The organism is Acidicapsa borealis, from assembly GCF_059115245.1.
Genome location: NZ_JCACNY010000001.1, coordinates 1,840,054 through 2,070,739, shown reverse-complemented (window position 1 = coordinate 2,070,739; position 230,686 = coordinate 1,840,054). Strand labels below are relative to the sequence as shown.

The 230,686-nt window shown below is 58.8% G+C and carries 200 protein-coding genes (2 of these 200 running past the window's edge); 79 read left to right on the top strand and 121 right to left on the bottom strand.

Annotated elements, in window-relative coordinates; all coding sequences use genetic code 11:
- From AC5S27_RS08535 to AC5S27_RS08475, 13 genes are all read left to right on the top strand, one after another.
- Positions 1–954 carry the 3' portion of a thymidine phosphorylase gene (locus tag AC5S27_RS08535; RefSeq protein ID WP_493934139.1) on the top strand. It extends 438 nt beyond the left edge of the window, so 954 of the gene's 1,392 nt are visible here — the last part of the coding sequence; its start codon lies off the left edge, out of view; its stop codon occupies positions 952–954.
- Positions 955–1,123: 169 nt separating this feature from the next.
- Positions 1,124–2,257: an esterase/lipase family protein gene (locus tag AC5S27_RS08530; protein WP_493934138.1), complete on the top strand. Its 1,134-nt coding sequence runs from the start codon at positions 1,124–1,126 to the stop codon at positions 2,255–2,257.
- 129 nt (positions 2,258–2,386) lie between these two features.
- Complete coding sequence (locus AC5S27_RS08525; RefSeq protein ID WP_493934137.1) at positions 2,387–3,664, top strand: NupC/NupG family nucleoside CNT transporter; 1,278 nt, start codon at positions 2,387–2,389, stop codon at positions 3,662–3,664.
- A 43-nt stretch (positions 3,665–3,707) separates the two neighbouring features.
- Positions 3,708–4,049 (top strand): type II toxin-antitoxin system HigB family toxin, encoded by a 342-nt coding sequence (locus AC5S27_RS08520; protein WP_493934136.1) that lies wholly within the window; start codon positions 3,708–3,710, stop codon positions 4,047–4,049.
- Entirely contained in the window at positions 4,034–4,432 is a 399-nt protein-coding gene (locus AC5S27_RS08515; protein WP_493934135.1) for a helix-turn-helix domain-containing protein, read from the top strand. The genes AC5S27_RS08520 and AC5S27_RS08515 overlap by 16 nt, the downstream gene beginning before the upstream one ends.
- Before the next feature lie 18 nt (positions 4,433–4,450).
- Positions 4,451–5,164, top strand: a complete 714-nt coding sequence (locus AC5S27_RS08510; protein WP_493934134.1) for an ankyrin repeat domain-containing protein — start codon at positions 4,451–4,453, stop codon at positions 5,162–5,164.
- Positions 5,165–5,226: 62 nt separating this feature from the next.
- Complete coding sequence (locus tag AC5S27_RS08505) at positions 5,227–5,592, top strand: ComEA family DNA-binding protein (protein ID WP_493934133.1); 366 nt, start codon at positions 5,227–5,229, stop codon at positions 5,590–5,592.
- A 54-nt stretch (positions 5,593–5,646) separates the two neighbouring features.
- The gene (locus tag AC5S27_RS08500; protein WP_493934132.1) at positions 5,647–6,540 is read left to right on the top strand and encodes a purine-nucleoside phosphorylase; all 894 of its coding nucleotides are present in this window, start codon (positions 5,647–5,649) and stop codon (positions 6,538–6,540) included.
- Positions 6,537–7,241: a uridine kinase gene (udk, locus tag AC5S27_RS08495; protein WP_493934131.1), complete on the top strand. Its 705-nt coding sequence runs from the start codon at positions 6,537–6,539 to the stop codon at positions 7,239–7,241. The genes AC5S27_RS08500 and udk overlap by 4 nt, the downstream gene beginning before the upstream one ends.
- A gap of 97 nt (positions 7,242–7,338) precedes the next feature.
- Entirely contained in the window at positions 7,339–7,839 is a 501-nt protein-coding gene (locus AC5S27_RS08490; protein ID WP_493934130.1) for a DUF2062 domain-containing protein, read from the top strand.
- 293 nt (positions 7,840–8,132) lie between these two features.
- A complete protein-coding gene (locus AC5S27_RS08485) occupies positions 8,133–11,705 on the top strand; it encodes a PAS domain S-box protein (RefSeq protein WP_493934129.1) in 3,573 nt (1,190 codons plus the stop codon).
- A 35-nt stretch (positions 11,706–11,740) separates the two neighbouring features.
- Positions 11,741–12,115 (top strand): response regulator, encoded by a 375-nt coding sequence (locus AC5S27_RS08480; RefSeq protein ID WP_493934128.1) that lies wholly within the window; start codon positions 11,741–11,743, stop codon positions 12,113–12,115.
- 66 nt (positions 12,116–12,181) lie between these two features.
- The gene (locus AC5S27_RS08475; RefSeq protein WP_493934127.1) at positions 12,182–12,493 is read left to right on the top strand and encodes an Hpt domain-containing protein; all 312 of its coding nucleotides are present in this window, start codon (positions 12,182–12,184) and stop codon (positions 12,491–12,493) included.
- A gap of 12 nt (positions 12,494–12,505) precedes the next feature.
- Here the strand turns inward: AC5S27_RS08475 and AC5S27_RS08470 are convergent, their stop codons facing one another.
- The gene (locus AC5S27_RS08470) at positions 12,506–13,978 is read right to left on the bottom strand and encodes a serine hydrolase (protein ID WP_493934126.1); all 1,473 of its coding nucleotides are present in this window, start codon (positions 13,976–13,978) and stop codon (positions 12,506–12,508) included.
- A 157-nt stretch (positions 13,979–14,135) separates the two neighbouring features.
- On the opposite strand from AC5S27_RS08470, the gene xseA reads away from it, so the two are divergent.
- Complete coding sequence (gene xseA / locus AC5S27_RS08465; protein WP_493934125.1) at positions 14,136–15,662, top strand: exodeoxyribonuclease VII large subunit; 1,527 nt, start codon at positions 14,136–14,138, stop codon at positions 15,660–15,662.
- Complete coding sequence (gene glmM / locus AC5S27_RS08460; RefSeq protein ID WP_493934124.1) at positions 15,659–17,023, top strand: phosphoglucosamine mutase; 1,365 nt, start codon at positions 15,659–15,661, stop codon at positions 17,021–17,023. The genes xseA and glmM overlap by 4 nt, the downstream gene beginning before the upstream one ends.
- Before the next feature lie 28 nt (positions 17,024–17,051).
- Here glmM and AC5S27_RS08455 read toward each other — a convergent pair whose 3' ends face one another.
- From AC5S27_RS08455 to AC5S27_RS08430, 6 genes are all read right to left on the bottom strand, one after another.
- Positions 17,052–17,588, bottom strand: a complete 537-nt coding sequence (locus tag AC5S27_RS08455) for a hypothetical protein (protein ID WP_493934123.1) — start codon at positions 17,586–17,588, stop codon at positions 17,052–17,054.
- Positions 17,589–17,594: 6 nt separating this feature from the next.
- Entirely contained in the window at positions 17,595–20,405 is a 2,811-nt protein-coding gene (gene polA / locus AC5S27_RS08450; protein WP_493934122.1) for a DNA polymerase I, read from the bottom strand.
- A 35-nt stretch (positions 20,406–20,440) separates the two neighbouring features.
- A complete protein-coding gene (gene queA, locus AC5S27_RS08445; protein ID WP_493934121.1) occupies positions 20,441–21,535 on the bottom strand; it encodes a tRNA preQ1(34) S-adenosylmethionine ribosyltransferase-isomerase QueA in 1,095 nt (364 codons plus the stop codon).
- Entirely contained in the window at positions 21,532–22,227 is a 696-nt protein-coding gene (locus AC5S27_RS08440) for a lysophospholipid acyltransferase family protein (RefSeq protein WP_493934120.1), read from the bottom strand. The genes queA and AC5S27_RS08440 overlap by 4 nt, the downstream gene beginning before the upstream one ends.
- Positions 22,228–22,340: 113 nt before the next feature.
- The gene (locus tag AC5S27_RS08435; protein ID WP_493934119.1) at positions 22,341–23,588 is read right to left on the bottom strand and encodes an ABC transporter permease; all 1,248 of its coding nucleotides are present in this window, start codon (positions 23,586–23,588) and stop codon (positions 22,341–22,343) included.
- On the bottom strand, positions 23,581–24,483 hold the full coding sequence (locus tag AC5S27_RS08430) for an ABC transporter ATP-binding protein (protein ID WP_493934118.1): 903 nt from the start codon (positions 24,481–24,483) through the stop codon (positions 23,581–23,583). The genes AC5S27_RS08435 and AC5S27_RS08430 overlap by 8 nt, the downstream gene beginning before the upstream one ends.
- A gap of 247 nt (positions 24,484–24,730) precedes the next feature.
- Here AC5S27_RS08430 and AC5S27_RS08425 point away from each other — a divergent pair, with 247 nt between their 5' ends.
- The gene (locus AC5S27_RS08425; protein ID WP_493934117.1) at positions 24,731–25,834 is read left to right on the top strand and encodes an AI-2E family transporter; all 1,104 of its coding nucleotides are present in this window, start codon (positions 24,731–24,733) and stop codon (positions 25,832–25,834) included.
- 3 nt (positions 25,835–25,837) lie between these two features.
- Here AC5S27_RS08425 and AC5S27_RS08420 read toward each other — a convergent pair whose 3' ends face one another.
- The 5 genes from AC5S27_RS08420 to metG form a co-directional block, all read right to left on the bottom strand.
- Positions 25,838–26,827, bottom strand: a complete 990-nt coding sequence (locus tag AC5S27_RS08420; RefSeq protein WP_493934116.1) for a polyprenyl synthetase family protein — start codon at positions 26,825–26,827, stop codon at positions 25,838–25,840.
- Positions 26,828–26,968: 141 nt separating this feature from the next.
- A complete protein-coding gene (locus AC5S27_RS08415; RefSeq protein WP_493934115.1) occupies positions 26,969–27,469 on the bottom strand; it encodes a YajQ family cyclic di-GMP-binding protein in 501 nt (166 codons plus the stop codon).
- A 98-nt stretch (positions 27,470–27,567) separates the two neighbouring features.
- Positions 27,568–28,416, bottom strand: coding sequence for a TatD family hydrolase (locus AC5S27_RS08410; protein WP_493934114.1), 849 nt, complete (start codon positions 28,414–28,416; stop codon positions 27,568–27,570).
- A 73-nt stretch (positions 28,417–28,489) separates the two neighbouring features.
- On the bottom strand, positions 28,490–28,741 hold the full coding sequence (locus AC5S27_RS08405) for a type II toxin-antitoxin system VapB family antitoxin (protein WP_493934113.1): 252 nt from the start codon (positions 28,739–28,741) through the stop codon (positions 28,490–28,492).
- A 69-nt stretch (positions 28,742–28,810) separates the two neighbouring features.
- Positions 28,811–30,955 carry a methionine--tRNA ligase gene (gene metG / locus AC5S27_RS08400; RefSeq protein ID WP_493934112.1) on the bottom strand — a complete coding sequence of 715 codons (2,145 nt, stop codon included), beginning with the start codon at positions 30,953–30,955 and terminating at the stop codon, positions 28,811–28,813.
- Between the two features lie 307 nt (positions 30,956–31,262).
- Between metG and AC5S27_RS08395 the strand changes: the two genes are divergently transcribed.
- A complete protein-coding gene (locus AC5S27_RS08395) occupies positions 31,263–33,287 on the top strand; it encodes an arginine--tRNA ligase (protein ID WP_493934111.1) in 2,025 nt (674 codons plus the stop codon).
- A 253-nt stretch (positions 33,288–33,540) separates the two neighbouring features.
- Here the strand turns inward: AC5S27_RS08395 and AC5S27_RS08390 are convergent, their stop codons facing one another.
- Complete coding sequence (locus AC5S27_RS08390; RefSeq protein ID WP_493934110.1) at positions 33,541–33,762, bottom strand: VanZ family protein; 222 nt, start codon at positions 33,760–33,762, stop codon at positions 33,541–33,543.
- A gap of 236 nt (positions 33,763–33,998) precedes the next feature.
- Here AC5S27_RS08390 and AC5S27_RS08385 point away from each other — a divergent pair, with 236 nt between their 5' ends.
- Positions 33,999–34,421, top strand: a complete 423-nt coding sequence (locus tag AC5S27_RS08385; RefSeq protein ID WP_493934109.1) for a hypothetical protein — start codon at positions 33,999–34,001, stop codon at positions 34,419–34,421.
- Between the two features lie 68 nt (positions 34,422–34,489).
- Positions 34,490–34,921, top strand: a complete 432-nt coding sequence (locus AC5S27_RS08380) for a cobalamin B12-binding domain-containing protein (protein ID WP_493934108.1) — start codon at positions 34,490–34,492, stop codon at positions 34,919–34,921.
- 199 nt (positions 34,922–35,120) lie between these two features.
- Here the strand turns inward: AC5S27_RS08380 and AC5S27_RS08375 are convergent, their stop codons facing one another.
- From AC5S27_RS08375 to AC5S27_RS08350, 6 genes are all read right to left on the bottom strand, one after another.
- The gene (locus AC5S27_RS08375) at positions 35,121–35,582 is read right to left on the bottom strand and encodes an acyl-CoA thioesterase (protein WP_493934107.1); all 462 of its coding nucleotides are present in this window, start codon (positions 35,580–35,582) and stop codon (positions 35,121–35,123) included.
- 33 nt (positions 35,583–35,615) lie between these two features.
- On the bottom strand, positions 35,616–37,022 hold the full coding sequence (gene rseP / locus AC5S27_RS08370) for an RIP metalloprotease RseP (RefSeq protein ID WP_493934106.1): 1,407 nt from the start codon (positions 37,020–37,022) through the stop codon (positions 35,616–35,618).
- A gap of 103 nt (positions 37,023–37,125) precedes the next feature.
- Entirely contained in the window at positions 37,126–38,298 is a 1,173-nt protein-coding gene (locus AC5S27_RS08365; protein WP_493934105.1) for a 1-deoxy-D-xylulose-5-phosphate reductoisomerase, read from the bottom strand.
- A 50-nt stretch (positions 38,299–38,348) separates the two neighbouring features.
- Positions 38,349–39,167, bottom strand: coding sequence for a phosphatidate cytidylyltransferase (locus tag AC5S27_RS08360; protein ID WP_493934104.1), 819 nt, complete (start codon positions 39,165–39,167; stop codon positions 38,349–38,351).
- Positions 39,168–39,219: 52 nt separating this feature from the next.
- Positions 39,220–40,059 (bottom strand): undecaprenyl pyrophosphate synthase, encoded by an 840-nt coding sequence (gene uppS / locus AC5S27_RS08355; RefSeq protein WP_493934103.1) that lies wholly within the window; start codon positions 40,057–40,059, stop codon positions 39,220–39,222.
- Between the two features lie 167 nt (positions 40,060–40,226).
- On the bottom strand, positions 40,227–40,805 hold the full coding sequence (locus tag AC5S27_RS08350; protein ID WP_493934102.1) for a helix-turn-helix domain-containing protein: 579 nt from the start codon (positions 40,803–40,805) through the stop codon (positions 40,227–40,229).
- Between the two features lie 234 nt (positions 40,806–41,039).
- On the opposite strand from AC5S27_RS08350, the gene AC5S27_RS08345 reads away from it, so the two are divergent.
- The 3 genes from AC5S27_RS08345 to AC5S27_RS08335 all read left to right on the top strand — a co-directional run bounded on the left by AC5S27_RS08345 (position 41,040) and on the right by AC5S27_RS08335 (position 43,180).
- Positions 41,040–41,654, top strand: coding sequence for an HAD family hydrolase (locus AC5S27_RS08345; protein WP_493934101.1), 615 nt, complete (start codon positions 41,040–41,042; stop codon positions 41,652–41,654).
- Between the two features lie 91 nt (positions 41,655–41,745).
- On the top strand, positions 41,746–42,249 hold the full coding sequence (locus AC5S27_RS08340; protein WP_493934100.1) for a hypothetical protein: 504 nt from the start codon (positions 41,746–41,748) through the stop codon (positions 42,247–42,249).
- A gap of 133 nt (positions 42,250–42,382) precedes the next feature.
- Positions 42,383–43,180: an enoyl-CoA hydratase/isomerase family protein gene (locus tag AC5S27_RS08335; RefSeq protein WP_493934099.1), complete on the top strand. Its 798-nt coding sequence runs from the start codon at positions 42,383–42,385 to the stop codon at positions 43,178–43,180.
- Here AC5S27_RS08335 and AC5S27_RS08330 read toward each other — a convergent pair.
- Positions 43,177–44,331 carry a glycoside hydrolase family 130 protein gene (locus AC5S27_RS08330; protein ID WP_493934098.1) on the bottom strand — a complete coding sequence of 385 codons (1,155 nt, stop codon included), beginning with the start codon at positions 44,329–44,331 and terminating at the stop codon, positions 43,177–43,179. The genes AC5S27_RS08335 and AC5S27_RS08330 overlap by 4 nt on opposite strands.
- An 8-nt stretch (positions 44,332–44,339) precedes the next feature.
- Positions 44,340–45,347, bottom strand: a complete 1,008-nt coding sequence (locus AC5S27_RS08325; RefSeq protein WP_493934097.1) for a phosphoesterase — start codon at positions 45,345–45,347, stop codon at positions 44,340–44,342.
- A 201-nt stretch (positions 45,348–45,548) separates the two neighbouring features.
- On the opposite strand from AC5S27_RS08325, the gene AC5S27_RS08320 reads away from it, so the two are divergent.
- From AC5S27_RS08320 to AC5S27_RS08300, 5 genes are read left to right on the top strand one after another with little or no spacing between them, the layout of a single operon-like run.
- A complete protein-coding gene (locus tag AC5S27_RS08320; protein WP_493934096.1) occupies positions 45,549–46,712 on the top strand; it encodes a CPBP family intramembrane glutamic endopeptidase in 1,164 nt (387 codons plus the stop codon).
- A gap of 45 nt (positions 46,713–46,757) precedes the next feature.
- On the top strand, positions 46,758–49,193 hold the full coding sequence (locus tag AC5S27_RS08315) for a penicillin acylase family protein (RefSeq protein WP_493934095.1): 2,436 nt from the start codon (positions 46,758–46,760) through the stop codon (positions 49,191–49,193).
- A complete protein-coding gene (locus AC5S27_RS08310) occupies positions 49,194–51,020 on the top strand; it encodes a putative glycosyltransferase family protein (protein WP_493934094.1) in 1,827 nt (608 codons plus the stop codon).
- A gap of 2 nt (positions 51,021–51,022) precedes the next feature.
- Positions 51,023–51,937, top strand: a complete 915-nt coding sequence (locus tag AC5S27_RS08305) for a polyprenyl synthetase family protein (protein ID WP_493937289.1) — start codon at positions 51,023–51,025, stop codon at positions 51,935–51,937.
- A gap of 2 nt (positions 51,938–51,939) precedes the next feature.
- Positions 51,940–52,296 (top strand): metal-sulfur cluster assembly factor, encoded by a 357-nt coding sequence (locus tag AC5S27_RS08300; protein WP_493934093.1) that lies wholly within the window; start codon positions 51,940–51,942, stop codon positions 52,294–52,296.
- Here AC5S27_RS08300 and AC5S27_RS08295 read toward each other — a convergent pair.
- The 3 genes from AC5S27_RS08295 to AC5S27_RS08285 all read right to left on the bottom strand — a co-directional run bounded on the left by AC5S27_RS08295 (position 52,293) and on the right by AC5S27_RS08285 (position 54,342).
- Entirely contained in the window at positions 52,293–53,447 is a 1,155-nt protein-coding gene (locus AC5S27_RS08295) for an acyltransferase family protein (RefSeq protein WP_493934092.1), read from the bottom strand. The two genes, AC5S27_RS08300 and AC5S27_RS08295, sit on opposite strands and share 4 nt — an antisense overlap.
- A 182-nt stretch (positions 53,448–53,629) precedes the next feature.
- On the bottom strand, positions 53,630–53,977 hold the full coding sequence (locus tag AC5S27_RS08290; protein WP_493934091.1) for a hypothetical protein: 348 nt from the start codon (positions 53,975–53,977) through the stop codon (positions 53,630–53,632).
- Between the two features lie 53 nt (positions 53,978–54,030).
- Positions 54,031–54,342 carry a hypothetical protein gene (locus tag AC5S27_RS08285; protein WP_493934090.1) on the bottom strand — a complete coding sequence of 104 codons (312 nt, stop codon included), beginning with the start codon at positions 54,340–54,342 and terminating at the stop codon, positions 54,031–54,033.
- A 226-nt stretch (positions 54,343–54,568) separates the two neighbouring features.
- On the opposite strand from AC5S27_RS08285, the gene AC5S27_RS08280 reads away from it, so the two are divergent.
- On the top strand, positions 54,569–55,321 hold the full coding sequence (locus AC5S27_RS08280) for a DUF4339 domain-containing protein (protein ID WP_493934089.1): 753 nt from the start codon (positions 54,569–54,571) through the stop codon (positions 55,319–55,321).
- An 83-nt stretch (positions 55,322–55,404) separates the two neighbouring features.
- Here the strand turns inward: AC5S27_RS08280 and atpC are convergent, their stop codons facing one another.
- The 9 genes from atpC to hfq all read right to left on the bottom strand — a co-directional run bounded on the left by atpC (position 55,405) and on the right by hfq (position 64,374).
- The gene (gene atpC / locus AC5S27_RS08275) at positions 55,405–55,830 is read right to left on the bottom strand and encodes an ATP synthase F1 subunit epsilon (protein WP_493934088.1); all 426 of its coding nucleotides are present in this window, start codon (positions 55,828–55,830) and stop codon (positions 55,405–55,407) included.
- An 88-nt stretch (positions 55,831–55,918) separates the two neighbouring features.
- Entirely contained in the window at positions 55,919–57,361 is a 1,443-nt protein-coding gene (atpD, locus tag AC5S27_RS08270; RefSeq protein WP_493934087.1) for a F0F1 ATP synthase subunit beta, read from the bottom strand.
- A gap of 91 nt (positions 57,362–57,452) precedes the next feature.
- Positions 57,453–58,550 (bottom strand): F0F1 ATP synthase subunit gamma, encoded by a 1,098-nt coding sequence (locus AC5S27_RS08265; RefSeq protein WP_493934086.1) that lies wholly within the window; start codon positions 58,548–58,550, stop codon positions 57,453–57,455.
- Positions 58,551–58,631: 81 nt separating this feature from the next.
- Positions 58,632–60,161 carry a F0F1 ATP synthase subunit alpha gene (atpA, locus tag AC5S27_RS08260; RefSeq protein ID WP_493934085.1) on the bottom strand — a complete coding sequence of 510 codons (1,530 nt, stop codon included), beginning with the start codon at positions 60,159–60,161 and terminating at the stop codon, positions 58,632–58,634.
- 96 nt (positions 60,162–60,257) lie between these two features.
- The gene (gene atpH, locus AC5S27_RS08255) at positions 60,258–60,794 is read right to left on the bottom strand and encodes an ATP synthase F1 subunit delta (protein WP_493934084.1); all 537 of its coding nucleotides are present in this window, start codon (positions 60,792–60,794) and stop codon (positions 60,258–60,260) included.
- Positions 60,794–61,531: a F0F1 ATP synthase subunit B gene (locus AC5S27_RS08250; protein ID WP_493934083.1), complete on the bottom strand. Its 738-nt coding sequence runs from the start codon at positions 61,529–61,531 to the stop codon at positions 60,794–60,796. The genes atpH and AC5S27_RS08250 overlap by 1 nt, the downstream gene beginning before the upstream one ends.
- Positions 61,532–61,545: 14 nt before the next feature.
- Positions 61,546–62,004 carry a F0F1 ATP synthase subunit B gene (locus AC5S27_RS08245; RefSeq protein WP_493934082.1) on the bottom strand — a complete coding sequence of 153 codons (459 nt, stop codon included), beginning with the start codon at positions 62,002–62,004 and terminating at the stop codon, positions 61,546–61,548.
- A 548-nt stretch (positions 62,005–62,552) separates the two neighbouring features.
- On the bottom strand, positions 62,553–64,001 hold the full coding sequence (gene hflX, locus AC5S27_RS08240; protein WP_493937288.1) for a GTPase HflX: 1,449 nt from the start codon (positions 63,999–64,001) through the stop codon (positions 62,553–62,555).
- Between the two features lie 28 nt (positions 64,002–64,029).
- Positions 64,030–64,374 (bottom strand): RNA chaperone Hfq, encoded by a 345-nt coding sequence (gene hfq, locus AC5S27_RS08235; RefSeq protein ID WP_493934081.1) that lies wholly within the window; start codon positions 64,372–64,374, stop codon positions 64,030–64,032.
- A gap of 390 nt (positions 64,375–64,764) precedes the next feature.
- Between hfq and AC5S27_RS08230 the strand changes: the two genes are divergently transcribed.
- Positions 64,765–65,916: a DegT/DnrJ/EryC1/StrS family aminotransferase gene (locus AC5S27_RS08230; RefSeq protein WP_493934080.1), complete on the top strand. Its 1,152-nt coding sequence runs from the start codon at positions 64,765–64,767 to the stop codon at positions 65,914–65,916.
- A gap of 5 nt (positions 65,917–65,921) precedes the next feature.
- On the opposite strand, the gene AC5S27_RS08225 is transcribed toward AC5S27_RS08230, so the two are convergent.
- The 4 genes from AC5S27_RS08225 to AC5S27_RS08210 form a co-directional block, all read right to left on the bottom strand.
- Entirely contained in the window at positions 65,922–66,332 is a 411-nt protein-coding gene (locus AC5S27_RS08225; protein WP_493934079.1) for a type II toxin-antitoxin system VapC family toxin, read from the bottom strand.
- Positions 66,329–66,613 carry an antitoxin gene (locus AC5S27_RS08220; RefSeq protein WP_493934078.1) on the bottom strand — a complete coding sequence of 95 codons (285 nt, stop codon included), beginning with the start codon at positions 66,611–66,613 and terminating at the stop codon, positions 66,329–66,331. Before AC5S27_RS08220 ends, AC5S27_RS08225 begins: the two co-directional genes overlap by 4 nt.
- Positions 66,614–66,674: 61 nt before the next feature.
- Positions 66,675–68,024: an SH3 domain-containing protein gene (locus tag AC5S27_RS08215; protein WP_493934077.1), complete on the bottom strand. Its 1,350-nt coding sequence runs from the start codon at positions 68,022–68,024 to the stop codon at positions 66,675–66,677.
- A 198-nt stretch (positions 68,025–68,222) separates the two neighbouring features.
- Entirely contained in the window at positions 68,223–69,383 is a 1,161-nt protein-coding gene (locus tag AC5S27_RS08210) for a lactonase family protein (RefSeq protein WP_493934076.1), read from the bottom strand.
- 143 nt (positions 69,384–69,526) lie between these two features.
- On the opposite strand from AC5S27_RS08210, the gene AC5S27_RS08205 reads away from it, so the two are divergent.
- Positions 69,527–70,561 (top strand): M28 family peptidase, encoded by a 1,035-nt coding sequence (locus tag AC5S27_RS08205; RefSeq protein WP_493934075.1) that lies wholly within the window; start codon positions 69,527–69,529, stop codon positions 70,559–70,561.
- Between the two features lie 8 nt (positions 70,562–70,569).
- Here AC5S27_RS08205 and AC5S27_RS08200 read toward each other — a convergent pair whose 3' ends face one another.
- The 9 genes from AC5S27_RS08200 to AC5S27_RS08160 all read right to left on the bottom strand — a co-directional run bounded on the left by AC5S27_RS08200 (position 70,570) and on the right by AC5S27_RS08160 (position 78,264).
- Complete coding sequence (locus AC5S27_RS08200) at positions 70,570–71,955, bottom strand: FAD-containing oxidoreductase (RefSeq protein ID WP_493934074.1); 1,386 nt, start codon at positions 71,953–71,955, stop codon at positions 70,570–70,572.
- A 120-nt stretch (positions 71,956–72,075) separates the two neighbouring features.
- Positions 72,076–72,609 (bottom strand): alkylhydroperoxidase, AhpD family, encoded by a 534-nt coding sequence (ahpD, locus tag AC5S27_RS08195; protein WP_493934073.1) that lies wholly within the window; start codon positions 72,607–72,609, stop codon positions 72,076–72,078.
- Positions 72,610–72,748: 139 nt separating this feature from the next.
- Complete coding sequence (locus AC5S27_RS08190; protein ID WP_493934072.1) at positions 72,749–73,285, bottom strand: peroxiredoxin; 537 nt, start codon at positions 73,283–73,285, stop codon at positions 72,749–72,751.
- Positions 73,286–73,411: 126 nt separating this feature from the next.
- Positions 73,412–73,882, bottom strand: coding sequence for a Fur family transcriptional regulator (locus AC5S27_RS08185; RefSeq protein ID WP_493934071.1), 471 nt, complete (start codon positions 73,880–73,882; stop codon positions 73,412–73,414).
- 77 nt (positions 73,883–73,959) lie between these two features.
- On the bottom strand, positions 73,960–75,342 hold the full coding sequence (locus AC5S27_RS08180) for a DUF3863 domain-containing protein (RefSeq protein WP_493934070.1): 1,383 nt from the start codon (positions 75,340–75,342) through the stop codon (positions 73,960–73,962).
- A 14-nt stretch (positions 75,343–75,356) separates the two neighbouring features.
- Entirely contained in the window at positions 75,357–75,671 is a 315-nt protein-coding gene (locus AC5S27_RS08175; protein WP_493934069.1) for a helix-turn-helix domain-containing transcriptional regulator, read from the bottom strand.
- Positions 75,668–76,024, bottom strand: a complete 357-nt coding sequence (locus tag AC5S27_RS08170; protein ID WP_493934068.1) for a type II toxin-antitoxin system RelE/ParE family toxin — start codon at positions 76,022–76,024, stop codon at positions 75,668–75,670. The genes AC5S27_RS08175 and AC5S27_RS08170 overlap by 4 nt, the downstream gene beginning before the upstream one ends.
- Positions 76,025–76,037: 13 nt before the next feature.
- Positions 76,038–76,943, bottom strand: coding sequence for an ornithine cyclodeaminase family protein (locus AC5S27_RS08165; protein ID WP_493934067.1), 906 nt, complete (start codon positions 76,941–76,943; stop codon positions 76,038–76,040).
- Positions 76,930–78,264, bottom strand: a complete 1,335-nt coding sequence (locus tag AC5S27_RS08160) for an MFS transporter (protein ID WP_493934066.1) — start codon at positions 78,262–78,264, stop codon at positions 76,930–76,932. The genes AC5S27_RS08165 and AC5S27_RS08160 overlap by 14 nt, the downstream gene beginning before the upstream one ends.
- A gap of 243 nt (positions 78,265–78,507) precedes the next feature.
- Here AC5S27_RS08160 and AC5S27_RS08155 point away from each other — a divergent pair, with 243 nt between their 5' ends.
- Positions 78,508–78,666 (top strand): hypothetical protein, encoded by a 159-nt coding sequence (locus tag AC5S27_RS08155; protein WP_493934065.1) that lies wholly within the window; start codon positions 78,508–78,510, stop codon positions 78,664–78,666.
- Between the two features lie 31 nt (positions 78,667–78,697).
- On the opposite strand, the gene AC5S27_RS08150 is transcribed toward AC5S27_RS08155, so the two are convergent.
- The 3 genes from AC5S27_RS08150 to nadA form a co-directional block, all read right to left on the bottom strand.
- Positions 78,698–79,135: a DUF2203 domain-containing protein gene (locus tag AC5S27_RS08150; protein ID WP_493934064.1), complete on the bottom strand. Its 438-nt coding sequence runs from the start codon at positions 79,133–79,135 to the stop codon at positions 78,698–78,700.
- A 46-nt stretch (positions 79,136–79,181) separates the two neighbouring features.
- Positions 79,182–79,385: a hypothetical protein gene (locus AC5S27_RS08145; RefSeq protein ID WP_493934063.1), complete on the bottom strand. Its 204-nt coding sequence runs from the start codon at positions 79,383–79,385 to the stop codon at positions 79,182–79,184.
- Positions 79,386–79,857: 472 nt separating this feature from the next.
- Positions 79,858–81,168: a quinolinate synthase NadA gene (nadA, locus tag AC5S27_RS08140; RefSeq protein WP_493934062.1), complete on the bottom strand. Its 1,311-nt coding sequence runs from the start codon at positions 81,166–81,168 to the stop codon at positions 79,858–79,860.
- 263 nt (positions 81,169–81,431) lie between these two features.
- On the opposite strand from nadA, the gene AC5S27_RS08135 reads away from it, so the two are divergent.
- Genes AC5S27_RS08135 through AC5S27_RS08125 form a run of 3 tightly spaced genes read left to right on the top strand, consistent with a single transcriptional unit; the run spans position 81,432 to position 83,885 of the window.
- Positions 81,432–82,139: a twin-arginine translocase TatA/TatE family subunit gene (locus tag AC5S27_RS08135; RefSeq protein WP_493934061.1), complete on the top strand. Its 708-nt coding sequence runs from the start codon at positions 81,432–81,434 to the stop codon at positions 82,137–82,139.
- The gene (gene tatC / locus AC5S27_RS08130) at positions 82,132–82,932 is read left to right on the top strand and encodes a twin-arginine translocase subunit TatC (protein WP_493934060.1); all 801 of its coding nucleotides are present in this window, start codon (positions 82,132–82,134) and stop codon (positions 82,930–82,932) included. Before AC5S27_RS08135 ends, tatC begins: the two co-directional genes overlap by 8 nt.
- Positions 82,929–83,885 (top strand): M28 family peptidase, encoded by a 957-nt coding sequence (locus AC5S27_RS08125; protein WP_493934059.1) that lies wholly within the window; start codon positions 82,929–82,931, stop codon positions 83,883–83,885. Before tatC ends, AC5S27_RS08125 begins: the two co-directional genes overlap by 4 nt.
- Positions 83,886–83,914: 29 nt before the next feature.
- Here the strand turns inward: AC5S27_RS08125 and AC5S27_RS08120 are convergent, their stop codons facing one another.
- Positions 83,915–84,853 (bottom strand): diguanylate cyclase domain-containing protein, encoded by a 939-nt coding sequence (locus AC5S27_RS08120; protein ID WP_493934058.1) that lies wholly within the window; start codon positions 84,851–84,853, stop codon positions 83,915–83,917.
- 190 nt (positions 84,854–85,043) lie between these two features.
- Between AC5S27_RS08120 and AC5S27_RS08115 the strand changes: the two genes are divergently transcribed.
- Together AC5S27_RS08115 and AC5S27_RS08110 are read left to right on the top strand one after the other, a co-directional pair.
- The gene (locus tag AC5S27_RS08115; RefSeq protein ID WP_493934057.1) at positions 85,044–85,919 is read left to right on the top strand and encodes a TerC family protein; all 876 of its coding nucleotides are present in this window, start codon (positions 85,044–85,046) and stop codon (positions 85,917–85,919) included.
- A 19-nt stretch (positions 85,920–85,938) separates the two neighbouring features.
- Positions 85,939–86,682, top strand: coding sequence for an SDR family oxidoreductase (locus tag AC5S27_RS08110; protein ID WP_493934056.1), 744 nt, complete (start codon positions 85,939–85,941; stop codon positions 86,680–86,682).
- Between the two features lie 4 nt (positions 86,683–86,686).
- On the opposite strand, the gene nadB is transcribed toward AC5S27_RS08110, so the two are convergent.
- Positions 86,687–88,324: an L-aspartate oxidase gene (gene nadB, locus AC5S27_RS08105; RefSeq protein WP_493934055.1), complete on the bottom strand. Its 1,638-nt coding sequence runs from the start codon at positions 88,322–88,324 to the stop codon at positions 86,687–86,689.
- A 79-nt stretch (positions 88,325–88,403) separates the two neighbouring features.
- The gene (locus AC5S27_RS08100; protein WP_493934054.1) at positions 88,404–90,311 is read right to left on the bottom strand and encodes a PAS domain-containing sensor histidine kinase; all 1,908 of its coding nucleotides are present in this window, start codon (positions 90,309–90,311) and stop codon (positions 88,404–88,406) included.
- A 604-nt stretch (positions 90,312–90,915) separates the two neighbouring features.
- On the opposite strand from AC5S27_RS08100, the gene AC5S27_RS08095 reads away from it, so the two are divergent.
- The 6 genes from AC5S27_RS08095 to AC5S27_RS08070 all read left to right on the top strand — a co-directional run bounded on the left by AC5S27_RS08095 (position 90,916) and on the right by AC5S27_RS08070 (position 96,839).
- Entirely contained in the window at positions 90,916–91,482 is a 567-nt protein-coding gene (locus AC5S27_RS08095) for a hypothetical protein (protein ID WP_493934053.1), read from the top strand.
- A gap of 151 nt (positions 91,483–91,633) precedes the next feature.
- The gene (aroB, locus tag AC5S27_RS08090; RefSeq protein WP_493934052.1) at positions 91,634–92,776 is read left to right on the top strand and encodes a 3-dehydroquinate synthase; all 1,143 of its coding nucleotides are present in this window, start codon (positions 91,634–91,636) and stop codon (positions 92,774–92,776) included.
- Between the two features lie 2 nt (positions 92,777–92,778).
- The gene (locus tag AC5S27_RS08085) at positions 92,779–93,564 is read left to right on the top strand and encodes a ubiquinone/menaquinone biosynthesis methyltransferase (RefSeq protein WP_493934051.1); all 786 of its coding nucleotides are present in this window, start codon (positions 92,779–92,781) and stop codon (positions 93,562–93,564) included.
- 451 nt (positions 93,565–94,015) lie between these two features.
- Complete coding sequence (locus AC5S27_RS08080) at positions 94,016–95,485, top strand: cation diffusion facilitator family transporter (RefSeq protein WP_493934050.1); 1,470 nt, start codon at positions 94,016–94,018, stop codon at positions 95,483–95,485.
- Positions 95,486–95,515: 30 nt separating this feature from the next.
- Positions 95,516–95,956, top strand: a complete 441-nt coding sequence (locus AC5S27_RS08075) for an OsmC family protein (RefSeq protein WP_493934049.1) — start codon at positions 95,516–95,518, stop codon at positions 95,954–95,956.
- A gap of 19 nt (positions 95,957–95,975) precedes the next feature.
- A complete protein-coding gene (locus tag AC5S27_RS08070; protein ID WP_493934048.1) occupies positions 95,976–96,839 on the top strand; it encodes a PASTA domain-containing protein in 864 nt (287 codons plus the stop codon).
- Positions 96,840–96,846: 7 nt separating this feature from the next.
- On the opposite strand, the gene AC5S27_RS08065 is transcribed toward AC5S27_RS08070, so the two are convergent.
- The 7 genes from AC5S27_RS08065 to AC5S27_RS08035 all read right to left on the bottom strand — a co-directional run bounded on the left by AC5S27_RS08065 (position 96,847) and on the right by AC5S27_RS08035 (position 103,454).
- A complete protein-coding gene (locus AC5S27_RS08065; RefSeq protein ID WP_493934047.1) occupies positions 96,847–98,211 on the bottom strand; it encodes a transcription antitermination factor NusB in 1,365 nt (454 codons plus the stop codon).
- 2 nt (positions 98,212–98,213) lie between these two features.
- The gene (gene fmt / locus AC5S27_RS08060; protein ID WP_493934046.1) at positions 98,214–99,173 is read right to left on the bottom strand and encodes a methionyl-tRNA formyltransferase; all 960 of its coding nucleotides are present in this window, start codon (positions 99,171–99,173) and stop codon (positions 98,214–98,216) included.
- A gap of 45 nt (positions 99,174–99,218) precedes the next feature.
- A complete protein-coding gene (locus AC5S27_RS08055; RefSeq protein ID WP_493934045.1) occupies positions 99,219–100,196 on the bottom strand; it encodes a zinc-dependent alcohol dehydrogenase family protein in 978 nt (325 codons plus the stop codon).
- A 99-nt stretch (positions 100,197–100,295) separates the two neighbouring features.
- Entirely contained in the window at positions 100,296–100,805 is a 510-nt protein-coding gene (gene def / locus AC5S27_RS08050) for a peptide deformylase (RefSeq protein ID WP_493934044.1), read from the bottom strand.
- A gap of 72 nt (positions 100,806–100,877) precedes the next feature.
- Positions 100,878–102,053: a chorismate synthase gene (aroC, locus tag AC5S27_RS08045; RefSeq protein WP_493934043.1), complete on the bottom strand. Its 1,176-nt coding sequence runs from the start codon at positions 102,051–102,053 to the stop codon at positions 100,878–100,880.
- A 254-nt stretch (positions 102,054–102,307) separates the two neighbouring features.
- On the bottom strand, positions 102,308–103,015 hold the full coding sequence (locus tag AC5S27_RS08040; protein WP_493934042.1) for a hypothetical protein: 708 nt from the start codon (positions 103,013–103,015) through the stop codon (positions 102,308–102,310).
- Positions 103,016–103,073: 58 nt separating this feature from the next.
- A complete protein-coding gene (locus AC5S27_RS08035; protein ID WP_493934041.1) occupies positions 103,074–103,454 on the bottom strand; it encodes an EVE domain-containing protein in 381 nt (126 codons plus the stop codon).
- 100 nt (positions 103,455–103,554) lie between these two features.
- Between AC5S27_RS08035 and AC5S27_RS08030 the strand changes: the two genes are divergently transcribed.
- The gene (locus AC5S27_RS08030; protein WP_493934040.1) at positions 103,555–103,779 is read left to right on the top strand and encodes a hypothetical protein; all 225 of its coding nucleotides are present in this window, start codon (positions 103,555–103,557) and stop codon (positions 103,777–103,779) included.
- Positions 103,758–104,198: a putative toxin-antitoxin system toxin component, PIN family gene (locus tag AC5S27_RS08025; RefSeq protein ID WP_493934039.1), complete on the top strand. Its 441-nt coding sequence runs from the start codon at positions 103,758–103,760 to the stop codon at positions 104,196–104,198. Before AC5S27_RS08030 ends, AC5S27_RS08025 begins: the two co-directional genes overlap by 22 nt.
- Positions 104,199–104,280: 82 nt before the next feature.
- On the opposite strand, the gene AC5S27_RS08020 is transcribed toward AC5S27_RS08025, so the two are convergent.
- From AC5S27_RS08020 to AC5S27_RS08010, 3 genes are all read right to left on the bottom strand, one after another.
- Complete coding sequence (locus AC5S27_RS08020; RefSeq protein ID WP_493934038.1) at positions 104,281–105,738, bottom strand: GGDEF domain-containing protein; 1,458 nt, start codon at positions 105,736–105,738, stop codon at positions 104,281–104,283.
- 217 nt (positions 105,739–105,955) lie between these two features.
- Positions 105,956–107,092 (bottom strand): 3'-5' exoribonuclease YhaM family protein, encoded by a 1,137-nt coding sequence (locus AC5S27_RS08015; RefSeq protein WP_493934037.1) that lies wholly within the window; start codon positions 107,090–107,092, stop codon positions 105,956–105,958.
- A 142-nt stretch (positions 107,093–107,234) separates the two neighbouring features.
- Complete coding sequence (locus AC5S27_RS08010; RefSeq protein WP_493934036.1) at positions 107,235–109,109, bottom strand: peptidylprolyl isomerase; 1,875 nt, start codon at positions 109,107–109,109, stop codon at positions 107,235–107,237.
- Positions 109,110–109,403: 294 nt separating this feature from the next.
- Here AC5S27_RS08010 and AC5S27_RS08005 point away from each other — a divergent pair, with 294 nt between their 5' ends.
- From AC5S27_RS08005 to AC5S27_RS07990, 4 genes are all read left to right on the top strand, one after another.
- Positions 109,404–111,023: a S41 family peptidase gene (locus AC5S27_RS08005; protein WP_493934035.1), complete on the top strand. Its 1,620-nt coding sequence runs from the start codon at positions 109,404–109,406 to the stop codon at positions 111,021–111,023.
- A gap of 67 nt (positions 111,024–111,090) precedes the next feature.
- The gene (locus AC5S27_RS08000; protein ID WP_493934034.1) at positions 111,091–111,348 is read left to right on the top strand and encodes a hypothetical protein; all 258 of its coding nucleotides are present in this window, start codon (positions 111,091–111,093) and stop codon (positions 111,346–111,348) included.
- Positions 111,348–111,794 (top strand): type II toxin-antitoxin system VapC family toxin, encoded by a 447-nt coding sequence (locus AC5S27_RS07995; protein ID WP_493934033.1) that lies wholly within the window; start codon positions 111,348–111,350, stop codon positions 111,792–111,794. The genes AC5S27_RS08000 and AC5S27_RS07995 overlap by 1 nt, the downstream gene beginning before the upstream one ends.
- A 96-nt stretch (positions 111,795–111,890) precedes the next feature.
- The gene (locus AC5S27_RS07990) at positions 111,891–112,919 is read left to right on the top strand and encodes a purine nucleoside permease (protein WP_493934032.1); all 1,029 of its coding nucleotides are present in this window, start codon (positions 111,891–111,893) and stop codon (positions 112,917–112,919) included.
- A gap of 225 nt (positions 112,920–113,144) precedes the next feature.
- Here the strand turns inward: AC5S27_RS07990 and dnaJ are convergent, their stop codons facing one another.
- The 3 genes from dnaJ to hrcA form a co-directional block, all read right to left on the bottom strand.
- Entirely contained in the window at positions 113,145–114,257 is a 1,113-nt protein-coding gene (gene dnaJ, locus AC5S27_RS07985; RefSeq protein ID WP_493934031.1) for a molecular chaperone DnaJ, read from the bottom strand.
- 188 nt (positions 114,258–114,445) lie between these two features.
- Positions 114,446–115,030, bottom strand: coding sequence for a nucleotide exchange factor GrpE (locus AC5S27_RS07980; RefSeq protein ID WP_493934030.1), 585 nt, complete (start codon positions 115,028–115,030; stop codon positions 114,446–114,448).
- Between the two features lie 94 nt (positions 115,031–115,124).
- A complete protein-coding gene (gene hrcA, locus AC5S27_RS07975; RefSeq protein ID WP_493934029.1) occupies positions 115,125–116,249 on the bottom strand; it encodes a heat-inducible transcriptional repressor HrcA in 1,125 nt (374 codons plus the stop codon).
- 167 nt (positions 116,250–116,416) lie between these two features.
- On the opposite strand from hrcA, the gene AC5S27_RS07970 reads away from it, so the two are divergent.
- The gene (locus tag AC5S27_RS07970; protein ID WP_493934028.1) at positions 116,417–117,370 is read left to right on the top strand and encodes a DUF1684 domain-containing protein; all 954 of its coding nucleotides are present in this window, start codon (positions 116,417–116,419) and stop codon (positions 117,368–117,370) included.
- A 37-nt stretch (positions 117,371–117,407) separates the two neighbouring features.
- Positions 117,408–117,668 (top strand): hypothetical protein, encoded by a 261-nt coding sequence (locus AC5S27_RS07965; RefSeq protein WP_493934027.1) that lies wholly within the window; start codon positions 117,408–117,410, stop codon positions 117,666–117,668.
- Positions 117,669–117,721: 53 nt separating this feature from the next.
- On the opposite strand, the gene AC5S27_RS07960 is transcribed toward AC5S27_RS07965, so the two are convergent.
- From AC5S27_RS07960 to AC5S27_RS07950, 3 genes are all read right to left on the bottom strand, one after another.
- Positions 117,722–119,341 carry an outer membrane protein assembly factor BamB family protein gene (locus tag AC5S27_RS07960; RefSeq protein ID WP_493934026.1) on the bottom strand — a complete coding sequence of 540 codons (1,620 nt, stop codon included), beginning with the start codon at positions 119,339–119,341 and terminating at the stop codon, positions 117,722–117,724.
- A gap of 160 nt (positions 119,342–119,501) precedes the next feature.
- Positions 119,502–120,341: an Mrp/NBP35 family ATP-binding protein gene (locus AC5S27_RS07955; RefSeq protein WP_493934025.1), complete on the bottom strand. Its 840-nt coding sequence runs from the start codon at positions 120,339–120,341 to the stop codon at positions 119,502–119,504.
- Between the two features lie 118 nt (positions 120,342–120,459).
- Positions 120,460–121,023, bottom strand: a complete 564-nt coding sequence (locus tag AC5S27_RS07950; RefSeq protein WP_493937287.1) for an acyl-CoA thioesterase — start codon at positions 121,021–121,023, stop codon at positions 120,460–120,462.
- 142 nt (positions 121,024–121,165) lie between these two features.
- On the opposite strand from AC5S27_RS07950, the gene AC5S27_RS07945 reads away from it, so the two are divergent.
- Positions 121,166–121,477, top strand: coding sequence for a tetratricopeptide repeat protein (locus AC5S27_RS07945; RefSeq protein WP_493934024.1), 312 nt, complete (start codon positions 121,166–121,168; stop codon positions 121,475–121,477).
- Between the two features lie 61 nt (positions 121,478–121,538).
- Here the strand turns inward: AC5S27_RS07945 and AC5S27_RS07940 are convergent, their stop codons facing one another.
- Positions 121,539–122,159: a hypothetical protein gene (locus AC5S27_RS07940; RefSeq protein ID WP_493934023.1), complete on the bottom strand. Its 621-nt coding sequence runs from the start codon at positions 122,157–122,159 to the stop codon at positions 121,539–121,541.
- Positions 122,156–125,383: a VWA domain-containing protein gene (locus tag AC5S27_RS07935; protein ID WP_493934022.1), complete on the bottom strand. Its 3,228-nt coding sequence runs from the start codon at positions 125,381–125,383 to the stop codon at positions 122,156–122,158. The genes AC5S27_RS07940 and AC5S27_RS07935 overlap by 4 nt, the downstream gene beginning before the upstream one ends.
- A 201-nt stretch (positions 125,384–125,584) precedes the next feature.
- On the opposite strand from AC5S27_RS07935, the gene AC5S27_RS07930 reads away from it, so the two are divergent.
- Positions 125,585–127,126 (top strand): sigma 54-interacting transcriptional regulator, encoded by a 1,542-nt coding sequence (locus tag AC5S27_RS07930; protein ID WP_493934021.1) that lies wholly within the window; start codon positions 125,585–125,587, stop codon positions 127,124–127,126.
- Between the two features lie 68 nt (positions 127,127–127,194).
- Complete coding sequence (locus AC5S27_RS07925; protein ID WP_493934020.1) at positions 127,195–128,454, top strand: vWA domain-containing protein; 1,260 nt, start codon at positions 127,195–127,197, stop codon at positions 128,452–128,454.
- 313 nt (positions 128,455–128,767) lie between these two features.
- Here the strand turns inward: AC5S27_RS07925 and AC5S27_RS07920 are convergent, their stop codons facing one another.
- The 7 genes from AC5S27_RS07920 to AC5S27_RS07890 all read right to left on the bottom strand — a co-directional run bounded on the left by AC5S27_RS07920 (position 128,768) and on the right by AC5S27_RS07890 (position 137,209).
- Positions 128,768–129,811 (bottom strand): LLM class flavin-dependent oxidoreductase, encoded by a 1,044-nt coding sequence (locus AC5S27_RS07920; RefSeq protein ID WP_493934019.1) that lies wholly within the window; start codon positions 129,809–129,811, stop codon positions 128,768–128,770.
- 103 nt (positions 129,812–129,914) lie between these two features.
- Positions 129,915–130,799: a formyltetrahydrofolate deformylase gene (gene purU / locus AC5S27_RS07915; protein ID WP_493934018.1), complete on the bottom strand. Its 885-nt coding sequence runs from the start codon at positions 130,797–130,799 to the stop codon at positions 129,915–129,917.
- 45 nt (positions 130,800–130,844) lie between these two features.
- Positions 130,845–133,529: an ABC transporter permease gene (locus AC5S27_RS07910; protein WP_493934017.1), complete on the bottom strand. Its 2,685-nt coding sequence runs from the start codon at positions 133,527–133,529 to the stop codon at positions 130,845–130,847.
- Positions 133,526–133,882, bottom strand: coding sequence for a PadR family transcriptional regulator (locus AC5S27_RS07905; protein WP_493934016.1), 357 nt, complete (start codon positions 133,880–133,882; stop codon positions 133,526–133,528). Before AC5S27_RS07905 ends, AC5S27_RS07910 begins: the two co-directional genes overlap by 4 nt.
- Positions 133,883–133,976: 94 nt before the next feature.
- The gene (locus tag AC5S27_RS07900) at positions 133,977–134,489 is read right to left on the bottom strand and encodes a hypothetical protein (protein ID WP_493934015.1); all 513 of its coding nucleotides are present in this window, start codon (positions 134,487–134,489) and stop codon (positions 133,977–133,979) included.
- A 131-nt stretch (positions 134,490–134,620) separates the two neighbouring features.
- Entirely contained in the window at positions 134,621–136,147 is a 1,527-nt protein-coding gene (locus AC5S27_RS07895) for a sigma-54-dependent transcriptional regulator (protein ID WP_493934014.1), read from the bottom strand.
- Between the two features lie 105 nt (positions 136,148–136,252).
- On the bottom strand, positions 136,253–137,209 hold the full coding sequence (locus tag AC5S27_RS07890) for a sensor histidine kinase (RefSeq protein WP_493934013.1): 957 nt from the start codon (positions 137,207–137,209) through the stop codon (positions 136,253–136,255).
- A gap of 416 nt (positions 137,210–137,625) precedes the next feature.
- Between AC5S27_RS07890 and rph the strand changes: the two genes are divergently transcribed.
- Entirely contained in the window at positions 137,626–138,396 is a 771-nt protein-coding gene (gene rph / locus AC5S27_RS07885) for a ribonuclease PH (RefSeq protein WP_493934012.1), read from the top strand.
- A 330-nt stretch (positions 138,397–138,726) separates the two neighbouring features.
- Here the strand turns inward: rph and AC5S27_RS07880 are convergent, their stop codons facing one another.
- From AC5S27_RS07880 to AC5S27_RS07835, 10 genes are all read right to left on the bottom strand, one after another.
- Positions 138,727–140,142 (bottom strand): GntT/GntP/DsdX family permease, encoded by a 1,416-nt coding sequence (locus AC5S27_RS07880; protein ID WP_493934011.1) that lies wholly within the window; start codon positions 140,140–140,142, stop codon positions 138,727–138,729.
- A 68-nt stretch (positions 140,143–140,210) separates the two neighbouring features.
- Positions 140,211–142,568: a Tex family protein gene (locus AC5S27_RS07875; RefSeq protein ID WP_493934010.1), complete on the bottom strand. Its 2,358-nt coding sequence runs from the start codon at positions 142,566–142,568 to the stop codon at positions 140,211–140,213.
- 82 nt (positions 142,569–142,650) lie between these two features.
- Positions 142,651–144,288: a UbiD family decarboxylase gene (locus tag AC5S27_RS07870; protein ID WP_493934009.1), complete on the bottom strand. Its 1,638-nt coding sequence runs from the start codon at positions 144,286–144,288 to the stop codon at positions 142,651–142,653.
- A 125-nt stretch (positions 144,289–144,413) separates the two neighbouring features.
- Positions 144,414–145,370: a VTT domain-containing protein gene (locus tag AC5S27_RS07865; RefSeq protein ID WP_493934008.1), complete on the bottom strand. Its 957-nt coding sequence runs from the start codon at positions 145,368–145,370 to the stop codon at positions 144,414–144,416.
- A 328-nt stretch (positions 145,371–145,698) separates the two neighbouring features.
- Positions 145,699–146,445, bottom strand: a complete 747-nt coding sequence (locus AC5S27_RS07860; RefSeq protein ID WP_493934007.1) for a phenylalanine 4-monooxygenase — start codon at positions 146,443–146,445, stop codon at positions 145,699–145,701.
- Between the two features lie 110 nt (positions 146,446–146,555).
- Positions 146,556–147,032 (bottom strand): hypothetical protein, encoded by a 477-nt coding sequence (locus AC5S27_RS07855; protein ID WP_493934006.1) that lies wholly within the window; start codon positions 147,030–147,032, stop codon positions 146,556–146,558.
- Between the two features lie 255 nt (positions 147,033–147,287).
- The gene (locus tag AC5S27_RS07850) at positions 147,288–148,574 is read right to left on the bottom strand and encodes a penicillin-binding transpeptidase domain-containing protein (RefSeq protein WP_493934005.1); all 1,287 of its coding nucleotides are present in this window, start codon (positions 148,572–148,574) and stop codon (positions 147,288–147,290) included.
- 308 nt (positions 148,575–148,882) lie between these two features.
- The gene (gene ftsZ, locus AC5S27_RS07845) at positions 148,883–150,469 is read right to left on the bottom strand and encodes a cell division protein FtsZ (RefSeq protein ID WP_493934004.1); all 1,587 of its coding nucleotides are present in this window, start codon (positions 150,467–150,469) and stop codon (positions 148,883–148,885) included.
- Between the two features lie 36 nt (positions 150,470–150,505).
- Positions 150,506–151,714 (bottom strand): cell division protein FtsA, encoded by a 1,209-nt coding sequence (ftsA, locus tag AC5S27_RS07840; protein WP_493934003.1) that lies wholly within the window; start codon positions 151,712–151,714, stop codon positions 150,506–150,508.
- A 34-nt stretch (positions 151,715–151,748) separates the two neighbouring features.
- Entirely contained in the window at positions 151,749–153,056 is a 1,308-nt protein-coding gene (locus AC5S27_RS07835) for a cell division protein FtsQ/DivIB (protein WP_493934002.1), read from the bottom strand.
- Between the two features lie 175 nt (positions 153,057–153,231).
- On the opposite strand from AC5S27_RS07835, the gene AC5S27_RS07830 reads away from it, so the two are divergent.
- From AC5S27_RS07830 to AC5S27_RS07820, 3 genes are all read left to right on the top strand, one after another.
- The gene (locus tag AC5S27_RS07830; protein ID WP_493934001.1) at positions 153,232–154,626 is read left to right on the top strand and encodes a M20/M25/M40 family metallo-hydrolase; all 1,395 of its coding nucleotides are present in this window, start codon (positions 153,232–153,234) and stop codon (positions 154,624–154,626) included.
- 286 nt (positions 154,627–154,912) lie between these two features.
- Positions 154,913–155,860 carry an SDR family oxidoreductase gene (locus AC5S27_RS07825; protein WP_493934000.1) on the top strand — a complete coding sequence of 316 codons (948 nt, stop codon included), beginning with the start codon at positions 154,913–154,915 and terminating at the stop codon, positions 155,858–155,860.
- Between the two features lie 78 nt (positions 155,861–155,938).
- Positions 155,939–156,925, top strand: coding sequence for a cyanophycinase (locus AC5S27_RS07820; protein WP_493933999.1), 987 nt, complete (start codon positions 155,939–155,941; stop codon positions 156,923–156,925).
- Between the two features lie 183 nt (positions 156,926–157,108).
- Here AC5S27_RS07820 and murC read toward each other — a convergent pair whose 3' ends face one another.
- On the bottom strand, positions 157,109–158,521 hold the full coding sequence (gene murC, locus AC5S27_RS07815; RefSeq protein WP_493933998.1) for a UDP-N-acetylmuramate--L-alanine ligase: 1,413 nt from the start codon (positions 158,519–158,521) through the stop codon (positions 157,109–157,111).
- A 268-nt stretch (positions 158,522–158,789) separates the two neighbouring features.
- On the opposite strand from murC, the gene AC5S27_RS07810 reads away from it, so the two are divergent.
- Complete coding sequence (locus AC5S27_RS07810) at positions 158,790–159,374, top strand: hypothetical protein (protein ID WP_493933997.1); 585 nt, start codon at positions 158,790–158,792, stop codon at positions 159,372–159,374.
- Between the two features lie 457 nt (positions 159,375–159,831).
- Positions 159,832–160,488 (top strand): hypothetical protein, encoded by a 657-nt coding sequence (locus tag AC5S27_RS07805; protein WP_493933996.1) that lies wholly within the window; start codon positions 159,832–159,834, stop codon positions 160,486–160,488.
- Here AC5S27_RS07805 and murG read toward each other — a convergent pair.
- From murG to mraY, 4 genes are all read right to left on the bottom strand, one after another.
- Entirely contained in the window at positions 160,375–161,469 is a 1,095-nt protein-coding gene (murG, locus tag AC5S27_RS07800; RefSeq protein ID WP_493933995.1) for an undecaprenyldiphospho-muramoylpentapeptide beta-N-acetylglucosaminyltransferase, read from the bottom strand. The two genes, AC5S27_RS07805 and murG, sit on opposite strands and share 114 nt — an antisense overlap.
- On the bottom strand, positions 161,470–162,564 hold the full coding sequence (gene ftsW / locus AC5S27_RS07795) for a putative lipid II flippase FtsW (protein ID WP_493933994.1): 1,095 nt from the start codon (positions 162,562–162,564) through the stop codon (positions 161,470–161,472). It lies immediately after the preceding gene.
- 3 nt (positions 162,565–162,567) lie between these two features.
- Positions 162,568–163,941 (bottom strand): UDP-N-acetylmuramoyl-L-alanine--D-glutamate ligase, encoded by a 1,374-nt coding sequence (gene murD, locus AC5S27_RS07790; protein ID WP_493933993.1) that lies wholly within the window; start codon positions 163,939–163,941, stop codon positions 162,568–162,570.
- A gap of 84 nt (positions 163,942–164,025) precedes the next feature.
- Positions 164,026–165,162, bottom strand: coding sequence for a phospho-N-acetylmuramoyl-pentapeptide-transferase (gene mraY / locus AC5S27_RS07785; RefSeq protein WP_493933992.1), 1,137 nt, complete (start codon positions 165,160–165,162; stop codon positions 164,026–164,028).
- 531 nt (positions 165,163–165,693) lie between these two features.
- Between mraY and AC5S27_RS07780 the strand changes: the two genes are divergently transcribed.
- Positions 165,694–165,927, top strand: coding sequence for a DUF433 domain-containing protein (locus AC5S27_RS07780; RefSeq protein WP_493933991.1), 234 nt, complete (start codon positions 165,694–165,696; stop codon positions 165,925–165,927).
- On the opposite strand, the gene AC5S27_RS07775 is transcribed toward AC5S27_RS07780, so the two are convergent.
- The 9 genes from AC5S27_RS07775 to AC5S27_RS07735 form a co-directional block, all read right to left on the bottom strand.
- Positions 165,924–167,339 carry a UDP-N-acetylmuramoyl-tripeptide--D-alanyl-D-alanine ligase gene (locus AC5S27_RS07775; RefSeq protein WP_493933990.1) on the bottom strand — a complete coding sequence of 472 codons (1,416 nt, stop codon included), beginning with the start codon at positions 167,337–167,339 and terminating at the stop codon, positions 165,924–165,926. The two genes, AC5S27_RS07780 and AC5S27_RS07775, sit on opposite strands and share 4 nt — an antisense overlap.
- The gene (locus tag AC5S27_RS07770; protein WP_493933989.1) at positions 167,336–168,850 is read right to left on the bottom strand and encodes a UDP-N-acetylmuramoyl-L-alanyl-D-glutamate--2,6-diaminopimelate ligase; all 1,515 of its coding nucleotides are present in this window, start codon (positions 168,848–168,850) and stop codon (positions 167,336–167,338) included. Before AC5S27_RS07770 ends, AC5S27_RS07775 begins: the two co-directional genes overlap by 4 nt.
- 43 nt (positions 168,851–168,893) lie before the next feature.
- Positions 168,894–169,193: a HigA family addiction module antitoxin gene (locus tag AC5S27_RS07765; RefSeq protein WP_493933988.1), complete on the bottom strand. Its 300-nt coding sequence runs from the start codon at positions 169,191–169,193 to the stop codon at positions 168,894–168,896.
- A gap of 9 nt (positions 169,194–169,202) precedes the next feature.
- Complete coding sequence (locus tag AC5S27_RS07760; RefSeq protein ID WP_493933987.1) at positions 169,203–169,484, bottom strand: type II toxin-antitoxin system RelE/ParE family toxin; 282 nt, start codon at positions 169,482–169,484, stop codon at positions 169,203–169,205.
- Positions 169,485–169,540: 56 nt separating this feature from the next.
- Complete coding sequence (locus AC5S27_RS07755; protein ID WP_493933986.1) at positions 169,541–171,814, bottom strand: penicillin-binding protein; 2,274 nt, start codon at positions 171,812–171,814, stop codon at positions 169,541–169,543.
- A 134-nt stretch (positions 171,815–171,948) separates the two neighbouring features.
- On the bottom strand, positions 171,949–172,470 hold the full coding sequence (locus AC5S27_RS07750) for a cell division protein FtsL (protein WP_493933985.1): 522 nt from the start codon (positions 172,468–172,470) through the stop codon (positions 171,949–171,951).
- Positions 172,471–172,479: 9 nt separating this feature from the next.
- Complete coding sequence (gene rsmH / locus AC5S27_RS07745; protein ID WP_493933984.1) at positions 172,480–173,532, bottom strand: 16S rRNA (cytosine(1402)-N(4))-methyltransferase RsmH; 1,053 nt, start codon at positions 173,530–173,532, stop codon at positions 172,480–172,482.
- An 18-nt stretch (positions 173,533–173,550) separates the two neighbouring features.
- Positions 173,551–174,057, bottom strand: coding sequence for a division/cell wall cluster transcriptional repressor MraZ (locus AC5S27_RS07740; protein ID WP_493933983.1), 507 nt, complete (start codon positions 174,055–174,057; stop codon positions 173,551–173,553).
- Between the two features lie 279 nt (positions 174,058–174,336).
- A complete protein-coding gene (locus AC5S27_RS07735; RefSeq protein ID WP_493933982.1) occupies positions 174,337–174,819 on the bottom strand; it encodes a DUF2127 domain-containing protein in 483 nt (160 codons plus the stop codon).
- Between the two features lie 306 nt (positions 174,820–175,125).
- Between AC5S27_RS07735 and AC5S27_RS07730 the strand changes: the two genes are divergently transcribed.
- Together AC5S27_RS07730 and AC5S27_RS07725 are read left to right on the top strand one after the other, a co-directional pair.
- Positions 175,126–175,686 (top strand): fasciclin domain-containing protein, encoded by a 561-nt coding sequence (locus tag AC5S27_RS07730; protein WP_493933981.1) that lies wholly within the window; start codon positions 175,126–175,128, stop codon positions 175,684–175,686.
- A 160-nt stretch (positions 175,687–175,846) separates the two neighbouring features.
- A complete protein-coding gene (locus tag AC5S27_RS07725; RefSeq protein WP_493933980.1) occupies positions 175,847–176,401 on the top strand; it encodes an SRPBCC family protein in 555 nt (184 codons plus the stop codon).
- A gap of 86 nt (positions 176,402–176,487) precedes the next feature.
- Here AC5S27_RS07725 and AC5S27_RS07720 read toward each other — a convergent pair whose 3' ends face one another.
- A complete protein-coding gene (locus AC5S27_RS07720) occupies positions 176,488–177,105 on the bottom strand; it encodes an outer membrane protein (protein WP_493933979.1) in 618 nt (205 codons plus the stop codon).
- A gap of 385 nt (positions 177,106–177,490) precedes the next feature.
- Between AC5S27_RS07720 and AC5S27_RS07715 the strand changes: the two genes are divergently transcribed.
- The 4 genes from AC5S27_RS07715 (at position 177,491) to AC5S27_RS07700 (ending at position 183,376) form a co-directional block, all read left to right on the top strand.
- On the top strand, positions 177,491–178,219 hold the full coding sequence (locus AC5S27_RS07715) for an MIP/aquaporin family protein (protein WP_493933978.1): 729 nt from the start codon (positions 177,491–177,493) through the stop codon (positions 178,217–178,219).
- 252 nt (positions 178,220–178,471) lie between these two features.
- Positions 178,472–180,853: a protein kinase domain-containing protein gene (locus AC5S27_RS07710; protein ID WP_493933977.1), complete on the top strand. Its 2,382-nt coding sequence runs from the start codon at positions 178,472–178,474 to the stop codon at positions 180,851–180,853.
- A 95-nt stretch (positions 180,854–180,948) separates the two neighbouring features.
- The gene (locus AC5S27_RS07705; protein ID WP_493933976.1) at positions 180,949–182,748 is read left to right on the top strand and encodes a serine/threonine-protein kinase; all 1,800 of its coding nucleotides are present in this window, start codon (positions 180,949–180,951) and stop codon (positions 182,746–182,748) included.
- Between the two features lie 73 nt (positions 182,749–182,821).
- Complete coding sequence (locus AC5S27_RS07700) at positions 182,822–183,376, top strand: sigma-70 family RNA polymerase sigma factor (RefSeq protein ID WP_493933975.1); 555 nt, start codon at positions 182,822–182,824, stop codon at positions 183,374–183,376.
- 72 nt (positions 183,377–183,448) lie between these two features.
- On the opposite strand, the gene AC5S27_RS07695 is transcribed toward AC5S27_RS07700, so the two are convergent.
- Complete coding sequence (locus tag AC5S27_RS07695) at positions 183,449–185,239, bottom strand: serine/threonine protein kinase (RefSeq protein ID WP_493933974.1); 1,791 nt, start codon at positions 185,237–185,239, stop codon at positions 183,449–183,451.
- Positions 185,240–185,417: 178 nt separating this feature from the next.
- On the opposite strand from AC5S27_RS07695, the gene AC5S27_RS07690 reads away from it, so the two are divergent.
- Positions 185,418–186,836, top strand: coding sequence for a hypothetical protein (locus AC5S27_RS07690; protein ID WP_493933973.1), 1,419 nt, complete (start codon positions 185,418–185,420; stop codon positions 186,834–186,836).
- Between the two features lie 13 nt (positions 186,837–186,849).
- Here the strand turns inward: AC5S27_RS07690 and AC5S27_RS07685 are convergent, their stop codons facing one another.
- Positions 186,850–188,307: a PP2C family protein-serine/threonine phosphatase gene (locus AC5S27_RS07685; RefSeq protein ID WP_493933972.1), complete on the bottom strand. Its 1,458-nt coding sequence runs from the start codon at positions 188,305–188,307 to the stop codon at positions 186,850–186,852.
- Between the two features lie 249 nt (positions 188,308–188,556).
- Positions 188,557–191,544: an FHA domain-containing protein gene (locus AC5S27_RS07680; RefSeq protein WP_493933971.1), complete on the bottom strand. Its 2,988-nt coding sequence runs from the start codon at positions 191,542–191,544 to the stop codon at positions 188,557–188,559.
- A gap of 351 nt (positions 191,545–191,895) precedes the next feature.
- Here AC5S27_RS07680 and AC5S27_RS07675 point away from each other — a divergent pair, with 351 nt between their 5' ends.
- The 6 genes from AC5S27_RS07675 (at position 191,896) to AC5S27_RS07650 (ending at position 200,376) form a co-directional block, all read left to right on the top strand.
- The gene (locus tag AC5S27_RS07675) at positions 191,896–192,192 is read left to right on the top strand and encodes a hypothetical protein (RefSeq protein ID WP_493933970.1); all 297 of its coding nucleotides are present in this window, start codon (positions 191,896–191,898) and stop codon (positions 192,190–192,192) included.
- A gap of 127 nt (positions 192,193–192,319) precedes the next feature.
- Entirely contained in the window at positions 192,320–194,008 is a 1,689-nt protein-coding gene (locus tag AC5S27_RS07670; RefSeq protein WP_493933969.1) for a VWA domain-containing protein, read from the top strand.
- A gap of 145 nt (positions 194,009–194,153) precedes the next feature.
- Entirely contained in the window at positions 194,154–194,882 is a 729-nt protein-coding gene (locus AC5S27_RS07665; protein WP_493933968.1) for an FHA domain-containing protein, read from the top strand.
- A 430-nt stretch (positions 194,883–195,312) separates the two neighbouring features.
- Complete coding sequence (locus AC5S27_RS07660; RefSeq protein WP_493933967.1) at positions 195,313–196,941, top strand: hypothetical protein; 1,629 nt, start codon at positions 195,313–195,315, stop codon at positions 196,939–196,941.
- A gap of 74 nt (positions 196,942–197,015) precedes the next feature.
- A complete protein-coding gene (locus AC5S27_RS07655) occupies positions 197,016–198,092 on the top strand; it encodes a calpain family cysteine peptidase (protein ID WP_493933966.1) in 1,077 nt (358 codons plus the stop codon).
- 124 nt (positions 198,093–198,216) lie between these two features.
- The gene (locus AC5S27_RS07650) at positions 198,217–200,376 is read left to right on the top strand and encodes an MGH1-like glycoside hydrolase domain-containing protein (protein WP_493933965.1); all 2,160 of its coding nucleotides are present in this window, start codon (positions 198,217–198,219) and stop codon (positions 200,374–200,376) included.
- Positions 200,377–200,671: 295 nt separating this feature from the next.
- Here AC5S27_RS07650 and AC5S27_RS07645 read toward each other — a convergent pair whose 3' ends face one another.
- Genes AC5S27_RS07645 through AC5S27_RS07635 form a run of 3 tightly spaced genes read right to left on the bottom strand, consistent with a single transcriptional unit; the run spans position 200,672 to position 202,914 of the window.
- Positions 200,672–202,180: a sensor histidine kinase gene (locus AC5S27_RS07645; RefSeq protein WP_493933964.1), complete on the bottom strand. Its 1,509-nt coding sequence runs from the start codon at positions 202,178–202,180 to the stop codon at positions 200,672–200,674.
- A complete protein-coding gene (locus AC5S27_RS07640) occupies positions 202,177–202,356 on the bottom strand; it encodes a helix-turn-helix domain-containing protein (protein WP_493937286.1) in 180 nt (59 codons plus the stop codon). Before AC5S27_RS07640 ends, AC5S27_RS07645 begins: the two co-directional genes overlap by 4 nt.
- A 9-nt stretch (positions 202,357–202,365) precedes the next feature.
- Positions 202,366–202,914 carry a response regulator transcription factor gene (locus AC5S27_RS07635; RefSeq protein ID WP_493933963.1) on the bottom strand — a complete coding sequence of 183 codons (549 nt, stop codon included), beginning with the start codon at positions 202,912–202,914 and terminating at the stop codon, positions 202,366–202,368.
- A gap of 317 nt (positions 202,915–203,231) precedes the next feature.
- Here AC5S27_RS07635 and AC5S27_RS07630 point away from each other — a divergent pair, with 317 nt between their 5' ends.
- The 3 genes from AC5S27_RS07630 (at position 203,232) to AC5S27_RS07620 (ending at position 208,307) form a co-directional block, all read left to right on the top strand.
- Positions 203,232–206,072: a TonB-dependent receptor gene (locus AC5S27_RS07630; RefSeq protein WP_493933962.1), complete on the top strand. Its 2,841-nt coding sequence runs from the start codon at positions 203,232–203,234 to the stop codon at positions 206,070–206,072.
- A gap of 190 nt (positions 206,073–206,262) precedes the next feature.
- On the top strand, positions 206,263–206,982 hold the full coding sequence (locus tag AC5S27_RS07625) for a YncE family protein (protein WP_493933961.1): 720 nt from the start codon (positions 206,263–206,265) through the stop codon (positions 206,980–206,982).
- Positions 206,979–208,307, top strand: coding sequence for a histidine-type phosphatase (locus AC5S27_RS07620; protein WP_493933960.1), 1,329 nt, complete (start codon positions 206,979–206,981; stop codon positions 208,305–208,307). The genes AC5S27_RS07625 and AC5S27_RS07620 overlap by 4 nt, the downstream gene beginning before the upstream one ends.
- Positions 208,308–208,729: 422 nt before the next feature.
- Here AC5S27_RS07620 and AC5S27_RS07615 read toward each other — a convergent pair whose 3' ends face one another.
- The 4 genes from AC5S27_RS07615 to AC5S27_RS07600 all read right to left on the bottom strand — a co-directional run bounded on the left by AC5S27_RS07615 (position 208,730) and on the right by AC5S27_RS07600 (position 213,856).
- Positions 208,730–210,478 (bottom strand): GMC oxidoreductase, encoded by a 1,749-nt coding sequence (locus AC5S27_RS07615; protein WP_493933959.1) that lies wholly within the window; start codon positions 210,476–210,478, stop codon positions 208,730–208,732.
- Between the two features lie 83 nt (positions 210,479–210,561).
- On the bottom strand, positions 210,562–211,224 hold the full coding sequence (locus tag AC5S27_RS07610; RefSeq protein WP_493937285.1) for an MIP/aquaporin family protein: 663 nt from the start codon (positions 211,222–211,224) through the stop codon (positions 210,562–210,564).
- Between the two features lie 234 nt (positions 211,225–211,458).
- The gene (locus tag AC5S27_RS07605; RefSeq protein ID WP_493933958.1) at positions 211,459–213,144 is read right to left on the bottom strand and encodes a glycoside hydrolase family 15 protein; all 1,686 of its coding nucleotides are present in this window, start codon (positions 213,142–213,144) and stop codon (positions 211,459–211,461) included.
- Complete coding sequence (locus AC5S27_RS07600) at positions 213,134–213,856, bottom strand: hypothetical protein (RefSeq protein WP_493933957.1); 723 nt, start codon at positions 213,854–213,856, stop codon at positions 213,134–213,136. The genes AC5S27_RS07605 and AC5S27_RS07600 overlap by 11 nt, the downstream gene beginning before the upstream one ends.
- Positions 213,857–214,001: 145 nt before the next feature.
- On the opposite strand from AC5S27_RS07600, the gene AC5S27_RS07595 reads away from it, so the two are divergent.
- Positions 214,002–214,769 (top strand): SDR family oxidoreductase, encoded by a 768-nt coding sequence (locus AC5S27_RS07595; protein ID WP_493933956.1) that lies wholly within the window; start codon positions 214,002–214,004, stop codon positions 214,767–214,769.
- Positions 214,770–214,775: 6 nt separating this feature from the next.
- Here AC5S27_RS07595 and AC5S27_RS07590 read toward each other — a convergent pair whose 3' ends face one another.
- The 9 genes from AC5S27_RS07590 to AC5S27_RS07550 all read right to left on the bottom strand — a co-directional run bounded on the left by AC5S27_RS07590 (position 214,776) and on the right by AC5S27_RS07550 (position 226,119).
- Positions 214,776–215,615 carry a cytochrome c oxidase assembly protein gene (locus AC5S27_RS07590; RefSeq protein ID WP_493933955.1) on the bottom strand — a complete coding sequence of 280 codons (840 nt, stop codon included), beginning with the start codon at positions 215,613–215,615 and terminating at the stop codon, positions 214,776–214,778.
- A gap of 2 nt (positions 215,616–215,617) precedes the next feature.
- On the bottom strand, positions 215,618–217,135 hold the full coding sequence (locus AC5S27_RS07585; RefSeq protein WP_493933954.1) for a cytochrome b N-terminal domain-containing protein: 1,518 nt from the start codon (positions 217,133–217,135) through the stop codon (positions 215,618–215,620).
- A complete protein-coding gene (locus tag AC5S27_RS07580) occupies positions 217,123–217,785 on the bottom strand; it encodes a QcrA and Rieske domain-containing protein (protein WP_493933953.1) in 663 nt (220 codons plus the stop codon). The genes AC5S27_RS07585 and AC5S27_RS07580 overlap by 13 nt, the downstream gene beginning before the upstream one ends.
- A gap of 19 nt (positions 217,786–217,804) precedes the next feature.
- Positions 217,805–218,524, bottom strand: coding sequence for a c-type cytochrome (locus AC5S27_RS07575; protein ID WP_493933952.1), 720 nt, complete (start codon positions 218,522–218,524; stop codon positions 217,805–217,807).
- A gap of 8 nt (positions 218,525–218,532) precedes the next feature.
- A complete protein-coding gene (locus tag AC5S27_RS07570) occupies positions 218,533–219,348 on the bottom strand; it encodes a hypothetical protein (RefSeq protein ID WP_493933951.1) in 816 nt (271 codons plus the stop codon).
- A 112-nt stretch (positions 219,349–219,460) separates the two neighbouring features.
- The gene (locus tag AC5S27_RS07565) at positions 219,461–220,054 is read right to left on the bottom strand and encodes a cytochrome c oxidase subunit 3 (protein ID WP_493933950.1); all 594 of its coding nucleotides are present in this window, start codon (positions 220,052–220,054) and stop codon (positions 219,461–219,463) included.
- A 10-nt stretch (positions 220,055–220,064) separates the two neighbouring features.
- Entirely contained in the window at positions 220,065–221,753 is a 1,689-nt protein-coding gene (ctaD, locus tag AC5S27_RS07560) for a cytochrome c oxidase subunit I (RefSeq protein WP_493933949.1), read from the bottom strand.
- Positions 221,754–221,766: 13 nt separating this feature from the next.
- Entirely contained in the window at positions 221,767–222,822 is a 1,056-nt protein-coding gene (coxB, locus tag AC5S27_RS07555; protein ID WP_493933948.1) for a cytochrome c oxidase subunit II, read from the bottom strand.
- A gap of 1,623 nt (positions 222,823–224,445) precedes the next feature.
- Positions 224,446–226,119, bottom strand: coding sequence for a DUF1488 family protein (locus AC5S27_RS07550; protein ID WP_493933947.1), 1,674 nt, complete (start codon positions 226,117–226,119; stop codon positions 224,446–224,448).
- 559 nt (positions 226,120–226,678) lie between these two features.
- Here AC5S27_RS07550 and AC5S27_RS07545 point away from each other — a divergent pair.
- Positions 226,679–230,128 carry an outer membrane beta-barrel protein gene (locus AC5S27_RS07545; RefSeq protein ID WP_493933946.1) on the top strand — a complete coding sequence of 1,150 codons (3,450 nt, stop codon included), beginning with the start codon at positions 226,679–226,681 and terminating at the stop codon, positions 230,126–230,128.
- Positions 230,129–230,157: 29 nt separating this feature from the next.
- Positions 230,158–230,686: the 5' end (the start) of a pyridoxal phosphate-dependent aminotransferase gene (locus tag AC5S27_RS07540; protein WP_493933945.1), read on the top strand. Its footprint extends 590 nt past the window's final position; the window shows 529 of its 1,119 coding nt (coding positions 1–529); its start codon is at positions 230,158–230,160; the stop codon falls past the right edge of the window.

Sequence of the window (230,686 nt, the reverse complement as noted above, 5' to 3'; positions counted from 1 at the left end):
CGGACCGCCCTCTCGCTCGATGAATTCGAAGCCGTGATCAAGCACTGCGGCGCATCCATCGTGAGCCAGACCCCGGCGCTCGTACCCGCAGATCGAGTCCTTTACGCCCTCCGTGACCGCACCGGCACCGTTGAAAGCCGCGGTCTTATCTGCGCCTCCATCCTCAGCAAGAAGCTCGCCGCGGGCCTCAACGCGCTCGTTCTCGATGTAAAGACCGGCTCGGGAGCCTTCCTCCGCGACCGCACCGAAGGCGAAACACTCGCAGCGCTCATGGTCGCGACAGCCGAGTCAGCCGGAACCCGCACCGTTGCTCTCATGACCGACATGGGCCAACCCCTCGGAGCCATGGCCGGCAACTGGATCGAGTTAGTCGAGTCCGTCGATCTGCTCGGCGGCAAACGGCCCGCTGAAAGCGAAGACCTCCGCGAGCTCTCCCTCGTGCTCGCTGGATGGATGGTCTATCTCGGCGGCCAGGCCGAAACGCCAGAAGCCGGCTACGCGCGAGCCGAGACAGCCATCAGCGACGGCTCCGCTTTGAAAATCTTCATGCAGATGATCGAAGCCCAGGGCGGCGATATTTCAACCTTCGACGATCCATGGGTCTTTCACAAACCCGGCGCAACCCAGGTAATAGAAGCATGGGAAACAGGCTATATCTCCGACATGGATACAACGATGCTTGGCTGGGCCGTGCAACGCCTCGGAGCCGGTCGCGAAAAAGCCGGAGAACCCGTCGACCCTCACGCCGGAATCCACTTCCACGCCCGCCGCGGCGCTCACATCGAAAAAGGCCAGCCGCTCGCGACGCTCTACGCAACTCACTCTGCACTGCTGGCCGAGCCAACCTCACTTCTGAAGAAGGCCATCACCTTTTCCACACAATCACCGGACGCCGTGCCGTTGGTAAGCCGGGTGTTTACACGTGAAGACGCGGAGGCATTCCTGAAGAGGTGAAATTGCTCGTCTTACGTCCTTGCGCCCCCGGTCGAAGATCAGAAACTTTCTTCGGTCATGCCCTTTCGCCTTAAGGGCTCTTGAGCATCCTCGCATGGACGAGCAAGCTCCAACAAAATCTCCGTTTCCCGGTCCAGGAATTATCATTGGAATCTGGGGGAGAATTGGATTGAGTCGTACTTTCGCTGTTTTTGGGGCGTTCCTTGCAAGCTGCCTTGCCTTTTCCATAAGCGCTTTCCCGGCCCAGGGCCAAAGCCTGAAACCGCGAGTGATTGTTTTCGTGCATGGCATTCACGGAGACCACAATACGTGGAGGGCATCGAATGGTGCCTACTGGCCGCAGTTGATCCAGACCGATCCCCATTTTCAGCAATCAGACGTCGTCGTGGCCGAGTATCCCACCCCCTCCCGGCACGGCCAATACTCGACAGAGCAGTTGTCGCAGATCCTGTGGCAAGGGCTGAAAAAACAAAAAGTCTGGGACCACAGGGAAGTTGTCTTCGTCGCGCATAGTCTGGGCGGAATCGTGACCGAGGAGATGCTCATCAACCATCCGGCCGACGCTGCCCGGGTGCGTTTTGTCGTTTCTTACGCAACCCCTCATCAGGGCTCGTTCGTTGCTAATCTGGCAAAGATCTATGACAGCGATCCACTGCTGACAGACCTGCGCGACAGTAACGACAACAGCTTTCTGATGGACCTCGAAGAGAAGTGGAGAAGCACCGCAGCGGTCAGCCGCATCCACCGCTACTGTGCTTATGAAGCGCTCGACACCGCCGCCGGCGAAGGCGTAGGACGATACCTCCGCGCTCACACGCGCGTGGTGACCTACTACAGTGCAACGTATGGCTGCGATGTCGATACACCGCCGAAGAAGATCAACGCCGATCACATCGAAATCGTTCACCCGGCAGATCGATCAGCGGATTCCTACACCTTTTTCGCCAAGGTCTATCACAGTAACCCGGTCATCAACATCGTTGAAAGCGTCCGGGATAACAAGTTTTCCCGCTTCAACGTGGATTGCAACCGGAACTACGAGACAGAAGACCTGCAGGTACCCATCGCCCTGAACTCGACACTGCATGAGCAGCTTGTCTCCGCCGAAGCCCAACTCGTGGACGTGGACAAAATTCGGGAAATCTCCGGTCCTGTCGTCATGAAAATCGATCCCAACGGAATCGCACATGTTGCCTTCGAGTTTAAGGGAAAAGGAAGAAGTCTTTTGCTCGGCTGCCCGGACGGTCACGCCTCCGTCCTGGTGCACTTTCACATTCGCAGTGAAGTACCTGTGCCGGAGTAGCGTTGCAATGCCTGGCGCGCTTGAGAGCAAGCAGCGCTTCGATTGCCAGGACCACTCAATGCTATAAGGTATAAGCAATCCGTCCGGCAATCTGGCAACTCGCATTTCGGCAACTCAAGGAGCGGGCTTTTGGAGAGATTCGTAGGCATTCTGGGAATTCTGGCCGTTCTGCTCGCGGCATGGCTCGGCTCCACCAACCGGCGCGCGATCCGCTTACGCACAGTCGTCTGGGGCCTCGGTCTGCAGCTCCTCTTCGCCTTCATCGTCCTCCGCTCGGACTACGGCCAGAACGCCATGGCCTGGGCCGGTGGCGTGATCCAGAAGATGCTCGCCGCCACCTACGCCGGAACCGCCGTCCTCTTCGGCCAGCTGGGCCTGCCTAACGCCGGAGTCTTCGGAGATCTGCTCGCGCAGAACGGACATCCCAACATGGGCTCCATGTTTGCCTTCCAGGTGCTGCCCACCATCATCTTCATCTCCGCATTCTTCGCGGTCCTCTATCACATCGGCCTCATGCAGATCATCATCCGCGGCCTCGCCTGGATCATGCTCAAAACCATGCAAATCTCAGGCGCCGAAAGCATGAACGTCGCAGCCTCCATCTTCATGGGCCAGACCGAAGCCCCGCTCACTATCCGCCCATTCCTTTCGAAAGCCACCCGCAGCGAACTCATGACCATCATGACCAGCGGCATGGCCCACGTCTCAGGCGGCATCATGGCCATGTACATCTCGCAGGGCGTGGAAGCCAAGCACCTGCTCGCAGCCGTCATCATGACCTCGCCAGGCACCATCCTGATGGCCAAGATGCTCGTTCCCGAGACCGAAGTCCCCGCCACCGAAGGCAAGGTGATCATCCCTGAAAACGAAGAGCATAAGGATGAAAACCTCATCGGCGCCATCGCCCGCGGTACCCTCGACGGCGGCAAACTGGCCTTCAACGTAGGCATCATGCTGGTCAGCTTCCTGGCCCTCGTTGCCCTGCTCGACAGCCTGCTGAACTGGTTCCACCTCGGCCACCTCTGGTTCCCCTCCAGCCTCGGCGAAATCCTCGGCTATGTCTTCGCACCAGTCGCGTGGCTGATCGGTGTGCCATGGCATGACGCAGGCATCGTCGGCAACCTGCTCGGCACCCGCATGGCGCTCAACGAAGTCATCGCCTACATCGCCCTCGGCACCCACAAGGTTGGTTCGGCGGTCCCAATCGATCCGCGCTCCTTCACCATCGCCACGTTCGCCCTATGCGGCTTCGCCAACCTCGGCTCCGTCGGCATGCAGATCGGCGGCATCGGCGCACTGGTCCCAGAGCGCCGCAACGACCTCGCCAAACTCGGCATCCGCGCCATGCTCGCCGGCACCATGGCCAATCTAATATCCGCCTCCATCGCCGGCATGTTTCTGGGATAGCGTCTCTCTTGACTCTTCGCAATTTGCGAAGTAACCTGATCATGTGCACATCGTCACAATCAAACGTCTACAGCAGGCGTCTGAAGATTTCCGAGAGGCTGCGGATGAACTGCGGGCTTGGATCAAGGTTGTGAAATTGGCACGATGGAAGAACTTCGTCGAGTTACGCGAAAATTTTCCAGACGCAGATGAAGTCGATGGTTTTGTCGTTTTCAACATCAGGCATAATCGGTACCGGCTCATCGTCGCGGTTCACTATGCCAAAGTGCTTGAGAGACGCTTGACACTTGGGCATATTTCCATCGGGTCATTTCTTTCGCACAAAGACTACGACCGCTGGAACGCAATGACCGCGAGGAAGAAGGCAGAATGGCTACAGTTCTAGCAAATCCCGTTAAGATGATCGAACGTGGAGCTCCTCATCTAATTCGTACCGAAGAACAACTCGATGCTTACACCAAAGCCCTGTTCCGACTGACCTCGATCGAAAACCCCACCGGCGAAGAAGTGGAAGCAATTGACCTGTTGACACTGTTGATCGAACGTTATGAAGAAGAACACTATAGTCTTCCAGAGGCTTCTCCGATAGAAGTGCTTCGATTCTTGCTAGACCAACACGGTCTGAAGCAACGGGACCTGGCTAAGGATCTAGGTGGTGAGAGTGTGGTTTCAGAAGTACTCTCCGGCAAACGAAAACTGAACGCGACTCACATCGAATTACTGAGCAAGCGATTCCATGTCTCGCCAGCCGTGTTCTTTCCAGCCTGAATAACCAGCGAGTCTCCGATGAGTAATGAGCAAATAGACGCGCTGCTTCTCCAACTCGCCGCAGGCCGAACAGAGCTAGCCTTCGACCTGCTCGATCTCGGCTTCCCGGAAACCGGCAAAGACAAAGACGGCGTTCCACTCATCCAGCACTGCGCCTACTACGGCGATGTAAGCGCCATCCGCCTCCTGCTCTCGCACGGTGAATCCCTCACCACCCTGGGCGACAATCTCGGGCTGAACACCGCCGCCTACCACGGCCACTGGCGTCTTTGTCTCTTCCTTCTCGAAAACGGTGCGGATGCAAACTTCGCAGATGCAGAAACCGGCGAAACCTGCCTGCACAACGCGCTCTCGAAATCAGAACGGGTGGTCTTCGATCTCGTGCTCAAAGTCCTGCTGACCCATGGCGCCAATCCCAACGTTGCGACGAAGCCCGGTGTAGAGACGGGAGCCTTCATGCGCGACTGCCGCACCAAGGGCGAGACGCCGCTCCATCGCGCTGCAGCATTTGGCGAAGCTCACACAATCCGCATGCTGAAAGAAGCAGGAGCAATCGTCGACGCCAGAGACATGAATGGAGAAACGCCGCTCTCCTGGGCAAGCTGGTATGGCCGTCCCAACCCGGTCCTGTGCGAACTGCTCTACGGAAACTTCCGCATCCACCCGCAAAACCAGAGCATGCAAGCCAACCTGCTAGGCAAGCCGCTCGCGCCTCCCACCGATTCAAAGTGAGGAATCCGAATTCGCATCCTCCAACCGATGCCGAAAGGCAGAAATTACGCATCCAAGCCAGTATGAGAAAAGCTCTGGCAGCCCTGGCCCTTGTTGGCTCCGTCCTCGCCGCATCCACCCTTACAGGCTGTTCCTGCAACAACACCGACGCCCTGCGCGAACACACCGCGGACGCCACCGCCGCCGTCAAACGTGACTCCGGAGCGATCGCCAGCGGCATCGTCGAAGGACTAAAGCGCAAAGGCCCCCTCGACATCAATGCAGCCAGCAGAAGAGACCTCGAAGCCCTGCCGGGCATTACCCCCGAGCTGGCCAGGCGCGTCATCGACGGGCGCCCCTATGCCAAATCCGACGATCTCTACCATAAACACATCCTCACCCACGCCCAATACAATCGCATCCGCTCCCAGGTGGTAACGCACCACTGAGCCCTCCGGCTGCCTGTACACTAGGCGAAACACGCTGAGGCTGCCGCGACTCCGATGACCTATTTCGATCAAGTAAATGAAGCTGCCGACTATCTGCGAACCAAGCTCGGTGATCTGATACCCCACATCGGCATCGTCCTCGGCTCGGGCCTTGGCGCTGTGGCCGAGGCCGTCACCGATCCGGTCTTCGCTCCCTACGGAACAATTCCTCACTTTCCCCAATCCACTGTCGAAGGCCACTCCGGCCGCATCGTTGCCGGCCGCATCGGTGGCGTCCCGGTCATCGTGATGCAGGGCCGGGTACATTACTACGAGGGCTACACACCGCAGCAGGTCACCTTCCCCATGCGTGTTCTCGGACAACTTGGTCTGCGGACCGTAATCCTGACCAACGCCGCGGGAGGCATCAACGCCAACTACAAGATCGGCGATCTTGTACTTCTCTCGGACCACATCAACCACCTCGGATTCAACCCGCTGATTGGCCCGAATGAATCCCGCTTCGGCGACGGAAAAAAGACCGGTCTGCGATTCTTCGACATGACCGAAGGCTACTCGGTAGAGCTACGCTCGCTGGCCCAGCAGGCAGCACGCGACGAATCCGATGGTGACGGCTTCATCATGCACGAAGGTGTATACCTGGCCACCACCGGCCCCAGCTTCGAAACCCCCGCGGAGATCCGTGCCTTTCGTACCCTCGGAGCAGACCTTGTAGGAATGTCCACAGTGCCAGAGACCATCGTGGCGCGGCACATGGGCATACGGGTATTGGGCATCTCCTGCGTGACCAACCTCGCCGCCGGCATCAGCGCCACCCAGCTCAGCCACGAAGAAGTATTCGAAGCCGGAAGCAGAGTCCAGCACCGCATGGCCAGCCTATTCACTCGGCTCTTGCCAAAGCTCGCATCTGGTCTGCAAGCCAACGGGCACGAGGTCGGCAACGGATGAGTGGGGCTGATTCCACAGCGAAGATTACGGCCGGCCACCTTCCATTTCCTCCAGTAATGCTGGCGGTTGCCGGAGCCTCCGGCTCAGGTAAGAGCACTCTGGCCGCGGAGCTGGCGCGGACACTGGGCGGGCAGCATTTCTCACTCGACAACTACTACCGCGACCTCGGTCATCTGCAGTTCGAAGAGCGCACCCGCAAAAACTTCGACGATCCGGCGATGATCGACATTTCTCTCCTCGCGCGGCATCTGACTGCGCTGGCTGAGGGCCAGGAGATCGCACGACCGCTGTACGACTTCACGGCCTATACCACCGTGCGTGGAGAATCGGAGAACTTTCAGCCTGGCCGCCTGGTTGTGGTCGAAGGGCTTTTCACCCTGTACTTTCCCGAACTCCGGCCGCTTTATCAACTGAGCATCTTTGTCGATACGCCCGATGCCATCTGCTTTGAGCGCCGGCTCAAACGCGATGTGGAAGAGCGCGGGCGAGTTCCCGAATCCGTTCGCCAACAGTATGACGCGACGGTTCGCCCCTGCGGCATTGCGTTTGTGCGGCCACTGATCGACTTTGCCGACCTGGTGGTGGACGGCGGCGACCCGCTCGATTACAAAGTCGAGCAGGTGATCAACGCGTTGAAGAAACGAGGCCTGCTGAGCCGGATCGGCGATGTACGCAACGCCAACTTGCCCCTCTCGGACTAAGACCCAGCTAACGCTTTTGGTCCCATTCAGTAAAGATTAAGGAAAATTCATCAGGCTCTACAGCAACTTATTGCAGCAGCCGATACTCTGACTAGGTATGCAGCAGTTGCTCCAATCTCCGCGCGTTCTACAGGCACAGGACAAGGTTTTGGTCTGGCTCAAATGCGGCGTGTCTCCCCGGCAACTCGCATTCACCCTCGCGCTCGGCTTCGCCATCGGCTGCATTCCCCTGCTCGGCGTAACGACAGCGATCTGCGCGCTCGCAGCGATGGCGCTCCGGCTGAACATGCCGGCAATTCAGGCGGCGAACTGGCTCGCGATGCCGCTTCAGGTCATCCTCTTATTCCCCTTCTTGAAGCTCGGGCAACTGATGTTCCCCGGCACCGCACTCGCATTCAACCGCGCGGAACTCATGGCGCGAATTGAAGCTTCCCCATGGCACTCCGCAGTCGATATGGCCGGACTCTTCGGCCATGCTCTGCTGGCGTGGCTGCTGACTGCCGCACCCGCACTGCTCGTGATGACCCTGCTCCTTACCCCACTCATGAATCTGGTATCCCGGCGCCTGAAGTCCAAATCCTCACTGGTCTGCGAGTAAGGCGCGCTGCTCGAACCACGCCTTTCAATCAGATTTGAGCCTTCACCTCGATCTCTTTTCAACAAAACGGTAAGGTGCGACTTCAGCGTAACTCGCCACGTTTTTGGTGGCTTTAGGCCATTTTGGGAAATATAACCCGCCATAACTTCCCTATTGATAAACAATGATCCCTTCGTACCCGGTATGATCAATAAATTGCTTGCGAAAGTTACCAACGTGTACTACGGTAACACTAAAGTTGTAGACATTCTGTTCGTGACGTTCGATGCTTTCAGCATGGGAAGTAAACAACGATGTCTGCCACCAAGGGTGATAGAGGTAAGTTGAAAACCGCGCAGACGAAGGCGATTTTAATTCTCACAGGATGCTTGGCCGGATACATTCTGGCTGGCGGTATCGTGCGCGTCATGTGGGGATCGCAGTGGGACCTGATCATCGTCGCGGGCGTACTCGCTGTCTCGTTGCCGCTCCTGCTGCTGATCCTGTTTCGCCCCCCTCCGGCTGTCCCTTCCAGGCAGAAAAGCAGCCGGGCAGAGCTCGCGGACGCACTCCTCTACTCCACCAGTCCAATGGTTCTTGCTACCGGGATGGATGGGCGGTTCACCTATATCAACCCATCCGCGGAGCGTGTGCTGGGGTTGCGCGCGACAGAGCTGGTCGGCAAGGCGCAGATGACTGAGATCTTCGCGCCTGGTGAGTTGGAACGAATCGGCCACTGGCTGCGCAAGCTCCATCCAGGTACAGCCAACGGCCCGGCTGCAGCGGCCGATCCGATGCGCGACTGCGTAAACTATGTCCTGCAATTCCCTCCCAGCCAACTGCGCGGTATCGATTTGCAACTGCGGCGGCAGGACGGGACCGTCTTTCCGGCCACGCTCTACCTTTCCGCGGTGCGCGACGCCGACGGGAAAGCTTCTGGAATATTGGCGATTGCTCTCGATCAGACCCTGACCCACCGCCAGGAGCGCGCCCTGCGCGAGTCGCGAGAGCGGTATCGCGACCTCTTTGAAAACGCGAACGAAATGATTGCCACGCTGAGCCCGTCGGGCCAGTTCGTCTATGTGAACCCGGTCTGGAAGTCATGTTTTGGCCTGGCGGACAGTGACTTCAACAATCTCGACTCGCTGGAAATGGTCTTCAGCGAGGATTGCCGGCTCGAGGTAGGCAGGCTTTTTCGACAGGCACTCGACGGCGAAGCAGTCGACCGGGCCCCCGTCCGCACGCATACGCGGGACGGCCGTGTGCTCGATCTGGAATTGAGCCTCAGCCGCCGCCAGACAACGGATCACCCCTTGGCCATCCGGTGTCTTCTGCGAGACATTACGCCGCAGAAGCAGCGCGAGCGCCGCCTTGCCCTTCAACTCGTGGTCAGCCAGATCGTCGGCCAAAGCACGTCGCCGGAAGTCGCCGCGATGCGCATCCTCGAGTCCGTTTGCCTCTCCCAGGGCTGGGACGCGGCCATGCTGTGGACAGTGAACGAGGAAGAGGGCAATGAAGCGGAAGGCCGCCTGAATTTCTATTCCGCATGGGGCGCGCCGGGTAAGCGCAGCGAAGCAATGATCCAGGAGAGCATGGGGCAAATGCTCAGCCGTGGTCCGGATCTGCCTGGCCGCGTCTGGGTGCAGGGACGCGCGGTCTGGCTGGACGATCTCGCTTCAGCGCAGGCTGCCGGCCCTTCGTCTCCACGGTTGCAGGCAGCATTGCGGCACGGGCTCGTCACCGGCTGGGCAGTTCCCGTCCGTGTCGGCAACCGGCTTATCGCGATCCTTGAGTTTTATTGCCATCAGAAGCACCGCGAAGATCGCGAGACGATGGCCACACTCGAGACCGTCTCATCCTCGCTTGGCCAAATGCTGGCACGCTCGCGCGAACAGGATCGCGTCGAGGAGCTGCACCGGACCCAGGAAATTCTGCTCGACACCATTGAGGACGGCATCTGCGGCGCCGACCGTAACGGTCTGGCGAGCTTGGTCAACCCCGCGGCAGGACGCCTCCTCGGCGCGGCACCCGAGACGCTGACGGGCATGTCCGTGCACGACCTCCTGCATGGCGCAATGCCCGGCGGCAGCAACTGCGGAGAGGATTGTGTGCTTCTGCGCTCCCTCACCCGCAACCTGTCCGCCTCGGCGGAGATCACCATCTATCGCCGCGACAGCACCGCCTTCCCTGCTGAATTTTCCCTCACGCCAATCCTCGAGCAAGGGCGCTTCACTGGCTCGGTGCTCAGCTTCCGAGACATCAGCCAACGCTTCGCGCTCGACCGGATGAAGGATGAGTTTGTTTCGACCGTCAGCCACGAACTGCGCACACCGCTGACCTCGATTCGCGGCGCACTCGGCCTGCTCTCCGCCGGCCTGCTCGGCCAGATGAGCGACAAGGCCGCTAACCTGCTGCGCATTGCGCTTTCCAATTCCGACCGCCTCGTCCGGCTGATCAACGACATCCTCGATCTGGAGCGAATTCAAAGCGGTCGCGAGCCTCTCTCCTTCCGTTCGATCTCCCTCGGCGAGATTGTCCGCCAGGCCATCGATGGCATGCAGCCAGTAGCCGACGCGGCCGGCGTCCAGCTCATCAACGACCCCAATGAAGTTCAAATGCAGGCCGATCCCGACCGGCTCCTGCAGGTCATCACCACCCTCCTCTCCAACGCCGTGAAGTTTTCCCCCGAAGGCTCGACAGTCGCAGTGACCATTCGCGAGGGCTCGAACGGCGTAACACTCTCGGTGATCGACCAGGGCCGCGGCATTCCAGCCGACAAACTGGACACCATCTTCGACAGGTTCCAACAAGTAGATGCCTCCGACTCGCGGCAAAAGGGCGGAAGCGGCCTCGGCCTCGCGATCTGCCGGACCATCGTGCAGCAGCACGGCGGCCATATCTGGGCAGAACGAAATCCTGTCACCGGCTCAACCTTCCGCGTAACATTGCCGCTCCACCCGCAACTTGCCGTGGCCCCGCCCACAGCTCAGATAAACGAGCCGGATCGCGGTAGGGTCCTCGTAGCGGATTCCAACCTGATCAACCGCACGCTGGTGGCAAACCAGCTAAGGCGCCAGGGGTATCAGGTCTTCGAAGCCAGTTCAGTAGCCGAAACCTTGGCAGCGCTCACCGAGCATGCCGGTCCGGATGGTGTCGGCCCCGGCGTGGCAGGAATTGAAGCCATCCTTGTCGACATCTCTCTCGACGGCTTGAATGGCTGGGAGATTCTTCCCAAACTGCGCCTGGAGCCAGCCGCCGCCGGGGTACCCATTGTGTTGCTGAGCGTCGATCATCCCAATCCAACCCTGCCAATTCCGACCGGCGCCGACGGCTGGGTCTCGCAGGCCACCAGCGACGATACGCTGCTCGCTGAGCTTGCGCGCGTCCTTTCCGCGCCCGGCGAAGACGCGCGTATCCTCATCGTGGAGGACGATGTTGACCTCGCCAGGGTAATCGGCGCCGTCTTTGCCAAGGACGGCATCGACGTGAAGCTGGCCCACACCCGTCAGTCCGCGCTCGACGCCTGCTTCACCTTCCGCCCGCAGTTGATTGTGCTCGATCTTTCCCTGCCCGACGGCGACGGCTTTAACGTAGTCGACTGGCTGCGCCAGCATGACGATCTGGCCCATCTGCCCTTGGTGGTCTACTCCGCAAGGGAACTTGCCCCGGCGGAGCGTTCGCAGCTGCAGCTCGGCCCAACGCACTTTCTGACCAAGGCCAAGGTACAGCCGCAGCAATTAGAGTCACTGGTACTGACGATGCTCAGGCGCTCCCGCCAGATGGAAGAGTCGGTGTGCCTCGTACCGCAGGCCTTGCCCGTACCCCAACCCAGTTCACAATCCAATCCACAATCCCGTCCGCATGGTTCGATCTCCGGAGCGGACTAGTCAAGTTATCAAGAATTAAGCAGTAGAGGTGCAGCATGTCGCGCAAAATTTTGATTATTGATGATGAAGACGATATCCGCCAGGTAGCCGCTCTCAGCTTGGAAACCGTAGCCGGATGGGACGTAATCGTGGCCAGCTCCGGCGCCCAGGGCCTGCTCCGAGCCGCCGAGCATCAGCCGGATGCGATCCTGCTCGACGTGATGATGCCGGGCATGGATGGCCCGACCACCTTCCGCGAACTACGCAAGAATCCTGCAACAGCTCATATCCCCGTGCTGCTGCTAACCGCCAAAGTGCAGGGCCCGGACCAGCGCCGCTTCGCCGACCTCGGCGTGCAGGCAGTCCTGCTGAAACCCTTCGACCCGCTCACCCTTTCGACTCAGATGGAGAAGGTCCTCGGCTGGGAGTAGCCGGATTCCGTTATGCCCGCAACGCCTCCAGTTTCGACGCCATCGACGCCTTCCATGGTGCCGTCGATGTCCGACGCGCTGAACAAGCTCTGGACTCGATTCCTGCCCGAGATCGAAAACCGGCTGACACTGCTGGAAGCGGCCGCGAAGGCCTCAGCTGCAGGCCAGCTTTCCGAGGAGCAGCGTACGGCAAGCCACGCGGCCGCGCACAAGATGGCCGGAACCTTAGGTACCTTCGGTCTGCACCGCGGCACTGATCTGGCGCGGCAAATCGAGCATGCACTGGAGGATGCCGCTTCAGTCCAATCAGCGTACCAATCTGCGAACCTTGCAGCCTGGACCGAGGAACTGCGCGCGGTAATCCAGAGCCGGGCCTGAACCGGCATCCCCCTACTTCTTCATCGCCTTCGAGTCATGCCCGTTCTGATGCAGCACCACGTAGGAAACTGCGCCTTTGTCATCCTTGAAGAACTCGAACTCAACATTGGCTACGGTCAGAAAGAACTCCGTCGGCGACTCCGGGTAGAGCTGTACCTTGTCCTGTCCAGGCGGCGCAAGCATCAGATGATCCTTCTCGAGCGTGACTTCGATAGCGAAGTTCGCCGCCACCTCGTAGCTACCGACATACTGCGCCAGCGTGGCCGGATCAACCGGTACGGTAGTGCGGATGGTCGCTTTGAAATCCGGCCACCCGTAGACCTTCGCGATGCTGGCCATGATCTCTTCCGCCAGGCGCGAGCCCCCCTCCGCATTGGTCATGATGACCGCACCCTCGCCGCCATGCTCATAGGCCGCAAAGAGGCTCTCAAATCCTTCATTCACACCCCCGTGTGAAAAGTATGGATTGTCTTCCGACCCTCCAATTTCAAGACCCAATCCCCACTTCCCCAACCCCGGCTTCATCATCTCCTTGGTCATCTCGACGGAAAGCACATGGTTGCCCTTACCGGCGAGGCTATGCTGATTTTCGAGAATGTAGCGTGCGAGATCCGTCGGCGTAGTCCACAGCCCAGCCGCGGCCATCTCCGGATACGTGTGCGCCCCACCCTCGATCGGCTTCCCGTCTGCGTGATACGGAGTCGCAGCATGGGCTCGCATCTCAGCGGGGAGCGGCTGCTGGTATGTGCTGTGCGTCATGCCAATCGGGGCAAGCACGCTGTCATGCAACAGCTTGGGAAACGGCTCTTTGGCCACGTCCAGCACCAGTTGCTGCATCACCGTAAAACCGCCGCCAGAGTAATTCCATTTCGAGCCTGGAACCGATTCCAGCCGGATCGCCGGCGTGTTGGCAGGCTTCTCCCCATTTAGCACCTGCACCAGAGTCGGAACCGGCTCATTGGCCGCATAGCCAGGAAATCCATGCACGGTGAACCCCGCAGTATGGGTAAGCAGTTGCCGCAGCGTGACTGTCGCTCCGGGAGCGGCATCGCTGGCTGGAATCCTCCACGAAGTCAGCGTCTGGTTCACGTCGGTATCGAGCGAGAGCTTCTTCTCCTGCACCAGGTGCAACGCAGCCATGGCAGCAACCGGCTTGCTGATCGATCCAGCCTGGAAAAGGGTCTCCGGCGTAACCGGTTTCCCGCTCACATCCGCAAGGCCAAAACCCTGCGCCCACTCAATCTCACCGTCATGCACCACAGCGATACTAACGCCGTTCACATGCAGTTCAGCCATGCGCGCCTTGAGCGTGGGGCACGGGGCGGTGTCATTCTTGATGATCACCGATCCGGTAATGCAGGCTGTAACCTGATCGATATGCTGCCGCGCAATCTTCGACGGTTTGGCAGCCGCAAAGACGTCGGAGCCAAAGATAAGTGAAAAGCTAGCTGACAGCAGTACGCCAAAGGCAAGAGTTCTGGGCATGTTCGAAACTCCTCAAAAACCGGCTCTGAGCAACAATTCGGAGACTCGAATCAGGTCGCTCCAGCAATAGTTGGAATCTTAGCTTATGGCTCTGTGCTCTTCAGACAAACCTCAACAGGCACAAACAATTACACTGCAAGCTGGGAAGGCGGCAGCGTTGGCGGCAAAGACATCATCGAAACCACAACTCGGATTCCTCTTCGAAGCGACCCCGGAGGAAGCCCCGGCGCCTGTCCGGCGCACCCGTGAACGGCGCACCTGGCTCGTCCACCAACTCGTATCAGAGGCCCGTGATCTGGTCGAGGCCGAGTTCGGCGACATCTGGGTCGAAGGCGAAATCTCAAACCTGCGCCCCGCCTCTTCCGGCCACGTCTACTTCACCCTCAAGGACGCAGAAGCCCAGCTCCCGGTAGTGATGTTCCGCCGACAGGCCATGCTCCTCCGCTTCCGACCCGAGGATGGCCTCCACGTCCGCGTACGCGGCAAAGCCAGCATCTACGAGCAGCGCGGGCAGCTGCAGCTTGTCGCCGAAACAATGGAGCCGGTCGGAATCGGCAGCCTGCAGGTCGCCTTCGAACAGCTCCGCGACAAACTCAAGGCCGAAGGACTCTTCGAACAGGATCGCAAGCGCCCGCTGCCAGCGTACCCACGTTGCGTAGCCATCGTGACGTCACCGACCGGCGCCGTCATCCGCGACTTCCTCAACATCGTGAACCGCCGCCACTCCGGGCTGAACGTCATCGTGATTCCAGCTGCTGTTCAGGGCGAAAACGCACCCGCCGAAATCGTCGCCACCATCGCCCGGGCCAATGAGCCCGGCCTGGCCGACGTAATCGTGCTCGCTCGCGGTGGCGGTTCGCTCGAAGACCTCGCTGCCTTCAACGCAGAGAGCGTAGCACGAGCCATCGTCGCGTCAGCCCTGCCCGTCGTTTCGGCCATCGGGCATGAAACCGACTTTACCATCGCGGACTTCGTCGCCGACCTCCGCGCCCCAACCCCCTCGGCCGCAGCAGAACTGATCACCGCAGCCCAGCACCGCGTCGAAGAAGAAGTAGCCGCACTCGAAAACAGGTTGATCCGCGCCGCACGCTACCAGCTCCTGCAGGCCCGGCAGCGACTCGGACGCGTACCCGCAGCCTATGCAGAGCAGCGCGTACGGACCAGCTTGCATCGTCTTGAACAGCGCCTCGACGACCTCAGCTTCCGCATGGAAGCAGCCATGAACGAGCAACTGCGCGACCATGCCCGCACGGTCGCCGCACTCGCCGCGGCTGTCCTGCACCACGATCCCCGGCAACAGGTAAGCACGGCGCGCCAGCGGCTCGCAGCCTGCCAATCGCGCCTCCATCATGCACTCGACCGTAGTCTGGCCGCCGAACGCTTTCAGGGCGCCTCACTCGAAAAGCGCCTCTATCGCGCAGCGCAGGTGACGATGACAGCGCGACGAGCAGAATGGGCCAATCTGCGCGGCGAGTTGCAGGCGCTCTCGCCGCTCGCAGTCCTGCAGCGAGGCTATGCGCTGGTGCAGGATGAGTCAGGCGCGCTGGTGCGATCCGCAGCGAACCTGAATGCCGGACAGACCGTGCGCACTCGGCTAGCCGACGGCAGCTTTGCAAGCCAGATCACGGCCATTGAATCGAACAAGGTAGCACGCAGCAAAAAGGACAAATCAACTCCCTCATGAGACAGCTCTTTGGTACAGATGGCATTCGCGGCGTAGCAGGAGTCGCGCCCCTCGACACGACTACAGTCTACGCAGTCGGCCTCGCCCTCGCGCATCAACTCCGTCCTGGCGCATTGCAATCAGGCCTCGTTGGCCCCCGCGTCATCGTCGGCCGTGACACCCGCGAGTCAAGCCCATGGATCACCAACATGCTGGCCGCAGGCCTTCGCGCCGGCGGTGCTGAAGTCGAGAGCGCTGGCATCGTACCCACCCCGGCCATCGCTTACCTTGCGCACACGCACAGCTTTCACGCCGGCGTAGTCATCTCCGCCAGCCACAATCCATGGGAAGACAACGGCATCAAGCTCTTCGGCCCCGATGGCAAGAAACTCCCCGACAACACCGAACTGGCCATCGAAGAAATCATCTTCAAGCATGCCATCTCCGCCACGGCGCCAGACGCTGCCGATCTCCCGAACATTACAGATCAGGCCCACTACGCCGATGAGTACGTAGCCTTCCTCCTCAAGCTGGTTCCAGGCCTGAATCTCGACGGCCGCATGATCGTTCTCGATTGCGCCAACGGCGCCGCTGCAGCAGTCGCACCAAAGCTGTTCGAAGGACTAGGCGGCGACGTAACACTGCTAAACATCGCTCCAGACGGCCGCAACATAAACGTCGATTGCGGCGCGCTCCATCCCAAAACAGTAGCCGCTGCCGTAGTTGAGCGCAGTGCAGAACTGGGCCTCACCTTCGACGGCGACGCCGACCGCTGTCTCGCATCCGGCGCATCGAAGAACGTCATCAACGGCGACGCCATCATGCTTTTGGCCGCCCGCGACCTCAAGTCTCGCGGACTGCTCACGGGCGACATCGTCGTAGCTACAACGATGTCCAACATGGGCCTCGAAGCCGCACTCAAGCGCTCCGGCATCACCATGCTGCGTGCCGCAGTCGGCGACCGCTACGTCCTTGAATTGATGCAGCAGAAGCGTGCAGCCCTCGGCGGCGAACAGTCAGGCCACATCCTCTTCCCGCATCTCGCCACCACCGGCGATGGCCTGCTGACCGCGTTAGTCATCCTCGATCTCCTCACCCGCACCGGCAAGACCATCGAAGAGCTAACCGCCGACCTCAAAGTCTTCCCGCAGGTAATCATCAACATCAAAGTCCGCGAAAAGAAGCCGCTCGAAGATATCCCCTCTGTTGCCGCCAGCATCCGCGAAGCAGAAGCGGCACTCGCGGACTCTGGCCGCGTAGTCATCCGCTACAGCGGCACAGAAGCTCTAGCAAGAGTCATGATCGAAGCCGAAAGCGAAGACCTCATGCGCATTCACGCAGAAGCAATCGCCAACGCAATTCGCTCAGAGCTGGGCATTTAGTCCGATGGCCGTTTGTTTTGGAGCGAACTTATCGTTGATAGTGATTGCTTAAGGGAACAAATGCGCGATACCAGACTTTGCTGATCGCAACACCAAGTGAATAAGTAATTGCCGCTATACCCGGCATCGTGTAAACAAGTTCACCAAGGCACTCTGTGCTGCTACATTGCTTCGTATTACCAAATAGATTCTGCGTGGCATATACGAAATCACTCGATGCCGAGGACCATTCCGGACTCCAACCGCTTTTCATATCGAAGAAGCCATAGATCAGCCAAACGACGCCGATCGCCCAGACAATGATCCCACTCTTCTCGCTCCGAAACTTGCCGTCAAAGACGAAGCCGAGGAAAACAGCGATCAAAGGAACAACAGGGTAGTACGGACTTTGCATTTGAAGAGTTGACAGTTTTTCGAAGATCCAGACCTGAGCGACCGTGCTCACAACGCCACAAATAAATACGACAAACAAATATTGAAGGACCGCGGCTCCTAGAAACTTCAAGAGCCGCGACCATCGAGGTTTCTCTTTGCCTCTTTGCTTCAGACGAATCCCTTCTACCAAGAATGTCTACTTCACATCCCGCCAGTTCTCACCAAACGCCAGATCAGCTTCAATCGGCACACTTAGCTGAATCACATTCTCCATCTCTTCCTTGACAAGCTTAGTGATCACCTCAGTCTCATCTTCCGGCACTTCAAACAGCAGTTCATCATGCACCTGCAGCACCATCCGCGTGCGCAGTTTCTGCTCCGCCAGCTTGCGATCAATCGCAATCATCGCCAGCTTGATCAGGTCAGCAGCCGTCCCCTGCAACGGAGTATTCACAGCAGTCCGCTCAGCAAATCCGCGCTGATTTGCATTGCGGCTTTCAATATCAGGAATAGGCCGCATACGGCCAAACAACGTGCGCACAGCGCCGTCGCGCTTGGTCGATTCGATCGTCTTCTCAATGAACGCCTTCACACCCTTATACCGCTCAAAGTATCGCTCGATGTAAAGCTTCGCCTCGCCCTGCGGTATGCCCAGTTGCGCAGCAAGGCCGAAGGCGCTGATGCCATACACAATCCCGAAGTTCACAGCCTTGGCCCGAGCGCGTACATGCTTGTCCATGTTCTCCGCAGGCACACCAAACACCTCGCTCGCAGTCAGCGTATGAATGTCGCGGCCCGTCTTGTAAGCATCCACCAGCAGGGGATCCTCGCTAAAGTGAGCCATCAATCGCAGCTCAATCTGCGAGTAATCCGCAGACAGTAGCCTGAACCCCGGAGCAGCCACAAAAGCAGCGCGAATCTCACGGCCCAGTTCTGTACGAATCGGAATATTCTGCAAATTCGGATTCACCGATGACAGCCGGCCTGTCGCCGTAGCAGCAGCATTGAAAGTGGTATGCACACGCGATTCAGAATCGACCAGCAAAGGCAGCGCATCCACATAGTTCGATTTCAGCTTCGAAAGGTGCCGGAACTCAATCACCAGGGCCGCAATCGAATGCTGCTCCGCAAGACCTTCAAGCACATCCTGCGCGGTAGAAATCTTCTTACCCTTCCCATATACAACCGGGACAGGCAAGCCCATGTGCGTAAACAAGACCTCTCCTAATTGCTTAGGAGAATTGATATTGAACCGGCGTCCACCAGCCTGCTCGTACACCAGCTCGCTCACGCGCTGAATCTCAGAACCGAACCGCTGCGACAGTTCATCCAGCGCCCCCAGATTCACGCGCACACCAGCCTTCTCCATGCGATATAAGACCGGAACCAGCGGCAGATCGATCGTCTCGTACACAGACTCGACCTTGTGCTCTTCCACCTGCGCTTGCAGCGTTGGCACCAGCGTTTGAATAGCGTGGGCCGCGCCCGCCAGCGTCACCGGTACCGACTGACCACTCCGCGCCACAACGTCAACAAGCGTCTGCGTTGAGTGCGTCGGGTTCACAGCATAGGACAGCAACATGGTGTCCGTAATTGGCCCCTTCATCGCAACGCCAAACGCTTCCAGCTTATGCAGCGTGGCTTTCCAGTCATGAACGATCTTGGGCGTTGCATCGTCTTCAAGTAGCGTCCGCAGTTCCGTCCCAAGTGATAAACGCATCGCTAACTCAGGCTGTGCCGGAAGCTTCACCGAAACCCCGACATACTCAGGTGCAATCGCCACTGCCTCGTTCGTCTCCTCAGGAGACGCAGCATTCATCATGTCCAGCAGCGATGGCATAGGAGGCAGCAACTCCTCCTCAGCAATCTCTTCGCTCGATTCTGAAGTTGCCCCAGCAGCCGAAGTCTTCGCAACCTTGGCATCCTTCTCCAATGCAAACGCAAACCCATACGAACGTGCAGCGCGAAAGAACGCCGCGACCTCTTCTTCTGTAGGGTCTTCTAGTAACTCAGCACTAGGCTTCTGCGCGCTGGGAGCAAGTTCACGCAAGAGAGTCGTAAACTCAAGCTCAGTAAAAAGCCCACGCGCCGCTTCAAGGTCAGGCTCCGTCGTCTGCATGCTCGCAAGATCCAATTCAAGCGGCACATTGCAATCGATCGTAACCAGCTCCTTCGAAAGCAACACAGTCTCACGGTTCTGCTGCAGTGACTCACGATACGTCTTGCGCTTCACCTCATCGGCACGATCAAGCACAGCCTCGACGCTGCCAAACTGCTGAATCAATTCCACCGATCCCTTGTCGCCAATCCCCGGCGCGCCCGGAATGTTATCGATCGTATCCCCACGAAGCGCCATTACATCCACCACCTGCTGCGGCGGCACACCAAGCACCTCAAGCACCTTAGCCGGATCGAGAATCAGATTGTCTTTCTGCGGATTCAGCACCCGAACATGCTCATTCACAAGCTGCAGCATATCCTTGTCACCAGACACTACAAAGACCTCGTGACCCTTCTCGCTGGCCTGCCGCGCGAGAGTACCAATCACATCATCCGCCTCAAAACCGATTGCCTCAAGAATCGGTATGTGCATCACCTCAAGCGAACGACGGATATAGGGTAACTGCCTCGCCAAATCCTCCGGCATCGCTGCACGTTGCGCCTTATATCCCTCATACGTTGTTTCGACGAATGCCTTCTCTTTACTGCTCCAGCGGCGCAACGGCCCGATCTCCTGAGCCTTCGCATCCCGAAACACCGCGCCGCTCACATCAAAGACTGCAGCAAAGTAATGCGGAGCAAAGTCCTTGCGCAACTTCGTGATCATATTTACGAACACATACGTCGCTGCTGTCGGCAGCCCGCTGCGCGTTGACATGGGCCGGCTCCGCTGCATGGCGTGGTAGGCACGAAAAATGAAGTTCATCGTGTCCAGCAAAAAGACGGGCTGCCTGGCGGCAACTGCCGATTCAGCGGAGGTAGGCGGTACTTTGTTCGAGACTGTCATCGTCTGCGAGTTTAGCAGCGTGGTTGGCCCCTCGGCTACGCAAGGAACATGCAATCGCCGTAGCTGAAGAACCGGTACTTTTCCCGGACAGCATGTTCATAAGCCGCCAAAACTCGCTCCCTGCCGGCGAAAGCGCTCACCAGCATCAGCAGGCTCGACTGCGGCAGGTGGAAATTGGTCAGCAAGGAGTTGACCAATCGGAACTCGTGCCCGGGAGAGAGAAAAATACTCGTTTCGCCACTGTGGGGCTCCAGTTCGCCGTCCTGCGCGCGGGCCGCGCAGTGCTCCAGCGTGCGGACCGCAGTGGTGCCTACCGCGACGATACGTCGCCTCTCCCGGCGTGCCCGGTTCAGTGCCTCTGCCGTAGCAGAGGGCAGCGTGTAGCGCTCACTGTGAAGATGGATGTCCGCAACCCGATCGACACGGAGCGGCGCGAACGTGCCAAGCCCGACGTGTAACGTCACCTTGGCGACTTCAACGCCTCTGTTCCGAATTGCCTCCAGAATGGCAGGCGTGAAGTGCAGCCCTGCCGTCGGCGCCGCCACGGACCCTCGCTCCTCTGAAAAGACAGTCTGATATCGTTCACGGTCATCCATCGCATCGTCCCGCTTGATATAGGGCGGCAGCGGCATATGCCCAATCTGATCGAGCGCGCCGTAGAAGTCCGCAACCGTAGCAAAGCGAATCGTGCGCTCGCCAAATTCTCCGCTGGTTAGCACTTCGGCAGTCAGCAACACTTCGCCCGTCCGCGCGGGAAATTCGAGCGTGTCGCCAGGGCGGACCTTACGGCCGGGGCGCACAAGAGCCTGCCAGTTTCCTGCCGCATCGGGACTCGTCAGCAGCACTTCAATCTGGCCCGTAGCCTCCTGCTTGCCACGAGTATTCGCGCGCCGCGCATAGAGCCGCGCAGGAATCACACGGCTGTCATTGAGGATGAGCAGGTCACCGGGATTGAGCAGGCTGGGAAACTCCGCAAACATCCGGTCCTGCAATGCGCCACCGTCGCGGTCCACAACGAGCATACGGCTGCTTCCACGCTGCGCAGGCGGCTGCTGGGCGATCAATTCCTCCGGCAAATAAAAATCGAAATCCGAAACGCGAAGGCTCGCGCTCTCAGGCGGCACAGTCATAGGCCACCTCCGGCGAAGTGCGCGTTAGCGCGTGCCCGCGCCGTCTCCAGTGACCGGTCCAGTTGCTCGCGCTTGCCCTCAAGCTCTCCCTGCGAAGCCGCTTCCGGCACTTCCGTCCAGCGCCCCCAACTCACCACAATCCGCGTAAATGGCTTAGGCACCAGGAAGCGATCCCACGAACCCATCACCCACGCCCGTTCCGGTAGCAGGTGGAAGCAGCCAATCGGCGCCTGCGTTAGCTGCGCCAGCTTAATGGGCCCCATCTTGGACTTGTAAATCGGCCCACGCGGCCCGTCAGCAGTAAAAATCGCCGGAGCATTCGCGTCAAGCACACGTCGCAACGCCAGCAGTCCTTCGCGTCCGCCACGAGAACTCGAACCACGAACAGCGCGAAAACCAAACAGCTCCAGCGTCCGCGTAATCAACTCACCATCGAAGCTCTGACTGATCAGGATCGTCGCATGCGTACTTCGAAAGTAGAAGGCACACGGCAGCACACACTGGTGCCAGAAGCAATAAATCTCCCTGCTCGGCGTAAAGCCATGAAAGGCCGGAGTAACGCCCTCTTCAGCAATCACCTCAAACCGCCAAGTACGCCCCAGCGTCATAATCAGCAACCACACCAGGCGCGGAACCACCGCAAGCGTGAGCCGCTGGCTGAGTGAAAATCGCGCATTCGAAAGTTGGCTCACTCTTTCGATTGTAACGAGAGAATCAGTGGTTCGTGACGAGTGGTCAGCAGCCTGAAGCACTTGTAAGGGTTCCTTCGACCAAGCATCCCGCACCAACCACTAACCACTGACCTTTAGCTATACCGCAGCCAGCGAAAAATCTCCGGCAGCGTAGCCCGTTTGCCATACATCAGGATGCCGATACGGTACAGCTTCGCCGAGAACCAAAGCACACCCAGAATGGTCACAATCATGATGCTGACCGACGCAATAATCTGAATCAGCGGCACCGGCTGCGCCCCCATGCGCAGCATCATGATGATCGGCGCACACGGCGGGAAGCAGGAAGCAACGATTGACCAGACTGAGTTCGAGTCGTTGATGATGAGCACAATCAGCGCGAAACTCAACCAGATCGGCAGAGCCGCAAGCGGCGTGTACATCTGGAGTTCCTGCTCCGTCTCGCAAGTCGCTGCAAGGCCCGCGAAAAGCGAGCTGTAGAGCAGATAACCAAGCACAAAGTAGAGGGGGAACAGCACTCCCTCCTGCCAGGAGAAACGGATAGCCATATCGCCCGACATGAGTGGCGCAGCAAATGCCGTCGTTGCGAATCCCGCAGCCGCAGCCAGCCAGATGGCGATCTGCGTAAGACCGACCGCGCCCACGCCAATTAATTTGCCCGCCAGCAGATCGCTCGGCTTAGCCGTCGAAAGCATCACCTCAAAGATGCGTGAGGTCTTCTCCTGAATGATCGAGCGAGCTACGTTCATGCCATAGATCATCGTGGTCATCGAGAGCAGAATGGCCATCACATAGCCCTTCCAGAACGAAGCCTGGGCATTGCTCTTGACGACTTTCCCTTCCTTGTTGACCTGGAGGGTATCGACATCGACGCGGGCCAGCAGAGTATCAGCGTCAGCGGTCTTCACACCACGTAATGAGAGGCGATCCCGGACGAGGGCATGATTGAGCGCCGATTCAAGACGGCTCGTTGTAATGAAGTCGCCGGAGGACTGCGCCTCATAGGTAGCTTTCGGTGCCTGTCCTTCCGGAGTTTCAACCCAGAGGAACCCATCGATAGTCTTGGCGGCCACTTGGCCGGTTAGTTTATCGCGGTCTGCCACCGTGGCCGGAGCGACCACGTCCACCGTCGTACTGGTCTTCTTGTCCTCTACCAGCTGATCGCGAATCTCATTCGCCAAAGCCGCAGTCGGCGCGGCGATCACAACGTGCTTACCGTTGCCGGTATTACGTCCAGAGAGAAAGCCAACCCCAAAGACAACAGCAAACAGCAGCGGCACAGCGATCGTCGAAAGCCGAAAGGCGCGCCCGCGAATCTGCTCTAAATACTCACGCTTGGCTACAAGCAACAGGTTACGCATCGGCCTTGCCTCCTACTGACTGGATAAAGATCTCTTCAAGCGACGGCTCGACCATCTCAAAGCGGTAAATCTTCGCCATCGAGGCAGCCTCGGCCAGCAGCTTCTGTGCGTCGCCGCCGTCCTTCAGCTTGATCTCCGCATGGCCTGAGTAGTTCTTTGCCTCGGCAATCTCCGGGCTGTTGAGAAACTCCCCATTGCCCTCAAACTCAATAATCACGCGATCCCGCTCGTAACGGCTCTTGATCTCGCGCACCTTGCCCGACAGCACCAGGTTGCCCTGGTGAATCAGCGCAATCGAGTCGCACAACTTCTCCACCTGGTCCATGCGGTGCGTCGAAAAGAGAATCGCCTTGCCCTGCGCCTTCAGCTCCAGCAGCGTATCCTGCAGCAGCGTCGCGTTCACCGGATCAAGCCCGCTGAAAGGCTCGTCCATGATGATCAGCCCCGGATCATGCATCAGCGCCGCAATGAACTGGATCTTCTGCTGCATGCCCTTCGAAAGCTCTTCCGTCTTCTTCAGCAGCGAGCCGCCGATTTCCATCTTCTTGGCCCAGGCGATGCCCCGCTTCTTCGCCTCATCCGGCGAAAGCCCATGCAACCCACCCATGAAAATGAGCTGGTCCAGCACCTTCATCTTCTTGTAGAGGCCGCGCTCTTCGGGCAAATACCCCACACGCGCCAGAGCTTTGCGGTCAAATGGTTCATCGAAGAGCTTGATCGATCCCGAATCCGGGTACGTGATGCCGATCATCATGCGGATGGAACTGGTCTTGCCCGACCCATTCGGCCCCAGCAGCCCGAACATCTGACCCGGTTCAATCGTGAGACTAAGCTTGTTGACCGCGACTTTATCTCGATACGCTTTCGTAACACCCGCTAGTTCTACGACCGGCATGGTTCCTCCCGAGCAATCGCTCGTCCAATACAGCTTGCAAGATACGCCCGTGCGAGCAGTGTAGCAAAGCGGATCATTGATCCCGTACAAGCAACCAGCAAGCGCCTTTCGACGTCACACTTCATACGATTTCTCAGGGTAATTTGGTTCCCTTGTGATCGCGTCGGGCTCCGGTCCCGCGATAAACTCAGACAATCCTGCAAGACAGGTCAGCACGAAAGGCGAGCGACGGAACAAAATGGCCGATATGAACGACACGAAAGACGACGGGTTCCGCGGACGCGTAATTTTCACACTACTGACTGTAACCGCGATCGGCATGTCGCTCGGCCTGCTGTGGATTGGCCGCGCCATTTTCCTGCTGCTGTTCGCCTCCGTCATCCTGGCAATCCTCCTGACGACGGTCACCGACTGGATGCAGAAGCACATGAAGATGAAGCAGGGCGCGGCACTCGCCCTCTTTCTGCTGGTCCTGGTTTCAGTCGTCTGGCTGCTGATCTGGATGCAGGGCGATAACTTTGCGAGGCAGTTCGCCACGCTGGAGGTAGAGCTGCCAAGCGCCGCGAAAAAGCTCCTGGCGCAGGTTCAAAGTCATCAGTGGGGCCAATGGCTGATGCGCATGACCCCAGGTTCAGATCAAATCTCGAACGGCGTCAGCCTCGCCCTGTCCAGCATCGGCGGCATCGTTGTCAGCTCCGCAACCGTACTCGCCGGGCTGGTCATCGTACTCAGTCTCGCAATTTATATGTCCTCGGAACCAGGCATGTACTACAACGGCCTGCGCCGCCTGGTCCCGGAAAAGCACCGCGAAAAACTCGACTCCTGCGCGGCCAGCATCGTACAAATCCTGCGCTGGTGGGTGCTCGCCAAGCTGCTATCCATGACCATGGTAGGCATTCTGATCACTGTCGGCCTTTCCATCGTCGGTGTCCCTCTGGCCGGAACACTCGGCGTCATCGCCGCCCTGATGACCTTCATCCCCAACGTCGGACCGATCATCTCCGTGATCCCCGCAGCCCTCTTGGCACTCGCCAACAGCGGCACGCAGGGCCTTCTGGCAATGCTGGTCTACGGCATCGTTTTCACGCTCGAAGGTTACGTCGTCACACCGATGCTGGAAAGGAATATCGTCAAACTACCCCCAGCGCTCACCCTGACTATGCAGCTGCTGCTCGCAGCCATCGCCGGACCTGTCGGAGTAGCGCTGGCAGCGCCGTTTGCCGCAGCAATCCTCGGAGCATTGGAAGTTCTGGTGCCAAAAGTGCCGGAAGTCACCCTGCCCGATCCACCCAAGCCACAGCCAAGACCGCGACTACGCAAAAGGGTCGCCAGGGTATCCACAGTAGCTTAGGTTCTATTTTTCGCGGGCGACAACAAAGTCCGGTACCCAGAGCAGGGCGCGCTTAAACTCGGACTCTTCAATCATGGCAAGCGCCTCGCGGCCCATCTCGGCATAGCGGTCGGCGGCAGCCATCGCGTACTCGACCGACCCGTTGCGGTGCAGAATCTCCTGCACCTCCTCGCGCGTGGAGCGTAGAAAGCCGCCATCCTCCAGCACGTTATGAATGATCTCGCGATCCGCCGCCGTCCCATGCTCCAGCGAATGAATCACCGGCAGCGTTGTCTTACCCTCACGCAGGTCACTGGCCACCGGCTTGCCCAGAACTTCCTCGGTCGCCGTCAAATCCAGCACATCATCCACGATCTGGAAAGCGAGCCCCACCGATCGACCGTAGCTGGCCAGCGCCTCTTCCTGCAAAGGAGTAGCATCCGCAAGCGTCGCGCCAAGCTGCATCGAAACCGAGAACAGGCACGCTGTCTTCCGGAAGATCAGATCGTAATACTCAGACTCCGAAACCGGCCGTCCCAGTGTCTGAATTTGCAGCAGTTCACCCTCGACCATCTGCTGCGTCAGGGTAATCAGCAAATCCAGAACCTTGAAATTACGCTCTTCAAGAGCAATGTGGAAGGCCTGCATGTACAGCCAGTCGCCCGCCAGAACACACTTCTCATTGCCCCAGGTTGTATTTGCCGAAGGCCGTCCGCGCCGCGTGTCCGCACCATCAATGATGTCGTCATGCACCAGCGTTGCCGTGTGCACCAGCTCCACCACCGCACCCAGCCGGATCATCCCCGACCCCGTATAGCCCAGGCACCGCGCCGCCAGCAGCAGCAGAGACGGGCGAATCCGCTTACCGCCGCCTACCCGGAGGTACTCCGCAATCTCGGTGATCGTGTCTACGCTGGAGACAGCGTCGCGGCCCAACTCCCGTTCAATGGCCGTGAGGTCATCGCGGAGCAGATCGAAAACTTCCCGTGCCGTCGCTATTGCCAGTGTGCTCAAAAGTTGGGTGCTTTCCTGTTCCTGGAACTCGCCTGCTGTTATCAGTATCTGCTTTTATCAGATGCCTGTGGGGAGATTTTTGATCCTGTTCAATTTTCGATTGTGGCCCAATTCAATCCAGCTCAACCCTGCTCAGCCAGTTCAATTCGTTCTGTAGTTGGTGAACTGAAGATCGATCCCCAGATCCTTACCCTTCAAAAGCGCAATCACAGACTGAAGCGAATCGCGGTCCTTGCCGCTCACCCGCACAGAGTCGCCCTGAATCGACGCCTGCACCTTCAGCTTCGAGTCCTTCACGATGCGGACAATATCCTTGGCTTTCTCGATCGGCACACCCTGTTGCAGCGTGATCTTCTGCCGCACGCTCTTGCCCATCGCCTCTTCCAGCTTGCCGTAGCTCAGGTTTTTCAACGAGATGCCGCGCTTCACCAGCTTCTGCCCGAGGATTTCCTTTACCGCTTCCAGCTTGTACTCGTCGGCCGAAGCAAGCAAAATCGCATCATTACCCTCAAGATTCACATCCGACTTCGAATCCTTCAGGTCGAACCGCGCCTTGATCTCCTTAGTGGCCTGATCGATGGCATTCTTTACTTCCTGGATGTCTACCTTGCTGACGATATCAAACGAATTTTCCTGAGCCATGGCTTCCCTACCCTGTCTTTACCCAAATTGGCGTAACCCAAATTGGCTCGGAAGCACCCAAAGGCGCCGAGCCGCTTGCAACTTCTATCTATCAAGTTTCACACGTTCAGGGGCAGTTTGGCGTCGAGCGAGAAGAGGCGCGAAAAGTTTTTCGACGTCAGGGAAGCCAATCCCTCAACGGGCAACCCTCGCAGCGCCGCAAGCGTAGCCGCCGTATGCGCCACCCATCCCGGCTCATTGCGCTGCCCACGATTCGGCACCGGCGCCAGAAACGGAGCATCCGTCTCCACCAGCAGCGAATCAAGCGGCAGTTGCGTAGCCACATCCCGCAGCGCCTGCGCCTTGGGATACGTCAGATGTCCGGCAAAGCTGATCAGAAAACCAAGTTCAATCGCCCGCTCCGCATGTTCCAGCTCACCCGAAAAGCAATGCAGAATGCCGCCGATCCCCGTCGGTCCCCAATGCTCTGCAATCAGCCCCAGACAGTCATCCCAGCAGGCGTTATCGCCATCCTTAGGCCTGCAATGAATCAGAATCGGCCGTCGCCTCGCCGCCGCAATCTCCATCTGCCGAACGAAAATCGCCTTCTGCGTCTCATGCGGAGAACCATCATGGTAGTAGTCCAGCCCAATCTCCCCGCAGGCAATCACCTCAGGCTCAGCCAGCAATCCATCCAGCTTGGCCAGAGCGGCATCGTCGGCCTCATGCGTGTTGTGCGGATAAATCCCGGCACTGGCAAACAGCCGCGGCAATCCCTCGCCCGCAGACCCGTCCGCCCGATTGAATTGACGGCAGATCTCCAGCCCGCACTGCATCTCAGCCGGTCCCTCGCCAATCCCAATCGCCAGAATCGCCCCGACCCCGGCAGCATAGGCGCGCCCAAGAATCTGCGGCAACTCGCCAGCATAGCGCTCACTATCCAAATGAGCATGAGAATCAATCAGCAAATTGAATTCCTTTTCGACGAAAGTCCTGCCGCAAGCGCGCAACGAGATCGGTTCAACGCCATCAAGATCAAACTCAAAGCTCTCCACCACCCGACCCGACTGGCAAGATAACCGGCGGATTTATGTGTTCTCCCGTCGGATCGTGGATAGTTCCCGAATCGGTCGAATCGATCCCCAGCACCAGCGCTTCTATCGCCTCACCCTCCAACTTCAGCCGGATCAGCAGCCGCAAAGCCGCCTCAACGACAGCCTTCTTGGTTGGCAACCCGCTGACATCCAGTGCCCGATCCAACAGCTTTTCATCGATCTCTACAGTCGTATGCATGCTCATCCTCACTGTCGACATTTTCCAGGTCGATCTGAATCGCGCACTCCGCCGCAGCCAGGCAGGTTGTTAGCGAAGCCGGGCACCTAACGGTACATCTTCCAGGAAACCCGCCAGCACCGGCGCGCCTTCATCGCCCACCGAAGCCGCCAGCAGCATCCCATTCGATTCCAGCCCGCGCATCTTGCGCGGCGCCAGATTCGCCACAATCACGATCTTGCGCCCCACCAGCTGCTCCGGCGTATAGTACTGCGCGATCCCCGAAAGGATCTGCCGCTTCTCATAGCCCAGATCCACCTCAAGCCGCAGCAGCTTATCCGCCTTCGGAATCCGCTCCGCCACCAGGATCTGCGCCACCCGCAACTCCACCTTGGCAAAATCCTCGATCCCGATAGTCACCACACCCTCATGCGCCGTCGCTCCAGCAGCGGGTGTAGAAGTCGGCACAGCAGGCTCCGCAGCAGGGGCCAGCGTCTCCGCCGGAACCGATTCGACCTTGGCAGCCGAAGGCGACGCAGTCACTTCACTCACAACAGGTGAACTGCTCGGTTCCGCAGTTGCTTCCGAACCACCCACAGCAGCCACAGCGCTCAATTGATTCTCGTTCTCAAGATTTTGCATACGCTCCACAGCATCCTTTTCCGCCCGGGGAAAGAGCGGCGCCGGCTCGTTGAACCGCGTGCCCGCCTGCAACCCACCCCATGCAATCGTCTTCAACTCACCCAGCTTTGCAGCCGTTTCAATCTCTCCCAGCCCAAGCTGCCGCCAAACCTTCGCAGTCGACTCCGGGAGAATCGGATAAGCCAGCGCCGTAATCACTCGTATTGCCTCAGCCGCCGAGGCCAGCACCCGCTTCTGCATCGCCGCGAACGCATCGTCCGAAACATCCGGCTTCTTCTTCCACGGCGCAGAAGCCGTCAGGTACCCATCCACAGCAGCCACCAGCGACCAAAGCGTCTCCAACGCCCGCGCAAAATCCATCCCCTCAAACTGCGCCGAAAATTCCGGAATCACCCGCTCTGCCGCATCCCGAACAGCAATCTCTGCATCGCCCACAGCGCCAGTCTCCGGCAGCACCCCGCCGAAGTACTTATGCACCATGTTCACCACGCGGCTGACAAGATTCCCGTACCCGTTGGCAAGATCAGCGTTATACCGCTGCACCAGCGCCTCAAACGTAAAGTTCCCATCGTGCCCAAAGCTGATCTCCCGCAGCAGGAAGTACCGCAGCGCATCCGCCCCCAGCACCTCCAGCACCGTGTCGGCCCGCACAATGTTGCCAATCGACTTCGACATCTTCATCTTGTCGAACAGCAGCCAGCCATTGGCAATCACCGACTTCGGCACCGGCAGCCCCGCAGCCATCAGGAACGCAGGCCAGTAAACACAGTGAAACCGGATGATCTCCTTGCCCACCAGATGCACATCAGCAGGCCAAAACTGCGCCAGCCGCGCCACATCTTCCGGCGCATCCGACCCATACCCGAGAGCCGTCATGTAGTTCGCCAGCGCGTCCATCCACACGTAAACAACGTGCTTCTCATCCCCCGGCACCGGAATGCCCCAGGAAAAACTCGTCCGGCTCACCGAAAGATCCTTCAGCCCGCCCCGCACAAACGCAATCACCTCATTGCGCCGCGACTCCGGCTGAATAAACCCAGGATTCGCCTCATAAAACTCCAGCAGCTTCCGCTCAAACGCCGACAGCTTGAAGAAGTAGTTCTCCTCGCTCACCGTCTCCGTAATCCGCCCACAATCAGGACAAGGCGCTCCCGGAGCCACCTCAACAAAAGCCTCATCCGAAACGCAATACTGCCCCGTATACGAGCCCTTGTAGATGTACCCGCGATCCTTCAGCTCCGTGAACAGCTTCTGCACACCGCGAACATGCCTCGGCTCCGTCGTCCGGATAAAGTCGTCATAGGTAAGCCCCATCCGGTCCCAAAGCCCACGAAACTCCCCCGAAATCGCCGCAGCAAACTCCGCCGGAGTCTTCCCCGCCTTCGCCGCCGAGCGCTCGATCTTCTGCCCATGCTCGTCAGTCCCGGTGAGAAACCACGTCGGAATCCCCTGGCTACGCTTCCGCCTCGCCACAGCATCGCAAACAATCGTCGAATAAGCATGGCCCAGGTGCGGCCGCGCATTCACATAGTAGATCGGCGTGGTTATATAAAACGAATTGTCTTTTGCGGGCGAATCAGCAGAACTGGACATGAATGAATAGACCTGAAGTATGGAAGAGACAATCTGGGTGCCCCACACTCGCCAGGTCGTTGTTTGTCCGGCCAGCGTGGGAGCAGTCAACAGTCCTAATTCTAGCCGATGCATCACAACCACACCGCCCACGCGCTAAGCGCCAACGGCGCGACACCATACCAGCCCAGCCCATCGGGCTGGGTCACCTTGGACGATGAAACACCAAGGGCTGAAAGCCCGGCCTATACGCCGCACCGGCTCTCGTTCACGCCCACTCCCCTGTTAAACTAACCAAGTAAATCAGGGATTTTCAGAGGTTCAGCCCGTGTATCTTGAAGCGCAAAAACGCCTGCTATCGCGGGTCCGTGAAGTCATCCAAACCAAATACGAAGTCGAACTCGGCCCCATCGCCATCGAGCAGCCCCCAGACATCAAGATGGGCGAATTCGCCCTCCCGGTCGCCTTCGAGCTCGCCCGCAAACTCCGCAAAGCCCCGAAGATCATCGCCACCGAATTAGCCGCTGCCCTGACAGAAAACACCGAAGCTTCCGAATTCACATTTGAAGCCGCCGGCGCCGGCTACCTGAACGTAAAGCTCAACCGCGCCGCCGCCGCATCCTCGCTGGCCCACGGCGTAGCCGAACCCGCCCCCAACTCCGACCTCCACGTCCTCGTCGAGCACACCAGCATCAACCCCAACAAGGCCGCCCACGTCGGCCACCTCCGCAACGCCATCCTCGGCGACACCTTCGTCCGCATCCTCCGCGCCAACGGCCAGAAAGTCGACGTCCAAAACTACATCGACAACACCGGCGTCCAGGTAGCCGACGTAGTCGTAGGCTTCCTCCACCTCGAAGGCAAATCCCTCGCCGACCTCCGCGCCCTCATCACCGAATTCGAGACCAACGGCGAGAAATTTGATTACTTATGCTGGGACGTCTACGCCCGCGTCTCCCAGTGGTACGACGCCAGCACGGAAGAAGAAAACAAGCAGCGCAAATCCATCCGCTACGCCACCCTCCACGAAATCGAAAAGGGAGAGGGGGCCGGCGGCAACGAAACCGCAGCCGTGGCCGAACTCATCTCCACCGCCGTCCTGCGCCGCCATCTCGAAACCATGCTGCGCCTCGACATCACCTACGACTTCCTCCCCCGCGAAAGCGAAATCCTCCACCTCCACTTCTGGGAACTAGCCTTCGAGCAGCTCAAGCAAACCGGCGTCCTCTACTTCGAAACCGAAGGCAAAAACAAAGGCTGCTGGGTCATGACACGTCCGGGCGCAGCCTCACAAACGCCAGACGGAACCGCGCAAGACGAAGACGGCCCGAAGGGCGCCGACGAGGACGCCAAAGTCATCGTCCGCTCAAATGGCACGGTGACCTACGTAGGCAAGGACATCGCCTACCACCTCTGGAAGTTCGGCCTGCTGGGCCGCGACTTCGGCTACAAACCCTTCTTCAAGTATCCAGACCACGAATGCTGGATCTCCACCACCGAAGGAGTCAAAGATCACCCCCACTTCGGCGGTGCGCAGGCCATCTACAACGTCATCGACTCCCGCCAGTCCGACCCCCAGGCCAACGTCATCCAGGCCCTGCGCGGCATGGGCCACACCGCCGAGGCCGATCGTTACACCCACTTCAGCTACGAAATGGTAGCCCTCACCCCGCGCTGCGCCGAAGAGCTCGGCTACACAGTCGCCGAAGAAGACAAAGCCCGCCCCTACATCGAAGTCAGCGGCCGCAAAGGCTTTGGCGTCAAAGCCGACGACCTCATCGACAAGCTCATCCAGGCCACCCGCAAAGAGACAGACACCCGCCAGCCCGAACGCCCCGAAGCAGAACGCCAGCAGATCGCCGAGCAAATTGCGATAGGTGCCTTGCGGTACTTCATGCTCAAGTTCACCCGCGGCACCGTCATCGCCTTCGACTTCAAAGACGCCCTCAGCTTCGAAGGCGAAACCGGTCCCTACGTCCAATACGCCATCGTCCGCATCCGCAACATCTTCCGCAAGGCAGCCACCACCCCGGAAACAGTCCTCGCCGACTTCGCCAAACTCACCGGCACCACCCTGCTCCAGTCAGCAGACGAAATCTGGGCCATCTGGCTCCGCGCCGCCAAACGCAGCTTCATGCTGGAACAATGTATAGCCACCTCAGAACCAGCCTACGTAGCCCGCCACATCTTCCAGCTAGCCCAGGAGTTCAACAACTTCTACCACCGCCACCACATCCTCACAGAAGAAGACGCAAGCAAGAAGACCCTGCTACTAGCCACAGCAGCCATAGCCCTGCGCGAACTAGTAACAGTCCTAAGCTGGCTAGGCATAGAATCCCCCGAAGTTATGTAAGCCCTAACTCAGGCGCTCTCCACAAGAGCGGGTGCCCCACCTTCAACACAGCCCTATCGTGTTTAAGGTGGGTCCTAATTCGTGCAAAGCACGAACCTTCTTCAACCCAAACCAATCCGGGTGCCCCACCCTCGCCACGCATTTGTTCTTGTGGCTAGGGTGGGAGCCACAAATCCCCTTCGAGTCGTTGCTTGTCCCATCGGAGGGAGCAGGTGCATTCATGCCCCTGAAAACTTAGCCTTAAATTCCGGCTTTAGCCGGGGGCCTTTTCCATCCGATTCTCGTTCCCCACAAGAATCTCCCCCAGCCCCCAGGCAATCACCCAGCAAAAAGCCCCACCCACCATCGTAGCCAAAACATCCATCCAATCAAACACCCGCCCCGGCATCCATATCTGCGCCAACTCATAAAGAATCTGCCCAGCTGCCACCGCAACAATCGCCCTGACAATATCCCGGTTACGCCAAATCGTCATACAAAGTGAATCCCAAACTCAATGCAAGACACGCCCCGTAAGCAACACGAAGCTTCTTAGTCGATTCACGTGCACATTCGAAATATGGGTTGAATGCACTGGCTCATGACCTACACTGATTCAAGTCAAAACAATCCATTTCATCGCGCTGGAGAATTGTCATGCTCAGGTCGTTGCCTGCCGCATCAAGAAACTGGATTAAGAATTTCTCACGGCAACGTAGAGCGTCTCTAGCCTTGACTGGCGCTTTGCTCTCCACCGCCGCGCTAGGCCTAAGCGGCTGCTTCGCTTCGATCAACATCAAGGCCGCCCAGGACCAGGCACTCAAACTCGAAACAGCCTTCCACGCCCAGATGGCCAGTGGAGACCTCGTCGGCATCTACAACGGCGCCGACGACCGCTATCACAAGGCCGTAACCCGCGAAAAGTCGGACGCTCTCTTTTCAGTCGTGGCCAGGAAGCTGGGCTCGCCGCTCGACTGCACGCAGGGAACGACGAATATGGTTGCAGCGACATGGGGCACCACCATTAACTCAACCTGCACCACGCGATTTTCCAAAGACGCCGTCGGCGAGGAGACCTTTGTCTGGATAAAGTCCGGAGAAACCTATCGCCTGTTGCGCTACAACATCAACTCCGACGCGCTCATCATGCGCTAGCAGCCGATTCCTTCTCTGACACAGAGGCTCGCACCAGCCCTGCGGCGGATGAGCTACCATTTCGTTCAGTGACGATTGCAACTCCAACTCGACCCATCCGCGTCCTCGTAGCCAAAGCCGGCCTCGACGGCCACGACCGCGGCGCCAAGATCATCGCCCGCGCCCTCCGCGACGCCGGCATGGAAGTCCTCTACACCGGCCTGCGCAAAACCCCGGAAAGCATCGTCCAGGCAGCCATCGAAGAAGACGTGGACTGCATCGGCCTCAGCATCCTCTCCGGCGCCCACAACGCGCTGGTCCCACGCCTCATCGCTCTGCTCAAGGAACAGAAAGCCGAAGACATCCTGCTCATCGCCGGAGGCACCATCCCCCAGGTCGACATCCCAGGTCTCGAAGCCATGGGCGTAGCTGCCGTCTTCGGCCCCGGCACCCCGCTCGATCGCATCGTCAATTTCCTGCGAGAACGAGTCCAGCCAAGAACCGCCGACCTCCGAAGCTGACCCACAAGAAGGCCTCCAGGCGACAAAGCGGTCCGCCCGCTGGCCATATCCAAATTTTGCTGAATAGAAGCACTTCGATTGCGCAGCGCCCAACCTACATTGCGCGTTGCGTCGAAGCACATTGCGCATTGCCGTACGAGGATTGCGCAACGGACGACGATTATTGCGCATCGTCCAACGCCACGGACAGCAAGCCTGGCTACTCCTGCCCGGAAACCTCACCCTGCTCATCGCGATCCGTATTGCGAATCGAAGAGCGGATCGGCCCGGCATACCGCTCCGGCATCATGCATTTCTGCATGCTCGCATCGCACACAATATGCACCGTTTCCCCCTCGGCCAGCAGAAGCTGCGGCTCCCGTGCACTCGCCGCCCGGATCACCCGGTAAGCAAACTTCAGCAGCGACCCGCGTAACAGCACCGGCCACGCCTCAATCAGGATCACATCGTCATACCGCGCCGGAGCCCGATAACGGCATGTAGCCTCGACCACAGGCAGAATACAACCGTCCTCGACTTCCATCTGCTTATAGTCAAAACCCAGCGTGCGCATGAACTCCACGCGACCTAACTCAAACCAAACAAGGTAGTTAGCGTAATACACCACGCCCATCTGATCGGTTTCAGCATAACGTACTCGTAACTCGGTCACGATGGACATGGACACAACTTTCCTGGGCAGCGTAGAGGCAAACTAGGGTTTGACGTGGTTAAAGACCGAGAGCTTGGAAATATCGTTAAAGATGACGAAGCCGAAAAATACCAGGATCAGCACAAATGCCACCTGATAGATCCGCTCCTTGGCCACCATCGGCACATCGCGGCGAAGGATGCTCTCAATGATCAGAAAGAGAATCATTCCTCCATCCAGAATCGGGAACGGCAGCAGATTGAGAACACCAAGATTAAGGCTAATCACCGTCATCAGCTGGATCATGATGCCGATATTGCCAGAATCCCAGGCCATACCAGTCTGCTGCGCAATACCGATCGGCCCCGACAGAGAGCCAACCGACATCTTGCGCGTGAACAGGCGCTTGACCACGTCCAGGATATCGAGACTGTTCTCACGATTGAACTTAGCCGATGCTTCGACAGCCGGACCGAACGGCAAATGCTCCACGCGGGTCGGCGGCGGTACTCCCTGAAAGCCTAGCCGCCACGCCTTGCCCTGCTTGGCGTCGTCGGAGAGTACTGGCTGAACCACCACCGTCGATATCTTGCCCTGATGATTCAGTTCGATTTTTATCGGGGCACCCTTACCCGCCTGCAGATACGAAACGACAGACTCGGTGCTGTGGAACGTGTGGCCATCGATCGACTGGAAGACGTCATCCTTCTGGATCCCGGCATTTGCAGCAGGCGTGCCCGCAGTCACTGCACCAACCTTTACGGGGCTCGGCTGACGAACCGGAACGATGCCGATCACGTCCGGATTAAAGTCCTTACCCTTGGTGGGGTCGCTAACCTGGAGCGTAAGCGAAACCTGCTGTCCCCCACGATCCACGACAACTGGCACGGCCTGATTCAGATTCTTCACTTCAGCCACATACAGCTGCTGAACCGTCGCGTCCTGCTTGCCATCGAAGCTGACAATTCGGTCGCCAGGCTGGAAACCGGCTTGAGCCGCAGGGGAACCGGGCACAACCCAGTCGATCGTCACCGGCTGGTCTACGAAGATATAAACCTCGTTGTGCAGCATGTAGTAGCCGGTCATCAGGAAAAGCGCCAGCACGAAGTTCGCCACAGGCCCTGCCGCGCCGATGATCATGCGCTGCCAGCGAGGATGAGACGTCAACGCACCGGGATCCTGGGCCAGCTGCGCCACGGTCTCGCCGTCCGGGCCGGTCAGCGAGGAAAGATTCTCGCCCGGCAGCGTTTCACCAGTCATCTTCACGTAACCGCCGAGCGGAATGGCGGAGACGCAGTAATCTGTTTCGCCAATCTTCACGCCAAAAAGGCGCGGCGGAAAACCGATGGAGAACTGTTCAACGCGGACGCCGCAAAGCTTGGCGGCTAGGAAGTGGCCGAATTCATGGACGACGACCATGATGCCGAGCACGACCAGGACGGAGATGGCTGCTACCAGAAAATCATGCATAAACGCGCGTGCAATACCTCAAGCCCTTCGACGGGCCTCGATTTCAAACAGGGGCAGCCAAAGTCAAATCTGATCTCAAAGTGATTTTGAGTCTGATTTCGAGCTACACGCGATTAGCAGCCGCGGAGACTACTTCGCGAGCCCGTGAACGCGCCTGGGAATCGGCCTCGAGCACCCCGGCAATGGTCTCCGGATGGTGGACGGGAGTTCGTTCCAGCACCTCTTCTATTGTACGCGGGATGCCGAGGAACGGGATTTTTCGGGCGAGAAATGCTTCCACAGCGACTTCGTCGGCAGCATTCAGAGCGACGCAGTGAGCTCCGCCGCGTTCGGCAGCTTCATAGGCCAGGCGCAGACAAGGGAAGCGGGCAAAGTCCGGCGGTTCAAAGTCAAGCCGCGAAAGCGCAGCCAGATCGAAAGTCAGCGTCGAAGCCGGGCGTTCCGGGTACGCCAGCGCGTACAGAATCGGCAGACGCATGTCGGTCACTGAAATCTGGGCAAGGATCGACCCATCGACGTACTCCACCAGCGAGTGCACCGTCGATTGCGGATGTACCGTCACCTTCACCTGCGACGGCGGCAAGTTGAATAGACGGCAGGCTTCAATGATTTCCAGCCCCTTATTAAGCATGGTGGCCGAGTCGATGGTGATGCGTTGGCCCATCACCCACGTCGGATGCTTCAAGGCCTGCTCGGGCGTAATGCTGGCAAAGGCTTCGAGAGGCGTCTGGCGGAATGGACCGCCGGAAGCAGTGAGCCAGACCTGCTTGACCTCGGCAGCGGTGCCGACACGCATGCATTGGTGAACGGCATTGTGCTCGGAATCGATCGGAATCAGCGGAACTCCGCGTTCCCGGGCATCGCGGGTCAGGATTTCTCCGGCTGCGACCATACATTCCTTGTTGGCCAGTCCAATCGGCTTGCCTGCAAGGATCGCCGCGTGTGTCGCCTCGAGGCCGGCCACGCCGACAATGGCGGAGACGACAAAATCCACATCCGCATGCGTAGCGCAGGCAACCGAGCCGGCTGTACCCCAGACAACTTCTGTTCCGGTGATCCCGGTAGCGCGGAGCCGGCTGGCGAGTTCCGCAGCCAGATCCTCCGTGGCGAGCGAGATCAGCCTGGGCCGCCATGTCTTCACTTGCTCAAATGCGACATCGATATTCCTGCCAGCCGCGAGCGTGGCTACAGCGTAGCGCTCCGGGTAGGATTCGACGATGGAAAGGGTGCTGGTGCCGATGGAGCCGGTGGAACCGAGAATCGCGAGTCGTTTCAATGCTTTACCGTACCTGCAACAGTCCTTGAAATGTGGGCTGAAAATGCTGCCTAGAAATGCTGAATCACCTGCGCGTACCACAGTACCGGAGCCGCCAGCAGCAGTGCATCGATGCGGTCCAATACGCCACCGTGACCAGGAAGGAGCGTACCGGAGTCTTTCACGCCTGCCGAACGCTTCAGCGCCGATTCCGCCAGATCGCCCACCTGCGCTGCGATGTTGACAACGACGGCCAGAAGCAGCCAGCGCCAGACAGGGCCCGGATACGCCAGCACCAGAATATCGCGCTTGGCGAGTTGCGTCGCCAGAGCGATAAGCAGGCCGGTCACCAGCAGGCTGCCCGCGATGGAGCCGGCAGCACCCTCCCAGGTCTTGCCCGGGCTGATCTTTGGGGCCAGTTTGTGGCGGCCCAGGTTGCGACCCACGTATAGAGCGACAATGTCTCCGGCCCAGACCGCGCACAGCAGAAAGGCGACGAGCGACTTGCCCGCCTCGGAACTACGCAGGGCCGGCAGTGCAACCAGGGTCAATCCTGTGTAAATGACGCAGAAAATGGCCGCCGCCGAATCCCGAAGTGCTCGCTCAATTGGTCCGAAAGCGCAGTACACAAGCAAAGCAAGAGACAATGCACCAACCGCTTCCACGAGTTTGTCCGGCCAGAGAAACCAGACCAGAAACAACAATCCGATGGCGACAAGAACGGGAATGCGAGCGGGCTTGGCATCCGTCGCCGCGGCAATGCCCAGGTATTCCCAGGCCGCAAGCAGAGCCACGGCGCCGGTGGCGACAACAACCAGCCAATCCGGACCCAAGAAGACGAGTGCAATAACCAAAGGAATCAGGACGAGCGCTGTAAGTATTCTTTTCATTCCAAGGGTGAGAATACACTGCCGGGCGCGGAATCGACGCTACCGAACGGTTCTACCCAGCGACGATGCGCTCCGGCACAGCGTCTTCGCTGGACTGCCCTTCTCGCTCGGCTTCGCCCAAACCGCCATAACGGCGTTCGCGGCGCTGATAGGCGGCGATTGCCTCCAGCAGGTGAATCCCACGAAAGTCGGGCCAGAAGCGTTCCGTGACGAAAATCTCCGCATAGGCTATCTGCCACAGCAGATAGTTCGAAATCCGCATCTCCCCCGACGTCCGTATCAACAGGTCCGGATCGGGCATATGTGCCGTGTACAGATGCCGGTGAACATCTTCTTCCGTAATGCGATCGGCGCTGATTCCCTTCTGCTTTAACTCTGCTGCCAGCCCCTTGAAGGCATCCACCATTTCCGAGCGGCCACCGTAGTTGAGAGCCAGCGTCAGCGTGGTGCCGGTGTTACGGCAGGTGGCTTCTGAAGCCCACTGCATCTTGTCCTGTACCTCAGACGGCAGGTCATGCGTGCGGCCGATGTAGCGGATGCGGACATTGTTGTCCATCATGCGCTGCAGATTGCTCTCAAGATAGCTCTTGAGCAACATCATCAGGAAGCTGACCTCGGCGCGCGGACGGCGGAGGTTGTTCTCGAGCGAAAATGCGTAAAGCGTCAGCCACGGCAAGCCGATGCGGGACGCGGTCTCGGTCACGAGCTGCACGCTTTTCGCTCCCTGCTGGTGGCCCAGAAAGCGCTTGAGCGAACGCAGTCCAGCCCAGCGGCCGTTGCCATCCATAATGATGGCGACGTGCTCGGGCAGCCGCTCCGGCGTCAGCGTCGCGTAGACCGCCCGCTCTTCGGGCGTAAGTTCATGAATCCGCGACGTCGCACTTAGATACACAGGACTCGCCTCTTGCGTTGGTTGCCGGAAGCCCGATCGTCCATGATCTCCGGCAATTTGACGCTAGCACATGCGCCTTGCGGTCGCAATCCGTGGGCAGAACAAGCGATGGAAAAGGGACCGCGAAGAGCGTCGCTCAGCTAGTTTAACGAGCTTAACGAGCTCCCTTAGGCTGACCGACGCTTTCCAAGAGCCAGTTCCCGTGCCGACTCACGGGCGCGGTCGCGGGCATGGTTCAGGAGAAGAGACCGCTGCAACGCCTCAAGCTTCGGCAGATACTGGGCAAGTTCAGCGAGGAACGGATCGGCCAGAATCTCGGCCATCTCTTCATCGCGCTGGCTGTGGCCGTCGCGCACGAGTTGGCAGATATCCACTTCGAGCGCCTGGGCCAGACGCTCGAGGGAACCCAGCGTTGGGATGGCCTTGCCATTCTCAATCTTCGAGATGTAGGTGCGCGGAACCTGCATGCGGCTGGCAAGCTGACGCTGGCTCAGGTGCCGAGCCTTGCGGATCTCCTTCACTTGGTTGGCCACACGCAGACCGGCATCCTGGGCGCTCGCTGGAGCTTCGCTGATGGCTGCTAATTCGACAGGGGCTGGGAGTTCCTCAATGTCCAGCGGCTTGTGGCATCGCCGGCACATCGAGTTGCTGGTCCGGAACTGCACCAGTGCGCAATGTTCGCAGCGCAATACTTCGCGCGCAGGCATCGTAGTAGGCATCGTCACCAGGGTGGGGATGGTTGCCATAGATTGTGTGCGGAGAGCCAGAGCAGGGCTTCCGTGTGGTGATGACCAATCCACCACGTCAAGAGTTACTTTCATAGGGAGGAACCATAATTGTCAAGTGAAAAACAGGAGTCATTCGGAAAATACAGGGAAGATTCCCTAGAAAACCCGAACAAACGCGAACCATAAGAATAAACTTTGCCTGTTTCAAGACTGCGTGTCAAATGGCACATGGCTGATAATGAGTGCACGAATATGAGTGCAAACGAGAATTCCCCCCAAAAATATGACCGCGCCGCAGCCTGGGAGCTGTTAACGGAGTGGACCAAGGGCGAAAGCCTGCGCAAACACGCACTCGGCGTCGAGACCTGCGTCGTAGCGTATGGTGAGGCTGAGGCCGACCGGCTTGGACTATCCGGCTCCGAGCGCGAAGCGCTCCTGACGCTCTACGCAACAAGTGCCCTGCTGCATGACTTCGACTACGAGCGGCATCCGTCGCTCGACGAGCACCCATTCGTCGGCACCCGCGAACTGGAGCGGCTTGGCTGGCCGGTTGAGGTCCGGACTGCAATCCTGGGGCACGCCACCTATTCCGGCGTGCCGCGAGCGACCCACCTGGACAAGGCGCTCTTCGCCTGTGACGAGCTGTCGGGTTTTCTGACCGCCTGCGCACTGGTGAAACCCACAAAGGCGATCGCGGATGTGGAGCTGGCCAGTGTAAAGAAGAAGCTCAAGGACAAGGCCTTTGCCCGCGGCGTCAACCGCCAGGACGTGATCCAAGGCGCGGAAGAACTCGGCGTGGAGTTGGATGCCCACATTGCCTTTTGCCTGGCAGCGATGCAGCGGCGGTCGGCTGAATTGGGACTTTGAGAGCCACTCTCATGCATGAAATTGCAACCGCGTGACCCCGTATTACCTAAGTGGTATTGCAGGTATCCTAAAAGTAACGTAACCTGCGTCCATGACTCAGCCAGCCGGTACGATGCCCGAAGCGAAATTCCGGAGTACCAAGAAGCAGGCGACACCCGCCAGCGCAATCCGCGTCTCAGAATTTGCTCACGAAGCCGCCGCTCTCAAGCCTAAGCCGCAGAAGGTTGAAGCCAAGGCGAAGGCCCCGAAAGGCGAGAAGACAGGTCTGACCCTCGCGTCCTTCTGGCCGATTGCAGTGGGTCTGTTTCTCTCGGGATTCGCGGCAGAGTGGCACGGCATGGCGGAGCAGATTGGCGTGTGGGGGATGCGGTTTACGTTTCCCTTCTCGCTCATCGCGACACAAAAGGACCTTCTCGGCATCAGCAACCACACCGCCGACGTGCTCCCGACAATCGCCGTTTACGCGCAGCTGCCCATCGATGGCCTGCTGCTTACGCTGACGAAGATGCGCACCAAATCGCTGTTTTCCGCGATCCTGCAGGTGACGTTGATTCACGCGGTCTGCGCGTTTGTGCTTTGGCTCATTACCATGTAGTTTGGCCCATGCAGTATGGGCTCGCTGGACTGTGACGGACGTCCTATCCCAGTCCATTGTGATGGGTGTATAAATGGTTTCCTGAGCCGGTCATGGACTCCGATCTTGACCAAAGGCGCTAAGGGGGCCGCACGTGAGCCGATTCCAACATATTCTCGTCACATCTTCGAAGGGTGTGCAGACCATCACGCTCAACCGTCCGGAGAAGCGCAATGCGCTGAGTCCGGAACTCATTGACGAGTTGGAGCACGTGCTTCGCGACGCGGCCAGCTGCGACTGCGGAGTCGTGATCCTGACCGGTGCCGGATCGGCCTTCTGCGCCGGACTGGACATGGAGCATCTTGAGACAATGACGGCGCGAACGGTGGAAGAACATCGCCGCGATTCGGAAAACATGGCGCGCGTTCTGCGCACCCTCTACGAATTTCCCAAGCCCATCATTGCTGCCGTAAACGGCCCTGCCATCGCCGGCGGTATGGGGCTGGCCACGCTTTGCGACTTTACCTACGCAGTGCCCGAAGCGCGCTTCGGCTTCACCGAGGTTCGCGTGGGATTCGTCCCGGCCATCGTCGCATCCTTCCTGTTGCGGCAGGTAGGCGAAAAGCGCACCCGTGAACTGCTGCTTTCAGGCCGCATACTGCGCCCCGACGAAGCCTGCCGGATGGGTCTGATTACCCGCATTGTGCAACCCGAAGAACTGCTGGCCGAGGCCCACGCACTGGCCCAAAGCCTCCTGATGAACAGTCCGGAGGCAATGCTCGCCGTGAAATCGCTGCTCATCAGCCATTCGCGCGACCAGATCGACGAGGAGATCGAAGACGCTATCGCAGCCAACGCGCACCAGCGGTCTTCGGAAGACTTCCGCGAAGGTGTAAGAGCGTTCCTCGCACATCGACGCCCGGAGTGGCCGAGCGTTCACACAAAGGTCTAGAAAGACACGTTGCGCACAACTGCGGCCCACGAAGTAGCGACACCAACAAAGCTGTCAGCCGTGCCGTAGTAGAGAAACCACTTGCCTTTGAACACCACAAGCCCTTCGGCGAAGGTAGTCCCGGCGGCATACTGGCCGCTGCGTTCAAACGCCTTTTCCGGATGCAGGACTGGCCGGTCAAGCCGCTTGAGCAGATGCGTCGGATGATCCACGTCGAAGAGAGCCTCACCCGCGGAATACGCACCCGGGCCTAATCCCGGAGCGTGGCTCTTCCCTGCATCAGCGTTCTTGCCGTTCGCGTTCTTGCCGTTCGCGTTCTTGCCGTTATAGATAAGCAGGATCCCGTTCTTCGTCACAATCGCCGGCGGTCCGACTTCAGGAAATCCACTATCGAACAAGCCAGGGCGGTTCTCCAGCACGACCACAGGCTTGCCCGGCCGCTCTTCAACCGGTGTCCAGTGAATCAGGTCCGGAGAGCTGGCCACGCGTACCTGGATCTCTCCCCAGTACATCCAGAACTTGCCATGGATCCTGGCCGCAATGATCCGCCCGTCCTTCTGCTCGGTCACGATGCTGCCCGACTTGTACATCCGATTCGCATACGGGCCGGTCGAGCCAAGCGCCGGCCCGTGTTTCGTCCAATGGACCAGGTCGGGAGAGGTCGCGATGCCGATGGTGTAAGTCTGGCGGTTCCACTGCGTGTAGGTGAGAACGTAGGTTCCGTCGGGAGCCTCGATCAGGCGCGGGTCTTCGACGCCACCGGGCCATTCCCGGGATTTCTGGTCGTCGTCAGCCGGAAAGAAGACTGGCTCGGGGCGGCGCGTAAAGTGAATCCCGTCTTCCGACTCGGCAAGCCCGAGCCGGCTGGTATGCATGCCGATCTGCATCGACCCCGAATCGTCCTCGGCGCGATACAGCACCACAACCTTGCCGTTCCGCACGACCGCCGCCGGATTGAACGTATGCAGCGCCTCCCAGTGCACCGGCTTGCCGCTGATCGGGTCGTTGAATATGCTCTCCGGCTTCGGTTGAATGACGGGTGCATCGACAGGCCGCGAAAACGGCCCGATCGCCCAGCCCGATAGCTCCTGCCCCGGAGCCAGGGTGGGCAGTAACAGAACAGATCCGAGAAGGCCGAGAAGCAGTCGCATGGACAGGCCTATTTTCCGGGAAACGGGTTCTTCGCACGTAACTCGGCCACGATCACCTTGGCTGCTTCGCGAGCTTCGTCGCTGCGGTCCGGAGAGAAGCTGATCGCCCCAACGCGAGCATGTCCACCGCCGCCGTAGCGCTCGCAGATCTGCGCCAGGTTGACCATATCTTCGCCCTTCGCCTTGGTCCACGGATTCGACCCCACAGCGACCTTGGTGCGGAAGCTCGACTTCGACAGCCCGATCGAGTACGTCGCCGAAGGATGCAGGTAGTAGGGGATGAACTTGTTAAACCCTTCCATCTGGTGGTCCGAAATATCGAAGAAAATCGTGCCGTCGCGATACTCGCTCCGTTCGCGGATAAGGGCCACAGCTTTTTCATGCTGTTCGAGCAGTGGCGGCAGCAGGCTGGCAACGAAGGGCTGTTCCAGCACCTCGGCGAGCGGCATCTCGGTCAGCAGCGGGATCAGCTTCGGGATAAATTCCGGATCCTGAGTGGCCTCAATGATCAGCGTGAGCTTCATCGCCGGCGCGGCCATTTCGACCGCCGACTCGGGGCTTTCGTAAAGAGCGCCATCGACGATGTTGGCCCAGTGGATGAGGTCCTTCAGAGGCGCAGTGTCAAAGCCGAACTTGGTCTCTCCGATGTGCGCCAGGTACCCCGTGCAGGAGGTGTAAGACGGATCGAAGAACTTGCGCCCTGCGCAATCGGCGTCCTGCAGGCAAGCCAGATAGTTTTCCCTGTCCGCGGGCGTCAGGAAGGCGGATTGATGATGGTCAAACCACCAGGTAATCTTCGGCGACGCCGAATACTTGAAATCGACGATAGCGTTTTGGTCGCCGGTGAAGTCGGCCTCATTGAAGAGCGCTCCAGCGCGATGCACAAGGCCGTGATACTCGTAGTTGGCGGTCTCACCGGTTTTGGGAAGAACACACTCCCGGTGAAAGCGGGTAAACAGCGATGCAGAGCAGGCTCCGTCAAAGCATTTATCGTGATAGAAAACGCGAACCTGCAAGTATCTTGCTCCCTTGGTGATAGATGTTTCCGGCGGCGATACCACTGCGCCTTCGGTCGCAATAGCCGAAGCATTTAGCATCGACGTACAGCGTGAATGTGTCAAGCTGCGTCAGGCACGCCATGATCCTAATGGACCACCCTGGGAATCTGCGCGGTGAGCCGAGACGTGTTGTTTGCACGGCGGAATAAAGGAAGTTCAATGATCGAGCCCGAGCAGTTTCCCGCAACCCCGCAGGATGAGAATCCTCTAACACCGCCGGCAATTCCTGCTCCTCCCGAGCGTCTTGAGCCGGCGGAGACACGCTTTCTGAAGTGGCTGGTGTTTGGCGCCCACGGAGTCCGCGTGGGTTGGCTCGTATCCCTCCTCCTGGTACTCTCGCTCCTGTTCACGGGAGTTTTCGGAATCGCCATCGTCCCGCTGGCGACCAAGGTTCTGCATATCAAGCTCGGAGAGATTTCGGCGGCTTCGATGACAGTCAGCGAGACGCTCGAATTCCTGGGGCTGCTGGCGGCCGCCTTCGTTTGCGCCTTGATCGAACGCCGGAAAGTGTTGGACTACAACCTGCGGGGGCGGTACCGTTTGCTGCATTTCGTCACCGGCATGGTCGGCGGATTCGTCGCGTTATCCGCGCTCGCCGGCGCGCTCTATTACGGCGGATGGCTTCATTTTGGCGGCGTGTCCCTGACCGGAACAGCGGTCGTGCAGGCCGGTGCCATTTGGGGCGCCGCATTCCTTCTGACCGGTTTCTACGAAGAGGGACTCACCCGCTGCTACATGCTGTATACCCTGACGCGCGGGCTGAACTACTGGTGGGCGCTGGGCACGGTCGCCTGTTTCAGCTTCTTCGCCTACCTGAACACGCACGGCAGCGGCGCCGGCGGCATCTACCTGATGGCTGGCCTGGGTGTCATCCCATGTCTCCTCCTGCATCTGCGAAAATCCCCCTCGTCCAGCTTCTGGGAAGCGGCATGGCTGACTTCGACCTTCTTCGGCTACATCCACACCTTCAACAAGGGCGAAACCTGGATCGGAATTTTCTCAGCCGCGGCCATCGGATTTGTCTTCTGCGTAAGCGTGCGGCTCACCGGCTCTGCGTGGTGGGCGATCGGCTTTCACGCGGCCTGGGACTGGGCCCAGACCTTCTTTTATGGCACCGCGGACAGCGGATTTCAGCCCAAAGGCCACTATCTGACGACCACGCCGGTTGGAGCCGAGTTCTGGAGCGGCGGCAGCGCCGGACCAGAAGGCAGCGTGCTGATTCTGCCCACGGTGCTGATGACTTTGCTCGTACTCGTCCTCGTATACGGCCGCAAACCAGCCTCCGATTCTGCTTCCCCGCTGGAGCAGGCCCAGCTATCCTAAGCAAGCCGATTTCGTCGCTGCATCGCAATGAGGGAGAATCTTCCGTTGAGTAAACCACGCCGTTGGCTTCGCATCACCCTGTGGTCACTCGCGGGAATCGTCCTACTGCTGTTGCTCACCGCTGGAAGCGGGCTGTTATGGCTGCGCCACGCCATGACAGCATCGCTGCCAGTCATTGACGGCAAGCTGAAGCTTTCCGGTCTCTCCAGCCCAGTCACCGTGCGCCGCGACGGCCACGGCGTACCGTACATTGAGGCAGGCAGCCTCGACGACATCCTGCTGGCGCAAGGCTACGTTACGGCGCAGGATCGCCTCTGGCAGATGGACATCCTCCGGCGAAATGCAGCCGGCGAACTCGCGGAGATTCTTGGCCCACAGTTGGTGGATCACGACCGGGCGCAGCGAGTCTTCCAGTTTCGCAACGTGTCGGAACGCCTGTATCGCAGCCTGCCCGAAGTAGAACGTCAGCGGTATGAGAAGTATGCGCGCGGCGTCAACCTCTACATCGAGCAGAACTCCGATCATCTCCCCGCCGAATTTCGCATTCTCCGCTACAAGCCGCGACCGTGGACGGGGTCAGATTCGGTACTCATCCTCGCCAACATGGTGCAGAGCCTGGATGACCACTTCGATACCAAGCTTGCGCGCGAGCGGGTGGCGGCCAAGCTGCACGATCCGAAGCTGGAAGCGGACTTATACCCCGTCGGCTCCTGGCGGGACCAGCCTCCAACAGCGGCCGTGGCAGACATGACGCAACCCCACCCGGCTCCGGTCATCGACGACGAGGAAGCAGACCAGGCGGCCTTACAGCCTCATGAGTCCGCCGCCGATCTGCGAGCTCTGCGGAAGGCACTGGGATTACCGGACTGCGATGGCTGCGCACCGGGATCAAACGAGTGGGTCATCTCCGGCAAGCACACCGCCAGCGGAAAGCCGCTGCTATCCAATGACATGCACCTCGGACTCACAGTGCCGAACATCTGGTACATGGCCTCGCTGACCGCTCCCGGTCTCCACGTTGAGGGCGTATCCCTGCCTGGCACTCCGCTGATCACCGCCGGACACAACGATCACGTTGCCTGGGGATACACCGCGCTCTACTCCGACGTGCAGGATCTGTACGTCGAAAAGCTGGACGGCAAGGGCAACTACGCCGGCCCGCAGGGCGAATGGCTGCCGCTCGCGCACTCCACCGAAACCATCAAGGTGCGATGGAGCAAGGATGTAAAGCTGGATGTCCAGCTCACGGCGCACGGTCCTCTGCTCAATCCCATCTTCAAGAACGAAAAGCGGCCGATCGCCCTCCACTGGACGCTCTACGATCCCGCCCTGGGATCGATTCCGATCTACGAGATGAACACCGCCGCCGACTGGGCACACTTTTCAAGCGCGCTCAGCGCCTGGTGCTTTCCCACCCTGAATGTTGTCTACGCCGACGACGCCGGGCACATCGCCTACCACGCCATTGGTAAAGTCCCGATGCGGCCGGGCGGTCTCGCCGGGGTACCCATTCAGGACACGCAGCACGAGTGGCAGGGATATATCCCCTACGAGCAACTCCCGTTCTCTGTCGACCCATCCTCCGGCCTGCTGGCCACCGCAAATTCCCGCGTGACGCCGAACGACACCAAGTTCCCGCTCACGCTGGAGTGGGCCGAGCCATACCGGGCGGAACGCATCTACAAAGACCTGCGCGGCCGCGAAAAATTGACCCGCGAAGACATGCTGGCAGTCGAAACCGACGTTTACAGCGAGGTAGATCAGGAGCTCGCGCACCGCTTTGCCTATGCCATCGACCACACGCCGGGAGCGGACGCCCGCCTCAAGCAGGCCGCCGACCTGCTGCGAAGCTGGGACGGCAAGATGACCACGGAATCCGCCGCCGCCTCCATCATTCTGCGCGCCCGCCAGGCCTTCTGGCCGTTGGTCCTGGAGCCAAAGCTCGGCTCCGATTCAGATACCTATCACTGGTCCGAATCGAACTTCGCCGAAGAAGAAATCATCATGCACGGCGGCGCCGATGCCGGAGCTCCAAGCCCCTGGCTTCCCAGCGGATTCAAGGACTGGGACACGCTGTTGACCGAGGCAGTTCGGCGCGGCCTCGATCTCGGCAAAGCTCCGTCCGATTTGTCCACCTGGAAGTATGGCTCCTGGCACGTAGTTGACCTGGAACACCCTCTCTACGAACGGATCCCGCTGGTCAAGGGATGGTCGGGCACGGGCGCACAGCCGTTGAGCGGCGACACCACCACGATCAAGCAGGTAGGACGCGCCTTTGGCCCCAGCCAGCGATTCACCATGGACTGGAGCGCGCCGGACGCTTCCACCGAAAACATCGTGCTGGGTGAAAGCGGCGACCCCATGAGCGACTGGTTCCGTGACCAGTGGCCGGTCTGGTACGGGGGCACCACCTTCGCCATGCCCTTTTCCGCGCCTGCGGTGACAGCGCAAACAAAGCACACGCTGGTGCTGGAGCCGTAAGTGAGCCTTCCGGGTACAGCGAGGAATTGGGCTTTATGGCTGCTGCGCAAGGCGCTGTGGGCGGATGGTGTGCTCTTCATTCCGCTGGCTGCCCTCGTTGCCTGCAGCCCGCTTTTCCTGCGCGGCGACTCCTGCGGACATGACTTCGATTTTCATCTTGTTTCCTGGATGGAAGCTCGTCGCGCATGGAGCGAGGGCGTACTCTACCCGCGCTGGACAGAGAGCCCGAACTGGGCCGCCGGCGAGGCTCGCTTCATCTTCTATCCGCCGCTGACCTGGTTCCTCGGCGCGGCACTCAGCTACCTGATGGTGTGGGACTACGTTCCCATCGCTCTGACGCTGCTCTGCCTCACCGCAGCAGGCCTGGCAACACGAGCGTTGGCAAAAGAATTCCTTCCCGGACCAAACGCGACACTCGCAGGGATTCTTGCGACAACAGCGCCATATGCGTTCTTCACCGCCTATGAGCGAACAGCCTTTGCGGAGCTCGCAGCCGCGGTATGGGTTCCTCTGCTGATCTTGTTCTGGCTTCGCGCCGGCCGCAGCCCCGCGGTGCGGTTGACGAAATCGGGCAAAGCCTCGCGGATCGTCTTCACTCCGGTAGCTTCGGTGGCAATCGTGCTCGCACTGAGCTGGCTCACCAATGCCCCTGCCGGAGTCATGACCAGCTACCTGCTTGCGTTTCTCGCAGTGGTTACGGCGATTCTGGACCGTTCCTGGCGGCCTGTGTTCCGGGCCTTCATCGCCGCCGCGCTTGGACTGGGATTACCGGCGTTTTACCTTGTTCCTGCAGCTTGGGAGCAGCGTTGGATCGCCATCCAGCAGGCGGTCGATGTCGGCATGCGGGTCAGCGACAGCTGGCTCTTTGCGCGCCACGCCAGCCCCGACCTCGAGTTTCACGACCGCGTATTGCTCTATGCGTCGCTAATCCTCACGTTAACGGCGTTGTTGGCAGCGCTGGGCTTCGTCGTGGCGCGAATGCGCGGAAAGCTTCCAGGCTCAGCTCGACGAACCTGGCTACCGCTGGCGCTCCTGGTACCGGGAATCGTCCTGCTGCAGTTCTCTATGACCGCGCCCCTCTGGAGCCACCTGCCGAAGCTGGAATTCCTGCAATTCCCCTGGCGCTGGCTGATGGTCCTCGCGGTTCCCTATGCCGTCTTTGCCGCCGCGGCCACACCGCTGACTTCTCGACGTGCAAAGGTATGGGCAACCCTCGGCTGGGGCTCCGTGCTCGCCAGCTTCGTCGTCATCGCCACTCTGTTCTTCTTTCAGTACTGCGATGAGGAGGACGAAGTCAGAACACAGTTCGCCATCTTCCAGGCGGGTACCGGCGTCGAGGGCACCGACGAGTACGCTCCTGTTGGCACAGACAACACCTTGGTGGCTTCAGGGCTACCCGATGCATGCCTTGTCGAAGATCCGCAGCAGGAGCTCGGCAAGATTGACTCCGACACAGCTCCGGTCTGGTATGCCGAGCAGGGCTCGTGTGATGACACGTTTTCCGCGCAACTCTGGCAGGACCAGCACAAACAGCTCATGCTCGACAGCGACCATGCCGGCTACCTGATCCTCCGGCTGCGTCGCTACCCGGCCTGGGCAGTCACGGTGAACGGCAGACCGGCCGGACCCATGCCTCTGCGCGAAGATGGCCTGATGGCGATCCCCGTGACCGCCGGGCCGCAGACCATCGATGTCCGCTGGACGACAACACCGGACATCGCATGGGGGCGCGCCATCAGCGGAATCGCCGCGCTGCTGCTGATCCTGGTTTGGCTCGTGGAGCGCCGCCTCGCTGCGCGGCAGTACGCAGTTCGTTTATCATCGTGAAGATGCCTGTAGATGCAAAGTTCGATGTGAAATTTCTGATCGGTGAGGGCGCCGACCTGACCGATGCCTCCCTGGAGCGGCTGATTCCGTCCGCCGATACAGTCCCGGCTTCCATCCACGGAGCCATGCGCCATTCCGTCTTTGCCGGCGGCAAGCGGCTGCGGCCCGTGCTGGCGATTCAGGCGGCAATCGCCGTAGCCGGCGTAGCTCCCGAAGGAATCGGCGACCTGGGCGCGGCGCTGGAAATGATCCACACCTATTCGCTCATCCACGACGACCTGCCGGCACTCGATAACGACGACCTGCGCCGCGGCAAGCCAACCTGCCACGTGGTCTTCGGCGAAGCGATTGCGATTCTCGCCGGCGACGCCCTCCAGACGCAGGCATACGAAGTGCTGGCCGGGCTTACACAATACCCGTCCTGCCCGGCAGCCGCTACGGTCGAAATGATCCGGCTCGTTGCGCAGGCAACCGGCACAGTCGACGGCATGATCGGCGGCCAGGTGCTCGACCTTGAAGGCGAACATCAGAAGGCAACCCCGGCACTCGTCGATGCGATCCACCGTGCCAAGACCGGCGCACTGATCCGTGTGAGTGTAGTCGCGGGCGGCATTTTTGCCGGGGCCAATGCAGAAGAGATCGCGCGACTCGATACCTTCGGACGCAAGGCCGGCCTCGCCTTCCAGATTGTCGATGACGTGCTGGATGTAACGCAGGACTCAGCCCAGCTTGGCAAGACGGCCGGCAAGGATCTCGCCAGTGACAAGGCCACGTGGCCCGCAGTATTTGGACTGGAAAAGAGCCTCGAAGACGCCGAGCGGTTGATCTCCGAAGCCTTCGCGGCCCTGGAGCCGTTCGGCGCAAACGCCGAGGGACTCAAGGCTGTCGCCCGATTCCTGGTCGAGCGGAAGAGCTAGCCATGGCAATGCCCTGGCCCCAGCAATTGCCGTCCTTATCCAGCGAAGACATCCGCACCGCCCTCAAAGACTGTTTTGACCCCGAAGTCAAACTGAATCTGGTCGACCTCGGGCTGGTCTACGATATTGCGACCGAGCCGGACCCGAACTCCACCCCTGCCCTGCCCCGTCAGCGCGTGAAGGTGATCATGACCCTGACCACCCCGCAGTGCCCGGCCAGCGGTCTGATCTTTGAACAGGTGCACAACCGCCTCGCCAGCATCCCCCAGATCAGCAAAGTCGATGTCGAACTTGTCTGGGAGCCGAAATGGACCCCGCATCGCATCAGCGAAGCGGGCCGCAAACAGCTTGGCCTTTAGCTGACGCTCTGCGTGGTCACCGCGACCGGAACAGGCTTTTTGCGCGTAAGCCAGCGCCCCAGTTCAATCGAAGGCTCTTCCACCAGCCGGTACATGATGTGCGCCAGCACCAGCGAACCAAAGACCACCAGGATGCTGATCTGCAGATTATTGATCTTCCCGTAGAACAGATGGAAGAACGTGGCAAGCACCGTTAAATGCATCAGATATAGGCTGTAAGAAACCCTGCCCAGCCATTCAATCGGACGGACCGACAACGCATTGCTGATATAAGGCGCACTGACGCAGATACAGATAATCAGGAATGCGCCAAGCCCGATCTGCATATCTTCGCCTGACTCTTCGAGCTTCAGCGCACCCAGCAGGATCAGGAAAACGACAACTTTGTGCAGGCGTGCGACAATTCGCTTGATTCCATCGATGTTTTCGCGCGCCACAATGCCTGCGATAAAGAACGGAATGTAATAGCCAATGTTCTCAAAAGCCTCTGTCCAGGTCTTATTGAAGAAAGGCACGAAGTTACCGCTCTGCTTGGTGAGATAGCGGAATAGAAACTGCATCGCGATGGCAGCTACAAACGCCGATTTAGTCCTGCCTTTGACGAGGAAGTAGAGTACCGGAAAGATCAGCGAGATGCGCAACTCGATGACCAGGCTCCACAGCACGTTCACCAGCGATGTATCCGCCTGAACACCAGTCATCAAAATATGTCGAACTACCAACCCGAAGCTGACAGGCTCGTTCCATAAAACATGATTAAACCAGTCTCCCAACTCCGGAATAGGCTTGGGCAGAATGATAAGGTAGGCGGCCGCTGCGAGCAGAACTCCAGCGACGCAGGGGATCATCAAGCGGCAGATGCGCTTAATTAAGTAATTCCAATAATTGAAGTTCTTGCCGATGGAGATGCTCAGCGCAAAGCCGCTGAGAACAAAAAACAGCATGACCGCGCAGCGGCCATCGATCAGCAGGCGCAGCGGCGAATGGTGAAAGATAGGCCCCAGCGTCTTGTTGCTGCCGTCGAGGTCGAGCGTATTGTCGATGTGGTGGAAAACGACAATCAGCGCGGCCAGGCCGCGCAGGGAGTCGAGTGCCGTAATACGCGAACTTCCCGCCGGTTTCGCGGCAGTTGTTCCGGGAAGTTCAGCCATTGCCTGTCTCCACTTGCAGCATTGATTCCATCACCATCGCACCTGGGACACACTTCGAGTTAGTCCCAATTTGTGCTATGTCCAGGATTCAAATGCGTACCCTAAGTTTCCCACGAACGGAAACCTACAGCAAGCAAGGAATTGTCCGAAACCCGACCGGAAGATGACCGCAACGTCGACGTCTAGCGGCGCAGGATGCTCTGGATGCGTTGCCCCTGCACGCTGGCTTCGGCGAGGTAATGCTCGACCTTTTCGAGAAAGTCCTGCGCCTGGCTCAGATAGGTCGGCAGACTCTTCCACCATTCGGCAACCAGTTCCTGCTCCTCAAGAAGCGCCAGCGCCGTCCCCGCTGCAGCTACCGCCAGGCCAGCCTTGCGATGTCCCGTGACCATCAGCGCGCCTCCCGCCACCACCGCCCCTGCCGCAACCCACTTGGTAAGATCCTGCGAGTTGGCATCGGCAATCGGTGCCGGGAGTGCTACTGGGGTTTCATTGAAAGGTGTGGGGCGGGAAATGGGAACTGCGACCATGGTGCTCTCCTTGGTACAAATCTCTGGGTTGCTGAACCCGTAGTAAGGCTGTGCTATTCGAGGTCAAACTCGCGAAGTGGCCGGCCCTCGGGGGCGTCTTTCGCCTTACGCAGCGCCTCGGCAAACTTCTTTTCCAGCAGATCGCCCTTGTTCTTCTCCGCTTCCATCGACTGCCGGAAGATGGATTCCTTGCGCTCGTCCTGCTCGCGCATGGCCTTGGCTGCCGTGGCCAGATCCTCAAAGGTCCGCTTGCGCGGCGCGGTGGTATGGCTGATCAGCGCGCCGGTCTCGGCGTCGATACGAAGCATTGCCGAGCAGTCCGGACACGCTACTTCAAATACGCGGGATGTCTTCGAGGAAGCCATGACTCTTGAATTGTAGGAGCACGACACGGTGCCTGTCGCTCAACTTTGTGCATTATTCCGTGGTTACCCCGTTACATCTCTGGTTACTGGCAGGGCAGGCGTGAGCAGCGCGCAGGCAGTGAAGATTCGGTGCTTGACGCGCGGGAATCCGCACTTTTACTATCGGAATTCGAATCACAACCCTTTCCCGATAGACAGAACAGCCGATTCCCGTGGAGGGATAACGATGATGTACTACGTAGCCCGCGATGGCCAGCAGTACGGCCCCTATTCCGCCGACACCGTTCGCCAATATCTTGCCGCCGGCTCCCTGGACATCGCGGATATGGCACGCGAAGAATCAGGCCAGTCCTGGGTGCCTCTCGGTCAATTCTTCCCACCCGCCGTTCCGGTCATTCCCGTTCAGCCCGTACAGCCTCAGTACACCAGCGGCCCCGCCTACAACACTCCACCCTACGGCGCGCCTGTCTACGGCCAGCCTGGAATCCCCGCCGGCATACCTCAGGTCATTCAGCAGATCGTTCCACCGGATCTCCACTGGGCACTGGTCTTTCTTTTCACCGCATTTACCTCCGGAATCTTTGCCTTGGTATGGGCGCTCATTCAGGCCAACTACGCCAAGAAGATTGATGCCTCCAGCAAGGCCGTGATTTTCTACGTGTTGTGGCTCGTCGGCTCGATCCTCAACTTCGTGCTGTACATCGGCATGATCATGACGATCCTCAATAACAACGGTCGCGTGGACGACGCAACCACTGGCTTGGGCGGAGTAGTTTTCCTGGTTGGCGTGGTGAGCACAGCATTCTTCATCGCTGGTAACTACAGCATCCGTGCATCCATGCTCGAGTACTACAACACCCGCGAGCCTATCCAACTGCAGCTAAGCGGCGTGATGACCTTCTTCTTCTCCATCTTCTACCTGCAATACCACATGTCCCGCATCGCAGCCTGGAAGAAGACAGGTTACTTGTCAGCGTAGAACCCCATCGTATGAGCAATAGAAAGAGGAAGGGCGAGATGATCTCGCCCTTCCTCTTTTCTTGCTCAAATTGATCGAGCGTTTTAGTGCTTGTCGCCCGCGCTTGCCAGCTTGGCTTCCGCTTCGTGAATGACGTCGTTCGCCTCGGTGTAAGCATCCTCGCGATCACCTGCGTTGTTCCAGAGATCCTGCCCGTGCTTCAACTGCTCCTGGGCACGCGGCACATCGATCTTGGAAGGCTCAATGGCATCATTGGCCAGGATCGTCACGCGATCCGGCAGCACTTCCACAAAGCCCCAGCTCACGTTATACCGCTCCGCCGAACCAGCCGAAGCGCCATGCAAAGTCACATCGCCCGCGCCAAGCTCAGCCAGCAGCGGCGCGTGGCCATACAGCACTTCCATATAACCAGTCGTCGCCGGCAACTCCACCGCATCCACCGAATCCTCGACAAGGATGCGCTCGGGAGTAACAAGCCGAAGCCGGATTTTTCCTGTTGCGTCTGCCATAAGTCCTTCTTAGTGGTTAGTGGTTAGCGATTAGTGGATTGAGCGGGTAGTAACCATTAACCACTAACCACTAACCACTAGCCACTCGCTACGCTGTCGCCTTCATCTTCTCGGCGGTTTCAAGCACTTCTTCGATCGTGCCCTTCATGTAGAAGGCCTGCTCCGGCACATCGTCATGCTTGCCTTCGATGATCTCCTTGAAGGAGCGCACCGTGTCGGCAATCTTGCAGTAGCGGCCCGCGATGCCAGTGAACTGCTCGGCAACATGGAACGGCTGCGAGAGGAACTTCTGCACCTTACGAGCGCGAGCCACGGTGATCTTGTCCTCATCGCTCAACTCGTCAATACCGAGAATCGCGATGATGTCCTGAAGATCCTTGTACCGCTGCAGAATGCGCTTCACACCCTGTGCCACATCGTAATGCTCCTGCCCAACGATGCGGGCAGAAAGGATACGCGAGCTCGAAGCCAGCGGGTCGACCGCAGGATAAATACCAAGCTCCGACAGCGGACGGCTAAGCACGGTCGTCGCGTCAAGGTGAGCAAAGGTCGTTGCCGGCGCGGGATCGGTCAAATCGTCAGCGGGCACGTAAACAGCCTGCACCGAGGTGACGGAACCCTTCTTGGTCGACGTAATGCGCTCCTGCAGCTCTCCCATTTCCGTAGCAAGGTTCGGCTGGTATCCGACGGCGGAAGGCATACGGCCAAGCAGCGTCGAAACCTCAGAACCGGCTTGCGTAAAGCGGAAGATGTTGTCGATGAACAGTAGCGTGTCCGCGCCCTCTTCGTCGCGGAAGTGCTCAGCGACCGTAAGAGCGGTGAGCGCCACGCGCAGACGAGCTCCTGGGGGCTCGGTCATCTGGCCGTAGATCAACGCGGCCTTCGACTTCGATGGATCGCCCGGAGTAATGACACCCGACTCCGACATTTCCAGCCAGAGATCGTTGCCCTCACGGGTACGCTCTCCAACGCCGGCGAACACCGAGAAACCACCATGGTTCTTCGCAACGTTGTTGATCAGCTCCATGATGACGACGGTCTTGCCTACGCCGGCGCCACCGAAGAGGCCGATCTTACCGCCCTTCAAGAATGGCTGAATCAGATCGATAACCTTGATGCCGGTCTCGAACATCTCTTCGCGCGTCGACTGCTCGTCGAACGCCGGAGCCGAGCGATGAATCGGCATGCGCTTCTTCTCGCCGATCGGGCCAAGCTCATCCACTGGCTCGCCAATCACGTTGAGCACGCGGCCCAGCGTCTCGCGACCCACTGGAGCAGTGATCTGCGTACCGAGATCCTCGGCATTCATGCCGCGCACCATACCGTCCGTCGCCGTCATAGCAACGGTGCGCACACGGCCTTCGCCAAGATGCTGCTGCACCTCCAGGATCACGTTGATCGGCTCGGGAACAGTGAAGCCCTCGCTGGTCACGCGCAGCGCCTGGTAGATCGGCGGCATCGAAACTTCTTCAAACTGCACGTCCACCGCGGGACCGGAAATCTGGATTACTTTGCCAATATTCTTTGCCATATCTGCCTTTTCAAAAGTCCAAGCTTGCCATTCATCCGAAACGAACAGGAACAATTTCTATTCCCTGTTCCCTACTGCCTGTTCCCTGTTCTCAAACCGCCGCCGCACCGCTGACGATTTCAATGATTTCCTTGGTAATCGCAGCCTGGCGCAGACGGTTCATCTGCAGCGTGTAGCTGTCGATCATCTCGGAAGCATTGTTCGTCGCTGAATCCATCGCCGTCATACGAGCCGCATGCTCGGCAGCTACCGACTCCGCCATCGCATGAAAGAGCATCGCCGAGACATACTGCGGAAGCAACCCGTCGAAGAGCTCCTCGGGCGACTCATCGTAAATGTAGTCGACTTCAGATGTGCCAAACTTGCTGGACTCCTCGTCGGACTCCTTCGTATCCGCTTCACTGAGCGAGATTCCAGAAGATGCCGCAGCCTGCGCCGCTTCCTCACGCTCTTCTTTGGTCGGCTCAATCGACGCAGCAACATCATGCTTGCCGATTTCGATCAGCGGCAACAAACGCTCAACCACAACGCGCTGCTGGATGACCGATTTGAACTCGTTGTAGACGATATAACAGGCATCGATCTCTTCATGAACGTAGCGGCCAATCACATCCTTGGCGATCTCGAAGACACTCTCAACCGAAAGCTTCTCGAGCAGACCAAGATGGTCTCCGACAACTTCTATGCCAGCCTTGCGTTCGCGAATCTTTTCGACTAGCGCCGGGCTGTCGATGGAGATGTCCGCCGGATTTTCCGACTTCCGCTCGCTATAGACAGCAGCCGGATAGCGCCGCCGGAAAGCTTCGGTAGCCTTGCGGCCAACGGATTCAACATCAATTTCCTTGTCGCCCGCGCCGCCAATGAATTGAAAACCTGCCTTGAGAATGTTGCTGTTGAAAGCACCTGCAAAGCCGCGGTCGCCGCTGACAACGATCAGCAGAACGCGCTTCTCCGGACGCACCGCAAACAGCGGATGCCGCAGGTTGCCCGTCTCGGGATCGATGATCTCGATGCGCTTGATCAACGATACCAGCACGCTTGTGATCATCTGCGCATAAGGCCGGGCCGCCATGGCGCGGGCCTGCGCGCGACGCAGACGGGCAGCCGAAACCATCTTCATGGCCTTGGTGATCTGCCGCGTGCTCTTCACGCTGCGGATGCGTCGTCTTAGATCGAGTACACTCGCCATTTTCTTCCTAGTGGTCAGAGAACGGAGAACAGTACGGAAAGTCTCTACTGATCTCTGTTCTCTATATCCTGTTCTCTGTTCTTACTTCTTATCCGACAGCGTCGCCTTGTAGTTTTCCGAGTATTCCTTGAGCGCATCGCCAAGCCGCTTCTTGATGTCGTCATCCAGCTGCTTCTTCTTGGTCAGATCGTCCATCAGCGCACTCTGAGCGGACTCGAGATACGGATACAAACCATCTTCAAATCCGCGAATCTCGGACACCTGGAACTGATCCAGGAAGCCCTGTGTGCCGGCATAGAGCATCACAACCTGCTGCTGCCAGGTAAGCGGCTGGAACTGCGGCTGCTTCAGCAGTTCCGTGAGGCGCTGACCACGGCTCAACTGCTTCTGCGTCGCCGGATCGAGATCCGAACCGAACTGCGCAAACGCCGCCAGTTCGCGGTACTGCGCAAGATCGAGCTTCAGCGTCGAACCAACCTGCTTGGTCGCCTTGATGGCAGCCGAGAAGCCGACGCGGCTGACCGACAGGCCGACGTTGACCGCCGGGCGAATACCCGAGTTGAACAGATCGGTTTCGAGGAAGATCTGACCGTCGGTGATCGAAATCACGTTGGTCGGAATATAAGCCGAGACGTCGCCAGCCTGGGTCTCAACGATCGGCAGAGCAGTCAGTGATCCGCCGCCATTCTTCTCGCTGACCTTCGCCGAACGCTCCAGCAAACGTGAGTGCAGATAGAATACGTCGCCGGGATACGCTTCGCGGCCTGGCGGACGGCGCAGCAGCAGAGAAATTTCGCGGTACGCCATTGCGTGCTTGGAGAGATCGTCGTAGATCACCAGAGCGTGGCGGCCCGAGTCACGGAAGAATTCGCCGAGCGCGGTCGCGGTATAAGGCGCAAGGTAAAGCAGCGGAGCAGGCTCAGAAGCCGAGGCGGCAACGATGATGGTGTGTCCCATCGCGCCGGCTTCGGTGAGAGTCTGCACAACCTGGGCAATCGAAGAACGCTTCTGGCCGATCGCGCAATAGATGCAGATCAGGTTGTTCTTCGCGTTGTTGATGATCGTGTCGAGCGCGACTGCGGTCTTACCCGTCTGACGATCGCCGATGATCAGTTCGCGCTGGCCACGGCCAACAGGAATCATCGAGTCGATAGCCTTGATACCCGTCGCCATCGGCTCACGGACCGGCTGGCGATCGATGATGCCAGGAGCAAGGCGCTCCACAGGCAGAGTCTGCGTCGTGGCGATAGGCCCTTTGCCGTCGATCGGCGCGCCGAGTGCATTCACAACGCGGCCAATCATAGCTTCGCCCACAGGCACGCTGAGAATCTTGCCCGTACGCTTAACCTCGTTGCCTTCGGAGAGCTCGGTGTAATCACCCAGCAACACCGCGCCAACCTGGTCCTCTTCAAGGCTCATGGCCAATCCGGCAATGCCATGCGGGAACGCAAGCAACTCGCCGGCCATCGCCTTGTCCAGACCGTGGATGCGGGCGATACCGTCGCCAAGCGAAATGATCGTGCCTACCTCATCGACCCGGACCTTCGAGTCGTAGTTCGCGATCTGCTCGCGGAGGATCTGTGAAATCTCGTCTGCTTTGATCTGAGCCATGCCTGCTCTTCCTGTTCTTTCCGTTGTTCCAAACTTAACTTCGTAATGCTTAACTTGTGTTTCCGGAGGAGCTTGAACGAATTGCTAAACAGCGTCCTACCGCGTCAGTTCTTCCTTCAACCGCTCGACCCGTCCAAGCACCGAACCGTCATACACCGTCGAGCCGATGCGCACAACCACGCCGCCCAGGATCGATTCATCCAGCTTGAATGTCGCCTCAACCTGACCCTTCGCCAGCTTGGTGACATTCTCGAGCAGCGCAGCCTTATCCTCAGCGGTCAGCTTGCGAGCCGTCGTGATTTCGGCGTGGTGAATGCCGAGACGCGTCTGCAATTCCTTGTGATACTCGGCCACGATTTCATGCACCGCGCCAATGCGGCCATGCTCGATCAGCACTGCGATGAAGTTGCGAATCTGCGGAGCAAGGTGAAGATGCCCTTTCATCTTGTCCAGCACTGCAATCTTCTGCACCACCGGCACAGAGGGATCTTCGTAGAGTTCGCGAAGCTGGCTGCTGTCATCCCAGGTCGCCAGAAAATCATCCAGCTGCTTCTGAACGCTCGCTACTTCCAGGTGAACTTCTGCAACGACATCGGCAAGAGCTTTTGCGTAGCGGGAGGCGAAGATAGACATTAGGCTTTACCCCCTTTGCCATGACCATGCTTGCCGGTAACGTCGCTGGCGAACTCGGCAATCAACGCACGATCCGTATCAGCGTCCAGAGTGAGCTGGCTCATGGCGCGATCGATCGCAAGATCAGCAGCAAACTGCTTCAGGCCGCGCTGTACCAGAGTTCCGGCAGTGATAATTTCCTGCTCAGCAGATGCAACAATACGCGCCGTCTCTTCCTGAATCTGGGCCTTCGCACGAGCCTCGTCGGACTTCATGTCCTCGTCGACCTGCTTGCGAATCGCAGCGATCTCGCTGTCCAGCCCCGCCAGTTTGGCCTCGACCGCACTCAGCCGCTCATTCGCGTCCATCGTCTTGGCCTGCGCCACTTCCAGCTCAGCGCTCAGGCGCGAAGACCGCTTGCGCAACACACCGGGAATGATCTTGAACAGCGGAATGCCAACCGCCAGAACAATGATGGCGAAGTTGATGTACTCGTACAGGCGAGCAGCAGCCTCAGGCTCCATGTGGAACGTGTCGACCGTCCAGCGGACAATCGCTCCGTCCTTGCGGTAGGTGTCGTTCTCTGCCCTTTCAGCCTTCTCCGCAGCCTCACGCTGGGCTGCCTTGTCACCGGCAGCAGGAGCGGTCTCTGAGGTTGGGGCAGGCGCTGCTTCCTGGGCAATCGAGATCGCCGGAGCTGCCACACAAGCCAAAAGAAGAGCCAGAGAGAGAGTCGGTAGGAGCTTACGTCGTGACATGGAATTCAAGAGAATCAACGGGAACCCCCGGCAGTCGCCGGCATCACTGCACGTACCACCTGTTCGGCCAGCTGATCAGCAGAGGCCATCAGAGTCTTGCGCGCTGCATCGGCTTCGTTCAACAAGGCAACCTTCGCCTCGGAAACGCGCTGCCCTGCAGTCTTGCGAGCCTCATCGAGAGCAGCGTCGCGCTGCTGCGCCCACTGCTGCAGACGCTGCTCGCGCACCTTGAAGACCTCGGCGCGAGCATGGCGCAGCTTGTCGGCGTATTCGTTCGTCTTGGCTTCCGCCGCAGCGATCGCCTTGTTGGCTTCTTCCACAGCTCCGCTGGTGCGGGCGCGGCGCTCCGCCAGCGTTTTCGACAGCGGTCCCTGGATCAGAACTTGGTAGGCAACTACCAGAATTATGAACAGGATAAGCGTCGGGATGGATCCGAGCAGAAGTTCGCCGACTTGATTGAAGATTTCTTCCATGATGTATGCAGTGCAATCCGGGGGTGATGCGCGCGATTGCGCGGGGGAACACTCTTTTGTAACAGGGGCAAAACCCTATGTCAACGTATGCAGAGATGTTATGCGGGGTTGCGTTTCAGAAAGCGGTAGGGCCCAAAATCAAGACGCATTCCTTAGTAAAAATTGAGAAAGAAATATGTTGCAAACGACTGAAACAGGACTAACCTTAAGATATCACCTCGACCCGGTTCAGGGTCCAGCGGGCTGCAGACCCTGGGAAGTATCTCCACTCCCATCGGCTGCAGCCCACCTTATTGCCCCCCAGAAAGTTGAACTTTTCTCCCAACCAGGCGCTCGCCTCCTGGAAGGTCTGTACCTATGTGATCGACTAACCTGAAAAAGCCCGATTTCCCGACCGAGATTGCAAAGTAGCGTGCGCCGATTGCGCCGTGGCGTGACGCGAATTGCGCAACGTACGACGCGGATTGCGCATCGTGCGACAGACATTGCACATTGTCCAACGGCCGCCGCGAACGTGATCCAACTTCGCTAGCCAGCATTCGCGATGCCTAGCCAGCATTCGCGAGACTTTGTTGAATTCTTCCCACCAGCGAAGCAGGCCCGCGCACCGAGAGATGAACCACCTCACCCTCGAAAGCCCGGCTATGAATCACCATTCCAGCCTCAATCGCCGCCAGAATCGCGCCTTCCGACTGCGGAACAGTCAGATCGGCATCGACCAGCGGGTCAGCAGTCAGCGCTTCATCAATCGCCTTCAGCAGCCCGTCGATTCCCTCGCCCGTGTAGCCGGAAACGGTCACAATCCCGCGTTGACTCAGCCCGGCGCGCTCTTCCGGAGTAAGCAGATCGATCTTGTTCAGCACCTCGATCCGCGGCTTATCGAGCACTTCCAGTTCCCCTAAAACCTTTTCTACCTGCGACTTCTGCTCATCTCCATAGCCTGAAGAAGCGTCCCGAATATGCAGCAGAACCTCGGCGCGCTGCACCTCTTCCAAGGTCGCGCGGAAGCTGGTCACCAGCGTATGCGGCAGATTACGGATAAATCCCACCGTGTCCGAAAGCAGAATCCGGCGGCGGCTGGGCAGCTCCAGCGCGCGCAACTTGGGATCGAGTGTGGCGAACATCCGCGAAGACTCGAGCACTCCTGCTCCAGTCAACTTATTGAAAAGAGTACTTTTGCCCGCATTCGTGTAGCCCACCAGCGCAACCGTAGGCACTGGGACAGCCTCGCGCCGTTGCCGCTGCTGACGCCGTACCTTGCGGACAGAATCGAGCTCGCCCTTCAGATGATCCAATCGGCGCTGAATGCGGCGGCGGTCCGTTTCGAGCTTGGTTTCACCAGGTCCTCGAGTTCCGATGCCGCCGCCCAGCTGCGACATGGCTTTCCCTCGTCCGGTGAGGCGCGGCAGCATGTATTCCAGCTGCGCCAGCTCGACTTGCAATTGGCCTTCGCGAGTACGAGCGTGGCGAGCAAAGATGTCCAGAATCAACTGCGTACGGTCCAGAACCAGACACGGCAGTTGAGCTTCCAGATTCCGCAGTTGGGTCGGAGTCAGGTCGTGATCGAAGATGATCAGATCGGCATGATTCGCCAGAGCGATACCGGCAATTTCTTCCACTTTGCCGGCGCCGATCAGTGTTGCAGCATCAGCCCGGCTGCGCCGCTGCAGGACTTGTGCGACAACCGCACCGCCTGCGCTCTCGACCAGTTCGCGGAACTCAACCAGCGAGGCATCCGCGCTCAGAGAGGTTGAGAGACCGTAACTACCGGGCGGCGGAAGAAGAAGTGGATCAGAGACCAAGTCCTCCGCGTCTCGATCCTCGGATTGCGAAGAAGATGCAAGCGCGGCAGCTCTCGCACCCTCGGCTCCCGGCCTGCGCATGGCGGTCCGGCTTGAGATATCGACCCCGACCAGTACTGCGCGCTGACGGTCCGTATGTTTTTGAGACGCAGAAACGGCGGGAGGGCCGAAACCCGTCGTGGTTTCGTCCCTCATCGCCTGCGTGTCGTTTTGATTCCGCTGCTTACGAATGGCTTGCCTGAGAACTGCCTGGAGCACCCGGTGCGCCCGCTCCAGAGGCTGGTGTTATCGGTCCGCCCGAACCACCAGGAGCACTCGGTCCAGTTCCGGCCGGCCGATACTCGGGCGAGTGGATCACACTGCGATTGCTGACCACGGTAGAAATGGCGTGCTTGAAGATCAACTGCTCCTGGCTATTGTTTTCCAGCAGCACTGAATATTTGTCGAACGAGCGAATCTTCCCGGTGAGCTTGACGCCGCTGACCAGATAGATCGTGATGGGGGTCTTGTCCTTGCGAACTGTGTTCAGGAATGTGTCCTGAATGTTTTGTGCCGGCTTGTTATCCATGTGCCGATCTCCTGCTCTCTTGTTCTGAAATTGTGTTCATTCGATCCGAATGCCGTCCGGCAGAAATTGCTCCTAAGCGTGGAAATCCAGTCCGGTCCAAAAGTGCCGTCCTGTGCGCTCGAAGCCTAACTCGTCCTCCCTGCCTATGGCGTCATCCCGCTTTGCTGCTAAACCGGTCCCCGATGGGTGTGCAATTCGCAACACCGTTCAGCTTCCGCAATATACCCCTCTCACTATAGGGGCTGGGGCTTCTTTTCAACAATGGCGTATGTTACAAAGTGCTCTTTATGCGAGAGTAAGCGCTGTCTCCGCGCCCGTTGTTACCATAGAAGTGTGGATCATCAAGTAATACCTCCCGATACGTTGGCTGCCGCTGAACTACCAGAGGACATGACACTCCCGGTCCCCATGCTCGATCTTGCCCGTCAGTATGAACCGATTCGCGAAGAGATTCTTGCCGCGTTAGCTGACGTTGTCGACACGCGCCAGTTCATCCTCGGACAGCCTGTTGCAAGTTTCGAACGTGCAGCGGCTGAGCATCTCCGCGTGACAGAAGCTGTGGGCTGCGCATCCGGCACGGACGCGCTCTGGCTGGCTCTCGCGGCCGCTGGAATAGGACCTGGGGACGCAGTCGTGACCACGCCCTTCAGCTTTTTTGCCTCGGTGAGCTCGATCCTGCGGGCTGGTGCGACAGCGGTACTGGCAGACATCGATCCGGTGACCTTCAACCTCGGCGCCGCAAACGTGAATGCGTTGCTGGAGAAGCCGCAAGCTGTTCCGATCAAAGCAATTATGCCTGTACACCTCTACGGACAGTGTGTAGCCTGGCCGGAGTTCGCCGGTCTCCGTGAGCGCTTCGGAGTCAAGCTCGTGGAAGACGCAGCACAGGCCTGGGGGGCGGAGTGCAATGGCGTTGCGGCGGGCGGTTTGGGGGATATCGCCGCATTCAGCTTTTATCCCACGAAGAACCTGAGCGCCGCTGGCGACGCGGGGCTGGTGACGACCAACGATCCTGCGCTAGCCGAGCGGGTGCGGATGCTGCGGCAACATGGAATGCGGCAGCGCTACCACCACGACGAAGTCGGCTGGAATGCGCGTATGGACGGCTTCCAGGGAGCGGTCTTAAGCGTGAACCTGCGGTATGTAAGTTCGCGAAACGAGCGAAGGCGCGGTGTCGCCGCCCTCTATCACCAGCTGTTCACGAAGGCGGGGCTGGCGGAAGCCGGCGTCTATCCTGAGAAAGGTGTGGTGCTGCCAAAGGAATTGGCGGGAAACCGGCACATCTGGCATCAGTACGTGATTCGCACGCCACGCCGGGACGAGCTGCGGGCTTTTCTCAATTCGAAACAGATCGGAAGCGAGATTTATTACCCCGTGCCGCTGCACCGTCAGAAGGCGCTGGAGTCGCTCGGGTATCGCGAAGGAAGTTTCCCCGAAGCGGAGCGTGCGGCGAAAGAAGTGCTGGCGCTTCCAATCTTCCCCGAGATCCGCGTCGATGAGCAGGAGAGAGTAGTGCGCGCGATTGCCGCGTTCCTCAGCTAGGCTGGTCAAAGTGTCCAGTTTTCAATCTTGAGTGATCCGGGAATTCGTTGGTAGTGGCGGACATTGTTGGTAACCAGCGTGGCGTCCAGTGCCAGGGCGTGCGCCGCGATCATCATGTCCATTTCGCCGATCGGTTGGCCTGTCGTGGTGAGATGGTGGCGAATCTCGGCGTAGAAATCGGCAGCTTCTGGCTCCCATGCCAAAACGCGGATGATGCGAAGAAAGCGCGGGACAGCGGAGTGGAGTCTGTGTGGCGCTGGTACCCGCTTCAAACCGTACAGCAGCTCTGCTCGCGTGATCACTGACACAGCTAGTTGCGTAGGTAGCACCGACGCAAATTTGTTCGCGACATTCGTTGATTTTGAATTGACGATGTAGCTGGAAATATCGGTGTCGAGGAGGTAGAGCAAGATCACTGCTCCTCATCGAGATCGAACAAATCCTTATCGACGGGAAGACTATTCATGGGGCGTTCCGCCATGAAACCGGGCAGAATCTCCGCGTCATCCATGGCATGCTGCAGCGTGAAAAAATCAGCCCATGCTTTGCTGCCAGGACTGGTGGAGAGAATCACATCCCCGGTCTGCTCGTCCCGGGAGATGTAGACCTCGGAGACGTCAAAGCGAAATTCTGCGGGGAGCCGAACGGCCTGACTTGCCCCATTTTTAAAGATTTTTGCGACGCTGGATTGAGGCATGGCAGCTCCCCCAAACAAAAGTATATACCTGCATATATATCTCTTTTTTAGAAAATAACTGTCAGCGCTTTTTCTTCTTCACGGCAGGCTTGGGCTTGCCTGCAGATTTCGCTGCTTTGGATTTCCCCTCGCGGGTTGGGCCGATGGGATTCTGGTCCGCGCCGGTACGGCGGACGAGATTGCCTTCGAGACGGAAGCTGAGGGTACGCGGATTTACAGGGCGGGTGATGCCCGTATCGGTGTCGACCTTCACATCTGGAGGTGCGTCCGGATTGCCGGTGAGGGTGCTGGCGATTTCGAAAGAAAACGTCGGAAAGGTCTGGCCGTTGACGGTCTCCTGACCGAGTTTCACGGGCAGGTAACCCTGAATCCCGCGCAGACGGTAGCCGGTCTCGTAGCGGTGGTGGTTCAGGCTCCAGGTGAAGACACGGAGCTGGTCGAAGTCGTAAGGCAGGCCACCTTTCGGCGTCAGAACCGTGACGTATTCGGTATGTTCCGTGGGAGTAGCTGCGGCCTGGGCATCTGCTTCAGCCTCCTTCGCAGCCTTCTCTGACTTGATTGTCGTGCTCTTTTTGGCCGATTTCTTCTCAACGCCGCTGTCCATGACCTTGGCGATGGGGTAGGCACCCACAATACGCTGGCCTTCAGCGTAGCCTCCGATTTCTTCCGGAACGTCGGTGTCGATGCTGTTGGCAAGCAACCAGCCGGTGTGCCCACCAGAGTCACGGACGAGCCACCAGTCCTCCATCGGGACGGGAACTGGCGGCGGAGCGGGAGCCGCAGGCTTGGGCATGTTTGCGGGAGTACCCGGTTTGGCAGGTGAGACCGCGGATGCAGTTCCGGAAGCGCCCGCCTTAGGATCCGCTGGCTTAGGAGTCGTCGGCTTCGGGACGATCGGCAGAAACCCGGGAGTTGCTGCCTTGGCGACCGTGCCGCGAGCCAGTAGCTGCAGTTTCGCGTTGCCGGGGATGAGCAGGAAGTGGTCGGTATTGCGGCCCGGCAGAATGTGCAGGTTGCGGTCGTCGCGGAGGGTGCCGGTGGTGATGACCGGTGCCTGCGCGTACTTTTTGTCGAGGTCCTGAAACTGGGCGTAGAGCTTGTCGTCAATAACGGAGTGCTCTTCTAGCCATCCAACTTCACCCTTGGGGGTGCGGACCTTGATGAAGCGCTTGCCTCTTTCCACGACCTCCAACGCCTGACCGTTGGTGACTAGTCCGACGCGGTTCGAGACGGCAGCGACACGGTCACGCAGGTAAACCTGGCGGGTGGCGACGTAGACGTAGCTTTTTTCTTCCTTGTGGAAGCGAGAACAGGCGGTGAGATACAGGAGAACAGTGCAGAGAAAAATTGCGGCAACAGCGGAGCGGCGGCTCGGCTGGCGCGGTGGCTGAGATGGGCGAAGCGTGTGCACGAAGGGCCGCAATCTAGGTTGAGGATAGCATTTCAGAGGCATGGAACACCGACGAGGGAACAGGGAATAGGGAACAGGTTTCGTGCTTTGCAGGAAAATCTATTCCTCTATCATCCGCTGCTGCTGAGATGTGAGGAACAAAACCCGTTTCAGCGTCGGATGCCTTTTCCCTGTTCCCTAATCCCTATTCCCTGTCTCTCAGTGCGTGGCGGCGATGCCGTTGGCGATCGAGGTGGTAGAGCTAGCCGTCGAGGTGGTGGTTTTGATGTCCAGGTCGCCGGCAGTGGTTGAGTCAAAGGTGTACAGCCAGAGATTCGGGTTGCTCTTGGTGCTGATGGTGGCAACGTAGGTCTTGGAGCTGTCCTCGACGAGGGCACCGGGGGATTTCGCACTGGTAAACGGAGAGTCGGTGAGCTGGGTCAGTGTGCCGGTGCTGATGGTATAGCCACTGATGGAGTTGTCGGTCGCGTTCGAGACGTAGACATAAGCTCCGGAGAGGTCGGCGAGGACGCCCGTAGGGTTGACACCGGTGGGCATGGTAGTCTCGGTGTCTTTACCGGCAAGCATGTCCGAGATCTTGATGGAGCGCACGATGTTGCTGGTGGCCTCGGTGACCAGAAGGTAGTTGGAAGTGGTATCGACAGTCAGGGCATTGTCTGCGCCATTTGCCTTGGCGATGGGAAGAATCTTCCCGGTGGTGGCCCACGGCGTACCCGAAGATGCAGTGAACGAAATTGCCTCGACCCCATTGGCTCCGAGCGCGACGAAGACCGTGCCGTTATTCGGCGAGATGGCGACCTGCTGCGGAGAAACGCCCGTGTTGAGTCTCGCTGTGACAGTCGGCGTAGATGTGGTAAGACCCGTGTTTGGATCGATGTTGACCGCATCCAGGGAGGCAACGCCCTGGTTGGCCACGATCAGCCAAGAGTTGGTGGAGTCGACAGCCATGCTCTGGACCGATGTAGTGGTGCCGCTCTGGCTCAGGTAAACCACCGTGCCATTGTTGGCGATGGTGAGCGTGCCGTCGGAGTTGATGGTGTAAAGGAAGACTCCAGTGGTACTGCCAACGAAGAGGAATTTACTATTGGGCGCGACAACGATGGACGTGGGAGCTCCAGCGGGCAGCGTATATGGACTGCCGCTCAATTGCGTAAGCACGCCGCTGCTCATCGAGTATGCGCTGACCGTCCCGGTAGTGCTGGACGTGTTGGTGACATAGACGTAGGTCTTGCCGGATCCGGCTCCACCGCCGGTTACGGCAGTGAAGAAATCCTTGCTGCATCCCGTGAGCAGCGATACTGCGGAAACGGCCAGGATTACAGCCAGCCGGTACAACCTCACACTACTTCTTTCGTTCATCACGCTTTCTGTCCTCTGTCACAGCTTCTAGGGTAGCGCGTCCGCGCGGGCGAGCACTGGCGGAGCTTTGCTTACAAGTCTGACGTTTGCCGAGCGGGATTCGTTCGCCAGAGGAGGTAAGAATCGGCATTTAGAATGCTCGGATGCGTAAATTCTTGATGGTAGTTGTTGTTCTTGTGTGGTTATGCGACGCGGGTGCCGGTTGGGCTAAAGGCAATGCTGAATCCCAGATCTGCGTGGCCTGTGTGCACGCGGATATGAATTTCCTCGCCAGCGACGAGCTGCACGGCCGCGGGTCTGGAACGCGGGATGAACACCTGGCGGCGAGCTTTGCAGCTTCTCTGTTTGAATCATTCGGGCTGGAGCCCGCGGGGGACAACGGCGGGTATATTCAGCGCGCGCCGTTGCCTTCTCCTCTGCCAGAACGGCTGGCGGCGTACCTGAAGACGCAGGGCCTGGACAAGAATCAGCGTACCGATACATGGAACGCCGTCGCCGAGCTGAAGGGCTCAGACTCAGTGCTGGCAAAGGAAGTGATTTTGCTGACGGCGCACCTGGATCATCTGGGAATTGGGAACCCGGTCAATGGAGATTCGATCTTTAACGGCGCAGACGACGACGCTTCCGGAACGACGGCGGTCATCGAGCTGGCGCGCACACTGAGCGGGCTGGCACGCGATGGCAAGCGGCCCAAGCGGACGATCGTGTTTGCTCTCTTCGGTTCGGAGGAATTGGGCGGCTACGGCAACCATTACTTTCTGGAGCATCCGCCGGTGGCGCTGACAGAGATTGTCGCCAATCTGGAGTTTGAAATGATCGGCCGGCCTGACCCGCTGCTACCCAACCGCACGCTTTGGCTAACCGGCTATGAGCGATCCAACCTAGGTCCCGAGCTTGCCAGGCATGGGGCAGCGATCTCAGCCGATCCTCACCCCAAGGAGCACTTCTTCCAGCGCTCGGACAACTATGCGCTAGCCGAAAAAGGGATCATTGCGCATACCGTTTCCAGCTTTGGACTGCATACGGATTACCACCATCCGTCTGATGATCTCTCGAAGATCGACTTCGAGTTCATGTCCCACTCGATCGAGTCGATGGTCGGCCCGGTGCGATGGCTGGCGGACACGAACTGGCGGCCAACGTGGGTGGCTGGGGGCAGACCCTCCGAGAAAGACTAGCTCCCAGGTCAGACCAGCGGTTTCAGGGTGCCCAGCAGTGTTGGTATCAGCTCTGAAACCGTGGGGTGGATGTGCATGGATCTTTGCAGCGTGGTGTAGGGCTGCTTTGAGTACATGATGTCAAGGAAGCAGTGGATGGCTTCGTCGCCACTGGTGCCGAGGATGGCGGCGCCGAGGATGTGCTTCGATTCAGCGTCGACGAGGACTTTCATGAAACCCTGGGTTTCGCTCTTTTCTGTCGCGCGGCCTACTTTGGTCATGGGGCGCGTGGCGATAAGGGCTGGCCTGCCGGTCTTTCGCACCTGTGCCTCAGTCAAACCGACCTGGCCCAGCGGCGGGTCAATGTAAAGATTGTGCGCCTGGATGCGGTCGCTGACACGGCGGGGATCATTGTCGAGAATGTTGGCAGCTACGATTTCGAAGTCGTTGAACGCGGTATGGGTGAATGCTCCCTGTCCATTGCAGTCGCCGAGTGCCCAGATGTGCGGGACGGTAGTGCGGAGCTGGTCATCCACGCGGATGTAGCCGCGCTCGTCTGTCTCGACGCCGGCCTTGTCGAGGCCAAGGTCGGCTGTATTCGGGATGCGCCCCACGGCCAAAAGTACGTGTGAGGCGTGGACCTTCGGTTCCCCGGTATCACAGGTGACATGGACGCCGATCCCCTTCCCCGGTTCAGGTTTGTCGAAGGCAATGCATTCCGCGTTCAAGCGAATGCTGATAGCCTCCTTTTCCAAAATCTCCTTGATCGCGGCGGAGATGTCTTCATCTTCATGGGAGACGAGTCGTGGCCCCTTTTCCACCACCGTTACTTCGCTTCCGAAGCGCCTGAAGATCTGCGCAAATTCGAGGCCGATATAGCTGCCGCCGATGATGGCCAGGTGCTCAGGAAGCACCTCAAGATCAAGGACCGTGGAATTGATCAGATATGGGATGTCGTGGACGCCGGGCATGTCTGGAACGACAGCGCGGCCACCCACATTGAGGAAGATCTTGTCGGCTGTGAGGGTCTGGTCTCCCACCTGGACTTCGTGGCTGGAAAGGAAGCGCGCCTGCTCATGGAAGACCGTGCATTGATCGTTTCCGCGCAGCCACTTTTCGATGCCGGTGCGGGATTGCATGAAGATGCCATCCTTGCGCGCCTTCACCGCCTTCATGTCCACCTTGATCGCGCCGTCGATGATCACGCCAAAGTCAGCGGCGCGGCGAGCCATGTGGGCGGCATAGGCGCTGGCGACAAGCGTCTTGGTGGGGATGCAGCCTGTATTGACACACGTTCCGCCAAAAAACTTGCGTTCGATGAAAGCAACGCGCTGGCCAGCCTGGGTAAGGCGATCAGCGAGCGAGGGAGCAGCCTGGCCTGCGCCGATGAGGATGGAATCGAAGTGCGTTCTCATGGGTAACACCTTACGCCTTGCGAGGATGGACCACAAAGCAGTGTGGGCCTTCCCTGAGAGGGAAAGCCCACGATTGCCTGTTCGTTCGATGCGGTCAGACCAAAATCGGACTGCATTGATTTACGCGGTGGCTGCTACTGCATCAAGAACCGGACCGATGGCGTGAATGACGGACGAGACGCGGACAACGGCAGCAATCAGGTCTTCCGAGATGCCCTTTTCACGCACGATCTTTTCATGCGAATCGACGCACTTGCCGCAGCCATTGATGGCCGAGACGGCGAGCGACCAAAGCTCGAAGTCAACCGGGTCCGAGCCATGCGTGCGCAGGACGTTCATGCGCAGACGTGCCGGCAGGGTCGCATACTTCTCGTTTGAGCTGAGGTGGTGGAAGCGGTAGTAGATGTTGTTCATACCCATAATGGCAGCGGCTGCCTTGGCGGCTTCCAGGGCGACCGGGGTCAAGTGGTTCGCAGCTTCAGCGAAAGCCGCCTTGGTGAGCGCAGGATTGCGAGTGGCGATGGCGGTGGCTACAACCGTTCCCCAGAGCTGCTGCGGAGTGAGCTCGGTATTGTTGCGCACGAGAGAGGAGTAATTCAGCTTGAGGTCTTTGGCGTATTCGGGGAGGCTGTCGATAATCGGGTCGAGGCTCATGGGGCTCCGTTCTTTCTATGGGCGAGTCCCACCCTTTCCGCAAAGGCGCGAAAAGGGTGGGGCACCCGCATTTGTTACAGGTAAAGAAATTGCGACTTTGGCATTCGCGACGAAGGCGCGTCCGCCCGCACGGCAGGTGCTAGACGCTGAGGGTCTCTTCGCCCTTCTTCCAGTTGCAGGGGCAAAGCTCGTCGGTCTGCAGGGCGTCAAGTACGCGGAGAACTTCCTGCGGATTGCGGCCCACGGAAAGGTCCGTCACATAGACAAAGCGGATGACGTTCTGCGGGTCAACGATGAAGGTGGCGCGCTGTGAAACGCCGGCCTTGAGGTCGAGGATGCCGAGCTGCTCGGAGAGGTCACGCTTGATGTCCGAGAGCATGGGGAACGGAAGATCCTTCAGGTCAGCGTGGTTGTTGCGCCATGCCAGGTGAACGAACTCCGAATCGATGCTGGCGCCGAGCAGCTGCGCGTCGCGGTCGAGGAATTCCTGGTTCAGCTTGCCGAAGGCAGCGATCTCGGTCGGGCAGACGAAGGTGAAGTCCTTAGGCCAGAAGAAGACTACCTTCCACTTGCCGGGATAGCTTTCGTTCGAGATCTGCTCGAAGGCGGTCTTGGGGTCGAGGCCGGTAACAGCGGTGAGATCAAATGAGGGGAAATTTTCGCCAACTGTAAGCATGATGACTCCTGTATGAGGTTGAGAACGATGGGACTGAGTTTGCAGACGCGACTGCTGACGCCTGCCGAAGGAAGCAAGAAAAGTAGGAAGACGCGGAGGGCGTACTGCGTGCCCACCAAAACCGGATTATGCGACTGCCTGCCCTGCCTGGACCGACCTGCCTGGCTGGCAGTTGGCGCACAGGCCGAGCACATCGACCGAAAGCCGCTGCGCCACGAAGCCATTCGGCAGATTGCCCTTGCCGGGACGAAGCCCGTGCAGACCAAGTAGTTCAATTTCGCTGATGTCCTGAATACTGCGGCACTGCGTGCAGACCATGTGGTGATGTGGATGCGATTTGATCTCGATGCGGAGCGAGCCGTGGTGCGGACTCACTTCATGGAGGATTCCACTCGCTAAAAACAGATGAATGTTCTTGTAAACCGTGGCCAGGGAAATCGCCGGGACCAGTTCCTTGACCTGGAGATAGACTTCCTCCGGGCTGGGGTGGCCGTGCATGGACTGCATGACCTCGTAAATGATCTGGCGCTGATGCGTAACGGCGAGTCCCTGCTGGTTGCAGAGGTCTCGAAACGCCTTGGCTGATTCCGTAGTCACAATCCTATTGTTTAATAATAATTATTGTTTGTCAAAAATTATCAGAAGAGGCCGGATATTGCTGCCCGGCCCTCACGCTAAGACTTCACCAAAGATTTCAGCTCGGGATATCGGGCAAGGATGCGGCGTTGGTCATCCGCTGCCAGTTGCGAGAACAGGATTGGCTTGTCCTGCGGGCGCGTCTGCTTCTGGTTGAGCACGTTCATCAGGCTCCACTCGCGCTGCGGATTGGCCGGCTCCTCTGCCTTCAGGTCATAGCGGGTAAAGTCGATAACCTTGGGCTGTTCGTTCTTCTGCCAATTACGCAGTAGACCCAGGCGGAAATCCTCGTTCATAAACCACTGGATCTCCAACTCCTTCTCCGAGCCGGGTGCGCCGGTGCCCCTGGCCTCGAAGCGGTAGTTGAGATGGTCGTTGTTCTTATAATGTTTCCGCCAGAGCAGGCCAAATTCGCCTTCGGTCATCACCTGTGTGTCCGGCCAGCGCTTCTTGATCTCCTGCAGAGACCAGGTGAGATCGTCGTCCTGGCCGATGGAGGTTTCCCAGATAGAAGTGACAAAGCCAAAGCCGTTCAGCTTGTAGCCAGTGTCGAAGTGCTGGGAGATAGTATCCATCGTCTCCCTGTGCCCGGCTTCGAGACCGAGGCGGCCGGTTTCGATGGGTCCAATACCGAGGCGCGAGTTGATGTCGTTGTTGTAGCCCTCGTAACGCGCCGGGAGAAAGTCACATGTCCATCCATCGAGGCAGACGGAATCGATCTGGTCCGCGGGGCCTTGCGCAGGCTTCAAGTAATGTTCGCGGCTGGGGTAGTAGGGGTAGCAGATGCCGCCGTCGCCGTCGCCGTTATCAATGCCATGCTGGCTCCAGATCTGGCCCTGGCAGACGTGGATACCCTCCTGCGTGGCGAGATATTCCTGCGTGCCTGCGTCGAGATAGCCGGCTACGAGCGATTGCGGGCGGTAGTTGTTGCCGACCATCTTCTCAATCATCTGCAGCGCATCGTGGATGGTCTTCTGGTTGTTCTTGCGCGTGTCAAACATGGGCGCAAAGTAGCCGCCGGGAATGAAGGTGATCTCGTCCCCGTACTGGTGGTGATAGCTTGCCAAAAGTTCGCGCGCATCTTGGTACTGCTTCCGCTTGTCGATCAGCGCCAGCCAGCTGATGGCCCAGGTCATTTTCCCGCCGGGCCAGCCAGCGGCAAAGGCGTCGCGGCGGTGGCGGATGTGTTCCGGCGTGTTGAGCTCTGCCTCGTCTTCGCCAAGATTGCGGGTTGGCGTGACTTCGATCTGATTAACCCGAACGATCGACACATGCGTGACGAACCGCCCAGTCAGCGGCGTAGACGTGGCCGCCTGCGCAAACGGTTGGCGGCCGGCAACGACAAGCGCGGCGGCGGAGGCTGCTGTGGTCTGGAGGAATTTGCGGCGGGAGAGAGCGTTCGGCAAGCGAAAATCAGACATGGCGGAAGGATATCTCAGGCTACCCTTACCCGCTCAACCGCGAGACGTAGGCCCATCGCCTTGAGTATTGCGGTGAGGCTACGTAGTTCTGGATTTCCCTGCTCGGAAAGCGTTCTATAGAGTTGGGTGGGATTCAACCCGGCCTTTTCAGCAACGCCTGGGACACCACCGAAGGCCTTGGTCATCTGCCGGAGAGCGATGAGGAGTTCGCCAGGTTCACCGTCCTCGAGGATGCTGTTGAGCAGAGCGACTGCATATGCAGGGTCCTTCTGAAAGACTTCCGAGAGCGCTTCGTCGTGAGACCGGTCTTTTATGGCTTGCTCTTTCATGTTCTGCTCCTTTGCTGCCAGTCTTTCCAGTAATCGCAGGCGCGGTCGATATCAGAACTCTGAGTCCGCTTATCTCCGCCGCAGAGTAGGAGGATGATCTGCGATCCGGCGACAGCGTAGTAGACGCGGTAGCCTGGGCCAACGTCTATGCGCAATTCCCAAACACCGTCGCGGCAGTGTTTGTGATCCCCAAAGTTGCCTAGCTCGATACGATTGATTCTGCGGTCTATGGCAATTCTGGCCTGCGTGTCACGAAGATGACTTTGCCAATCCTGATAAACATCCTTCTTGTCTTTCGTCAGGTAGTGGCGAATTTCGTACACAAATTCATTCTCGTTTATAAACGAACGCATCGCAAGAGCGGGCTCAAAATTTCTTTAAGTGATTCCAAACGAGAGCAGCACCGGTAAGATCCTCAAAGGCCATGCCAAGTGACTTGAAAACGGTAGGCCCTGGAGGTGGGGCAGGGGCAGTTCTTGCGAGGACTTCGCCAAGCTCGCACTGAACCTTCGCCCCAGACAGAATCACATCGCCAGACTCGTTTTCTGATCCCTGGCGCGATTCGGCGACTAGGTAGCCACGCATGACTTCGTCGTCCAATTCGCGGAGCGCCGGGCCGACTGCGCCCACTGCAATGACCAACGATTGAGGCGCAAGCCATTTGCCGAGCAGCACTGGAGTCGTGGCGGCGGTGACGGTAACGACGATATCGCAGGCTGCTGCTTCTTCAATGGAAACGGCTGTTACTCCCGTCTCGCCTGCGAGCTTTGCGGCATTCGCCGAGTTGCGGGACCAGACTCGAATGCTTCCCGGATCGCGGAAAGCGGGATGGACACTGCGGAGTGCTTCGACGTGCGAGCGGGCCTGAACGCCGCTGCCGAGGATGCCCAGTGTTTTCGCATTCGGCGCAAGGGTTTCGGCGGCTACGGCGGAGACTGCTGCCGTACGCATCTCGGTGATGAGGCGGCCATCCATGACCGCGAGAGGCTGGCCAGTGGCGCGGTCAAGAAGTTCAATGATAGCGAGATGTGTGGGAATCGTGGTGTTGCCAGGGTAGAAGGTCACGGTCTTGACGGCTATGAAGTCGCCATGGACGACGGGCATGGTGGCGAACCAGCCAGTGGGGTTCCCAGCCGCATCTTTGACGCGAAGAATCTGGCGCAGTGGCTGATCGACCTTGCCAGTCGAGTAGTCGATAAGTGCCTGGCGAATGGCAGGAATCAGGTCTTCGTACGTAAGGACTGCTGCGATTTGTTCTTCAGAGATGTACATGCGCGTTGAGTGCCAGTGTACGCCTGCGGGCCATCCTGCTCAGCGTAAAAACAACCCCCGCAGCGGTCAGCATGGTGAGCGCCAGCACCGCGAGGCCGCTCTTGTAGCTGCCTGTAAGATCGCGCGCCTGGTCCATCAGGAACGGCCCAATGATGCCGCCCAGCATGCCCACCATGTTAATAGTGGCAAGGCCGGTGGCAGCTCCCTTGCCCTTGAGAAAAGTGCTGGGAGTGGCAAGCAGCGGTCCCTGAATCGCGTTATGCGCAAAATACATCACGACGAGGAAGGGCATGCCGATCCATGGGTTAACGGTGAAGGCGACGACCAGCAGGCAGATAGTTTCAAGAACGCTAGGAACAATCATGTGCAGATACGTGCGGCCGGTGCGCTCCGAGAGCCACGCGTTGAGGATCATGCCGATCGCCCCGCAGACGCCCATGCCGGAGATGATGTAGCCGACCAGCGTCGCGTTGAGCGCGGTCATGTCCTGGATGATCGATGGCAGCGGCAAAGTGTAGGCGTAGTTGACCCCAAGCATGAGCAGGTTCGTAAGGCCAAAAAGCCACACCCGAATATCGCCAAGCGCGTCGGCAACGCCGGTTGCGTGAGAACCATGGGTGGTCGTGCCTTCGCCCGCCAGCTGGGTTCCAATCCAGTGTTTCTCCGGTGCGGAAAGCCAGGGCGCGTGGGCGGGCGTGTCCGGCAGTAGCTTCAGGAAGGCGACGCTGAGGAGTACAGAGGGTAGCCCTTCAACCAGAAAAAGCCATTGCCATCCGGCGAGACCAAACTTGCCCTGCAGGTTCAGCAGCGCCCCCGCGACCGCGCCCATGAAAACTGCGCTGAGCGGCAGCGAGACGTAGAAGCGGCTTATCGTACGAGCACGCAGGTTCGACGGAAACCACTGCGTTAAATAGAAGAGAACGCCGGGGAAAAACCCCGCCTCCGCCATACCCAGCAGGAAGCGCATCACGTAGAACTGCATCGACGTGTGGACGAACATCATGCCCATGGCCAGCAGTCCCCACACCAGCAGGATGCTGGACAACCAGCGGCGCGCTCCAAAGCGGTAAAGCAGCAGGTTGGCGGGGATTTCGCAGAGCGCGTAGCTGAGAAAGAAGATGCCTGCGCCGACGCCGAACACGGTGTTGCTGAAGTGCAGATCGTCCTTCATCTGCAGGCGGGCAAAGCCGATATTGACCCGGTCCATATAAGCCGCGCCGTAGCCGAGCGCGATGAGAGGAATCAGCCGCCATGTGGCTTTCCGCATCGCGGACTTGCCAATCGCTGCGTCCGATGCATTGGAGGGGTCGAGAGAAGGCAAGGACAGCTCTCCTGCGATCGTGCTTCTGGGAATGGGAACGCCGAACCGAGAGAAGTACAAGAGGTGAGGAACTGTGTGGAGCGTACCACATGGCCCAGCCAAAAGTGGTGTTCATGGGATGGATGCACCCGTTGGCCGAATCGCCGAAAACGGACAACCTTTGCCGCACTACAGGACACCAATTCGAAATGGCGCCCAGAGGGTTTCCCGGCAGACCGGGATTGCCATCCAAGAGAGGAACCGATGTCCACCAATCGATCGCTGTACCTGAGCCTAATCGCCATTTCCGCAGCCTGGGTTTTCCTGCTGAAAAGCCGTTCCGCCCCTAGAAAGTTGGTCGCCGCAGCGGTAGCAGCGGAGCAGTTACGGCAGGCATGGGCCAAGAATCACACGACAGCTTAGCGTTGGCTGCCGTATGCATCCATGACCCGGCTCAGTTCAATCGGGTCTGGGTGCTGCGGCGGCGGAAGCGATCGTCGATGGGCTGGCGGCCTTTGAAGCCGGATTCAACCGTGTGCCAATGATCGATGCCAGTCTCGCCTAATTTCCAGCACAGCAGAACCGTCTCGCCCTCCATGATGCAGGGAAAATCGAGCAGTCCGGTATCAAGATCCTTCACCTGGACGCCGATCTCGTCAATTTCAGCAACTGTCTCGCGGGCGCGCTGAATGTGCTTTTCCATCTCGACACGCTGCGCGGCCACTCGGCTGACATTGATACTCATGCCGCCGGAGATGTGGATGCGGCGGGACAGCGCGGAAAGCTCATTATCGACTGCTTCAGCTGCCTGCTTCGCTTCGAGAGCGCGCTTGATGAGCGACTCTACCAGTGGGAGCATCGATTGGGCTTCGTCTAGGGTAAAAGTCTTCATCTCTGTCTTTAGTTTAACGCCAGGCGGAGTTCGATGGATGCTCCATTCAGCACGAATTGCAGCGGCGGGCCCAGGCTTCTGCTTCGGCCTCGGCCGCTTCGATTTCGGCTTTGGTCAATTTGGAGCCATTTGGATGAGCGGCCTTGGCGCTCAAACGGGGTATTCGTACAGTGCTTTCAAAACATTCCCAATGGAATCCGCCTCGTTCGTCATCCAGGAACAGATAATTGCCATCCTGAATCCTCGTCACAGTACCTACGTCTCCAGGATGGAGTCTGAGGCTATTGAAAGATGGCCATGCCCAACCAACCGCATGCTCGTTTGGCGTGAACCTTACTAGATCGCCTACTTGGAATGGATTTACACGCAATTGATTCGTCATCGCCTTGCAGGCTCCTTAAATTTCCAGTGTGCAACGGCGTTTACTCGCGACGCACGACTTTCCAGATCACAAAAATAGCCTCATTCACGATTTGAAGTTCGGAGTCGGTGACCTCGGATCGAGCAAATGCCCGTACATCTTCGAGAGCTATAGCAAGTTCAGCCCAATTGTCAGTCAATGCGTTTGGCTTGAGCGGATAAGCAGGCAAAATTCTTCGAAGAGCGCCGAAAGATCTGCGATCACACCAAGCCTCAACAAGAGACCGGAGGGATTCGAAAAGCTCTGCATTTGTTTGGATCAATGAGAGTCTCCTTGCCCTCCGGCCCTCGAATCCGTTGAATCACCCAATCTCCAACATCCGGTCCAGAGCAACTCTGGCCCAATGCTTGACGCTGCGCTTGACGGAGATCTGATTGACCACGCGCCCTTCAACCAGATTCTCCAAGGCCCAGGCGAGATGCTGCGGACTGATCCGGTACATCGTGGTGCAGAGGCAGCCGGCATCGTCCAGCGTGATGATCTTCTTTCCAAGCGGCGCAAAGCGTTTCGCCAGCCGGTTCACCAAATGGATCTCGGTGCCGATGGCGAACATGCTGCCCTCCGGTGCCTGCTCGACAAGCTGGATCAAGCGCTCGGTAGACCCAAGCGCGTCGGCCTTCTGGCAGACATCCCAACGGCACTCGGGGTGAACGATGACCTGGATGCCAGGGTACTTGGCGCGGACCTGGTCGATATGGCTCGGCAGAAAGCGCTGGTGAACCGAGCAGTGGCCTTTCCAGAGGATGATCTTGCTGGCCATCAGAGCCAACTTGGTCTGGCCGCCCTGCAACGCCCAAGGATCCCAAATGGGCATGCGGTCGAGCGAGATACCCATGGTGTGGCCGGTATTGCGGCCCAGGTGCTGGTCGGGTAGGAAGAAGATGCGTTTGCCGCGGGCAAACGCCCATTCGAAAGCCGTCTGCGCATTGGAACTGGTGCAGACCAGGCCGCCGCGTTCGCCGCAGAACGCCTTAATAGCGGCCGTCGAGTTCATATAAGTCAGCGGAATGAGGCCGTCGGTCAGGCCTATTTTTTCCAAGGCTTCCCACGCAGCTTCCACCTGGCTGATCTCGGCCATGTCGGCCATGGAGCAGCCCGCGTTGAGATCGGGCAGGATGACCTGCTGGATGGTGTTTCCGTCAGCGTCCTGGCGACCGAGAAGATCGGCAGACTCAGCCATGAAGTGTACGCCGCAAAAGAGGACGTACTTCGCCTCGGTCTGGGCCGCAATTTTGGAGAGCTTGTAGCTATCGCCGGTGACGTCGGCAAAGCGAATGACTTCATCGCGCTGATAGTGGTGGCCGAGGATAATGGCCTGCGAACCAAGTTTGGCGCGCGCCGCTGAAATGCGGTCGTCCATGGAATGGTCTGGCAGGGCGAGATAGTTCTCGAGACTGCACGTTTCTTCCGAAGCCGCATCGGCTACGGGGAGTTCCTCAAGTAGAGAAAGCACTCTATGTTCCGCCTTCAGCCCAGCGTATGCCTTGGCGGCAACGCGGACGGGGATGTTGAAAGCAAGTACTGGCTGCAGTGGATTCACTACGGGGCGGCACAACTCGCTGCCCAGCCCAACCCACGGGGATGTTGCAACCTTCTTAATGGATGCCGGCAAACGAGGAAACGGTCCTTAAAGTATTCAGGAGCCGTCCGGGTCCACCGCCAGACATTGATCTGATTGTAACGCCCGGTTTGTGGATTTGAAAGGGTTGCGCCGACAGAGGCAGGCGGCGGCGGGCTCCGGTCGTGGTTGGCGGCAATCTGGAATGGGAGAAATCGCGTACTGTTTGTGGGCGTGGATGGCGGGCAGGTATCATTACCCACAACCGGGCTTTCGACAAAAGCACGTTACGACGCCGGGAGCGGCAAGCAATCATCATGGTGGGAATGGTTCTACAACCAACAATTCAAACGGCCAGCATCGGTATTCCGGACACGCTGTTTCTGATGGTGCTGGCGCTGGTGGTCTTCGGGCCGCGGCGGCTGCCGGAGATCGGGCGCAAGATCGGCAAGCTGATGTACGAGTTCCGCAAGGTCTCCAACGACTTCCGCTTCCAGATGGAAGAAGAACTGCGCATGACCGAAGAGGCAGAGCGGCTGCAGAAGCTGCAGGCGATTGCCGCGCCGGCCGCGCCCATGGCTGAACTGGGCGTGCCGCCGCATCCTGTGTCTGAGAGTCAATTGGAGCTGACTTCGGGAACCGAACACAGCATCGCGCCGAAGTCCGCGTCAGAGGAAGTCGCTCCGGGACTCTCTTCGGGACCACCCGAAGACGAATTACCGCAGCCGGCGGGTGAAATTATTTCTCCTGTGGCCGGTGAGGTGCGCAGTGGGCCGCCGTGGAGACCACCGGTGATTCAACCACCAGCCAGCGGTGACCTTGTGGAAGCACAGAGGCCGTTTCGCGGGCGGATACCTGAGCCTGCCGCAGAGCCGGTGACCGAGTCCGGCGATCCAGCGACACATGTAGCGCCTACGCCAGTGATTGTGGCCGACGAAGGTCGTGTAGGAACGGAAGTACAACCGGGGACGGAGACAAACGTGAACGGCGCGAACGGTTCGGAACGGGAAGCACACCATGTCTAACGAACCAGACGTATTTGATCGCGCCAAGGCGGCGGTAAGCGAACGGGCAGAACTGCCCGGCATGAGCCTCTTCGAGCACCTGGATGAACTGCGCAAGCGGCTCGTCCATTCGGCGCTCTACCTGGCAGCGGGCTACATTGTCGCGTTTTTCTACGCGCCCAGGCTGTATGAGGTTGTACAAGCTCCGCTCAAGGCCATCAACATCGAATTGAACTTTACGCATCCTGCTGATCTCGTCAATCTGCGCTACATTCAAATCCCCCTGGTGGCCGGAGCGATTCTGGCTTCTCCGTTCATCCTGTTTCAGGTGTGGCTCTTTATCGCACCCGGGCTGTACAGCCGCGAACGCCGCTTCCTCATCCCCTTCATGACGGCAGCGGTAGGGCTTTTCCTCACCGGAGCCTTCCTCGGCTACCACTTCGTCTTCCCGGGAATGCTGAAGTTCCTGATCTCCGACCTCAGCAAACAGCTAGGAATTCACCCCATCATCAGCATTGAGGAGTACACCAGCTTCTTCCTCTCGCTGATTCTGGGCATGGGCGCGGTCTTCGAAATGCCCGTGGTGATCTTCTTCCTGGCGCTGTTCGGGATCGTCAGCCCGCGCTTCCTGTGGAAGAACATTCGCTACGCCATCCTGATCATCTTCATCATTGCTTCGATCATCACGCCAACGCCCGATATCCCAACGCTGTGCGCCTTTGCCCTCCCAATGCTCGGTCTTTACCTGATTGGTATCGGCGTAGCGTGGTGGGTGCACCCTGAGCGGAGAAAGAAGGCGGAGGCTGCCGCTTGATCTCCATTCCCGGAAGCGGTCTGAAGCGGTGGCGCAATGGCGTAGCCGCGCCGCTCCTTCTTATCCTGCTCGCTCTTTTCCCCGCGCTGGGCTTGGCTCAGCAGAAATTTAACGGCGAGAAGGCACTTGCGATTACGCGGGAGTTCGTCGCCATCGGCCCGCGGTGGTGCGGCAGTCCCGGCCATCTGAAGGCTGAGGCGTTCCTGCGCAGTCAGTTCAAGAACGACAAGCTGGAAGAGGACACTTTTACCGCCAACACGCCGATCGGGCCCGTACCGATGCGTAATTTCATCGTGCGCTTCCCCGGCAAGAAAGACGGCGTCATCGTCCTGACCACCCATTACGAAACCAACTACCCGCTACGCAATATCGCCTTCGTAGGCGCGAATGACGGCGGCTCTACCACCGGATTGCTGATCGAGATGGCCAACGAACTCCGCCCCAAGTTGGGTAAGGATGGCAAGATCGACGGCTACAGCGTCTGGCTCGTCTTCTTCGACGGCGAAGAGGCGATCGAGCAGTGGCAGGGCACAGACCACACCTACGGCAGCCGGCACCTCGCGGCCAAGTGGGGAGCTGACGGAACGCTCAAGCGCATCAAGGCCCTGATCCTTGCCGACATGCTGGGCGATAAAGACCTGGATGTACAGAAAGAAACCCAATCCACTCCATGGCTCGTAAACCTGGTCGCGCAGGCGGCAAAAAACACTGGTCATTCGAAGTACTTCTTCGCCAAGGAGCAGGCCGAAGAAGACGACCACATGCCATTCCTCGAGCGCGGCGTCGCCGCCATCGACGTGATCGATGCCGACTATGGGCCCCACACCCCACAGTTACCCGATGGCTGGCATCACACCGCCGATGACACGATGGACAAGATCAGCGCAAAGAGCCTGTCTATTGTGGGAGACGTGTTTCTGGAAAGCATCCGGCTCATCAACAAGCGAAGCTAGCCTTGCCGGCGGACTTTCGCGATGCCTGCCTATTCCACGAGCGTTTTAGCTGCATCTGGTCGAGCAAATAAGCGCCGGTCTCTCCCAGCCGCCTTGGCCTGATGGAGCGCTCCGTCGGCAAGACGCATGAGAGTAGAGGCATCATTTGCATCCTGCGGATAGAGGCTGACGCCAAGGGTGCATGCTACCTGAATGGTATTTTCGCCCAAAGGATAGGGGCGTCGGATTTCGGCGAAGAGCTTAGCCACCAGCGCCTCGACTGCGGCTGTGGATTTAACCCCCGACAGCAGAATCACAAACTCATCCGCCCCAAGGCGGCAGACAGTATCCGACTCGCGGAGTGAATCGGTAAGACGGTAGGCGACTTCGCGGAGAAGCGCGTCCCCCACAGTTCGGCCGTAGGCGTCGTTGATCTCGTGGAAGTCATCGAGGTCGAGAAAAACCACAGCAAGTTGTTCGTTTAGGCGGTCAGCCAGCTTGGTGGCCTGGTCCAGGCGGTCGGCGAGCAGAATTCGGTTGGGCAGGCCGGTAAGCGGGTCGTGCTGCGCCTGATAGGCCATGCGCTGGGCCAGTTGCATGGCTTCGCTGGTGTCATGCAGGGCGAGAATCGCGCCATCGAGTCTGCCTTGAGGATCGACGAGAGGCGACGCGGAAAGCTGCACGGCAATGCGCCGCCCACCCTGGCCAATCAGCAGGAAATCGGCGGGAATTTCGAGAGGCTTGTTATCGCGCAAAACTGCGTAGGCTGGGTTCAGCGCCGGGCTTTCCGTGCCATCTTCGCCTAGACCGCTTTGGAAGAGATTCACGACCGTTTCGATAGGCTTGCCCAGGGCTTCGGCCTCGGTCCACCCAGTCATGGACTCGGCTGACGCATTCAGCATGACAACGCTGGCCGATGCATCCGTGGCAATGACTGCGTCACGTACAGACCGGAGCGCGACACGCAGTAGATGACGGGGGTCATGCATTTCGCGATCGGTACCTCTTGGGTGCATCATAGCCAGCCCCCCGCAGCTTCGCAAGATATTCGTCTCATACACCGCTGCCTTGTCAAGCAGCGATGCTGACGCAAAACGTCAAGAGAACGCGGTGCGATAGCATCGAGCCATGGTCGAATACGGGCTGGTCATTGGATTCGGGGATGGATTGAGGGACCTCATGGCGCGGCAAATCGCCGGCGCCCCGGTGCTTTGGTGGATTGGTTTTCATGCTGCAGTGCTGCTGCTGGTGGTCATTGACGCGCTCCTGCCCCACAGCCGTTCGGAGAATCCGAGGCCACGGCTCGCGTGGATCTGGAGCCTCTTCGTGGCGCTCCTGGCAGGAGGCTTCGCCTTCTGGCTCAACTATGAGCGAGGACATCAGACAGCGCTGGAGTTCGTCTCCGGCTACACGATCGAGACCTCGCTGAGCATCGACAATCTGTTCGTATTCCTGGTGCTGTTTCGCGGATTCGGCATCAGCCACCGCCAGCAACACAGGGCGCTGCTTTGGGGCGTGGGCGGCGCGATCGTGCTGCGTGCAATCTTCATCGCGCTGGGCGTTACGCTGCTGCAACGCTTCTCCTGGATCACCTATGTCTTCGCAGCGATCCTGCTGTACGCGGCCTTCCGGCTGATGCGCGGAACTTCGGCTGCTGACGCGGTCCCACCCTGGATTACCGCGATGCAGAAGGGCGCAAAGACCCTGTTGCCAGTGATCCTAGCGGTCGAGGCAACCGACCTGCTGTTTGCGGTCGATTCCATTCCGGCAGTGCTGGCGGTTTCGCGCGACCCCTTCGTGGTGTACACGTCGAACATAGCGGCAATTCTGGGATTGCGGAGCCTCTATTTCGCGCTGTCGAGCGTGCTGGACCGCTTCCGCTTTCTGCATTATGGACTGGGTGCTCTGCTGGGATTCGTGGCCATCAAGATGCTCTCAGCGCACTGGTTCGAAATCTCCACGCTGTGGTCGCTGGGAATCATGGCGATCATCTTAGGCGTCTGCGCACTGGCCTCCGTTCTGTTTCCGGGGCCGGACGCGAAAGCCGGTCACTAACAATTCGACAGAGGTGGACATGAGTGGACGAACAGCTTTAGTGACAGGAGCCTCACGCGGACTGGGCGCGGGGATTGCTTTAGAGCTTGGCGCCGCAGGATACCGCGTGGCGGTGAACTACTTCCAAGGAGCCGAGGGCGCGGCTGGCGTTTGCAAGAGCATCATCGACGCAGGCGGCGCCGCTCAGGTCTTCCAGGCCGACGTGCGAGACGAGACCGAAGTCGACAGACTGGTCGGCGAGGTCGAAGCAACGTTTGGCCCGATCGAGGTGCTGGTGCTGAATGCCACCGGCCCGCAGCCGATGCTCTCGATCGAAGAGCAGACCTGGCAGAGCTATCTCGACCAGCTCGAATTCTTCGTCAAGTCGCCGCTACTGCTGCTCAAACGCGTATTGCCGGGAATGCGCGCAGGTGGCTTTGGGCGAGTGATCCAGATCGGCAGCGAAGTGATGGAACTGGGCAATCCACGCTTTGCCAACTACGTCGCCGCCAAAGGCGCACAGCTGGGGCAGACGCGGTCATGGGCACGAGAGCTTGGCCCCGACGGAATCACGGTGAACCTCGTCGCTCCGGGATGGATTCCCGTGGAGAGGCACGCAACCGCCGACAAGGATGAGCTGGCCGCGTATACACGCGGCGTTCCACTTGGGTACCAAGGCACGGCGCAGGACATCGGGAAGATGGTCGCCTATCTCGCCAGCGATGGAGCGGCCTTCGTCACCGGTCAGAAGTTCGCAGTGAATGGCGGAAACACTCTATGCTGACCCACTACCAGCTTTCAAAACGAACCCTCCGTCCGCTCTCAACCGAGTGCTTACGGAAGTTCTCATCGTCGCGATCCGGCCAGTCATTGCGGTAATGAGCACCCCGGCTTTCAGTGCGGGCAACGGCTGCGCGCAAAATGGAGCCGGCGATCGAGGTGAGCGCCTGTGCTTCAACGAGGCGGCGTCCAACCTTGTTTTGCCCCGCGAATTGAGCCAGCTCGCCTTCAATCTCTGCCTGAGCCGCTACGCCCTCATCCAGGGTTGATTGCTGTCGCAACAGCCCAGCCGTAGCCCACATGGAGCGCTGGAGCCGGGCAATCAGCGCTTCAACCTGCGCACTCTCTTCCGTATTCAACGGCAATTTCGCGGGCGCAATTGCATTTCCAGCAGCCGGGGCCAATTTGTCCGCCAGGATCGCATCGGCAGCGCGTGCGCCGAAAACCAGCCCTTCGAGCAACGAGTTGCTGGCCAGGCGGTTGGCTCCGTGAACACCAGTACACGCGGCTTCCCCGGCAGCGTAAAGTCCCTTCACCGTCGTGCGCCCATCGAGATCCGTGCGAATTCCGCCCATCATGTAATGCGCCGCCGGGCGAACCGGAATGAGATCATCTTGCAGGCTCAGGCCATGCAGGGCGAGAAAACGGCTAATGCCGGGAAAGCGCTGCGTCAGGTCGATGTCCTTCACGTGGCGCATATCGAGATGGACGACTCGCGGCTCGCCATTCGGCCCCATCCCTTCGCGCGCAATGGCGCGGGCGACGATATCGCGCGGTGCCAGCTCAAGCTGGGGATGGTAGCGATCCATGAAGCGTTCGCCGCGATCGTTGCGCAACCATGCGCCTTCGCCGCGAAGCGCCTCCGATAGCAGAAACCTGGGGACGCCGGGCAGCGAGATAGCCGTTGGGTGGAACTGATAAAACTCCATGTCCGCGAGATCCGCACCTGCCGCTGCCGCGAGAGCGATGCCATCGCCGGTGGCCACGGCGGGATTGGTTGTGTCCGAATAGACCTGGCCCGCGCCGCCAGACGCAAGCAGAACGGCGCGAGCGTAAACGCGGGTCTGTTCCACCAGATCGACCGCCGATTCGCCCTTCGACTCATGCAAGCGCGCACTCATCAAATCAGCACCAACAACGCGGTCATCCTCAACCACAAGCGCAGTAGCCATCGTCCACTCGGCGAAACGGATGCGCGAATGAGAGCGGGCGAAAGCCACAAGAGAACGGCTGATTTCAGCACCAGTAGCATCACCGTTGGCGTGAAGGATGCGCGGGTGCGAGTGCGCCGCCTCTCGGGTGCGCATCAACTCTCCGCCATGGCGATCAAAGGCTGCTCCCCACTCGATAAGCTCGGCCACGCGTTCCGGACCTTCCGAGACGAGCACCTGTGCCGCAGGGCGATGGACGAGCCCATCGCCCGCCGCCATGGTGTCTTCCAGATGAAGATCCACATCCTGCGGCCCTTCCGTAGCAACGGCGATGCCGCCTTGAGCGTAGTGGGTGTTCGATTCTCCAAGAGACTCTTTCGTCACGACGAGGACGTTGCCTTGTCCCGCGAGCGTGACGGCGGCGCGCAGCCCAGCGACGCCTGCTCCGATGATGAGATAGTCGATGCGATGGATAGAGGAATCTGCCTGTGGCATAACCTTTGAGGCTACCACCGTTGGGTCGGTCGACGGGGCAGGCCAGAGGGATGACTTGCGCCCGATCGTAGAAGCAATCTCAATGGTACTGTTGGGTTATCCCGGAGGACTCAAGCCCTGGAGCATGAACCGGCAGAAAGACGCTGAAGACGGTTCCGTGCGCAGAGGCCCGCTGGCTGCTGCGCACTTTGAGGCTGCCCTGGTGCCGTTCGACGACGTTGGCGGAAACCCACAGACCGAGACCGGTTCCGTTCAGCTCCTTGGTCGTAAAAAAGGGCTCGAAGATGCGCCTCCGGGTGGCTTGCGTCATGCCATGACCGGTATCCGCAACAGTAATACGAATCCCCGGGCCTCCCTGCTTCCCAGCCGCCACATCATGGGAGCGGACCATCAGCTTACCGCCTTTGCGCGTCGCATCAATCGCGTTTGCAATGAGGTTGCTGAGGACCTGGCGGATCTCGTTCTCCAGGCAGTAGATGGTCGTGTCACTGGCGAACCGGGTCTCGACGCGGATCTGTGCGTTGCGCAAACGGCCGCGGAAGAGGTTGAGCACCGGTTCCGCGAGTTGCGCGGCTGTGGTCGGCGTGGGCTTCGCGGCCTGCCGGTAGAATCGCAAAGTTTGCGTGGCGATCTGCGAAACGCGAGCCACCTCTTCCTGGGCCATCTCAGCAAAGTGGCGAACTTCCGGCAGCAGGTCGTCGCGGCTGGAGATCAGGTAGAGCAGGTTGGTCACTGACTCCAGCGGATTGTTGATCTCATGCGAAATCGAGGAAGCGAGACGGCCGACAGCTGCCAGCTTCTCGCTCTGAATCAGAGCCTGCTCGGCTCTCTTCTGCTGCGTGACTTCGAGCGATGCAGCGGCGATCGCTCGTACCGTGCCATCCGCAGCGCGGATCGGCGAGTAGTTGACCGTCCAGTAGCGATGCTCGCCAGGGCTGTTGATAAGCTCGCCTTCAAGCGGATAGTTCACGATGACGTTGCCGGCTCGAACATCCTCAAAGAGCTCGCGAAGACCGGGTATGGGCGCCATCTCGGTCAGCGTCCGGCCAGTTACCTGTTCCGGCTCCAGGCCGAAGAAGGCAGCCTGACGGTCGTTGAGACGAAGATAGCGAAAGTCCTCAGTATCGAAGAGAGCCAGGCCAACGGGCGCAGTCTTGTAAAGCGCTTCGATCTCAGCAGCCTGGCGCTCAGCCTCGGCGGTCTTGCGCTTCAAGTCTTCGGCGGACTTCCGCTGGATAGTAATGTCGCGGAAGAAGACGGTGATGCCCTCTTCCGTCGGCCGGGCTTCGACGCTCAGCCACAAATTGAGCGGCTCAGGATAGTACGCCTCGAAACTGCCCGTAATCCGCTCCTCCATTGCGCGATGGTAAGCGCTGACATAGGGAGAGTCTTCGTACACCGTGCCCGGGAAAGCCTCCCAAAGGTTCTTGCCTAGAACGTCGCCGCCCGGGGAAAGCAGTTCACGCGCGCGGCGGTTCAGATAGGTGATGTTGTAATTTCGGTCGAGCAGTGCCACGGCATCCGTGGTGGCATCAAAAAGCTGCTGTAATTGGCGATCCGACTGCTTACGCTCCCCCTCAGCCGTCTTGAGTCGCGTCACATCGCGGTAAACAACCGCGATCCCGCTCGGTACGGGCAGTGTCTGCAACGAGATCCAGATATCGTACGGCGGGTAATAGAACTCATGTTCGAGCGATATCCGGCGTTCCATCGAAGTGCGATAGATCTCTTCCTGCGGGGTGCCCACGGTGGCCGGATAAAGTTCCCAGTGGCTGGGGCCGTTGATGGAGTGCGGCTCGATACGGCTGATGCGGCGTGCGCTCTCATTGGCGTAAGTAATGCGCCAGTCCCGGTCAAGTATGATCACTCCCTCACTCAGCGACTGAAGCAAATGGCCAAGATCACCAGCAAGGATCGAATCGATATCGCCGAGCGGACGCGCCTGCGGATCGGATTGTGGCTGCGCGTGTTGGGGCGAGGACAGCATCGTGATCTTCATTATCGATAGCAGTAGAGCGGACCGGTGAGCGAAATCGGGCATTTCCCGCGCACTTGTGAGGCGTCATTTTCAGTGTCCGGGAGCAAGACGGGGCCGTGTACCAGTGGGATGAAAACCAACTCAATTTGGTTGGATGGCAGTCTCGCCTTGGTTAGTTTATGTCCCTGTAAGTCATAGCTATCGTGCGCGCCTTGGTCGCCAGGGGGTCCGTAGTCAGCGGTTCGGATTGCTCAGACAATGGCGTCGCAGATCGCTAGCGTCGGTTGAGTAAGGATAGATAGAGTCTGGCCCCGCAGTTGTTTGGGAAGCTCATTTACGAGTCTAAACACCTTATGTTCGCTGCGAATGTCTGACCAGCTTTGAGGCAAAGCGGCATCCCACGCAACTTATCCCCCGAGGCAGTCGATGATGCGCGGGGATTCGGCAGCAATGGATGCCGGGAAGAGGTCATGCATGTTCAGTCCGAAAAGGTTTCTTACCAAGAAGGCCACGCTGGCAATTGCAACAATGTCCGTTGGGGCAATCGGAATTCTGGCGCCTTTGGCTCAGGCTCAGGTATCGATCCAGATCGGGGTTCAACCGGTTTGCTCCTATGGATACTACGATTACGCTCCGTATCAGTGCGCTCCGGTCGGCTACTACGGGTCAGGGTATTTCTACAACGGAATCTTCCTCGGCATGGGTCCGTGGGCGGGATGGGGCTATGGACACGGCTGGGGCGGGCATCGCTTTCAGAATGACGGTGGCGGACGCTACCACGGTGGAGGCGGCGCAGGAGCCTACCAGGCCTACCAGCAAAGAGGTCGCGGCGGCCAGCACGACAACGGACGCCAGGGTGACGCGCATCAATCGCGGCCCTCTGCTGTTCAGCAACGACCGGACTCTCGTCCAAACGGCGGTGAAGCGAGGCCTTCTGGTCAGCAGCCAGGCGGCCAACGGCCAAGTGGCGGCACACAGCGCCCCGGTGGTGGTGGTCAACGCCCCAGCGGCGGCGCTCGGCCCAGTGAGGGCGGTGGTGGAAGACCCAGTGGTGGTGGCGGTGGAAGACCCAGCGGTGGCGGAGGCGGTCGACCTAGTGGTGGCGGTGGCGGCCACCCGCACGGTGGGCACTCCGGCGACACACCGAAGCCTTAGTCTTGATCTAGAGTGCAACAGGTAACATGCAGCGGCGGAGCGATCCAGCTCCGCCGCTTCGCATTTCCGCCCGGCATGAAGAGAACCCTACGCAGACGACGATCCAGCCAGGGCGGAGCTGGGCGATTTTTCGCTCGGTAAAAGGCTGGCGATAGGCGTGCAGTACGATTGAAGAGATGCAGATCGTAAGAGTAGATACGCCTTCGGCGAAATATCAGGTGTTTGCGGGAACAGGGCTTTTGGACTCTCTGGAGCCTCGCATGGTGCGGGTCTTGGCAGGTCTCTCGGGCGACCGGAAGAGCAGACTGCCGAAGCGGGTTTTTGTGCTGACTTCTCCGCAAATTTGGGCGCTCTGGTCAAAACGCTTTCTCAGCTCATTTTCTGTCGAGCCGGACGTTTTGCTCCTGCCCGCCGGCGAGCGGTTCAAGACTCTGCGTTCCGTCGAAAAGCTGCTGCGCCAGATGGCCAAGGCCGGCGGTGACCGCAGTTCCCTGCTGATTGCCTTCGGCGGCGGCATTGTGGGCGATGTTGGCGGTTTACTGGCCGCGATCTACATGCGCGGAATCGAGTATTTCCAGGTACCCTCGACCTTTCTTTCCCAGGTGGATTCCTCCGTCGGCGGCAAGACAGGCGTGAACCTGCCCGAAGGCAAGAATCTCGTCGGGAGCTTTCATCACCCGTTGGCGGTCTTCGCGGACATGGAGTTGCTGAGCACTTTGCCGGACCGCGAGCTGCGCGCCGGCCTCTTTGAGAGCGTGAAAGCCGGCATCATTCGCGACCGCGCCCTGGTTCGCTACATGGAAGAGAACTCGGCGAAGATTCTAGGTCGTGACGCGGCTGCTCTCGAAAAGGTGATTGCCGCCTCGATTCGGATGAAAGCTGAGGTCGTAGGCAAAGACGAGCGCGAGAGCGGCCTGCGCATGATCCTGAACCTGGGACACACACTGGGACACGCCATCGAGTCCGTAACTCGTTATAAGCAGCTTCTGCACGGCGAGGCCGTCGGCTGGGGCCTGATTGCTTCGCTCTTTCTAGGGCGGCGGCGCGGGACGATCTCTGAAGCGCAGTTTGATCGCCTGATGGGCCTGATTGTCCTGTATGGTCCACTGCCGGGTGTCAAGGTAAACGCGCAGAAGCTGGTCGACGCCACGGCCAAGGATAAGAAGCACCTCGGCAATGTGCGTCGCTTCGTGCTGCCCGTCGGCATCGGCGATGCCTGCGTTGTCGAGGACGTGACTGGGGACGAACTTCTGGCCGCCGCGCAATACATGCTGGCGCTGGCCAAGCCATTGCCTGAGAAGACTGAGAGCGCGGCTTAGCCATGGCAGCAAAACTTACAGCGAATGGAGTTGGCAGCGCCGCCGGTGCCACGCCGGAGGGCGCCACCGACGAGCGCGGCGCAGCGGTTGCAGTACAGTCGATGTTCAACTCGATTGCACACCGCTACGACCTGCTGAACCATGTGCTCTCGGCCGGAGTTGACCAATTCTGGTGGTGGCGCACAGCACGCCGTTTTCGAGCTGTGCTGGCCGATCCCGAAGCCGCAGTGCTCGACATTTGCTGTGGCACCGGAGACATGACCATGGCTCTCCTGAAGCGGCGCAAGCCAGGATCGCGTCCAGTCATCGCAGCAGACTTTGCGCACGAAATGCTGGCGCGCGGAGCAAAGAAATTCGAACGGCCCTCCACCAGGCATGGTATTGCGGTTGCGATTGAGGCCGACGCGCTGCATCTTCCCTTGCCAGCAGAATCGCGAGACCTGATCACCACTGCATTCGGTTTTCGCAACCTGGCAAATTACCAGGATGGACTCGTTGAGTTTCACCGCGTGCTGAAGCCCGGCGGCCAGTTGGGCATCCTCGACTTCAGCGAGCCGGATGGCCTGCTCGGCAAGCTGTATCAGGTCTACTTCCGCCGCGTGTTGCCCGCGATCGGCCGTCTGATCTGCGGCGCCGACGGCCCGTACAACTACCTGCCAACATCCGTGAGCAAGTTTCCTTCCCCGCCAGAAATGCTGGAACGCATGCGCGCAGCAGGATTTCGCGATGTGCAGTGGACGCCATACACCTTCGGAATCGCCGGGCTATTTACGGGCATTCGTGAATAACTCATCCGCTTATCTGTTGACGATTTATCTTTACTTGGTCTCTAATTGGGTTAATCCCGCAGCGGACGGCATCCGCCACGGGGTTGTTGAAGCGTTACAGCAGCAGTTTCAGAAGCGCTGCTACAAGAACCACGATCGCCAGCACCAAGATTGGGTCAAGGTGTATGGCAATGCGCAGCCCGGAACGTTTCAGTTCCATAAGGCTTACCTCCATCGTTGAAATAACCGCGCATCGATTCCGTTCCGGGAATTGATGCGCGGTTTTTCCGCTTTTTGAGCGAAAAACCTGAACGCAGCCGCAGCGGATTGTTCCGCTGGTCGCTCATACTTGCGTGCCGTCCGGTGAAGGTTGGCTGATTATATCTATCTGCCTCGAGACCTGTTTCCTTCGGCTGCTTATAGGTGCGCGGACTCGCTCTCGGGAGCGGAACGTTATAGGCTAGAACTTCGGATGAGTTCCCTGCTCCCCAACCCGGTGGATCTAGTAGCGATGGCCAAAGCCAAGCGCAACGTGGCGTTGCATTCCATGCTGGCGGCCACGGCGATGACGCTGCTCAAGGTAGCGGCGGGCATCATGAGCGGGTCGTTGGGTGTTCTCTCCGATGGCGCCCACTCGGGACTGGACCTGATTGGATCCGGTTTGACGTATTTCTCCGTACAGGTTTCCGACCGGCCCGCCGACGACGGCCACACCTACGGCCATGCCAAGTTTGAAACCCTCTCGGCCTTCGCCGAGGCTGGCCTGATGGCCATCTCCTGCGCATGGATCATCTACGAGGCGATGCACCGCATCTTCCTGCGCGAAACGATCATGCATCACTCGCTGTGGCCAGTGCTTGTGCTCCTGCTTTCGGTCGCCGTGGACTGGTGGCGTTCCCGCGAACTAGGGCGCGTCGCGAAGAAGTTCAACAGCACGGCGCTCGCCGCCGATGCCTTCCACTTCGCCTCCGACATCTGGTCAACACTGGCCGTATTAGTCGGGCTCTTCCTCAGTTGGCTGGGCGGCCAGATCCATGTGGCGTGGCTGAGCTATGCCGACCCCGTAGCGGCCATCCTCGTTTCGCTCCTGATCCTCCGCTTGAGCTGGAAGCTGACCCGCGAAACCTCCGACGTGCTGCTCGACGCAACTCCCGCCGATTTGCGCTGGAAGATTGTCCGCGAGGTTCGGGCAGTGCAAGGCGTCCTCGCAGTGGAGCAGGCGCGGGTGCGGCGGGCCGGCTCAGCAACCTTTGCTGACCTCACGCTAGCCCTGCCGAGAAGCTTCACCTTTGAGCATACGAATGAACTCGTCCGTGCCACGACCGAGGCTGTGCAGCGCGTCGCTCCCGACGCCGATGTGATCGTTCACACCGTCCCGCGGCAGACTTCCGAGGAAAGCATCTTCGATCGCGTTCGCGCCGTCGCCTCGCGCAATAACGTCTCTGTGCATGAAGTCAGTGTGCAACTGATCGAGACCGGGAAAGGCGCCGGCAAAATGCGCGTGGAGCAGCACGTCGAGTTGAACGAATCTCTGACCCTGATGGAAGCACACACCTTTGTGACAGCGATGGAGACGGAGATTCTGCGCGAAGTTCCAGAGCTGGACTCCGTGCTGACACACATTGAGAGCGAGCCGGCCACGATTGAAAAGCCGCAGCCGCTGCAAGTCTCGGGGCAGTTGGAAAGTGAAGCCGATCGCGTAAGCCGGTCGCTCAGGTCAGCGGCCACACAGTTTCAAGAGATCGTCGATGTGCATGAAATTCTCGTCGGGCGCTCCGGCGAACATATCCAGGTCAGCTGCCACTGTACGCTACCCGACGAACTAACCATGCAGCGCGTTCACGAGGTCATCACCGGCCTCGAAGATCGCCTGAAACTGGAATGCCCCGAGGTAAGCAAGGTGCTCATCCACCCCGAGCCTGAGACCGATAACCATCGGTGAGCATCTAGTACGTAACCAAGGAGCTTTTCAATGATCGCGCGCAGTGAGTGGACGAACACAGAACCAAATCCAGATATTTTTCTAGGGCATTCGCAATCCGGGCATGTCATCCGGTTCGATGCTTCCCCGCAGCATACCGAAGGCCCGTCTCCCATGGAGGCCGTTCTCATGGCGCTCTGCGGGTGCACGTCAGTCGATGTCGTCAGCATCCTCAAGAAGAAGCGGCAGCCGCTGGCTTCGCTCACCGTCTCTGCCACTTCGGAACAACAACCTGAACCGCCCCGGTACTTCAACAAAATCACGCTGACCTACACGGTCCGTTCCGAGAGCGGCGCGCCACTCAGCCGCAAGGCAGTCGAGGACGCAGTAGCACTCTCGAAGGACAAGTACTGCTCGGTCTCAGCAATGCTGGAAAAGGCAGCAGAGATTGATTTCGTGATTGATTACGCAGGCGTAGAGCCAACATCGTAAACAATGCCTTGAGGAGATCATGAGAACAAAGCTCCAGCTTCTGCAGCGCTTCTTCCAGATCGCCTCGGTCCTACTGGGGCTGGTGGTCGTGGCCCTGATCTCCGCTGTGACGACGATGCACTTCGCCATTCATGGCGCAGAAGTTCGCGTTCCCACGCTGAAAGGCATGACCGTGGTCGAGGCGCGCAGCCAGACCTCGGGGCTTGGCCTGAATCTCGAAGTCGACAACCGCTACTACTCGGCCGACGTGGCCGCCGGGCATATTCTTTCCCAGTCGCCCATTCCAGGCGCAGTCGTACGGCGGGAGTGGCGCGTGCGGGTTGCAGAGAGCCTCGGACCACAAAAAGTCGAGGTTCCCAGCGTTGTTGGTTCACAGGAACGGACTGCGGCCCTGAACTTGCGTCGAGTCGGCCTCGAAACCGGCAAAGTGGCACATCTGCCCTGGAGCAAGAGCGCAGGTGGAGCGAGCCAGGCCGGCCTGGTTCTGGCACAGGACCCTCCCGCCAAGGCACAGGGCATTGAACGGCCTGGAATCAATCTCCTCGTGGCAGCGGAAGACGACACGGCAGCAGACGGATTTGTGATGCCTGACCTGACCGGACTACCTATCGTGACGGCGCAGGCCCTCCTGACTCGCGTGGGGATCAAGTCCGGCGAGCCGAAATTCGTCGACGCGCCCCTTAGGCCAGTCGCCGGTCCCGCGATAGCTCCCGCTGTGACGGGGACTGTCCCAGCTCCCGGTTCTACGCCAGCTTCTGAGCCCCGATCGGCTCCAGTTCCCATTCGGAGTACAGCGCTACCCGGCGTCGTCATCGCCCAATCGCCCCCCGCCGGATATCGCGTCGAGGTAGGATCGACGGTCGGGCTGACCGTGGCGAAATGAGTCTGAACTAATGCAATCTTTCTAAGATGGCAATGAAAAAGCCATCCGTATGAGTTTGCGGACCGAGACTGCCCGGCAACAGCGTAAGCGATCCGTCGGCCGCAACCGCGCGTTTGAGACCATCCAAAACGTCAGGCGCCAGCCGCCCCTCCCGACTCAGCTCCTCAAGCACCGTCGCAACTGAAATCTGCCGCCAGGCAGATTCGCCGGCTAGCACCTCGCCAACAACATCCGCATTCTCTTCCGGTTCGAGCGAGCAGGTCGAATAGAGAACACGATGCGCACCAGCTCCAAGCGCACTGCGCAGGATCGCCACTTGGCGCGCGTGATGCCTCGCCAGATCTTCCAGCTTGAGCCGATGGCGAATCTCGGGATTTCGTCCAAGCGTCCCGGTGCCGCTGCATGGGACGTCCGCGAGAATCAGATCGTACCCGCCATCTTGAGGAAGCTGCGTTGCGTCTGCCTTTTCAAAATGGATTTGCGCAGACAAATGAGAGTCTTGTAATTCGATGATGCGTTCCCGCATCGCGGAGAGCCGGCTGGGGCTGATCTCACCCGCCGTAATCTTCGCCTCCGGGTTGCGTTCGGCGAGAATGAGCGTCTTGCCGCCGGGAGCCGCGCAGCAGTCAAGAATGTTGCCGCCGCGCCCGGCCAGTTCGGCAACAAGCTGCGAGCCCTCATCCTGAATGCGGATTTTGCCGGTCTGGAAAGCCTCTGTCTGCGCGATATCGCCAGAGACGACGCGGCGGGCAGCAGTGAGGATAGCCCCGGGCGCTACGCTGATTCCCTGCTCTGTCAAACTGCTTTCCAGCGCAGCCTCGGCCAGGCGAATATCGAGTTCCGGCTGTTGCTGGCCATGCTCACAGATCGCCTGCGCCGTTTCGAAACCGTAGATGCGAGTCCACCGCTCGACCAGCCAGGCTGGATGAGCAGCGGCCGGATCAGGACTAGCCTTTGTTTCGACAGCAACCTTCCGCAGGATCGCATTGACCATCCCCGAGGCGAACTGGTGGCCGGAAAGTTTGGCCAGAGAAACGCTCTCGCTGATCGCCGCGTGCACGGGAATACGGTCCAGGTGCAAAAGTTGGAAAGCTCCAAGACGCAATGCGATGCTCACTGCGGGCTCGAGCCGAGCATTCGGGCGGCTTAGGAATTTCTTAATATGCGCATCCAGCGCAATCTGCCACCGCAGCGTGCCGAGAACGAGCGTCGTGCAAAGATTGCGATCCTGTGCCGAGAGAGCCGAGACACGACGGCCGCGAAGGAGATCATCCGCATATTCCTGCCCACGCTCGACCTCCATCAGAATTGTGAAGGCCTCAAAGCGCGCCGGAGTGACCGCGACGGTAGGCTTGCTTACTGGCTTGGCCATGGTTAGCCGAGCCTCTTGCCGGTGGTGATAGCGTTGCCACGCAGAAACTCGGCGGCGGTCATGCGGTTGCGGCCTTCCGGTTGAAGTTCCAGCAGTTCAAGCGTCGTGCCCTCTGCACAGGCCACAGAAAGACGGTTGCCTTCCACGATCAGTTCGCCGGGCTCATGGGCTGCCCCAGAAGCTGCGACCTTCAAACGATGGACGATTAGCTTTTTCTCATCGAGTCGGGCGAAAGCTCCCGGCCAGGGCTGAAAGCCCCGCCAGCGGTTCCAAAGCTCGGTAGCCGTGTGTGCAGCGAACGCCATACGACCATCTTCACGATCCAGCATGCGCGCGAGTGTTGCCTGCGAATGATCCTGGGGCACAGGCAGTACAGTGCCGTCGGCAAGTCCGGCAAGCGTCTGAACAACCAGCGGAGCGCCAGATTCTGAGAGCTTCCTAAATATCTCGACCGAGGTATCTTCAGCTTCAATCGGCAACTCCTGCTGCAGCAGGATCGGGCCAGTGTCGAGGCCCTCTTCCAGAAGCATCGTTGTATTGCCCGTCACCGGCTCGCCCATCGCGACAGCCCACTGGATCGGCGCAGCACCGCGATACTTCGGCAGCAAAGATCCATGCAGATTGATGCAACCGAGGCGCGGCAAATCAAGCATCCACTTGGGAATGATGCGGCCATACGCAACAACGACGATTGCGTCCGGAGCGATCTGTTCCAGGCGTGCGCGAAACTCCAGGTTGTTCTTGATCTTTTCCGGCTGAGTAACTTCAAGACCATGCGCAAGAGCAATCTGTTTCACCGGCGGCGCAGTCAGAACTTGCTTACGGCCTACCGGACGGTCGGGCTGCGTAACGACCAATGGAATGGAATGGCCTGCGGCAAGCAACGCTTCGAGCGTAGGGACAGCAAATTCAGGAGTGCCGCAGAAAATAAGGCGAAGCGGATTCGATACTGGAAATGTCACTTCGACCTCTGAGACGACTTACATCATTCATTCTAGAGATCAATTCTAGAAATCGATAACCACTTTGCCGAACGCACCCGACGCCACCAGCGCATGTGCTTCGTCAATTTCAGCTATTGAAAAGCTCTGCTCGCTGAGCAACGGACGAAGCTTACCTTCGTCCGCCAGCATCGCAGCCTGACGCAGAATCTCGCCATGGTGCGCCTGGCCGAAGCCCGTGAGCAGCGGCATCAGCGTAAATACACCCGAGTAAGTAGCCCCGCGAAAAGACAAGGGAGCCAGCGAATGGGTGCTCCACCCCAGGCAACTGACGACGTGCCCCGTATACCGCCTGACCGCCAGAAAGGACGCGTCGATCGTCGCGCCTCCGACCGTGTCATACACCACATCAAACCCCAGCCCACCCGTATACGCAGCCACATACTCGTCAACGCTCGCACTGCGATAGTCGATGGGCGTGGCACCAAAGCGTTCGACAATCTCCCGCTTTTCCGGCGAAACCGTTGCAAACACTTCAGCGCCGAATGCCTTCGCCAATTGCACTGCAATGTGCCCGACCCCACCTGCCCCGGCATGCACAAGCACCTGCTGCCCCGCATGAACCCTGGCACGATCCACAATGCCTTCCCAGGCAGTGATAGTGATCAACGGCAGCGCCGCGGCCTCGCGCATCGAGAGCGAAGCCGGCTTGTGGGCAATCAAATCCTCGCTGACGGCAGCAAACTCCGCCAACGTTCCCTGCCGTCCGCCGACACCGCCCACCATGCCGAACACCTCATAGCCAGGACGAAAGGCCGTGACGCCCGGGCCGGCTTCGACGACGACTCCAGCCATGTCCATCCCAAGAACTGCCGGCAGAGGCTGTTTTGCGTGATCGGCTTTACCCGCCCGAATCTTGGTATCGAGCGGGTTAACCCCGCTGGCGTGAATCTTGACCAGAACCTCTCCGGCCCCCGGAATCGGAGTCGGGATATCCGTCGCGATAAAAGGACCGTCCGGCTGTTGTACGACGAAAGCGCGCATGACAATCCTTTCCCTGCCCTATTCCTGCCCGGCTGACTCGCTTGGTTGCAGCCGCTACCAATCTCCGCTCAAAGCTGCGCAATCACTGCGGCGACAGGTTTACCACTCGCCTGCCCGCTGCATCTTTCGAATTTTGCGCAGCGCGAGATCGCGCTTCAGGCTGCTGATGCGGAAGATAAATAGAACTCCGTCCAAGTGGTCGATTTCATGCTGGAAGCAGCGCGACAGCAGTTCCTCGCCTTCCGCTTCAAACCATGAGCCGTACTCATCCTGCGCGCGGATTTTGACCTTGGCAGCGCGGACGACCTTCTCACGAATCTCAGGAAAACTCAGGCAGCCTTCTTCATCGTAGAGCTTACCTTCGCGCTCAATGATCTCCGGGTTGATGAGCACCATCTTCTGCTTGGGATCCTTGGCGCTGGAGAGATCAATGACCGTGATGCGCTTGGAGACGCCAACCTGCGGTGCGGCCAGGCCAATGCCCTGCGCCGCATACATGGTTTCAAACATGTCGGCTACGAACTTGCGCAGCTTGTCGTCGAATTCGGTGACCGGCTCTCCTGGCTGCTGGAGAACCGGGTCGGGGTATTTCACAATCGTAAGCAACATTCTGATCTTGATGACCCGCCAACCCTGGCGGTGTCTCTTCCTTAAGAATTTCTGACTGAGAAGTTCAATGACTTAGTAATTCTTGATCTGCTCCAGGTAGCCATCAAAGTTGCGCTTCAGTTCGAGAGCCGAATCACCACCGAACTTCTCCAGCACTTCCTTCGCGATGATGAAGGCTACCATGGCCTCAGCTGCGACTCCAGCGGCCGGAACGACACAAATATCGCTGCGCTCGTAGCTGGCGGAGGTGGCTTCGCGTGTGTCGAAACGGACCGATTCGAGCGGACGGCGCAACGTGCTGATCGGCTTCAAATAGCCACGAACGACGACGTCTTCGCCGTTCGAAATGCCGCCTTCGATGCCGCCGGCATTGTTCTGGTGCCGGGTAAAGCGTGTCGGTTTGTCGCTCTCCGGGCCGTAGTGAATCGCGTCATGCACCTGGGAGCCGAAGGATTCCGCAGCCGTAACACCGCGCCCGATCTCAACCGCCTTCACCGCCTGCAGGCTCATCACCGCCCAGGCAAGCAGCCCGTCAAGACGCTCATCCCAGTTGGCGTAAGTACCTACGCCTGGAGGCAAACCGTGAACAACAACCTCAAAAACGCCGCCGATGGTGTCGCCCGTGCGGCTGGTTTCGGCGACTTCTTCCCGCATGCGCTCTTCAGTTTCCGGATCGACGCAGCTTAAAAGAATCTCAGGCTTCTGCGTAACCGCAACGATTTCATCCCAGGTAGCCGGGCGCTCCAACTCGACGCGGCCTACGCGAATGACGTGGCTCGCGACCTCAATTCCCAAATGCCGCAGCAGCAGCTTGGCGAAAGCGCCAGCAGCCACGCGCGATGTAGATTCGCGGGCGGAGGCGCGTTCGAGCACGTAGCGCGCGTCTTTGAAGTTGTATTTGAGAGCGCCAGGCAGGTCGGCGTGGCCGGGGCGCGGCGAAGCTACGACCTGGTGTTTGCTGGGGTCGCCAGCTTCCACCGGCAGCTTTTCCTCCCAGTTTTTCCAGTCGCTGTTGACGATCTGGATCGCAATCGGCGATCCGATCGTCTTGCCGTGGCGCACACCGCTCAAAATATGAGCTTTATCCGTCTCGATCTTCATGCGGCCGCCGCGGCCAAAGCCCTGCTGGCGCCGCCAGAGTTCGCGGTTGATGAAGTCGAAGTCGACCGGGATACCGGCGGGAAGGCCGGAGATGAGCGCGATGAGAGCTTCGCCGTGCGACTCGCCGGCAGTTTCAAAACGGATCATGACCTATTGATTATAAGGGAGGATTAGACTTACGCCCCGGAGCTTCGGGCTGGGATGATGCTCTCTGCTAGGCGAAAAACTCAATCATACGTAGAATCCCGCAGGACGTTGCGCAATACTTGTACGTCACTGCGCAATCTCCGTGCCACGTTGCGCAATCGGCATCGCAACAACGCGCAATCCGCCTGAGACGTTGCGCAATTGAAGGCAGGAAATTCGGCCTTTGATTACACTTGCACCCGGATACCTTAGAGCTAGGGCTTGGATTTGCAAAGACCTTTGGAAACCCAGTCAGTGACGACCGTGGTGTGGGGCTTGGAAGAGGAATGCAGTACGAGCACGATTCCGCGACGGGGCTCGCTTCCGGTCGCGACTAACTCCATGGGGACGCCTTCTGGCGCGATGACGTCTGCGCCTTTGCGGCCCGTCTGCATGCCTGCTGGAGTTTCCAGGCAGGACTCGCCGGTCTCTGTGTAAAAGGCCTCCGGGCCGGAGTGCATGTGGGTGCGGCTGACGGCACCCGGTTGCATGATGGATTCCCGGTACTGCGCGGTGTATTCTTCGCCGGGTTGGATGAGCAGCGGACCGATTTCGCTAACGCGGGTGGCGTTGGGTGCCGGAGCGATTTTGTCTCCGACCGTGAGCAGCCAGACTTTACCCAGCGCCTCAACGACTGTGCCGCTCTTCGAGGTTGCTGCCTCGGCACTTTCCTTCGACGGGAAGACATCGAGCGTCCAGAACACCGGGCTGGCAGGGAGTTTGCCCAGCGGGGTGCTGGCAATGATCCAGCAGCCGTCGACACCAGTGCGTTCGCTCACCGGCTTGCAGCTCTCCAGCTTAACCGGATTCTGCTGAGCCTCCGGGTGAGCCTGGGCCAATGCCGGAGAGACAACTGTAGCGCCGCAAGCTAAGGAGAGGACGAGGCTTCCAAGAAAGCCGTTACGCTGAATCCGGTTCTGCATCGTAAGCACCTCGTGCGGCAAGACGTTGCATGGAGCGGTTGAAGCCTACTGCTTCAAGCTAGTCAAGGAACCAATACCACTGGTCTTCAGTCAGCGGCACTACGCTCAGGCGCCCGATGATCACCAGCGGCGACTTCGCGAAGAGCGGTTCGGCCTTGATCTGCGCCAGCGTCTTGGGGTGCTTGAGACGTTTACCCACTTTGACCTTGACGACCGGAACTTTGGGGTCGGTCGGGTCAACGCTAAGGACGGTACCTGTGCCGACGGCCGTGCGCTCGTTGCCTGTGTGGTAGAAGATCCACTTGCTGCCCTTGGGCATTTCGCGAAGATGCATCACAGCGGTGGCATTGTTCACGTTATCCCAAATGGTTTCCTGGTCGCGGAGGAAGTCGTCGAAGGAGTAAACGTCGGGCTCGGTCTTGAAGAGGAAGTAGGGCATTGGCCTTATCGTAAGCCAGGGAACAGCAAATGGGGAATAAGGAATAGAAAATCAACTTTCAATGAAGTAAGATATCCTTGTTTCCGTGAAAGAGGTTTTCATGCTGGCAAAGATGACGGTCAAAAATCAGCTTACGCTTCCAAAGGCAGTCGCAAACCGCTTCGGCGGCGTCGAGTACTTCGATGTGAGCACCGACGGGGTGAGCATCACGCTTAAACCGCTCATAAGGAGCCGTGCCGATGAGGTGTGGGACAAACTGGAGGAATTGGGCATTACCGAACAAGATGTGGCCGATGCTGTCGAATGGGCTCGAAAACAGCCGTGAGTCAACTAAAAATACCTCGGGTGGTCTTCGACACAAATGTCGTGATCTCGACGCTACTCTTTAGAAGCGGACGACTTGCGTGGCTTCGATCGCACTGGATGGAGAAACGGTGTTTGCCTTTATTGTCCCACGCAACTGCTGCTGAACTCACTCGGATTCTCTCGTATTCAAAATTCCGGTTGGCAGCGAACGAACGTCTGGAATTGCATGGCTTCTATCTTCCTTATTGCGAAACCATCGAGGTAACGGAGTCTTGCCCAGTAGCCTGCCGGGACGCGAAGGATCAGATCTTTCTGGATTTAGCGCAAAGCGGAGATGCCGATGTACTGGTAACCGGCGATCAGGATCTACTTGTGCTGAACTCTTTCACTCCATTTGCCATTGAAACTCCAGAAGCCTATCGCCAGAGGACCTCATAAGCACCACGCTTGAGAGAGGTGGCTCGGTTGGAAGAGGAAGTAGGGCATGTCGGATCTATCTTAATGCGCCTAGACCATGCACCTAGACCGTTGGCGCGATCCCTTCCACACGGTTTCGTCCGGCCTTCTTGGCCAGGTAGAGCGCGTCGTCCGCCATCTGGAAGAGGATGGCATACCTTTCGGCCATGGAAGGCAGGTAGTGCGCGCATCCGATCGATACGGTAACGTTTCCGGACGGGCTTCCGCGGTGTTCAATCGCGAGTTCCGCTACGGCTTTCAGGATTGCCTCCGCAACGACCTGTGCGCCTTCGATCCCAGTATTCGGCAGGAGGACAACAAATTCCTCCCCACCATAGCGCGCTACAAAATCCTCGGGGCGGCGGGGAGTATTGACGAGCGCCTGCGCAACTTCCTGCAGGCAGTGGTCACCGAGCAGGTGACCATAAAAATCATTGAACTGCTTGAAGTGGTCAATGTCGATCATGAGGAGAGAGAGGGGGGATTGAGCGCGAATAGCGCGCTTCCACTCGATCTCAAGCTGGTGATCCAGAGAGCGGCGATTGGGGATGGAGGTGAGTCCGTCGAGCGAGGCGAGGCGCTGCAGGCGGGCGTTGGTAACGCTAAGTTTTTCCGTCATCCGCTTGCGCTCCATGAAGAGAAGCGAGGCAGGAAAGAGCGCGACCAGGTGGAAGCCGAGATAGATCTGAAGGGCGAGGTCGCGAGGTACCAACAGCGTCTCCGGCCAGCTCCCGAATGGGCCCCAGCCATGGGTCGTACAGTAGACGGCGATAAAGCAGACACACGTGACAACGAGGGTGGTTCCGGGAAAGGTCAACAGCGAATCGACCAGGAGTAGAACGGGATAGAGAAGAAAAAGGAGCGGATACTCGTTGGTCCTGAAAATGAGGACGGTGACCGCCAGGGCGACGAGCATTGCCAATGCAGTGCGCGGCAGGGCGCGAGGCTGGAAGATCATCAGCATTTCCGAGGAACGCAGGGCCAGGGTAAGCGGGAGCGTGACGGCGATGCCGAGGGCGTCAGCGGTCGCCCAGTTGTTGAAGGCGACGAGGTACGGCAGACCCTGGGTCTGGTGAAAGAAGATCGCCGCACCGATGCCCGAGATGATGGGACCAACAATCAGCGCTGCGACAAAGCGAACGAACACCCTCCGCGATCGCAACCAGCGGTCGAGCGATACAAAAGGCGGCAGCAGGCTAGCGCTGATGGCGACTTCTGCGACGGAGAAGAGGCGCTGCCATATTTCCAGGGCGACTGCATTGACGGCAGAGTCATCCAGATACTCGCCAATGCCGGTGCCGATGGCCACACCGAGCAGGATGGGAGGCCAGCTTCTGCGGGGATTGCGCAGCAGGAGAGCGATCGTCACGCCATTGAGCGGCCAGAGAATCGTCCAGCCGGAGCTGAAGGCGAATTTGTTCAGTGTCCAGTCCGCGCAGAAGTAGGCGATGCCAAAGAGGACGGTCAGCGCCAGGGGATGAAGCGGTCTGCGGCGTTTCAGTTGCGCTCTGCCAAGGGACACGGATCCACTTTCGCGAATGATTGGAACTAAGTCGGGACGCCATAGGCCAGCTCGCTGTAGAGTTTCGTGACACCGCGACCTGTCAGTGCGTTCCTACTGCGCGATTATAGGGGAGATGCGATTTCCTGGAGTCGCTAAAACGAACGGAAACGCCACCGCGCGCGATTTCGGTAAGGCGTCGCCGTGCGAGTATCAATCCTTTGACCGAAGGCTGAACTCAGAGGCCACTAAATAACGACTGCGGAGCTTCGGTGCGTTCCGTGCGTTCTAACCGTTCCGTACGTTCCGTTTCCTCGATCACCACAACCACATCGATCTCTCGTTGCTGCGCTTCCTCGGTTGGAGCCGGCTTAGCCTCCCCCAGCCATGCCCTGCTGTTGAGCATATTGCGCTGGTCGAGCGCCCAGATGCGGTCGGTGAGCTCGCCGGGGCCTTTGCCCTGGCGAGCAGCCTTGGCGAATTCGCTGGCGAGAGTCTGCATCTTGGCGTCCATGTCGTCGAGGAAGTTGAGCATGAGCGCTTCGGGGATCATGGGGAGTTTGGGGCTGCCGTACTCCAGCTTGCCGTGATGCGACAGAATCATGTGCAGGATCAGCGTCTTGAGGCGCGGCGGGAAGTTGGGTAGGCCGTCGATGGTCTCTTCAACCATGCTGTAGCCGATCTGAATATGACCGAGAAGCGTGCCTTCCAGGGTGTACTCGAAGCCTGTAGCCCAGGCCAGTTCGTGGATTTTGCCGATGTCGTGGAGGATGATTCCTGTCAGCACCAGGTCGCGCATGAGCAGCGGATAGTGCGGGACCACTTTCTGGGCAAGCTCCAGCAGGCTGACGACATGTTCGAGCAGCCCGCCGAGAAAAGCGTGGTGGAGCTGCTTTGCTGCCGGGGCTTCGCGCAGAGCCGTACGGATTTCGGGATTGGCGAGAACAGCGACGACGAGACGCTTGAGATCGGGCTCGGTGAAGGTGGTGACGGCGGATTCGAGCTTTGCCCACAGATCGTCGATATTGAAGGTCGTCGCAGGTAGCAGGTCTGCGCGGTCATACTCCGCGGGACTCAGCTTCTTGAGCTGATCGACTTTGAGCTGAAGGGTGCCTTCAAATTTAGAGGCGCAGCCACGGACCTTGACGACATCCCCTTTGGCAAAATCCTGCGCGATGCGCGGGTCGAAGAGCTCCCATACGCGAGCTTCAATCTGGCCGGAGTTATCGCCCAAGGTCAAGCTGAGATAGGGCTTGGCTGTCCTGGTTGTCCTCTGCTGCTTGTTCAGGACGAGGTAGGTCGCGTCAAAGGGCTTGTTTTCGAATTGATTTTCGGAGACAAGGCGGGCCAGGTCGGCTATGTAGATTTCTTTCATGCTGGGAGTGAGCTTATCGCATTTGCTTGGTCAGGCGGTAGCGCCGTGCCAGTAGCGCGGGCAAACTGCACCCATTGATTTTTGCTCAAAACAACGACGGCCCTGATTGCTCAGGGCCGTCGATTACGGATTCAGTGCTTGATTACTTGCTGGGCGGAACGCCGGGGGTCTGGGCCGGCGGGTCCGGGCTGGCTGGAGTCTGGGCCGGGAAAGACGGCGGGGCAGGAGAGGACGGCGGCGTCTCCTTCGGGGCTGTCTGAGGAGCAGGTGCGCCCTTGGCCGGGGCAGCCGGGGTGATCTCGACAGGCTCCTTGGGGGTCGTGTCTTTCGGACGCTCCTGGATGCGGGTCTTATCGCCGGAGTTCGCGCCTGTCGGCTTCTTCTTCTTTTTCTTGGTGGTGTCACCGGCAAGGCCGAGCGGTGCAGACTGGGTCTGCTGATCGGCGACTTCCGCCGGAGCGATCGGCGCCGGGGCAAACGTGTCGAGCTGCGGACCAGTCGGCTTGGGCGCCTTTGGCAGCTTGGCGCGAGCGGAGTAGCGGGACTTCTTCACCGGAGCGGCGGGAGCTTCCACTGGTGCGTCGGCGTCGGCTACTGCGGCGTCCGTCTTCGGCAATGCACCTGCGTCCTCAACCTTGGTGGGTGCGGCGTTGGGCAGGGTTTCGCGCGGAGCCTGTCCAAAGCGGATCTTTTCGCGCTTGCCGGCCTTCATGCTGGCTGGAGTGGCGCTGGCGGCTGCCTTCTTGCTGGCCTTGTCCTGCTTCGCAGTGGTAGGCGCGGGGGTCGTGTCAGCGGAAACTGGAACTACAGCCGCCTGCGCAGGCTTGCTGCGGAAGCTGTGCTCGGTCTCACGGAAGCGGGTGCGCTGGACCTTCTTCTTCTTCTTCGGCGCGGGAGGCGTGTATGCGCTGTAGGTCGGCTTGGTCTGCTTCGGGCTGGCGCCAGTGTCCACGTAGCCAGGCTTGATATCAATGTAGGCCTGTTCGCGCAGGGTGGTGAGATAGGAGCGAATGGCCGGTTCCATGCGGCTCATGTAGAAGGTCTCTTCGACCTGGTTCTCAACGTCCTTGTACTGCGGAACGCCGCCGTTGACGTGTTCCACGACCTTCAGGATCACATAGCCCTGCTTGGTATGGATGGGTTCGGTGAATTCCCCGGTCTTGAGGCTGAATGTGGAATCCTCGAAGACCTTGTTCAGCTTGCCGCGACCAAATGTGCCCAGATCGCCGCCCTGCGCTGCTGTCGGGCCGTCGCTGTTGGCGCGGGCCAGCTTGTCAAAATCACCGCCGGCCTTGAGCTTCGCTTCAATGTCGTCCGCCTTCGCTTTCGCTGTAGCGAGCCGCTGCGGATCGTCCACAGGAGCTTCGCCGGTGGCTGACGGTGCCGCAGCGCCGGTGGAGATGAGAATTTCGCTGAGGTGGACGCTCTCCGGCTGGACGTAGTCCTGCTTGTGCGCCTCGAAGTAGCGCTGCACCTCGCCCGGCGTCACAGAGACGCGCCGGCCTACTTCATCGCGCATCACCTGTTGGGTGATGATCTGGTTACGGATGTTGGCCTTGAAATCTTCAAAGGAAACGCCCTGCTCGCGAGCGGCCTTTTCGAGGTCTTCGAGAGTTTCGAGGTTGTACTTCTTGCGGATTTCATCGAGCTGCTTGATGAGCTCGGTTTCGCCGTTGATGCCGAGTTCCTTGCCCTTGGAGAGCCAGAGCTGCTGATCGATCAGGCCGCGGAGCAGATCCTTGTGGCCTTCGTTGATCTGCTGCATGGTTTCGCCGCGCTCACGGGCCTGCGCGTCGACTTCCTTGAGGGCGCGATCATAGTCCGTACGCGTGATGATCTGGTCGTTGACGCGAGCCAGGATGTCTTCGACGGTCACGCCGCCGTAAGGGCCCTGCGGAGCGGAGCCAGGTGCCAGCGCAGCTGCCTGGGCAAACGCCGACGTTGGAGCGGAAGCGGCGATGCCAAGGGCTAGCGAGCACACGAGCAGCGCGGAATTGCGAACGGGGCGAGAATTCATCGGGCGAAAGGTCATAATTGGCTGGCGGAACGGGGACACAACTGCGCGCCCGAACCTTACAAATCCTTAGACGTTATTGTAACCGCCCGGAAAGCAAGCCCGTGGAGTAAACCGGGGCCGCATGTGGGAATAACGCTACCGGCAGCAGAGCAGGCTCGTCTAACCGTTACGATGCTATACTTTCGGTCAAGACCGGCCTTTTTCAAGGCCGCGTCGATGCCGGAATCGGCGCTGATTGAGTGCCGGTCGATTGACGACCAAAAGGTCAAAAGGCATCTGGAGGTTCCCCAAGCTATGACACCGCGCGCCCGCCGGGCAGCATTCTCTCTCGTAGTCTTTTTCAGCGTGTGCGGGGCTGCGGGTATGCTGCTGTCGCACAACGTTGGCGCGCAGTCGGCGGCGGATGAGTCGCAGTTTCGGGACAGCCTGAAGTCATTCACCAACGTCTACGCGCTGGTGGAGCAGAACTACGCTGAGCCAATCAATGGCGACAAAGCCGACACAGTCATATACGACGGTGCGATCCCGGGCATGCTCCGCGTGCTCGATCCGCATTCCAGCTTTTACGATCCCAAGGCCTACGCGAAGATGCGCGAGGACCAGCATGGACGCTATTACGGCGTCGGCATGGTGATCCAGCAGCAGCAGAACAAGATTTATGTGGTCACTCCGTATGAGGGTTCACCTTCCTACAAGGCCGGGATTCGGCCGGGAGACGTGATTGCCACCGTCGATGGAAAATCTGCGGACGGAATGAACTCGGAGCAGGTGGCCAAAACCCTGAAGGGACCCAAGGGCACGCACGTATCCATCACGACGATTCGCGAGGGTCAGAGCAAGCCGATGACCTTTGACCTGATCCGCGATGAGATCCCGCATCCTTCCGTGGATTTGAAATACGAGATTCGCCCGGGTATCGGTTACATTCACCTGACCAACTTCCAGGAGACAACGGCCAAGGAAGTCGAAGACGCCGTAGACGGTTTTCACGATCTGAAGGGCCTGGTATTCGATCTGCGTAGCAATCCGGGTGGTCTGCTGAGCCAGGCTGTCGAAGTCTGCGACCACCTGCTGGCCAAGGGGCAGAACATCGTTTCGCAGCACGGGCGCGCATACCAGGACGTGAACTACACCGCGACCCACGGCAATCAGGGACACACCTTCCCCATCGTCGTGGTGGTGAATCGCAATACTGCATCCGCGGCGGAGATCGTTTCCGGCGCGCTGCAGGATCATGACCGGGCACTGATTGTGGGCGAAACGACCTTCGGCAAGGGCTTGGTTCAGACCGTCTACAACCTGCCGGAGAACACTGGTCTGGCGCTCACGACCTATCACTACTACACGCCTTCGGGCCGGTTGATCCAGCGCGACTACGCAGGCGTTTCGCTGTATGACTACTACAACCACGCCAATGCCCTTCCTGCGGACAACACCAACAAGGAAGTAAAGCTGACCGACTCCGGCCGCACAGTGTACGGTGGCGGCGGCATCACTCCGGACGAGAAGATTGAGACGCCGAAGTCGACGCCATTCATGGATACGCTGGCATACCGGTATGCGTTCTTCCACTTCGCGCATCATTACCTCGCAAACAAGACCGTCGAGAAAGATTTCAAGGTAGACGACGCTGTACTGGGCGAGTTCAAGCAATTCCTGACCAGCCAGAATATCCCTTGGACGCCTGAGGATTTCGCCGCTTCTTCCGCATTCCAGCAGGACTGGATCAAAACGAATATCCGCGCGGAGATTCTGACCAGCCAGTTTGGGCAGTTCCAGGGGCTGCGGACGCGGGCCGATTGGGATCCGGAATTGCAGAAGGCTCTCACCTTCCTTCCCGAAGCGCAGGCATTGCAGGATACGGCGCACAAAGTCCTGGCTCAAAAGGCTGAAGCGCGGACCGGCGGGAACTAGCTTTCGCGCCGCGGTCTGACGCTGGCGATATCTGGCGGCGCGATTGGTTTTCTGCTAGGTTGTTTTCATGGTCATCACTGTCACAGTTCCGGATGAATTCGCAGAGGAAGCAGAGGCGCGTGGCTTGACGACCGAGAGGTTTGTCGAAACCATCGTGTTGCGTGAGCAAGCGGCACTGCTATCCTCTCAACCCGAAAAGACTGTCGAAAAACGGATGGTCGACTTAGACCTGTTTTTGGCTGAGATGTCTGCTTTTGCCCATAAGATTCCTGTCTTGCCGGATGAAGCGCTGACTCGGGAAAGCTTTTACAGCGACCACGATTGATGCCTGACAGATACGCCGTTGATACGAACATACTGTTGCGGCTTTCGCACCCGGCACATCCGGACCATGCTTTGATTTCTCAGGCGATGCATAGGCTCAGAATCCGAGGCTCGGATCTCTGTTTTGTCCCGCAGTGCCTGGGTGAGTATTGGAATGTAAGCACCCGGCCATTGACAAGGAACGGCCTAGGGCTTTCTGTCGATGAAACCAACATTCATATCCAGTCGATCGAACGAAACCTGATACTGCTGCCGGAGGATTGGCGAGTGTACCGGGTTTGGCGTGACTTGCTCTACATACATCAGATACGAGGCGCTGAGGTTCACGACGCCCATATTGCCGCGGTGCTGGCAGTTCACGGCGTTCGGCATTTGCTTACGCTGAATGGCCGAGATTTCAAGAGATTCGCGCACGTCATCGCAGTGCATCCTCGTGACGTGCAGTAAATTTGAAGCGGTTTCCTCCCTGCTGTGCGATATATAGCTATGCGCTTACTTTGCTCCTGTTTAGCACTCCTTCTCTGTTCGGCAACCTTTCATTGCATGGCCTTTGGTCAAGCCAACGCTAGCCCAGCACCCGCAAGTTCTGCTCCCACGAAGATCGTCGTCAAGGTTGTTGTCGTTGCGATGTTTGAGCAAGGCGCTGATACCGGCGACATGCCTGGAGAGCTGCAGTACTGGGTAGAACGCGACCATCTGGACAAGGTGTATCCCCTGCCTGCGGCTTATCACGATGCGCGGATGAACGCCCAGGGAGAACTGGCGATTGTGACCGGTCAGGGTACGGCGCACGCTGCTTCCACCATCATGGCTCTCGGCATGGATCCACGCTTCGATCTGACCCACGCCTACTGGCTGATTGCCGGAATTGCCGGCGGGAATCCGGATCATGTTTCACTGGGGTCGGCCGTGTGGGCGAACTGGGTGGTCGATGGCGACCTGGCCTACGAGATCGACGCGAGAGAGATGCCCAAGGAGTGGCCCACCGGCAAAATGCCACTGCGCAAAACCAGACCCTACGAGGAACCAGCCACTCCGCTGGCCGGGCAGATGTTCGAGACCAATCGCAGCCTCATGCTCTGGGCGTATGGGATGACGAAGAGTGTAGAGCTGGGCGATTCCGATCATCTCAAGGAGATTCGTGCCAACTTCGATGGCGCGCATGCCGGGCTGCCTCCGCAGGTACTGCTGGGCGACGAGGTTTCCGGCTCCACTTACTGGCACGGCAAGGTAATGGACGAGTGGGCCGGCAGGTGGATGACGTACTTCACGGGCGGCAAGGGTACCTTTGCGACAACCGCGATGGAAGACACCGGTTCTCTCCTCTCGCTGGAATTTCTCGCCAAGGCGGGCAAGGTGGATTGGCAGCGCGTGATGGTGTTGCGGACGGTCAGCAACTATGACCAGCAGCCGCGCGGGATGGATGCAGCTTCCAGCCTGTCCAGCCAACGGATCGGGAAGTACGGTGCGTATCTGCCTTCGCTCGAAAGCGCCTATCGGGTGGGACACACGGTGGTAGCAGAGTTGGTTTCAAAGTGGGACAAGTACCAATCTGAAACGCCAGGAAAATAATTACGGATGAAGCCAGCTTGAATTGCGCGAAATTCTTAAGGAGAAGCGCACAATGGAGAAGGTCGCCTCAACAGAGATATCTGAGCTTTTCATGTTGTGCCGAATAAGCGCTCCTTAACGCATCTTAGCGGCACCAAAAATCACGATTAAGCCCAATCAAATGTGTCGTGTAGACACAAAAAGCGTACCCCCCCGGAGGTACGCTTTTTGCTCCTATGCAGGCAGCTAGCTGAACAGGTCTTTCATCTTGCTGATCATGTTGCGGCTGGCTGGTTTGTTCTCGATTTCCATGCTTTCGGCCAGCTGACGAACCAGCTCACGCTGGGTGCGGCTCAGCTTCTTGGGCGTCTGGATGAGCACTTCCACGATGAGATCGCCGCGGCCGTGTTCGTTCAGGTGCGGAACACCCTCGTTGCGTACGCGGAACTGCTTCCCGTTCTGAGTACCTTCGGGAATCTTGAGGGTCACTTCACCCTCAAGCGAAGGGATCTCAATCTCCGTCCCGAGAGCCGCCTGCGGGAAGGAGATGGGAACGACGCAGTGGAGATCGTAACCATCGCGCTCGAAGAAGTCGTGCGGGCGAACGCTGAGAACGACGTAAAGGTCGCCGCGCGGGCCGCCAAAGCGCCCGGCTTCGCCTTCGCCTGAGTAGCGGATACGGGTCCCGTCTTCCACCCCGGCAGGAATCTTGACCGGCATTTCAAACTCGCGCAGCACACGGGTTTCGCCGCGGCAGGTGGAGCAAGGGTCGGTGATCACCGTGCCGGAGCCGCCGCAGTTGCCGCAGGCGCGGGCTACGGAGAAGAAACCCTGTTGGTAGCGAATCTGGCCGCGTCCCTGGCACTGCGAGCAGACCGTCGGTCCACGCCCGGAAGTCGTGCCGGCGCCGTGGCAGGTGGCGCAATTTTCACGGCGGCGGCCCTTGACCTGGGTGGTTTTGCCAAAGACGGCATCTTCAAACTCGATGGTGATGTCGAAGCGCATGTCTTCGCCGCGCTGAACACGGCTGTTGCCGCGCTGTTGGCGCCCGCCAAACATCTCTCCGAAGAGATCTCCGAAAATGTCGCCGAGGTCAGCGGATTCACCGAACGGGCTGCCGCCGCCAAATCCGGCGTTGGTGCTGGCGTGGCCGTAGCGATCGTAGGCGGCGCGCTTGTCCGCGTCGCTGAGGACACTGTAGGCCTCGCTGGCCTCTTTGAAGCGTTCTTCCGCAGTGGCATCGCCGGGGTTCCGGTCGGGATGATACTTCATGGCCAGCTTGCGGTAGGCGGTCTTCAACTCGACGTCGGTGCACTCACGGGTTACGCCTAAAACTTCGTAATAATCTGCTTTGCTCACAGGGTTCCTGGTTGCCATGATAGCTGTTCGTTGCCTTTTTCTGTCGTAAAAACCGATTGGGGGATTGCATTCCCTCAGCGGCTGAAACCGCCTCGGGGCGCTTTCCGTGATGACATACAACTTTGTGCGCAAAGCAGCCGAAATGAGCTGAGGATGAAACCCGGCTCATTCGATGCGCGATGACTCGCTTACGCTTCGGTCTGCTTGGGATTGGAGACGATGCGGACCATGGCTGGACGCAGCATGCGCTCGCGAATCTTGTAGCCTTTGCGGATTTCCTCAGCGATGGACTGGTCAGGAAGGTCTTCGCGCTCAACCGTACCAAGAGCCTCGTGGAAGCGGGGGTCAAAGAGCTGCCCAACGGTTGGGATGGCCTGAACGCTCAGATTACGCAGGGTTTCGTCCATCTGCTTGACGATCAGTTCGACCCCAGTGCGCAGCTGCTCCGCCGTGCCGGTGGAGTTGAGGGCCAGGGCAAAGTTGTCCAGCACAGGCAGAAACTGCTCGACGACATTGCCCGTAGCGTAATCGCGGAACTCCTGCTTTTCGCGCTCCTGGCGCTTGCGGGCGTTGTCGAACTCGGCCTGCAGTCGCGCGAGGCGGTCAAAAAGCTGGTCTCGTTCGGCTTGAAGGGCTTCGTAGGCTTCGACAGTCGGACCGTCGGTGGCTGGTTCTGGGGCTGCATCTGGGGCGGTTTCTTCGGCGGTCAAGACGGCGGATTCTGCCGCGTCTGCTTCGTGAGTTACGCCGTATTCAGTTTCTTGGTTTGCCATTCCTGCTCCATCTTGATTGGTTCTGGGTCATTCTGAGTCAATTGACCAAAACATGAATTCTGTGCGGCCTTCTGCTATGAGATGCGGCAAGGCCTTACTGCGGTGGTTGTTCTAGAACGCGTTCGGAGAGGCGGGCGATGTAGCTGACCGCCTGCATCATCTCCTGGTACTGCATACGAGTGGGCGCGATGACCGCGACCGTACCCATGCTCTCCGTGCCGACGCGCGCTGGTGCGCCAACCAGCACCAGGTCGGGCATCGAGGGCATGGTCTGGCCAAGCCCGTCCAACCCATCGGCGCCGCCGAGGCCGATGACAACGCGGACTTCATGCTGCCGGGCGTCGACGTAGGCGTTTAATAGCTCGACCAGCCGCTGCTTGGCTTCGAGCGCGACCAGCATCTGTCGCAGGCGTTCGCGGTCCAGTTCGCCGACGAGGAGGTTGGCCATGCCTTCGACATAGATCATCGGCGCGGCAGCATCAGCCGCCAGGGCGCCACGGCGGCAGAGCTCTTCCAGAGCACTCAGCCGGTTCTGGTATTCGTTCTGCTCGGCTTCGATGCGGCGGGAGACTTCGGCGCGGATCCGGTCGAGCGGCCAGCCGCGGAAGTTTTCGTTGAGATAGCGGCTTGCGAGGTCAAGGTCTTCGTACGATAGCTCCCGGCCGATGGCAAGAGCGCGATCCTGAACGCTGCCGGACTTGGTCACAAGCACAGCTAGGACGCGGCCAGTGGTCAGGCGTGAGAAATGGATGTGCTCGAGGATCTGCTTAGTCGCGCTGTTGGCGTTGGCGACGGCAATGCCCAGGCCGCTCGAGATCATCGCCAGCACATGCGACGTGCGTTCGAGGTACTGCAGCGGCGAGTTCACGCCGGAGAAGCTTTCGTCGATCTGTTCGCGGCGCTGGTCACTCAACTGGGTCAGCTGGCTGCCCGCAACGGCCGCCGCATTGGTGCGGGTGGCCTGCTGGAGCTGGGCGACGTGATAGCGAAAAGCGAGGGGTGTGGGCAGGCGTCCGGCGGAGGTATGGGGCTGGTCGAGCAGGCCCGTTTCGCCGAGCGCGGCCATCACATTGCGGATGGTTGCGGAGCTCAGGCCTTCCTTGTTCTCGAAGTGGCGGGCCACGGCCTGGGACGAAACCGGCTCTCCGGTTGCGATATACATCTCGATGATCGCCGTGAGAACCAGCCGCTCCCGCGGACTGACGCGAAACTCGTTCATCCCGCAACCCTCTGGCAACCTGCTGTTTCCATTGGACTTACCTGTGAAAACATTTCTAGCTACCCTTTTTCAGTTTAAGGATTGAGTGTAACAGTGTCAAGTTTTGACTACGACATGGTTGGCACCGTGAGAAGGGTCTGCGGTATCTTCAACTTATGCGATTTTCGATGGTGAAAGCACTGGGTTTACGGGCTGGATTTGGTTTTGCGGCAATCTGCATCGGCGGCCTGTCCCTGCACGCGGCAACTCATGGCAAGGCGGTCAAACCGGCTGCTGCAGCGACTCCCGAGTGGAAGGATCTGCAGGAGTGGCGGAGTGCGCGCGCAAAGAATCTCTCCGCTCCGGATGGCTGGCTGACGCTGGTTGGCCTTGAATGGCTGAAGCCGGGGAAGAATGCCATCGGGCTCGCGGCGGACAGCGGTGTCCGGCTGAAGGGCCATGCGCCGGAGCATCTCGCGGTGATCGACGTGGCTGGCACCCAGCTCAAGCTGGTGGCGCCTGCCGGCGGCTTCCCAGCTCACCTGCTGGTGGACGGCAAGCCTGCACAGGAAGGCCCGATCCAGGCCGACGATGACCGCCCGTCGGTGCTGCAGGATGAGAATCTGACCCTGGTCGTCCTGCACCGGGGCGACAAGTATGCCTTGCGCGTTAAGGATGCCGAGTCACCGACCCGGACGGGATTCAAGGGCCTCCACTGGTATGCTCCCGAGGCAAAGTACCGCGTGACGGCGAAGTGGATTCCCTTCGTTCCGGCGCACACGGAGAAGATTCCGACCATCATCGGGACGACGCTGGATATGCCGGCGCCGGGGCTAGCGGAGTTTACGATCGACGGCAAAACGATCCAGATCGAGCCAGTGCTGGAGGAGCCGAACGCGAAAGAGCTCTTCTTCATCCTGCGCGACGCGACAAGCCATACAACGACCTATGAGGCGGCGCGGTTCCTGTACGCCGGGATGCCTTCGAATGGGCTGGATAAGCCGGGAACGATCGTGCTCGATTTCAACCGTCTGCAGAATCCTCCCTGCGCCTACACGCCGTATGCGACCTGCCCGCTGCCGCCGTATATCAACCGGCTGGCTATTTCCATACCGGCAGGGGAACAGCGGTACTCGCACTAAACGATAAAAGTTCCGAAAGGATCTTGAAGCCGAGCGCATGAAGAAGACCAATGCAGACCTCTGGACGATATGGGCCGGTTCGTTGGCTTTAAGTCTTCTCCTTGCCGGACTGTTCTATGCATCCGGCAAGTCAAATGATTGCAGGCCTGGTCAGGTTGACGGCCAGTGTGGACTTCCAACTTTCCTCGGACTTATATACGGCGTGGGATGTGCGGCGCTCGTGCAAGGGATAGCGATCATTTGTCTGGCAGTCGTGGCGTGGCAGCGGCGGAAAATAACCCAAGCCACCAGCAATTAGATTCCACGGCAAATCAACAGTAGATCCTTCGCTTTGTTCAGGATAACCATTCTCTACGCCAGGCAAAGGACGAAACCCTTGCTCGCGTCCGTGAGATACAGCCTCCCCAGCGGGTCAAGCGCGGCAGGCTCACCCGGGGTGGGAAGGCTCCAGAGCAGGTGGCCGTCATGATCGACAGCGCTGACGGTGTTCAGATCTATTCTGGCCTCGCGATTGGGCCGGTGCGTGACGAAGATCGTTCCGGCCTTATCAATCAGGTGGGGCTCACAACTGTCGAGTTGAATTCTCCAGCGTTCCGTACCCTCGCGCACGCAGAGGAGGTGGCCCTTGGCGACGAAGATCGCGTCGCCGAGGCTGAACAGAGGCGGACCCGAAATCTCAGCTTCTGCTTTGTAGGTCCAGAGCACTTTTCCGTCAGCATTCAGGCAATAGATGGTGCCGCGATCCGTGCCGACGTAGAACCGGCCCTGCGCATCATTTGCGATGCCCCAACTGGAACAATTGCCGTCAAGCTGAATCACTGCTTTGGAGTGAGTCAAGGTGACCGCTCCGCCTTCGCAGACGCCGTTGTTCCTCCCGTAGGAGTCGTCCTGCGGGCGAAGCAGGTCGGATGGCTGCTTCAAAGGCCGGTGGCAGATACCGCCTTCACCGCCACTGTTGAAGCAAAGAAAGGTGCTTCCGTAGGGAAGGACCAACTGCTGTTCTTCAAGAACGATCAGTCCGCCGGGAGTGATGCCGAGCACCTGCCCGGCCTTGGAAGCCCAACGCTCCGTACCATCCTTGATGGCGAAAACGACGTTCCTTTCGCTGTCAAACAGAAACAGGGTCTGGTCAGGTGCGAACCCGATCAGTTTCCAGGCGTCACCTACCGACGCACGCGATGTCCAGATGACTTTTGGCTCCTGCTGCGGGCCTGTCACCCGCGAGTCAAATTTCAGACGATCGATCTTCCACGGGCCTTCGACTTCCGGCGGAAGAGCGCTTACATTGCCGGGTTTGCGAACCACCACCGGGGGCTGCTTGCGGGCCTCGTCGATCAACACCTCCATCTGGATATTCTTCATGTCGTCGGGGGTCAGGTTGTTGGATCTGGCCCCCTCAGGAAGAGGCACGCGGGACTTGAAGGCGCCGTCAGCAATAGCCGCCGCCACCATGACTGCAGCCGTGCCGCCGACTCCATAGAGGATCGCGCGGCGCGAGATAGGCTGCTTGCCGCGGACATATGGACGGATCGTCTGGATAAGCTGGCGTACCGACTGGTCGAAGAATTTGTCGGGGATGTCATGCGCGTTGCGGGCAGCGAGCGGCTTCAGGTCGTCCGGGAGCGAGTCGGCGCGGGGCATCGGCGCGTGACCGACCAGCACAGGGATCACCAGCATCTTCCCCGCCAGCGCCTGCGACACCTCATGACGGACCAGGTCGGCTGAGGATTGCAGACGCCGGTTGCCCTGAGCATCAGTGACGGTCAGCCAGGAACGGCCGATGATCGCTAGAAAAACATCGCACTGCGCAATGGCATCCCGGATGATGGCGCGATAATCCTCGCCGGACCGAATGGTGTCGATGTCCATGAAGACGAGCTTCGTGCCGAAGTGTGCACGCAGTGCGCGATAGATTTGCTGAGCGTAGCCGCCCGTGTCTTCGCGCCTGTAGTTAATGAAGATTCCCGGCAACGCGATTTACCCCGCCCGTCGATCTGGATTGAACTCAAGGTAAATGATGATGCAGGGAGTAGGGATTAGGGAATAGTGTCGGGGGAAAGAGAGGCGGGTTCGACAGCTGAAGAGCATTTGCCGTTTCTAATCCCTGTTCCCTAATCCCTATTCCCTGTCTTTAACTGATCTCAAGAACGTCGCTGCTCTTGGAAGCTGCTTCTTCTGCGCGCTCGGTGAGTTTGTTGGCGATTGCGTAGAACTCGGCTGCGAGGGGAGAATCCGGCCCGGCAAGAGCCACGGGCAGGCCGCGATCGCCGCCTTCGCGAATAGCTGGCACCAGCTCGACCGAACCGAGAAACGGCACGTTGAATTGCTGGGCTGTGCGCTCTGCTCCGCCCTTCGAGAAGATGTCGATGATCTGGCTGCAGTGCGGGCAGGTGAAGTGGCTCATGTTCTCGACGATGCCGAGCACTTCGACGTTGACCTGGGCGAACATTTCGAGCGCCTTTCGGGCGTCCTGCAGCGCTACGTCGCTGGGCGTCGAGACGACCACTGCACCCGTGAGCGGCACGGTCTGGACGAGCGAGATGACCACGTCGCCGGTGCCCGGAGGCAGGTCGATCAGGAGGTAGTCGAGCTCGCCCCAATCCACCTGTTGCAGGAACTGGCGGATGATCTGGTGGAGCATCGGTCCGCGCATGACCATGGGCTTGTCTCCGGGGGAGATGTAGCCGATGGAGATGGTCTTTACGCCGTGGGTGAAGTTCGGCTCAATCTGGTTCTGCGCGCCGACCTTGGGCTGGGCGCTGGAGCCCATCATGAGCGGGATGTTGGGCCCGTAAATGTCAGCGTCGATCAGGCCGACCTTGTTGCCCATGCGCGCCAGGGCGATGGCCAGGTTGACCGAGACAGTGGTTTTGCCGACGCCGCCCTTGCCGGAGCCGATAGCGATGATTTTGCTGACGCCGGGGAGTGGGAGCGGTGCTGGGGGAATGCCGTGCTGATGTCCTTGTGCCATGTGTTCCTTCCGAATCTGCTGAAGCTGACCTGTACTGACCTCGGGGGCGAAAGCCCTAGTCCGTTTTGGCGGGCTCAAGCGCCGGGCTGAAAACCCCGGGCTGACGTCCCTGAATTCATTATCCTTTGCCGGGGCGGACGGTGCCCTGCTCTGGCGGGGCCAGTTTGGCGCGTTTGCGGCGTTCGACTTCGGTTTCACGGTTTTCGCGGCGGCGCTGGGCGCCTTCGTACCGGCGGTGTTCATCTGCGGTTTCGGGAACCAGCTCCGGGACGCGGACGGGTTTGCCGTCGGGGTCGATGGCGACGAACACCAGGTAGGCGCTGGCGACGTGACGAAAAATGCCGGCGCGGGTGTTTTCCGCCCAGACTTTCACACCGACCTCGACCGACTTCGAGAAAGCACGGTTCACGCTCGATTTGAGAATAAGCAGGTCCCCGACGTGGACCGGCTGGATGAAGTCGATGTGGTCCATCGATGCCGTAACGACGTGCGTACGGGTGTGACGATAGGCAGCCATGGCTCCCACGAGATCGATGAAGTGCATCAGCCGGCCGCCGAGCAGGTTGCCGAGCGTGTTGGTGTCGTTCGGCAGGATGAGCTCGGTCATCTCCGACTGCGACTCGGAGACGGTGCGTGGCTTGAGGGCTTCCGGCTTCAGGGGTTCTTGCGTGGCTTCGGTCATTACTTGGATGGCCTCGTTCTTCTCCACCCGTCCTCAGCGCCTAAACTGGAACTGGAAACGGGTCCGCGAATTTTGGGGCGGTACTCTCCAGTGTCGGCAATTGGGCTGAATTTCGCAAATGAGGGAAGGCTGGACTTCGGGAATGGATAAGCTGGCAGCGTTGAAAGAGATTCTGGCGATGGATCCGGGCAATGCGTTTGCGCGGTATGGGTTAGCGATGGAGCTGGTGAGCCAGGGCAAGGTGGCTGAGGGGCTGGCCGAGTTCGACGGGCTGATTGCAGCCAGTCCGGACTACGTGCCGGCCTACCAGATGGCGGCGCAGACGCTGGCCAAGGAAGATCGCGCCGAAGAGGCGGTGGCGAAGCTGCATTTGGGTGTCGCGGCAGCCCAGCGGGTGGGCAACACCCATGCGCTAAGCGAGATGCAAGGCATGCTGGACGAACTGGACCGGTAGTTGACGCGTCACCCAGTGGCGAAGGGCTATCTCTGTGTACAAGCTCAGGCAGTAATCGTGCTTAATTCCAGCCAGAAATGGATTTGCCTCGGGCAAGTTCCACTTCGGCGGCAGCGGGCATGCTGATGTCGCATGGTGCTTCATAACCAAGGCCTTGCAGATGGATGAGGATTTGCCTTGCTTCTGGTGCCGTAAGGCCGGAGAGCACGTGCACCTTCTGAGATTCGACCGTAAACGTCAGTCCGTAGTTCGCTCCAGGTGCGGACCTGGACGGTGTTTGAAAACGAATTGGGCTCATCTGGTTTCGAGGAAACGTCCATGTACCGTTCACTCTCCTTGCCGTAACGCGGATCACCTGAAAAACGTCGCGTGTTGCATAGATGTTATTGACTGTTCGAAATGACCGGAAGAATGGCGTTAGCAGTACTGTGAGAAACGCGAGCATAATCAGCGAGCTGATGCTTCTGCCCCTCCCACTGATTTCGGCGATCAGGAACCCACAGACCAGAAGGCCAAAAGTAACGTCGAGCACTTTCCGCAGAATCGATTTTTGTCCCGCTGCGACGGCTGACGGGTCTTTGAAAACGCGGATTGAATCAGGGCGAAGTTCAATTTGAAATCCGCCGCTGCGCACGGTTTCAATCGATTCAGTTCCCGAGTTGGATTTTTCCGACGCAATCATCGCTCTTTCGTCTCCGTTTGGAAGGCCGAGATAGGCAGGGTCACCGTGCTGATCTTGCCGGAATTTCCATCGACCACAAGGATGCGAATCGAACCCAGCTTCGCGGTTTTGCTGTCCGGCAGCGTGATCTCGTGCTGGTAGGGAATGCCGGCGGGCATTCCGGAATCGTAGCTGCGTTGCGTCAGGTTAAGGCGAAGGGTGTCCCCGCTGACTTCAGCTTTCTGAGTAGCATCGTCACGCTGCGCCAGGAAAATGTAGAGATCATCAGCCCAACGGTCTGATTTTTTCTGGAGCGATAAGCCAGGCAATGCGATGCGCAGTTTGATGGTGTTCTTGCGGGTAGCGGCTTCCGCGGCTGGGACCGCCTCCGCGGTAAGCTGGATGCCATTCAGGTCCCGCGGCGCCCACACTGCATCCTGGAATCGCTGTTTGGTGCTCGTGGCCTCTTCGCTGTAAAGGTAGCCGGTGCGGTAGCGGAGTGTGACATCTTTGCGGCTGGGAATCTTGAGTTGCAGCATGTGAAACTTGTTGTCGGCAGGCGTGTCTGGATAAAAGCTCAGTTCATAGAGCGCGCTGACATGGCGCTCGATGCCGCTGAGCGTCTTCTCAAGGTCGCTGCCCTTGTTGATAGCTAGCCCCCCGGTCGATTCCGCCAGTTGGCGAACCAGCGGCTGGATGGCTCGTGAGTTTTCCTGCAGATCGGTAAGCGTGCGCGCGGAGCCGATGGCTGCTCCGTGCGGTCCGCCTGCGCCGCCGGGTTGCGAGTTGGCGGTCGCAGTGGGATCGAGTCCGACGGCAGGATTGTAGAGCGAGGCGTCAACGGCTCCTCCCCCGGACGGCGTCACCGCCGAGGCATCGACCGCATAGAGAGCGATGCGGGCCTCGTTCATGACTTCACGGGCATGCGTCAGGGCCGCGTTCGGAGCGTGGTCGCCCTTCTCCATCGTGACGGCTTTGTCCTCGCGGTCAATGAGGGCGCTGTCGCCAGTAATCCAGACCATGCTCTTGTGGCCCGGACTGGGGGCGAAGTGGCGGGCCAGGGCGATCATGCTTTCCAGGGCGCTCCGAAGCGGGTTGTCGCCCATCTGGCGAAGCGCAGGGTCGGCAGTCTGGATGTAATCCGGCGACTGCATCATGTTCCCGTTGACGCTGTTCAGGTCTTCCGGATTGCGCACAGTGTCGATCTGCTGCCGATTGCGCTGGTCGAGATCCTGCGCGCGGGACGTCGCCGAGGCCGCAGGCTGCCACTTGGCCAGCCGGGCGGCGACGAGACCATGATCCTGCGTCGCATCCTGAATGATGTGCGAACCATGTTCGCTGATGGAGTAGAGCGCGATGCTGGCGTCGGACGGCGCGGATTTCAGGAACCTGAGCACTTCGCTCCGGGCTCGATTGAGATCGAGAAAAGCCAGATGGCTCTCGTCGATCAGGAGAATGAGCAGATCGGAAACCGCCTGGGTCGTCACGGCCTGATCGGTGTTACTGACGATACCGGGCGTTGTCATGGGCGCAGCCGGAGCGGCGACAACCGGGGCCGCGCTGGGATGCTGAAAATCCTTGAGCTGCTGGCGTTTGCCGTTGTCGTAGATCTGGATTTCTTCCGGTTTGAGGTCGGTGATGGGTTTGTCGTGCTTGTCGTAAGCGATGAGGTTGATGTCGACAAGCTGGCTGCTCACTTTGAGGGTAAAGGTGCCGGCCGTGGCCGCATTCCCCTGCGTGTCAGACTCTGGGCCCATTCCCGGGAGACCGTTGACCGAGCGGATTAAAACTTCCTCATCGGACTCCGAAGGCGCGACATTCGGCGGAGTAACCTCAGCGACAGACACTGCAGGCGCCGGCGGAGCCGGAACGGGAGCTGCAGGCGCCGGCGGAGCCGGAACGGGAGCTGCAGGCGCTGGCGGCGTGGCTTTGTCTCCGGTAGCATCTGCGGATAATCCCGCCGCTTGCTCGGAAGCCGGCGGCTCCGGGGGAGCTGGAGCGGAATCAGCTGCGGCGGTCTCCCTGCCATCGGTTGAAGCCTTGGGGATGACCAGTTTTACTTCCGAACCGAAGTGGCGGTAATCGACAAACTGGACGTCGTTCAGGCGCACCTCGGGAAAATTGGAGAGAGCGCTGACGGCGGTCAGGCGAATCCGCGTATGAATCAGCGATTCAGTGACGCTGTGTACGGGGCAGGTGTATGTCCTGTCGCCAATCTCTACCGGGCCGTACTCAACCATCATGTTGGCGATCTGCAACTCGTCTTTCGCGCCCAGGTCGGCCTGGATCACGATGCGCAGCACTTTGCCGGTGTCAGGGTCCACCGCGAGAGTGCCGTGATAGGCCGCAGTCTGCTGTTTTTGCCTGGTGTCGCCGGGCTCGGTCTGGCTGGCGGTGGCTAGCTGTCCCCGATCTCCGTAGCTGGCGCCCGCAGTCTCGCTCGCCTTCCGCCTGGTGGATTGGACGTTGTAGTGGGAGACGGCCTGATCGACAGTGAACTGAAAAACAGCGGCAGGCTTGCCGTCGTCCAGTTCCCAGCGCGCCCAGGTAAGCTTCCCCTTGGAAGCGTCCAGGAGGATCACTCCCAGGATCGGACCAAACTCGCCCCAGGACGTGAGATTTTCGGCTCCCGGAATCGCCGGTTGGCTGGCCTTAGTGTCTTTTCCCGTCTTGCCGCCCTTGAGACTTGCCTGACGAAGCTGGGGATCATCGGTTTCGCGGCCGTCGCGGAAAGCAACCGTGGCATCCGACCTGCTCAGGAAGCGGAAGCCATCGGGCGCAATCCAGTCGTTCAGGTTACGGGATATGGGCGAGTTGTCGTAGTGCTCCGTGCGCCGCGTAGCAAGAAAATCAGGCAAAGCCGGCAGAGTCCGCGCGACGAAATGCACGGTCTGGTTCACGATGGCGCGCTGCGCTGCTACATCCGGAACCGGCATCGGTGGAATTTCCGCCGGCGGCGGATCAAGGAAGGCGGAGGAATCCGCAAGGATGCGAAGAGCCTGGGTCGTGCGGGCGCCCGGGTTCGCCGCCTGCAGCCGATGCAGAAGCGATGGGCTAAGGCGCGCCGTCAGTTCGACTCCGGCGAGTTGCTGGGCAATGGCTTCGTCGGAGCGATGGGCTGCCTGTGCCGCCTCCAGCGTCTGCTGCAATTGCTCCACGGTGATGCGCTTGGCCGCCCAGCATGGAAGCACGAAAGCACCGGAAATGGTGAGGAGCGCCAGAGTATTGCGGGTCCGCCTGAGCATGTTCGGGCCTCCCTTCCGCGAGTTTCAACGTACTGCGCAGCGCCAAAGAATGCTGCGGGAACTCTACACTCCGGGCATGACAGGGCACAAACGGATTCTGTGTCAGCCAAATGCCTTTTCACCGTGCGCGAAGGGTTTTACGTACCGGTCGGAATCCTGGGCGCGACTCAGCTACTCTAAGAAGAATCTCTGGGAGGCCTGATGGCTCACTCTGCACCGCTGCCGCTTACGCTTGGCGAACTTCGTTCCAGCCGACTCTATTCCGAAAGCCGCATGGCTCATCGCACGGTGAAGGACGAGATGCGGGAAAACCTCATCGCCCGCCTCAAGGAGAAGAAGCCGCTCTTTCATGGTGTCGTCGGGTATGACGACACGGTCGTTCCCCAGGTGGCCAACGCCATTCTGTCACGGCAGAACTTCATTCTGCTCGGATTACGCGGGCAGGCCAAGAGCCGCATCCTGCGCGCGCTTACCGGGCTGCTGGACGCGAATACTCCCTACGTTGCGGGATGCGAGATTCGGGACAATCCGTATGCACCGCTGTGCCGCCGCTGCAAGAGCCTGATTGCCGAACAGGAAGAAGCAACACCGATCGCCTGGCTCACACCCGATGACCGCTATGTGGAAAAGTTGGCGACTCCCGACGTAACTGTGGCCGATCTGATCGGCGATCTCGACCCGATCAAGGCAGCGCGCGGCGGCCATGACCTTGCCAGCGAATACACCATGCACTATGGACTGCTGCCAAGAGCCAATCGCGGCATCTTCGCGGTCAACGAACTGCCGGATCTGGCCGGAAAAATCCAGGTAGCGCTCTTCAACATCCTGCAGGAAGGCGATATCCAGATCAAGGGCTATCCGGTCCGGCTGCAGCTGGACGTAGCACTCGTCTTCAGCGCCAATCCCGAGGACTACACCGCGCGCGGCAAGATCGTGACTCCACTGAAAGACCGCATCGGCTCCGAGATTCGCACGCACTACGCTTCCACCGTCGAGGAAGGCATCTCGATCACCAGGCAGGAAGCATGGACCGAACGCGGCTGGGACAAAAATCAGGGCGAGCTTGAAGTTCCTCTTTATCTGCGCGAGATCGTGGAGCAGGTTGCCTTTCTGGCCCGCGACGACCGCCGCGTCGACAAGAAATCCGGCGTCAGCCAGCGGCTGCCAATTTCCACTCTTGAGCTGGTCGTTTCCAATGCCGAACGACGCTCACTGACGCATAGCGAACGGCTTATCGTTCCCCGCATCACCGATCTGTACGCTGCGCTTCCAGGCATCACCGGCAAGCTGGAACTCGAGTACGAAGGTGAGCTGCGCGGCGCGGACACCATCGTCCGCGAGATCCTCAAGAACGCCGTCGCGAAGGTCTACGACAAGTACTTCAGTGAGACCAACACGCAGCAGATCGAGCAGTGGTTCCACCTCGGCGGATCGCTGCAGGTCGATGACTCGGATTCTTCGCAGGAGATCGTGAAAAACCTGGGGCAGATTCAAGGCTTGACAGACAAGCTTGCTCCGCTTGGAGTCAGAGCCAAGGACGATCCCGCAGTCGTCGTGGCAGCGGCGGAGTTATTGCTCGAAGGCCTGTACGCGCACAAGAAGCTGAGCCGCAATGAGGAGCGCGGATTCGCCGCGCCTGAGAAGCTATCACGCCGCGAACAGCGTCAGGGCTCGGGCGACGAGGACCAGCAGTACGAGGACTGGCAGCAGCGGAAGTCGGGCCGGCGCGGCAGCTTCAACTAAACGCCAACCCTCCTGACAAAGGTCGCACACCCGCATTAGTCTGACTGGCAGAGAGAACTGAGGGCTCCATGAAGCGGATTCGGTATACGAAGTTCAACGGCGATCTCGCTGGCGACATGGATCTTGAGGATCTGATGCAGAAGCTCTCCGAGTATCTGCTGGATTCGGGCTTTCAGGATCCGCTGTCGCGATTCCAGGAGCTGCAGGGCGAACACACGCTTGAAAATCTTCGCGAAGCTCTCCGTGAAGCTCTGGAGCTCGGCGACTTCGATCCGGATATCCGCGAGCGGCTTGACCAGCTGGCGGAAGAGGGCGAAATCGATCAGCTCATCGACCAGGTCATGCGGCGCATGGAGCAGCAGGATTACATCCGCATCGATCAACCCTCCGACTCTTCGCACATGTCGAACACCCCGGGTCACGCAGGCGAGGGTGAGACGTCAGCGCGCTTCGAAGTCACCGATAAGTCGCTGGACTTTCTGGGCTACAAGACATTGCAGGACTTACTCGGCTCACTCGGCCGTTCAAGCGCCGGACGCCATGACACGATGCACCAGGCTACGGGCGTCGAAACCAATGGATCGATCCGCCCGTATGAGTTCGGCGATACGTTGAACCTGGACGCGAACGCAACGCTGAGTGCGGCAATGGCTGCGCAGGCCAGCAAGACCGAAGGTGAGAGCTCGACCTGGCCCATCGAGATCGACTACCCGCACTTACACGTGCAGCAGTCGGATTATCAATCGAGTTGCGCGACGGTAGTGATGCTGGACTGTTCGCATTCGATGATTCTCTACGGCGAGGACCGGTTTACCCCTGCCAAGCGCGTAGCCATGGCGCTCTCCCATCTCATTCGCACACAGTACCCCGGCGACACGCTGAGCGTGGTGCTCTTTCACGATTCAGCCGAAGAGGTGCCGGTCTCGCAGATTGCCCGCGTCAAGGTTGGTCCGCACTACACCAACACCCGCGAAGGCCTCCGGCTGGCACGAAGCATCCTCAACCGGCAGCGCAAAGAGATGAAGCAGATCGTCATGATCACCGACGGCAAGCCTTCGGCGCTTACGCTGCCAGACGGACGCATCTACAAGAACGCCTTCGGTCTCGACCCGTTGGTTTTGTCGGAAACGCTGGAAGAGGTAGCCAAGTGCCGCCGGTCGGGGATCATGATCAACACCTTCATGCTCGCGACAGATCCCGGTCTCGTGCAGTTTGTGCAACGCGTCTCAGCGATGTGCCGCGGAAAGGCCTACTTCACCACGCCGCAAACTTTGGGTAACTACCTCATGATGGACTTCATGAGCCGGAAGATGAAGACCGTCCACTAAGCTGTGATCAGCTTGTCCCATCAAACCGATGTTTTTATCGATTAGGACGAATTCTTCCACGCCCACCAGACCACGGCCACGGAAGCGATGAAGGCAACCTTGCGTTGAATTAAATGCAATTCTGGTAAGATATAGAAAAGTCAGATCCATGAATGCTGTTGAGTGAAGTGAGCGCACTTAAGGCGCACAAAAGCGCTCCTTAAGTGCCACAAAATCCAACGTAATCGCTTCGATCCAAAAGACTTCCACCCAAAACGCACCCCCCTCCCCCCTTCGGCCAGATTCACCGCGAAAAGCTAGGAGGGATGGCAGTTTAAGCGGAAGTTCCCAGCGCCTTGCGAACAGTGGGCGCAACCTTCGTTCCCAGAATTTCGATCGCGTGCATCATCTTGTCATGGGGCAAGGTAGCAGCTGTCATCTGGAAGTCGAGACGTGCAATGCCGCCTAAGGCTTCGTTGGTGTACAGCACCTTATCGACGACATAGTCGGCATCACCGATGAGGTAAGCTGCCTTCGGACCGCGCGTGTAGTCATACTGCTGGCGCGTCGTAGGAGCCCAGCCGCGCTCCTTACCAATCTGCGTGAACATGGACGCATAGCTGGGATAGAAGTCATCCGCTGCCTTCTGCGTGGTATCGCCGAGGAAGCCGAACATGTGCAGGCCGACTTTCAGCTTCTCTTCCGGATGCCCGGCGCGCTTGCCGGCCTCGCGGTAGAGATCGATGAGCGGACGGAAGCGATGCTGTTCGCCGCCGATGATGGCGACCATCAGCGGCAAACCAAGAAACCCGGCACGGGCAAAGGACTGCGGCGTGCCGCCGACTCCAAGCCAGATGGGCAACTCTTCCTGCAGTGGGCGTGGATAGATCGCCTGATTCTTCAATGCGGGGCGATGCTTGCCGGACCAGGTGACTTTCACTTCGTCGCGGATCTTGAGCAGCAGATCCAGCTTTTCGGTAAAGAGGTCATCGTAGTCTTCGAGTTTCAAGCCAAAGAGCGGATAGGCTTCAGTAAACGAGCCGCGTCCAGCGACGATTTCCGCGCGGCCGCCCGAGATCAGATCCAGGGTCGCGAACTCCTGAAAGACGCGCACTGGGTCAGCAGCGCTGAGCACAGTCACAGCGCTGGACAGGCGGATGTTCTTGGTACGTCCTGCGGCTGCGGCGAGAATGATCGTCGGAGCGGAGTCGAGAAACTCGCTGCGGTGGTGTTCCCCGATGCCGAAGACGTCGAGGCCCACCTGGTCTGCGAGCTCGATCTCTTCGACTAGATTGCGCAGGCGGTCGGTGGGCGCGATGCTGGCGCCGGTTTCAAGGTCAGGAATGGAAGCTGCGAAGCTGTCGATGCCGATCTGCATGTTGAATTCCTTGACTGAATACTTGTTGCAACAGGTATTAGGATGCAAGTGAGAGATGGAATGATTCATCGCCGCGGCGGCTGATCGACCATCATCTCCTCACCTAGTCGAAGACGACAGTCTTATTTCCGTAGCAGAGGATGCGGTGCTCCAGATGCCAGCGAACGGCGCGGGAAAGGACGACGCGCTCCAGATCGCGGCCACGGGCGATGAGGTCTTCTACCTGGTCCCGGTGCGAGATGCGAGCGACATCCTGCTCGATGATGGGGCCGTCGTCAAGCACTGTCGTCACATAGTGACTGGTGGCGCCAATCAGCTTGACTCCGCGCGCATGGGCAGCATGATACGGACGCGCTCCAATGAAGGCCGGCAGGAATGAGTGGTGCACGTTGATGATGCCGACCGGGTAGTGGGCAACGAAGTCCTCGGTGAGGATCTGCATATAGCGGGCGAGAACCACGAGTTCGACGCCGTGGGACGCAAGCAGCGCGAGTTGTTGCGCTTCAGCCTGAGCGCGGGTGGCGGGCGTGACGGGGATGTATTCGAAAGGGATGCCGTAAAAGGCGGCGAGAGGCTCGACGGCGCGGTGATTGCTCACGATGACGGCGATCTCGCAGCCCAGCTCGCCAGCGTTGGCGCGGTAGAGCAAGTCGGCGATGCAGTGCAGATACTGCGAGCAGAAGAGAGCGATGCGCGGCCGCCGATCCATACGGCGGAGCTGCCAACGCATCTGAAGCTCCTGCGCGAGCGGCGCGAATACCTGAGTAAAGGCAGCCAGCGACGCATCGCTATCTGCACCCTCCAGAGCCCACTCGACACGCATGAAGAAAAGTCCGAGTTCGTGATCCTGATGCTGGTCGGCGTGGAGGATGTTCGCGCCTTGCGCATAGAGCAGGCCGGAGACGCGCGCCACCAGACCTTTCTGGTCGGGGCAGTCGATGAGCAGCACAGCGCGGTCGTTTGCGGTGGACGAAGTGGAGTTCGGCATCGCATCCAGCTTACCTGAGCGTCTCAGCCTCGTGGGGTGATGCCTTTATTCGCAACGCAACGCTTCCATGGGATCGATGCGCATGGCAAGGCGCGCGGGAATCATGGTAGCGAGCAGGGCAACGGCTCCCAACAGACAGGTCGCTCCAGCGAAGATGAGAGGATCACGCGGTTGCACGTGGAAAAGCAGGCTCTCAAGCACCTGAGCTGAAGCGAGCGCCGCCGCGACTCCCAACGCTGCACCCAGCACAATCAGGCGCATGCCTTCGCCCGCGATGAGGCGCAGAATGTCGGTGCGGGTTGCGCCCAGCGCCATGCGCACGCCAATCTCCTGGGTACGCTGCGCGGCCATGTACGCGATCACACCATACAGTCCGATGACTGCCATCGCCAGCCCACATACGGAAAAGAAGGCGACAAGTGCCGCTTCAAAGCGTGGCCGGTCGGCAAGCTTGTTGACCGACTGTGACATCGATTCGATTTCAACTGGAACCGTCGGGTCAAGCTGTGCTATCTGCGAGCGAATCCACGGAGCCATCGCCGAAGCTGGAAGCGCGGACTGGAGCAGGAAGTAGTGATAACTGTTCCAGTCATCCGGGTTGCGGCTGCTCTTGAGCGTGTAGTATTCCGGATCGTCCTGTCCGGAGAGCCCCGCATTCTTCACATCCGCGGCCACGCCGACGACGGTATAGATGGGCGGGTCAACAACGAAGTATGGCCTGTAGTTTCCGAATTGCATCCGCTGGCCGATCGGGTCTTCGCTGGGGAAAAGGCGTGAAGCGAGCAGCTTACTCAGCACGATAAATTTGCCGGTCGAGGTGCGCTTCTCTTCGGTAAATCCCTGCCCTTGGAGGATCGGAATGCCTAGAACCCGAAAGTAATCCGGCGTGACAGAGCGCGTAACCACGCTTCCGCCAATCCCTGGAGCATGGGGCGGCTTGCCTATCACGAAGAGATCCGCATAACGGCGTCCGTCGTGCCAACTGTCGCCATCCGGGGGGAGCGAGTTTGTCATGCCAACGGCGGAGACGCCGGGTAGTCGTCGAAGGGCTGCTTCCGTGCGAAGGAAAAGGTCCATAGGGCCATGCGGGTAGCGCTCCCAACTGAATGGGATCCGCACGGTGAGGACGCTGCTGCTGGTCAGGCCAAGTTCCTGCTGCTCGAGATTCCAGAAGCTCTTCAGCAGCAGCGTGGCGCTCGAAAGCAGGACCAGGCTGAAGGCGATCTGGGTGGCCACCAGGATCTGCCGCAACCGCGCCTGTGCCGGGGACTTTGCCGATCGTGCGGTGAGGGCCGACGAGCGCGGCTTCTGCAGCGCCGGCAGAATGCCGCAGAGAAATGCGCAGACGAACGCGGCGAGAAGGGTGAAAAGCACGATGCGCAGGTCGAGCCGGGCCTTGGCAAGGAACGGCACGCCGGTGGGAGCGATGGCGAGGAAGGTGCGCAACAGAGCTTCGGCCAACGCACATCCAGTGATGGCCCCGGTAAATGCCAGCAGAAGTGCCTCGGTGAGTGTTTGCCGAATGAGCCTCGATCGGCTCGCGCCCAGGGCGGAGCGAACGGCGAGCTCCCGTTCGCGTGCTGCACCCCGAGTCAGGAAAAGACTGGCGACGTTGGCGCAGGCGATCATCAGCACAACCAGGACAGCCCCAAGTAGCACCCACGCTGCGGTGTAGGCAGACTCCATCTGACGGTCGCGAACGGAGCGCACCTGAAGTTGAAACTCATTGCGAAATTGTGCGGGAATCCACTGCTGCGTCTTCTTGAACTGCGGCTCAAGTTGAAGCTTGGCCTGCGCAATGGTGATTCCGGGCTTGAGCCGGGCAAAGGCCCACATCGGCAGCCCTATGCCGGAGTTGAGAGTATGCTGCGCAAGAATATCCATCTGCGCCGGGCGGAGAATATCGACAGCCTGCATGCGCGGCATTTCAAAGCTGGGAGGAAGCACGCCAACGATACGAACGGGATGATCCTCGAGCGAGATGGTCCGATTCAGCACACCGGGGTCACGGTTGAAGCGGCTCAGCCACAATGCATCTGAGATCAAGGCGACGGCGGGTCCGTTGGGGCGGTCTTCTTCGGGAAGAAAGTTGCGGCCGAGGATGGTCGCAACGCCGAGAGTGGGAAGAAAGTTTTCCGCTGACTCGGCGCAATTCAAATGAACGGGGTTCGTCTCGGTCAGATTGCATTCGTGCGAACCACGCTCAAAGGTCATTGAGCTGAAGACGCGTTGTCCATCGCGCCACTCGTAGTAGAAGCCGCCAACCATGAACTCCTGCTTTTCCAGTGGCTGTGAGAGTCCCAGGGAGACCAGACGGCTATCGTCAGCGTACGGCAGGCTGCGAAAGAGAATACGGTCAACGACGCTGAAGACGGCTGTAGTCGCGCCGATGCCGAGCGCCAGCGTAACAACGACGGTGATCGCAAATGCAGGGTTGCGGCGGAAGCCGCGTAGTGCGTAACGCATGTCCTGGAGCATCGTTTCGGCCAGCCAGCCGGGGCGCTGACGGTAGGCTTCTTCCCTGCTCCGCTCGACACCGCCGAATTCAATCCTTGCGCGACGGTGGGCTTCCTTCGCGGATACGCCGTCACGCGATTGAATCATCTGTGCCGACATCTCGATGTGAAATTCGAACTCCTCGTCGAGATGGGACTTCGTGTTTCGGAGCGCAGCGGGGCGGAAGAAGGCTCTGCATTGGTGGAAGAATTCGCGAAGTCTGGAACCGATCATGCTGTTGCCTCGCCTTTCCTGCCCAAGACGAGCGCGATGGCGTCCGCCATGCGGTCCCAGTTAGCCAGTTCTGCCTCGAGTTGTTTGGCACCGGCTTCTGTCAGCGAGTAGAACTTGGCGCGACGATTGTTCTCGGAACTCGCCCACTCAGCTGCAATCCAGCCTCGATATTCGAGGCGATGGAGCGACGGGTAAAGCGAACCCTGGCCGATCTGGAGGACTTCACGCGAGAGCTGCTGGATGCGCTGCGCCACGCCCCAGCCATGCATCGGGCCGAGGGCGAGCGTCTTCAGGATGAGCAGGTCCAGCGTTCCCTGCAACAGCGGATTCTGTTCGGCGGTTACAGGCATCATCCCTCCTGTCGAGCCTCGACAAGTAGGAAAGTGATACGCCTACGACTTGTCGACTGTCAACAAGAGAAATCCGGGAGAAGGGCCTGGCGAGGGTTCAAGCCCTTGACTGCGGGTGCGGCGAGCCGTGCGTCAGCTGTTGGCGCAGATTACCGGCCAGATCGGCAACGAGGCGCAGCTTCTCCGCCAATGGCGCGGGAATCTCACGGTCCTGCAGGGCGAGCTGCGAATGCAGCAGCAGCCCGGCAACCGTCGACTTGAGCTCGCTTTCAATGGCTGCCGCAGCCGCTTCATGGGCCAGGGCGCGCTCCCGTTCGCGACGGTTCAGCGCCAGCCGGATCTCCCGCGCCAGCCGCTGCGCGCCGGAAAGCGCGAAGTTGACGTGCACCGGAATGGCCAGGCCAGCATGCTCCCAGAGACTGTCCGCCGCGGTCTGGTCGGTGTCAAAGAGGCCCTCGTCCATCACGATTGCTGCGTATTCCGTGCGTTTGAGGGCGGCAATTGCGGCTTTGCGTCCGTTGGCGGCAACGCATTCCATATCGAGGAGTTTGGTGAGAGCAGCGGCGCAGTTCTCCGCGCCTTCCATGCCGGTTACGATGAGAATCTTCATGCTTGCCTCCAGAGTCTGGACGCAGTGGGAAAGGGCAGAATCAGCCGGGCAGCCTTTTTGTCTTATTGTGTGGTGTCTCGGGATCGGATCTTCCGTGACTGCCTCGACCAAACAGATTTCCAAAGCTGCGTCTATTCGTCGAGCATGGGGTCGGTCACACCAAACTCCTTCAGCTTGCGATACAGTGTCGTCTTCCCGATGCCGAGCAGCTTGGCCGCCAGCAGCTTGTCCCCGTTGAGTACGCGGATTGCGTCCAGGATGGCCTGCCGCTCGATGTCTGCCAGGGGCCGTACGGCCGCCTTCCCGGCGGGTGGGGCGGCGGCCGCCGTCTGATGCGCGACACGGTGCGCTTCGAGACCCTGTTGTTGGAGCTGAGTAGGGAGGTCGCCCAACTCAAGCACCGGCCCGGAGGACAGTGTGCACGCCCGCTGAATGGCGTTCTCCAGCTCGCGAATGTTTCCCGGCCAGTCGTGGCGCATCATCACCCGCAGAGCCTCGTCGTTGAAGGTGAATTTCGTGCCGCGCTCCTTCGAAATGCGGTCGAGAAAGTGCGCGGCTAGCAGCGGAATGTCTTCACGCCGCTCACGCAGCGCGGGCAGCCTGAGATTGACGACGTTCAAGCGGTAAAAGAGGTCCTTGCGGAAGCTGCCCTTCTCGACCATACCGGCGAGATCGCGATTGGTGGCCGCCACGATGCGGGCCCTGATCGGCACACGGTGCGTGGCGCCTACCGGACGAACTTCTTTCTCCTGGAGCGCGCGAAGCAGCTTGGCCTGCAGATCGAGCGACAGTTCGCCGATTTCATCCAGGAAGACAGTTCCGCCCTCGGCAACGACAAAGAGGCCGTCTTTCGATTTCACCGCACCGTTGAAGGCGCCCTTCACGTAGCCAAAGAGTTCGCTCTCCATCAGCGAAGGCACCAGGGAGCTGCAATCGACAGGTAGAAACGGCTTGCTGGCGTTGGGGCCGTAGGCGTGAATGGTGCGCGCTACGAGCTCCTTGCCGGTGCCGCTTTCGCCCAGTACCAGGACCGGGTGAGTGCTTTGCGCGACCTTGGAGAGGATGCGGTAGAGCTTCTCCATCTCCGGCGATCGGCCAATCATGGAGCCGAGACCCTGGGTGAGGCGCAGTTGTTCGCGCAGCTTGCGGCTGGCCTGATCCACGGTGACGGCGGTCGACGCGCGCTCGAGCACGGTTGAAAGCTCATCCACGGCGAAGGGTTTTGTCAGGTAGTCAGACGCTCCACAGCGCATCGCTTCCACTGCGGCGTTGACCGAGCTGGATGCAGTCATGGCGATGACCGCCATCGCCGGATAGAGCAGTTTGACCTCGGAGATCAGGTCCAGGCCCTGACTGCTGCCGTAAGCCAGATTGACGAGCAGAATATCCGCAGTGTGTCCGCGCAGCAGGCTGCGCGCCTGAGCCGCGTCGGCAGTAGCCTGCACGGCAAAGCCGAGTGAGATGGCGATCTCCGTGCAGGCTGACCGAACCGCCGCGTCGGCTTCGATCACCAGCAGATGCAGACGGACATGGGGACTGTCCGTTTCCTGGGCTGTCGCTGCGTGACTGGAGCCGTTCTCCGCAGTATGTCCAGGAGACGGCTGGCCGCCTTGCGGAAGAAACGGCATTACGGATGAGTGGAAGACGGTTTCGAGCATGGTATGCGCCTTTCGTGCGCGTGGTTTGCGCGGTCTGTGGAGTGGGTAAGAGGACGGCTTTGGCTCATTCGCAGCAAAGCCCGGAAAGGCGGAGATACCAGTGAATCAGGGATTCATGGGGAAACGGATGACAATCGCGGCGCCGCCCGAAACACCGGAGTCCGGATTGGCAATGCGGTTGACAGCATGAACAGTGCCCGCGGCACTCTCCACCAGGGCCCGGACGATCGCCAGGCCGAGCCCATGAATTTGCCCGCATTGCGGGGATGTCCCCGGGACATCCTGCGCGTAGCCCTCCAGGCCGGTCCTGGTGGTGTAGCCGGGAGAAAAGATCGTCTCCAGCGCCGCTTCTGGAATACCTGTACCGGTGTCCGAAAAGGTAAGTTCAAGCGAGTCATCGAGCAGGTGCAGCTCAATTTGTATCTGCCCCCCAGCCGGCATGGCGCTGGCGGCGTTTCTTGCCAAATTGATGAGAATCCGCGTGAGGTTGTCGGCGGACATGGCAATCGTGCAGAGCGCAGCGGATGCGGGATCCGGGACCGAGAGAGATACCTTGACTCCTGGGCCGACCAGTGCGGCGAGCAGGTTCCGATTGGCCTGCAACTGTTCCGCCAGATTTGTAACTGGCGGGTTTGCGGAGACCTCCTTCAGGCGCCCGGGCCGGGAGAGTATTGGATACTCTGCACTGTCCAAAGCGAAGGGATCCGGCATCCATTCAAGCTTCTTGCTGTCTGCGTCCATGCCCCGTTTGCGGATGCCGCGGCCGCGCGTCCCAGCTGCACCTTCCTGAAAGCCGAGAATTGAAAGCGACTCCAGCAGCCGGCGGCTGGCCCCTGCCACCAGACGCAACTCCCTGGCATAATGCCGGGACTGAGGCGCCAGGACGCCCGGTTCCTCGAGCAGATCGCAATAGAGCTCCATGGATGCGACCATGTTGCGGGTGTCGTGGATGAGCGCGGCCACGCTCTCCGCCACCCGTGGAACTGCATGCGCCACCGGAACCCTGTCCGGCCGCCACTGCCGCTTGGAATGATGATCCTGCCAGCCCTCCATCTCCTGCATCCCTGCCTCCCCTTTCCGTGCGGTCCGCTGACTTCGCTTCCCGGCCATGGCCGTCACTTCGTTCCCGTTCCATCCCGGTTAAACCAGTAAAGATCCCAAATGCGGCTTTCCCCTGACCGCCGCTCCCCGTTGCGGAACTCCCTTTGACTTTGCAATGTCGGTGCCGTTCTTGGCCTGTCCATAGCACCCGGCGTGCCAAAGCAGAACGGATTCGCTGAGTTCCTGATAAGGAAAAGCGTTTCCACCCCAATTCCCCAAATGCTCCTGATGACCTTGGTCCTGCAAGCTGTTCCGAAGCGGGACAGGCAACCGGATGAGTGGAGGCAATTGACACTCCTGTTCTGCATGCAGATCCCGAGGCGCCTTCCCTGGTTCCCTCTCCGGAGCAGCAAGGCTTCCTCTCGTACAATCGAGAGATGGCAAACCAGTCCGTTACCGAACAAAAACCTTCTTCCACGACCCAGTTTTTCCGCAAAGACGGACGCGCAGCAAACCAGCTTCGGCCGCTCACGATGACTCCCAACTTTGTGCGCACGGCAGAGGGCTCGGTATTGATTTCGGTGGAGCACACCCGCGTGCTGTGCAACGCGACCATCGAGAGTGGCGTGCCCGGATGGCTGCGCAACTCCGGCCGCGGCTGGGTGACAGCGGAGTATTCCATGCTCCCTCGTTCGACGGTGACGCGCAGTCCGCGCGAGAGCGAACGCGGCAAAATCGGCGGGCGGACGCATGAGATTCAGCGCCTGATCGGACGCAGTCTGCGCTCGGTCGTCGATATGCAGGCGCTCGGGGAGCGGACGGTAATCCTGGACTGCGACGTGATCCAGGCCGACGGAGGCACACGCACGGCTGCGATCACCGGAGCATGCGTCGCACTGGCATTGGCGCTCAACGCGCTGGTGAAAGCTGGGACGCTGAAAAAGTCGCCGCTGAAGCAATTGATTGCGGCCACTTCGGTTGGCATCGTTGAGGGAACGGAATTGCTCGATCTCTGCTACGAAGAAGATTCGCAGGCCGAGGTGGATATGAACATTGTCATGACCGAAGACGGCGGGCTTGTGGAGACGCAGGCTACCGCTGAAAAAGGAAGCTATTCGCGGACTCAGCTCAACCGGCTGATCGACCTGGCCGAGGGCGGGCTGGCGGATATCTTCGCAGCCCAGCGTCTCACGCTGAGCGAGGGTTAGCATAGAGTTTCCTTAGTCGACAGAAGGATGTGCTGAAAGTTGGTGCAAGTATGCGGCGGAAAATTAGCACTGTCAAATGGTATTTATGAGCGATAAGTTAGGAGATATGATCCACCTTGAGAGATACACATAAGTACATTGGACCTTAGTAACCTGAACAAAACCATAGGCTTCCGTCCGGAACCACGCAGGGCAGGATGAGATTGGATCGAAAGGCGATCGTCAGTCTCCTTAGTCTGCAAGTTATAGGTCCTCGCCCGGCATTTCCATTTCGAGTTATCGGTTCCATGGATAGACCGCTCGAATCTACATAGGTCATTGCGAGGCGAACTAGAACCTTGCCAGCGATGCAGGGAGCATGGCCAAGAGCAGTGTACCCAACAATCCAGCGACCGACAGCACCGTTTCAAGCACGGACCATGTGCCGAGTGTCTCGCTCAGTTCCAGGCCGAAGAATTCCTTGATCATCCAGAAGCCGGGGTCGTTCACATGCGAGCAGAAAAGCGAGCCTGAGCCGGTTGCGAGCACCAGCAGTTCCGGTCCGAATCCGCCCGCGGCGCCCATGGTTGCGGCTACCGGCGCCAGGATGCCGGTGGTCACCGCCATGGCAACTGTTGCGGAGCCGATTGCGAGCCGCACCGTAGCCGCCAGCAGCCAGGCCAGCAGCAGCGGCGACAGATGCACCCCCTGAGCAAGATCGACCGTGGCCTGCGCGGCACCCGAGTCATTCAGAATGCGGCTCAGCCCACCCGCAGCGGCGAGGATCATGAGTACGCCGGCAATTGGCGCGAAGCTTTCGCCCGTGAGCCGCAGCGTTTCGGCACGGCTCCAGCGCGAGATATGGCCAAGCAGAATTTGCGCCGCCAGCACCGCGCAAAGCAGCGCGATAGGCGGGTCGCCGAGCAGGTGCAGTGAGGCGTTCAGCCACTGCGCATTGCCTTGTGGCGCAACCAGCAGATCAGCCCAGCTGCCGGTGAAGATGAGGAGCACGGGCAGCAGCAACACAAGAACGGATGCGGGCACCAGTCCCACTTTGTGTGTTGTGGTCTCCGCAGGCGCGTCATCTTTCAACTCGTCCGCGAGTGAGCTATGAGAGTTCGCCGTCAGCAGCCGGGCGCTGGCGAAGAACTTGCGATAGACCCACGCATACACCGGGCCGGCTAACACTCCTGCGGGCAGTCCAACGGTAAGCCCCATCAGGATGGTCTTGCCAACATCGGCATGATACTGCGCTACGGCCATCATCGCAGCGGGATGTGGTGGGATGAGTCCATGCACGATGGACAGCCCGGCCAGAGTCGGCAGGCCTGCGAGGATCGGCGACTGACCGCTCTTCCTGGCCACCGAGACGACAATGGGCATCAGCAGCACCAGGCCTACTTCAAAGAAGACAGGAAAGCCCACAAGCATGCCCATTAGCAACATCGCGAAGGGCAAGCCACGCGGTCCAAAGAGCCGCACCAGGCGCTCGCCCACAGCTGCAGCTCCGCCCGAGCTGGCCAGCAGATGCCCCAGCACCGCGCCGAGGCCGAGCACCAATGCAACATGCCCCAGAAGATTGCCTACGCCCGTCGTGATCGAGAGAGGAATCTTTGTCAGCGGCATACCGGAGACGATGCCGAGCACGATGGCCGAGCACAGGATCGCCAGCGATGGATGCAGCTTCGCGCGCAGGATCAGCAGCATCAGCAGCGCAATGGTGCCGGCAGTACACAGCAGAAGATAGTTGGCGTGTGAGAGAAGCAAGCGGCCTCGGCTGACTGCAATTAAGTTCGATTGCAGTCAGCCGCCAGTATATCCAGCTCGACCCTTGGTTATCGCTTTTGGAAGCGCGCCGTGAGTGCAGCGATCTTGTCTTCCATCGTCTGCGGCGGAGGCGGAGTACGAGGCGTAGCAGGCTTCTGTTGCACCGGCGAACCATTGGGACGGGTGCCTTGCGGACGAGCTCCGGCAGCAGGCTTGACTTGCCCTACCGGCTTCGGAGCAGAGCCGCCAGCGCCTTCGAGCAACGCCTTGATCGAGAGCGAAACGCGCTTGGTGCGCGCATCCGCGCTGAGTACCTTTACCTTAACGATCTGCCCGGCTTTCACGGCCTCCGATGGGTCCTTGATGAACTTGTTCGAGAGCTCGCTAATATGCACCAGGCCATCCTGATGTACACCGACATCGACGAAAGCTCCGAAGCGCGTCACGTTGGTGACAACGCCTTCTAGCACCATGCCAATTTCGAGATCGCTGATCTCGTGCACCGATTCAAGGAAGCTCGGCGCAACGAACTTGTCGCGCGGATCGCGGCCCGGCTTGCGCAGTTCTTCAAGGATGTCCTGTAGCGTGAATGTACCTGCCTTCAGCTGCGACTTGTCTACCTTTGCCAGCAATTCAGGCTGCTGGATGATGGTGCTGATCGGGCTCGCTGCCAGCTGCGCAATCTGCTCGACCAGCGCATACGATTCAGGATGAACCGCGGTCGAATCCAGCGGGTTCACGCCGCCGCGAATACGAAGAAATCCCGCAGCCTGTTCGAAGGTCTTGGGGCCAACGCCGCTCACCTGCTTCAACTGCTCCCGCGAAACGAATTTTCCATTCTGATCGCGATGCGCAACGATGTTCAGCGCGGTACGTTCGCTGATGCCGGCGACGTAGCGCAGCAGCGCCCACGATGCCGTATTGAGATCGACGCCCACGCGATTGACGCAGCTCTCAATCACCTGCCCGAGCGAGTCATGCAACTGCCGCTGGTCCACGTCATGTTGATACTGGCCAACGCCGATGGCTTTCGGGTCGACCTTGACCAACTCAGCCAGAGGATCCTGCAAGCGGCGTGCGATGGAGATAGCTCCGCGCACGGTGAGGTCGAGATCGGGAAACTCCTGCCTTGCGATATCCGATGCAGAGTACACACTGGCTCCCGACTCGCTCACGGTCACGGTGAAAATATCTTTCAGCTCTTTCTCGCGCAGGAACTCACGCACCAGAGCATCCGTCTCGCGCGAAGCAGTTCCATTGCCGATAGCGATGGCGCGGCAGTTGTGTTGTCCGAGGAAACGATAGAGGGTAGCTTTGGCCTGGTCTGCGTTACCTTTGCCAGTATGCAGATAAATCACATCATGCGCGAGGAACTTGCCTGTCTCATCGACCACGGCAATCTTGCAGCCGGTGCGCAAACCAGGATCGATGCCGAGGACCGCGATTGGACCGGCGGGCGGAGCAAGCAGGAGATTGTGCAGATTTTCGCGGAAGACCTGGATGGCTTCAAGGTCTGAGCGGCGCTTCAACTCAAGCCGGATCTCCGCCTGGATGGAAGAGTTCAACAGCCGCGACCAGCTATCGTCGATGGCCAGCTCAAGCTGCGGCGTCCAATCACCCTTTGACTTGAGTACGCGCGAGCGCAGCATCGATGTAGCGCGCTCGCTGTCCGTCTCGATGAGGAAGTAGAGCACGTTCTCCGTCTCACCGCGGCGAATGGCCAGCATGCGATGCGAAGGGATCGTCTTCACCGGCTCGCGATACTCGTAGTACATCTTGAATTTCTCTTGCTCATCGAGCTTCTTCTCGTCTACATCGCTCGCCTTCTTGCTCGTCACTACACCTTCGTCAAAGACCCACTGGCGCAGCATCTTGCGCAGATCCGCATCTTCGCTGATGCGCTCGGCGACGATGTGGCGGGCGCCTTCGAGAGCCGCTTCAATGGTTGCGACGCCCTTCTCTTCACTCAGGAATGTCGCGGCGAAATCAAGCAGTTTTTGCTCGCGCGGTTCCTGACCCCATAGATAATCAGCGAGAGGCTCCAGGCCCTGCTCGCGCGCGATGGTTGCCTTGGTGCGGCGCTTGGGCTTGTAAGGGAGGTACAGGTCTTCGAGCACGGCACGGTCGAGCGTGGCCTCAATGCGCGCCTTCAACTCATCCGTGAGCTTGCCCTGCGACGCTATCGTATCCAGCACTGTCTGCTTGCGCGTTACGAGTTCGCGAAAGTACGCAAGCTGCTCTTCGATGGCGCGGATCTGCACTTCATCCAGATTGCTGGTTGCCTCTTTGCGATAGCGCGCAATGAAGGGCACAGTCCCACCATCGTCGAGCAGTTCAATGACGGCAACAAGTCCGCGTAGAGGGAGGTTGAGTTGCTGGGAGACGTGCAGAAGAATTTCGGGGGAGAGAGGTTGCGGAGTAGCCATAACGTACCTCCAGTTTACCGGGTGCCCCGCGCCTTCGATCCTGCTGCGCGGAGCACCCTGAGGAAAACCGGACAATTAGGAGCTACTTGTCGATGCCTAGCTTGCTCCAGATAGTGTCGACTTTGGCCTTCGTTGCTCGATCCATTTCGAGCATGGCTGGCCATGGGCGGTCGAATCCTTCGGCCTTCCACTTGCGCGTGGCGTCGATGCCCATCTTTGAGCCGTAGTTCGGCAGGCGACTGGCATGATCGAGCGAATCGATCGGCCCCAGGATGAACTGTGTGTCGCGCTCGGGATCAATATTGTTCGTCACCCGAAGCGTCACTTCGCCCAAATCCTGCACATCGCAGTCCTCATCGACAACGATGATGCACTTGGTAAACATGGCCTGCCCGAGCGACCAGATGGCAGCCATCACCTTACGCGCCTGCCCCGGATAGCTCTTGCGGATCGCGACGACCATCAGGTTATGGAAGACGCCTTCGGCAGGAAGGTTGATGTCCACGATTTCGGGGATGGTCATCTTCATCATCGGCAGGAAGATGCGCTCCACGGCCTTGCCCATCCAGGCGTCTTCCATGGGCGGCTTGCCGACAATGGTGGCCGCGTAAATAGGGTCTTTACGATGCGTAATACAGGTGATGTGGAAGACCGGATACTGGTCCTGCATGGTGTAGAAGCCGGTGTGGTCGCCGAAGGGTCCTTCGGTACGCATCTCGCCCAATTCAACATAGCCTTCGAGAACAATTTCAGCATTCGCAGGAACTTCCAGATCGACCGTTTCGCACTTGACGATCTCGACGCCCTTGCCGCGCAGGAAGCCTGCGATAAGGTACTCCTCGATCTCCGGCGGCGCGGGCACGATGGCGGAAAAGGTCGTAGCAGGATCGGAGCCGATGGAGACGGCAACTTCAAGGCGCGACCCCTTAAGGTTCCCAAACTGCACCTGCGGCAGTCCTCCGACAGCGCCATCTGGCACGGCGTACGCGCCACCTGAGGATTCCGCCATGGCGGCGACGCGCGCGGCCTTTGGATCGGCGACCGCGTTACTGGCGGCAGCATTACGGAGAGCCTCGCGGTAGTGCTCGGCTGCGACCTTCTGGCGCTGCCAGTGCATGCCTGTGGTCTGGCCATCGTAGACCTGCATGCGGTACATACCGATATTGCGCTTGCCTGACTTCGGATCGCGTGTGTGCACGCACGGCAGTGTAATGAACGGACCGCCATCATGCGGCCAGCAAGTAAGAACCGGGAAGTCGAGCAGGTTGATCTTGTCGCGATGAATGACCTGCTTGCACGGCGCGTCCTTCGCGCTGACCGTCTTCGGAAACGACCGCGTAAGCTCCGCCACCTGCGGCAGCATCTTGAGCTTGTCCAGCAGACCTTCGGGAGCCTTGGTATTCATCAGACCCTGGATACGCTCTGCGACCTGCTCCAGCCGATCGACGCCAAGCGCCATCGCCATGCGGCGTTCAGAGCCGAATTGGTTGATGAAGACCTTGTGGCCGGGGTGACCGACGATGTTTTCAAACAGCAGCGCCGGGCCGCCGGGAGCGTAACCCTTAGCGCCTTTGACTGAGCGCGAACCGCTGCCGGCCTTGGAGACGCGGTCGGTGATCTCAGTGATTTCGAGCCGGGGTGAGACGGGCTCCTTGATGCGCTTCAGTTCCCCGGCCTTGTCCAGGGCCGCTATCCATTCGCGAAGATCGTTGTACGCCACTTACCGCTCCCATGCGCCCGGCTACTTTGACCAGGCTCTACTGCTTCAGTGTATCGGGAGGATCAGGGCTGGGGACGTAGCGTGGTCGAGCGGCTTGTGCCAGAGCAAAAAGAACAGCTTGTGACCTACTGTTGCAACGTGCCAACTGGAGCGATGGCGTCGAGCGGGAAGCCGAGGCGCTTCCACTCGTCGTAGCCGCCGCGCAGGGGGCGTACCCGGTCCACACCCAGCTTATGCAGCGTGAAGGCTGTCCTGGCGGCTGTGGCTTCGCTGGGGCAGGTGCAGTAAAGGACGATATCGCGGTCGAGAGGAATTTCGGAGGTGTGCTGGGTCAGGGTGTCCGGCGAGAGGTGGTGGGCGCCGGGCAAGGTGAACGGATCAGGGACCAGCTCGAGCGGATGGCGCAGATCCACGATATAGACCGGCTCACCTGCATCGAGCATCTGCTTGAGAGTTTCCGGCTCAAGGCGGGCAGTGCGGAACTTCTTCAGGTAGCTCTGACGGCGGTAAATGCGCGAGCCGATGAAGCCGAGGACTCCGAGCAGCAGCAGGAGACCGCCAAAGCGGCCGAGCGTATTGAGAAGACTAGGGTCCTTCTCGATGAGGTCGCCGAAGAGGCGTCCACCCAGCAGCAGGGCGCCGGTCCAGATAAAGGCTCCGCCTGCATCGAAGAGCAGGAATCGGCCGAGGGACATACCGGACTGGCCGGCGACAGGCGGAGCGATCACCGACAGGCCCGGAACGAACTTGGCGAAGAGCAAGGTGTATGCTCCGCGCTTGCCAAAGGAGTCATGCGTGCGACGGACGCACACGGTCGACTCCAGGGAAAACTTGCACAGGAAGCGGAGAACCCAGTTGCCGTAGCGGCGGCCAAAGATGAACCACGTGGTGTCAGCGACCAGACAGGCGACGACTCCGGCGAGAAGCGCCAGAGGAAAACTCATGTGCTCGGTGGCGGATAGAGCTCCGGCGGCGATCAGGACTGGCGTGGCTGGAAGCGGCAGGCCGATCTGCTCCAGGAATACCCAACCGAAGATGAGGAAATAACCGTATGTGAGAAGAATTGCGGTGGGTAGGGGCATGTGAGCAGACCTGAAACCGGGGACGACACCAGTTCCCTATAGGATGCCACGATCTCAACAGCGTTGCATGAATCTCTTTCGGTGCAATTCCGGTGTTCGTTCAACCGCGCTTAGCCTCAACCACGCCGGAAAGAGGCGAACAAGCGACGAATGCATATACGGGGGGAGGGGTATTTATTTTCTGCGATTGCCTGACACGGGCACTCCAGGAATTGAAGATTCGCCTGCAGGTTGATTATCCGCCGATCCGGAGTCAACGCAAGCAATCGAACCCGCACATTCTTTCTCGGATTCCATAACGGGAAAGACGCTTCCCCGATGGCCCGAATCAGGACGGACTCGCAGTGATTTCGGACTCGACCTGTTTGAGGGCTTCATACACCTGGTCGAAGCTTTCGATGGCGAAGAGCAGCTTATGCATCTGGTCGACCTGGACGGGCGTACTCAGGACTTCTTCGAGGTTGAAATTGCGGACTTCGCAACGGCCTTCGAGGACGTTGGTGCATTCGCCATTCGAACTGATCAGCCCGCTGCCGTAGACCTTGATGCGGCCGTGCTGGCGGATGAGGCCAAATTCAACGGTGTACCAGAAGAGGCGTCCGATGCGTTCGAGTACAGCTTCATCTTCGATAGACGCACAGAGCTGGCCGTAATGAGCCAGGAAATCGGCGAAAACGGGGTGCGCGTGCATGGGGACGTGGCCGAAGACGTCGTGGAAGATGTCCGGCTCGGGGGTGTATTCGAGCGAATCCGGCTTGCGCAGCCAGGTGGTGGTGGGAAACTGGCGGGAGGCAAGCATGGCGAAGAAGGCCGGGCCGGGCATGAATCCGCTGACCGGAACAGTGTTCCAGCGAGTGCGCGGCTGCAGGCGGGCGGAGATTTCGCTGAGGTTGGGCAGATGCGCTTCGCTCAGGCCGATGATGGCGAAGCCTTCCAGGTACTCTTCCGCGGCGTGGCGGGCCAGCTGCGGCATACGGCGGCTGACAAGTTCGGCCCAGGTGGCATGCTCTTCCGGGGTGTAGGCGTCGTAGTCCTGCTGAATGAGATAGGGCGTAAAGGAGGGTTCGGTGACCAAGCCTGCCATCTCTTTATTGTGCATGATTTGCTGCGTCGGCTGTTGCGGCAAAAGGAACAGGCGTCGAGGCCGGCTCGACGCCTGTGGAGTTCTGGTTGACGCCACGATGCTTATTTCGGTTGATAGGCTCCCACACCCCAGTAGCAGGGGTTCGCCGCACAGCGGGACATGATGGCCCTCATGTGAAACTTGCCGGTCCATTTCGGCGTGACGTGAACGACGGGTGAGTTATCCGGCTTTACGTCCTGGTCGACGAGGTTGTAGTTCTCATCGTAGAGCTTGATGTCGAGGTCCGTGCAGTCCTGATCGCATTCCCCGATGAAGTAGTAGTCGACGCCGGCCTGCAGCGTGTAGGTCCACTCATCGTAGGTGTTGGTGCGCAGGCTGCCGAGCGCGGTTTCGTGGCTGGGCTCATAGTTGCCGGCGATATCCAGCATGACCATGGCGGTGGCCAGCTTGAGGCGCACATCCTGGGACCAGCGGTTGTTATCGAAACCGGTGCCGGTGGTGGTGGCGTTGGCGTTGACGGCCATGAGGCCTGCAACCAGAAGAAGAGTGAAGAGCGACTTTACGAAGAAGCGTTTCATGACCGATCCTTTCGAGGACTTGCCGGGCCGGACCATGCAGGGCGGCGGGCGATGGGTTGTAACTGCGTTAATCTCTCAGAGTCTCTGTGCTGTGTGGCGGCATATCCTTCCACACCCATATAAGCGCTGAGGCGCGTAACAACTGCTCGCAATGACCGGAAATTATTTTTGGAAACTTACATTGCTGCTAGATGGCGGGCAATAAGAAAGGCCGCCGCAGTATCTGCGACGGCCTCAGATCGAGCTTAGTAATTTCTAGTGCGCAGCCTGAAGAAGGGCTGCTCCGCCCTGGTTGGTGGCTGTCACAGGCTCTTTGCCGCCGAAGTAGTTGCGGTCCCAGAGGCTGCGGTAGAAGAGGCCGGTGAGCTCGGCGGCGCGCGGGCCGAAGACGGGACGGCCGCCTTCGAGGAAGAAGACGGTGACGAGCTGGCCCATAGGCGAATCCGAGAAGGAAGCGAACCAGCCGAAGCGGGTTCCCTTATCCGAGCAGGTCCCTGTCTTGCCGAAGACGGGGAGCTCGTGGAAGTTCACGCGGAGGCTGCGCGCGGTGCCGTATTCAACCGCGCCAGCCATGCCGTCCTGTAGATCGGGAACGTATTTGGCGATATCGAGGGTGCGCTTCACCTTTGGCTCGAACGCGGCTGCTTCAGCCTGCGAGGTCGGATGCTGCAGGTAGTAGAGAGTGCCGCCGTTGGCGATGGCCGCGACGAAAGCGCCCAGCTGCAGCGGGGTCATGGAAACGCCCTGGCCGAAGCTGCACATGCGGCCGACGCCGCCTTCGTTGGCGGGTAGTTCGCGGTCAGGATAGGTGCCGAGCTGCTCACCGGCAATCTGGTAACCGGCCAGCTCCCCGAGGCCAAACGTCGTCGCGTAATGGCGAACGCGCTCGAAGCCGAGTTCCCTGCCCATTTCTTCGAAGTAGAGATTGTTGGATTTGGCGAGGGCTTCGGTCATGTTCATGCGGAAGCCGCCGAGGTTAACCGGCGTGTCGCGGGTTACAAGACCCTCAGAAAGAGCGGCAAGGCCGACGGAGAGCTTGATGGTGGAGCAGGGCTCGGCGCCGGGAGAGAGAGCCAGCTTCTGGTTGACCATGGCGAGAATGCGGCCGTTGGCCGGATTGATGACGACGGCGGTGCCGTTCATGTTGCCTAAAGCGTCAATGGCGGCGGCCCGAATCGTCGGGTCTTCGCCGGCGATGATATCGCCTTCGCCCTGAGTGGTCGAGAAGGAGTTGGCGGTAAATCGCTCATACGAATGGTGACGGCGGGAGACCGTATTGGCGCGCTGTACACGCCCACGGGCGGCGCGGGGGGTGCCCCTACCAGCAACCGCTCTCGCGGATCTTCCAGATTTTGTGGGAGCTTTCTTCGCCGTCGCAGAAGACTTCCGGGCAGCCTTGTGCCTGACTTCCACCAGGTGCGGTTGCGCTGTTTTGGCACGGCGTGTGTTTCTGGGCACATCCGCGGATGCCCCAGTCGCGGCACAGAGATACGTAACGGCTACCAGGGCAAGAACGGCGAATCGCAGGGCAACAGATTTCATCAGGAAAGCTTCCTTCTTGAGTTCCAGATCTCGTGCCGGGCTGGCTTTCCGTGCTCTTGAAGTTTCCCGGGACGGCTTCGTACGGTGCTTGTTGGACTGCGACGAAGGACGAAAAGTTAATTCTTTCGCCAATATCAGCGTAACAAACCCCTCGAAAATGGCCTCTCGAAATGGATCCTGCTGGAAGCGGTCAGTGCCGGTTCCTTTTCTGTCTTGCGGATGACTTAATCGCACTGTACAGAGAGGGTTGAGAAAGATCAACCCTCAAATGGTACGGACGTGCGCTGTGTTCTACGTGAGTACCAGCTTTAGAACTGGCCCCGCCGCAGGAATGCAGGCACATCGAGATCGGTGTGTTCCGGCTCCGGCGCGTGGGTGAAGTAGCCGGGAGCCGTCGCGGGCGTGGCGGACGGGTGCAGCTCGGTCGCATAGTCGCGCGGCAGCGGAGCGTAGGTCGGCGGTTCGCTGAGTTCGGCGAAGCGGGGACGCGCTGGAGCAACGGGTGCCTCGGGCTGATAGGAGAATCGTCCTCCGAACTCCTCAAGTGGATTGGGCGGATTCTGAGGCGCGGCCGAAGCGGGTGCCGGAGTGGCGACCGGAGCCGGAACGGGCTCGGATGTAGGCGCGGCTTCGACAGAAGGCATCTGCGCCACGGCAACCGGGGCGGATTCCTCAGCGGCTACCTGTTCAATAGCTTCGACCCAGGTCTGAGCGCCGATGGTTTCGAGGTTCTCGTCTTCCGGCTCTTCGTCTTCAGTCATGAAGCGCAGAGGCGCGTAGGGAGCGTCAATCTTGGGCTCTTTCATCCAGGTGTCGGGAGCGACAACCGGAACGGAGACGATGGGTGCGGCTTCGACGTCGAGCATGCGGGCGCGGCGCTCGGGCATCTGGTCGCGGAAGCCTGTGGCGATGACGGTGATCTTGACGTCGTCGCCCATCTTTTCGTCGAGAACCGCGCCGAAAATGATGTTGGCGTCTTCGTGGGCGCTGGTCTGGATGAGGGAGGAGGCGGCATTGACTTCGCTCAGCTTGAGCGTGCTGGACCCGGTGATGTTGATGAGGATGCCGCGGGCTCCGTCGATTGCGCCCTCTTCGAGGAGCGGGGAGGCCATGGCGGCCTGGGCGGCTTCCACGGCGCGGTTCTGGCCGGAGCGGACGGCGGTGCCCATGACGGCGTGGCCCATGCCGGCCATCGTGGTCTTCACGTCGGCGAAGTCGCGGTTGATGATGCCGGGGATGGTGATGATGTCCGAGATGCCCTGAACGCCCTGGCGCAGCACGTCGTCGGCGATGCGGAAGGACTCGAAGAAGCCTGCGTCCTTGGCGACGGCGAGCAGCTTTTCGTTGGGGATGACGATCATGGTGTCGACCGACTCGAGCAGCTCGGCCATGCCGCGGTCGGCCTGCTGCAGGCGACGCTTGCCTTCGAAAGCAAAAGGCCGCGTCACAACGGCGACGGTGAGGATGCCCATTTCAGAAGCGAGCGACGCGATGACCGGCGCAGCGCCGGTGCCGGTGCCTCCGCCGAGACCGGCGGTGACGAAGACCATGTCCGCGCCTTCGAGGGCTTCGATGATCTTGTCGGAATCTTCGAGGGCGGCGCGGCGGCCCACGTCGGGGTTGGCCCCGGCGCCGAGGCCGGCGGTGAGTCGCACGCCGAGCTGGAGCTTTACGGGAGCCTGGGAGAGTTTGAGCGCCTGGACGTCGGTGTTGGCGGTGATGAATTCGACGCCCTCGACCTTGGCCTCGATCATGCGATTGATGGCGTTGCCGCCACCGCCGCCGACGCCGATGACCTTGATGCGCGCACCGTGGGGGACTTCATCGTGGAACTGGATGCGGATCGGTTCGGCTTTTGGGCTGTCTGCTGACTGGATCTGGTCGGGCTGGAACATTGGGTGGCGCCTCCGGCAAACTTTACTACTTGAATACTACAAACTTGCTGCGAAGATAGCGCGCAGTTTCGCGCGCAGACTGTTGTTCTCGGCGGTACGTGTGACACGTTTTCGATGCGCGTAGAGCAGCATTCCGACGAGCGTAGCATAGGACGGATGCGTTAGTTCTGACGGCATGCGCGAAAGCTGCACCGGATGGCCGATGCGAGCGCGGACGTGGAGAATGCTTTCGGTCACGTCGAGCAGGCCGGGCAGGGTCGCTCCGCCTCCGGTGAGGACGCATCCGGCGCCGAGCGCTCCGAGGACGCCGCCGTCGCGCAGGCTGCGGCGGACCATGTCGAAGAGTTCGCGGGCGCGCGGTTCGAGGATTTCGGCGACCATGCGGTGGCGGATCATCGTGGGATGGGGATTGCGGATTTCAATCTCGTCGAGCTGCGGGACGGCGGTGACAACGCTGTGCCCGTATCTCAGCTTGAGCTGCTCGGCCTGGGCTACCTGCATCTGCAGAACGACGGCGAGGTCGTTGGTAAAGTGTTGACCGCCAAAGGGGATGCTGCCGGTGTGGGCGACTGCGCCTTCGAAGAAGACGACCAGCTCCGTGGAGTGCGCGCCGATATCGAGCACGCAGACACCGAGTTCGCGCTCGTCGGCGGTGAGGGTGGCTTCGGCGGAGGCGATGGCTTCGAAGACGGTGTCGGTGACTTCCAAACCTGCCCGGTTGGCGCAGGTCACTACGGACTGCTGCGCGCTGCCGGAGCAGGTGGACATGTGCAGATCGACTTCGAGGCGGCTGCCGACCATGCCTACGGGGTCGTAGATGCCGGGCTGGTCGTCGAGGACGAACTGGCGGGTGAGCAGGTGCAGGATTTCGCGGTCGGGCGGAAGCGAGACGCCGCGGGCGCGTTCGACGGCGATCGAGACGTCGTCCTTGGTGATCTCGCGCATGCGGGTACCGAAGTTGAGCCCGGCGGTGGTATTCACGCCCATGACGTTCGGGCCGCCGACGCCGACCATGCACTCGTCGATGTTGACGCGGACCATCTGCTCGGCGCGGTCGCTTGCTGCCTTGACGGCGCGAGCGGCGGGGCCGAGTTCGGCGATGAGGCCTTTGCGCATGCCTGCCGACTCGACCACGGAGTGAGCGCGGTAGCGCAGGGCGCCCTCGTTGAGGTCAGCCGCCAGCACCCGCGTGTGGGCGGAGCCTACGTCGAGGACTACGATCAGGTTTTCCTGCTTCTGGCTCATAGCATTTCAGTGGTCAGTGGCTAGTGATCAGTGGTTAGATTCCCTGCTTTGTTTGTGCCGGGGTTGGATGAGGTTTGTGCGCTGCTGCTCTTGCATGGGCTGCTTTGGCCTTTTCGGCTTTGAGCCTGGCGGCTTTTTTCTTCGCTTCCGCTGCTTTGTGTTCTGCTGTGGTTTTGGCCGGGATTGCTTTAGCGGGAACTGCCTTTGGTGCGGCTGGCTTGGTGGCAACTTTTGCTGCCGCGGGTTTTGCCTCCGCCTTGATTGCGGGCTTCTCTTCTGTTGGGACGATCGTGTCTTTTCCGCCCAGGGTATCTTTGGACATTTCGAGCGGGACTTCGCCGTTGTAGCGGAGGTCGACGCCGATCAGTTTGGGGTAGCGGCCGCGCCATTCGGCGATGTGTGCCTTATAGAGTTGCAGGCGCTGGAGGAAATGGTCTTCGCCGAAATGGGCGAGGATGTCGGAGCCCTGCTCCGGCATGACGGCGCGGAGGTCTTCGGGATCGGACAGGTCGATCTCCGAGACCTGATTGGTCAAGTGCTGGTTGTTCTGGTCGAGTTCGGCGAGGAAGCGCAGGTAAATGCCCATGCGGGTGCGGCGGGACGCAAGCGAGTCCTGGGCGTTGATGCCGGTGACGACCGGGAACGAGTAGTGGTGCTGGGCCATCATGGCCGGAGGCATGGAGAGGATGACGCCGTCGGCGTCGGCCAGTTCAACCTGCCCGCCCTGGCGCACGAAGGCGACCGGGGTGCGTTCGACGATGCTGACGCTAAGGCGATCAGGCAGGAAGCGCATGACCGTGGCCTGCTGTACCCATGGAATGGCTTCAAGCTGCTTGCGCCGCTCGGCGAGCGGAACGAAGAAGATGTTGCGGCCAATGTCTTCGCCGAAGATGGGCAGGACTTCGGTGCGGTTGACTTCGCTGAGGCCGCTGGACTGGATGCTCGATGCGCCGGTGATGCGGAAGTGCGCGTCGCGAGTGAGAAAGCGATGCGTAATGACTCCGACCGCGGTCATCGCGCCGAGGGCCATCACGACTGAAGTTCCGAGGAGTACGCGGCCAAAGGTGCTGCGCGGACGCCACCATGCGCTGCTGGACCACGAATTGCGAGCCGGGGTGAATTTGGTGCGGCGCGGGATCGGACCGGACGAGCCCATGTCGTCGATATCGTCGACGGAAGAGGGCATGGCGGAGACGACGCGGCGCGAGGGCCGGTCGCCCGCAAGGACGGCTGAGGGTGCGCGCCATGCTCCGCGAGTGACCGTGGCCTGAGGCACAGCGGGGTCGCCGGAGACGGGATCGTCCCACAGGGTCGTTCGATTTGAATTGCTATTCTTCGCCACGCCCGAGCCAGGTCGTGAGAATCGCCAACTTTGACTATACGGGGCGGGTTCGGGATTCTGAGCAGGAAATTGGGCTGGGAATCCGGCGGGTAACGGCTTTCGAAGTTGCCAGACAGCCCGAAAGCGCGTGTCTTGTATAGTTGCCACATTCCTATCTGCAGGAGCCCTCCTTACTATGCTGCTACGCAATACCTTCTTGTTTATTGCCTTTAGCGCTTTCGCTTTGGCCGCTTCCGCGCAGAATTCGCGCGTGCTTTCGCCGGAAAAGGCTGCTGAGGAGACGGCTGGATTTCTTCGAGACTTGGTCCAGATGGATACCGAGGACCCGCCGGGCAATGAGTCGCAGGTGGCGAATTACTTGGCTGCCGTCTTCAAGCGCGAGGGGATTCCCTACGAGATTCTGGAGCCGGTGGCGGGACGTGCGAGCATCGTGGCCAGGCTTAAGGGGACGGGGGCGAAGCGGCCTGTGCTGATGCTGGCGCATGAGGATGTGGTGCCCGTGGACCGGGCGCATTGGACTGTGGAACCGTTCAAGGCGGAGGTGCGCGACGGGGTGCTGTACGGGCGCGGGGCTTCGGATGACAAGAGCCCGCTGGCGGCGCATCTGGAAGCGCTGCTGCAACTGAACCGCAGCGGCGAAAAGTTTGCGCGGGACATCGTCTTTCTTGCGGAGGCCAGCGAGGAGACCAGCTCGCCGGCCGGGATGCATACGCTGGTGGAGCGCTACTGGGACCGGCTGGACTGCGAATTCGCCGTCAACGAAGGCGGCGCGGCTGAGGTGACGGACGGCAAGATTCCTTACTTCGGGATTGCGACCGGCGAGAAGCTGCCGCGCGGGGTGAAGCTGATTGCCAAGGGAACGAGCGGGCATGCTTCCGTGCCGGTGCTGGATAACCCTGTGACGCATCTGGCTTTAGCGATTGGCAAGCTGGGAACGTGGGAGACGCCGATGCGGCTGAACGATACGACCCGGGAGTTCTTTGCCGGCCTCGCGGGAATTTCTCCGCCGGAGCAGGCGGCGGTTTTTCGCTCTCTCGAGAAGCCAGAATCGCAGGCTTATCTGCATAAGAATCTGCCTGCGTTCTACTCGATGCTGCATACTTCGGTCGTTCCGACGATCTTCAAGGCGGGATTCAAGTCCAATGTGATTCCTCCCGAGGCTGAGGCTCAGGTGGATATTCGGGCGCTGCCGGATGAGGACCTGCCGGCGTTTTTCGCTGCAATGAAACGGGTTGTGGACGATCCTTCGGTGACGATTCTGCCGCCGGACACGACCGACAGCATGCCTGCCGCGCCCGCAAGCTCTCCGCATACGGCCATGTTTGCCGCTCTGCAGGCGGCGCAGAAGAAGCTGCTGCCTGGGTCGATTACAGTGCCGGTGATGAGCACGGGGGCGACCGATTCTTCGTTTTTGCGGACGAAGGGCGTGAATGCTTATGGGATTCGTGTGCCGCGGACGTTTGAGATGAACAAGGGCGTGCATGGGAACGATGAGCGGATTGAGTTGAAGTATGTCAGCCTCTACGAGCAACTGGTGGAGGAGGCGATTGGGCAGGTCAGCCGGCCCTGATGCTGAAGTTGACGATTGAAACGGTGTCGGACGTTGCGCAATATCTGTACGACGATGCGCAATCCTCGTGCCACGTTGCGCAATCGACGAGTCTACGTTGTGCAATCGGACTTAGGGTGGTGCGCAATCGTCGTGCGGGAATTCGGTCAGTGGAACCGATTGATTCCGGAAAGACTCTTGGAGACGTCACAAAAGAGGCATGAGGCGCGAATCCCGCGCGAAATGAGACAGTCCGGGTTGCGTGCCGGGAGTAAGAAGATAAGTGGCACGCTAAAGGAGTTTCGAGATGCGAATTTTTGTTACAGGCGCGACAGGGTATATCGGACGGGTGGTAGTGCAGAAGGCGATTGCTGCGGGGCACAATGTGTACGGGCTTTCGCGGAGCGACGAGGGCGATGCGCGGCTGGAGGCGCTCGGCGCAAATATTGCCAGCGGGGATCTCGGCAATCTGGACGTTCTGGAGGAGCAGGCGAGGCTGGCGGATGCGGTGATCCATCTGGCGTATATTCACGACTTCACGATGCCGTATGAGAAGGTGTTGGCGACTGATGCCGCTGCGGTGGACGCGCTGGCGAGAGGGATGCACCTGACGGAGAAGGCGCTGGTGATGACTTCTGGCACGGCGGTTGTTGAGCCAGATGCTTACGGCGATGAGACGCCTGAGGAAGCGCCGATTTCGAAGACCTTTGTGCTGAAGGACCGGATCAACTCCGAGCGGCATGCATTGAGCAAGGTGAATGAGGGCGTGAAGGTGAGCGTGATCCGGCTGCCGCCGTATGTGTACGGGCGTGGCGGGAGCCACTTTGTGCCGATGCTGCTGGAAGCGGCGGCGAATGCTGGCGAGTCGATCTATGTCGGCGACGGGTCGATTCGGACTTCGACTGTCGAGGTGGACGACGCGGCTGACCTCTTTCTGCTGGCAGCGGAGCGGGCTGATGCGGGTTCGGTGTTCAACGGCGTGGGGTCGACTTCAGTGACCTTGAAGTCGCTGGCGATTGCGATTGGTGAAGCGCTGGGTGTGCCGGCGCGGTCGGTGACGCTGGATGAGGCGCGGACGATCTGGGGAGATTTCCTGACTTCGTTTGTGCAGTTTGATAACCGGGCTTCGAGCAGGAAGGCGATGCTGGAGCTAGGGTGGAAGCCGATGGGGATCGATATGCTGACGGATATTCAGAATGGGTCGTATTCGCCGCTGGTGGCGAGGCTGCGGGAGAAGGTTCCGGCGAAACGATAGCTTTGCCGGGTCTGGGTCTGATAGCCCAGTTTGATTCGCTTCGCCTGTTTGGAAGGCCTTTGCGGGTTAAGCTGGGCTATGCAATTTTGGCGATTAGGAATATCGGCGGCACTGGCGGCGATTTGTATTTCGGCCGGGGCGCAGGGGCAGAAGGCTTACCAGTATTTCCGCGTTGGGGCGGCGGCGGATTTGGTGGCCAAGCCTCGGGCCGGGTTTGCGCTGATGGGTGGCGGGACGGATCTGGATGAGGCGTTTCGCTGGATGTGCGAGCGGGCTGGTGGCGGGGATTTTCTCGTGCTGCGGGCGGCCGGGACGGATGCTTATAACTCCTACATGCTCGGGTTGCAGGATGGGAAGGCTTGCCGGCTGAATTCTGTGGCTACCCTGGTGATTCCTGACAAGGCTGCGGCAAATGATCCGTTTGTGGCGGAGGCGATTGCTCATGCTGAGGCGATCTTTATCGCTGGTGGAGATCAGGCTAACTATATCCGGTACTGGACGGGGACGCCGGTGCAGGCGGGGATCAATGCTGCGATTGCGCGCGGGGTGCCGGTAGGCGGGACGAGCGCTGGGCTGGCGGTGATGGGGGAGTGGGTCTACTCCGCTGAGGGAGACAAGCCGGATGATCCGAATCTGGATTCGAAGACCGCGCTGAGTGATCCCTTGGGGCCGCGGATTACGCTGGTGCGTGGGTTTCTGGAGATTCCGGTGTTGAAGGGGATCATTACGGATTCGCATTTTGCCAAGCGGGATCGGATGGGGCGGCTGCTGGTGTTTTTGGCGCGGATTGGGGATTCTGGGGTGCGGGGGCTGGGTATTGAGGAGCGAACGGCGGTTCTGCTGGAGACGGATGAAAAGGCGACGGTGGTTGGGCGGGGCGCCGCTTATTTTGTTCGAGGAGTGAAGCCGGTTGGGCGACTGGTGGCTGGGCAGTGGATGCCGGATGCTGGGTTTGAGGTGCTGAAGGTGGGGCCTGGGAAAGTGTTTGATTTGCGAACCTGGGCGGCCGACGCGGTCTCGTATGCGGTTGACGTGAAGGCGGGGAAAGCGGCCACGGCTTATTGAGGTGAGCTTGGCTGGGAATGCCCGGGGCTGAAGCCCCTCTTGTCTTGGTGACTTTCAGTGGCCTGAAGGCCACTGCTCCCTCCGGAAAGCAACAGCAGATTCCCTTCGGGAATGACAAACAAAAAACTACAGCAAAAGCAGAGGCAACGGCAAAAGCAAAGGCAACGGCAAAAGCTGGTGCTGCTACTGGGCTACTTCTGCTTTGGCTTCGATTGCTGTCAGCACTTGGGGGGCTAGCTGGCTTACGTTGCCCGCGCCCAGGGTCATGATCAGGTCGCCGGGTTGGGCTTCTGCTGTGACACGCTCTACTGCGGATGGGAAGTCGGCGGCGTAGTGAGATTCTGTGTCGCGCATTCTGGCTACTAACAGTTCGGCGTCTATGCCGGGGATGGGTTCTTCGCTGGCGGCGTAGATGGGGAGGACTGTGACGGAGTCGGCCAGGGTGAAGGCGTGGCTGAACTCTTCGAGCAGGTCGCGGGTACGGGTGTAGCGGTGCGGCTGGAAGATGACGTGGATCTTGTTGTAGCCGCATTCGCGGGCGGCGGCTAAGGTGGCGGAGATTTCGGTGGGGTGGTGGCCGTAGTCGTCTACTACGGCAATGCCGTTGGCTTTGCCGCGGAGCTGGAAGCGGCGGTCTACGCCGTTGAAGTTGGCCAGGCCGGTGGCGATGAGGTCGGCCGGGACTTCGAGCTGGCAGGCGATGGCCACGGCGGCTGTGGCGTTGAGGATGTTGTGGCGGCCGGGGACGCGGAGTTCGAAGGGACCTTGCGGGCCTTTGGCGGTGTGGACCTGGAAGCGGGCGAAGCCGGGGCCGGCGGAGCAGGCTGGGCCGGTCGCGTCTGGATTCGATGCAAGGATTTCGAGGCGGTAGTCGGCTTCAGCGGAGACTCCGTAGGTGTAGATGCGGCGCTGGGCGCGGGGCAGGATCTTGGCCAGGAGCGGGTTATCGATGCAGGCGGTAACGGCGCCGTAGAAGGGAACCTTGTCCATGAAAGTAAGGAAGGCGGATTCGACGTCATCCATGTCGCGGTAGCAGTCCATGTGCTCGCGGTCGAGGTTGGTGACGATGGCGAGGATGGGCGAGAGCTTGAGGAAGGAGCGGTCGCTTTCGTCGGCTTCGGCGACGAGGTATTGGGACTGGCCGAGACGGGCGTTGGAGCCGAGGGCGTCTACGCGGCCACCTACGACTACTGTCGGATCGAGACCGCCGGCGGCGAGGACTGACGCGACCATGGAGGTTGTCGTTGTCTTGCCGTGCATGCCGGCTACAGCTATTCCGTATTTGAGGCGCATGAGTTCGGCGAGCATTTCTGCGCGCTGGATGACGGGGACTTTGCGTGCTCGGGCTTCTACTACTTCTGGGTTGCGCGGGCTGACGGCGGAGCTGGTGACGACTACTGTCGCGTCGCCGAGATGGCCGCTTTCGTGGCCTTCGTAAATCGTTGCGCCCATTTGGGCGAGGCGGTCGGTGATGGGGCCGCGGCGCAGGTCGGAGCCGGAGACTTTCATGCCCAGGGTGAGCAGGATTTCGGCGATGCCGCTCATGCCGATGCCGCCGATTCCGATGAAGTGAACGTGTTGCTTTTGGATGAACATGTAAAAGGCAAGGGTAACATTTCGGGGAACGGGGTCAGGGAACAGCAAACAGCGGACAGCAAACAGCGGACAGTGATCATTGGTTAGGCGAATGGTCGTGGATGCTTTGTGAGAAGTGAAAGTTGCAGATTGTTGGCCGCAACCTTTTGCTGGGGGTGTGTTTGTACTGTCAGGAAAGGCGAGTTGCAAGGGAACGGCGGTTGACAAGTTCTCCTCTCGACGACTCGCGGTCTCCGGATTGAATTGCCGGGGCGAAGGGGTGGGTGCCATGCGGAATACGATTTTTGCAAACCTTGCTAGCGGTCGGAAGTGGATGTTTGGAATGGTGGCTGCGGCCGGGTTGCTCACGGCTGGAACGGTAGCCGCTGCGGCGCAGGCTCCTTACCAGGGGCAGCAGTATCCTGCTCAGAATCCTAACCAGGGACAGTACCAGGGACAGGGGCAGTACCAAGGCCAGTATCAAGACCAGGGCCAATACCAGGACCAAGGTCAATACCAGGGTCAGGATGGCTATGACACAGCGGCAATTCCTCCCTGCCCTGGGGATGGGTATGTCTGGACGGTTGGGTATTACAACGGCGGGTATTGGGTGCCCGGGGCATGGGTGTTTCGCGGGCCTGGGTATCGAGTCTATCCGGGCTGGAATGCGGGCTGGGGCCGTGGATACGCTTACGGCTACGGTCGCGGGTATCGGCCCGAGGTAAGGTTCGATCACCGTGGCGGCGGCTGGGACCGGCGCGGATTTGATGGGCGTGGCCAGAACTTTGGGCATGCGCAAGGTGGAGGCTTCCAGGGTCACGGTTTCGCGGGCGGTGGTCACGGATTTGCCGGTGGCCATGGCGGACACCGGTAAGCTGATTTGTTTGTATCGTTTGCAGGCTTGATTGCTCGCAGATACGGCCCCTTCTCCGAAATGGAGAAGGGGCCGCTTTGTTTTGCGCGAGGGAGTGCGGGTACGAAGGACGAAATCGATGTGTTGGGCTTGCAGAAAGTTTGGTCCTTCGCGCAACTTATCGCACTGGATGGCGTTCAAATCAACAGAGACGCTGGAAACGGCGTTAGCTGACCGGAAGGGATTGGAAATCTCCTTCTCACACGTTCTTCTCACGGCCTCGGGATACGGGTGCGGTGAGTTCCGGAAGGCTCCTGGAGGTCTACAATGCGGAATCTTCGCTTGGTTTTCTTGGCAGCGTTGCTGGCGGTGATGGTGTCTTTGACACCGAAGGCTGAAGCGCGCGTATTTGTCGGTGTGGGGATTGGCCCGGTGATTGCGCCTGTGCCCTACGCTTATGGCCCGCCGGTTTGCGATTATGGCTACTACTCCTACTACCCGTACGACTGCGCTCCCTATGGGTATTACGGTCCTTCCTGGTTCTCGGGCGGCTTCTTCCTGGGCGTTGGCCCATGGTACGGTCGCGGCTGGGGCTGGGGTCATGGCTACTATGGTGGCTGGGGCCATGGCGGATACTACGGTGGTCGTGGATATGGCTACGGCGGACATGGATACGGTTATGGTGGCGGCCGGCCTGGTTATGGCGGTTACGGTGGACGTCCCGGATATGGCGGTGGACGCCCTGGATACGGTGGCGGACGTCCCGGTGGAGCTTACGGCGGTAGCCATCCTGGATACGGCGGTGGACGACCTGGTGGATTTGGTGGCGGACGGCCCGGAGGCGGATTCAGTGGCGGCGGACACGCTGGCGGTGGATTCGGCGGGGGTGGCGGTCACTTCGGTGGCGGCGGTGGACATGCCGGTGGCGGCGGCCACGGCGGTGGTGGACACCGGTAAGCTGCACCGCAGTTCAGCAGATCAAGGGGACGGGCTTCGGCTCGTCCCTTTTTCTTTGTCTGGACTACTTTGTCTTGATGAGGTCGATGAGGCGGTCGGCTATGCGGGCGGCTGCGTCGGGGTGGGCCTGGGTTTTGGCGTTCTGGGCCATCGTCTGAAGTTTGGCCGGGTTGGCTAGGAGATTTTTCAGGGTATTGAGCAGCAGATTCGGTTCGGGGAGTTGGCGCTCTTCGAGCATTTCGGCGGCGTTGGCCTGAACCATGACTAACGCGTTGCTGCGCTGGTGGTCATCGGCGGCGGCGGCGAAGGGGATGAGGAGCGAGGGTTTGCCGGCGGCGGCCAGCTCGGCTACGGTGGATGCTCCGCTGCGGGCCATGACAAGATTGGCCACGCCGAAGCGGGCGCCCATGTCGTCAAGGAAGGCTTCTACCTGCCAGCGGCTGGGGTCGGCTCCAGAGGCTGCGTAGGCAGCGCGGGTGGTGTCGGCGTGGCGGGCGCCGGCCTGGTGGAGGATGGTCAGGCCGGGGATCGCTTCGAGCATTGCCGGGATCAGCGGGGGCATCAGGGTGTTGAAGATGCGAGCGCCCTGGGAGCCTCCGAAGATCAACAGATGGGGAGGGGTGGCGGGGTCCGGAGCGGTGATCTGGAAGAACTCCGGGCGGACTGGGATGCCGGTGACTTCGGCGTTACGGAACCATTTGGCGGCGGGCGGAAAGTTGACGGCGGCGGCCTGGACGCGTTTGCCGATGATGCGGTTGGCCATGCCGGGAACGGCGTTGGGCTCGAAGGCCATGGTGGGGATGCCGCTGAGGATGGCTGCGCCCATGGCTGGGCCGGAGGCGTAGCCGCCTACGCCGAAGACGGCGTCGGCGCGGAAGTTCTGGATGATTTTGCGGCAGTCTACGAGACTGAGTGGGAGGCCTGTCAGCGTTTTCAGCTTTGTGAGTAATGAGACTTGGTTCAGTGGGCCGATCTGGATGAGTTCGAGCTTAAAGCCTGCCTGGGGGACTAAGCGGGATTCCATGCCGCGGGCGGTGCCTACGAAGAGGACTTCGGCGTGGTGGCGGGTGGTGAGTTCGCGGGCTACGGCAAGGGCGGGGATGATGTGGCCGCCGGTGCCGCCGCCGGCGATGAGGATTCTGGGATTACTGGAGGGCACTTAATCGATCTCGCGGGTCAGGTTCAGGAGGATGCCTATGCTGGCCAGCATGATGCATAGGCTGGTGCCGCCTGAGGAGATGAATGGGAGCGGAATGCCTTTGGTGGGCAGCAGGGCTACGACTACGCTCATGTTGAAGAAGGCCTGGATCAGGATCGTGATGGTGATGCCAAAGGCGAGCAGCCGGGCGAAGGGGTCGCGCAGGAGGAAAACGGTGCGCAGGCCGCGGACGGCGAGAACACAGAAGAGGAGCACGATGAGGATGGCTCCGACGAAGCCCATTTCTTCGGCGATGTTGGCGAAGATGAAATCGGTGTGGGGCTCGGGGAGGTAGAAGAGTTTCTGGACGCCTTCCATGTAGCCGCGTCCTGTCCAGCCGCCGGTACCTACAGCGATAAGCGACTGGTTGATGTGGAAGCCTGCGCCTTTGGGGTCGGCTTCAGGATGCAGGAAGACGCGCATGCGGGCGAGACGCCAGGGGACGAAGATGAGCATGGCAACGACGACGGGTGCGACGACGGCGAAGATGCCCATAACGTAGCGCCACTGCATTCCGGCGAGCAGGAGGGTAAGGACGGTGAGGCCGAAGAGGACGATCGAAGTGCCGAGGTCCGGCTCCTTTGCTACCAAGCCGATCATGACCAGTGCGGGGATGACGACGGGCAGCAGCGTGTGGCGCCAGTCGCGGATGGTATTCATGCGGTTATGCAGGAACCAGGCTAGGAAGATGGCCAGCATGGGTTTGGCGATTTCGGATGGCTGGAAGGTGAAGAAAGGGCCAAAGCGGATCCAGCGGTGGGTGGCGTGGGACCCAGGTACTACGAAGACCGCTAACAATAGCAAAAACGTCACGACCATGGCGGGGTAGACGAAGCGCTTGGAGTTGTAGCGGCGGTAGTCGATGCGCATGAGGACGACCATGGCGAGGACTCCGAGGAGCGCCCAGAGGGTCTGGCGGCCGAGAAATGTGTAGGGTGAACCGAATTTTTCCTGGGCCATGACGGCGGAGGCGGAGAAGACCATGGCGAGGCCGACGACCACGAGGGAAAGCGTGGTGAAGAAGAGCCATTTGTCGACGCCTACGCGTTTGGCCATGGTTTAACGACTTCCCTTCTCCAGCGGTTTTTCGAGAACCAGTTGCTTGAAGACGCGGCCGCGCTGCTCGTAGTTTTCGAACTGGTCGAAGCTGGAGCAGGCTGGCGAGAGGAGTACGACGTCGCCGGGACGGGCGGCTTTGCGGACGGCTTCCACGGCTTTGTCGAGGGTTTCACACGGGTGAATGGGAACGATGCCGCGGATTTGCGATTCGATCTTGGCGGCGGCGGAGCCGATGGTGTAGACGGCTTTGACGCGCTTGCGCAGGAGGTCGGCAAGGTCGGCGTAGTTGGAGTTTTTGTCTTTGCCGCCGAGGATGAGGTGGATGCACTCGGGGAAGGCGGCGATGGCTTTGGCTGCCGCGTCCACGTTGGTGGCCTTGGAGTCGTTGTAGTAGTCGACGCCGTTGTCGGTGGTGACGAATTCGAGACGGTGTTCGACGGCGCGGAAGTTCTGGATGGCGCTGCGGATGGCTTCGACCGGTGCTCCGGCGAGGCGGGTGGCGCAAACGGCAGCGAGGACATTTTCTACGTTGTGAGTGCCCTTGAGCGGGATTTCGGCCAGAGTGATGACCGGCTCGATGGCCGCGGCTTCGCTCTGGCGGAAGACGATTTCGTGGTTCCGGACCCATGCGCCCCGGGCTACGGGCTTTTCGATGGAGAAGAAGTAGACGCTGGCCTGAGTGCGCGTGGCTGCCTCGGCGGCGCGGTGGTTGTCGGCGTTCAGGACGAGGAAATCTTCCGGCGTCTGCACAGCGGTGATGCGCTCCTTGGCGAGCGCGTAGTTTTCGAAGGTGCCGTGGCGGTCGAGGTGGTCCGGGGTGATATTGAGGATGACCGCGATTTTGGGGTGGAAGAGTTGTGTGCTTTCGAGCTGGAAGCTGGAGACTTCGAGGACAGCCCAGCTTTCGTCGGCACTCTTCTCGATCAGCTCGACCACGGGAACGCCGATGTTGCCGCCGACCTGGGTTGGGATATTGGCGGCGGCCATGATCTCGCCGGTGAGGGCGGTGGTGGTGGTTTTGCCGTTGGAGCCGGTGATGGCGAGGATGTGGCCTTTGAGGTACTGGAAGGCCAGTTCGAGTTCACCGATGATGGGCAGGCCAAAGGCTTTGACCTGGACCAGCTCGGGAGTGTCCATGGGGACGCCGGGGCTAACGACAATGAGGTCCTGGCGGCGGAAAGTGAAGAGGCCGTGGCCGCCGGATTCGACGCTGATGCCATGTTCGAGCAGGGCGGGGATTTCTTTTGCGAGGGCGGAGGCGGAGCGCATGTCTGAGACGGTGACCTGCGCGCCCTGGGCGCGGAGAAACAGCGCGGCGGCGAGGCCGGATTTGCCGAGGCCGACGACGAGAACTTTTTTGCCCTTCAACTCCATCCGCGTTTCTGCTCCTGATTGCTTTTCTATGCTGTTTCGCGCCAACTCCAATTGTGGCACTCAATGATGCTGGATGGCCTTGATTTACCGGAGTTTCAAGGTGGTGAGTGCAAACAATGCAAACACCAGGGCGGCGATCCAGAAGCGAGCGATGACTTTGGACTCTTTCCAGCCGAGCAGCTCGAAGTGGTGGTGGAGCGGGGCCATCTTGAAGATGCGTTTGCCGTTGCGGAGCTTGTAGCTGCCGACCTGGAGGATGACGGACATGGCTTCGATGACGAAGATGCCGCCGATGAAGGGCAGAAGCAATTCCTGGCGGATGATGACGGCGACAGTGGAGATGGCTCCGCCGAGGGCGAGCGAGCCTACGTCGCCCATGAAGACTTCGGCGGGGTGGGCGTTGTACCAGAGGAAGCCGATGGATGCTCCGACCATGGCTCCGCAGAAGACGGTCAGTTCGCCGACCTTGGGCATGCGCTGGAGTTCGAGGTAGTCGGCGAAGACGACGTGTCCGCTGACGTAGGTGAGGACGACCAGTGCCCCCGCCGCGATGATGGTGCAGCCGATGGCAAGGCCGTCGAGGCCATCGGTTAGGTTGACCGCGTTCGAAGAGAAGACGATGACCAGTGTCACGAAGATGATGAACGGGATAAACGCGAGGAAACCGACGTGGGTGATGGTGGCGAGCCATGGCCAGGTCATGTCCGGATGGTAGTGCTTGATGAAGGGGACGTTGAGGCCGGTTGAAAACAGGCGGAACTGCTGCAGGACGACGAGGGTGCAGGCGATGGCGAGCGAGACGAGGATCTGCCAGAACATCTTGGCGCGGGCGGTGAGGCCGAGGTTGCGGCGCTTGACGACCTTGATGTAGTCGTCCGCGAAACCGATGGCTCCGAAGCCGAACGTGGACCCTATGACGACCCAGACGAAGGGGTTGGACAGGTCAGACCATAGCAGGGTCGGCAGCAGGATGGCGATGGCGATGAGGACGCCGCCCATGGTGGGGGTGCCGGACTTTTTCTTGTGGGATTCGGGGCCTTCGTCGCGGATGTACTGGCTGATCTGAAACTGGCGCAGCTTGTCGATGACCATGGGGCCGATCAGCAGGCCGATGAGCAGCGCGGTGAGCGAGGCGAAGGAGGTACGGAAGGTGAGATATCCGAAGATGCGGAAGGGGTGGAAGTAAGGGAACAGCTTTTGGTACAGCAGCCAATAAAGCAAGTAGCCTCCGGAGGCAGGCGCGATCTGGGTGTAGCTTTGATTCTACTCGGGTGGGATGGTCGTGGAGGGTTGGGTTTGGATGTGGAATCATTGTCTGCACCGGGTCAGGGTGAGTGCGAGGAAGTATGGAAGTTATATCGATTCTTTACGCTGGCTGGTATGTGAGCATTGTCGTGGCTCTAGCCGCGGCGATATACGCCTTCTTCAAAGGGACTCAATCGGTCGAGAGGCATGCTGGGTTGGCCTTCTGGACCGTGCTGACTTTTTGCGGATTTGGCTCCATCGGATTCATTGTCACAACCATTCTGATCGCAGTATCTTTCCAGCGTGTGGAGATTGGAGGGCTGGCATTCTGGATAGCTGGCAGTCTGGTCTATGTTGTCTCAGGCGCTGTTGGGATCTTCCTGCTCTTGGGGTTTGTTCGAAGGTTTCGCGCTTGGAATCGCAGGCGCACAGAAGCGAGTAGCAACATGGCTAACATAGAATGACCGGCATGCTCGCGAGAGATATACAGATCGAAAGAGGGCATCCATGTCGTCTCTGAATTGGTCGCAATGTGATGCGGTTGAAAGTGTTCCCGACAAGAGGAGCGGAGCGTGGGTATTTCGCGGGACTCGGATGCCGGTCCAGACGGTGTTTGAGAATCTAGAAGCCGGACTTTCGCTTGACGAGATCACTCAGGTGTTCGATGTAACTCCACAGGAGATAAAGGCCGTCCTACAATTTGCCGTCGCGAGCCTGAAATTGGATTGCATTTGCCTTTAATCGCTGAGCACGGCGATGGCTCGTTCGAGGCGGACGCCTCTTGAGCCCTTGATCAGGACTACGTCGCCGGGTTTGAGGTGCTCTTTGAGCCATTGGCCGGCGGACTCTGCGTCGGGGAGGAAAAGGGCTTCCTGGCCTGTGGCTTCCGATTCTCCGGCGGTGTCGGTGGCGGATTCGACCAAATAGCTGGCGTTGCCGCGGACGCCGATGATGATGTTGATGCCGGCTTTGGCAGCGGCCTGGCCGCAGGCGGCGTGGAGTTCGGGGGCGTGGTCGCCTAGTTCGAGCATTTCTCCGGCGACGAGGATGCGGCGGCTACCGGGGGCTACGGTTCGCGCGGCGAGGGCCTGGATCATCGACTGCAGGGCTTCGGGGTTGGAGTTGTAGCTATCGTTGATGATCGTCGCGCCGAGGAGGGTGAGGACTTCGCCGCGGCGGTCGCCGGGGGTGAGCGATTCGAGGGCGCGGATCGCGTCGGCGGCGGGAACTCCGGCTTCGCGGGCTACGGCGAGGGCGGCGGCGGCGTTGCTGGCATTGTGGCGGCCAAGCATGGACAGATTGAGCTTGAGTGGCTGGCCTTCGGATTGGATCTCTACCTGGAGGCAGTCGCCTTCGTGGATCGCGGTAATTTGCGGGTCGGCGCAGGGGCCGGCACCGAAGTAGACAGCTTTGCCTGCGAAGTCGCGACCGAACTGGCCTACGTAGCGGTCGTCACAGTTGAGGAAGGCTACGCCCGAGGCAGGGAGGGCTTCGACGAGCTCGTATTTGGCGCGGGCGATGCCGCCCTGGCCGTCGGGGAAATTTTCGACATGGGCCATGCCGACGTTGGTGATGACGGCCCAGTCGGGGGCGGCGATGCGAGCGAGCTGGGCGATTTCGCCGGCGTGATTCATGCCCATTTCAATGACAGCGTACTGGTGTTCGGGCTCGAGACGGAGGAGTTGGAGCGGGAGGCCGAAGCCGTTGTTCAGGTTGCCCTTGGACTTCAGGGTGTTGAACTTGGCGCTGAGGGCGGCGGCTACTGCGTCTTTGGTGGAGGTCTTCCCGGCAGAGCCGGTGATGGCTACGACGCGGCCTCCCCAGTGGCGGCGGACGTGGGCTGCAAGGGACTGCAGAGATTGCAGTGGGTCTTCGACGATGAGCAGCGGGTGGGCGAGGATTTCATCGGACAGCGTGGGTAGGCGGTTGAGGGAGACTACTGCCGCGATGGCGCCGCGCTCGAAGGCCGAAGCGAGGTAGTTGTGGCCGTCGAGGCGCTCGCCACGGACGGCGAAGAAGAGCTCGCCGGGGGCGATGGTGCGGGAGTCGATGGAGTAGCCCTGAGCAACGAATGAGCCTACGCCGGCGGCGCTAGCTGGGGCCTCCAGCTTGGCGCTCGATCCTACGGCGACTTCGGCGAGTGAGAGCTTCATCGCTTTCCACCATAGCCGAGTGCGTGCAATGCGGAAAGTGCCACTTGCGCATCGTCAAAGAAAATCGCCCCGGAGGCGAGGATCTGCTGCTTTTCGTGACCTTTACCGGCGATGAGGACTACGTCGCCGGGGTGGGCTTTTGAGAGGACGAGATGGATGGCGGTGGCGCGGTCTGCTTCCACGGCGTAGGGAACTCCGGTTTCTTCGACACCGGGGAGGATCTCGGCGAGGATGGCTTCGGGGTCTTCGCTGCGAGGGTTGTCGCTGGTGACGACGACGAAATCGCTTCCCTCGCCTGCGGCCTGTCCCATGCGCGGGCGCTTGGTGCGATCACGGTCTCCGCCGCAGCCGAAGAGGGTGAGGATGCGGCCTGCGGTGGCGGGGACGAGTTGGCGGGCTAACGCGGTGAGGTTGCGGATGGCGTCGTCGGTGTGGGCGTAGTCCACGATGACCGTGAACGGCTGGCCAGCTGAAACTGGCTGGAATCGGCCTGGGACGGGGTGGAGCTTGGGGATGGCGGCGGTGAGTTGATCGAAGCTTAGGCCGCGACCGTGGGCTGCTGCGGTGGCGGCGAGGAGATTGAGGATGTTTACTTCTCCGGCGAGTGCGGAGTGGACTTGAGTTGTGCCTTCTGGGGTGTGCAGGGTGAAGTCTGCGCCTGCTGGGGTGAGCTTGATGTGCTCGGCGCGCCAGTCTGCGTTGGAATGGAAGCCGTAGGTTACGACTTTGGAGCCGGCGGATTTTGCGGCTCGGGCTAGGGCTTCGCTGTGTGGGTCGTCGGCGTTTAACACTGCTACGCGGGGAGCTGGGTAGCGGGTGCCGTCGAAGAGCAGCTTCTTGGCTGCGAAGTAGGCTTCCATGGTGTGGTGGTAGTCGAGGTGGTCGCGGGTGAGGTTGGTGAAGATGGCGACATCGAAGGGGACGGCGGCTACGCGGCCCTGATCGAGGGCGTGGCTGGAGACTTCCATGACCAGCTCGGTTGCGCCCTGGGCGGTGCCGTCGGCCATGAGTTCGAACAGGTCGCGGGATTCTGGTGTGGTGTGCGCTGACGGGCGGATGTGGCCGGCTACGTGGTATTCGATGGTGCCTACGAGGATCGAGGATCGTCCGGCGCTGTTGAGGAGGGCTTCAGTGAGGAAGGCGGTGGTGGTTTTGCCGTTGGTGCCGGTGACGCCGGTGGCGTGGAGTTTGCGTTCGGGGTGGCTGAAGAAGGCGGCAGAGAGTTCGCCGAGTGCCTGGCGGCCGTGGGGGACCAGGAGGCTCGGGACGGCGGGGTGATTCGAGGTCAAGTGCGCGAAGGCTTCCGGGGAGTCGGTGACGATGGCGGAGGCGCCTTGTTTCAGGGCTGCTTCGATGTAGCGGTTGCCGTCGGTGGTTCCGCCGCGCATGGCTACGAAGGCTGAGCCGGTCGCCACGCGGCGCGAGTCATACTCTATGCCGGTGATGGTCGGGTTTGATGTTCCGCCCTGGTCAGTGGATGTTACGTCGCGAGTGAGTTCGGTCCAGAGCATTCGGCGATCAGTTCCTGTATGTATCACATGGATTTTTGATGAACTAAGCTGCGATTGGCCTTGGCTTGACCTTTCGGAGCGTCTTGCTTTTGGCTGCGATCCAGATGTCGTGATCGGTCTGAAGGCCGAGCCAGAATTCGGCGGAGTTGCCGAAATATGTTGCGAGGCGCAGCGCGGTATCGGCGGTGATGGAACGTTTGCCACGGACCAGGTCATTTACCCGTGGCAGGGAGACGTGGATGTCCTTGGCCAGCCGGTAGGCGGTGAGGCCGAGCGGCTGCATGAACTCCGTGAGGAGGATGTCGCCGGGATGAATGGAGTAAGCAAATGGAATGTTATTCATCGCAACCTCTTAATGGTAGTCCACGATTTCCACTTCGTAGGCATCTGGTTCGCGCCAGGTGAAGCAAATTCTAAATTGGTCATTGATACGAATGCTGTGTTGCCCCTTGCGATCCCCTTTGAGAGATTCCAGACGATTGCCTGGCGGAATTTTTAATTCATCGAGTTTGATAACGCGATGAAGAATGCGAAGTTTCTTGAGCGCTGTCAGGCGAATATTGGCAGGAATTCTTTTGCTCTTGCCAGTCTCCCAGAGCAGTTTGGTATTCACGTCTTTGAAACTCTTGATCAAGGCCCCATACTAACGCTATTCATTACTAATGTCTATCGTTAGTAAGTCATAAGCACCTATCGGGCGCAGTGGACTGTGATCTGGGTGCCGGGGGCGACCTGGCTGCCTGCTGCTGGTTGCTGGCTGCGAACGAGACCACGGCCTTCGACTTGCAGCGTGAGGCCGGCGATGGCTACCTGTTCCACCACCTGGCGGACGGGCATGCCTAGCAGCGATGGGACTTTGATGGTGTTGCCCTTGGGCAGCGACACGGTGACTACTTCCGGTGCGGGCGCTGGCGCTGGGGCGAGTGGGATCAGGTTTTTCGCGGTCGATTTGGTTGAGACTTTCACGACCGTCGGGGCTACCAGGGCGGCTTTGGCGTTGGCCTTTGCGTTGTCTACGGCCTCGCGCAGGGGGTCATCGGAAGGCAGGTCGTTGAGGGCGGCGGTCAGGGCGTGAACGTCGCTGGTGTGCTCCTGCTCCGGCTCGATGTCTTGCGGGGTGAGGGGCTTGCCGGAGTGCGGGGCTTTGAGCTCGATGTCGTGGGGGACGCGAAGGTACTCGAGGGTTTGCTGGGCGATCTGGGTGAAGACTGGGGCGGCTGCGGGGCCGCCATAGTAGGCGTTGCCTGCGCCTTTCGGGTTATCGAGGACGACAGCTACGGCGATGACCGGATTGTTCACGGGAGCCATACCGGCGAAGGAGCCGATGTGCATCGTCTTTGAGTAAGTGTGCGTGCGGGGATCGATCTTTTGCGCAGTGCCGGTTTTGCCGCCGGCGGAGTAGCCGTTGAGTTGGGCGGGTTTGCCAGTGCCGAAGAGGACGACGCCTTCCATCATCTTGCGCATCTCGGCGGCGGTCATGGTGCTGATGACGCGGTGGGCTCCGGGTGGGAGCGGGTTGGGGAGTTCTTCGTTGGCGCGGAAGGGATGCGGCGTTTGCGGACCCTGGCCCGGCTGGGCTGCGGACATGACTGCGTGCGGAGGCAGGTAGATGCCGCCGTTAGCGATGGTTGAGACCATGCTTACGAGTTGGAGTGGGGTGACACCGATTTCCTGGCCCATGGCGATGGAGCCGATGGTGGTCGATCCCCAGCGCTTGACCGGGGCGAGCAGGCCGCGGGTTTCGCCGGGGAGTTCCAAGCCTGAACGGCTGCCGAAACCGAAGGCATGAACGTAGTCGTTGAAGTGGTCGGGACCCATGCGCAGGGCTAGCTTCACGGCGGCTACGTCGCTGGAGTGTTCGAGAGCTTCGTGTACTGTGATGACGCCGTAGTGGTCGGACTTGTCGTCGTGGATAGTGCGGCCGTTGAAGGTGATGGCGCCGCCCTGGCAGTCGATCTTGTCGTCGGGAGTGACGATGTGCTGGTCGAGCGCGGCGGCGTAGGTGACGAGCTTGAAGGTGCTGCCGGGCTCGTAGACGTCGCTGACGGCGTGGTTGCGGAGCAACTCTGGAGTGGTGTGGCGGAAGTCGTTGGGGTTGAAGGTGGGGCGGACGGCGAGGGCTAGAATCTGGCCGGTGTGAACGTCCTGCACGACGGCGGTGCCGGTGTCGGCGTGGGTGCGGGCCATGGCCGCGTCTAGGGATTTTTCGGCGATGAACTGGATGTTTTCGTCGATGGTGAGGACGAGGTTTTCCCCTGGCTCTGGCTCGTGGACGCTGGAGCCCATGACGTGGCGGCGGGCGTCGAGAGCGGCGAACATGCGGCCGGGCTGGCCGTGCAGGCGGGTCTCGAATTTCTTCTCGATGCCGCCGAGGCCCTTATCATCGATGCCGACGTAGCCGAGCATCTGCGCTGCCATTTCGTTGTCGGGATAAAACCGCTCAAATTCTTTCTGAAAGTAAATTCCCTTGAGATTAAGGGCCTTGACCTGAGCGGCTGCTTCCGGAGAGACGCGGCGGGCGATCCAGGCGAATCCGCGGGAGGCGTCGACGCGCTGGGCGATCTGGTCTTCGCTGGTCCAGGTGTCCACCGGCGAGTTGCTGTCAGCGCCACGATGGACGATCTGGGCGAGAGCGTGGACAGTGGCTTTCTTGTCCTGGATTTCCGACGGGACGGCGTAGATGGAGTCGGCCATGACGGTCATGGCGAGTTCGCGGAGGTTGCGGTCGTAGAGGACGCCTCGGCGGGCGGCTACTTCAAAGGTGTGCTGCTGCTGCTTTTGCGCCTTTTCGACGAACTCGGCGTGGCGCATGATCTGTAGCCAGAAGAGCTTGGTGATGATGAGGGCGACCCAGAGAAGGAGGCCTCCGCAGACGAGCCAGTAGCGCAGGGGGAGAAGAGCCTGCGTTGGCTGGGCGCCGCGGAAGCGGCTGTTGCGGCTTGCCCGGGGGTTTGGCTGGTTCATCTTTACCGGGATCCCTCAGGGGCTAAAGCCCCGGTCATGGTGTTGGCTTTTCGGCACGGCTGGAGCCGTGCCCTGTTACGAAGCAAGTACAACAGCAGATTCCCTTCGGGAATGACAACCAAAAAGCAAGTACCTTAGCGCGTTGGGGTAACTGGTGCTGGGGCGTGCATCTGGGCTACAACTGGAGTGCCGCTCCCGGTGTTCTCTGGAACGCGATCCGTTACGCGGACTACCTGGTTGGGCTGCAGTTCTACGAGGCCCATCTGGCGTGCCATGGCGTCGATGCGGCGCGGTTGCGAGAGCTGCGCTTCTGAGAGACGGAGCTGGCGGTTCTGTTCGCGCAGGGCGTCGAGCTGCTGCTTCTTGGTCTCGACGCTGTAGCCCATCTCGATGGCGCTGAAGTGCTGCAGGCCGTAGATCATGATGAGCGAGAAGAGGACGACGACAGCGGCGGTGAAGATGCGCATCTCGCGGATGCGGACCATGTCGGGTGCTTTGATCAGGCGTGAGTTGTCGATGCGCTTGGGAAAGAAGACTTCAAGCGTTGCGCCGCGACGGAGACGCTGCTGCTCGGCAAAGAGGCGGGCGTTGAGGTCCTCGATGCGCTGGGAAGAGCTTCGTCCGCTTTCGAAATAGGTTGCTGCGTGAGCGGCCATGTCGTTCCTCTACTTTCGCAGCCGTGGCTTCTTGCCGGAGTGCTGCTTTTGTTTCTCTTTGGGCCTGGCTGGCCCCTGCTTGCCCTTGGCGAGCTGGGCGAAGCCGGTCAACTGCCTTACTGAGCCTTGATCCTGATATTCGGGCTTCCTGGTCTGCCCAGGTGGTGTCATTTCTGCGGCTCGGAGCTTGGCGCTGCGGGCTCTGGGATTGCGATCCGTTTCGGCTTCTTCCGCGACGACTGGCTTGCGGGTTAAGACTGTCCAGACTCCCTGGGTTTGCAGGTCGCGCATGACATCTTTGGCGATGCGGTCTTCGAGGGAGTGAAAGCTGATGACGACGATACGGCCTGAGGGCTTAAGCAAATGGGGCGCGGCCTCGAGCAGCTTCTGTATTTCGTCCAGTTCGCGGTTTACGTGGATACGAAGGGCTTGAAAGGTTCTGGTGGCGGGATGAATCCGGTCCGTTTTCAGTGCCGGGGCGCTACCAGCGACGATCCGGGCTAACTGCCCCGTAGTCGTGACTGGCCGCGCCCTGACAATGGCTCTGGCGATTCTCCGCGACCTCCTCTCTTCTCCGTATTCGTAAATGAGATTGGCGAGATCGCTCTCGTCCATCTCGTTTACCACTTGTGCGGCGGTCAGGGGCTGGCGCGTATCTTGCCGCATGTCCAGAGGCCCGTCCGCCTGAAAACTAAATCCTCGCTCTGCTTCGTCGATCTGCATGGAACTGACACCGAAGTCGGCCAGAATTCCATCCAGTGATGCCGGTTCGACGTATTCGCTGACCTTACTGAAGGCTTCTCCGATCAGCGTCAGCTTGGGCATCCTGTCGCCTAATTCCGTGGCTAACTCCGTGAGCCTTTGGCCGGCGAGTTCGAGTGCCTTGGGGTCACGATCGAAGGCGATCAGGTGTCCCTTTGGCCCGAGCAGGCTGGCGATCTGGCTCGAGTGCCCGGCGAGGCCGAGTGTGCAGTCGAGGTAGGTGCCGCCCTCGCGTACAGCGAGGTAGTGGATCACATCCTGAGAAAGAACCGGCACATGGCGACTATTCGTTTCGTTCATGTGCTCCCCCTCGGGGGCTTATCCGGCGGCTGGGAGATTTTGTGCGCTGCGCGCTTCTCCTGCCGCTAAAACCTTGCGAGCCTCCGCCATGCTCATCTGCTTCGCGGAATCCGGACCAGGAGCCAGCAGGCCGAGTATCTCCTGCTCTGCTTCCTGCTCTACCTGCAACATCAGGTAGCGTTGCTGCCCGGTGACTACCACATCCACGCTTACCAGGCTGAAGCGTTCCCGAATCTTGCGCGGCAACATCAGCCGGTCCTGCTTGTCGATCTCCACTACGCCGCCGAAGAAGTTGACCACGCGCATCCATGTGGTCTTCGCTTCGTCTTCTTCCGGAAGGGCCGCTTTCTTGGCTTCTTCCTTTTCCCACTCCGGCATGGGCCAGATTTCGGCGACCTTGCCGTCCCTCGAGGTGATGAAGAACTGGGAGCCGTAATTCTTCTCAAGGATCAGCTTCATAAAGTCCGCTGGGACCTTGAGTCTCCCTTTCTCATCGACCTTGGCTTCCTGGGTGCCGCGGAACATAGAAACCTCGAAACCGTGGTGCTAAATCAAGTCTCCCGTTCTGGAACGGTTGAACTGGATTCATAGTACTCGAATTTCGTAGATTTTCTTCCACTGCACTCCAAAAATTTCCACCAGAGTACCCGACTTCTCCATCTTTCCGATTCGGAAATTTAGGGGAAATGCACTGGTTTTCGGTCAGATAGCGGGTCGGCGGGAAAAATTCAGCGAGAACACCCCAAGGGGAGGTTCATACTTTCAGATCACCACTACCGGTAGTGTTTACCGAATTGGGTCCGTCTAGCGGACCTGAGCGACTCTGCGGCGCAATAAATGGCCTACAAGGTAGGCGAGAACAGCCAGATTGACGACGAGCAGGCCGATTCGGAACCAGGTGACCCGGTGCATCAGTTCCATAATCTCAAACGGGAGGAAGGATGCGGTGATGATGGAAGTAAACCACTCTGCCCAGACTTTTTCAAGATATAGCCCGATTCCCTCCACGAGGCCGATTACGGCGTAGCAGAAAAGGAAGTAGCTGATACGGCGGAGCATGTGATCGTCTACGAGCGAGGCTTTGTTCAAGAGAAACGTGATCAGGCGGCCTTCTGTGTCGACGCTCCACTTGTCCGCAAGATTGGCGAGGATGCTGGCGACGTCCTTGTGCAGGAGACGAAGGGCGCCGACGCCAACGCTCACCAGAAGTGCGGCCTGGAGCAACTTGTAGACGGCGATCAGTTCCAGCCAACGATTCCGCTTGGTTCGATCTTTAGCAGAAGACACTTGCGATTCGCTCCTAAGAATTGCCCGACACTCCAGAAAGCGCAGGAACGGCGGGAAGCCGCTCCGAAATCCTCCACCCCGGCAGAAGATTCGATTGTCCTACGTTAATTGACCGGGGCAGGTTCGCCCTAATTTCCGGGTGGACGGGACGGATTGACTGTCCTTTGATGGCAGTGGTCGCGGGATGAACGGAAGTGGAGCAATTGTTGACAGGACTGCAAAGTGTTTTTGCAATACACGCAATCTAAATGCAATCGGCATACGTTCAATAAGGGAAGTCGAATTGATACCCGGAAGGAATACCCAATGAACCGTTTGAAAAGCACCTCCGTCGCTGTTCTGCTTGCAGTTTCAGTTGTTGGCGCGGCCGCGGCCTCGCAGATGAAAGACCCCGACGTTGGCGGAGCGCCGATGTACGCCACCAAGAACATCGTTGAGAACGCAGTCAACTCCAAGGATCACACCACGCTGGTAGCGGCTGTGAAGGCTGCCGGTCTGGTCGATACGCTGGAAGGCGCTGGCCCGTTCACGGTCTTCGCACCGACCAATGAAGCGTTTGAGAAGCTGCCTGCCGGAACGGTGGACACTCTGCTCAAGCCTGAGAACAAGGATGCATTGGTGAAGGTACTCACCTACCACGTGGTTGCCGGCAAGGTCAGCAGCAAGGACCTGGTCAAGCTGATCAAGGCTGGCGGCGGCAAGGCCACGCTGAAGACTGTCCAGGGCGGAACGCTGACGGCGACCGTTAAGGGCGGCAAGGTGATGCTGACCGACGAAAAGGGCGGTATGGCGACGGTAACCATCGCTGATGTGTACCAGTCCAATGGCGTCATCCACGTAATTGACAGCGTTCTGCTGCCTAACTAAGTGAATGTTTTCCCTCCCCCAGACCATTTCTCTGGTCTGTACGGTGAAAGCAACAGAAGGCGGAGCCTACCCGGCTCCGCCTTCTCTGTTTTGCGGGATGAACGGAATGCGTATGCGGCTGGGGTAGTCTTGAGTAGGTTAGAGCGGAGAACTTGTCTTTATGCCCGAAATCCTGAAAACCAGCCAGTGGGTTCCTTTTCCCGTTGAGCTGGTGTTTGCTTTTTTTGCGAATCCGGGCAATCTGCCTCATCTCATGCCGAAGTGGCAGCAGGCGCGGGTGGAGAGCTCGCGGCTGATTCCAGCACCGCAGCGGCCGGTCGCAGCGAATCCCGAGCTGCAATTTCAGAGCCCCACGGCGGGTGTCGGGTCAGAGATGGTGATCAGCTTCCGGCCGGTGCCGAAGATTGGCTTCCGGATCGGGTGGATTGCGCGGATTACGGAGTTTGAGTGGAATAGCCACTTCTGCGATGAGCAGCTCAAGGGGCCGTTCGCCAGCTGGCAGCACCGTCATGGAATTGTGAGCGAAGAACGGGACGGAATAGTGGGAACTTACATTTCTGACGAGGTGGAGTACAGCCTGCCGCTGGGGCCGCTGGGGTCTGTGGCGAATGCTGTCTTTGTCCGGCGTCAGATGGAGGCTACATTTGCCTACCGGCAGGGACGGCTGGAACAGATTTTGCCGGTGGCGATGCGGCAGTCTACTCGGCGGAGCTGAGACTGGGCGGAGAACCTGGCCAAGTCTAAAAATACAAAGCCCCTCTGCCGAAGCGAGGGGCTTTTTTGTATACGGATCTGTGCGGCTTAGAAGTGGTACGCGACACCAATGACGGGGTCATAGATGTTGTAGTACTTGTTTGTGTTCAGGGCGCCATTGATGCCACCGCCGAAGTTGGGGACCTTTGAAACGAAGCCGCGGTATTCGGCGCGGATATCGAAACTCGGGCTGATTTCATAGGCAATGCCGCCGCCGTAGAGGCCGACGATGGTGGTCTGCGACTTGAAGTCGAGCGAGGTCGTTCCAATGTTGCGGACGTTGCCGAAGAGCAGTGCTCCGCCGCCAGCTTCCACAAAAGGATTGAACTTGTGGTAGTTGAAGTTGTAGACGTAGGCTGCCGTCAGTTCCTGCATGTGGACGTTGACCTTGTAGTCGTACGATGCACCACTGTTTCCCTTGTAGTGAATCTGATTGGTGGTCCAGGAGTAGTTGGCTTCGACGGCGCCGCGCGGGGTGAGCATGTAGCGGTAGCTGAACAGGGCTCCAAAGCCGCGCTTGGCGCTGACCGTGGTGTTGGTGCTGCTGTAGACTAGCGGCTCGATGACGGCGGAACCGCTGATGCTTACGTCTTGACGGCTTTCCTGGGCTCGGCCTGCGACGGCAGAAAGCGTCAGCAGGAGTGCAAATAGGGCAAATTTCTTCATTCGGTCGTGAACCTCGCGACTGCCCAACCTGCCTTACGGCCAACGGAGCACGTCGATTATTTCGATCTTTACGATCTTTTTTTGACAGGGGCGCCGCAAAAAGTCCGGGCCACTTTCAGAATTGTAAATGGCCAGAACGGTCTTGCGACGGTTCCAGAGCGTCTGAGAGCAAACCTTTCCAAGCAATCGTTCGGTTGCACTGTTGCCGGTTGTGGGAATAGACGCACGGGATTGGCCAACGGAAGCGACAGCCGGGCCCCTAGGAACTCGGGGCTTTGCCAAAGCCACTTAAATGTGGAGAATGCTGGAGTTACCCAAAAGCGCCTGGCGATGGTTTTCTGCCCTCGGGCGGAGTGGTCAATGGCGCGCTGGGAGAGGATGCGGAATGCAATCAGTGTGGCTGGGCGAATTTCTTGGCACGTTCGTCCTGATTCTTCTTGGCAATGGCGTGAATGCCAGTGTGAGCCTGCGCAAGACGTATGCGGAGAATGCAGGATGGATGGTGATCACGACCGGTTGGGCGTTTGCCGTGCTCTGCGGGGTATTGGTATCGAAGGCGTTCGGGAGCGACGCGGCGCATCTGAACCCTGCATTTACCTTTGCAGCGGCGGTGGGCTCGGGAGACTACTCGCATCTTGGCTACTTCTGGTCGGCGCAGATGCTGGGGGCGATGGCTGGGGCGACGCTGACGTGGCTTTTCTTTTACCCGCACTGGGCGGAGACGGAGAGCCATGGAGCGAAGCTCGGGGTCTTCTGCACGTCGCCTGCAATTCCGCATCTGCCTTCGAACCTGCTGGGGGAGATTACGGGGACGTTTGTGCTGGTGCTGGTGGCGAATGCGATCGGATCGCATGGGGTATCGGCTACCGGGCCGGCGCCGGGATTTGCGCCCTGGCTGGTGGCTTCGCTGGTTTGGGGGATTGGGCTTTCGCTGGGTTCGACGACGGGATACGCAATCAATCCGGCGCGTGATCTGGGACCGCGGCTGGTGCATTTTCTGCTGCCGATCGCGGGCAAGGGCGGTTCGAACTGGAAATATGCCCCGGTACCGATTGTGGGCGATCTCATGGGGGCTGCGCTGGCTGTGTTGCTGGTGAAGTGGGCGCATATCTGATAACGCGGCGGGCGTCGAAGTTTCTTGCGCAGACATGCGAGGAAGCTACGCTATAGCTCGTAGGCGGCGTGGTAACTGGATGGTTGCCATCTGCAAGGCAAGATGGCACAATTGCCGTACTTCCAGGCTCTGCAATCCGGTGGGCCCTCCTCGCAGCCATTCCATTTCTGGTCGTGACACCGTATGAAGCTGTGCCCTATCTGCGCAACGTCTTACCCCGCTGAACATCGCACCTGCCCTACGCACGGAGCGGTGCTGGTCGAAACGCCCGAACTGCCTGCCGGAACGATTATCCGGGATTGCTACCGGATTGAGAGGGTGCTGGGCAAGGGCGGTATGGGCACGGTGTACCTGGCGGAGCACACGCTGATGGGCGAGCCGCGGGCGCTGAAGTTTCTGTCGAGCAGTCTGGCCGCCAATCCGACGTTTGTTCAGCGGTTTCTGCAAGAGGCGAAGGCAGCGAGCAAGCTGCGCCACCCCAACATTGCGCAGACCCTTGAGCTTGGACAGACCGAGGATGGCAGTTTTTATATCTCGATGGAATTTGTCGATGGCCCCAGTCTGCGCGCGCTGCTGGAGCAGGCGCCGCATGGGCTGCCGGTGGATCGGGTACTCAATATCGTTCGCGGGATGGCGGAAGGGCTGGGCGCGGCGCACGCCAAGCAAATCGTGCATCGAGACATCAAGCCGGAGAACATTCTGCTGGCATGGAATGCCGATGGAGAGACGGCCAAGGTGGTCGATTTCGGCATTGTGGCGATCGGCAACAGTGTGGGCCGGATGACGCAGACAGGCAATCCGCTGCTGACTGCTGAGTATGCTTCGCCGGAGCAATGGCGGGGGACGCCGCCGCCTTCCGAGCTCGATGGGCGGACTGATCTTTACGCGCTGGGGTGCGTGTTCTTTGAAATGCTGACGGGGCAGCTGCCGTTTCATTCAGAGACGTACGAGGGATGGTTTGAGCAGCATGTACACGCTGCTCCGCCGGCGCCGAGTACGTTGCGGCCTGAGCTGGCGAACTATCCAGGGTTGGACGCACTGGTGCTGCGGCTGCTGGCCAAGGAGCGGGAGAACCGTCCGGCGACGGTTTGGGAGTTCCTCAATGAGCTGAATCGGGTTTCTGTGCCGCTGCCGCCGCCGCCGATGCCGATGCCGAATCTTGTGCCAGGGGCGGTGCTGCCTCCTCCTCCAAGTAATTTTGTTCCAGGCTACACGTCTGGTTCTGTGTCTGGGCCGGCGTCTTTTCAGAGACAGCAGACGGTGTATGAGACGCCGGGGTTGCCGTTTGTTCCGCTGCCGGTGCCGGGAACCTCGGCGACGACGGGACCGCCGCCCACAGTGCCGCTGGATGCGTCGTATTTCACGGGTGGATCCAGGCCGGTTCCAGGAAATACTTCGGGGCAGTATGCGAACGTGCCTCCGATTCCCTTCCCAAAACCTGGACCTGTGCCGGGACAGCCATCTTCGAGCTCCTCGCGTAACCGGGGGATTCTGTTTGGCTTTCTGGGCGTGCTGGTGGTCGTGGCTGTGATCGCTGTCGCAGCGATGAAGTTTTTCACGCGGAATGACAAGGCCAAGGACGACTCGCAGGCGCAACAGGTGCAGGAGACCCATGTGCAGCCCCAGGTCCCTGTGTCGCCGGATGGCAATCTGAAGCCGCATCCAGCGGTTTCCCCGCGGCCTACGGATACGATTCCACTGCAGCCAGTGAACCCGAACAGGCCAGTGAATCCTAACGCCGAGAGCGTCGATGCAACGGCGAAGCGGGCCATTGCGCTCTACACCAGCAAAGAGTACGGAGCGGCGCTGCCGTTATTTACGCAAGCCTGCAACGAGGGGCATGCGGACAGCTGCGACTATCTCGGGTGGATGTACCAGCACAGGCTGGGGGTGGAGCAGGACTACGCCCAGGCTCTTGCGCTCTATGACACGGGTTGCCGTGGCGGGAGCATGGCGGGATGCAGCAATCTTGGCGTGATGTACCAGGATCATCTGGGAGTGACTCAGGATTATGCGCGGGCTGTAGCGCTTTATACGAAGTCCTGCAACGGCAACTTCGCGACCGGTTGCGACAACCTTGGCGTGATGTACCAGGATAATCTGGGCGTGGCACGGGACTATCGCCGCGCAGCCTCGCTCTTCACCAAGGCTTGCGACGGCGGCAGCGCGACGGGATGTAAGGATCTGGGTTGGATGTACCAGTACAAGCTTGGCGTCGAGCAAAACTATCCCATGGCGGCGGCACTGTATGAGAAGGCGTGTAACGGCAATGTGCTGGAGGGATGCAACAACCTTGGATTTCTCTATCAGCACAAGCTGGGGGTGGAGCAGGATTATGCGCGCGCTCTGGCGCTGTACACGAAGGCCTGCGATGCGGGTGAGGCTACGGCCTGCAATAACCTTGGCGTGATGTACCAGGACAAGCAGGGTGTGGAGCAGGACTTCGCGAAGGCTGCGATGTTGTATGAGAAGGCTTGCCGCGGTGGAAACTCGAACGGGTGCAGCGATCTGGGCGACCTTTACCGCACTGGCAGCGGGGTGCCGAAGGATCTCGACAGGGCTAAGGAGTTATTGACCAAGGGCTGCAGCATGGGGAATCAATGGGGCTGTGACCGCTTGAAGAAACTGCAGTAACAACGCGGGATTTCCTGTTAGCTGACGTTACAGTTGACTCTCGGATTCCTCGCGCATTTGGATTGATTGAGACGTTTCTCCTCGAAGAAGGCAGCATGGCCATTGAAGCCAGTCAGGGAGCCAGGATCGGCAGTTACGTCCTGGTGCGACAACTCGGTGTGGGCGGCATGGCCGAGGTATGGCTGGTGCGACATGAGACGAGTGCGCAACTGCGCGCGATGAAGTTTCTCAACCGGCAATTCTCCGGGATCCCTGAAGTGGAATCGCGCTTTCAGAGCGAGGGCGAGAACCAGCTCGTTCATCCGAACATTGTGCGGATTTACGAGGTCGGGCAACATGCCGGCAGCAGTTACATGGTGATGGACTTCATCGATGGGCGCGATCTTGAGAAGATGCTGGATTCGCGGCGCGGGCCATTGACTGTTCCCGAAGCGGTGGATCTTGGTACGCAGATACTTTCCGGGCTGGGGTATGCGCATAGCCATGGCATCGTGCATCGCGACATCAAGCCTTCGAATGTGCTGGTAAATGAGGACGGGCAGGCGTATCTGATGGACTTTGGCATTGCCAAGGTGATGCGTTCAAGCCGCAATGTGACGCAGGTGAATCAGCGGCTGGGCACGCCGGATTACATGAGTCCGGAGCAGATCCGTAGCTCGCGCGATGTGGATAGCCGGTCAGATATTTACAGCTTCGGGTGCCTGTTTTACGAGCTGCTGACGGGGTGGCCGCCGTTCAGCCAGAGCAATGGCTATCCGTCGATTCATGATGTGCAGACGGCGCAGGTGACGGTTGAGCCGACGCCGTTGATCGAACGCAAGAGCGGGCTGCCGGCTGAGCTGAACGAGATTACGCTGCATTGCCTGGCGAAGGCCAAGGAAGATCGCCCGCAGAGCTGCGAGGAGATTGTGGCGGCGCTGGATGCGTACCGCGCGGCTGCGGCTCGACCGCTGCAGCCGGAACGCGCAACCATGCCGGTTTCTGTGCCGCAGCCAATCGCTTTCACTGGCTCGCCTACGGCTCAGCCGCCCGTTGCGGCTCCGGTGAAGGCAGTTACGGTGCAGCCATCAGCACAGCCATCGGCTCCTCCGCCGCCGTTTCAGGCACCGAAAACAACTGGGCCGACCGGACCAACTGGGCCAGCTGGCGGAGTTGCCTTCACGTCACCTGGGCGCGCTGCGACGCAGGTGGATACGCATGTGCCGGTGACGACTTCTGTTTCGCAGACTGGCACCTCCACCACGGGTGGATTCAATACGGGGCCGGCCGCTGTACGGGTGATCCAGGATAAGCGAGCCAGCGGTGGTGGACGGATGGCGCTGATTGCTGCGGGTATCGTTCTGCTGCTGGGGGCTGGCGGCGGAGGGGCATGGATGCTGCTCCATAAGCCTGATACTCCGGTAGTGAAGAAGACAGAGCTGCAAGTGAATCCTCAGCCGGTCGCGCCACCGCAGACGGTGAAGAACGATCCGCCGCTGCCACGAGGCGACACGAAGCCCGACGTGAAGCCGCCCACCAGTCCAATACACAAGATTTCTCCGACTCCAAATGGTCCGGGTGGGCATAGCAATCCGATGGTTGTGAAAAGGCCCGAACCGAATCCCCCTCCGGTTCCGCAACTGAGTTCGGGCACGATTACATGGTCCGGCACGATTGCCATGGCCCCGCAGATGGTCGATATCTACATTCCCGGGTCGCGAGCCTCGGTGGGCACGATTGCTGCGATGACGCCGCCCGCACTGGCGACGCCCATCGCTGTCACTGTTGCTTCGGGAAATGCGCGCGTTCTGACGCAGCCGGATGCGGGAAGAAATTACAGCAGCATGAAGATTGCTATTACCGCGCCGGGGCAGCAGAGCGTGACGCTGCGATGGACTGAGTTAGCTAAACAATAGACAGAAATGCAGTGCTGATATTCCTGACCGCTCTCGTATATTTGTAGTGACCATCGTAGAGGGGGAGTTGAGCATGGATTCGGCGCAGATTACGCAGTTGCTGCAGAGCGCGAGCGAAGGGGACAAAGAGGCGTCGGAGCGACTCATCCGCGTGGTGTACGGCGACCTGCACCGGCTGGCTTCTCGATACCTGAGCGGCGAGAAGGAAGGCCACATTCTGCAGACGACGGCGCTGGTGAATGAAACCTATTTCCGGTTGTTCGGCGGCGAGCCTCTGAAGCTGAATAACCGTGCACACTTCTTTGCGGTTGCCGCTACGCAGATGCGGCGCATTCTGGTGGACGATGCGCGCAGCCGCAGGGCGAATAAACGTAACGGGATTCAGATTGAGCTGGATGAGGCTTTTCATGTAACTGCCGGCAAGGATGCCGAAGTGGTGGCGCTGGATGATGCGCTCAACCAGCTTGCCGAGCTGTATCCGGAAAATGCCAAAGTTGTGGAGCTGCGTTTCTTTGGCGGATATACCAACGAGGAGACTGCAGAGATTGTGGGCGAGAATGTATCGAAGGTGCGGCGCGACTGGGAGTTTGCACGGGCCTGGCTCTACGACAAGCTTGCCAATAACTAAGGTGCATCTACGAGATATGCGGCGGCCGGTTCGTTGAACCGACCGCCGTTTTCTTTGCGCTGCCGCTGAGCGTTACGGCCTGGGGCCTGGACTCAGTAATGCATCGCGGAACTGTTGCGTTGCGGGATCGCTCAGTATCTCGCTGACGACTGCCTTGACTTGCGGATTCTTCCTGAGTGCGTCGGTTGCCTCCAGCGATTGCAGCGCGAGATGGTAGGTCTGTCTGGCCTGGCTTGGATCCTCCAGGCTGGGCGTTCCGGCTGGGCTCCACTGCGACTTGGCAACGGCCTGATAGGCGCGTCCCAGTGCTGCGACGGTGCCTGGATCTTCGCCCGCTACGGACTGCACATCGGCAAAATAATGCAGGCTCTGCTGGGCCAGCTGCGCTACCTTGTCATGCGTGGAGGGGTCGGCTTCCAGAATGCCGGGGACTTCTGCCTGATAGTCGGAAGAGAAGTCTGCAACACCGTTACGAATATGGGCGAGGCGCTGGTTGGAGGTTTCTCCTTCGATCAGTGGCGCTTTGGCTTTGCCTGCGTTCTGCTGCGCTTTCCTGGTAAGGTCGTCGATGCGTTGAAGAGCTTTTTGTAGCTCGACTTTGACCTCTTCCTTTTCTTCGATGGCGTTACTCTCCTGCTGATGGAAGTAATAGGCGCCACCCGCACCGACGAGAGAAAGACCGATGAGCAGTAGCGCGGCTATACGCAGCCGGTTGCGACGCAGGGACTTGCTGACTTTGTAACCGGCTCCGTCGCCACGGGCTAACACGGGCTGGCCCTTCTGAAAGCGCTCGATGTCGGCGGCAAATTCGGCCGCGCTGGGGTAGCGGCGCTCCGGCTCTTTGCGCAGCGCCATCAGCAAAATGCAGTCGAGGTCGCCGGCGAGTTGCTGGCGCATGGAGAGGTAGATGCGGTCCGGATCGGCATCTGCAGGCAGCGGTTTCTGCGTGCTGGGCTTGAGCGGGTCTTTGGTGGTGACGGTGTCGATCACTTCGGGCAGGCCCAGGCCTTCGAAGGTGAGGGGGCGGACGCCGGTCAGCAGTTCATAGAGGATGACGCCGAGCGAGTAGATGTCCGAGCTGCTGGTCAGGCGATGGGATTCGCGGGTGGTGATCTGCTCCGGGCTGGCGTAAACGGCAGTCATGATGGGGATGCCGGTGGTGAGGTTGGTGCTGAGGTCGCCGGTGAGTTTGGAGATGCCGAAGTCGAGCAGCTTGATGTGGCCATTGTGCGTGACGAGGATGTTGGCCGGCTTCAGGTCGCGGTGGATGACCTTGTTGTCATGCATGTACTGCACTGCTTCGCAGGTCTTGCGAAAGAGGTCGAGGCGCTGCTGCATCGTGGCGCGGGTTTCCTTGCAGTAGACATCGAGCGCCTTGCCATCCACATATTCCATGACGGAGTAAGGCAGGCCGGTCGCAGTGGTGCCGCCGTCCAGGATGCGGGTGATGCTGGGATGATTGAGCCGCCCGAGGATGGCGCATTCCTGTTCGAAGCGCTTCCTGATGGCGTCGGACATGATTTCGGGGCGGATGACCTTGATGGCGACGAGACCGCTGTGCAGGCCGTCGGTGCGAATGGCGAGATAGACGACGCCCATGCCACCGGTATCGATATCTTTGAGGACACGATAGGGACCGATGGGCATGCCTTCCTGCATGGGAGCCTTGGGCCGCTTGATCGCCGGCTCGGCCAGGAACCCTTTGCCGCTGGCGCTGGAGGCTCGCAGCAGACGCAATACGCTGGATACGACTTCGATGTTGCCCTGCGCTCGCGCTTCCACCCATGGCCTCTGTTCGGCTTCGGGAAGCCTGCTTGCCCCGTCGAACAGATCGCGGATCAAGCGCTGTGTACTGTCGTTCATGGCCGCTACCCCTTGTTTTGAGAACCGGAAGCCGTCTTCCTCTATTGCCACTGGCCATCGCCGATCTTCCTTCATAGAATAGCGAGATGTTGCCCTGAGTGTGCTCAAGAATCCTATTGCGCCGTATCTCGCGCAGTATCGAAGGTTATTTTCGCTGTTGAGTGTGCAGGAGGCTGCCTTGAAATCGATACTGCGATCTCTCTTCCTTGTTGCTCCGCTGGTTCTCTGTTCTCTTCGGGTGGTGAACGCGCAAGATCCACCACCACCTGCGCCACCTTCGGGGGACGTCGCGCCGACGAAGCCGTCTACCACTGGAGTGCTGGGCGAGCTCAAGGTGCAAGGGACGAGCATCTCGGAGGTTGATACTTCCCACCTTCGCGTGGGGGTGGATCTTACGGTGACGCCGAATCGCAGCGCTACGCTTGAGAGCCTTCGCCTGACGTCGCTGCGGCTCAATGGCATGCCGGTCTATGCCGATCCGCTGACCCAGCCAATCGTGCTGGTGCAGGGCAAGGAGACGGCGCTGCCGCCCCTGTATGTGACGGTGCAGTTTCGCGACCTGACGACTACGGCGCCGCTGCGCGAGATGATCGAGAAGCAGATGGTCCAAGTACAGGGGCAGGTCGTGGCCGGGGTGAAGGTGAGCTTTCTGGAGAAGCTGGTGATGCACAGCGAACACCCGCGCGTTTCCCTGCCCTTCACGCAGGATGTGCCGGTGGATTTTGGCGTTTCCCCGCTTGAGCGGCAGGCGGCTCTGACGGTGTTGACGGTGCTGGAGTTCGGATTGAAGAGCGGAGTCTCGGTGCGGGATGGGCTGCCGGGGTTGCAGTCGGCATGGGTCGTTCAGCTTGAGAAGCAGGCGAAGACAAACCTTCTTGAGGTAGAGAGCAGCTATTCGCTCAAGGAAAAGGATTCAAGCTATCCGGTGACGCTGGATCAGCTTGGGTTTCGCATGGCTTCAGGACAGGCAGTGACGACTGCCGAAGCGCGTGCACCGTGGGCCTATGACACGGATTTTCTGAGTCGCATCAAGTCAGGCGAGACGAAGCTGGTGAAAAACGGCGGCGAGATTCTGCTGTTTCCAACGGCGAATCGTTCGGCTGCCGGCATTGCCGATACGTACTCGCTGACGCATAAGGACTTCACCCTGAGCGAGCGCGGAAGTGCGGATAAGGATGCGCTGCTGATTCCGGCATCTGGCGATGGCACTGAACAGAAGGATTTGACCAAGGTGAAGGTGCGCCGAAGGGCTGTTCCGGATGCGTTGACGGTGATCAGCTTTCCGGGCAAGAAGCTGGAGGGAGGCTTCAGCGCTGCGCCGAGCGTGATTGCCGGGCAGGATAGATGGGAGAAGGTGGCTGTCTACCGGCTGATTCAGGACACGTCAACGGGCAAGGATACGGTCGAGGTCATCCAGTTGCCGGCGCGCCGCGATGGAAAGAGCATCCACCTGGAGCGGCCGGTGGATTCTTCCTTCTTCGGGTCGCCGATCCTTGTGCCGGAGGGAGTGCTGGGGATTGTGCAGGATGAAGAGACCGGAGCGTTTCTACCGGAGGACCTGGTGGCTGCCAACGCCGGTACGATCGCGGTGAACTAAGTCGCATGCAAGGTTAGTGCCGGGACGGAGGAGCGGGAGAAGAGTTATCGGCTGATGCCGGCACTCTTGGGATCTCCGTTGTTGGTGAAACAGCGTTGGTCCTTTTCTGTACCGAATTCGAAGCATCCTTTGGAAGAACGACCACTTTGTACTCGTCCCACCACTCGCAGGATGAATCCGTCTTGCGCGGGAACGGCCGATAGATCGCATGGTCCAGTTCGACCTTGAACTTATCCCCAAAGACTTTCGCAATTTCCTTGTTCAGGGCAGAGATATCGACGGAAGAATCACTGGTATACACCTGCGCCTGATCCCGGGCGGGTTTGGGGCAAGCCGCCTCGCCGACCTGAATGGAAATGTTGGTCCAGACCGATTTGTCCTTTGTTTTCCCTTTTGCTGCTGGCTTTTCGTTCGGAGCAGGTTGAATGACGATATTGCCGTTCTGGTTCCCGTGGATCACTTTACTGATCTGCGGCCAATAGCGGATACCCGCAAACCCGAGGCCTGCGACCAGTAGCAGCGCGAAGGCAATCGTCTGCAGTTTCCCTGTACGGGACGGTGACTTCAGCGGCCCTGCGTTGGACGTGGAGTGAGGTGTACCCGGAAAGGATGAAGCACCGGGAAAGGATGAAGCACCGGGAAAGGATGATGCACCTGGAAAGCTTGCCGCAAGCGGTGCGGTGATGTTGGGATTGCCTCCGCTCAGGCGAATGTATTGGATCCCGATGTTGTCCTGACCGCCGGCGTCGAGGGCGAGGCGCAGCAGGGCATCGGTGACAGTCTTAATGGACAGGCTGGGATCGGTGACAACTCCGGCGATCAATGCCTCGTCGACATACCCCCACAAGCCGTCCGAACAGAGGAGCAGTGCGTCGCCGGGAAGAAGTGGCTCGTGATCGATCTCGAGTTCGACTTCAGTGCGATGCCCGAGGCTCCGGGTGAGCACCGAGGAGTCGGGGTGATTACGGGCTTCTTCTTCTGTGATCAGATTGCGGCTGAGCAGTGCCTGGACTGCCGAGTGGTCACTGGTGATCTTCTGCAACTGGTTGTTGCGAATGAGATAGGCGCGGCTGTCGCCAACGTGGCCGATCCATGCCATGGGACCCGACGGACCGGAAGTCTGAATCAGTGCCAGGACGACCGTGGAGCCCATGCGCTGCTTGGCTGGATCGCCGGAGCTTGCTGCTGTATGAATGGAGTGATTGGTGTAAGCGCATGCTTCTTTGAGAGCGTCGTCGGGGCTATAGTTTGCGGGCTTAATGGCTAACTGGCTGTGGAATCCGTCCACCACCATCTGCGAGGCTGTCGCGCCTCCCTGGTATCCACCAATGCCATCCGCAACGATAAAGAGTTCGCCCAGGGGAAGCGATGCAGTGCGAACATTGTCCTGGTTTTCTTCCCGGACCAGACCGCGATCGCAAACGGAATCGGAACTGACGGTGATGGGACCCTGGGGAGAGACTTCGCTCATGCAATTACCTCGGAGGCAGGACAAATCTCCTGCATGATCCTATAGCGCGAATTCAAAACCATCCTGCTCAAGAAACTGTGGAAAACCTGTTCCATTCCCGTAGAACTTGCCAGCACCTTAGTACAGGGTGCTGCTGCTTCGATTCCATGAGCCCGTAGGATCTCCCGACCCAAACACTAAATACGCCAACATACGGAATCTGTCAGCCTCCTGTTCCGCACGATGACGCTGATCGAAAACCAGTGTACTTTACTGCTGTTCCTTGTCCCGCCAGGACAGAATGCCGAGCACACCCAGGATAAGCGCTCCCAGCATGCCCACCAAGACGAGCATCGACGTGCGAAAGCTGTGGCGGAAGTTGACGGCCTTGTAGACCACAGCAGCTTTGTTGTTCTTCACCTCATCGTCAGATAAAGCTCTGCCGGCTTCTCCCTTCGCTTCGCCGCGGTAGGCCCGTGCAATGTTTTCGTGATCCTTTCCGTCCTTGTCCTTGTCGGTCCAGGTAATGAGGTAATGTGGAATCGATCCTTCCGCAGCATCGCCGCATAGAACGTGTGTCTGATGATCGTCGAGAACAGCGACTACGCCTTCCTCCTTGTCCTTGGCCTGCGCAGCTGCGTTTTCGCATTTCTGCTGCATGCGCTCCTTCGAAGCGGGGTCTCCCAGAGCGTGCAACGCCGCGACCTGATCATTGTCCTTATCTTCCGCTGCCGGCTCGACAGCTTCTGTTCCTTTGTCTTTTTTCCACCCATGCTCCACCGTCTCGTTGAGCATGTTGGCTTCAAAAGCCCAGCGCGAGGGAATCAAGTCGGTGATGATCGTTGTAAAGAGGCGATGCTGGCCTCCGCCAATCTGATAAATCGGCCGCATCCCGCCACCAAGCGCGATGATCGGCAGCAGTACGATAGGCAAGAGAGCAATGGCGCTTTCGGTGGTCTTTGAGAAAGCGGAGATGCACAGCCCCAGCCCGGTGCCAACCATGGTCGCAGTGATCAGCACCAGCAAGTCCAGCCCGAAGTTACTCTTCAACTGCAATGTGAAATAGACAATGCTCAGCAGGCAGAGGCACTGGAAGACACCCAGGACAAACAGCAGTGCCAGCTTCGAGAAGACATAGGAACCAAGCTTGAGCGTGACCATGCGCTCGCGCCGGTAGACGGTCCATTCGCCGACGATATCCCGAGCGGCGTTGTTGCAACCGAACCATAATGCCGCTACCACCATGAGGAAGTGCGATCCAATCAGCTTGGGCGTGAGTTCGGCATAGTTGCTCGCGTTGAGCGGGTGATACACCAGAGCGATCAAAGCGGCAAAGAGCGGAGCCTGGCAAAGCAGAATAATGGTCTGCGTGACATCGCGTGACTTCACGAGATAGTTGCGTTTGACGAGCGCCAGCCACTGGGTAATGTCGAAGTGGCGCTTGGGTTTGGATCCCGGGGTATTGATGCTTGGGTCCGGCTGCGGCTGCTTGCCGGAGCGCTCTTGAACGAAATCCTTGTGATAGCGCGATCTCTGGTAGAGGGCGAGCCAATCGGGAGATAGCCTGTTTTCCACGCCGGCGAGGACCATCTCCGGCGACAGGTCCGGAGTCGGCTCAGCGCCGAGTGGAAGATCATTGAGGAACTGAATCGAATCTGGAAAGGCGGGACCAAAGTACACCATGGTGCCGTGGCTTTCCTTTTCGCTGTTACGGTTGACGAGGATCAAGTCGTCGAACATCTTGTAGATCTTCATGCTGGGCTGATGAATCGTCGTGATGACGGTCTTGCCCTGCGTCGATAGCTCCTTGAGGAGTTCGATGACTGACTCTGCGTCGTAGGAGGACAGCCCCGAGGTTGGCTCATCGAGAAATAGAACTGGGGTATCGTTGATCAGCTCGAGAGCTATGTTGACTCGCTTGCGCTGTCCGCCCGACAGGACTTTACGTTCCGGCGAGCCGATAATTTCATCTCTTTTATCCCACATTTTCAACTGGCGTAGCACCTTCTCGGTGCGTGCTTCGATTTCCTGATCACTGAGGTCTGTGCGAAGCCGCGCGGAGAAATAGAGTGCTTCTCTTACGCGTAATTGCGGGTGAACGATATCATCCTGCGGAACATACCCTAACTGCTGGCGGAAGCGGTCGTAGTAGTCATAAAGGCTGTCGCCGTTGAAGAGAACCCTGCCCGCCGCCGGCTTGGTGTATCCGTTGAGAGCCTTCAGCAATGTGGTCTTCCCTGCTCCGGCCGGTCCCATGACCGCTACCAGTTCCGAGGGATAAATGGTCATGGACACCGGTTCAATGAGGCGCTTGCCTTCACGCGAATTCACAATGACATCGACTGCTTCAATGGTGACGTTGCCGTGATACTCGCGCTGCGCGAGTTCACCGCTCTCCAGTAGCTGGAAGCGGTAACTGCCCAGGCCAATCTCCTGCCCTGGCTGAACCAGCACCTTGCCCGAAATACGAATGCCGCCGACGAAGGTGCCGTTGCGCGAGCCCAGGTCCTCGACGTGAATTACATTGCCTTCCTTGGTCAGTCGCGCATGCTTCCAGGAGATCATCGGGTATTCAAGCGGCAGGTCGCTTTGCGGATCGCGGCCGATGATCATGGTGTTGCGGTCTTTGAAGGCAACTTTATGGAATGCGGCCTCGCCGATCTCAACCTTCTGCTTGCCCAGTAACTCGCTTGCGGCAATTTTGTAGGAACCAAGATAAACGTCACTACCTGGATCGAGCCGCGCACGCTGGATGCGGTTGTCCACGCGGTCGATCGACGTACCGTTGCGCGAGTTCAGGTCTTCGAGAATCGGTACTCCGTTTTCGAAGACGATACGGGCGTGGTTCCAGCCGATGATGGGCAGATCGATCTGTTTGACTGAATCCGGTGAGCGCCCGATAGTGATGACTCTTCCGCTCGGTTGGCCACCACCACTGACTGGCGGGGCGTATACCGGATTACTTGGGGACTTGAGAGAGTCAGCCGGCCATGGCATTGGCACCTGCTGACCGAGAGTTACCCTGGTGTTCGGCTGGATGGGTACGATCTGACCTACAGGGATCGGTACACCATTCACCCAGGTGCCGTTGCGCGATTTCAGATCCTCAATCCAGTGCTGATTTCCCTGGCGGGTGAGGCGGCAATGGTATCCGGACACCGTGGGCTGAGCCACGACTTCATCGCAGTCGGGCGCGCTTCCGATGATCCACGACTGCGCAGGCACAACTTGAGTCGGTTGGTGCGAATAGGAAGACATAGGTCGTATGCAGGAACTCTAGCATGAGCAGCTTAGCGGGCGGCAAGAACAAAAGCTGCCACGTGGGAACTTTCAATCGGTGGCCCGATTTTCATGCATCGATGGGCATGGTATGCTTCGGGCAACGTAATTGATCGACAACTCCTGAGCCTTCTCAATGCACGATAATCGGAGCGCTTCCCAACGTTCAAGACTCATTCTTGGACTGCTTCTTGGTGAGATTCAACAGTAAGAGTTGAGCACTCAAGTCGCCGATTTACGCTTTCTTCCTTAGAGCCGCTCGCAGCGAAATTGTCCACCCGTAAGAATTCAGGCTGGGCGTTACAAACATCAAGGAGCCATGAAGTAGTCATGAAGACCTGCACTATCTGCGACAAGGAATATGCTGACGAGCAGAATACTTGCCCCGAGGATGGAGCCGTCTTGCTGGCTTCGCAGGAGTTGGCCCCGGGAACTCTGGTGCGCGGCAAGTACCGCATCCTTCGCAAGCTGGGGCAGGGTGGCATGGGAGTCGTCTATCTGGCCGAAGATAGCTTGATGGGTGTTCAGGTGGCGTTGAAATTTCTTGCCACGGAACTAAGCCGGGACCCGCAGTTTGTGAAACGCTTCCGGACCGAAGGATCGCCGGGGGTCAGTGGTATCGGCTAGAATCGTGTTCCCCGACGGCACGACTCTTCTGCATTTCTAATTCTTCGGCTTTGTGCCCGTTTGCCGAGCCGCCGAAACCACGCAAGCCGCAATGAGATTGCCAACCAATAGAAGAGACACATCCGCTATGGACTCGCAAATCAAACCGTTCCGAAACAAACTCTCCATGGTTGGCACCGTTGCCAGCTACCTGCTGGGGTTCGCATGCCTTTGTTCCGCGCCCTTCTATGCTCAACAGCCGAAGCGCCTCACAGCGGGCCCGAGCTATACGAGCAACGACGGCAACGGTGGGCCGAAATTTCCTCGCGTGGAGATGGTGTTTTCGCTGACCGGGGCTGATGGACTGCCGATCCGGCCAAACCCTGCCGACCTGAGGCTGCTTTCGCAAGGCAAAGAGTTGAGCGCGGCAAGCTCTATTCGTCCGTTCAGCGAAACGGGCTATGGCATCACCGCACTCCTGGCGATCGACGCAAGCGGATCCATGCGCGGCGCTCCGCTCAAGGCGATTCATGCGTCGATTGCCAAATTTGTGGGCAGGGCCCGCCCCGTGGACAAAATTGCGGTGATCACCTTCGCCGACGATACACGTACGGATGTCCCGTTCGACCACACGAATGCGGAGTTGGCACGTGAATTGGAGACAGTCAATGCTCGCGGCACAACGACCCGGCTCTGGGACGGTCTGCTCTTCGCCCTGGATCAATTCGCTACGGTCAGCCCCAAGCGCCGCCAGTTGACCGTCATCTCCGACGGCCATGACGAGGGCTCGACACACCATCTCGAGGATGTTATCCGCAAAGCCAAAGCTTCCGGGGTTGTCGTGGACGCGATCGGCCTAACGCGTGACCCTGGCAAGTATCTCCATTTCCTGCAGGAACTTGCCGGCGCCACTGGAGGGAATTACGCCCGTGCTTTGTCTGCTCCGCAACTGGATCAGCTCATGGACGGTGGCATCAACGCGATGCAGACTACCCCGGTAGCGGTGTTCGATGCGTCGAAGCTTACGCCCGACGGCACAGCACAGATAGTCTCACTGCAATGGCAGCCGGGACACCTGTCAGCAGCGGCGTTCGTCACTCCTCCCCGGACAGCGGCTGGGGCGAAGATTGCACGCAAATCGGACAAGCCGGTCAGCCGCGTGGAAAGCTACTGGATTTATGGGCTTGCAGCTTGTTTTGTTGCCGGGATCATTCTTCTGTTCATCTCCTGGCGGAGCGCGCGGCAGAAGCCCCAGCCTGCGGTGTCGCAGACTCTACAACCACCGCCTCCGCCACCCGGTCCCGTCTATGTCCCAACCCATCACGATGATGGCGCTCTGTCGAGTCCCGGCAAGCTGGATGCCTTCCGGAAACAGACGATCGACGAAAATGTCCCAGAGATACCGGCTCCGCCTGCGCCTGATCCTCTTGTCCCGTTGAATCCGCGCAAGGAGACGCTGGAGGAGCACCTGCCGCCTCGCAATCGAGGCCGGGCAATGACTCAATTGGTCAGCGTTTTCGATGCACCGGCTGAGGGCCCTTTTGCCCGCATTGCGGTGAAGACCGGCGAGTTGGCCGGGGATCACTTCTTTGTTACCAGCCCGTCCTTCACGCTTGGCGCGGTTGACGGCAACAGCCTCGTTCTCAAAGGCGATCCCACGATCTCCGGCAGACATGCGCGCTTGCTGTGGGAAGAAGGAATTTTGAAAGTGGAGGACACGAATTCGACAAACGGCACTTACCTGAATTCGCAACGTCTGGAACCAGGGCGCCATCTGGTCAGACCCGGCGATGAGATTCGCGTCGGCAAGGTAGTTCTTCTCCTTACTCGGGCTTAAGATGCATATTTGCCAATAAGTCAGCTTGCGCTGTCGTCATCAAGGGTTAGTATGAGGCGATGCGTTGGAGCGTCGCCTAGGCTCAGGATCATCACGCTTAAGCCGGACGCTGTACCAAGACGCCGTAACACGGAGGGAAATTCCGATGATTGTTTGTATCTACTGCCAGTACCCAAGGAATCCAGAGACCGCGACGAACTGCGTGAAATGCCGGGCGGTGCTTTCAACGCGCGGTTCCACTCTCGCTGAAGACGATAGCTATCCGGGCGTGATCCCAAGTGAAGGAGACGGGCGCAGGCGCACCATGGCCGATGGCGTTGCGCCTTCCCCAAGCTTTCCTCCGCCGACACTGGAGAACGATCCACCCGTGGGCCGCTGGCGGAATTCCGCTGACTTTGAATCGCCGGGCGTGTTGGGGAGTTCATCGCAACCGGGCCAGCGCAAAGCAACTCTCTACGGCGGCTTCGCCGGGGCTGACGCGGCTGCCGACACCGGCGGTACCGCCGCAGCACAGGCTACGCCGGGGATCCGCAGGATTGTCGGCGTGCTGATCACCTACAGCTGGGATCCACAGGGGCAGATGTTTCCAGTGCTCGAGGGGCGCAACCTGATCGGCAAGGATCCCGCGCAATGCAACATCTGCATTCGCCAGGATGCAACGCTGTCCGATGTGAATTCCTCGATTGCTTATCGCAGCCAGTTTGTCATCCGCGATAAAGACAGCATGAGCGGTACTTTTGTCGACGGTGCCTATGTCGAGGCTGAGCCCGTTCCGTTGCGCAACTATGCCAAGATTCGCACTGGTTCGACCAACTGGACCTTCGTCGCCATTCAACCGCCCACTGCGAGCGATCCACCAGCAAGCGACGTTTGAAACTGAGGCTAAGATTCTCAGTACTTTTCGCGAGATCAAGCCGGACTCAGCCTGAATCCGGCTTATCCTTTTGTTCAGGCTTATCTTTCACGTACCGTTTGTCTTATCGATGCTTACTGGTTGTGAGCAATACATTGATCGGTCTGTACTTGCCCACGATTCTAAAAACTCCTTCTATAACTCAGGGTCTGCGCCATGCTACGATGAAGTCCCCCAAACTTTATCCTCAGTATTCATCGCTTTTTTTTTGCAAACCGTGAACTCGATTTCACAAAATTTCCGCTTATAGGGATAGGAAGTACCGCACTTTCCGGACTTGAATTTCGCTAGCCGGACTTAGGTCACCAGCCGTGCTGGATATCCTGCGGACAAGCAACCTGCGCTCACCGGCCGCACGTCGCCGAACGCATTTACCCAGAAGGAGTCATGTATGCGCACCTATCGGAACGCCCTGCTCGGCATCACAATCGCAATCATTCTGGCAACCGTGGCATCGAACGCAGGAGCCGCTCAGACGACAAAGAAGACTCCGCCGCCACCGCCGCCTCGCGTCCCTGTACCGCAAAGGGTGCCGCCTCCGCAGCGGGTTCCTCCGCCGCAGCCGCAGCAGCGTACACCTCTTCCGACACAGCCGCAGCCGACGACCCGCACACCTCAGCCGACGCAACCGCAGCCGGCAACTCGGACGCCTCAGCCAACGATTCCGACGCGGACCCCGGTCCCAACATCGCAGCCGCATCCGGCTACCGCGCCGGCGACACCGGCGACACCCGCGCCGCCGCGCACGCCGCCGCCGCCAAAGCCCGCTGTGGTCAATCAGCAAACCGGGAAGGCAGCGCTTCCTACGGGTACCAAGGTCGTGGCCAAGACGCCGAATGGCCAGGTCTTCGAGACGCCCTCCCATCAAAAAGTGCAGGTGAACGCCGCAGGGAACGTGACCAAGATTCAGTCTGCTCACGGAACCGAGGGCGCTGTGAACCATGGGCGCATCACCACCGTGAAGCATGTCAATCCGGATGGGACGGGAGTGGTGACGCACACTTCGCCCACGAACGTTCGCACCATCGACTACACGACCAAGGGCAAGAACGGCGAACCCGTTCACGTCATGGTGCATGGCAACCGCATCTCTCAGGAGCACCCCATTCCGGGTCGCCGCGGCTTCACGCAGCGGACGACCGAGTTTAACGGTCGTACCAGGGTGACCGTGTACCGGAGCGTGCACTATGGCCGATATGACTACCCGGTCTACGTGCATGACTACTACTACGGCCCGCGGGCTTATGTGTACTTCGGATCGCCCTGGGTGCACCCTGTGATCTTTGGGTGGGGTTTTTATGCCGGCTATGGAGCATACGGCACTTACTTCGCGCCGGCCATTACGTATAACTCGCCAGACGAATGGTCAGCCGACTACATCATGGCCGAGAATCTGCGGGCGAACCAGGATGCGCAGGAGACCGCTTCCACGGATGGTTCAGAACCGCCCACCGGCAACATCACTCCGATCACTCCTCAGATCCGGCAGGACTACGTACGGCAGGTATCGATGCAGCGGCAACTGGACGCAGCAGCTGCAGCCGGACAAACGCCGGCTGATACCACACCGGGCGCGCTCAATCCCAAGTTCTCACTCTTTCAGAGCTACTCCGATGTTGAAGCGGACAACGGCGGGGAACAGTGCGCGATCACGGGCGGGGACTTTGTGCGCCGCGCCGATCTCACTCCGGATGCCAGCGGGACTGTCTCGGTGACCGTAGCTTCCGTCGCGAAGGCGACCACCAGCCACTGCGCGGTGGGCACTACGGTCCGCGTTCCCGTGGCCACCCTGCAGGAGTGGTTCAACCGCTTCGTAGAAGACCAGCAGAAGAGCTACGAAGAGATGGTGAAGGGCGACATGCATGACAAGTTCCCCCCGGTCCCGGATGCGACTCCGGTTCCCAATCCGAGTGGCATTGCAACGCCTGATTCCCCGGAGGCAATCGCTGATACTTCGCGTGAGGCACAGACCAACGCGAGCCAGGCTGAGAGCGAGATTCAAACCGGGGGCAACAGCTAGCAACGCTCTGCACTGACAAAGCAGCAAACAAACAACACGTGCACAACACTCCGAAACCAGGAAGGGAAACTGCAATGATCGCCAAATTGATGACTCGTCTCCGCCTGCGGAGTGTTCTGATCGCAATGCTTTTTACGGGCGCGCTAACCGCGCTGGCCCTGTCAGCCGGAGCGCAAACCTTCGAGCATCTCTACGGGCCTAGCGGCGTCAAACCCGGCGCTGTGCGGCAGGGAGAACTCGGAAGCTGCTACTTTCACTCTTCCGTGGCAGCGCTGGCCAACGTTTACCCCGACGTGCTGACCAAGGCCATCACGCCCAGTCCGCAGGGTGGCTATCTGGTGCAATTTGCTACCGGGCCTGCGGAAATTGTCTATCCGGAAGATGTGGAGTTCGCCCGTGAGCGTAACTTCGACGTCTCGGAAGGGCCCTGGGTCGCCGTACTGCTGCGCGGTTATGCGCAGCGCGTCTTACGCCGGGCCATGGTGCAGGCGGTGGACAATGCGCCGGTGTTCCTGGCTCTGGCCAAGCCGGTTGCCCTGTCGGTTCTTGATCAGAGCGGCCCCCTTCTGCTGGCTTACGACCGGGCGATTCGCCTCGTGGTCAGCCAGAATGGCAGCTTTGATCGCGCAAGTCTGAAGACGCAACTGGCACACCAGTTCACGGCTCTCGGCGTGCCCGCAGCGCAGGCAGAGGCGGTAAGCGCAGTACTCGATCAGGTTGGATTGTTCGAGATTCTCGGCAAGGTCGTGCGCGAAAATGGCGAGGTCTTCGGAGCTTACCGCGCCATTGGCCAGGGAGGATTGCCTGCCCGCGTTCTGGCTGCTTTCCAGGGAACTGCCTACATCGGTGAAATGGGCAAGAGTGATCTGATGGAGCAGTTACAGAATCTACATGCCGGCAAAATCGCAATGGTTGCAGGAACTCCGAACAATGGAGGCGCTCCGCCTGCTTCCGTGTTGTCGATGGGCAGCCGTCCTGACTGGTTCCGGCCGGGGCACGCCTACACCGTGCTTGACTATGACGCTGGCGACAACACTGTGATTCTGCGCAACCCATGGGGCCACGCTCCGGATCCCGACGGCGTATTCAAGCTGCCAGTGCCGGTGTTCCAGAAAGTCTATGACGCATACTTCTTCAGTACTGCGAAATAAGACACATCACGATCAAGAGCCGTGGGCGAATGCAGTATGTGTTCGCCTGCGGCTTTTTGCGTTGGCTGTCAGGTACAGTGATGTCCGATGTTGAGTGGCGCTTGTGATGAGAGAAAATAGCCCCATGTCATCCAAGTTCGGTGCAGTCTCCGCTGGTATCCGTAACGTGCTGCTGCAGATCTCCTGTTCTGTCTTGCTGCTGTCGGCTCTCACTCCTTCGGCTACGGCGCAGGTGCCGGTCTTAAGCTCTGCGGAAATTGCAACCAAGTACTTTGGCGCGGATGCACCTTGGTTTGTTCGCAATATTCCATTTCTCGAAATCGATGATCCTGAGATTGAGCAGGTTTATTACTACCGCTGGAAGCTCTACCGCGCACACATACGCGAGATTGGGCGGCAGGGCACGACCGAGCTCGAGTTCCTGGAAGATGTGCCGTGGGCGAAGGAGCCTTACACCGATCTCAATGATTCATCCTCGTTTCATCTGATGGAGGGGCGATGGCTCCGCAACCCTGCGTATGTGAACAGCCTCATCGACCACATGTATGCAGGAGGAGGCAACACGCGCAATTTTTCCGAATGGATTGCCGCGGCGTCTGAAGCGGCAACGTCGGTCACCGGCGATCAGACTGTGCTGCTGCGAAATCTTGCGGCGATGGAGTACGTCTTCAACGCCTGGGACGACCATTTGGATAAGAAGAGGAATCTGTACTGGGTCGAGCCTTTAGCTGATGCGACTGAGTACACGATTTCTTCGATCGACGCCTCCGGAGCGGGATTTACCGATCATCCCGATCCCGATCAGGGCAGGAATGGATTTACGCAGGGATTTGCCTTCCGCCCATCGATCAACGCCTACCAGTACGCCAACGCTCTTGCGATCTCTCATATAGCCAAACGCGCCGGACGGCCGCTGACGGCAGCAGACTTTGCTGAGCGAGCCGGGCAGATCAAAGAAGCGACGCTCGCACAGCTTTGGAACCCTCAGTTCGAACACTTTACCGACCGTTATCAGCGCTCCACTGCAACGGTGAAAGCAGGCGAGTTTATTCGCGGACGCGAACTTGTCGGGTACGTGCCGTGGTTCTTCGAGCTTCCTCCGGAGACGGGCGACAACGCTCCGAAGTACAACGCCTCCTGGAGTTCCCTTCTCTCGCCACAGGAGTTTCTGGGAGCCGCCGGTCTTCGCACGGTCGGGCCTGGATACGCGCGCTACATGACGCAGTATCGCTATGAAGGTTCGCAGCCGGAGTGTCAGTGGAACGGGCCATCCTGGCCATTCCAGACATCGCAGGTGCTTACCGGGCTGGCCAACCTGCTCGACGACTACCCGCAGCAAGACATCATTACCCGCGCGGACTATCTTCGCCTGTTGCGCCAGTACACCCGACAGCACTTTCTTGCTCCGGATCATCTCGACCTACAGGAAGATTACAACCCTGACAAAGGTGGCCCGATTGTCGGCTTGAAGCGTTCCCATCATTACGCGCACTCGACGTATGTGGACCTGATCCTGAGCGGACTGATCGGAATCCGGCCGCGTTCGGACAATACGCTGGAAGTGGCTCCGTTGGTCTCCGCGAATACGATAGCTGGCGAGCATCCGATTCGTTTTTTCGCAGTGCAGGGACTTCTGTATCACGGCCATGAGATTGCGGTGATCTACGACGAATCAGGCGATCACTACCGGCGTGGCAAAGGATTGTCGATTTATGTGGATGGAAAGAAAGCGAGCGGCCCAGGTCCACTCACACGCACACTGGTCCCGCTCAAGGCCCTTGCGGCTTCCCGGCCGGGCTCGGGGATGGGCATGCCGGAAGATATTGCGGTCAACGTTGGATTTGCAGATGGACCGCAGACGACGGCATCCTCAAGCATCAGTCCTGAGGCTACGAAGCAGGCGATCGACGGGCGGCTTTGGTTCTTTCCGGAGAACGCAAATGGATGGAGCCCTGATCCAACGCAATCTGCAGGCGGAAGCTGGTGGGCTGTGCAGCTGCCGCGCCGTCGAAAGGTCCGCTCGGTCGAACTGTATTTCTTTGCGGACGGAGCGCGGTGGTTTGCTCCACAATCCTTCCGCCTGCAGTATCGAATGAACGATGCATGGGCGGACGTTCCCAGCCAGATCAGGTTTCCTATGACCACGATTGCGACCGGGAGGAACTCGATCACGTTTCCAGCCATTACAACGGATGCGTTTCGCCTGCTTCTGCCGGGCAATCCAGAAGGCACATCGATACGGCTAATCGAGTTTGAAGCCTTCGAGGAGGCACGTCTGAATTGAGGAACAGTCGAAGCCGGATGGATTGACTTGTTTGGTGAAATTGCGCGGGATCGAACCGCTGGCCCCCTTGCTACAAATTCAGAGTGCGGCGTCAGATAGAGAAACACTGAACGATACCAAATGACGTCAAGTCTACGTAGTTTCCATTCAATTCCCCTGCCGTTCGCAGCTTAAGCGTGATGGAAAGATATCGAAGGATACTGCCAGGGGCAGGAGGGTTGCGACACGATACCTTCGTCTACCATGCATCGCTGAAGCCAGGCCGCGACTCGCTCCGAGGTTCAAATCCCTAAAATCAGCGAGGACGACTTCTCACTCCAACGTCATCTTGGGGCGCTCGATGAGCCAGAATCGGCGAGGGTGTGGGGTATTGGGGATGGGGGGACGTCATGAGCGCACCCCACAGACTTGAGTGGGTCTTCGTCAGGGCAAACGAAAAGCAACTGCCCTTCCCTGGGGAACTTTGCACCAACAGTTGCGCGCCATGACGCTCCGCGATCCATTTGCCAAGGGCTAAACCAAGTCCTGAGCCGCGGGGACCGTGTAGATTGACCTGTCCTCCACGATACAAGCGGTCGAAAATTCTAGGCAAATCGTGGGATTCAATCCCTATCCCTGTGTCGCTTACAGACAGGATGACCGACTGCCCGGAACTGATGGCCCGCAGCGTTACAGAGCCGCCGGATGGCGTATATTTGAGCGCATTTTCGAGCAGGATAGACGTTAGCCGAAGGAGGCTCGTGAAGTCGCCGAGGCATACCAAGTGATCGCCTTCTGATTCGATGCGGAAGTCGATATGAGCCGCCTGCATCGAGGCTCTCCAGGTCTGGCGGATTCCTTCGAAGAAGGTCTCGAGCTGAATCGGCTCCAGAGTCAGCATCTCCGCTCCGCCCTCGGCGCGTGCCAATGAAAGGAGGTTTTCGACCAGGCTGGTCATGCGGATCGTTTCTTCATGCAGCCTCGCCAGGATGGCGCGATACTCCGCCCCGTCTCGCTGCCGGTAGAGTGCGACCTCAATCTCGGCGCGCAGCAGCGAAATCGGAGTTCGTAGTTCATGCGACGCATTTCCAGTGAACGCACGCACGCTGGCGAATGATCTATCGATTCTCTCCAGCATCTGGTTCAGCGTTCGCGAAAGATCGGCTATCTCATCTTCAGCCGCTGGCACCGGAAGACGCGTATCGAGATTCCGTTCGTTGATCCGGCGAGCTTCAGCAGCGAGTAGCGCGATCGGATCCAGCGCTTTCCTGCTCATCCAGTAACCGGCGAATGCGGCCAGGATCAGGACTACTGGGGTCAGCATGAGGAGATCTGTACCGAAGCCATTCAATACAGCCATAGACTTATTGACCGCCAACCCACTTTGCACCGAATAGGCTCTCCCTCCTGCTTTGATCGGGTAGTCCAATACCTGAACGTAGCGCGTGCCTTGAACAAACTCCGCGAGGGTACCTTGTTTGGGCAATTTATCAGGAAGAGGCAATTCCAGATGTTGTTGTTCCAGACGTTTGGAGCGGTAGATCCAGTTCCCATCCTGATCGAGGACTTGCAACCATTTGCCGTCGTCTTTGAGCGAATAGATGGATGTGAGTTCGCGCCTCAGGCTGTCGATGGTCAGCCCCGGCGATTCGTGGACGAGGAGCGACTGCACATCTTCCGCGCGTTCCTGGAGTTCGTGGTATTCCGCGACATGAAGACTTCGGCGCAACATCCACCAACTCGATAGACTCAACACGCATGCTGCAGTGGCAAACATGATGAAGTACCAGAGAGCGAGCCGCATGCGAATCGGAAGTGCTTTCATTTGCAGGCACTCCTCGGCTGCGAATGGAGGCTGGACGATTGATATTCGAGCAGATAGCCTGCTCCCCTGACAGTGCGGATCATCTTGTGAGGAAACGGCATATCGATCTTGCTGCGAAGCGCATTGACGAGCACATCCAATGTGCCGTGACCGACGTCTGATCCGATTCCCCAGATGCTTTCCGTTTAGTCCTGCCTGGAAACACATTGCCCGGCATGGCGTAGCAGGGAAAGCAGTAGCGTGAACTCGGATCGAGAAAGATCTATGCTCCTGCCTGTGCGCAGAATGGATCGCTTTGCCAGATCTACAATCAGATCACCGACTTCGATTCTGTGTTTTTCAGCCTTTCGCGGCGCCCGGCTCACAGCCTGCAGACGCGCCACGAGTTCAGAGAACGAGAAGGGTTTTGTCAGGTAATCATCCGCGCCCAGATTGAGTCCGCGGATAATGTCATCTTCAGAGTCGCGTGCAGTCAACATCAGGATTCGCGCTCGGTAGTTGCGCTGTTGCAGGGTGCGCAAGACGTGGTACCCGTCGAAATCAGGCAATCCAATGTCCAGCACGATCACATCAAATTCACATGCGGTTGCGATTTCCAGTCCAGTGGCACCATCGCCAGCGGTCATCACGGCACAACCGTTCTCCTGAAGTCCTTGTCTTAGCAACTCCGCCATTCGCCGCTCGTCTTCAATCACTAAAACGCGCATTGGCAAGCCGGCCACAGAGCGATCCATTGCAGACCGGGTTCAATTCCTTTCGAGCGAAGGCCTGTACTCATCTCAGCACAAGGCCACATGGATTGGAGCGACGAGCACGTAACCTTAGAAGAAATTTATTGAATTATTAACACGCTGTGAACGAGCTTGAACGAAGGCTCGAGGCGGTTGGCGGCTTTCGGTATCGGTCCCTGGCCTGTGCGGCCACCTTAGAAATTATTCACACGCGCGTAAACATCGCTTGAACAAATTGGCTCAGGCTAGCTGTATTCGACGCCCTCGATCTTGTGCTGAAGTGCAGCTATGCGCAGGGCGCTCACTCTTAGAGGAGACTCATGCTTAAGGTTCTGGCCCGCCTTTTCTTTTTATCTGCCTTCATCCTATGTCCTCTGGTGCTGAATGCATCCGTGGAAACCAGCACAGCGACCACGGCCGATAAGGGAGTCACCGCTACCAGCGGTTCCTTGGCTGGAAACATCAAGGACCCCGCCGGCGCGGTGCTCTCCGGGGCTCGAATCGAGCTGGAGCCGACGGCAAGAACCGTATCCTCAGACACACAGGGCAACTTCCTGATTCCCAATGTGGCGGCTGGAAGCTACACCATTCACATCTCTTACGTTGGCTTCACCACGTTGGTGAAGACGATCGTAGTGGTCGCCGGGCAGGCGACGAATCTGGAAGAAACACTCTCTCTCGGTTCCGCTGACCAGCAGGTGGTTGTCAGTGCGATCGAAACGGGGGACGCGGCATCCATCAATGAGCAACGCGTTTCAGAAAACATTCTGAACGTGCAAACGGAAGCGCAGATTGCCAGCCTCCCAAATGCAAATATCGCCGATGCTCTGGGGCGCATGCCGGGCGTAACGTTGCAGCGCAATGAGGGCGAGGGTCAATACGTTCAGATCCGCGGCACAGAACCAAGGCTTAGCAATACGACGATCGATGGAGTGATCGTTCCAGGGCCCGACCCGCAGGTCCGGCAAGTCGATCTGGATACCATCCCAGCAGATCTCGTAGGCTCCGTCGCGATCAACAAGACGTTATCCGCCAATCAGGATGGGGATGCGATCGGCGGTTCTGTTGATCTGCGTATCAAGCAAGCAACCTCCGACAGGCCCACATTGATGCTCGAAGGCATGGACGGTTATACGCCCATCGACAATGGACGCAAGGCCTTCCATATTAATTCTTCCGCCGGTTTTCGGTTTGGTCCAACTCTGGAAGGTAGCAAGCGCTTCGGACTTATGCTGGGCTACAGCTATGACTACAACGGCCGCGGCATCGATGACGTGGAACCTACGCCGAATCTTGATGGACCTAATGGCGCTTTGTCTTTCGACAGCATGAATGTTCAGCAATACCTGTACGACAGGACGCGCTACGGCACTGCCGGCGCAATCGACTACAAACTGAACGAGAACTCCGATCTGTATGTGCATGGGCCATTTTCCAACTTCCGCGACTTCGGCCAGAAGTATGCATATCAACTAGCTGTTGAAGATCATCCCAAGTACAAAACAAGCGTTCGCCGACCAGATCTTCAGGTTGCCGACCTGGCGATTGGCGGCAATCAGGTATTCAGCAGGTCCTTCTTGCGATATCAGGTCGCTGTTGCTCACTCGCGTTTCGGAGGTGCGGCAGGAAATCCGGGAGCTGAGTTCAAAGTTTCAAAACACGGCACCGTTGGCAATGATTGCGAGTACACGCCGGGCCCGAGCCAATATCGCCCTCAATACACATGCGATGTGGCCGGAAATCCGATCTTCGATCCAACACAATACAAACTGGATACCGTAGATCTGACATTCGGCCAAGCAACGCAACTCAATCTTCAGGCCAGTGCGGCGATGGGCATCAACTACCACCTTGGATCCCATTTCTCAACGATCGAGTTTGGCGGACAATTTCGCAATGAGCACAAGGGACAGGATGCATATTCTCCGGAATATGACTCCAACGCAGGAACATTGATGTCCAACTACCTTGGCTCTTTTACCAACAATCATTTCTACGGTGGCAGCTACCGGTTGGGTCCGATCACGAGCTTTGAGGCCATCACCAGTGACCTGGCGAATACTCCAGGCAACTTCACTCTGGATGAAGGCACCACCCATCTACAGTCAGACGCAGCCAATTACAACCTGCAGGAGAGAGTGTCTGCGGGATACATCATGAACACGATTCAGTTCGGTCGCTTCCACTTGCAGACTGGCCTTCGCATCGAGGCAACTAACACATCGAATACCGGATACCTTGTGGTGAACGATGCCGATGGCAACTACGTTTCGACCACGCCTCAGAAAGGCAGCGGATCCTATATCAACCCTTTGCCGAGCGTTCAGCTTCGCTACAAGGTAGACAATAACTCGGATATCCGAGCAGTATATGGCCGTGGCATCTCGCGCCCGGATCCATATCAACTCGTGCCGTACATTACTGAAGACCAGTCGACCAATCCATACACAATCAATATTGGCAATCCAGCCCTGGTCGCGGAACATGCGAATGATTACGACGTTCTTTATGAACGGTATTTACCCTCCATCGGCATGATTGAGGCCGGCTACTTCTTCAAGCAGATAACCCGACCCATCTATGGGCAACAATCCATTATCCCTGCTACTGGATCGACACTCTCACAGGCCTATGCTGGCGACCTTGTATTCCAGCAGGTCAATGGCGATCATGCCTGGGTACAGGGCTTAGAGTTCGCCTATCAGCAGCATCTGAATTTTCTGCCTGGCATATTGAGCGGAGCACGCATCAACGCCAACTTAACCTACACAGGGTCACGCAACTACCACCTGGCGGGCCGCTCCGATAATCCCGCCCTCGTTGGTCAGGCTCCAATCAGTTGGAACATAGGACCTGCCTTTGCCACGAAGCGGGCTCTCGTGACCTTTGGCATATCGAATAACGGAGCCAATATCTACGCTTACCAATACCAGGACTCCGGTCCCGGAGCAGTCGACTTTGGAGTCAAAGGGCCGTTCGGTGACAACTACTTCTACGCGCACACACAGGTCGATGCAAAGGCCAGCTACTATCTCGGAAAAGGTGTTCATGAAAATTTACGGGACTATCGCTTCCTTTCTCTTATGCGCAAATCTGCTCAGCGCAGCTCAGCCCGCTCCCCTGCCTGCGAAGACATCCACCATTTCTCTTCCTGGTGTTGAAGGAAAGTTTGATCACTTTGCAATCGACCTAGAGAGCAACCGCCTTTTCGCGGCCGCAACGGGCAATCACTCTGTTGAGGTCATTAACGTATCGACTGGCAAAGTAGAACAAAGTATTTCAGGCCTGGGGAAGCCGCATGGGCTGGTCTGGATCAGCAAGACTCACAGCCTGTATGTCGCGGATGGAGCGATGGCCGAATTGCATTGGTATCAGGGAGCGCCGCTCAAGCTTGCTGGTACGTTGAAGCTGTCAGACGATGTGGATGACATGGTTTACAGCGAAGCATCAGGTCTGCTCTATGTTGGCCACGGTGGCAGTAATGCAGCCAACCCAGCGCGCATCGCTGTCGTCGATACAGCCGCATTCAAGCTCAAGACAAATCTCACTGTCGCAAGCCATCCAGAAGCACTCGACATCGATGTGGCTGGAAATCGAGTCTTCGCAAATATTGCGGAGGCGAGCGAGGTTGCAGTCATAAACGGATCGACCGAAGCTATGACCGCTCATTGGAAGTTGACCAACGCATCCGACAACGTTCCAATGGCGTATGACGGAGAAAAAAAGGTTCTCTACATAGCATCTCGCAAGCCGGCAAGCGTAATTGCATTAGACGGCAGCACGGGTGCGGAATTGTCGCGACAGCCTACTGGAGCCGGGGCAGACGATCTCTTTTACGACGCGGCACAGCAGCGCGTGTATGTGATCTGCGGAGCGGGCGAGGTTGATATCTATCGCGTTGACGCGAAAAAGACACTGCAAGCAGACGGCGTGATCCATACCGAGCCGGGCGCAAAGACGGCGTTGTTTGTGCCTTCACAGTCTGCACTCTATGTCGGAATCCCCGGAGGAAACGGCCATCCAGCTGAGATTCGCGTTTACTCGACTGCTATCGCGAAGGGTGCTAATTGAAGCCGTCAGTCTGGAAAACCTTATCCGTTGCGGTACTGTTTACGATCTCAACATCATATGCTTTTGCTCAAGCTTTGCCCGCTGGCGCGCCCGCTTCAAGTCTCGCTTCAAGTCAGGCACAAGATCTGCGATTCGTAGTAGTGGTGGCCCGTCATGGCGTCCGCTCACCCACTGGAAAGATCGACCAGTTGAATCAGTATTCTGCCCAACCCTGGCCAGCCTGGTCTGTTGCCCCAGGCTACCTGACCGAGCACGGCGCAAAACTGATGACCTTGTTCGGAGCCTATGACCGGCAGCGATGGTCATCGCAAGGTTTGATCTCAGCGCACGGCTGTGACGATGCGAGCCACATTGCTATCTTTGCTGATTCTGACCAGAGAACGCGCGAAACCGGCAAGGCTCTCGGAGCAGGCCTCACGCCGGGATGTTCGATGGAGGTTCATGCGCTTGCGGAAGGAACATCCGATCCACTCTTCCATCCGCTTGCAGCGGGTACTGTCCACGGGGACAAAGATGTAGCTACCGCCGCAATTGCCGGTCGCATCGGCAACAATCCTGCCGGTCTCGTCGAGGCGTACAAGCCACAATTGCGAGAGCTGGAAGATGTGCTCGCAACCGCAGCGCCGGGGAGTGCGGCCAACTCGCAACGACAATCTTTGTTCGATATTCCTTCGTCGCTCGCTCCCGGCAAGGGAGATCATCTGGTCGATCTGCGGAGCCCTCTGGGGACCGCTGCAACAATCTCTGAGAACCTGCTTTTGGAATACACCGAAGGCATGCCTGTCGTGGGATGGGGCAAGGTCGATCTACAGAAATTACGCGACCTGCTCCAACTTCATACGGCAAGTTCTGACCTGGAACGGCGGACCTCCTACCTGGCCCGTCTTCAGTCTTCGACGTTGCTGTCTCGTGTCCTCGAATCTCTGCAACAGGCTGTCACGCAAAACGCAATCTCCGGTGCTTTAAGCAAGCCGACCGATCGTGTACTCATTCTGGTGGGACACGATACAAACCTAACAAATATCAGTGGGGCTCTCGATTTGTCCTGGCTTATCGACGGACGTCGCGATGATACTCCACCCGGTGGAGCGATCATATTCGAACTGTGGCAGCGTCGTGGCACAGGCGACTATTCCGTTCGCACATCGTACGAAGCACAGACGCTCGATGAGATGCGCAACTTGAGTCCTCTAACATTGGCAAATCCTCCAGAGAGGGTAGCTGTCTTCGTCCCCGGCTGCAGCGGAGCAAACTACTCTTGTACGTGGTCCGGCTTCCAATCGACCATTCGTTCAGCGATCGGTTCAAATGAAACCCGCAGGTGAACGAACGGTTTGCATGAAGTGCACGGCAGATGAAAAGCTGGCATAGCGTGTGTTCGAAAAAAGTGGTTATAGAACTAACCTTCGTCACTTAAGCGCGAAACTCCCCCTCCTTAAGCCCGCTTCCGCCAACGCCGTCCGTGAGCCAATGAGTTACCTTCGTGTACGTGAATGACACAACGGCAACGGTTAGGATCACCAGCCACACGCCTGAACCGAAGGTCATCTGCGCAACGCGGCGACGACGACGAAACGAAGGAACGGTCCGAAAACGTAAAGCAGCGGATTGGCGGGGTCACCCCCTCAGCAACAGCATTTTCAAAAGAGTTCCTGAGACGGTATGAACCAGAATGCATAGACAACTCAATTTGTGCTGCTGTTTGAGTCCTTATGCCTTCAAGTGGCGGAGCATACATGATGGATTATCAGTTGAGGCGTTCAGCAAGCAGGTGATCCGCAATTCTTATTGCGTTTGCGATGATCGTAAGCGACGGATTAACTGCGCTGGCAGATACAAAGCAGGAAGCATCTACGACGTATACATTGTCGAGGTCATGTGCTTTGCAATAGACGTCGAGCACACTCGTCATCGGATCTGTGCCCATGCGACAGGTACCGTTCTGGTGACCCACTCCCTCAAGTGGGATGCGTTTCTTGAAGTACGCGTGAAAGGGGATCGAAGTGCTGGCCCGTCCCGCCCGTTTCAATACATCTACCCAGCGATCTTTGAGCCTGTTGAATGACTCCACATTGTTTGGCGTGTACGAAAGCTGAATACGCCCAGGAGCCGCATCGGTTACGAAAGAGGTTTCGTTCGTGTGGCCAGTGTCACCGGCGGGGTGCGCTCCAGCTTGCCCAGGTTGCCGGTTGTTCGAGGAAAGCGGTGTAGTGTTGTGCAAGGTCACGCGATTCTCAGGATCTGGGAGGTCTTCAGTCGTAAGCCACCACGGAACCGCGTGATGCTTCATCCCTTCGAGAGCAAAGCCCGGCGTAAGAGGGGGCGCATCGCCCTTCATCATCTCAAAGTGGAAGCTACCCACGGGCTGTACCTGCCCTAGCGGAAACGGATAATCCGGGTCGGTGTCTTTGAGATAGAAATCATTGGTGCCCCATGTTTTGGTGTAGCTGTCTTCATTGCGCTCCGTGCTCAGCGCAAGCAGCGCATCAGCCTGGTGATACATGAAGTTGCGACCGACTTGATCGGAGCGGTTGGCAAGGCCGTTCGGATGCCTATCGTTTGCGGAAGCGAGAAGGATCACTGCAGAGTTGATGGCACCGGCACACACCGCAAAAAATCCAGCGGTATAAGTTGCGGCGTACCCATGCTTGGATGCATCTTGCGCCGTATCGTCGTTCTGATGCGCTCTACCCGCGTGCACGACCTCGACGGCCTCGACAGCAGTCCCGCTGCTATTCGTGATGAGGCGTGTTACTCGTGAATTGGTCATCAAGGTGACGTTCGGCAAGTGCATGATCTGGCGAATGCAATTGATGTCCGCGTCGGACTTGGCATGAATCAGGCATGGATAACCGTCGCAGGTATCGCACCGAACGCATTTGGACGCGAACGGATCGGTTTCGTTCAGCTTGAGACCCAATGGGATGGGAAAGGTATTGACGCCCAGCTTGCGCACATCGTCTTCGATCGACTGCATGTGCGGCTCATTGGAAAAAGCAGGATAAGGATATCGCTTGGAATGGAATGGCTCAGTGGGATCAAAAGAGGAGCCATAGCCTCCGGAGCGCAAGGGCGCCGTACCGAGGTCTCCGTGGACGTGGAAGAGTTCTTCAGCGCGGGTATAGTACGGTTCCATATCGGCGTAGCTGATAGGCCATGCCGGCGAGATGCCACCCTTATGGTGGATAACGCCAAAGTCCTCAGCCCGCATGCGGAACATCGCTGCTCCATAGACCTTCGTCTGTCCGCCGACGAAATAAGCCTGCTGAGGATGTAAGTCTTTGCCGTCTTTATCGATCCAGGTTTCCTTGGTGTGATACCGATTGTCGAGGAAGACCGCGGAAGTATCCCAGTTCAACTTTTCCTGTGGCATGAAGGGACCGCGTTCGAGAATAAGAATCTTCTTGCCGGCTTGGGCTAAGTGCAGTGCAAGCGTACCGCCACCAGCGCCAGTGCCGATGATGATTGCGTCGTAGGGATTCGTTTGATCGGACATATGTGGGATGTGCATTGCAGGTGGAGCTGGCTCGTTTCAAAATCGATCGCCCTTCCTGCACGCAACTCCTTTCTGAAGATCGGTTAGCTTGCGATGGATGGTTTGTGCGAATTCAAGTGACGGTGATCAGGAAATTGGCAGTAGAAGGGGCATGGATAATCAGGGTCAGGGTGCAACTTGGCGCAAAGAATCCTATTGCTGCCATACACGCGAAGATGGACCTCGGCAGCAAGCATCATGCCCGCGATTGGAGCTACAAAATAAAGCCAGATGGCGGTCCAGACATGCGCAAAGACGGCCGACCCGGTAGTTCGCGCAGGGTTGATACTGAAGCCGGATACAGGAGCAAAGAGCAGAATGTAGCACATAATCAGGAAGCCGACCATATAACTGGTGTAGGAGGCATTCTGCGGACGATTCGACGCCCAAAGCACCACACCCATCAGCAGCGCAGCCATAAAGAACTCAGCTCCAAATGCACCCGCGGTTCCATATCCTCCAGGAACGGTCACAGCGTAATCCACAGTCGGATCGGCGAGTGTGTTCCCAAGACACAAGGCCGAGACGCCCACGCCAAAGACACCGCCTATGAACTGAAACAAAATATAGAAGAGAGTATCCCATCGGCCTATTTTGCCGAGACGAAAGTATGTGAATGTAATCGATGGATTGAAGTGCGCACCTGACCGTTTACCCATAGGTGAGTGAATGATCAACACTGCAGTTATACCCATGGCAATTCCCATTAGCATTCTGCGTAGAGCGCTGCTCGGAATTATATGGGGTACCGGGTAAGCAGGATCGAAAAGCCATACCGTGAAGAAACATGCCGAGATCATAAAGATCGCTAGTTCCGCGGCCTCATAGAAGTAGAGCGGCCAATGGCTTCTAAGCATAAAGACTGGACCCGCCATTCCTGCTTCGGCTCTGGAGTGGTTGTGCATAGACCGTAATCGGCATCGCCTTAGATCCTCGAGATACTACTGCACTTGAATCTGGTAATCGCGCCCTTCCCAATCATTGACTGTTGTCCAGTAGAAGGTAAATTCAATCGTTGTTCCCGTATTGGAAGCCGCTTGCTTGAGATCGACGTAATCGATCTCAAGTGAATTTCTGGTGGATTTGGTATCGTTCCAAGTTTTCCAGTTATCCGTCGACCAATGAAGAGTGAATTCAGCGCCTGCCTGCACACGGAGCACTTCACCGGTCCGCATGAAACGAGCCTGCCGGTGAAACTTCCAGACCGAAATCTGAGTTCGCTCTTTACGTTTGCCAAGATATCGTTTTGCGACCTCGGGGATGGTGTCGTAAACCTTGCCGTCCGCGGTAGACCTTAGCAGCTTGATGTACTCGGCGTGAGCCCACATAAGCGGCATTGCAGAACCCGTAGGTCTGCCGAGCCACTGAAAGATCTCCGGTCGATCAGCTTCGTCCCATGACTGTTCTGGCAAAAGGCCTGTCTTGCTCGCGAGACCTTCCATCGTGCGGATATGCTCCTTGGTGCTATTGCCCGCGGCCAACTCGTAGTGGCCTCGCTCCCCTGTCAGCAGGGGCCAAATGCGCCCGACTCCAAACTGCGTAAACGGCGCTCCGTCACGACCCTGCCCATATCCATCGTGGTTATAACGGTGCCATGCTGGACCATACGGCGTATCGGTCTTGAGAATGGCGTCTATGACCTTGATGGTCGAGAGAATGTTCGGGTCGTCAGGGCTGCGGATGCCGTAGCGAACCAATTCGAGAAAGCCGCCGTCGACAACGTTGCGCGCCGGAAAGTCGCTCTCTTCTCCAGGAGCGTGATTCGCGATATGCAGGATCCGGCTTTCCTTATCTTCCGCAGGATTTTGCTGGCCGACTTGTTCTGGTAATATGCGCATGTAATACGTACTGATGCCGTCGACCAAAGAACCGGTAGTGGTGAGCGTCCAGTCTTCGATATTTCGTTCAAGATAGTCGGCGTACTCTTCAACGAAGGTAGCTCCTTCCTCGTCGCCGTTTTTTCGCAAAAGGACAGCCGCACAAATGAGGGCCGCGATGTTTGAGGCGAGCGTAGACGGTGAGTAGCCGGATGCTTCCTCCCATCGCTCCTGCTGCGTCACCGGACCGTTGCGAATGAGAAAAGCGGCGCCGTTGCGAACAAGGTTAATCGGATTGAATGCAGCAAGTCCCTTGTCACAGTGAATACGCCACGCGAGCATGATGGGAAAAGCAGTCTCGTCAAGCTGAATGCCGCTCCAATAAGCATCGCCGTTCACCCAGAAATTCTGTGCAAATCCTCCGTCGGGATGCTGCGCGACGGCTAGATAGATCAGCGCGCGTAACGGCGTCGCCATGTCTCCAGCCGCGAGCAATGCGGTCGCGCTGTTGACCATGTCGCGCGTCCAGACCAGATGGTAGCCACCCTGATCGTTATCGCCCTTGGCCTCGCCCCACGGGATGGCTAAAGAAGCGATCAGAGCACCTCCGAACGACTTGTCTTCGTGCGCTAGCAAAAGACTGTAGCTGCTGTTATACAGATTGCCCTTGTCACAAGAGGCGCTGGCGAGAGGTCTGAGATGTGCAGACGTCGTGTCCCACTGATTCTGATAGCGTGCCAGGTGCTCGTCAAACGGCGTGCCGAGTGACTGCAATAAATTCGATACTGCCCGATGTTCACTATTGCCCAAAAGCGACGCCGAGAGTGAACTCCTTTGACCTGCTCCAATCAAGTTCACCAGTCAGCGCAACGTTGCCGTCAGTTGCCTTATCGAATTGCCAATCCATCGTGAAATCCTGCAGATCAGTCCAGCCGTCGCTGGCGCCGACATATCCGCAGGAGAGACGCAGAAAAGGAACGTTCGCGCCCATCGCCATCCAGCGGCTGCCTTTCTGCGTCATGAGAATACGCTGTCCATTGGCAACCGCAATGTAAGCGTTATTGCCGGCTCCGCCTATTTCGAGATGCGGAGCGCACAGCGCAAAGAGTTTGAGACTCTGAAGGAAAGCCTTATTCTTGCCAGTCAGTCGCGTTCGCTGCAAAAGGCAGGGAAGATGAGGGTCGCCGATCACATCCTTGGTGATGGTGTAGCGACCGCCGGGATCTTTGTTGGTGCAGCGATAACCGAGAGCGTGGTCGGAGATTCGCTCAACGGCAAGAGTGAGGTCGCGCTTTTCTTCATGAAAAAAAGTGCTGCCATCGCTCACCAAATACTGTAGGTCTCGCAACTGCGGTCGATCCACCGTTGGAGAGTAGACCTCAGTAACGATACCGTTCCAGATGGTGAACCAGAGATGACTTGAGGCCGAGTAGGCCGTGCCGACACCATCTTTGTTGCTGTGAGTCCAACGTGGTTCAATTCCCGGCTTGCCAAACGCTTCTGAGCCCGCAATACCCTGCATTCCGCCCCCTGTCACGGCAGTGTACTGCTTGCAAAAGTATCTGACTGACTGATATCGCTCTACATTCCGGTGCAAATCAGCAATTTTGCTCAGTTTGGTGCTAAAGGCAGGTGCTCCATCGGGTAGCATTTCTGCGAGGTGCAACATGCGTTTGCAGGGGAAGGTAGCGGTGGTGACGGGAGCGGGAACGGGTATTGGACAGGCGATTGCGATCGCCTTTGCGAACGAAGGCGCGTCCGTGGTCGTCGACTACGTCGGCCTACCGTCAGTAGCTCAGGATACTCTCGACAAGATCAGCGCGCTCAACGGCAAATGCCTGGGAGTTGAGGCGGATGTATCCGACCCTGATCAAGTGAACAACCTGATAGAGCAGACGATTGCTGCGTTTGGCCGGATCGATATCTTCGTCAACAACGCCGGCATTGAAAAGAAGTTCGCCTTTGTTGACTACCCTTTTGAGGAGTGGCAAAAGATTATTGCAGTCAATCTGACTGGTACATTCTTATGCTCTCAGGCGGCTGCCCGCCAGATGATTGCCCAGGGCGGCGGCGGACGCATCATCAACATCTCATCGATTCATGAAGACCTGCCTTTGCTGACCAATGCTCCCTACTGTGCAACCAAAGGCGGTATCCGCATGCTCATGCGGACGATCGCCGTCGAGTTGGCTCCGCATCAAATCACCGTCAACAATATCGGTCCCGGCGCGATTTACACCCCTATCGACAAAGATGTCGAGGACGATCCAAAGCTAAACGATCAGATCCTCGCGGGAATTCCGTTAAAGCGATGGGGCAAGCCCGAAGAAGTCGCGGAACTTGCCGTCTACCTCGCTTCAGACGTTGCCTCGTACATTACAGGCAGTACACACTTCATCGATGGTGGCATGTTACAGAATGCCGGGAGTCTCTAAGAACAACTAGCGCATTGATCTTTGTCTGCCGGTCTGCATCCCTGCCAATTGGAGGGTGATAAGCATGGCCGGCACCAGAAAGATGATCGATCCAAAGACCCACATGATGGCCGCGCCGAGCACCTGATCATCGACCGGCGACACGTGGAATGGATTGGGATTGGTGACGTAGAAGGTATAGACAGGGCGGCCACAGAAGGCGAGGAATGCCGAGAGCAAGGTGTTCACAATATCCGCGGCTACCAGATACAGCAGGATTCCCCAGTTTCTATGCTGCGTCCGAGCCGGCCACGGGCGCATAATGCACCACCAGAACAAGAGCGACGAAACCAGAAAGCAGAGATGCTCTACCGCATGCCAGCCCTCATGCTCCAAAGCAAAGTCGTAAGCACTCGGCACATGCCATGCGAGGAACGTCGCATTCATGGCAATCCATGCAACGACAGGCTTTGCCAGCCAGTGAGCAAATGTTCTCAGTGCTGGATTTCGGATAAGCGGGCCTAGCACGATTGCGGTCACGATCCTAGGTAAACCGCGCAGGAGTGGTACGACCGGCAATCCATAGAGCAGCAAGGGCGGCACGACAGACATAAGCAGCAAATGCTCGACCATGTGCGCGCTGAGCAGTGCATCGGCAAAACCGTCCATCGGAGAGCCGATGGCGATCCACAAAACCGCCAGTCCCGTAAGAAAAGATGCGAGGCGGACATCGTTAAACTGTTCTCGGCGCGTCTTACGAATCGCCAGCCAGCCGCGCAGATAAACGGCTGCCGTCAGCAGGATAGAACCGGTAAACCAGACCGGGAGAGACCAGTCCGTGAAGACATCTTGCACCGCATCATGCATGGCTATGGCTTCGATTTGCTTAGATACGGCTGAGCAGGCGCCTTCGATTCGCTGAGGGAGCGCGAGGCATCTACCGCCGGAGCAAGACTATGGCCTCGGAGAGTAGTCAAAAATGCCACGAGAGCCTTGGTTTCGGAAGGGTTGAGCGCATTACCGTAGGCCGGCATATTCCCTCCGCCTTGCAGCACCTGGCGAATAATCTGATCCTCTGTCATGCGAGTGGCGATCGAGTCGAGTGCGGGCCCGCGTTGCCCTCCAACTCCAGCCAGCGAATGGCAGTTACGGCATTGCTTGCCTTGCAGCACCATGGCACCTTGTCGTTCCAGAGGAGATCGATCGTGCAGGTATTCAACTGGCACCGAGTCCTGTGACCAGGCCTGCATGACCGGACTCCAGGGTGTATAGGTGCCAAGATGCGTAAAGATGCCAAGGGATACCGCGATCACCGAAACCATGAGAACCGCCACCGGACGACGCGCCCAATGACGCTCACCCTCGGCTGCAAAGAGCGGTAGCAGGAGTAAGAACGCAATGCCAAGTACGGGCACCACCAGCATTACCGGCGTCTCGATCGATGGCGGCAGGAACGCGAGCACCGCATAGATCCATAGGAACGGAAAATCCGGCTTCGGTGCCGTCTGGATGATTGTGGGATCTGGCTGGCCTCCAGGCCCGAACGGTCCAAAGAAAAAGGCGACCGCCATTACCGAAAAGAGAATAGCCGCGGCAAAGACAGCGTCTTTCCAGGCCGCGTCCGGAACAAATGGAATTCCAGTCTTCTCCGTCAACTCATGATATTCGCGCTCGTACGTTGCTTTGCTCACGATGCGCCCGGGCATCGGCCAGTCGCTTACCCCATGCTTGAGCACCATAAAGACATGCACGCCTACGCTGGCCAGCAGAATGCCCGGGATGACAAAGACATGCAACGTGAAAAAGCGAGAGAGCGTGGGAGCCCCGATGATCGGCCCACCGAGAATCAGGTGCACCAGTAGACCTCCGATGACAGGCACGCGGCTCGCAATCGAAGCGCCGATGCCAAGACCCCAATAAGCATCCTGGTCAAAGCGCATGACCTGACCGGTAAAGGCCATGCCCAAAGTCAGCAGCAGCAGGATGACGCCGACCATCCACGTCAGTTCTCGAGGGAATTTGTAGGCTCCGAAAAGGAAGACCTGCACCATGTGAATGAGCACGATCGCGATCATGAAGTCAGAACCCCATCCATGCATCGCCCGCAGATACCAGCCCAAAGGGATGTTGTGGTTGAGCAAGTTGAGACTGGCCCACGCTTCGTTCGTGGAAGGGCTGTATACAAGTGCCAGCAGAATTCCCGTTACGACCTGCAGGATGAGCAGCACGGTCGCCGCGCTGCCGAAGACATACATCCAGCTTGCGTTGTTGGCCGGTGTTGGATGCGATGCCGCATCGATGGCAGGCTTGATCAGCCCAAGGCGATGTTCGAGCCAGCGAAATACCTTCAAGCCTTCCTGCGTGGCGCGCTCCTTCATCCCTGCCATGGATCGGACCTCGTCTCTGAGAGCGCGGCATCTGTGCCGTTTACCATTGGCTCGATGTTGATCAAGCGTTTGGATTTATCGGAGCATGAGGCCTGTGTGGCCAACGTCGGCATATCGCCGGCGTGGATCGAGAGTGTGTTGCCGCTGAATTTGTACTTGTATTCGAAAAGTCCCCGCTCCGGTGGACCAGACGCTCTGGAGCCGTCTTCGTAGTAGGCGCCGCCGTGACAAGGGCACATGAAAAGCTTCGATTGTGCGAACCAGCGCACCGGGCAGCCGAGATGCGCGCAATTGACGGCGAAAACCTGAAATTGCTGCTTCGAAATTCGACGTACCCAGCACGCTACTTTCGCTGTCTCTCCGTCACCAAGGCTTGCCACCGGGCTCTTGAAATCAACGAGCCTGGTTTCACCTACGGGGAACTCATCCGCTAACCCAAGAGAGATCCAGGAACCGGTATCTGAATCTTTTTTCATAGCGGGCCCTAGGAGATAGCCGGCGATTGGCACCGCGAGCACAGCTCCAACTGCAGCGTTCAACAGGACTGCGATCTTGAACAGAAATGTTCGCCGTGAATGCGCTGCTGCCTTTTCTGTAGGCGTCTGCCCGATGTCGCCTGATTCTCCAGGATGCTTCAAAAGCTCAGTCATGCGTGTCCTCTACTAGCGGCTAAGGGTGTTGCTGATAGATCTGACCTGGGGTCGCGGCTCTATGGCTGGCTAGCCACGCAACGATGTCGGTGATCTCCTGGTCAGTCAAAGCGTGTCCAGAATGGGAGCGATAATCCGGCATCCCCTGCTCCGGCTTGCCGGCGACGATGAACGTTCGCAGTCCCTGATCGCTGATCAATGACAGATAAGCGGGGTCGACAAGCGAGCCCAGCTTTTCTTTACTCGCAGAGCCCGTGGCATCTGCGCCGTGGCAGCTTGCACAGGAAGCACCGAACACCGCTTGTCCTCGCACCGGATTGGCGGTCAGGCTGCTTAGGTATTTTGGAAGCTCTTGCCCATTGAATGAAGACGGCTTCCCCCATGTCTGGATCATGCCCTGCGTGAGAATTGAGATCTGCTGGTCGGTCAGCATGCCACCAGCCGATTTTGCAAAGCCCGGCATCATCGTACCCGGCACTCCATTCGAAATGATGCGCTGCAGATTGTCCGCTCTGGCAAAGGCGAGATAGACCGGGTTGGCGAGCGAAATCGCTGCGCCATTGGTGCCATGTTCTCCATGACAAGCCGCACAGTTCTGGCTATAAAGCGTGTTGAGGTCCGCCACTTGATCGGGACGGATCGACTCCTCCGCAAGGCCCGGCTTTGGCTTGCCGGGCGCACTGTCGCATCCCACGCTCACGATCGCAAGCACAGACGCCAGGAGTACCGTTGGAAGCACGCATAGATTCATAGGTCGCTGTCTTTCTCTTCTGCGGCACTCAACGGATCTCGTTCCGTGGTTTCCATTGGAGCAATGTCACCATGCAGTCCAGCGCGCACAGCAAAGGGCAACGCCTGGAATTGGGGCGTCCTGACTTTGTCCTGCAGATTCACCACAAAACCGCAGACGAGACCAAACACGACCTGGGAAGGTATGAACCAGAACCAATCTATGCGTTGATTAAGGATCGGGCTGATGACGCCAATCGCCGAATAGAGTATCCCTGTAAACAGCATCGGAGCCATGAACCCAGCCGTGAGAATCGGGTACTTGGGAAACATATGCAGCATCGCGCCGTAAAGCAGGCCGACGAGCAGAGACGTCACTCCATGAATGGCAAGCGCCGCGAGCAAACCTCGCAAGTGAAATTCGCTGAGAAACGCATTGCTGGCCCCCGCCCAGCTCACAAACCCGCCAGCTGCCAGCAGGTTCATCGCATACCAGAGGCTGTGATAACGCAACAGGCTGAATAGAGCCGCAGGGATCGTCATTGCAGCTCCGCCAGCGATTCCTCCCTTGATCCCGGTAGAGATACGAAAGGTCTCGACCGGCAGAATCTTCCGACGGGCATTACTAATCCCAGCTTGTCGCAATAAGGTTCGACCGCTGGATATAAGGATCGTCTCCGTGCGGACCGCAACGGGTTCGTGCGCTTCATGCGGCAACACCTGGAGAAACCAGCCGACCGATGCGAGCAGTACCAGCAAAAGTCCGAGAGCACCAACCGCGATGCTGGTAACCATGCCAGCAAGAATGAGTGAAATGCCAAGCGCCAGCACCATGGGCCACGCCGTTGGACGGGGCAGATCGACAAAGCGTACATCTACTTTGCTACCATCGTGCGTACCTTCGTTCGGCATCTTCATTCCCTCCTGTCATTGAATGTCGAACTTTCTAGCGGCCAAACACATACACAACAGAAAACACCACGACCCAGACAGCATCGACAAAATGCCAGTAGATCGACAGCACCTCCAGCCGCTCCGTGTGCTTCCGCTCCAACTGACCTCGCAGAGAAAAGATCAGCGCAATCGTCAACATCAAGAGACCCACAATCACGTGAGAAGCATGCAATCCAACCAGGGAATAGAACGTAGTGCCAAAGAGGTTAGTCTGCAAAGTCAGGCCGTCGTGATAGATGAGGTCATACCATTCATATGCCGTGCTGCCGAGAAAGATGCTTCCGAGCAACACCGTAATCGCAAGCCATAAAGAACACATACTGCGCCTGGCATGGTGCAGCGTCGACACCGCAAAATGAACAGTGATGCTGCTAGAAAGCAGACAGATCGTGGATACGATCGGCAGCTTCAACACCTCGTGCGGCGTCGGCCCGGTCAGGCTCTTACCAAGATAGAAAACATAGGCGACCACAAAAATAATGAAGATCGCAGACTCTGCCAGAATCAAGCAAACCATCCCGACGATGCCGCGAGAGGGCAGCTTCCATTCTTCAACCGGCACTTGAGGAATTACGGATGTACTCATTGCTCCACTCTCACATTTCGTAATTACTGTCGGGATCTTCCGGATGCTTCAGATCCCACAGCGGCCTGCGGCTTTCAACGCTTGGAATCACGGCAAAGTTATATGAGGGCGGTGGCGAACTGGTCGACCACTCGAGTGTCCATGCGTCCCACGGATCCGGACCCGCGATCGCTCCCTTGAAGTAGGAAGCCACCAGGTTGTAGACGAACAGCAAACTGGCTACGGCCTGAAAAATTGCACCACTCGAAACGATCATGTTTAACAGAGCCCAGCCACGATCTGCCTCGTAGGTGTAGATCCGCCGCGGCATGCCGAGAATCCCTGGAATGTGCATGAAGTCGAATGTCAGATGAAAGCCAATGAGAAATATCCAGAAGTGCCATTTGCCGATCTTTTCACTCAGCATCCGACCGGTCATCTTCGGATACCAGTAGTAAAAAGCGGAGAAAAGCATAAAAAGGATGGCTCCCACCAACACATAGTGGAAGTGCGCGACCACAAAGTAAGAGTTGCCAAGCTGCCAGTCAAACGGGGATGCCGAGAGCATAATCCCGGTCAATCCAGCGATCAGGAACTGAAAGAGAAAGCCAACAGCAAACATCATTGCTACGGTGAAATGAATCTTGCCGCCCCAGAGGGTAGCCAGCCAATTGAATATCTTGATCCCGGTCGGCACGGCGATGATCATCGTGGCAAAGGTAAAGAATGTATTGGCCCATGCGCCCAGTCCTACGGTAAACATGTGATGAGCCCAGACGCTGAGGCTGATGAAGCCGATCCCGACAGTAGCCGCGACCATGGCCGGGTAACCAAAAATCGCCTTCCGCGAAAATACTGGAATGATCTCGTTCGCAAAGGCAAACGCTGGCAGCACTAGGATGTATACCTCCGGATGGCCAAATATCCAGAAGAAGTGCATCCACAACACGGCCGAGCCGCCGGCCTGAGTATCGAAAAAGTGTGATCCCAGATAGCGATCGAGCATCAGCATGACCTGGGCTGCGGTCAATGGGCTAACCGCAACGAAGACCATCAGCGACGTGACCAGATAGAGCCATACCAACAGCGGCATGCGATTGAGCTTCATACCCGGACAGCGCATGCAGATCGTGGTCGCCACAATGTTCAGCGCTGTACCGATCGTGCCAATGCCGGTGAGCAGCAGCGACAGCGTCCAGTAATCCGTGCTGTGGCCGGGCGAGAAGACGCGGGCAGTAAGAGGAGCGTAGGCAAACCATCCAACATCCGGCGCATTGCCAGCCCCATACAGCCCGTCGCCACCGATGTAGCTGTAGTACAGCAGAATGCCGCCAAAGGCCGATATCCAGAAGCTGAAAGCATTCAGTCTCGGAAACGCCATATCGCGCGCTCCGATCATAAGTGGGATAAGGTAATTGCCAAAACCGAAAAGAATAGGCATGCCGACGAAAAAGACCATCGTAGTGCCATGCATGGTAAACAGCCTGTTAAAGACCTGCGGCGAAACGAAGTGATTGTTGGGGACAGCCAGCTGAATGCGCATCAGCAACGCTTCAAATCCGGCTACGAGCAGAAACAACAAAGCGTAGCCGATATACATTAGCCCGATTTTTTTATGATCCGCAGTAGTGATCCAGTCGTGCACCACCTCAAACATAAGCCGCCGCGGAGGCTTATTTGAGGTCTGGTCGAGCACTGCCGTGGGCGTCTGGGTTGCCATGCTTTCCCTTTCTCTACTTCAGTGAAGTAAGGTACGCCGTGACTAGATCGAGATCGTGATCGTTCAGGTGCATGGGCGGCATCAGAGCGCCTGGCTTGAAATTCGCAGGATTATCGACAAATGCGCGGACGTTCGCCACGTTGAATGGAACAGCTCCCGAAGCGATTGTGTCACGGCTAGCTACATGTGTCAGGTCAGGGCCAAACCGTCCTGTCGCCACCGTTCCTGCCACCGTGTGGCAACTGATGCAGGCATTGCGCTGGAAAACAGCTTCGCCTGTCTGGACGGCCGAGTCTTGAATTGCTTTCTTTTGCTGTGCGGCCACCCAGGCTGCAAATTGCGCCGGACTGTCAGCGTAAACACGAATCAGCATTTTGGCGTGTTGAGTACCGCAATATTGGGCACACTGGCCAAGGTAGAGGCCTGCTGCTTGTGGATCGATCCACATGGTATTTACTTTGTTCGGAATCAAATCGGTTTTACCCGCCAGCCTTGGAACCCAGAAGCTGTGATCCGTATCTGCAGAGGACATCGTCAGGTAGGTCGGCGTCGGATGCTCAGGGTTACTCACCGGAATGTGCAATTCATTGGCCGTAACAATGCCCAACTTCGGATATCGATACTCCCACCAGAATTGATGGCCGATCACAGTAACGTCCAGAGATTGAGCGGGCTTGCGAGCATGTTCTGTGCTGAAAATGACCCGGGCCGTAGCCAGGAAAAGAATCACTACGAGTAGAACAGGAATCACTGTCCATGAAAGCTCGATCTGGTTGCTGCCATAAATTTGTGCAGGCTCATTCTTAGCGTCCGAACTTGAGGCCCGGTGCCGAAACCGCAGGAGCACAAAGAGCAACAACCCTGATACAACCACAAAAATGGCGGCCACGATGCACATGACAAGTATCGAAAGGCCGAAAATTGCATGTGCCGGCGTTCCTGCCGGAGCAAATATGCTGGTAGGAATATCGCTCGAGGACTGCGTTCCCATCGGAATTGTGAGCGAAGCGTAAATGATTGACATTGAACTCGGACAAATCCTTCCGTATGGAAATAGATTGAACCGCACTCAGTCCCTACCGCAAATAAAAACAGCTATCGACCCAAGACTCAGGGACACACCATGGGAATTTGCTGATCCTGGGTCGTAGTATTTCGCTCTCCAGTAAAGCATCGCATGATTCCACCGTTTCCATCCCAATATGCTTCGGTCCGTCGAAGATCGATCCACATCTCGGGCCACGCAACGACGGGCTTGGCTGAAAGGAAGCTCGCAGTTTCTCCTGGCGACACGAGAGTTACGATGCTGTTCACGATGAAACTGCCTACCTTCTCTTTCTTTACTGCCACCATCTTCCTCGGAGTGTTAACGAGAGTAGTCGTTACTGGATCGTGCTCGTTGTCTCTGCCTTGAGAGCTTGCAGGGGCTCCGGACTCAACGCTGACCCAGCTTCCGCCTCTAGATCGGGTTGGTCTCCACTCGGAACGCTGAGATGATCCATTCGTTTCAAGCGCAGGGTGAAACCACTTAGCTCATCGTCTGCCGTCTTGTCTAGCCAGAGAGTACACACCCTCCCTCTGTCTGTTGTCCGTTTTCGTAGTTCCCACGAATTGGCTGGCTGATTCTTCGAGGAATCTGTACGAATCGAGTGGACAAGCAGGCGCCAGCACATAAGAAACTACGCGACTGCCATCATGACCGTGGATTGATCGAGAATGCGTTCGAACGTTGCCAAGCGTACTTTGGTCATCTCCCCCCACCGTTCCTGTGCGGCTCGTGTTCTTGCTCCTGCCGCTCCCGCACGGATCTCGTGACCAAATGATTAGAAGTATTCCAAATGGCGATTTCAACTACCAAGTATACGATTGGATGCGAAAGCTGAGGATAAGCTGCTTCTGTCTGGCGTGATTCCGCATTGACGCTGAATCGCCTGCGCGACCGAGCAGATTGCCTTAATCCCTGGCTCATCATTCAGCGCAAGTTCCAACGTCGGAGCTTAATGTGTCACGCGGAGCAGCGGTAATTAGGATGAGTCATTTTCACTGGTAGCTACCTCATAAACACGCACTGCTTCCATATGGAACGGGTGAGACCGCAATCAAAACGGGTCACCTGCAGCTCATCAAGGCCGGAAAGACATAAATTCAAGAGCTCCTGGACTTGCTGGTCAAGTCTTAGCGCGATCTCGCCAGTTGATCTTTCTCGCTAGGAGACATTTACGTTAGCAGCGCGTAGAGTTCCTCCAGACAGTTAGCCACCGAAAAAGGGGGCCAGTCCGGGGCCATTAAGAGTTCAAGGATGCGCTCGTAATTTATTGAAACATTGACACAAACAACAAGAGTTGATCGTACGGGAGGTTAGCGTCATCCTTAATGGGCCCATATTTTTCGGTTTAAGCTATTGATTTTATTGGTGGAGCTGAGCGGGATCGAACCGCTGGCCTCCTCGTTGCGAAAACGATGAGAAACGTATTTTCAACAACTTAGCGCAACAAAACAAAGCGTTTTTGAACAGAACAGAATGGGTTGAAATCCTTATTGGACCCTTAATGGACCCGAATTGGACCCACGCCGGAGTAATCACGATCACAACGCTGCATGACCGACAACGCAATACTCACTAATCGCTACACGCACCCGAATTCCATTCAAGCTAAACTTGAGATTAGCCCTCCCCAAAATAGTCATCTTCTCAATGAGGAATATCTGTCGTCCGGATCAGGACAGTTCCGTCGGGTTCAACTCGGCCGGAAAGGTATTTGCCTCGTGAAATCTCTTCAATGGCCGGGCGATTCTTGCGGAACACATCGAGCTTGTTCTGATGATCCCCATGGAAATAGCCATCTAGCGCCTCCTGGCTGATGACACACCGTACCCGCTGTACCCTGTCCTGTCCCCAGAACACGACTACGTCCCGAGAACTGTCGTACCGTTCTTCCGGAGCTGGGAATATGAGTTCCTTGTTGTCCCATACAACCTGCCACGCCGCGAACTCGCTCGGTCGAACCTGGAGGCGTGCAAAATTCCCCTCATGCAGGCCGAGTAGGTCAGACTCGACCATTTCTCTGAATTTTGCGCGCTCCTCCTCAGACTCGATGTTGCCGTTTATCCAATCCCCGATAAATACAGTCGCATATTTCCTGTTCACCTGTCGCCGCACAACGTCGCCTACGAGTTGGCGCAATGCTTGCCGATGGCGCTGTCTGAATGGATCGGGATCGCCTAGTGATTGCCTTACGGCCGCATAACGTTCGGCTGACCGCTCGTAGGCCCAGATAAAGAGGTCCTTCAGCAGATCTACCTGGTTCAGTTCATAGACCCCCAAAATGGCCTCGGTGTAGGTAGAACGCGGAACGTCGGTAAAGGATAGTGGTGAGAGGTTTACCTTGATGAAGGGAACATTTGCAGCTAGTCGCGAGACACGTTTGTTTACATCGTCGAAGGGCTGGAGGTACGGCAACTGGACCATGGCGAAGAAGGCCTGCTCATAGGGGTCGTGGATTGCCTCTGCCGTCGCCAAAACCTGATTGAAACACTCCTCTATCAGTTGCGGGACTTCAAGAGGAAGGAAGGCGGACTTTTCAATTCCCACTGCAATGCGCCGCAGGCGTCCCGCCGCCGACTCATCTGGTAGGAGGTTCTGTGCCAAAATTCCGTGGAGATTCAAGATTGTGTGGCGATTGAAACCGATCTCATCCGCTGCGCTTACAAGAAACTCGATGGCGTCCTTGTGATTGAGGATCATCTGGGCTTCCAACCTGTTCCCATCCTGCGCCTCTTCGCCAAACTCAATCAGACGGCGTGTATCCAGTAAGGAGTAGGTATTGCCCTCGAGTCGGCTGGAGTTCCATGACAAGTCAATGAGCAGACGGCTGAGAATTTGTTTCGCATAGGTTCCAGCTGCTTCGAATTCAGTCTTCGTCTTGCCCACTTCTGTTAGATGTGCCCGCTCTTCAGGCGTGAGGTAGAAAGTCGTATTGGGTCGGTAGCTATCGAGAAATTTGCGATTATAGCCGACGACTTTTCTTGCTGCAAACGGCTGCCGCAGATAGTCGCGTATCTTTTTGCCTTCGGTGGAGAGAGGCATCGCTGCCTCCACTGGTTTCTCCTCGTCTGCCTCGGCTCGTGCTGCGACAGTTTTTTCCGGTTGTTCGACTGTGCTCTGAAACCTATATCTAGCCGCCGGCCCTTTGCCTTCTTGCTTTATCCGTCCGTCCTCTACGAGGCTTTTGAGCCAAGACTGAAGGGTCCGTTGCGGTACATCTTTTAGTGCCTTCTCAATATCGCTTCTCCGGACTCCGTCGGCGCTTTGCCGGACGACATCTACGATTGCCTTAAGGAGATCGCCCGGTCGTTGTCTTGCCATGCTTCCTCCATTTAATTGCGCGATCAAGTTATTGCGCAATTATGCCAGATAATCACGCAAGTATCAACTAATTCGCGCAGGTATAATTGCGCGATTCGATTCAATCCTGAAGTCGTGCCGTAGAGCAGAAATCTGCCGAATCCCAAAAGGATATCGATCAAAAATCGAAGTACGCTGAAGAACGGAGTGGGAGATCCACGCCTAACAGTTCAATGAGTGCGTGGGCCTGATATCTCCACTTGAAAGATGTTTTCTGGATTAACCGGGCTCGTATGGCCTGCACCACTCACTCAAACCTGTCCGCGATTGACCAGGTCATTCGCTTTGCCTTATTCTCGATGCATGGCGCAGCGGATGCATTGTTGTAATCGCTCCTCACAGGTACGTTGTCGTGAGTCGAGCACCTCCATGCCGATGCACTGTAGCTAGCCCTACATTCCCTCCCTCATCTCACACGAAAGTCTTCGCTTTAAGCACTCGACGCACGTTCGAGTCAGCTGCCTTTCAGGCGGTTACGGCGAGCGTTTCAACCTTGCAGCACCTTTTCTGGAGAGCCTCAATGAATTCGAAGAACCATACCATTCGACTTGTTTATCTCATTCTCATCTTTCTTCTCCTTGGCAGGAGCTTGATCGCACAAACTTTCAATGGCGCGATCCGTGGTTCAATCACAGATTCCCGCGGCGCCGCATTGGCTAACGCAATCATCACGCTCACTGACGAGGCCACGCATCAGGTTCGAGAGACGAAGTCCGTTGGCGCAGGTCTCTATGTTTTCAATGCACTGAAGCCAGCGTCCTACTCTCTGCATATTACTGCGGCCGGATTTGGGTCCGCTGATCGGACTAATATTGCGCTCGGCACTCAGGATTTCGTGACGCTTGATGTAAGTCTTTCGGTGGGTGCGACATCGGATGTTGTGCAGGTCTCTGCTGAAGCACCTTTGATCGATGGCTCTACTGCGTCGATCAGCACAGACCTCGACCATCAGCGGCTGGAAGACATCCCCGTACTGGGCCGCAATCCATACATCACGGCCAAACTTTCCGGCGTATTCGTCAATACCGGCAACCCGCAGTTCATACGCTTTGCAGATCAGAATGGTACGTCGACTACTTCGGTGGCTGGCGGGCCTGTTGCGGCGAATCTCTACGTTGTCGATGGTGTACCGATCACCGATACGAATAACCGGCCGATCGTCATTCCAACGATCGAATCGGTACAGGACGTAAAGGTGCAGGCATTGACGTATGACGCGCAAGTGGGCCGCACCGGCGGAGGTGTATTCAATACCCTGCTGCGCTCCGGGTCGAATACGCTTCATGGTTCGGTCTTTGGCGAAACCCGGCAGACGGCCTGGCTTGCGAATGATTTCTTTGCGAATCGCAATGGCGTTGCACGGCCAGACAGTCCTTACTATAACTGGGGCGCTTCGCTGGGTGGTCCCGTGGTTGTGCCTCATCTTTATGATGGTCGCAACAAGACTTTCTTCTGGATTGGATCGGAAGGCTACATCCAGACTTCGCCATACACACAGGCTTTCACCGTGCCAACAGACGCGGAGAAGGCTGGTGACTTTTCCCAGGACTTCAACGCTGACGGCACACTTCACGTCATCTACAACCCCTTCGATACTTACACCGATGAGACCGGAACACATCGCCGGCCCTTTGCAGGCAACAAGATTGTGAACCAGAATACGATCGGCAAGAATATCGTCTCGTACTTCCCTTCCCCGGTATCTGGCACCAGCACTTTTACTGGGACGGACAACGTGAGGGATCACGCGCAGGAAGTCACAGCGAAGATAGACGAGCAGATTCGCCCATGGTGGAACCTGAGCGGCTCATACATCTTCTATGAAGCACTTCAGCCTCTCGGAAATCCTCTCCATACGCTACCAGGCAGCTATTCCTACACCTATCATCGACAGGTTGACGCCATCCAGGCGAACAGCACCTGGATCCTGAACCCGACGACTGTCGTGACAGCGCGATACGGAACCAATCGTTTTCCGAATCTAATCGCTGAGGTCAGCCAAGGCTTCGACCCTGCGGCACTGGGCTTTCCGACAGACCTTACCAGCCAGCTCCAAGCAAAGTTCTTTCCTACCATCTTTTTCGCAAACCACGACCAGTTGAGCCAGAACACTGACCAACTCGACAATTGGAAATCACAGGTGATCAACGGCACATTGGCAAAAACACTGGGCCGTCACAACTTCACCTTTGGCACGGAGTATCGCCGCATTCGCATGGACTTTCAGGACTTCGGCAACGCTCCCGGGACATACACTTTCTCTGGGGCATTCACGCAGGCAACAGCGAGCGACTCCGATGGTGAGTCCGGATCGGACATCGCCGATCTGCTGCTGGGACTTCCTATCGCTGGAGAAGTCGATCAAACGACCTTCCTGCATACCTACCTCGATTACAACGCGCTTTTTGCTCAAGATGACTGGCGCATCAACTCTCGCTTGACGCTGAACCTTGGGCTGCGATGGGAGTCAGAGACCGGCCTCAAGGAAGACCGCAACCAGCTTGCCGTAGGCTTTGATCGCAATGCATCCGCGACACTTTCGAATGGGAGCAAGGTGACTGGTGGAATTCTATTCGCTGGCGTACACGGCAATAAGCGCGAGATCGGTGACCTCTCGCATCTGAAGTTTGCACCGCGCATCGGCGCTTCCTATCAGGTCAACGCAAAAACAGTCGTGCGTGGTGGCTACGCAATCCTTTATGCGCCATTGCGTTATGACCCTGTGGCCTCTCTCGCACCCGGATACACGCAGGCGAATAACTACATCGCAAGCAACGACAATAATGAAACACCCCTGAACACGCTGAACAATCCTTTCCCGAACGGCCTTCAGAAGCCCGCAGGAAATTCGGCAGGGCTACTTACGGGCGTAGGCAACTCGGTCACAACCTATGATCAGGCGCTGCATGCTCCTCGCGTGCAACAATTCTCAGTCGACGTCGAGCGCGAGTTGCCGGGCCACATCGCTCTTGACGTTTCGTATATCGGGACTCGCTCGACTAATCTGTCACCCTCGCCAACAAGCAGCACGCCGATCAACATCAATCAGTTGAATCCCAGCAACTTCTCCCTCGGCAGTTCGCTCAGCGATGAAGTCGCAAATCCCAACTATGTCCCTGGCGGAGCGGGCATCCTCGGGCAGGCGACGATCTCTCGATCGCAGGCGCTGAGGCCCTTTCCTCAATTTACTTCAGTCAACCTTTTCGTGAGCTCTTCGCATGCCGACTACAACGCACTGCTGATCAAAGCAGAGAAGCGGGCAGGCCACGGACTGAACCTGGTGAGTTCCTTTACGTGGTCGCGTAATCGAGACTCGTCGTTTGCAACCGCTAACAGCATCCAAACGCCAGCCGCTACGGCACCGCAGAATGTCTATGATCTCGAAGCCGAGTATGCGCACGCTGTCAATGATGTGCCGTATCGCTTCGTCGCCGGTGTGCTGTACGACCTGCCCTTCGGCGCAGGTCAACGCTTCAACTCCGGCAATGGCTGGATCGATCAGATTATTGGGCACTGGCAATTCAACGTGTTGCCAACGTTCCAGAGCGGCTTCCCCGTTTCGGTGCGGCAAACGAGCAATCCGAATAGCACCATTGCCGGCAATGGAGTTCAAAGGCCGAACATTAATCAAGGCACTGCTCTCGGAACGCACGGAAGCCTGTACGATCGCTTGAATGGATACATCAATCCGGCAGCCTTCACGGCGTCGTCGGCCTACGAGTTCGGCAATGCACCACGCACGCTCTCCTTACGCGGGCCAGGGTCCGCGAACTGGGATCTATCCTTGTTCAAAAGCGTGCGCATCCATGACCGCGTCAACGTTCAATATCGCGCTGAGGCATTCAACGCATTCAACACGCCGTTGTTTGCCGGACCAAACACAGCGTTCGGTAGTGCGAACTTCGGCAAGATCACCGCTCAATCGAACTTCCCTCGTTATCTTCAGATGGGGCTGCACTTGACCTTCTAGTCTCAACACGTAATGGAAAGGAATCTGGATTGTCCGAAGAGTTCACACGCCGATCGCTCCTCAAGCTCTCTGGCATGGCTGCCCTTGCAGCAGCTATGCCTCGAGCTGAGGCTGCTCAGCATGCCGCACCGGCTGAATTCAGCTTGATTCATTTGAACCTGAACGAGAACGCGTATGGTCCGTCACAGAAGGTGCTGGAGGCGATACCTCGCGAACTCACCCGCATTTCGCGATACGGTGATCCACAGGTTGCGCAGTCTCTGACGGAACAGATCGCAGCATACGAAAAGCTGCCGGTAGAACAGGTGCTGTTGGGCGAAATCCTTGGAATACTCGGGCCTCATCTGGGCAGCCAGGGCGGCCCTGGAGGCGAGTTCATCTATTCAACGCCCGGTTATCTCGCTCTCGTGGATGCCGCAGCTCATTCTGGCGGAATAGAAGTGCCAGTTCCGCTGAATGCGGCGTATGAGAATGATCTGCCTGCGTTGCAAGCGGCCATTACTGCAAAGACACGCGCGCTCTATCTCATCAATCCACACAATCCAACTGGAACAGTAA

What these genes read in the sequence shown, in the direction of transcription:
- AC5S27_RS08515 (WP_493934135.1), top strand. Translation starts at nt 4,034, where the DNA reads ATGGCTACAGTTCTAGCAAATCCCGTTAAGATGATCGAACGTGGAGCT.
- AC5S27_RS08510 (WP_493934134.1), top strand. Translation starts at nt 4,451, where the DNA reads ATGAGTAATGAGCAAATAGACGCGCTGCTTCTCCAACTCGCCGCAGGC.
- AC5S27_RS08505 (WP_493934133.1), top strand. Translation starts at nt 5,227, where the DNA reads ATGAGAAAAGCTCTGGCAGCCCTGGCCCTTGTTGGCTCCGTCCTCGCC.
- AC5S27_RS08500 (WP_493934132.1), top strand. Translation starts at nt 5,647, where the DNA reads ATGACCTATTTCGATCAAGTAAATGAAGCTGCCGACTATCTGCGAACC.
- udk (WP_493934131.1), top strand. Translation starts at nt 6,537, where the DNA reads ATGAGTGGGGCTGATTCCACAGCGAAGATTACGGCCGGCCACCTTCCA.
- AC5S27_RS08490 (WP_493934130.1), top strand. Translation starts at nt 7,339, where the DNA reads ATGCAGCAGTTGCTCCAATCTCCGCGCGTTCTACAGGCACAGGACAAG.
- AC5S27_RS08485 (WP_493934129.1), top strand. Translation starts at nt 8,133, where the DNA reads ATGTCTGCCACCAAGGGTGATAGAGGTAAGTTGAAAACCGCGCAGACG.
- AC5S27_RS08480 (WP_493934128.1), top strand. Translation starts at nt 11,741, where the DNA reads ATGTCGCGCAAAATTTTGATTATTGATGATGAAGACGATATCCGCCAG.
- AC5S27_RS08475 (WP_493934127.1), top strand. Translation starts at nt 12,182, where the DNA reads ATGTCCGACGCGCTGAACAAGCTCTGGACTCGATTCCTGCCCGAGATC.
- AC5S27_RS08470 (WP_493934126.1), bottom strand. Translation starts at nt 13,978, where the DNA reads ATGCCCAGAACTCTTGCCTTTGGCGTACTGCTGTCAGCTAGCTTTTCA.
- glmM (WP_493934124.1), top strand. Translation starts at nt 15,659, where the DNA reads ATGAGACAGCTCTTTGGTACAGATGGCATTCGCGGCGTAGCAGGAGTC.
- polA (WP_493934122.1), bottom strand. Translation starts at nt 20,405, where the DNA reads ATGACAGTCTCGAACAAAGTACCGCCTACCTCCGCTGAATCGGCAGTT.
- queA (WP_493934121.1), bottom strand. Translation starts at nt 21,535, where the DNA reads ATGACTGTGCCGCCTGAGAGCGCGAGCCTTCGCGTTTCGGATTTCGAT.
- AC5S27_RS08435 (WP_493934119.1), bottom strand. Translation starts at nt 23,588, where the DNA reads ATGCGTAACCTGTTGCTTGTAGCCAAGCGTGAGTATTTAGAGCAGATT.
- AC5S27_RS08430 (WP_493934118.1), bottom strand. Translation starts at nt 24,483, where the DNA reads ATGCCGGTCGTAGAACTAGCGGGTGTTACGAAAGCGTATCGAGATAAA.
- AC5S27_RS08425 (WP_493934117.1), top strand. Translation starts at nt 24,731, where the DNA reads ATGAACGACACGAAAGACGACGGGTTCCGCGGACGCGTAATTTTCACA.
- AC5S27_RS08415 (WP_493934115.1), bottom strand. Translation starts at nt 27,469, where the DNA reads ATGGCTCAGGAAAATTCGTTTGATATCGTCAGCAAGGTAGACATCCAG.
- AC5S27_RS08405 (WP_493934113.1), bottom strand. Translation starts at nt 28,741, where the DNA reads ATGCATACGACTGTAGAGATCGATGAAAAGCTGTTGGATCGGGCACTG.
- metG (WP_493934112.1), bottom strand. Translation starts at nt 30,955, where the DNA reads ATGTCCAGTTCTGCTGATTCGCCCGCAAAAGACAATTCGTTTTATATA.
- AC5S27_RS08390 (WP_493934110.1), bottom strand. Translation starts at nt 33,762, where the DNA reads ATGACGATTTGGCGTAACCGGGATATTGTCAGGGCGATTGTTGCGGTG.
- AC5S27_RS08375 (WP_493934107.1), bottom strand. Translation starts at nt 35,582, where the DNA reads ATGTCCATCGTGACCGAGTTACGAGTACGTTATGCTGAAACCGATCAG.
- rseP (WP_493934106.1), bottom strand. Translation starts at nt 37,022, where the DNA reads ATGCATGATTTTCTGGTAGCAGCCATCTCCGTCCTGGTCGTGCTCGGC.
- AC5S27_RS08360 (WP_493934104.1), bottom strand. Translation starts at nt 39,167, where the DNA reads ATGAAAAGAATACTTACAGCGCTCGTCCTGATTCCTTTGGTTATTGCA.
- AC5S27_RS08350 (WP_493934102.1), bottom strand. Translation starts at nt 40,805, where the DNA reads ATGGCAACCATCCCCACCCTGGTGACGATGCCTACTACGATGCCTGCG.
- AC5S27_RS08345 (WP_493934101.1), top strand. Translation starts at nt 41,040, where the DNA reads ATGAGTGCAAACGAGAATTCCCCCCAAAAATATGACCGCGCCGCAGCC.
- AC5S27_RS08340 (WP_493934100.1), top strand. Translation starts at nt 41,746, where the DNA reads ATGACTCAGCCAGCCGGTACGATGCCCGAAGCGAAATTCCGGAGTACC.
- AC5S27_RS08330 (WP_493934098.1), bottom strand. Translation starts at nt 44,331, where the DNA reads ATGCGACTGCTTCTCGGCCTTCTCGGATCTGTTCTGTTACTGCCCACC.
- AC5S27_RS08320 (WP_493934096.1), top strand. Translation starts at nt 45,549, where the DNA reads ATGATCGAGCCCGAGCAGTTTCCCGCAACCCCGCAGGATGAGAATCCT.
- AC5S27_RS08305 (WP_493937289.1), top strand. Translation starts at nt 51,023, where the DNA reads ATGCCTGTAGATGCAAAGTTCGATGTGAAATTTCTGATCGGTGAGGGC.
- AC5S27_RS08300 (WP_493934093.1), top strand. Translation starts at nt 51,940, where the DNA reads ATGGCAATGCCCTGGCCCCAGCAATTGCCGTCCTTATCCAGCGAAGAC.
- AC5S27_RS08295 (WP_493934092.1), bottom strand. Translation starts at nt 53,447, where the DNA reads ATGGCTGAACTTCCCGGAACAACTGCCGCGAAACCGGCGGGAAGTTCG.
- AC5S27_RS08290 (WP_493934091.1), bottom strand. Translation starts at nt 53,977, where the DNA reads ATGGTCGCAGTTCCCATTTCCCGCCCCACACCTTTCAATGAAACCCCA.
- AC5S27_RS08285 (WP_493934090.1), bottom strand. Translation starts at nt 54,342, where the DNA reads ATGGCTTCCTCGAAGACATCCCGCGTATTTGAAGTAGCGTGTCCGGAC.
- AC5S27_RS08280 (WP_493934089.1), top strand. Translation starts at nt 54,569, where the DNA reads ATGATGTACTACGTAGCCCGCGATGGCCAGCAGTACGGCCCCTATTCC.
- atpC (WP_493934088.1), bottom strand. Translation starts at nt 55,830, where the DNA reads ATGGCAGACGCAACAGGAAAAATCCGGCTTCGGCTTGTTACTCCCGAG.
- atpD (WP_493934087.1), bottom strand. Translation starts at nt 57,361, where the DNA reads ATGGCAAAGAATATTGGCAAAGTAATCCAGATTTCCGGTCCCGCGGTG.
- AC5S27_RS08265 (WP_493934086.1), bottom strand. Translation starts at nt 58,550, where the DNA reads ATGGCGAGTGTACTCGATCTAAGACGACGCATCCGCAGCGTGAAGAGC.
- atpA (WP_493934085.1), bottom strand. Translation starts at nt 60,161, where the DNA reads ATGGCTCAGATCAAAGCAGACGAGATTTCACAGATCCTCCGCGAGCAG.
- atpH (WP_493934084.1), bottom strand. Translation starts at nt 60,794, where the DNA reads ATGTCTATCTTCGCCTCCCGCTACGCAAAAGCTCTTGCCGATGTCGTT.
- AC5S27_RS08250 (WP_493934083.1), bottom strand. Translation starts at nt 61,531, where the DNA reads ATGTCACGACGTAAGCTCCTACCGACTCTCTCTCTGGCTCTTCTTTTG.
- AC5S27_RS08245 (WP_493934082.1), bottom strand. Translation starts at nt 62,004, where the DNA reads ATGGAAGAAATCTTCAATCAAGTCGGCGAACTTCTGCTCGGATCCATC.
- hflX (WP_493937288.1), bottom strand. Translation starts at nt 64,001, where the DNA reads ATGAGGGACGAAACCACGACGGGTTTCGGCCCTCCCGCCGTTTCTGCG.
- hfq (WP_493934081.1), bottom strand. Translation starts at nt 64,374, where the DNA reads ATGGATAACAAGCCGGCACAAAACATTCAGGACACATTCCTGAACACA.
- AC5S27_RS08230 (WP_493934080.1), top strand. Translation starts at nt 64,765, where the DNA reads ATGACACTCCCGGTCCCCATGCTCGATCTTGCCCGTCAGTATGAACCG.
- AC5S27_RS08220 (WP_493934078.1), bottom strand. Translation starts at nt 66,613, where the DNA reads ATGCCTCAATCCAGCGTCGCAAAAATCTTTAAAAATGGGGCAAGTCAG.
- AC5S27_RS08210 (WP_493934076.1), bottom strand. Translation starts at nt 69,383, where the DNA reads ATGAACGAAAGAAGTAGTGTGAGGTTGTACCGGCTGGCTGTAATCCTG.
- AC5S27_RS08205 (WP_493934075.1), top strand. Translation starts at nt 69,527, where the DNA reads ATGCGTAAATTCTTGATGGTAGTTGTTGTTCTTGTGTGGTTATGCGAC.
- AC5S27_RS08200 (WP_493934074.1), bottom strand. Translation starts at nt 71,955, where the DNA reads ATGAGAACGCACTTCGATTCCATCCTCATCGGCGCAGGCCAGGCTGCT.
- ahpD (WP_493934073.1), bottom strand. Translation starts at nt 72,609, where the DNA reads ATGAGCCTCGACCCGATTATCGACAGCCTCCCCGAATACGCCAAAGAC.
- AC5S27_RS08190 (WP_493934072.1), bottom strand. Translation starts at nt 73,285, where the DNA reads ATGCTTACAGTTGGCGAAAATTTCCCCTCATTTGATCTCACCGCTGTT.
- AC5S27_RS08180 (WP_493934070.1), bottom strand. Translation starts at nt 75,342, where the DNA reads ATGTCTGATTTTCGCTTGCCGAACGCTCTCTCCCGCCGCAAATTCCTC.
- AC5S27_RS08175 (WP_493934069.1), bottom strand. Translation starts at nt 75,671, where the DNA reads ATGAAAGAGCAAGCCATAAAAGACCGGTCTCACGACGAAGCGCTCTCG.
- AC5S27_RS08170 (WP_493934068.1), bottom strand. Translation starts at nt 76,024, where the DNA reads ATGCGTTCGTTTATAAACGAGAATGAATTTGTGTACGAAATTCGCCAC.
- AC5S27_RS08165 (WP_493934067.1), bottom strand. Translation starts at nt 76,943, where the DNA reads ATGTACATCTCTGAAGAACAAATCGCAGCAGTCCTTACGTACGAAGAC.
- AC5S27_RS08155 (WP_493934065.1), top strand. Translation starts at nt 78,508, where the DNA reads ATGTCCACCAATCGATCGCTGTACCTGAGCCTAATCGCCATTTCCGCA.
- AC5S27_RS08150 (WP_493934064.1), bottom strand. Translation starts at nt 79,135, where the DNA reads ATGAAGACTTTTACCCTAGACGAAGCCCAATCGATGCTCCCACTGGTA.
- AC5S27_RS08135 (WP_493934061.1), top strand. Translation starts at nt 81,432, where the DNA reads ATGGTGGGAATGGTTCTACAACCAACAATTCAAACGGCCAGCATCGGT.
- tatC (WP_493934060.1), top strand. Translation starts at nt 82,132, where the DNA reads ATGTCTAACGAACCAGACGTATTTGATCGCGCCAAGGCGGCGGTAAGC.
- AC5S27_RS08120 (WP_493934058.1), bottom strand. Translation starts at nt 84,853, where the DNA reads ATGCATGACCCCCGTCATCTACTGCGTGTCGCGCTCCGGTCTGTACGT.
- AC5S27_RS08115 (WP_493934057.1), top strand. Translation starts at nt 85,044, where the DNA reads ATGGCGCGGCAAATCGCCGGCGCCCCGGTGCTTTGGTGGATTGGTTTT.
- AC5S27_RS08110 (WP_493934056.1), top strand. Translation starts at nt 85,939, where the DNA reads ATGAGTGGACGAACAGCTTTAGTGACAGGAGCCTCACGCGGACTGGGC.
- nadB (WP_493934055.1), bottom strand. Translation starts at nt 88,324, where the DNA reads ATGCCACAGGCAGATTCCTCTATCCATCGCATCGACTATCTCATCATC.
- AC5S27_RS08100 (WP_493934054.1), bottom strand. Translation starts at nt 90,311, where the DNA reads ATGCTGTCCTCGCCCCAACACGCGCAGCCACAATCCGATCCGCAGGCG.
- AC5S27_RS08095 (WP_493934053.1), top strand. Translation starts at nt 90,916, where the DNA reads ATGGATACTACGATTACGCTCCGTATCAGTGCGCTCCGGTCGGCTACT.
- aroB (WP_493934052.1), top strand. Translation starts at nt 91,634, where the DNA reads ATGCAGATCGTAAGAGTAGATACGCCTTCGGCGAAATATCAGGTGTTT.
- AC5S27_RS08085 (WP_493934051.1), top strand. Translation starts at nt 92,779, where the DNA reads ATGGCAGCAAAACTTACAGCGAATGGAGTTGGCAGCGCCGCCGGTGCC.
- AC5S27_RS08080 (WP_493934050.1), top strand. Translation starts at nt 94,016, where the DNA reads ATGAGTTCCCTGCTCCCCAACCCGGTGGATCTAGTAGCGATGGCCAAA.
- AC5S27_RS08075 (WP_493934049.1), top strand. Translation starts at nt 95,516, where the DNA reads ATGATCGCGCGCAGTGAGTGGACGAACACAGAACCAAATCCAGATATT.
- AC5S27_RS08070 (WP_493934048.1), top strand. Translation starts at nt 95,976, where the DNA reads ATGAGAACAAAGCTCCAGCTTCTGCAGCGCTTCTTCCAGATCGCCTCG.
- AC5S27_RS08065 (WP_493934047.1), bottom strand. Translation starts at nt 98,211, where the DNA reads ATGGCCAAGCCAGTAAGCAAGCCTACCGTCGCGGTCACTCCGGCGCGC.
- AC5S27_RS08055 (WP_493934045.1), bottom strand. Translation starts at nt 100,196, where the DNA reads ATGCGCGCTTTCGTCGTACAACAGCCGGACGGTCCTTTTATCGCGACG.
- def (WP_493934044.1), bottom strand. Translation starts at nt 100,805, where the DNA reads ATGTTGCTTACGATTGTGAAATACCCCGACCCGGTTCTCCAGCAGCCA.
- aroC (WP_493934043.1), bottom strand. Translation starts at nt 102,053, where the DNA reads ATGATCCGTTTTGAAACTGCCGGCGAGTCGCACGGCGAAGCTCTCATC.
- AC5S27_RS08040 (WP_493934042.1), bottom strand. Translation starts at nt 103,015, where the DNA reads ATGCAGAACCGGATTCAGCGTAACGGCTTTCTTGGAAGCCTCGTCCTC.
- AC5S27_RS08035 (WP_493934041.1), bottom strand. Translation starts at nt 103,454, where the DNA reads ATGCCCTACTTCCTCTTCAAGACCGAGCCCGACGTTTACTCCTTCGAC.
- AC5S27_RS08030 (WP_493934040.1), top strand. Translation starts at nt 103,555, where the DNA reads ATGCTGGCAAAGATGACGGTCAAAAATCAGCTTACGCTTCCAAAGGCA.
- AC5S27_RS08025 (WP_493934039.1), top strand. Translation starts at nt 103,758, where the DNA reads ATGGGCTCGAAAACAGCCGTGAGTCAACTAAAAATACCTCGGGTGGTC.
- AC5S27_RS08015 (WP_493934037.1), bottom strand. Translation starts at nt 107,092, where the DNA reads ATGAAAGAAATCTACATAGCCGACCTGGCCCGCCTTGTCTCCGAAAAT.
- AC5S27_RS08010 (WP_493934036.1), bottom strand. Translation starts at nt 109,109, where the DNA reads ATGAATTCTCGCCCCGTTCGCAATTCCGCGCTGCTCGTGTGCTCGCTA.
- AC5S27_RS08005 (WP_493934035.1), top strand. Translation starts at nt 109,404, where the DNA reads ATGACACCGCGCGCCCGCCGGGCAGCATTCTCTCTCGTAGTCTTTTTC.
- AC5S27_RS08000 (WP_493934034.1), top strand. Translation starts at nt 111,091, where the DNA reads ATGGTCATCACTGTCACAGTTCCGGATGAATTCGCAGAGGAAGCAGAG.
- AC5S27_RS07995 (WP_493934033.1), top strand. Translation starts at nt 111,348, where the DNA reads ATGCCTGACAGATACGCCGTTGATACGAACATACTGTTGCGGCTTTCG.
- AC5S27_RS07990 (WP_493934032.1), top strand. Translation starts at nt 111,891, where the DNA reads ATGGCCTTTGGTCAAGCCAACGCTAGCCCAGCACCCGCAAGTTCTGCT.
- AC5S27_RS07980 (WP_493934030.1), bottom strand. Translation starts at nt 115,030, where the DNA reads ATGGCAAACCAAGAAACTGAATACGGCGTAACTCACGAAGCAGACGCG.
- hrcA (WP_493934029.1), bottom strand. Translation starts at nt 116,249, where the DNA reads ATGAACGAGTTTCGCGTCAGTCCGCGGGAGCGGCTGGTTCTCACGGCG.
- AC5S27_RS07970 (WP_493934028.1), top strand. Translation starts at nt 116,417, where the DNA reads ATGGTGAAAGCACTGGGTTTACGGGCTGGATTTGGTTTTGCGGCAATC.
- AC5S27_RS07965 (WP_493934027.1), top strand. Translation starts at nt 117,408, where the DNA reads ATGAAGAAGACCAATGCAGACCTCTGGACGATATGGGCCGGTTCGTTG.
- AC5S27_RS07955 (WP_493934025.1), bottom strand. Translation starts at nt 120,341, where the DNA reads ATGGCACAAGGACATCAGCACGGCATTCCCCCAGCACCGCTCCCACTC.
- AC5S27_RS07950 (WP_493937287.1), bottom strand. Translation starts at nt 121,023, where the DNA reads ATGACCGAAGCCACGCAAGAACCCCTGAAGCCGGAAGCCCTCAAGCCA.
- AC5S27_RS07945 (WP_493934024.1), top strand. Translation starts at nt 121,166, where the DNA reads ATGGATAAGCTGGCAGCGTTGAAAGAGATTCTGGCGATGGATCCGGGC.
- AC5S27_RS07940 (WP_493934023.1), bottom strand. Translation starts at nt 122,159, where the DNA reads ATGATTGCGTCGGAAAAATCCAACTCGGGAACTGAATCGATTGAAACC.
- AC5S27_RS07935 (WP_493934022.1), bottom strand. Translation starts at nt 125,383, where the DNA reads ATGCTCAGGCGGACCCGCAATACTCTGGCGCTCCTCACCATTTCCGGT.
- AC5S27_RS07930 (WP_493934021.1), top strand. Translation starts at nt 125,585, where the DNA reads ATGGCTCACTCTGCACCGCTGCCGCTTACGCTTGGCGAACTTCGTTCC.
- AC5S27_RS07925 (WP_493934020.1), top strand. Translation starts at nt 127,195, where the DNA reads ATGAAGCGGATTCGGTATACGAAGTTCAACGGCGATCTCGCTGGCGAC.
- AC5S27_RS07920 (WP_493934019.1), bottom strand. Translation starts at nt 129,811, where the DNA reads ATGCAGATCGGCATCGACAGCTTCGCAGCTTCCATTCCTGACCTTGAA.
- purU (WP_493934018.1), bottom strand. Translation starts at nt 130,799, where the DNA reads ATGCCGAACTCCACTTCGTCCACCGCAAACGACCGCGCTGTGCTGCTC.
- AC5S27_RS07910 (WP_493934017.1), bottom strand. Translation starts at nt 133,529, where the DNA reads ATGATCGGTTCCAGACTTCGCGAATTCTTCCACCAATGCAGAGCCTTC.
- AC5S27_RS07905 (WP_493934016.1), bottom strand. Translation starts at nt 133,882, where the DNA reads ATGATGCCTGTAACCGCCGAACAGAATCCGCTGTTGCAGGGAACGCTG.
- AC5S27_RS07900 (WP_493934015.1), bottom strand. Translation starts at nt 134,489, where the DNA reads ATGAAGATTCTCATCGTAACCGGCATGGAAGGCGCGGAGAACTGCGCC.
- AC5S27_RS07895 (WP_493934014.1), bottom strand. Translation starts at nt 136,147, where the DNA reads ATGCTCGAAACCGTCTTCCACTCATCCGTAATGCCGTTTCTTCCGCAA.
- AC5S27_RS07890 (WP_493934013.1), bottom strand. Translation starts at nt 137,209, where the DNA reads ATGCAGGAGATGGAGGGCTGGCAGGATCATCATTCCAAGCGGCAGTGG.
- rph (WP_493934012.1), top strand. Translation starts at nt 137,626, where the DNA reads ATGGCAAACCAGTCCGTTACCGAACAAAAACCTTCTTCCACGACCCAG.
- AC5S27_RS07875 (WP_493934010.1), bottom strand. Translation starts at nt 142,568, where the DNA reads ATGGCTACTCCGCAACCTCTCTCCCCCGAAATTCTTCTGCACGTCTCC.
- AC5S27_RS07865 (WP_493934008.1), bottom strand. Translation starts at nt 145,370, where the DNA reads ATGCCCCTACCCACCGCAATTCTTCTCACATACGGTTATTTCCTCATC.
- AC5S27_RS07855 (WP_493934006.1), bottom strand. Translation starts at nt 147,032, where the DNA reads ATGAAACGCTTCTTCGTAAAGTCGCTCTTCACTCTTCTTCTGGTTGCA.
- AC5S27_RS07850 (WP_493934005.1), bottom strand. Translation starts at nt 148,574, where the DNA reads ATGAAATCTGTTGCCCTGCGATTCGCCGTTCTTGCCCTGGTAGCCGTT.
- ftsZ (WP_493934004.1), bottom strand. Translation starts at nt 150,469, where the DNA reads ATGTTCCAGCCCGACCAGATCCAGTCAGCAGACAGCCCAAAAGCCGAA.
- ftsA (WP_493934003.1), bottom strand. Translation starts at nt 151,714, where the DNA reads ATGAGCCAGAAGCAGGAAAACCTGATCGTAGTCCTCGACGTAGGCTCC.
- AC5S27_RS07830 (WP_493934001.1), top strand. Translation starts at nt 153,232, where the DNA reads ATGCTGCTACGCAATACCTTCTTGTTTATTGCCTTTAGCGCTTTCGCT.
- AC5S27_RS07825 (WP_493934000.1), top strand. Translation starts at nt 154,913, where the DNA reads ATGCGAATTTTTGTTACAGGCGCGACAGGGTATATCGGACGGGTGGTA.
- AC5S27_RS07820 (WP_493933999.1), top strand. Translation starts at nt 155,939, where the DNA reads ATGCAATTTTGGCGATTAGGAATATCGGCGGCACTGGCGGCGATTTGT.
- murC (WP_493933998.1), bottom strand. Translation starts at nt 158,521, where the DNA reads ATGTTCATCCAAAAGCAACACGTTCACTTCATCGGAATCGGCGGCATC.
- AC5S27_RS07810 (WP_493933997.1), top strand. Translation starts at nt 158,790, where the DNA reads ATGCGGAATACGATTTTTGCAAACCTTGCTAGCGGTCGGAAGTGGATG.
- AC5S27_RS07805 (WP_493933996.1), top strand. Translation starts at nt 159,832, where the DNA reads ATGGCTACTACTCCTACTACCCGTACGACTGCGCTCCCTATGGGTATT.
- ftsW (WP_493933994.1), bottom strand. Translation starts at nt 162,564, where the DNA reads ATGGCCAAACGCGTAGGCGTCGACAAATGGCTCTTCTTCACCACGCTT.
- murD (WP_493933993.1), bottom strand. Translation starts at nt 163,941, where the DNA reads ATGGAGTTGAAGGGCAAAAAAGTTCTCGTCGTCGGCCTCGGCAAATCC.
- AC5S27_RS07780 (WP_493933991.1), top strand. Translation starts at nt 165,694, where the DNA reads ATGTCGTCTCTGAATTGGTCGCAATGTGATGCGGTTGAAAGTGTTCCC.
- AC5S27_RS07775 (WP_493933990.1), bottom strand. Translation starts at nt 167,339, where the DNA reads ATGAAGCTCTCACTCGCCGAAGTCGCCGTAGGATCGAGCGCCAAGCTG.
- AC5S27_RS07770 (WP_493933989.1), bottom strand. Translation starts at nt 168,850, where the DNA reads ATGCTCTGGACCGAACTCACTCGCGACGTAACATCCACTGACCAGGGC.
- AC5S27_RS07765 (WP_493933988.1), bottom strand. Translation starts at nt 169,193, where the DNA reads ATGAATAACATTCCATTTGCTTACTCCATTCATCCCGGCGACATCCTC.
- AC5S27_RS07755 (WP_493933986.1), bottom strand. Translation starts at nt 171,814, where the DNA reads ATGAACCAGCCAAACCCCCGGGCAAGCCGCAACAGCCGCTTCCGCGGC.
- AC5S27_RS07750 (WP_493933985.1), bottom strand. Translation starts at nt 172,470, where the DNA reads ATGGCCGCTCACGCAGCAACCTATTTCGAAAGCGGACGAAGCTCTTCC.
- rsmH (WP_493933984.1), bottom strand. Translation starts at nt 173,532, where the DNA reads ATGAACGAAACGAATAGTCGCCATGTGCCGGTTCTTTCTCAGGATGTG.
- AC5S27_RS07740 (WP_493933983.1), bottom strand. Translation starts at nt 174,057, where the DNA reads ATGTTCCGCGGCACCCAGGAAGCCAAGGTCGATGAGAAAGGGAGACTC.
- AC5S27_RS07730 (WP_493933981.1), top strand. Translation starts at nt 175,126, where the DNA reads ATGAACCGTTTGAAAAGCACCTCCGTCGCTGTTCTGCTTGCAGTTTCA.
- AC5S27_RS07725 (WP_493933980.1), top strand. Translation starts at nt 175,847, where the DNA reads ATGCCCGAAATCCTGAAAACCAGCCAGTGGGTTCCTTTTCCCGTTGAG.
- AC5S27_RS07720 (WP_493933979.1), bottom strand. Translation starts at nt 177,105, where the DNA reads ATGAAGAAATTTGCCCTATTTGCACTCCTGCTGACGCTTTCTGCCGTC.
- AC5S27_RS07715 (WP_493933978.1), top strand. Translation starts at nt 177,491, where the DNA reads ATGCAATCAGTGTGGCTGGGCGAATTTCTTGGCACGTTCGTCCTGATT.
- AC5S27_RS07705 (WP_493933976.1), top strand. Translation starts at nt 180,949, where the DNA reads ATGGCCATTGAAGCCAGTCAGGGAGCCAGGATCGGCAGTTACGTCCTG.
- AC5S27_RS07700 (WP_493933975.1), top strand. Translation starts at nt 182,822, where the DNA reads ATGGATTCGGCGCAGATTACGCAGTTGCTGCAGAGCGCGAGCGAAGGG.
- AC5S27_RS07695 (WP_493933974.1), bottom strand. Translation starts at nt 185,239, where the DNA reads ATGAACGACAGTACACAGCGCTTGATCCGCGATCTGTTCGACGGGGCA.
- AC5S27_RS07685 (WP_493933972.1), bottom strand. Translation starts at nt 188,307, where the DNA reads ATGAGCGAAGTCTCTCCCCAGGGTCCCATCACCGTCAGTTCCGATTCC.
- AC5S27_RS07680 (WP_493933971.1), bottom strand. Translation starts at nt 191,544, where the DNA reads ATGTCTTCCTATTCGCACCAACCGACTCAAGTTGTGCCTGCGCAGTCG.
- AC5S27_RS07675 (WP_493933970.1), top strand. Translation starts at nt 191,896, where the DNA reads ATGAAGACCTGCACTATCTGCGACAAGGAATATGCTGACGAGCAGAAT.
- AC5S27_RS07670 (WP_493933969.1), top strand. Translation starts at nt 192,320, where the DNA reads ATGGACTCGCAAATCAAACCGTTCCGAAACAAACTCTCCATGGTTGGC.
- AC5S27_RS07665 (WP_493933968.1), top strand. Translation starts at nt 194,154, where the DNA reads ATGATTGTTTGTATCTACTGCCAGTACCCAAGGAATCCAGAGACCGCG.
- AC5S27_RS07660 (WP_493933967.1), top strand. Translation starts at nt 195,313, where the DNA reads ATGCGCACCTATCGGAACGCCCTGCTCGGCATCACAATCGCAATCATT.
- AC5S27_RS07655 (WP_493933966.1), top strand. Translation starts at nt 197,016, where the DNA reads ATGATCGCCAAATTGATGACTCGTCTCCGCCTGCGGAGTGTTCTGATC.
- AC5S27_RS07650 (WP_493933965.1), top strand. Translation starts at nt 198,217, where the DNA reads ATGTCATCCAAGTTCGGTGCAGTCTCCGCTGGTATCCGTAACGTGCTG.
- AC5S27_RS07645 (WP_493933964.1), bottom strand. Translation starts at nt 202,180, where the DNA reads ATGAAAGCACTTCCGATTCGCATGCGGCTCGCTCTCTGGTACTTCATC.
- AC5S27_RS07635 (WP_493933963.1), bottom strand. Translation starts at nt 202,914, where the DNA reads ATGGATCGCTCTGTGGCCGGCTTGCCAATGCGCGTTTTAGTGATTGAA.
- AC5S27_RS07630 (WP_493933962.1), top strand. Translation starts at nt 203,232, where the DNA reads ATGCTTAAGGTTCTGGCCCGCCTTTTCTTTTTATCTGCCTTCATCCTA.
- AC5S27_RS07625 (WP_493933961.1), top strand. Translation starts at nt 206,263, where the DNA reads ATGGCCGAATTGCATTGGTATCAGGGAGCGCCGCTCAAGCTTGCTGGT.
- AC5S27_RS07615 (WP_493933959.1), bottom strand. Translation starts at nt 210,478, where the DNA reads ATGTCCGATCAAACGAATCCCTACGACGCAATCATCATCGGCACTGGC.
- AC5S27_RS07610 (WP_493937285.1), bottom strand. Translation starts at nt 211,224, where the DNA reads ATGGGAATTGCCATGGGTATAACTGCAGTGTTGATCATTCACTCACCT.
- AC5S27_RS07600 (WP_493933957.1), bottom strand. Translation starts at nt 213,856, where the DNA reads ATGCAGGGTATTGCGGGCTCAGAAGCGTTTGGCAAGCCGGGAATTGAA.
- AC5S27_RS07595 (WP_493933956.1), top strand. Translation starts at nt 214,002, where the DNA reads ATGCGTTTGCAGGGGAAGGTAGCGGTGGTGACGGGAGCGGGAACGGGT.
- AC5S27_RS07590 (WP_493933955.1), bottom strand. Translation starts at nt 215,615, where the DNA reads ATGCATGATGCGGTGCAAGATGTCTTCACGGACTGGTCTCTCCCGGTC.
- AC5S27_RS07585 (WP_493933954.1), bottom strand. Translation starts at nt 217,135, where the DNA reads ATGGCAGGGATGAAGGAGCGCGCCACGCAGGAAGGCTTGAAGGTATTT.
- AC5S27_RS07580 (WP_493933953.1), bottom strand. Translation starts at nt 217,785, where the DNA reads ATGACTGAGCTTTTGAAGCATCCTGGAGAATCAGGCGACATCGGGCAG.
- AC5S27_RS07570 (WP_493933951.1), bottom strand. Translation starts at nt 219,348, where the DNA reads ATGGTGCTGGCGCTTGGCATTTCACTCATTCTTGCTGGCATGGTTACC.
- AC5S27_RS07565 (WP_493933950.1), bottom strand. Translation starts at nt 220,054, where the DNA reads ATGAGTACATCCGTAATTCCTCAAGTGCCGGTTGAAGAATGGAAGCTG.
- ctaD (WP_493933949.1), bottom strand. Translation starts at nt 221,753, where the DNA reads ATGGCAACCCAGACGCCCACGGCAGTGCTCGACCAGACCTCAAATAAG.
- AC5S27_RS07550 (WP_493933947.1), bottom strand. Translation starts at nt 226,119, where the DNA reads ATGGCAAGACAACGACCGGGCGATCTCCTTAAGGCAATCGTAGATGTC.
- AC5S27_RS07545 (WP_493933946.1), top strand. Translation starts at nt 226,679, where the DNA reads ATGAATTCGAAGAACCATACCATTCGACTTGTTTATCTCATTCTCATC.